Raw genomic sequence first — 230686 nt, forward strand, 5'->3', positions numbered from 1 at the left:
GTACGTCGGCCTTGTCGAGCTGGGCGAGCCACTCGGTGAACTCGGCGTACAGCTGGAAGTAGTCCCACACCGTGCGCAGCAGGACCGCGTCGTACGCGGACCAGTCGACCGACGGGTCGGTCCAGACCTCGACCACCGGCTCGAGGTCGTGCGCCCGCAGCGCGTCGAGCAGCGGGCGGTCGTCAGGGTGCAGCCCGGCGAGTTCGGCCGAGGTTGCGAGGGCGATGCGTTTCGTCACGCCCGCCAGTGTTCGTGCGCAGGGGCGGTGCGGTCAAACCTGATTCGGCAACGAAACGGTGACGGATCGTGACGGCGCTGACAACGACGGCGGCCGCGGCGAGGTAGACCAGGCCCTGGCGGGTGTCGTGGCCGTAGCTCGCGTAGGCGAGGTAGGCGGCGAGCGGTACGGCGATCCACTCCGGGCGCCGGGCGAGTGCGGCGAGGGCGATCAGCGGGAGGCCGTACCAGGGGTACGTCGGCGTGGCGATCAGCAGCGCGGCGCCGTACAGCCAGCAGCAGGTGAGCGCGATCGGGTCGCGTTTTGTGCGATGGAAGGCGACTGCGGCGAGGGCGATCGCGAGGACCGCGGCGACGAGCTGGCGGGCCCCAGGAGGCAGCAGGAGCGCGAGAATCGCCGATCGGGAGCTGCCGTCGTCGAACCCTTCCTGGTTGAGGTAGCCGGGGAGGAAGCCGAGTACGAGGGTGCCGACGGCGAGCAGGTGCGGGACGTACGTCGCGATGAAGGTGCTCAGGGCAACTATCGGTCGGCGGCGGCGGAACGCGGGGAGAAGCAGCAGGGGGAGGAGCTTCACGCTGCCGGCCGCACCGAGGAGGATCGCGGCGAGCCGTGGGCGGCGTGCGGTGGCGATCACGGCGGCGGTGATCAGCAGCGCGGCAAGGACGTCGACGTGGGCCGCGTTACCGGCTTCGAGGGCGACGATCGGTGACCAACCCCACAGGGCGGCCCAGCGGGGACTCTGTACGGCGAGTAGCCAGGTGAGTGCGATCGCGATCAGCGCGGCCGCGATCTGCAGCCCGAGGGTGCCGGCCGACCAGGGCGTGAACAGCGCGACGGCGGCGAAGTACGCCTCCGCAACCGGCGGGTAGATCGTCGGTACGCCCGGCCGGTTGATCCGCGTCCGCACGTCGTCCACCGGCAGCTGCGCCGGATCCTTCGGGATCCCGCTGACCCCCGACGGCTCCTTCGGCGACAACCCCGGAAACAGGACCGGATCCCGCAACTTCGCGAGCGCGTCGTCGAGCGGCACATACCGGTACGGCGAATACCCCGCGAGTTGCACGCGCCCGTCCCACACGTACCGATAGGCATCCGTACTGGTGATCGGCGCCTCCAACACCCCCGGCACCTGACAAGCCGCCGCCACAACCACCACACCCGCCAAACTCAACCCCCGCCCAAACCGCCACACCAACCCCGCAACCCCAGCAGCCCCCATCACCAGCACCCCATCCCCCCACCACCCCCGCCCCACCATTCCAATCACCACCGCACACACCACAACCGCAACCACCGCAGCCCCAACCACCGCAACCCGAACCCCAAACCCGCCACGCCCTTCCAGGGGTGGCGTTTCAGGGGTTAACCCCTGAGCTTGCCCGTTGGCACCTTGTATGCCGGGGGGAGAACCGGCCAGTTGAGGGGTTAGCCCCTGGGTTGGGTGGTTGACGGTTGGGGTGAGGGGAAGTGGTTGGGCTGTTGCGGGGGTTAACCTCTCGGGTTGCCGGTTGGCCGGTTGCATGACGGGGGGAGGACCGGCCGTTTCGGGGGTTAACCCCTCAAACGAGGCCAGGCGGTGGGGGTCGGGGGTGGTGGGCATCAGGCGGTCCGGCGGAGGGTCAGGAAGGCTCGGTGGGGGGTGCGCCAGTCTTCGGTGGGGTGCAGGGGGGTGGAGCGGGCGTGGCGGAGGAGGGTACGGGCTCCTACTCTTGCCCAGGGCAACGGGGTGGAGCGGCGGCCGGTGGAGGTGTGGAGGATGATCGGGGTGCTGTCGTCGAGGTCGTCGTCGGGGTCCACCTCGACCAGGACGAGGCCGTCGGGGCGGACGAGTTCGGCGCAGCGGCGGAGCAGGTCGACGGGGTCGCCGCCGATGCCGATGTTGCCGTCCATCAGCACCACGCTGCCCCAGCGTCCCTCACCGGGCAGCGGTTCCTGCACCGGGCGATGCAGCGCGGCCGCCCCGCGCGAGGTGGTCAGCGACACCGCCCGCGGCGACACGTCCACCCCGAGCGCCGGGATCCCGCGTTCCGCCAGCGCCGTCACGATCCGCCCGGGCCCGCACCCGATGTCCAGCACCGGCCCCTCGCACCGGCTCAGCGCAAGGCGGTCCACCTCGTCCGCCGGCGCCGACCACCGGTCCAGCTCCGACAGCGACGGCACCGTCCGCCCATCGATGCCCGTGGCAACGACCCGCGCCGTACCGCCGAGCGCCTGCTCGAACAGCAACCCCGGATGCGCCGAGTACAGCAGCCGCGCGTACAACCGCGACACCCGCAACCCCGGGAACTCGGCCGCGAGGTACGCCGCGTCCTTCGGCGTGTCCATGTCCCGCAGCGTCGGCAGCATCCCGACCCGCAGCCCCAGCGCCCGCAGCCGCCGCAGCTGATCCCGCCCGGTGTGCTCGGTCGACATCGGTACGCCGACCAGCGCCCGGCGATCCGGCGTACGCAGCCCGAGACACCAGTACCCACCGTCCTCGGTCAGCCCGAGCACCGCGTCGTACCCACCCCACTCGAACCCGAGCAAATCCGGGGCCACCTGCGGCGTGTCCATTCCCACCAGCAGCATCGGCGACCCGTCGTACGCGTCCTCGAACGCCGCCGCGATCCGCTCCGCCAGGCCGTCCCCGCGCTGCGCCACCACCTCGAACCCGCCCGGCAACCACGACCCCGGCGAACCCTCCAACGAGATCACCCGCCGCGCGCCCGTCGCCCGTACGGCGCTCAACGTGTCGACGAGCGACGCCCGCGCCAAGGCCGCCGCCTCCCGCGGCGTGAACTCGGTCTGCAGCCGCGTCTTTACCCGCCCTGGCACGGGCTCCTTCGCGATCACGATCACCGTGCCCTTCACCGGCCCGGTCATGAGCGAAAGCCCGGTGACCGGCCGGGGCGGTGTCGCGCCATCAGCGCAGCACCTTGGACATATCGAGTACGGCGCGCGCCGCGCCCAACGGCGTGCCGGTGACCTTCGAACGCCCTGAGCGCGGCAGGTAGTCGACGTCCACCTCCGCGATCCGCCACCCGGCGTCGGCCGCCCGGACGACCGTCTCCAACGGGTACCCGGACCGCCGATCCGTCAGCCCCAGCCCGAGCAGCGCCGTACGCCGTGCCGCCCGCATCGGCCCGAGGTCATGCAACGAAGCACCGGTACGTCGCCGGATCCGCCGCGACAGCTCCGCGTTCGCGAGCCGCAGGTGCCACGGCCAGGCGTCCCGCGACACCGGACGCCGGCGCCCGACGGCCAGGTCCACGCGACCGCTCTCGACCGGCGCCGTCACCCGCACCAGCTGCCGCGGATCGAGCGAGGCGTCCGCGTCCATCACCGCGACCACCTCCGCCGAGGCGGCCTCCAGCCCGGCGTGGCAGGCAGCGCCGTACCCCTTGACCTCGCACGCCACCACGGTCGCCCCGAGCCGGGCGGCGACGGCGGCCGAGCCGTCGGTGGAGCCGTTGTCGACGACGATCGCGCGGACGCCGTCCGGGAGCCGTTCGAGGATCCAGGGCAGGGCGGCCGCCTCGTTCAGGCACGGCAGGACGAGATCGACGGACATGGTTCGACGGTAAGTACGAACCCGTGCCGCCGGGGCCGCGACTCGGCTACGGGTCGCTTACGGCGTACTGCGTTCCGGCGCCGGTGCGGCTCCGGGCCGCGCGGAGGATCTACGCTCGGGGCGTGGCTACTCGTGTGCTGGTCGTGGACGACGACCCGACCGTGTCCAACGTCGTCTCGGCGTACCTGACCAAGGCCGGGTACGACGCCCGCGTGGTCGCGGACGGCCTGTCCGCGGTCGAGGTCTGGCAGCAGTGGAAGCCGTCCGTCGTCGTACTGGACGTGATGCTTCCCGGCCTGTCCGGCCTGGAGGTCCTGCGCCGGTTGCGCGCGGCCGACGACGGCGCCGCGGTGATCATGCTGTCCGCGCGCGGCGAGGAGGAGGACCGGCTGGTCGGCCTCGAGGTCGGCGCGGACGACTATGTGGTGAAGCCGTTCAGCCCGCGGGAGCTGACGCTGCGGGTGCAGGCGATGGTACGGCGTGAGGAGCGGCTGGCCGGGCTGGACCTGACACCGACGAAGCTGAGCGCGGGACCGGTCACGGTCGACACCGCGGCGCGGCGCGCGTACCTCGGCGAGGAGGAGTTGTCGCTGACGCACCGGGAGTTCGACCTGCTCGCGTACTTGGTGTCCCACGCCGGCAAGGCGTACACGAAGGCCGAGCTGTTGCGGCGCGTCTGGGGCTGGGACTTCGGCGACTCGTCGACGGTCACGGTGCACGTACGGCGATTGCGCGAGAAGATCGAGGCGGATCCGTCGGACCCGAAGCTGGTGCTGACCGTGCCGCGTACCGGGTACCTGTTCGCGGGTGACGCCTGATGAAGGCTGGACATGAATAAGGATATGGCGACGATCCTCGCCCTCACCACGCTGTGGACGCTGGTGGTGGGGGTGGTCGGGGCCGTGGTGCTGTGGCGGTTCCGGCGCCGGTCGCTGCGGATCACGATGATCGTCGTGGCGCTCGCGCCGATGGTGGCCGCGCTGGCCGCCGTACTGCAGAGCGTGCGGGCGATGTTCATCTCGCAGCACGACTCGTGGGTGGTGCTGTGGACGCTGGCGTTCGCGTCGCTGCTCGGGCTGGCGATGTCGGTCCTGCTCGGGCACTGGATCAGCACCGGCTCTCGGGACGTCGGGCGGCGGCTGCGGCATCTCGGTACGTCGTACGAGGCGCCCGAGATCGGCGGCGGGGCGGTGCCGGCGGAGCTGGCCGAGCTGACGAACGAGCTGGAGATGACCCGGATGAAGCTCGCCGCGTCGCACGAGCGGGAGCTGGCGCTGGAGACGAGCCGGCGGGAGCTGGTCGCGTTCATGTCGCACGACCTGCGGACGCCGCTGGCCGGGTTGCGGGCGGTGTCGGAAGGGCTCGAGGACGGTGTGATCGACGACGTACCGGGCGCGCTGCGGCAGATGCGGTCGACGGTGGACCGGATGACCGGGCTGGTCGACGACCTGTTCGAACTGTCCCGGTTGTCGGCCGCGCCGCCCCCGCGCCGCCGGTCCGCCGTGAGTCTGCGGGAGCTGGCGGAGGACGTCGCGGGGGAGAACAACGCGCACGCGCGGGCGGAAGGCGTACAGCTCGCGCTGTCGACGCCGGGCGGCGACGATCGGCTCGCCGTCCAAGGGGATCCGGACGAGCTGACGCGCGCGGTCACCAACCTGGTCGGCAACGCGATCCGGCACACGGCATCGGGTGGGACGGTCACGCTGGCGGTCGATCGGGAGACCGACGGCCGTGTCCGGCTCGCCGTCACGGACGGCTGCGGCGGTATCCCGGCCGACGACCTGGACCGCGTCTTCGACGTCGGCTGGCGCGGCGACGAGCAACGCACTCCTGAAACAGCCGCTGCAGGTTCAAGCGGCGGGGGCCTCGGCCTGGCGATCGCGCGCGGGGTCGTCGAGTCCCACGACGGGAAGATTGCCGTCAGCAACGTCGACGGCGGCTGCGCCTTCGAGATCGATCTACCACCCGTGCACAGCTAAGTCCGACAGGCCGGTCGTCAGGTCGTACGTCGGTTTCCAGCTGAGGTCGGCCTTGATTCGGTCGGACGAGGCGGTGATGTGGCGGACGTCGCCGAGGCGGTACTGGCCGGTGACGATCGGCGGCGGGCCGTCGTACGCCGTGGCGAGTTCTGCGGCGACCTCGCCGATCGTGGTCACCGTGCCGCTGCCGACGTTGTACGCCGTGAACGCCGGCTGCTGGGGGAGTGCGGCGGCTGAGCGGACGACCGCGGTGGCGATGTCGTGGACGTGGACGAAATCGCGGCGCTGGCGGCCGTCCTCGAAGACGCGGGGTGCTTCGCCGCGTTCGAGCGCGGACCGGAAGATCGCGGCGACTCCGGCGTACGGGGTGTTGCGTGGCATGCCTGGTCCGTAGACGTTGTGGAACCGCAGCGCGGTCACCCGGCCGCCGGTCTCACGGGCCCAGGTGGCGGCGAGGTGCTCGCCGTTGAGCTTGCTGGCCGCGTAGGCGTTCCGCGGGTCGGGTACGGCGTCCTCGGTGACGAGGCCGGGGCTCAGGGGTTTGCCGCAGTACGGGCAGGGCGGCTCGAGCCGGCCCGCGTCGAGGTCGTCCGTACGGCGTGGTCCCGGAGCCACGGGTCCGTGGTCGACGCAGTCGTAGCGGCCCTCACCGTAGACGACCATCGAGCTGGCGTAGACGAGGTTCCGGATACCGCCGAGCGACTTGAGCAGTACGGCGGTGCCGAGGCTGTTCGAGGACACGTAGTCGTCGATGTCGTCCAGCCGGACCCCCAGGCCGACCTTCGCAGCCAGGTGCACGACGGTGTCGATCCCGTCGTACGTCCGCTCGTCCCGCACATCCCCGACGATCAACCCGTCCCGTGGCTCGGGCTTGCTCGCGTGTACGTCCGCCCGAAACGAGTCGAGCACGACAACCTCATGCCCTTCCCCAACCAGCTCCCGCACCACATGGCGCCCGATAAACCCGGCGCCGCCGGTCACCAGCACCCTCATCGCACAGCACCTCCGGCGACAGCTGGTGCGACGGCTGTTCCGTCGAGGGTGTGGTGGCAGGGGCAGTCGGTGGTGGGGCCGGCGAGTTGGGGGATGACTGTCCGCAGAAGTTGCTGCAGGCGCTGGATGCTGTGCTGGAACGCTTCGAAGACCTCCGCCTGGGTGACTCCGGAGCCGGTTTCCACGCCGGCGTCGTGGTCGGTGACGACGGCGATCGACGTGTAGCAGAGTGCCAGTTCGCGGGCGATCGCGGCTTCGGGTGCGCCGGTCATGCCGACGACGGACCAGCCCTGCGCGGCGTGCCAACGGGACTCGGCGCGGGTCGAGAAGCGTGGACCGTTGATCACCACCATCGTGCCCTCCGGTACGACGTTGCCGCTGGCAATCACCGTGGCACGACCCGCGGGACAGTACGGATCGGCGGCATCGACGTGCACGACCTCGTCGTACACGGTCTGCTCGCGCCCCCACGTGCGGTCGACGTACTGATCCGGGACGACGAACGTGCCCGGTGTCAGCTCCGGCTTGAGCGAGCCGACCGCGCACGGAGCGAGCACCTGCCGTACGCCGAGCTCGCGGAGCGCCCACAGGTTCGCGCGGTAGTTGACGCGGTGCGGCGGGAACCGGTGGTCCGCGCCGTGCCGCGGGATGAACGCGACCGGCCGGCCGTCCAGGTCCCCGACCACCGGGGCCTCGCTGGGTGCGCCGAACGGGGTGTCGAGCTCGACCCGCTCCGCGCCGGACAGGAACGAGTAGAACCCGGATCCGCCGAGTACGCCGATATCAGCCATGGAAGCGACGCTAGTGCCGCCGGGCGCGACGACTACCGGATCCGGCTGGACCGTCAGCGCTCCGTAATCTGCCGTCTTTGAGAAGCCACCAACCAGGCGGACCGTCGCGAAATGGTTGGCAGCTTCTCAAAGACGGTGGGGGCGAGGTGATCGAATGGGGCCGTGGAGATCTCCTGGGTGCTGCTCGCGGTGGGGGCCTTGTTGCTGCTGTTCGGCGCCTACGCGAGCTGGACCGCGGGGCGACTGGACCGGCTGCACCACCGCGTCGAGCTGGCCCGAGCCGCCCTGGAGACCGAACTTGCCCGGCGTTCCGCGCTGGTCGCGGAGCTGGCCGGCAGCGAGGTTCTGGACCCGGCGTCGGCGCTGCTGCTGCTCGACGCGGCACACCGGGCCCGCGCCGCCTCGCTGGTCGCGGTCGAGGCACACGAGCAGGCCGAGTCCGCGCTGACCCGGGCGATCCATGCCACCGGCACCGATATCGAGCCGTGGGCGGGGGAGCTGAGCCTCGCGATGCGCCGCGTTCAGCTGGCCCGCCGGTTCCACAACGACGTCGTGGTGTCGACCCGCGACCTACGCCACCGCCGCCTGGTCACCTGCTTCCGCCTCGCGGGCCACGCCCCACTACCAACCACCATCGAACTGGAAGACGGCAGCTAGCCGTTTTCCCGCCCCTCGTTCCGCTCGGGGCGGGAGAGAGGAAAGCTACGCCGGCTGGTGGGGGCTTGGGGTGCTGGTGCGTCGTATGCGGGCTGCGACAGCGCGGACGAGTTCGATCAGGATGATGCCTACCGCGCCCATCGCCAGGGCGCCGAGGGCCCGGCGGGGGCTCACCTCCAGCAGGAAGATGCCGTTGCCGATCGCCGGCACGAGTACGGCGACCGCCGCCAGCGCCGCCATCGCCGCGACCAGCCCCGCCTTCCAGAGCCGGAACGGCCTGGCCTGGATCGACAACGTCCACAACGAGACGACCAGTACGACGATGGTCGTGACGGTGCGGGCCTCCGCGACCGAGGCGCCCGGATCGAACACCCGCACCAGCCAGTATCCGGTGAACGCGCACGTCGCCGTCACCACACCCACAGGTACGGCGAACCGCAGTACGCGACCCAGGAACCCGGGGACGTAGCGCCGTTTGTTCGGCCCGATCGCGAGGAAGAACGCCGGGATGCCGATCGTCAGGTTCGAGATCAGGGTCAGCTGGATCGGCGCCAGCGGGTACGCGACCATCGTGGTCGCCGTGATCACGGTCAGCAGCAGCGAGTACACGTTCTTCACCAGGAACAGGCTCGCGGCCCGCTCGATGTTCGCGATCACCCGCCGGCCCTCGGCGACCACGTCCGGCAGGTGCCGGAACTGCCCGTCGAGCAGTACCAGCTGCGCGACCGCCCGGGTCGCCGCCGAACCGTTGCCCATCGCAACACCGATGTCCGCGTCCTTCAGCGCGAGCGCGTCGTTCACGCCGTCGCCGGTCATCGCGACGACGTGCCCGCGCCGCTGCAGCGCCGCGACCATCGCCCGCTTCTGCTGCGGGCTGACCCGCCCGAACGCCGACGACTCGTCCAGTACGGCGGCCAGCTCGTCGAGGTCCTCGGGCAACGTCCGCGCATCGACGGCGTCCTCGGCACCGTTGACTCCCGGTACGCCGACCGCGGCGGCGACCGCGCCGACCGTCCGCGGGTTGTCGCCGGAGATCACCTTCAGCTCGACGCCCTGCTCGGTGAAGTACCGCATCGTCGGGGCCGCGTCGTCCCGGATCCGCTCGGCGAGTACGACGAGGGTCACCGGTACGAGCCTCCCGGGCAGCTGGCCGTCGTCCTGCGCCGTACCGCGGGCCAGGACGAGCACCCGCCGGCCCTGCGCGGCGATCTCGTCGGCCTGCGCGCGGGCGTCCGCGGTGGCCGGATCGGTGGTGTCGATCAGGACCATCTCGGGGGCGCCGAGCACCCACGTGTCGGTTGCCGTCGTCACCGATTGCCACTTGCGCGCGGAGGAGAACGGGACCCGCGCGAGTGCGGTCATGGACGTGTCGGCGTACGACGCCGTGATCGCCCGGCCGGTGGCGTTCGGGGTGTCGCTGACGGCGGCCAGCGCGAGCGCTTCCTCGGTACGGCCGTCCGCGCTCAGCGGGACCAGCCGGTCGAGGACGATCTCGCCGCTGGTCAGCGTGCCGGTCTTGTCCAGGCAGACCACGTCCACGCGGGCGAGACCTTCGACCGCGGGGAGTTCCTGGACGAGCGTGTCCCGCCGGGCCAGCGTGATGATCGCCAGCATGAACGCCAGCGACGTCAGCAGCACCAGCCCTTCGGGGATCATCCCGACCAGGCCGGCGACCGTACCGGTGACGGCCTCCTGCCAGCTGTGGTTGTCCTTGCTGCGGAACTGTGCCCAGAGCAGCAGCGGGCCGACGACCAGCAGGATCAGCGAGATCCGGCGGAGCAGCAGCGTGGTGCCGGCGACGAGCTCGGACTTGGTGACCTGGTAGCGGCGGGCCTCGGCGGCGAGCTTGGCGGCGTACGTCTGCGAGCCGACCGAGGCCGCGGTGAAGTCGCCCTCGCCGGCGACCACGATCGCGCCGGAGCGGACCTCGTCGCCGGGGCGCTTGTGCACCGGGTCGGACTCGCCGGTCAGCATCGACTCGTCCAGTTCGAGGCCTTCGGAACGCAGTACCGGTCCGTCGGCGGGGACCTGGTCGCCGCTGCCGATCCGGACCAGGTCGTCCTGGACGACGTCGGCGATCCCGACCTCCTGGACCGCGCCGTCGCGGACCACCCGGACGTGCGTGACGTTGAGCAGCGCGAGCCTGTCCAGGGTCCGTTTGGCGCGCACCTCCTGGAAGATGCCGATGCCGGAGTTCGTCAGGATCACGAAGCCGAACAGGGCGTTCTGCCAGCTGCCGGTGGCGATCACCGCGACCAGGAGCGTGCCGAGCAGCCCGTTGAAGAACGTGAACACGTTGGCGCGGACGATCTGCCCGAACGTCCGGCTGGTCCGTACCTGCACCGCGTTCGTCCGGCCGTCCGCGACCCGCTCCGCGACCTCCGCGGCGGTCAGCCCACTGCCCATTGGGACATCCTTCTCGGTAGCGGCGGCGGTGCGGACCAGCGTACCGGTGTGATGGCGGCGTACGGCGCATTCAATGGGCTTGAATGGGCACGTGATGTCGGCGGACGGGTTTGCGGAACGGGCCGAGCGGTACCGGCACGAGCTGCGTGTGCACTGCTACCGGATGCTCGGGTCGTTCGACGACGCGGAGGACGTGGTCCAGGAGACGCTGCTGCGGGCGTGGCGCGGCCGGGAGAGCTTCGAGGGACGCTCGTCGCTGCGGGCCTGGTTGTACCGGATCGCGACGAACGTGTGCATCGACGACGTACGACGGCCGCAGCGGGTGCTGCCGTACCAGCTGGAGCCTGCGTCGTTCCCGGCGACGGCGCTACCTCCGCGGGAGGACGTGCCGTGGCTGCAGCCGTTCCCCGACGTACTGCTCGACCGCTCCGAGGAGCCGGACGCGACGGTGATCCGGCGGGAGACGATCGAGCTGGCGTTCCTGATCGCGATCCAGCACCTGCCACCACGGCAGCGCGCCGTCCTGATATTCCGCGACGTCCTCGGCTGGTCCGCCCGGGAGACCGCCGCCGTCGTCGACCTGTCGGTGGCAGCGGTCAACTCGGCCCTCCAACGAGCCCGCCCGGTACTGCGTGAACACCTACCACCCCACCGCTCCGAATGGACGGCCCGCGACACGTCCGACGACGAACGCGAACTCCTGGCCCGCTACGTCACCGCCTGGGACAACGCCGACCCCGACGCCCTGGCCGCCCTCATGCACGAAGACGTCCGCATCACGATGCCGCCGTACCCGTTCTGGTTCCAGGGCCGCGACGACGCACTGCGCTCGCTGATCCCCAACTTCGATGGCCGCTGGCGATTTCACCCGACCACTGTCAACCGCCAGCCGACATTGGCCGCCTATCTCCGACGTCCCGGCGGAACCGAATACCAATTGTCCGCGCTGGACGTTTTCCGCCTCGAGTCGGGCCGCATTGCCGAGATCACCGCCTTCGAGACCACCGATTACCGGCTCTACGGACTACCCGGGATTCGTCGGCCGTGACTAATCGAGCCTGCTGCGGCCCTTGGCCACGCGGGCGGCTTTGCGGCCGGACACGGAGCGGCCGTTCTCCATTGCGGCATTCACGTCCATGTTGGCGCGCCTCGTCCGACGGTCATCGCTGCTCGGCTTCGCCGGTTTTGCGGCCTTCTTCGCTTCTTTGGCCGCGTCCTTCGCCTTCTGAGCGTCTCTTGCCTGCCGTTCCTCGATGGTTCCTGGCAGTGGACCCTTTCCCCTGCCCTCACTAAACCCCGGTGTCTGCCTGCCGTAGTTGGCCATGTTTAGCCTCCGAATGTCGGTGACGGAACGCAGTCAACATATCGGCGCGAGAGGTCACCGTTTGCTGGAGATTCACGGAGAGTTAGCTGCGGTTGGACCATTTTCGGATCGGTCCCGGCGATACCCCGCACCGGCGGGCTGGAATTGGTCTGCTACTTCGCGTCCGCGTAGATCTGGACGGTAGCGGTGGTGAAGGCGAAGTTGGTGGGGGTGGGGCCGAAGGTGAGGGTGCCGGCGAGGTCGCCGGCCTTTTGGATGGTCTCGGCGACCTGGTCGGCTTCGTCGGCGGGGCAGTGGACGATGACCTCGTCGTGCTGGAAGAAGACCAGCTCCGCCTTCAGCGGGGTCAGGGACTGGCGGAGGGCCGCCAGGAGCAGCAGGGCCCAGTCGGCGGCGCTGCCCTGTACGACGAAGTTCCGGGTGAAGCGGCCGCGGGCGCGGGCGTGCCGCGGGTCCGTGGCGGGTACGTCCGCAGGCGGTCCCTCGAGGAGGGGCCTCGTCGAGCGGGTGGCCGCTCGGTGGGCAGGTACGGCCGAGGTACGTGCGGACCAGTCGCCCGTCCTCACCCGCCCGTGCCGCGTCGTCGACGTACCCGACCGCCTGCGGGAACCGCTTCCGCAGCATCGCCAGGTTCTTCAGCCCGTCGCCCGAGGTCTGCCCGTAGATAGCGCCCAGTACGGCGATCTTGGCCTGCGCGCGGTCGCCGGAGAACGCCCGGTCCGACACCGCCTTGTAGAGGTCGCCCGGATCGCTCGCGACCTCCATCAGCGCCCGGTCCCGCGAGATCGCGGCCAGCACCCGCGGCTCGAGCTGCGAGGCGTCCGCGACCACCAGCCGCCACCCGGGATCCGCGACCACCGCCCGCCGGATCACCTTCGGGATCTGCAGCCCGCCGCCGCCGTTGGTCACCCAACGACCCGACACCGTCCCGCCGGGCAGGAACCCGGGCCGGAACCGCCCGTCATGGACCCAGTCGTTCAGCCAGCTCCACCCGTTCGCCGTGTAGATCCGGTACAGCGTCTTGTACTCCAGCAGCGGCGCGACCGCCGGATGGTCCAGCTGCTCGAGCTCCCACTTCCGCGTCGACTTCACCTGGTACCCGGCCTGCTTGAACGCCTTCAGTACGTCGGCCGGCAGCTCCGGCCGCACCCGGTGCCCGAACGCCGCCGAGATCTCGTCGGCGAGCTCGGTCAGCCGGCGCGGCTCACCGGACCCGGCGAACCGCTCGCCGAGCAGCTCGCTCAGCAGCGCCCGGTGCGCGTCCGCGCTCCACGGCAGCCCGGCCAGGTCCATCTCGGCGGCGATCAGCATCGCGGACGATTCCGATGCCGTGAGCAACCGCATGCGCTCCGGGTACTCGGCGAGACCGTGCCGCCGGAGCTGGTCGGCGTACACCTTCAGCAGCGCCCCGAACGGGACCGGCTCCGCGGCGATCTCGAACAACGACGACTGCTCACCCGGTACGACGGCGCGCAGCGGCGGGTCGGCCGGGATCGGGCCGCCGCTCAACCGGCCCCACGCGGCCGCCGCGGACCGTGGCTCTCCGAGCCGGCCCTCGTGGCCGAGCAGCAGGCCTTCGGAGTTCTCGATGTCGTAGCACCGCTCCACCCGCACACCGGCCGCGAGCAGCCGCGGGTAGATCTCCGCCGTCGACCGCCACACCCACCGCGCCACCTGCGGCCGCGACGCCACCGCCGCCACCAGATCCGGCTCCTGCACCACGTCCCCGGCAGGCTGCCCGTCCGGATGCAACGCGACCACCATCGCGCCCCCACCCTCACCCGGCGCGATCGCCCACCTCTCGTCCACCCCCAAATCCTCACACCCCGCACCGACAATCCCCGCACCGACAATCCCCGCACCCGCCGTCTTTGAGCATCCACCAACCGTTTCCGCGGCCGGGATCTGGTTGGTGGGTGCTCAAAGTCGGGCTGTAAGGCCAGTTGTGGGAAGCTGGACTTATGTGGCGGGTGGGGGACCTGGATACGGCGGACGGGACGAAGACCGAGCAGGTCGAGGGGTTGGTACTGCGGCGGATCGAGCGCGGCGACCTGTCGATCGGGTCGCGGCTGCCGTCGGAGCGGGTCCTCGCGGAGCGGCTCGGCGTCAGCCGGGTGACCGTCGTCCGCGCGCTGGAGAACCTGCGGCAGGACGGCGTACTGGAGACGAAGCGGGGCTCCGGGACCGTCGTACGTCCGCTCGACCGTCTGCTGGACCCGGTGGCGCCGGCGTCGACGGTGACCGCGGGGGACCGGCCGGTCCTGGACCTGCGCTTCGCGACGACCGCCGCACCGCACGACGTGGCGGAGGCGGCGGCGCAGATCGTCCAGGACGGGTTGCCGCAGGCGATGGGAGGGGACGGGCCGCCGCCAGGTGGTTCCCAGGAGCTGAGGGCTGCGCTGGCCGAGCGGCTCACGAAGGAGGGTGTTCCTACCGAGCCGGAGCAGCTCACGTTGACGGTGGGAGCAGCAGCGGGTCTTAACGCGGCCCTGGCCGGATTGGACCTTGGGCCTGGTGTGGCCATCACCGAGACACCGACGTACCCGGCTGCGTTCGATCTGCTGCGTAAGTTTCGGCTGGACGTGGCGGGGTGGCCGGCCGGGGTGTGGGACACCGATCAGCTGGCGCATCTGTGCCGGCGGCATCGGCCGAAGGTGATCTATCTGCAGGCGGACAATCACAACCCGACGGGTTTGAGTCTGCCTGCCGACCGCCGGCAGGCCGTGGTCGAGATCGCGCGCAGGTACGGCGCGGCTCTGATCAGTGACGAGACCATGCGGCCGCTTTGGCTGGCGAACGGGAAGCAGGCCGAGCCGCTGAGCCGATATCCCAGAACTGTGAGCGTGGGCTCGCTGTCGAAGACCGTCTGGGGTGGGCTGCGGGTCGGGTGGGTCAGGACCGGGAAGCAGCTGCGGCGGCGGATCAACACCGCGGCTCAGTTGAGTGTCGCGTCGCCCAGTGCGTTGGACGATCTGCTGGCGCAGGCGATCGTTCCCAAGCTCGACAAGGTGATCGGGCGGCGGCGGACGCGGCTGCGGGCCAACCTGAACGCTCTCGAGACCGGACTGCGGACGTTGGACGGTGTGGCCTGGGCCACGCCGACCGGCGGTATGACGCTCTGGCTGGAGCTGACCGAGACCAGGGCGCGGCGGGTGCTGGAGGCAGCCCGGGAGCGGTCGTTGCTGCTCGGGGCCGGTGACCTGTTCACGCCGGACGCGACCGACCGCCGGCACATCCGCATCCCGTTCACCGCGCCGCCGGCGACGCTCCGGCTGGTGGTCGCCCGGCTGGGGGAGGCGCTTCAGTCCACTTGATCCGGAGTGGACTGATGTTGAGTGCCCGACACCTCCTAATCTGGACATGAGCCCCACGTTCAGGAGGATGCAGTGACCGAGAACCAGACGCCCGAGACCGGTACTTCGAAGGTGAAGCGCGGCATGGCGGAGATGCTCAAGGGCGGCGTGATCATGGACGTCGTCACCGCCGAGCAGGCGAAGATCGCCGAGGACGCCGGCGCGGTCGCGGTGATGGCGCTGGAGCGGGTCCCGGCCGACATCCGCGCGCAGGGCGGCGTCTCCCGGATGAGCGACCCGGACATGATCGACAGGATCATCAGCGCGGTCTCGATCCCGGTGATGGCCAAGGCCCGGATCGGTCACTTCGTCGAGGCGCAGGTGCTGCAGAGCCTCGGGGTGGACTACATCGACGAGTCCGAGGTGCTGACCCCGGCCGACTACGCGAACCACATCGACAAGTGGCAGTTCACCGTGCCGTTCGTGTGCGGCGCGACCAACCTCGGCGAGGCGCTCCGCCGGATCACCGAGGGCGCGGCGATGATCCGCTCCAAGGGCGAGGCCGGCACCGGAGACGTCTCCAACGCGACCACCCACATGCGCCAGATCCGCCAGGAGATCCGCAAGCTGCAGAACCTTCCGGAGGACGAGTTGTACGTCGCCGCGAAGGAGCTGCAGGCGCCGTACGAGCTGGTCAAGGAGGTCGCGCAGGCCGGCAAGCTGCCCGTCGTACTGTTCACCGCCGGCGGTATCGCGACCCCGGCCGACGCCGCGATGATGATGCAGCTCGGCGCCGAGGGCGTGTTCGTGGGCTCCGGCATCTTCAAGTCCGGCAACCCGGCCCAGCGCGCCGAGGCGATCGTGAAGGCAACCACCTTCCACGACGACCCGGACGTGATCGCCAAGGTCTCCCGCGGCCTGGGCGAGGCGATGGTCGGCATCAACGTCGACGAGATCCCGCAGCCGCACCGCCTCGCCGAGCGCGGCTGGTAAGGCTGATCAACGGGGCATTCCGGCTCGTGTCGCCGCCGGCGGCATGAGCCGCGCGGCGCGAGCCGTGGTGGTCGGTTAACGTCGGGGCGTGTTGCTGCCTGAATCGTCGGTGCCGGGGGCGGATCTGCCTGTCCGGGCGGTTCTGCCTGCCACGGTCGATGCGGTGCGTTCGCACGGTACTGCGGTGTTGGTCGCGCCGCCTGGATCGGGGAAGACCTCGCTGTTGCCGCTTGCGCTGGGCGATGCGCTCGGGGGCACGGTCATCGTCGCCGAGCCGCGGAGGATGGCAACCCGCGCGGCGGCGACCCGGCTGGCGATGCTGGTCGGCGAACCGCTCGGGCAGCGGATCGGCTACGCGATGCGCGGCGAACGCAGCGGCGGCAAAGGTTTGCGCGTCGAAGTGGTGACGACCGGGCTCCTGGTACGGCGTCTGCAGCAGAACCCGGAGTTGCCCGGTGTCGCCGCGATTGTGATCGACGAGTGCCACGAGCGGCACCTCGACGCCGATCTGCTGCTCGCGTTCTGCGTCGACATCCGGGCGAATCTTCGGGACGACCTGGCGATTGTCGCGACCTCGGCCACGCCGGACACCATCAGACTGAGTCGCGCGTTGGGCACGGCTCCTGTGATCACCGCGTCTGCCGCGCTGTTCGACGTGGCGATCGATTGGGCCCCACCACCGGTCCCCGTGCCGCTGCTCCCCGGTGGGCGGGTCGACCCACGCCTGCTCGATCACGTCGCGACCGTCGTACGGCGGGCACTGACCGAGAACGACGGCGACATCCTCGTGTTCGTCCCGGGGGAGGCCGAGATCAACGGTGTGACCCGCCGGTTGGCCGGTGAGAATGTCCTGCCGTTGTTCGGTCGCCAGTCCAGGGCTGAACAGGAGCGCGCGTTGACGCCGGCCGCCACCCGTCGGATCGTGGTTACGACGTCGGTCGCGGAGAGTTCGCTGACGGTGCCCGGGGTCAGGGTTGTGGTCGACGCGGGTCTTGCCCGGGAGCCGCGGACCGATCAGTCCCGTGGCCTGGGCGCATTGGTCACCTGCCGGGTTTCGAAGTCGTCGGCCGACCAGCGAGCGGGTCGTGCCGGGCGGGAGGCGCCTGGCCGGGTCTATCGGTGCTGGTCTGCCACCGACCACTCGCATCTCGACGATCATCCGGCGCCGGAGATCGCGATCGCCGATCTGGCCGCCTTCGCCCTCGACCTCGCGGCGTGGGGGGCGCCGGCCGGCGACGGTCTGACCTTGCTCGAGGAGCCGCCGGCAGTGGCGATGACCGCGGCCACCGAACTGCTGCGCCGCCTCGACGCCCTGGACGACGGCGGCCGGATCACCGAGCGGGGACGGCGGATGGCGGCGATCGGGGCGCATCCTCGGTTGGCCCGTGCGTTGCTGGACGGTACGCCGCGGGTCGGCGCCGACCGGGCACGCGAGGTCGTCGCGATGCTCTCGGACGACTCCGGCCGCGACTTCGGCGACGATCTACCGGCCCGCTGGCGAGCCCTCCGCCGCGGCGAGGACCGCGGAGCCACGGCCCGCTGGCGAGAAGAGACGAAGCGCCTCGGCCGAGGAACGGCGACCGGTGACCCGATGAGTGGGGATGGAGTGCGGTCGGCGGTCGGCCGGGGTACGACGACCGGCGGCCGGGTGCCCGTCGTACCGGATGATCTTGCGGCGGGGATCGTGGTGGGGCTGGCGTATCCGGATCGGATCGCGCGGGTCCGGGGGGCCGACTCGACGACGTACCAGATGTCTGGTGGTACGGGTGCCGCGCTGGATCCGCAGTCGCCGTTGCGGACCACGACCTGGCTGGCGATCGCGGTTGCCGACCGCGCACCCGGTCGCGCCGACGCCAGGATCCGTTCCGCGGCACCGATCGACGAGCGGACCGCGCGAGACATCGCCGGCGACCTCGTCTCGACCACCGACCAGATCCGCTGGGACGACGGCCGGATCGTGACGCGGCGCGTCGAGGCACTCGGCGCGATCGTGCTCAACGACGTCCCGCTGGCAAAGCCCGACCGGCTGCTCGTCCAAGCTGCCGTCCGCGACGGTATCCGGCGTAGCGGCCTGTCCGTACTGCGCTGGTCGGAGGCCGCGCTCGCCCTGCGGGAGCGGCTCGCGTTCTGCCACGCTCACCTCGGAGTCCCGTGGCCTGCGGTCGACGACGAAGCACTGCTGGCCGACCTGGACGGATGGCTGGGTACCGAGCTCGCCTCGGTGCGAGGCGCGCGCGATCTTGCCCACATCGACGTGGCTTCGGCACTCCGGCGACTACTGCCATGGCCCGCGGCAACCCGGTTCGGCGAACTCGCACCGGAACGGCTCCGGGTCCCCTCGGGCTCCGAGGTCCGACTCGCGTACGACGGTGCCGAGCCGCCGGTCCTCGCAGTGAAGCTGCAGGAAGTATTCGGCTGGACTGCCACTCCGGCCGTCGCGGACGGTCGAGTCCCCGTCGTTCTGCACCTGCTGTCGCCCGCACGGCGCCCGGTCGCGATCACGAGCGACCTCGCCTCTTTCTGGAAGCAGGGCTATCCCCAGGTCCGAGCCGACCTGCGAGCCCGCTACCCCCGCCATCCGTGGCCGGAGGATCCACTCACCGCCCTCCCGACCAAGCGACCAAAACCTCGCCGGTGAACCGAGCCACCTGGCTCGTGTCTGCGCACTGTCTGCGGACTGTCTGCGCCGGGCGCGATGGGTCAGGAGTCTCGCAGCAGTAGGCGTTCGGTAGCTGCGATGATGAGGTCGGCGACCTGGTCGGCCGGCAGGCCGCGCCCGGTGTAGAGCTGGTCGAAGAACTCGAATCCGGTGACCGCCCACAGGAGGTGGGTGGCGTCGGTGGTGGTCAGGCCGGGACGCAGGAAACCCTGGTCGGCCAGCCGCTCGGCGTGTACCACCAGGCCGGCGGCGCGGTCCTCGGCCATCCGATCGATGACGCCGTCAACCGCCTCCCGGTCCAGCGTCGCCAGCGAGTAGAGCACCCGCAGCACCTCGCGGTGCTCGGCGAAGATCGGTACGGCGGTGCGAATCGACTCTCGCAGTGCCTGCAGGGCATCGCCTGTGTCGCTGGCGACGCGATCGAATCCACCGCGGTGGCGAAGGTCGTCGCCGAGCGCGTTGAACAGCCCGGCACGGGAACCGAACACCAGGTAGACCGTCGAACGCGACACCCCGGCCATCGCCGCGATCCGCTCGACGCTGACCGGCTCCGTCGGCGCCTCCCGCAGCCGTTGGTAGAGCGCATCGAGTACGTCGCGGCGGGTCTGCTCGGCAGCATCCGCCCGCATCCGCTGCTCGTACTTCCGGCCGGCCATGACGTCGGATCCTAGCTTTCGCTTGACAGCAAGTCCAGTCAAAGACACGCTGTCCAGTGAAAGACATGATGTCCGATGAAATTGCGGAGCGAGGAGCGTTCATGGATCTGCAGCTGAACGGAAAACGTGCCCTGGTGACCGGCAGCTCCAGCGGGATCGGTCGCGCGATCGCGGTGGCGCTGGCTGCCGAAGGTGTCGCCGTTCTCGTTCACGGCAGGGACGCCGAGCGCGCGAAGGCCACCGCGGCCGCCATCGCCGGCGACGGCGGCGTCGCAGCGGTCGTGCTGGCCGACTTGACCCAGGAGGCCGAAACGCGACTGGTCGTCTCCGCGGTGGAGGCCTTCGGTGGCGTCGACATCCTGGTCAACAACGCCGCCGCGACCGGCCGGGACGAGGGGTGGCTGGCCGGCGGTGCCGACCAGTGGCTCCACCTCTACAACGCCAACGTGGCATCCGCGGTACGGCTGATCGGCGCGCTGACCCCGGCAATGCGTACTGCCCGATGGGGCAGGGTCATCCAGATCGGCAGCGCCGCGCATCCCTACCCGCTGCCGATGAAGGCCGCCTACAGCGCCACCAAGGCCGCCCTGTCCAACCTCACCGTCAGTCTGTCCAAGGAGCTGGCCGGCACCGGCGTCACCGCCAACACCATCAGCCCCGGCCCTGCACTGACCGACGGGTTTCGTGACCTTGTACTCGCCTTCGCCCGGCAGCACGGTATGGCGGACGACATCGATGCAGCTACCCGCACGCTGATCGCCGGCCCGCTGGCCAACCCCTCGGACCGCCTCGTCCGGCCCCACGAGATCGCCGCGCTGACTGCGCTGGTGGCAAGCCCACTCAGCGGATCCGTCAACGGAGCCAACCTGCGCATCGACGGCGGGTTCACGCCGACGGTCAACTAGCCCGGAGCGCACCGGAGACCCGGTCGTCGGCTGCGCGCCGATGATCGGGTCTCGACGTTTTCGAGCAGCTATCCGCTTGTCCGGAGGTCACGAAATGGGATCGGATTCGGCGCGTCGGTCGCGGTGCTGGTGAAGGACGGTAAGCGTGGGGTCGTGCATTGCAGAAGGCGTTCAGGGCTGGTCGGCCGCCGGTCGTCGCCCCCAGGACTCGCCGTCCCGAGGCTTGACGCCGAACGACTTTGGTCAAGACAATGCGTAATTATCTCGGGCGGCTGTACGGCCGAGTGTGCGCCCTGCTGCCGATCGTGTGGCTGGAACGTGGGGTGGGCGAGCACCTTCGGGAATCTAATGAGAAGAGGCAGGACCAAATGAGCGAGACCAGCAAGATCGGACGACGGGGTTTCCTGCGGGGGAGTCTGGCGGCGGCTGCGGTGCTTCCCCTCGGCGGAACACTCGCCAGTTGCGCGACCGGTGGCAACAGCAGCAACAACAACTCGCAGCAGGGCGGGACGAAGAGCGCGAGCAACCCGTTCGGCATGGCGGACAAGTCGACCGTCGACGCGGTGATCTTCAACGGCGGTTACGGCTACGACTACGTGACGTTCGCGGCCAGCATCGTGCAGCAGAAGCAGTCGGGCTCGACCGTCAAGGTCTCCCCGTCGACGCAGATCGCCCAGCAGTTGCAGCCGCGCTTCGTCGGCGGCAACCCGCCGGACCTGATCGACAACTCCGGTGCGAACCAGATCGGCTTCAACACGATCCTGGACCAGCTGGAGACGCTGGACGACGTCTTCGAGGCCAACAACTACGAGGGCAAGAAGATCGCCGACACCCTGTACCCGGGAGCCAAGAAGCCCGGTACCTTCGACGGCAAGTTCGTCGCGATGAACTACGTGCTCACCCTCTACGGCCTGTGGTACTCCGACAGCCTGTTCAAGGCCAACGGGTGGACCACGCCGAAGACGTACAACGATCTGCTCGACCTCGGCGCCAAGGCCAAGGCCAAGGGCAAGTACCTGTTCGTCTGGGGCAAGGAAGCCGCCACCTACTACCACACGATGGCCGTCGACGGCGCGATCAAGGAGGGTGGCGACGAGGTCCGGCTGGCGCTGGAGAACCTCAAGGCGAACTGCTGGTCGATGCCGCAGTTCCAGGGCATCTTCAAGGCCATGGAGACCATGGTCAAGAACGGGTACTTCGTCCCCGGTGGCGCCGGCACCCAGTTCACCGCCGCCCAGGCGAAGTGGAGCAACGACCAGCAGGCGATCCTGTACCCGTCGGGTTCCTGGATCGAGAACGAGATGAAGAAGGCCACCAAGACGGGCTTCGACATGAAGGGCATCCCGGAGCCCACGCTGACCGCCAGCCCGAAGCTGCCGTGGGAGGCGCTGCGCAGCGCGGCCGGTGAGCCGTTCATCGTGCCGTCGAAGGGCAAGAACGTTGCTGGCGGCAGGGAGCTGCTGCGGGCCATGCTGTCCAAGGACGCGGCGACCAACTTCGCCAAGACGCGGCTGGCGCCGACCATCGTCAAGGGCCTGGTGCCCGCGGACGGTTTCGGTTCGACCGCCCTGCAGTCGCAGACGCAGATGCTGGACGCGGCCGGCACGAACGTCTTCGACTACCAGGTCTTCGGCCTGTACGGCATGAACACCGACCAGCTGGTGGTGTGGAACTCGTTCCTGTCCGGCCAGCTCGACGCGGCCGGCCTGACGAAGGGCCTGCAGCAGATCACCGACAAGGTGCGCAACGACAGCTCGGTCAAGAAGATTCCGGTCACCAAGTGACCATGACGCAAGATGTCGTGACGGAGGGCGGACCCAAGCGGTCCGCCCGCCGGCGCCGCCGCCCGCTGACCTTCGACCGGGTCAGCTTCATGGTCGTGTTCCTCGGCCTGCCACTGGCGGTCTTCGTGATCTTCGTGGTCTCGCCGTTCGTGCAGGCGCTGTGGTACTCGCTGACCGACTGGTCGGGTTTCAGCTCGGGAATGAACTTCGTCGGCTTCGACAACTACGTCAAGCTGTTCCACGACGACATCTTCCTGAAGGCCGTCCGCAACAACGTCGAGCTCGCGATCGTCGTGCCGATCGTGACGATCGTACTGGCGCTGACGCTGGCGACGCTGGTGACGATCGGCGGCTCGGGCACCGGGACCGTCCGCGGGCTGCGGAACTCCGGCTACTACCGGATCGTCTCGTTCTTCCCGTACGTCATCCCCGCGATCGTGATCGGCCTGATCTGGGCGCAGGTGTTCACCCCGGCCTCGGGCATCCTGGACGCCATGCTCTCGAAGATCGGGCTGCACCAGTTCGAGAACTACGCGTGGCTCGGGGACGCGCGGACCGCGATGCCGGCCTCGATGTTCGTGATGGTCTGGGGTTTCGTCGGCTTCTACATGGTGCTGTTCATCGCCGCCATCCGGGGCATCGACCCTGAGGTGTTCGAGGCTGCCCGGATCGACGGCGCCGGCCGGTTCCGTACGGCGGTGTCCCTGGTGCTGCCGTTGATCCGCGACAACGTGCAGACGGCGTACGTCTATCTGGGCATCGCCGCCCTCGACGCCTTCGTCTACATGCAGGCGCTGAACCCGGGCGGCGGCCCGCAGAACTCGACGCTGGTGATGCCCCAGCAACTGTTCACCACGGCCTTTACCAAGGGGCAGTTCGGTTACTCCACGGCGATGGGCGTGATCCTGGCCGCCGTGACGATGCTGTTCGCGCTCCTGGTCTTCCTGGTGAACGCCCTGACCGGCGGACGTGAGCGGAAGGTACGCAGATGACGACGACCGCCGACGGAGCAGAAGTGGTTGCCCCGTCCCGCGCTCAGGGCACGGGGAAACGGGAGGGCAAGGGTGTCGCCACGACTGCCCACATCGCCCTGATCCTGTGGTCGCTGCTGGTGATCCTGCCGCTCGTGTGGACGCTGCTGTCCTCGTTCAAGTCGACGCAGGAGGTCCTGGGCAACCCGCTGTCGCTGCCGGGCAAGCTGCGGTTCAGCAACTACGCCAACGCCTGGACGACAGCCGGCATCGGTCGGTACTTCGTGAACACGGTGGTCGTCGTCGGTGTCGCGCTGGTGCTGGTGATGGTCCTCGGCGCCATGTGTGCGTACGTACTGGCCAGGTTCACGTTCCCCGGCAACCGGCTGATCTACTACTCGATGCTGGGCGGTCTGACGTTCCCGGTCTTCCTGGCGATCGTGCCGCTGTTCTTCGTACTGAAGAATCTCTCGCTGCTGAACACCCTTCCAGGGTTGATCATCACGTACGTCGCGTTCGCGCTGCCGTTCACCGTCTTCTTCCTGCACTCCTTCTTCAAGGCGTTGCCGGGCGAGGTGTACGAGGCGGCGCAGATCGACGGGGCCGGGGAGTGGCGCTCGTTCTTCTCGGTGATGTTGCCGATGGCGCGGCCGGGCATGGCCTCGGTTGCCATCTTCAACTTCCTGGGGTTGTGGAACCAGTTCCTGCTGCCCGTTGCCCTGAACACCAACTCGAACAACTACGTGCTCTCGCAGGGCATGGCGTCGTTCGCGTCGCAGGCCGGTTATGCGGTGGACTTCGGCGCGTTGTTCGCGGCCGTGGTGATCACCGTGGCGCCTGTTCTGGTCGTCTACATCATCTTCCAGCGCCAGCTGCAGGTCTCCGTGACCGCCGGAGGTGTCAAGTAGCAGGGTAGGGCAGGTCTCCCGACACCTGCCCTGGACTACGCTGGGCGGTATGCACGTCGACGAGCGGACCGCCCGGGAACTGCGCGGCCTGGCCCGCGTGCTGGTGCGGTCCGGGTACGCGGACCATGCGGGGATCACGGCCGCGCTGACCGAGGCGGTCCAGGAGGACGCGCCGTCGATGGACGCGACCGCGCTGGTACCGCTGCTGCTCGGCGAGGCCGTGATGGACCTGAACCAGGAGGCCGTCGGCTGGCCCGCGATCACGGATCCGGATCGGCTCGACGACGTCCTCGGCGAGCTGGCTGCCCTGGGCCTGGTGGTGGTCCGGTACACGACCGACCACCACATCGCCCGGAAGGCGCTGGAGTCCGCGGACGACCCGCGGGGTCTGGTGTTCTTCACCGACACCGACGTCTGGCACGCGGTCGACTTCGGGATGCTGGAGCTGAAGCTCTGGCATCCCGACACCGCCAACGTCGCGCCCGGTGAGCCGCTGCTGGAGGACGTGCTCGCACTCCTGCACCAGCACGACCTCCCCGCGGTCTTCGACGAGGGCCGTATCGAGGTCACACTCAACTGGCAACGGAGAGTGAACCTGTGACGGCTATCGGTGTGTTCGCGTTGCAGGGCAATGTGCGGGAGCACCTCGCGATGCTGACCGAGGTGGGTGTCGACGCGGTTCCGGTACGGCGGCCCGCGGAGCTCGCGCGGGTCGACGCGCTGGTGCTGCCGGGTGGCGAGTCGACGACGATGGACAAGCTGGCTCGGTCGTTCGAGCTGTTCGAGCCGCTGCAGAAGCGGATCGCCGACGGGATGCCGGTGTTCGGGACCTGCGCCGGGATGATCATGCTCGCGGACGAGATCACCGGCGGGATCAGCGGTCAGGAGACGCTCGGCGGGCTGGACGTGACGGTCCGGCGGAACGCGTTCGGGCGGCAGGTGGACTCGTTCGAGGCGGACCTCGAGTTCGCCGCCTTCGACACGCCGTACCACGCCGTATTCATCCGTGCACCGTGGGTGGAGCGGGTCGGACAGGACGTGGAGGTACTCTCGACGGTGAGGTCGGGCCCGGCCGCGGGTAGGATCGTCGCGGTTCGCCACGATCGGCTGCTGGCCACGTCGTTCCATCCGGAGATGACCGGGGACGCCAGGCTGCACGGCTACTTCGCCGAGCTGGTCCGCGGCCTTTAGACGTTCGCAGCGGTAAGAAGGGTTGGATCGCCATGTCAGGCCACTCCAAATGGGCCACCACGAAGCACAAGAAGGCCGTCATCGACGCGAGGCGCGGCAAGCTCTTCGCGAAGCTGATCAAGAACATCGAGGTGGCCGCCCGGATGGGCGGCGGTGACCCTGGCGGGAACCCGACCCTGTACGACGCCATCCAGAAGGCGAAGAAGACCTCGGTCCCGAACGACAACATCGACCGCGCGGTCAAGCGCGGCTCCGGTGCCGAGGCGGGTGGCGCGGAGTACCAGACGATCATGTACGAGGGGTACGGCCCGAACGGCGTGGCGATGCTGGTCGAGTGCCTCACCGACAACCGGAACCGGGCCGCCGCGGACGTCCGTACGGCGATGACGCGGAACGGCGGATCCCTCGCCGACCCGAACTCGGTCGCGTACCTGTTCAACCGCAAGGGCGTCATCGTGCTGAACAAGGAGCAGGACGGTAGGTCCTTGTCCGAGGACGACGTGATGGAGGCCGTCCTGGAGGCCGGCGCCGACGAGGTGAACGACCTCGGCGACTCCTGGGAGGTCGTCACCGAGGCCACCGACATGGTCGCGGCCCGGACCGCGCTGCAGGACGCCGGCATCGACTACGAGTCCGCCGACGTCCAGTTCGTCCCGTCGATGACGGTGGAACTGGACGCCGACGGCGCCGGCAAGATCTTCCGCCTGATCGACGCTCTCGAGGACAGCGACGACGTCCAGAACGTCTACGCCAACTTCGACGTCTCCGACGAAATCATGGCCGAGGTCGGCTGATCACCTCACCCAACGCACCCCGCACGGTGAACCCGTCCGCGGTCGTCCGCACGTCCTGCGCCGGACGGGCGCGATCACACTGAAGTTCGCCTGACGCGGCGGGCGGGCAGGCCCACCGCGCCAGGCGGTTCAGCTGGCTCAGCGAACGGCGTACGCGTCGGTGACGGTCTGTGTGACCTTCGCCCCGTGCGAGTCGGTGAGCTCGACACGTAGCGAGACCTGCTTGCCGGTGTCACCGGAGTGGTTCACGACCAGGTCGGCACCGGTCCTGGTGAGACGCGTGCTGCCCTCGGTCCAGGTGGTGCCGTTGTCGACGGACGTCCAGACCTTCGCCGCGGTCAGCGCGCCCGCGTTGTACCCCGGGTTGGCGTCGAAGCGCGCCGGGATCGTCACGCCGCCGGCCGCGACCGTCTTGAGCCCGTCGGCCGACAGGCCCAGCCGCGGCATCAGCAGCGGCAGCGCGCGGCTGAACACGGTCGGCTCCTGGTGCGAACGGAACGCCCACGTCGTGGTCGTCGACACCGAACGCGTCCAGATCTTCGCCGGCGCACCGATCTTCGTCGTGTTCAGCGTCAGCTCGTACGCCGCGTCGTCGGCCGGGACCGTGAACACGCCCGCGGGCCACCCGGTGTCGCCGAGCGAGACGCCGTTCCGCTTGAGCTCGAGGTTGCCCAGGTCGCCGAAGCCGCCCTGGTCGGCCCAGTGGCCTGCGCTGTCCGCCCACATCGTCGGGGCGAAGCCCATCAGCTCGCCCTGACGTTCGGCGATCAGCTGCGGAGCGCCGTCGGTACCGGCACGGACCCCCGGCGCGACCACGCCGCCGTACCAGCTGTCCGTGACGTTCTGCCCCGGCCTGAAGGTGCGGTACCGGTCGCTCATCACCTCGCCCCACGGCATGCTCGAGATGATCGACTTGAACCACGACGTGCCGTCCGCGGTCAGGTACTCGGTGCGCGCGCTCGGCACCGCGACCGGGTCGATGCCGCCGACCGCGAACGCCACACCGGTCGGCCGCAGCGCCGAGGTCATGTCCCCGAAGTTCGTCTTCGCACCCATGCTGTTGTACGTCGCGGTGATCCGGCCGAGCGACTCGTCCGTGACGTTGTGCCGCTGCGCCGTGGTCAGCTGCTTGAGGTTGAAGAAGCCGAGCGTGTAGGCGTACGGCGTACTCGCCGAAGCCGACCAGGTCAGCGTGACGGCACGAGCCGCGAGCTTCGCCGCCAGCGCGGCGCCCTGCGTGTTCGGCAGGCTGTAGACCGGGAGGGGGTTCGGCGCGAAGCCCACCGACGGCAGCCAGTTGTAGGCGTCGTCGCGGTAGAGCAGCAGTGCCTTGACGCCGGCCCTGGCCGCAGTCGTCTGAACACTGGAGTCGCTGGCGCCGGCTGCGAGATGGACCAGCGCGACCTTGCCGCCGGCGTTGGCCAGTTCGGCTGCGCTGCCTGCACCGCCGTCGACCAGTTGGGCGCTGCCCTTGCCGTCCAGGTTGCTGACACCGGCCTGCGGCGCCGCGGGCGTCAAGGTGAGGCCGTCGGTGGTCTGCATCGAGGAGACGATCGGGGCGATCCGGTGTGTCCAGTGCCCGAACTCGAACGATCCGTCGCCCTTGGCAACCGTCCCGGTGACGTCCGCGTAGACCTCCTTGGTGAGCGAGTTCGTGGTCATCGAACCGCTGTGCAGCCAGGACGTCGGCCACTGCCGCTCGAAGGTCAGCGTGGTCGACTGCAACTGCGAGGGCCGTTGTGTCGCGACGGTCAGCGGATGCGCCTGCCGTGCGTCCAGCACGATTGCGGTGTCGCGGGTGATCATCAGCTCCGGACGGGCCAGGTAGCTGACCGATGCGGGTGCCGCGCTGCTCGGTGCGCCGGCCTGCGGCGTCAGGGCGTAGGCGCCGAGGTAGTACCGCCCCGGCCGTACCTGGAACACCTGCTCGGCCGCGCCGGAGTTGAACCGCCGCTCACCGCTCGCGATGTCGGTGTTGATCAGATCGACCGACGACGAACCGGTCGCGGCGTTGCCGTTGCGGTCGATCAACGAAACCTTGACCGACACCGTGGCCGGCTGCAGGTACAGGTTGAACGAAGTGGACACTCGCTGGCCGTTGCTGGTGGCAACGATCCGCGCGGTCACGTCACCGAGCGCCGACGGGGCCAGCTTCTGTCCGGGCCGGACGGTCACCGGCACGGTCGCGGTCGACTTCGCCGGTACGACGATGTGCTCCGGGACCCGGACGACCGGGGCGTTCAGTGCGCGCCCGTCGTTGCCGGTCAGGTGTTCCACCGACAGCCGGAGGTAGACCGGGACCGAGCCGCTGTTCGTGTAGGTGAGGCCGACGGTCTTGTCGGCGGTTCCCGTCTGCGGCCACGCGTACGTACCGCCGTACACCGACGACGGACCGGTGACCTTCGTGGTCAGCAGTCTGGCGATGTCGAGCCGCCCGGCGCCGACCTCCTGTACGTCGCCCGGGATGTTCGGGTCGGCCGACGACACGAGCAGGTTCTTCAGTTGCGCGCCGGTCAGCGACGGGTTCGCCTGCTTGGCGATCGCGGCGGCACCGGAGACGTGCGGCGTCGCCATCGACGTACCGGACATCGTCTGGTAGGCGTAGACGCCGCGGCCGCCGGCGTTGGCGGCGAGGATCGCGACACCGGGTGCTGCGATCTCAGGCTTCTCGACGTGCGTACCGGCGACCGGGCCGCGGCTGGAGAAGTACGCGGTCGCGTCCTTCGAGTCGACCGCGCCGACGGTCAGCGCTTCGGGCGCGCAGCCCGGGCTGGAGACCGTACCCGGGCCGGCGCCCATGTTGCCGGCGGCAATCACGAACAGGCTGCTGCTGGAGTTCGAGAGGCGGGTCACGGCCTGCGCGATCGGGTCGTCACAGGTGGTCGCGGGGACCGGCGAGCCGAGGCTCATCGAGATCGCGTCGGCCTTGTTGTCGACCGCCCACTGCATGCCGGCGATGATCTCCGACTCGGACCCGGTGCCGTCGTCGCCGAGCACCTTGCCGACCAGCAGCCTGGTCCCGGGAGCGACGCCGCGCTCCTTGCCGTGGCTCTCCGCGCCGCTGCCGGCGATCGTCGAGGCGACGTGCGTACCGTGGCCGATCTTGTCGTCGGTCCCGTACGCCGACCCGGTGAAGTCCTTCGTCTGCGCGATCCTCCCGGCCAGGTCCGGGTGCCCGGCGTCCACGCCGGTGTCCAGGACCGCGACCGTCGAACCGGTGCCGTCGAGCCCGGCCTTCCAGGCGACCGGCGCACCGACCTGCGCGGTCGAGTCCGCGAGGGTCGGCTTCAGTGCGCGGTCCAGCCAGAGCTTCGTGATCCCGCGCCCGGACCGCGACGTGGTGCTGGTGAGCTCGGCGAACGCGGCGTGCGCCTGCTCCTTGCTGACCGGGTAGGCCACCGAGCTGACCGCGGGCAGCGCCCGCGCGGCCTCGGTCGCGCCGGTCGGGGTGGGCGTCGCGGCGAGCGCCGTCCGTGCGGTGGCGCCGTACTGCGCGATCACCGGGATGGTCTGCTGGCGCGCGTCGTCGTACCCCTGGGCGACCAGACCGGTCACGTCGAAGAACTCGGGGTCGACGAGGCCGGCCGACAATGCGCCGGCGGCCGACGACGGGTACACGTACACCCGGTCACCGGTGCGGGATGTCTCGTAGTCAGGCGTGATGCCGTCGGGGCCTGCCAGGAGCTGTACGACGGGCTGCCCGTCGCTGGTGCGGGTCAGCCGCGCCCGGTCGCCGGTGATCAGCGTGACGGTCGCGGACGGGCCGGCCGCGGCTGCCTTGGCGGAGCCGACGATCGGGCGGTTGTCGGCACTGCTCGCCGACGCGGGTGCGGAGAGGACGGTTGCGGCGCACAGAAGTACGCCGGCTGCGGCCACCGGATCACGCCATCTCGGGCGCATGGGGACCTCCAGGGTCGTCGGGCTCGAGGCCCGGGGAAGCTTGGACGGACGGTACTGGCACAGAGGGTGTCAGCGCGGTCACCTCTGGAGGAACGAATGACGACGGCGGAGAATCGCCGTGACGTGTTTTCGACAAGAGGGGCCGCCCGCGGATGAACGACATCGAGCTGACCGCGCTCGGCCTGAGCCCGGCCGAGGAAACGCAGTACCGGTCGTTGGTGGTCGACGGCGGTGCGACCACCGGCGTACTGGCTGCTCGGCTGGGGCTGATTGCCGCCGAAGTGCATGAGGTACTGGACGCGCTGGCGAAGCTTGGGCTGGTCGAGACCGTGCCTTCCGACGACGGTGCGCCGCGGTGGTTCGCGGCACCGCCGGACGTGGCGTTGCACGGGCTGCTCAACTCGCGGCGGCACGAGTTGTCGGTCGCCGAGACGTCGGTCGCCCGGCTGGCGGCGATCTTCCGCAGCGACCTCGGCCAGGCCGCGATCGGTGACCTGGTCGAGGTGGTGCTCGGCGCGACCGCCGTACGGTCCCGCTTCCTGCAGATCCAGCGGGCCGCGCGGCACGAGGTGTGCGCGTTCGTGGACGCCCGGCCGGTGGCGCTGTCCGGCCAGGAGAACGAGGCCGAGGGGGAGGCGCTCGGGCGCGGAGTCCGGTTCCGGGTGGTGATCGAGCGGTCCGCGTTCGAGGCGCCTGGGACGGTGAGCGATGCCGTCGATGCGATCGAGTCGGATGCGCAGGTACGGACCGTGGACCGGGTACCGACCAAGCTGGTCGTCGCGGACGGCACGGTCGCGCTGGTGCCGCTCGCGGTTCGCGGCTACCAGACCGCCGCTCTGGTGATTCGGGCGGCCGGTTTGGTGCAGTCGCTGGTCGCCCTCTTCGAGTCGATCTGGTCGTCCGCCGTACCCATCGGCCTCGGCGACTCCGGCCGTCCGGTCGAGGAGGCGGCCGCGGGTCCGGACGACGCGGACCTCGCCGTACTCGCGCTGATGCTCACCGGCCTCACGGACGATGCTGTCGGCAAACAGCTCGGTATGAGCGGGCGAACCGTCCAGCGCCGCCTCCGCGTCCTGATGGACCTGACCGGCTCCACCTCCCGTATGCAACTCGGCTGGGAAGCCTCCGAACGCGGCTGGGTAACCCGCCGCTCTTGAAGGTCTGTGTCGAATTCGGGGTGAGGTGTTCGACGCAGGAGTGAGTGGCCGCCCATTGGGGCGGCCCCCAGTGCTCAGGGAGAGCTACATGACCGTCACCTACACCTTCGACGTCTACTCCAGCCTCGACGGGTTCGCGTCGTACGACAACGCCGACTGGGGACCGTACTGGGGCAAGCAGGGGCCTGAGTTCCTGGAGCGGCGGGTGGCGTTGTACGGCGAGGCGCAGCGGATGGTGTTCGGGGCGAATACGTTTCGGCAGCTGATGGAGATGATCGGCCCGAGCAAGGTAGCGTCACTCGACCCGGAGCTCGAGCGGATGCGCAGCATGCCGGCCACGGTGCTGTCGGCAACCCTCGACGGCTCCCTCGACTGGCCGGACGCCACCGTCGCGACCGGCGACGCCGTCGAACTGATCGCCCGCCTGAAAGAGGAGTCCGACGTACCACTGCGCTCCCACGGCAGCCTCTCCCTGAACCGCGCCCTGATGGCGGCCGGGCTGGTCGATCGTGTCCAGGTGACGGTCTTCCCGGTGATAGCCGGCCAGACCGGGGTGGAGCCGGTCTTCGAAGACGCCGCCGACTTCGATCTGGAACTCCTCGAATCCCGCACCTTCGACAACCGCACCCAGGAACTCACTTACTGTCCGGCACTTCACGGAGATGTGACTCGCAAGTAACATAACGGGATGAGCCAGGTGCTGGGGTTGTGGGAGCGGTTGCGTGGGGTGCCTGGTAGGGCCAGGGTGTTCTCGTGGGGATTCACCTGGAAGGCGCCGTACTTCCGATCGGTGCGGCCGCGGTTCGTGCAGGTGAGCCCCAACTACGCGGCGCTGACGTTGCCGAAGCGGCGGGCGGTGCTGAACCACATCGGGACCGTGCATGCGATTGCCGTGTGCAACGGTCTCGAGGCGGCGATGGGGGCGCTCGCGGAGGCGACCGTGCCGGCCGGGAAGCGGTGGTTGCCCAAGGGTATGGAGGTTGCGTACCTCGCCAGGTCGACGTCCGACCTGACCTGCTCGGCGGAGACCGATCCGGAGACCTGGACGGCGGGTCCCGACGTACCGGTGAAGGTCAAGGCGATCCGCGACGACGGGACGGTGGTCGTCGAGGGAACAATTCACCTGTGGGTGACGGACAAGAAGACGTAGGGTCTCCGGCGTGACTGAGCTGCGGGTGGTGGACGTCGCCGAGGAACAGCTGGACTCGGTGTGGCAGGTACGGATCCGGTCGTTCGGTCCGGGTGGTGACCGGGAGAAGTGGAAGGAGAACGCACGGAGGTTCGTCGACGATCGGCGGATCCTTGGGGTCGTCGACGGTGACGAGCTGGTCGCGGCGGCACGGATCTGGCCGTTCGAGCAGTGGTGGGGCGGCCGGCGAGTACCGATGGGCGGCGTGGCCGGCGTCGTCGTCGCTCCGGAGTACCGCGGTCGCGGGGTCGGTAGCCTGCTGATGCGCGGGGTGCTGCAGCGCTGCGTCGAGAAGGGGTATCCGCTGACCGGGCTCTATCCGGCGACGACGGTCCTCTACCGGCACCTCGGCTACGAGTTCGCGGGCAGCCGGTACAAGTTCTCCTTCCAGGCGGCCGATCTGCGGACACTCGGCGGCCGGGGTACGGCGGTGCGCCGGGCCGGGGTCGCCGACGCGGACCGGTTCCTCGAGCTGGCGTCGAAGGCGCACGAGGACCGGCGTTCGAACGGTCCACTGATCTGGCCGCGGTCCGAGATCGAGTCGTGGCTCGAGGACGAGGACATGTTCGCGTACGTCGCCGAGGACGGCTTCGTCGTCTACAACTGGTCCGACGGCGCGCTGTCCGTCGACGAGCTGATCGCCGGTTCGGAGGAGACCGCGCGGGCGCTGTGGGCCACGGTCGGCTCGGGATCGTCGATCGCGAAGACCGTGCACGCGTACTGCCCGCCGTACGACCCGATCCACCTGCTCGCCGAGCACGAGGCCGAAGGCGATACCCGGATCAACCACTGGATGCTCCGGCTGATCGACGCCCCGGCGGCGCTGGCAGGACGCGGCTACCCGGACGGCGCCGTACTGGAGGTCGACCTGCGGATCGACGACCCGGAGCTGCCGGCGAACACCGGCGACTGGCACCTGTCGATCACCGGCGGCGGCGCCGAACTGAAGCCGGCCGAGCCATCGGCGGACGCGCTCCGCGTCGGCCCGCGTGGACTGGCCGCGCTGTATGCCGGTACGCCGGCGGCGGTCCTGCGCGGGGCGGGCCTGATCACCGGGGGAGTCGGGCTCGACCCGACGCTGGACCTCGCGTTCGGCGGCCCGGCGCCGTACATGCTCGACTACTTCTAAAGACGGCGCGTCGATTCGGGACTCCGGACGCCTCCGACTAGGGTTGTCGAACAAACGTTCGGAGGTGGCCATGCGGGTGCTCGGCGTCGACCCGGGACTGACCCGGTGCGGCCTCGGCGTCGTCGAGGGTACGCCGGGGAAGCCGCCGGTGATGATCGCCGTCGGGGTGATCCGGACGCCGGCCGAGCTGGACGTGGCCAAGCGACTGGTCCGGATCGAGGCCGAGCTCGACGAGTGGATCGCGAAGTACCAGCCGGACGCGGTCGCGGTCGAGCGGGTGTTCGCGCAGCACAACGTGCGGACCGTGATGGGCACCGCGCAGGCGTCCGGCGTGGCGATGGTGGTGGCCGCCCGGCGCGGGCTGCCGGTCGCGCTGCACACGCCGAGCGAGGTGAAGGCCGCGGTCACCGGATCCGGGCGCGCGGACAAAGAACAGGTGACCACGATGGTGACCCGGATCCTCAAGCTCAGCGAGCGTCCGACGCCGGCCGACGCCGCCGACGCGCTGGCGCTGGCGATCTGTCAGGTCTGGCGTGGCGGCGTGGCGAGCAAACTGCAGCAAGCCGCCACCAGCCGGGCCAACCTCGAAGCGGCCGCGCAGGCGCAGTCCCGGCTGCAGCTGGCGAGGCTGCGGGCCGCGGTGGCGACCCAGCAGGGCAAGCGGTGAGCATGGAAACGGGAGGTTGGCGATGATCGCCTTTGTACGTGGACCGGTGGCGGCAATCGGGATCGACTGCGCCGTGGTCGAGGTCGGCGGTTTGGGCCTGCAGGTGTACTGCGACCCCGGCACGCTGGCGGGTCTGCGCCCGGGGCAGGAGGCCCGGATCGCCACCTCGATGGTGGTCCGTGAGGACTCGCTGACGCTGTACGGGTTCGCGGACGACGACTCGAAGAACCTGTTCGAGCTGCTCCAGACCGCATCCGGCGTCGGCCCGCGGCTGGCCCAGGCCGCGCTCGCGGTGCTCAGCCCGGACCAGCTCCGGCAGGCGGTCGCGACCGAGGATCTCGCCGTACTCGTGAAGGTTCCGGGGATCGGCAAGAAGGGCGCGCAGCGGATCGTGCTGGAGCTGAAGGACAAGATCGGCGCGCCGTCCAGGACCGTGACAGGCCGGCCGCTGCAGGCGCAGGAGGCCTGGCGCGAGCAGGTGCAGGCCGGTCTGGTCGGCCTCGGCTGGTCCGCCCGCGACGCCGAGGACGCCGTCACCGCGGTGTCGCCGCTCGCCGCCGACAACCCGAGCCCGTCCGTTCCCGACCTGCTGCGTGCCGCGCTGCGCGTGCTGTCGAAGGCGTAGCCGATGGAAGACAACGTGCGCCCGTTGGTCTCCGCGGATGCGGTGGACCTCGAGGAACGCAAGATCGAGTCGGCGCTCCGGCCGCGTTCGCTGGCCGAGTTCGGCGGTCAGCGACGGGTGAGCGAGCAGCTCGAACTCGTGCTGCACGCGGCCCGCGGCCGTAACCGCACGCCCGATCACGTGCTGCTCTCCGGGCCGCCAGGCCTCGGAAAGACCACGCTCGCGATGATCATCGCTGCCGAGATGTCCGCGCCGCTGCGTGTCACCAGCGGTCCGGCGATCCAGCACGCCGGCGATCTGGCCGCGATCCTGTCCGGGCTGAGCGAGGGCGAGGTCCTGTTCCTGGACGAGATCCACCGGATGTCCCGGCCCGCGGAAGAGCTGCTGTACATGGCGATGGAGGACTTCCGGGTCGACGTGATCGTCGGCAAGGGCCCGGGCGCCACCGCGATCCCGCTGGAGATCCCGCCGTTCACGCTGGTCGGCGCCACCACCCGGGCCGGGCTGCTGCCGGGGCCGCTGCGGGACCGGTTCGGATTCACCGGGCATCTGGAGTTCTACGAGGCCGCCGAGCTGGAGAAGATCGTGAACCGCTCGGCCGCGCTGCTCGAGGTCGACATCACCCCCGAAGCCGCCACCGAGATCGCCTCCCGGTCCCGCGGTACGCCGCGGATCGCGAACCGGCTGCTCCGCCGGGTCCGCGACTTCGCCGAGGTCCGGGCGGACGGGATCGTCACGCTGGCGCTGTCGAAGGCGGCCCTCGATCTGTACGAGGTCGACAAGATGGGCCTGGACCGGCTGGACCGGTCGGTGCTGGACGCGCTCTGCCGCCGGTTCGGGGGCGGACCGGTCGGTCTTTCCACGCTGGCGGTTGCGGTCGGCGAAGAACGTGAGACCGTGGAGGAAGTAGCGGAACCTTTCCTGGTCCGATCGGGCTACCTGGCCCGGACGCCGCGCGGCCGCGTCGCGACGCCCGCCGCCTGGCGGCACATCGGCCTGAAGGTGCCGAAGGGCGCGACCTTCGCGGACACGCTCTTCGACGCCGACGACGACTGAGGAGTCCAGCCCCGAACTGAACAGCCGGGAACCACTGCCGGCGCCGGAACGTAGACACTCCGTAGCGAGTAACTCAAACGTGACCCGGCGTCATGCGGTAGTTGTTGACGCTCAGGGTTAGACTCCCCGGTGGCCTGACCTCCAGGCCGTTCCGCTGCGACCTGCGCGCTCCTGCAGAGCGTGCCGGACGCCCGTACACCCGACCCGACGAAGGATTCTGAGACCCGATGCAACTCCTCGCCGTACCGATGGCCTCCTCCGGTGGTGGCGGCCTCACGCTGCTGCTGCCGCTGATCCTGATCGTCGGAATGATCTGGTTCATGAGCCGCACGCAGAAGAAGCAGCGCCAGCGCCAGGCGGACACCGTCGCCAAGCTGTCGCCCGGCACCAAGGTGATCACCACCAGCGGCCTGGTCGGCATCGTCGAGGAGACGGACGACGACTACGTCACGCTGGAGATCTCCGAGGGCGTGCTGGTGCAGGTCGTGAAGGCCGCGGTCGGCCGGGTGATCCCGGAGGAGGACGCCGCCGACGACGACACCGCCGCCGCGGACGAGGCGATCACTCCGGAGAAGGTCGACGTACCGGACGCCGGCGGTGAGAAGGCCGACGGCAGGGTGCAGGACACGCCGAAGCTGCCGCCGACGCACACCGAGAACTGATTTCCGTCCCAACGGCCTGCGGCGCGTCGTACCGCGTCCTGTGAAAGATCCAGTGACGGTACGGCGCGCCCGGAAGCACAAAGGTTGAATCTGACGTGGCAACTTCGACTTCCCGCCCCGGGCGGAGCCTGATCACCCTGCTGGTGGTCATCGTTCTGTTGTTCGGGATCATGGCGCTGACCAGGACCTGGAAGCCCAAACTCGGTCTGGACCTGCGCGGTGGCACCACGATCACGCTGACCGCCAAGACGATCGACGGCACCGGCAAGGTCACCGCGGACCAGTTGAACGAGGCGAAGAACATCATCGGCCAGCGGGTCAACGGCGCCGGTGTTGCGGAGTCCGACATCACCACCTCCGGGTCGAACATCATCAACGTCGCCGTCCCGGGTGCCACGAAGGAATCCCTGGTGTCGCAGGTCGGCCAGACCGCCCTGCTGTACTTCCGGATCGTGTACAGCGCGCAGTCGCTCGCGCCGGCTCCGACGCCGACAACGACGCCGAAGCCCGGCACCACGCCGACGCCGAGCGCGACGCCGAAGCCGAGCACGAAGGTGACGCCGAGCGCCACGATCAAGCCGACCGGTACGCCGAAGGGCCGGGCCTGGACGAGCGCACTGGGTCAGGCCACCCCGACGCCGACGCCGAAGGCGAGTACGACGCCCAAGCCGAGTACGCCGCCCGCGACGCCGTCGACCCCGGCCGCGAGCACCGATCCGTTGAAGTACACGCCGGACGCCGCCACCCAGGCGCGGTTCGCGGCCTTCAAGTGCGCGGACAAGGACAAGCAGTCCGACGACCCGAAGCAGCCGCTGTTCTCCTGCGACAAGAGCGGGCAGAACAAGTACCTTCTCGGCCCGGCGATCATGGCGGGCACCGACCTGTCGGACGCCTCGGCCGGCATCCCGCAGAACGGTCTGCAGTGGCAGGTCAACCTGAAGTTCACCGGTCCGGGCGGCGACAAGTTCCTCAAGGCCACCACGGCGATCTCGCAGCGCGGCCAGGGCAACAACCTGTTCGCGATCGTCCTGGACGGCGTGACCATCTCGACCCCGAGCGTCGACAACCCGATCCCGGGCGGTCAGGCGCAGATCACCGGTACCTTCACCGAGTCCGACGCCCGCGACCTGGCGAACGTGCTGAAGTACGGCTCGCTGCCGGTCAAGTTCGAGATCTCCTCGGTCGACACGGTGTCGCCGCAGCTCGGTGGTGACCAGCTCTCGGCCGGCATCTGGGCCGGTATCGCCGGTCTGGCGCTCGTCGTGATCTTCTGCTTCCTGTACTACCGCGGCCTCGGCCTTGTCGTGGTGCTGTCGCTGCTCGCGGCCGGCCTCCTCACCGGCAGCCTGGTGATACTGCTCGGCAAGGCGATCGGGTTCACGCTGACCCTGGCCGGTATCGCCGGTCTGATCGTCGCGGTCGGTATCACCGCGGACTCGTTCATCATCTACTTCGAACGACTCCGCGACGAGGTCCGTGAAGGCCGCAGCCTGCGGTCGTCGGTGGAGACCGGCTGGGCGCGGGCGAAGCACACGATCATCGCGGCCGACTCGATCTCGCTGCTGGCCGCGATCGTGCTGTACGTGCTCGCGATCGGCAGCGTCCGCGGCTTCGCGTTCACCCTCGGCCTGACCACGCTGATCGACCTGGTCGTGGTCTTCCTGTTCACGAAGCCGGTCGTCACGTTGCTGGCCCGGACCGACTTCTTCGGCCACGGGCACAAGCTGTCCGGCCTGGATCCGGAGCATCTCGGCGTCGAGCGACTACCCGGACAGACGAAACCGTCGGCCCGGCCGCGTCGGACGCCGTCGTCGCGCAAGCCGGTCGGAGGGGAGGTCTGATGTCGAAGCTCGGACAGATCGGTGCGAGGCTGCACCGCGGCGAGGTTTCGTACGACTTCATCGGCCACCGCAAGTTCTGGTTCAGCCTCTCGGCGGTGCTGGTCATCGTCTCGCTGGCGGGCCTGTTCGCCCGCGGTCTGGCGCTCGGTATCGAGTTCCGCGGCGGTGTCGAGTACGAGGCGAACGTCAAGGTCACCAACAGCACGGTCGACGACTTCACCAACACCGTGAAGGCCACCAACGCCAAGGGCCTCGGCGACCCGGTCGTCACCACGATCAACAACCAGAAGGTCCGGGTCCAGACCAAGCCGCTCGACCAGACCGACATCGGCCGGGTTCGGGACGCGATCGGCAAGGAGGCCGGGATCCCGGCCGAGCAGGTCACGTCGCAGCAGATCGGCGCCTCCTGGGGCAAGCAGATCGCCGACAAGGCGGTCCTGGCGCTGATCGTGTTCCTGGTCCTGGTGTTCGCGGTGATCTGGCTGTACTTCCGCGAGGCGAAGGCGTCGGCGGCGGCGATCATCGCGCTGGTGCACGACGTCACGATCACGGTCGGCGTGTATGCGCTGGTCGGTTTCGACGTCACGCCGGCGACGGTCATCGGCGTACTGACGATCCTCGGTTACTCGCTGTACGACACGGTCGTCGTGTACGACAAGGTCCGCGAGAACACCCGGGGGATCACCGGGTCGAACCGGTTCACGTACTCGGACGCGACCAACCTGGCGGTCAACCAGACCGTGGTCCGGTCGATCAACACCACGGTCACCGCACTGCTGCCGGTCGGCGCGATCCTGGTCGTCGGCACCGTTGTGCTCGGCACCGGTCCGCTGAAGGACCTGTCGCTGGCGCTGTTCGTCGGTATCGCGATCGGCGCGTACTCGTCGATCTTCATCGCCCCGTCGTTGCTCGCGGTCTTCAAGGAGCGGGAGCCCGCGATGCAGGCGCTGAGCAAGCGCGTCGCGGCGAAGAAGGTCCAGGCTGCGAAGGCGGCTGCGGCTCCGGCCGAGCCTGCGACCGCCGGTGCGCCGGCGGACGCGGCGGCACGTTCGGTCGTCCAGGACGCGCCGCGGAAGGCGGACCGGGCGACCGGTTCCGCGCCGGCGGCGTCGACCCGGCCGATGAAGGCGGCGGCCGCCGGGCGTCCGCAGCCGACCCGCAAGCCGCGCTCGAAGCGCGGTAAGTGATGCGCTCACTGGAGCAGGTGCTCGCGGACGGTGTCCGCGACATCCCGGACTACCCGCAGCCCGGGGTGGTGTTCAAGGACATCACCCCGCTGCTGGCCGACCACACCGGTTTCGGCCAGGTGGTGGAGGCGCTGGCCGCGGCCGGCACCGACGACGACGGCAGGCCGGTGGTCGACAAGGTGGTCGGGATCGAGGCGCGCGGGTTCATCCTCGCCGCCCCGGTCGCGCTCGCCCTCGGCGCCGGGTTCGTCCCGGTCCGGAAGAAGGGCAAGCTGCCGGCCCCGACGTACGAGGAGTCGTACGCGCTGGAGTACGGCGAGGCGACCATCGAGGTGCACCAGGACGCGTTCGCGCCGGGGGACCGGGTGCTGGTCATCGACGACGTACTCGCGACCGGCGGGACCGTCGAGGCGTGCCTGCGGCTGATCCGCCGCTGCGGCGCGGAGGTCGTCGGTACGGCGGTGCTGCTGGAGTTGTCGTTCCTGCCGGGCCGCAAGCGTCTCGAGGGCGAGCAGGTCAGCGCACTGCTGACGGTGTAATAACCGATACACTCTCCGCAGCCGTCGGGTGACCCGGCGTGTTGTCCACAGGCGGGTCCGCCTGGTTGGACGAAGGCCTCTAGACTGGTGGCCTGTCGGCGGAGGGACACAAACGTGGGCGAAGACCCGGCGATGACATCTGCGGTGCCGAACGCCGTACCGCAGGAGCCCCCGCGCGCGCCGTCACCGGTGCGGCCGGCTCCGGCGTCACCGCCGCCTGCCACCCAGCCGCCGCGGATCGCGCCGGCCCGGGTCCGGGCCCGGCTCGCCCGCCTCGGCGGCACCCGGCACCCGAACCGGGCACCGATGCTCGAGCCGCTGTTCCGGGTGGTCCGCGCGACCCACCCGAAGGCCGACCTCGCGATGATCGAGCGCGCCTACCGGACCGCGGAGAAGTACCACACCGGCCAGATGCGGAAGAGCGGCGACGCGTACATCACGCATCCGCTCGCGGTCGCGACCATCCTCGCCGAGCTCGGTATGACCGCGACCACGCTGTGCGCCGCGCTGCTGCACGACACCGTCGAGGACACGCCGTACACGGTGGAGGACCTGACCCGCGACTTCGGCGAAGAGATCGCCATGCTCGTCGACGGCGTCACCAAGCTCGACAAGGTGCGGTACGGCGAGTCCGCGCAGGCCGAGACGATCCGCAAGATGGTCGTCGCGATGTCCAAGGACATCCGGGTGCTGGTGATCAAGCTGTCCGACCGGCTGCACAACATGCGGACGCTCGGGTCGCTGCGCCAGGAGAAGCAGGAGCGGATCGCCCGCGAGACGCTGGAGATCTACGCCCCGCTGGCGCACCGCCTCGGTATGAACACGATCAAGTGGGAGCTCGAGGACCTGGCGTTCTCGACCCTGCACCCGAAGGTGTACGACGAGATCGTCCGGCTGGTCGCCGAGCGGGCGCCGTCCCGCGACGAGTACCTGGCGACGGTGATCGACCAGGTGCACGAGGACCTGCGCTCGGCCAAGGTGAAGGCCACCGTCACCGGCCGGCCGAAGCACTACTACTCGATCTACCAGAAGATGATCGTCCGTGGTCGCGAGTTCGGCGACATCTACGACCTGGTCGGCATCCGGGTCCTGGTCGACTCGGTCCGGGACTGCTACGCCGCCCTCGGCATCATGCACGCGCGCTGGAACCCGGTCCCCGGCCGGTTCAAGGACTACATCGCGATGCCGAAGTTCAACATGTACCAGTCGCTGCACACCACGGTGATCGGCCCGCAGGGCAAGCCGGTGGAGCTGCAGATCCGGTCGTTCTCGATGCACCGGCGCGCGGAGTACGGCATCGCCGCGCACTGGAAGTACAAGGAGGACCCGAGCTCCGCGGTGCCGGCCACGACGAGCGCCGAGATCGGCGGGCCGAACGACATGCCCTGGGTGCGGCAGCTCGTCGACTGGCAGCGCGAGACGTCGGACCCGTCGGAGTTCCTGGACTCGCTGCGCTTCGAGATCAACAACGCCGAGGTGTATGTCTTCACCCCGCGAGGTGACGTGATGTCGCTGCCGACCGGGTCGTCGCCGGTCGACTTTGCCTATGCCGTGCACACCGAGGTCGGGCACCGCTGTATCGGTGCTCGCGTCAACGGCCGGCTGGTGCCGCTGGAGAGCACGCTGGAGAACGGCGACGTCGTCGAGGTCTTCACCTCGAAGGCGCAGGGCGCCGGGCCGTCGCGCGACTGGCTGACGTTCGTCAAGAGCCCGCGCGCGCGGAACAAGATCAAGCACTGGTTCTCCAAGGAGCGCCGCGACGAGGCGATCGAGCAGGGCAAGGACGCGATCGCGAAGCAGCTCCGCAAGGAGGGCCTGCCGCTGCAGCGCCTGCTGTCCCACGAGACCCTGACTGCGGTCGCCAACTCCCTGCGGTATCCGGACGTCACCGGGCTGTACGCCGCCGTCGGCGAGCAGCACGTCAGCGCACAGGCCGTCGTACGGCGGCTGATCGAGACGTACGGCGGGGAGGAGGGCGCGGCCGAGGACCTGTCCGAGGGCGTCCGGCTCCCGGCGAGCCGCGAGCGGCGCAAGCGGACGGCCCGTGGCGACGCGGGTGTCATCGTCAAGGGCGCCACCGACGTGCTGTCGAAGCTGGCGCGCTGCTGTACGCCGGTGCCGGGCGACGAGATCATCGGCTGGGTTACGCGTGGTGCGGGCGTCTCGGTGCACCGTGCCGACTGCGCGAACGTGGAGAACCTGCAGACCCAGCCCGAGCGGATCGTCGAGGTCGAATGGGCCCCGACCGCCCAGTCCGTGTTCCTGGTCGCGATCCAGGTCGAGGCCCTGGACCGTGCCCGCCTGCTGTCGGACATCACCCGGGTGCTGTCCGACTACCACGTGAACATCCTGTCCGCGGCGCTGACCACCACCCGCGACCGGATCGCCAAGTCCCGCTTCACCTTCGAAATGGGCGACCCGACGCACCTCGGTCACGTGCTGAAGGCGGTCAGATCGGTCGAGGGCGTCTTCGACGTCTACCGCGTCACGCAGTAGTTCCCGCCTGCGCGGTTTGTGGGGGCGGGGACACTGCGACTATGAGACGCCGTGTATTTCTGATCGCGGGTGCTGGGCTGCTGGCGGGGTGCAGCGATTCGTCGGCCCAGAACCACCCGAGTCCGTCTCCCTCGTCCACCGCTCCGCCGTCCAGCGCTGTGCCGTTGACCGCGTCGCCGTCCACCGCGTCGCCGTCTCCTACGTCTCCGGTTCGGACGCCGACGCCTATTGCTACGCCTACGCCTAGGGTTGCGCTGCCGGCGGTGCGCGCCTGGGTGCCCGGGCCGGGGGAGATCGAGCCTCAGGTGAAGCGGGCGGCTGTCGCGGCGGTGGTGAAGCTGTTGCAGCCGACCGATACGCGGGCGGTGATCGAGGTGATCGACGCGCAGTACGGCGGCATCTTGAGCGACTCGGCGAGCGTGCTGGTGCCTTGCCGGGTGTACTCGATGAGAGCGAACCGTTTGATCACTGGCGGTACTACGGTCGACGTACGGCTGAGCAAATCGGCGCAGGGGAAGTGGCGGGTGACTGCGACCCACCCGGCGCAGCCCGGGGCGCCGGTTGCGGGTCTTTCGAGTGCGGCGCGGCAGGTGCTGGCCAGTCAGCAGATCACGTTGCCGCCGGCATCCGCTGCGGATATCCGGTCGGGGCAGGTGCACGACAGCGTGCTGACGACGATGCTCGAGCTGGCGAAGACGTACCGGATCGGCATCAGCGTGATCCGCTCCGGCCATCCGCTGGATGTCTTCGGCACCAATCGGCCCAGCGATCACCCGCGGGGACGGGCGTTCGACACCTGGCAGATCAACGGCCACGCGGTCGTGTCCCCGTCCACGCCGCAGTCACTCGTCACGTCGTACATGCGTGCCGCCGACTCCCTCGGCTCGTACAACGTTGGCGGTCCCTATCAACTCTCCGGCGCGGCGTTCTTCTCCGACAACACCCACCACGACCACGTCCACGCCGGCTTCCGTAGCTAATCCCACTCCCAGGCGATCCCGACCGTGCCCGGAGCCGCGGACGGCTCGATGACGTGGACGCGGGCGTCGGGGGTGAGCATCAGTTCGCGGTGGACGAGGTTGGGGCCGAGAGTGTGGCCGCGGCGGATCTCGTACACGCGGACCGGTAGCGCGGACCGGTCGAACTGGACCTCCAGCACGTAGTGCGTCCCGCCCCACTCGCTGAACCGCTGGTAGTCCGTGGCCGGCAGCCCGTTGCGGTCATCGATCTCGTACCGTACGACGGCGGTCTCGCCGACCGCGAGCACCCGGTCGAGCAGCAGTTCGCCGAGCAACGCACCCGCCTCGGGGGAGCGGGCGATCCGGCCGGTGCGGCAGCCGCTCAGCGCGCGGAGTGCGAGCCGTTCGGCGTCGCACCCGGGCTCACCCTGGTGCGCGATGATCAACCGATCGACCGGCTGTACGGCGACCACGCTCTGGCAGACTCGCCGCGTCTGCGCGTTCCGCTCCGCTCCGACCTGTACCTCTTCGAGCACCGTGACGTTGCGCAACCGCCCGTGGGCGTCCCGGCGGAGCCGGTCGAGCAGCCGGGTCAGGGTCTCCGCGTAGTCCACCACGGCGTACGGCTGAGTGTCCGGCTCGGTGCGCGGCGGCGGGATGCGTACGGTCAGCCAGCCCGGCGGCACCTCCAAGAGCTCCTCCAGCGCCGTCACGGTCGCCAGCGAGTCCTCCCGCGGGACCCGGCGCCCGCTCTGCCAGGTGCTGAGCGTGGCCACGCCGACGTGCAGGCCGCGGTCCGCGAGGTGCGTGCGGATCCTGTTCAGGGCCAGGCCGCGACGGGCGATCGCCTGCCGGAGCGCGTCCGCGAACGACGCCTCAGGAGTCACTGCAGGGACCGATGCTTGGACGGATTTCATCATGGGCCCTCCCTGGCGGAAGTGTAAACGTTCACACCACCGTCCGGCACTGGCCAGTCACACACTGTTCACGCGAGCGTGCCGTTCACACCGCCGTACGGGCGTTCGCCGAACGCTTGCCGCACCGCCGCCGCCTCCTGACGATGGACTCCGCCCATCACGCACGCAGTACCTCGCGAAGGAGGACACATGCGCAGGCTCCGCCCCAGCCGCTCCTGGTCGTTGCTTCTGGCCACGATCCTCGGGCTCGTCATGCTGGCACCGCTCGCACCGCCGGCCACCGCCGCCCCGTCCAGCTACTACCTGAACGTCACCGGCCAGTCCCAGCAGAAGTCGAACTGGTGCTGGGCGGCGAGTGGCAACAGCATCGCCGCGTTCTACGGCTACGCGTACAGCCAGAACCAGTTCTGCAACCTCGCCTTCGGCTACTCGACGAACGGCACCTGCCCGAACAACCAGGCCACCCTCGGCAACGACCAGACCGCGTTCCGGGCGATCGGGATCAGCACCGGCAGCTACGTCTCCGGAACGCTCGCCTTCGGCACCCTCGTCACCGAGGTCGCCGCCGGCCGCCCGGTGATGACGCGGATCGGCTGGACCTCGGGCGGCGGTCACATGATGGACATCATCGGCTACGACTCCTCGGACTCGACGATCGAGTACTACGACCCGTGGCCGGACGACCAGCGGTACAACTACTCGACGTACAGCTGGTACCAGTCCAACTCGCAGTTCACCTGGACCCACTCCCTGTACCGGATCGGAGCCTGACATGCGCGGCCCGAAGAACGTCCTGCTCCGCGGCGCCGCCGTACTCGCCGCCGGCCTCGGTTTCGCCGTCGCCGGTGCCGGTCTCGCGGGCGCTGCCGGTCCGCAGCCGGTGGCGCCGAACGAGTTGTCCAAGGCAACTACCGCGGCGCGGTCGGCGACCGCTCTGAGTCTGCTCGGGAAGGCCGGTGGTACGGCGAAAGCGGCAGCGACGATTGCTCAGGACACGCATCCGATCTACGCCCTGAACGCCGCATTCGTGCGGGACGCGTCGGCGCCGGTTGCCACGTTCTGGTACGCGGCGACGAGCGCCTCCGCGGGTGGCAAGTCGTTGACGGTCTACACGACTCCTGACGGTCATGGCGGATGGCAGGCGGTGAATGTTGCTTCTGGCAACACCGAGTCGCGGATGGTGGCTGCCGCGGGTGGTGCGACGCTCTTCACCGAGCCGCAGCTGGGTGCTTGGTACGCGCTGACGGCGACCCAGGTGCGGCCGCTGAATCCGTCCGCGGTGAAGTCGATCGGGTCCAAGCCGATTGGCATCGCGGCGTACCAGGACCTGGTCTCCCATCGGTACTCCGACAAGCTGCCCGGCTCGCACTACAACGACCTGGGCACCGCGGGCGGGTATGACACCGCCCAATCGTCAACGGCTGCCGTAGCGGTCGCGCAGGCGGCGCCCACCCACGACCTCGTCCTCCCGATCGCGGCGGCGGGCGGAGGGGCTGCTGTAGGACTCGTGCTCCTCGTACGTCGTCGTTCGCGGCTGCCGGAGCACGGCTCCGGCTCGACGATGTCCGGCTCCAGCCGCTGAAGGTTCGGGGCTGAAGCTCCGCCCGGTTCGCCGTACCAGCCCCTCGGTGCGGTGGACCGGGCGGTTGGCACGATGGCGGAATGCCTTTTCCGGACGAGCTGGGTGCCGCCGTTGCCGTCGTCGAGTACGACCCGGGGTGGCCGGCCGAGTTCGCCGCCCTCGCCGAGCGCATTGAGGCTGCGCTCGGCGACCGGGCACTCGCAGTCGACCACACCCGCTTCGCCCTACGCTTCCGCGACTACCTCCGCGCAGACCCAGCCGCCCGCGACGCCTGGGGCGCCTTCAAACAACGCCTGGCCCAGTCGGTCCCCAACCTCACCGACGACGGCCAAATCAAAGCCCCCGCCACCACCCTCCTCATGCGCTCCGCCGAACCCTGGTCCACCCAAACCAACTGGACCGTCGCCTAAATGCACCCGCGTCGTCGAGTCGTGGATATTGGTGGTCAAACACCGCCAGGATCCACGACTCGCGGTTGACGGGGCCAACCAATCGCCACGACTCGGCGTGACCCCGGGCGAGCAGCCTCGCTCCGCGCGACAGCCGGCCGGCAAGAAGGGCTCGGGAGCCGGACCGACGCGTCCGGGTCGCCTCGGCACCACCGTCATCGCGACGATGATCGTGGTCGCCGGCCTGCTGACCCTGCGACGCCGCCCGCCGCCGGGCGTTGGTGGGGGCCGGGGACAGGTACTGGTGACAGGAGACAGGCAATACCAGGTCCTAGCCCACGACAACCTGTCTCACGACCCCGAGTCCGCACGACCATCACCCGCACACCGGACAGACACGACCATCACCCGCACGGCGGACAGAAGAGCCGGGCATGGTGGGTGTTACCAGCGGCGGGGGAGGCGCGGGTGTTGGCAGAGGAAGCTGCCGACGGCTAGTTCTAGGGCTGGGTAGGAGCCCCAGAGGTCGGGGCGGCGGACGGGGATGATGTGCCAGCCGAGGGTGTCGAGTTCGGTGCGGCGGGTTTCGTCTTTCAGTTGTTGTTTGGTGGAGGAGTGCCAGGCGTCACTGTCGTACTCCAGCCCCAGCCGCCGCCCGTCGACCGGCCGCTCCGGGTAACCGACGTCGAGCCAGTAGGTACGACCGTTGCCTGTCACGCGGACCTGCGGTTCGGGGCGGCCGAAGCCGGCGTCGATCAGACGGAGGCGGAGCCAGGACTCGGCGGGGGATGCCGCGCGGCGGTCGGCCCAGCGCAGGATGTCCTGGCCCTGGCGGTAGCCGACGTGCTGTTCGTACGTGGCCGACGCGGCCCGGAGGGCGAACAGGTCGGCCTTACCGGTCCTCAGGAACGCGTCCACCGCGGACAGGGCGAACGGGCGGTGGAGCCGCATCGCGATCTCGACCGCGGTCGCGATCGGGCTGGTGGCGCGTAGGCCGTACACGTCCACCTCGTCGCGCGCCTTGCGCGTCCACTGCGCTTCCATGAGCTCCGCAGGCCCGAGCGCGGTCGTGTCGAGCCCGTGCAGCCACGCGGCGGCCGCGCCACACACCACCGCGTCCGGCGGCGTCAGCAGACGCAGCGCGTCGGCTCGCAGCTGCGGCGAATCAGGAATGCGGACGTCGACGTACACGTCCTTCAGCACCGGGCGAATCTCGCCCAGCCCAAGGAGCCATTTGAGTTTGCGGCCTACTTGGTGGCGGCGGAAGGGGAGGCCGCTCCAGTAGTAGGGGAGGTCAGCGGGGAGCATCGGATCAGGATGACTGAGATCCGTTGTGGGGGTTCGGAGTTGTCCACAGCCTGTTAGCTGAAGTCGGTCAGGGCGTTCTGGGCCTGGGTGAGCCATTCGCGGCGGGCGGCGACGGCTTCGCGGGCCTCGGTGGCCTTGCGGGTGTTGCCCTGGGACTCGAACTTGGCGGCCTGCTTCTCCAGGTCGGTGATCAGCGACTGGAGCTGCTTGACGGTGGCCTCGGCGCGGGCGCGGGCCTCCGGGTTGCTGCGGTTCCAGACCTCGTCCTCGGCGGACTTGACGGCCTGCTCGACGGCGCGCAGGCGGCTGTCGATCGCGCGCATCGAGTCCCGCGGGACCTTGCCGATCTGGTCCCAGCGGTCCAGGTGGTCGCGGAGCTGCTCACGGGCCGTCCGCGCGTCCTCGACCGGCAGGATGCCTTCGATCTCGACGAGCAGTGCTTCCTTGGCCTTGAGGTTCTCCACCTGTTCGGCGTTCTCCTCGGCCTGTACGGCGTCCCGTGCGCCGAAGAACAGGTCCTGCGCGGCCCGGAAGCGCGCCCAGAGCTTGTCGTCGACCTCGCGCGGCGCCGGGCCGGCGGCCTTCCACTGCCGCATCAGGTCCCGGAAGCGGCCGGACGTCAGGCCCCACTCGTTCGAGGATGCGAGCGACTCGGCCTCGGCGGCCAGCCGCTCCTTCACCACGGCGGCCTCCTCCCGCTTGGAGGACAGCTCCGCGAAGTGCTGCTTGCGATGCCGCGTGTACGTCGTCCGTGCCGAGGAGAAGCGGTGCCACAGCTCGTCGTCCGACGACTTGTCCAGCCGGGGGAGGGCCTTCCACTCGTCCAGCAGCTCGCGCAGTCGGGTGACGCCGTGCCGCCAGTCGGTACCGCCCGCGATCGTCTCGGCCTCGGTGGCGATCTTGGTCTTCGCGGACCGCGCCTCTTCGACCTTCGCCGCGCGCTCGGCCTTGCGGCGTTCGCGCTGCTGGGCGACGAGCGGCGCGAGCGCGTCCAACCGGGCCCGCAGGCCGTCCAGGTCGCCGACCGCCTGGGCGTCCTCGAGCGAGCTGCCCACCTTCTTGACCGCGGCGCGTGCGTCGTCCGGCGACACCGTGCCGGCCTGGACACGCTGCTCGAGCAGCTCGACCTCGAACGCCAGCGCGTCGTAGCGGCGGGTGTAGAAGGCGAGCGCCTCCTCGGGGTTGGCGTCCGGCCACTGGCCGACCGACCGTTCACCGTCCTTCGTCCGTACGAAGACCGTTCCGTCCTCGGCTACCCGGCCCCAGTTCTCTCCGGCCACAACTCGCCCCTTCCGGCGGTATGCACTGCGCTCGTGCCCATTCTGGCCAGTCCCCGGTCCAACCGCGCGAACAGGGGCCGCCTGGGCGCGTCGAGCCGCTTCACTCGACGCCTATCCCTGAACAATCACAAACTCCCAGCTCAGGCGCAACGGGGTTGGATCACAATCCGGTTCGATATCAGTAGATCCCGACCGGTAGCCTTGGTGGGTCCCGAACCCTGTTCCAGGAAGGTCTGTCGTGCTCATCGCCGGGTTCCCCGCGGGTGCGTGGGGTACGAACTGCTATGTCGTCGCCACCGGCCAGGGCGCGGAGTGCATCGTCGTCGACCCCGGGATGGACGCGGCCGCGGGCGTCGAGCAGGTCGTCCGGGAGAACAAGCTGAAGCCGGTCGCGGTGCTGCTCACGCACGGTCACATCGACCACATGGCCTCGGTGCTGCCGGTCTGCGGGACGTACGACGCGACCGCCTGGATCCACCCCGACGACCGGCACCTGCTCGCCGATCCGATGGCCGGTGTCAGCCCGGAGACCGCCCGGATGCTGCTCGGCGGCGACCACTCGTTCGCCGAGCCCGACGACGTGTCCGAGCTGAAGGACGGCCAGGGCCTGGAGCTTGCGGGCCTGAGGTTCACCGTCGACCACACCCCCGGCCACACCCGGGGCTCGGTCACGTTCACCACGCCGTACGACGGGCCCCAAGACGTGCCCGCGGTGCTGTTCTCCGGTGACGTGTTGTTCGCCGGGTCGATCGGCCGGACGGATCTGCCAGGCGGCGACCATCCGGCGATGCTGCATACGTTGGCCACCAAGATCCTGCCGATGCGCGACGAGATCGTCGTCCTGCCGGGGCATGGTGGCCAGACCACGATCGGCCGGGAGAAGGCGACCAACCCCTACTTGCAGGACCTGGAGATACCAACACCATGAGCAAGGCCAAATAGATGAAACTCAGTCCACTCAGCGGGTTCCCCGAATTCCTGCCGTCGGACCGGATCGTCGAGCTGCAGTTCCTCGACACGATCCGGGAGACGTTCGAGCTGCACGGGTTCGCGTCGATCGAGACCCGCGCGGTCGAGCCGGTCGAGCGGCTGTCCAACCAGGGCGAGGACGCCGACAAGGAGATCTACGGCGTACGGCGGCTGGCGGCGAACGCGGACGAGGACGCGGCGCTGGGCCTGCACTTCGACCTGACCGTGCCGTTCGCGCGGTACGTGCTGGAGCACAGCGGCAAGCTGGTCTTCCCGTTCCGGCGCTACCAGATCCAGAAGGTGTGGCGCGGCGAGCGGCCGCAGGAGGGCCGGTACCGCGAGTTCACGCAGGCGGACATCGACATCATCGACAGCGGCGAGCTGCCGTTCCACTACGAGGTCGAGCTGCCGCTGGTGATCGCGGACGCGTTCCGCAAGCTGCCGATCCCGCCGTTCCGGATCCAGGTGAACACCCGGCAGATCCCCGAGGGGTTCTACCGCGGCCTCGGGATCGAGGACATCACCGGCACACTCCGGATCGTCGACAAGCTGGACAAGATCGGTCCGGACAAGGTGACCGAGCTGCTCACCGGGGCCGGCCTGTCCGCGGAGACGGCCAAGCAGGTACTGCGGCTCGCCGAGATCTCGAGCACCGACGCGTCGTTCGCCGATCAGGTCCGTGCGCTCGGGGTGCAGCACGAGATCCTGGACGAGGGGCTCGAGCGGCTGTCGCAGATCATGACGGCGGCGAACGAGCACGCTCCGGGGCTGCTGGTCGCCGACCTGAAGATCGCGCGCGGGCTCGACTACTACACGGGCACGGTGTACGAGACCCAGTTGATCGGGGACGAGGGGTACGGGTCGATCTGTTCGGGTGGGCGGTACGACTCGCTCGCGTCCGACGGTAAGACGACGTACCCCGGGGTCGGCATCTCGATCGGGGTGTCGCGGTTGGTGCACCGGCTGATCAGCAAGGGGTTGCTGAGCGCGAATCGCCGTACTCCGACGGCTGTACTGATCGCCCTGAACTCGGAAGACGACCGGGCGGAGGCCATGCGGACCGCGATTCAGTTGCGGGGGCGGGGGATCGCGGTGGAGGTCGCGCCGGCCGCCGCCAAGTTCGGCAAGCAGATCAAGTTCGCCGATCGGCGCGGGATTCCGTTCGTCTGGTTCAGTACCGGGAACGGGCCCGAGGTGAAGGACATCCGCAGCGGCGAGCAGGTCCCGGCCGACGCCGCCACCTGGACCCCGCCCGCAGAAGACCTACGACCAAGTATCAGCACGCAAGAGGAGAACTCGTGATCCGTAACCGTTCCGCAGGTTCGCTGCGCGCATCCGACGCCGGCGAGACCGTGATCCTGGCGGGCTGGGTGGCGCGGCGGCGCGATCACGGCGGCGTGGCGTTCATCGACCTGCGCGACTCGTCCGGGACCGTCCAGGTCGTCATCCGCGACGAGGACGCCGCGCACGGCCTGCGGTCGGAGTTCTGCCTGAAGATCGTCGGCGAGGTGTCGCCGCGCCCGGAGGGCAACGCGAACCCGAACCTGCCGACCGGCGAGATCGAGGTGATCGCGACCGAGGTCGAGGTGCTGAACGAGGCCGCCCCGCTGCCGTTCCCGGTCGAGGAGCACCACGCGACCCCGGTGAACGAGGAGATCCGGCTCAAGTACCGGTACCTCGACCTGCGCCGCCAAGGCCCGGGTGCGGCGATCCGCCTGCGCAGCAAGGTCAACCAGGCCGCCCGAGCGGTGCTGGCCGGCCATGACTTCGTCGAGATCGAGACGCCGACGCTGACCAAGTCGACGCCGGAAGGCGCCCGCGACTTCCTGGTCCCGGCTCGCCTGCAGCCGGGCAGCTGGTACGCGCTGCCGCAGTCGCCGCAGCTGTTCAAGCAGCTGCTGATGGTGGCCGGTATGGAGCGGTACTACCAGATCGCCCGCTGCTACCGCGACGAGGACTTCCGCGCCGACCGGCAGCCGGAGTTCACCCAGCTCGACATCGAGATGAGCTTCGTCGACCAGGACGACGTGATCGCGCTCGCCGAGGAGATCCTGGCCGCGCTCTGGAAGCTCGTCGGGTACGACGTGCAGACGCCGATCCCGCGGATGACCTACGGCGAGGCGATGGCCCGCTTCGGCTCCGACAAGCCGGATCTGCGGATGGGCCTCGAGCTCGTCGAGTGCACGGAGTACTTCAAGAACACCCCGTTCCGGGTCTTCCAGGCGCCGTACGTCGGTGCCGTGGTGATGCCGGGTGGTGCCGACCAGCCTCGCAAGCAGCTGGACGCTTGGCAGGAGTGGGCCAAGCAGCGCGGCGCTCGCGGGCTGGCTTATGTGCTGGTCGGTCAGGACGGCGAGCTGGCCGGGCCGGTCGCGAAGAACCTGTCCGAGGAGGAGCGCGCGGGCCTCGCCGACCACGTCGGTGCGAAGCCGGGTGACTGCATCTTCTTCGCCGCGGGTCCGGTCAAGACGTCGCGGGCGCTGCTCGGCGCGGCCCGGCTGGAGATCGGCCGCCGTGGCGGGCTGATCGACGAGTCGGCGTGGTCGTTCGTGTGGGTCGTGGACGCGCCGCTGTTCGAGCCGGCCGACGAGGCGACCGCCGCTGGTGACGTCGCGGTCGGGTCCGGCGCGTGGACCGCCGTACACCATGCCTTCACGTCGCCGAAGCCGGACTCGATGGAGACGTTCGACACCGATCCAGGTTCGGCGCTGGCGTACGCGTACGACATCGTCTGCAACGGCAACGAGATCGGCGGCGGGTCGATCCGTATCCACCGCGAGGACGTGCAGAAGCGGGTCTTCAAGGTGATGGGCCTGACCGACGAGGAGGCGACCGAGAAGTTCGGCTTCCTGCTCGACGCGTTCAAGTTCGGCGCGCCGCCGCACGGCGGGATCGCGTTCGGCTGGGACCGGATCACCGCCCTGCTCGCCGGCACCGAGTCGATCCGGGACGTGATCGCGTTCCCGAAGTCCGGCGGCGGCTTCGACCCGCTGACCGCGGCGCCGGCCCCGATCACGCCGGAGCAGCGCAAGGAAGCGGGTGTGGACGCGAAACCTGAGAAGGGTTGAGCAATCCCGGGTTTGGGAGGAAACTGGCGGTGTCGTGAAGATGCTCAGTTAGCTTTTCACGGCGACCGCCCTCTCCTACCGCCCCGGGAGTGCTCATGCGTCGTATCCTTCTTGCCCTTCTCGTCGGCTTCGGACTCACCGTCGCTGCGGTGGCCCCGGCGTACGCGACTGTTTTCCAGACGTACGGCAGCGGCGTGAACGTCCGCGCCGACGCCTATCTGTCCTCCGCCGTGGTCCGCACCCTCAACGGGCCGACGCCGATCGACGTCGACTGCCAGAAACACGGCGACCGGGTCAGCAACTCGGACGGGACCAGCGAGTGGTGGGCGCACGTGCCCGCGCTCGGCGGTTACGTGACGCTCGTGTACGTCGCGATCCCCGAGGACAAGCTGCCCGGCGTACCGGAGTGCGGCGTCGACAACCCGCCGCCGGCCGGTGACGTCACGCTCGCCGACGTGCAGGCGATGTTCGGCACCCGGATCGCGAACCCGTCGGTCGTCGAGACCGGCCTCCCGTCGCTCAACCAGGCGATGCGGGACGCGCAGATCAACACGCCGTACCGGAAGGCGGCGTTCCTCGCGACCCTGGTGCACGAGTCGCGGCTGGAGTACAACATCCGCGAGATCGGCGACACCCGGCTGTACGGCGGCCGCGGGTACATCCAGCTGACCGGCGACTTCAACTACGGGCCGGCCGGTCAGTACCTGGGGATCGACCTGCTCGGCAACCCGGACCTCGCGTTGTCGCTGCAGTGGAGCGCGCCGATCGCCCGCTGGTACTGGACCGTTGCCCGGAGCATCAATCCGTACGCCGACAACCTGGACATGGGCCGGGTGAACGCCGCGATCGGGTACCCGGCCGGCGCGGAGGACCAGCGGCGCTGCGACTCGTTCAAGAACGCGCTGCGGTACCTCACCGGCTCGGTCCCGGCCGGTGTCGTCTGCACCCGCCCGGCCGCGCTCAAGGGCGACACGAGCGAACTCACCCGCACCCAGTTCGACACCCTCGCCAAGCAGGGCGGCGGCCTCGGCTGACCGATGGCGGCCGGACCCGCGCACGGGGGTCCGGCCGCGCTTCAGCTGAGCTGGGCGCGGACCCACATCCTGTCGGGGGAGAGGTAGCCGGTGCGGTGCAGGCCGGCCTCGGCGAGCTGGGTCGCGAGTTCGTCCTCGGAGAGGTACTTGGTGACGATGCGCTGGGACCAGGAGCGGCCGTGGACGATGTGGGTCAGGGTCGCGGCCTGGGCACCGCCGGGAAGGTCCTCGACATCGGCGATCACCAGTTTGCGGCGGTCGTCCTCCAGTACGGCGGGAGCGTGGCGGGCGATCTCCTGCTGGAGGACGACCGACCCGCCGGGGCGGACGTGGTGCGCGCAGGTCCGCAGCAGGCGGAGGCGTTCGGCGTCGTCGGCGACGTTGACCAGGAACGACATCATCAGCACGACGTCGAACCGCCGGTCCAGGCGCAGTTCGTCGATCGTCGAGCAGACCGTCTCGGTTTCGGTCACCCGCGCGACCATCTCCGGCGACTCGTCGACCGCGACCACCTGATGGCCGCGGGCGAGCAGCGGGCGGGTGATCCGCCCGGTGCCGCAGCCGAGCTCGAGGATGCTGCTCCGCGGCGCGATCGCGGCGTCGATCAGCTCGTCCTCGCCGTGCGCCGGCGTGACCTCGTACAGCTCGACCGCACTGCCGTCCCGCGTGTGCGCCCCCGGCCCGGTACCGCCCTGTCCGACTCTCATACGCCCGATGCTCCGGTCGCCCGCCGGAGCGCCGCCAGTCTTTCGGTACGAACCGAAAGTACCTAAGCTTTCCCGGTGAGCGTCGTACCGGCTGAGCTGTTGCCGGACAACTTCGGAAACTGGCTGGTCCTCGTCGAGCAGCGTGCGTTCTCCGCGGAGGACTTCTCCTGAGATGCTGACCGGATGGACATCACGGTCGACCCGGTTGGACTGACGCCGCCGTACGAGCAGGTGCGCTCCCAGCTCGAGGCGCTGATCCGCGCCGGCGAGCTGGCCCGCGGGACCCGTCTGCCCACTGTCCGGCAGCTGTCGCTGGACCTCGGGCTGGCGGTCAACACGGTGGCCCGCGCGTACAAGGAACTGGAGGCCGATCAGCTGGTGGAGACGCGCGGCCGCAACGGCACGTTCGTGCTCGCGTCCCGCAGCCAGATCAACGACGCGGCAACCCGCGCGGCCGCCGTCAAGCTGGCTCAGGCCGCCCGCGAGGCCGGCCTGTCGTTCGCCGAGGCCACAGAGATCCTTCAGCGCGCCTGGTAACTGACGCGCGGGACGGCGATGACGTCGCCACCGTCCTGCGAGATTACGTGTGCAGGCCGGCCTGCTCCAGCTCGGTTTGTAGTGCCTCCGGGTGCAGGTGGCGGCGGTGTGGGAGGTACCAGGTGCCGTCGAGCTGTACGGCGTCAGCTGTCGGCTCGGGGGTTTCCTGGTAGCAGATGCCGGTGCGGGCGTCGTACCGGAAACCGTTCTCGTAGACGCGCTCCGGGTTGTACACGGCCGTCGACAGGACGTAGTAGCCGTTCAGGCGGTCGCGTACGGCGGCGAGGACCTTGGCTCGGTCGGTGTCGGTGACGATCGACTGCAGGCAGTAGCTGTCCAGCACCACGTCGTACCGCTTGCTCCCAGACGGCAGCGCGCACACGTCCTGCACGCTGAAGTTGACCTGCACGCCCCGCTCTCGCGCGAATCGCCGTGCCAGCTCGATCGCCTCCGGGATCAGGTCGATCGCGTCGACCCGAAACCCCCGCTCCGCCAGGAAACAAGCCGCCGGTCCCGTTCCACACCCGTACTCCAGCACCTCGCCCGCAGTTGGCAGGCGGTCGAGAACGCTTTCGAGGAACGCGCGGTTCGGGAAGTCGTCGAATGTCCAGCGCTCGCCGTGCAGGTCGTTCCACTGCGTCAGGCCTTCCCGTTGGAGCTGTTGGTAGGCCGCCTGATGCTCTGCGTAGTAGTACCTCACGCGGCCTACTATGGCTGGCTGTTGTACGCCTGTGCACATGGGTTTTGGAGGGACGGGTATGGACGACGAGATCGAGCGGATCAAGGCGGAGGTGGAGGACGCGGCGTCCGATCCGGCCGCTCAGCAGGAGTGGATCCGGCAGTCCAACCTGATGTACGGCGGACTCGGCGCCGCCGGGCTCGTGGTGGTGCAGCCGTTCCTGACCGTGAAGCCGCTCGACCTGACCGCCACGATCTGCGTGGTCGCGTTCGCCGTCTCGATCCCGCTGCTGGCGGCGCTCCTCGTCCTGAACCTGCAGGAGGAGTACCGCCGCCGCGTGACCAGGTCGCGGCTCGTCTCCTTCGCCAAGGCGATCGCCCAGGGATCGGCCTTCGTCGGGGTCACGGCGGCGTTCTGGCACATCTCGATGATCGCGGGGATCGTCTTCGTCCTGGTCGCGTTCTTCGCGGTCGGCGTTCATTCCTCCGGGTACATGCAGCTCGAGTACGACGGGACGTTCCGGTCGAGGTTCCCGCGCCGCAAACCCTGACCCCTGTATCACCGTGGCCGGCCCGGGCTCCGCCTTGGTAGGGGGTGTTCGTTGGGGGCGCCGCTGCGTAAGGGGGAGTGATGGCTGACAGCATGACTGTGCTGCGGAAGGCAGGGCCGCCGGGGGTGAAGCGGAACATCGCGGTGCTGGGGGACGGGTTCACCGCGGTCGATCAGGTCGCGTACAACAACTGGGTGCAGACGACGCTGATCGACGGCGTCTTCGGGCACGACTACTACAGTGAGGACGCGTCGGGGTACAACATCTACCGGGTGAACCTGGACTCCGTCGATTCCGGAGTCAGCACCCGGACGTACGACGAGCACGGCACGCCGACCGACCCGTCGGACGACACGATCGCCTCGCAGACGATCCACGACACCGCGCTCGGGATGATCTTCAGCGGCTCCTGGGCGCACTGCTGGCTCGAGTACGGGACGGACACCGAGGCCCGGATCCAGGCCGCCCTGAACAAGTGGGTGCCGGACTGGAACGAGCTGCTCGTCGTACTCAACAATCCGAGCTACGGCGGCTGCGGGGGCGGCGGCCGGGCGCACGTGCCGATGGGCGTGAACTGGACCGTCATCGCGCACGAGTTCGGCCACGGAATCGGCGGCTTCGCGGACGAGTACTCGGCCGGCGGCGCGTACACCGGCGGCGAGCAGGGCTGGATCAACCTGACCACGATCACCGACCGCGCCACCACGAAGTGGGCGAACCTGATCGCGCCGAGCACCCCGCTGCCGACCGGGACCGGGTCGGCCGCGAACTACAACAACGGCCCGCGCCCGACCGACTGGAACAGCAACACCGACGTCGGCCTGTTCGAGGGCGGCGGTACGAACAACACGGGCATCTACCGCCCCGTCGAGAACTGCCGGATGAACAGCAACACACCGGAGTACTGCCCGGTCTGCTACACGTCGATCAAGACCGCCCGCGACCACGAGACCGAGCACACGTTCCGGAACGCGTACGACGGCCGCTTCTACGGCACCGGCCGCAGCGATCTGCTGCTGCACCACGGCACGTCGATCCAGCTGTTCCGCGCCGACGGGACCGCGCTCGAGCACAGCTTCAGCGCCGTCGAACGGGTCCCGGGATCGTGGCAGTTCATGCCGAACGACCAGGTGTACGTCGGCGACTTCGACGGCGACGGCACCGACGAGGTGGCGATCTTCAATGGCGTCGACTGGGTGATGCCGTACCTCGGCCTGCTGAAGTCCGACGGCGCCGGCGGCCTCCGGCTGGTCGCGCGCTACGACGGCGACATCCGCGGCTGGGGCGGTTTCGCGGCCCACGACCGCTTCCTGGTCGCCGACCTGAACGGCGACGGCCGCGACGACCTGGTGGTGGTGAACACCGACGACTGGTCGATGCCGTACGTCGGCCTGCTGCGCTCGACCGGCAACGGGTTCTGGGTCAGCCGGCGCTACGACGGCGATATCCCCGGCTGGGGCGGACTCGCCCGGCACGACGAGTTCTTCGTCGGTGACCTGACCGGCAACGGCAGCGACGACCTGGTGATCTTCAACGGCGACGACTGGTCGATGGCGTACGTCGGCCTGTTCAGCGCGAGCGCGTCCGGGTACTCGATGACCCACCGGTACGACGGCGACATCCCGGGCTGGGGCGGGCTGGCGCAGCACGACCAGCTGATCCTCGGCGACTTCGACGGCGACGGCAAGAGCGACGTGTTCGTGTTCAACGGCGTCGACTGGTCGATGGCGTACCTCGGCCTGTTCCGGTCCACCGGGTCCGGTCTGGCGTACGTGCACCGGCACGACGGCGACGTACCGGGGTGGGACGGGCTGGCGCGGCACGACCAGTTCTTCGCCGCGGACATCGACGGGACCGGGCGCTGCGACCTGTGGGCGTGGAACGACCAGGACTGGTCGACGGAGTACCTCGGCCGGATGCTCAGCTCGGGGACGGAACTGAAGGCCGACTACGTCGGCGACTGGGTGGGGGAGTGGAACCTCGGCGCGGCCGACCGGTTCGAGCCGGCCCGGATGACCGGGCGCAGCGGACAACCGCAGCTGTACGTCCACAACACCGACTGGTTCGGCGTCATCAACGGGCGCCGGGGGATCGTGCTCGATCGCATCTACTACCGCTGGATCCACAACTACCGCCACGGCCGGAACTGGTAAGGAGGCCGACAATGAAACAACCCAAAGGCACACAGACGGAACGGCCGGCATCGCGCGATCGCCGTCCGACCAAGAGTCCGGCCGGAGAGACGCGGCGCCAGCACGTCGCCGTACCGCCGCACGCAGGACCCACCAAGGGCGACCCTGCTCGACCCGATCCGACCCGCGCGGTGAAACCCGCGTTCAACCGGGAGGCGGCGAGCCGTGAGTCGGCGGAGCAGCAGCCGTCGGGTGGATACCCGGACCAGCAGGCTGCGCGCACCCGCCGTACCGGCGCTCCGGACGAGCAGTACGTCCGGCTCCGGATCCGGGTCCGGGGCGACCGTCTGACGGTCGTCGACAGCCACCTGGTCGACGGCCCGCTGGCCCAGTCGACGACGTTCCACGGGGCGGACGCGTACGAGGTCACGTACCACGACCGCCTGCTGCACGCGGGCACCGTCGCGGATCCGAACACGCAACGCTCGTTCCCGGTCCCCGACGGCCCCGAGGGCCACCACGTCACGCCCCGGGAGATCTACGAGTTCACCGCCCGTATTCCGGCGGCCGACGTCACTGCGGAATCCCGTACCGGCATCCAGGTCCGCCTGCACCACATCGACGAACCGACCAGCACCGTGCACCTGGGAGCCGCCCCGCTCGCAGCCCAGTTCGAGGGCCGCATGACACCGGTCGCCGAACTCGTAGGCCTTCCCGAATCCGCGCTCCCCGAGGCCATCGAAGCCCGCGGCGCCCGCACCGGCACCGGCCGCTAGGAACACCCAGTGGTATCCGGGGACAAGCAATGGCCTGTCCCCGGACACCATCGCCTGTGTCCGGTCGCGGCGGAAACGATTCCAACCGAGCTATGTACACGCTCTCGTGGGGTTGCTACATTCCCGGCAGATTTGACATCGATGTCAACCTCAGGGAGTGGTCGCGATGGTTTCGAGACGTGCGTTCCTGGCGGGTAGTGGCGCGGTGACGGCGGGGCTCGTCCAGCCCTTCGGATTGACCGCAGAAGCCGCAGTTTCATCGACGTCCGGCAGCCCCGCTCGGCTGCTGCCGGTGTTCAACCGCCCACGACACCTGGACTACGCCGACGTCAGCAAGCTCAGTGGGGAAGATCAGACCCTGCTGACAACGTTGCAAGGCGTCGTCAACCGTACCGAGCCGGAGTTGTACTTCATCTACGACACCGGGACCGCGAGCGTGCCGGACGCCAAGTGGCTGTCCGACATGCGCTTGCCGAAGAAGCTGTACAAGAACCCGCTGGACCTGGTCGCGAAGTACCGGAGCCGGGTCCGGGGCGCGATCGTGTACGACGACGCCGTACCGGACTCGCTGAACGTCGCCACGACGCTCGCCGGGCTGGAGAACTCCGTGGTCGCGAACGCGGACCAGGCGAAGGCGTACGGCCTGAAGATCGTGAAGGACCTGCGCGGGATGTTCGACAACGACCGGGTGAAGACGTACCGGTGGCAGCTCGACAACCTGTTCCCGCGGGTCAGCAAGCAGTTGCTCGCCGGCCTCCCGCCGACCAGGGTGGTCGACGTCGAGGGCGTGCAGTGGCTGGAGATCGCCCGCGAGACGCGGCAGATCCGCGACTCGTCGAACCGCGGTACCTACAACCTGGACGTCTCCGCCAAGCTCGGGAAGGAGGCCGTGTACGTCCGGTTCGGGGACTCGTTCACCGACGACGGCTGGGGTGCCTCGGTCCGGCACGTGGTGGTGACCGCGAACGGCACCGAGTTCGCCCGGTTCGAGCCGAATTCGCCGGAGGAGGCGCCGTACCTGTTCGACGGTTCGCACTCCTCGATCGGTGGCGAGGCCAACAGGTTCGCGGACGGCGGCAACTACTGGATCTACCGCTTCGCGCCACCGGCCGGTACGACGTCCCTCGTCGTCACGGTCGAGATGTGGAACCAGTACCTGGTCAGCGCCACCGACACGTCGCCGACCCGCGTCGAGCCGTTCCCGTACTTCCGCGACTACGTGGTCGCCACCAAGGCCCTGGTGAGCTGGCTACCACCCGGTGGCGCGACGGGCGACCTGCTGATCGAGCACTACGCGAAGTGGCCGACGCTGGCGCCGTACATGGGCTGGTTCGCGAACGACGTCTCCGGTGAGTGGGACGGTGTCGACCTGGCGTCGAAGGGCGGCTCGCCGGTGGTCGCGGCCGACTTCTACATGAACGGCACGGTGCACGCCGGCCTCGCCTCGCCGATCTCCGACAAGCCGCGTGCGCCCCGGCGGATCAGCAAGTCGCAGAACAAGGTCTACCTGACGCTGACGTTCGGCGAGGGCGACAACATCCAGTACTGCCAGCGCCGGCTGCGGGAGATCTGGGACGACCCGAAGCGCGGCGAAGTACCGACCAACTGGACGATCGACCCGCTGCTGGTCGAGACCGGTCCGAACATCTACAGCTACTTCCAGCGAACCGCGACCGCCAACGACCTGCTGGTCTGCGGACCGTCCGGCGCGGGCTACACCTATCCGGCGTCGTGGAAGCCCGACGAGCTCACGCAGTACCTGAAGATGTCGGGCTCCTTCATGCGACGTACCGGACTGGAGGAGGTGTACGCGTACAGCGGCCGGCAGAACAACACGTGGGTGCCGCTGTCCGAGGAGATCGCCAAGGGGTACGCCGACTACACGCCGACCAAGGGGATCGTGCAGACCTGGGACGGTGACACGCTCACCGCTCGGCAGGGCGGCATCCCGATCACCGGCGGCTGGGGCGCTCCCGGCAAGGCGGCCGAGTTCAAGGCCGCGCTCGACCAGCGGATCGCGGGCTGGGACGGCGCGAGCCCGCTGTTCATCTCCGGCCTGATCGGGGCCTGGTCGTGGTCCCCGTCCGACATGGCCGAGCTCGGCGCCCTGCTCAAGGATCCGTACGAGCTGATCCTCGCGAACAGCTTCTACGACCTCCTCAACCGGGTGCTGTAGGCAACCATCACCACTGGTGGGCGACGTCCACCACGAGACGGGTGTCCGAGCCCGGCCCCACAAGCGTGCACACGCGGAACGGGAGCCGGGCCCGGACGCCCAGCCCGATCGTCGAAGCAGACGTGCGGTCCCGCGCGGACCTCGGGCGATCGGTGACTGCGACGCTGTGGTGGACGCAGGGTGTTGAGAGTTGGTTGACTGCGTGGATGGCGCCTGACGAGTTGCTCGAGGTCTTCCACCGTCGCATCCGGCTTCCCGACGCGGACGCGATTCCGGGGTGGAAGCAGGAGCATGTCGGCCTGGTGCATCGTTCGTACGTCGAGGGCGCGGACGGCGGCGGGTTCGTCGAGGCGCCGCGGGGGCTCGGGGCCGACCCGGATGCGGTGATCGAGCAGGAGGTGGCATTCTTCCGGGAGCGCGGGCTGGCGTTCGAGTGGAAGACGTACGCCTACGACGAGCCGGCGGATCTGGGGGAGCGGCTCGAGCGGCACGGGTTCGTGCGGGACGAGCAGGAGACGCTGGTCCTCGGCGAGGTGGACCGGGTCGTCGCGCGGCCGTCGGCGCTGCCGTCGAAGGTCCGGGTGCGGGAGGCGCGCGGGCCGGAGGACTACGAGCGGATCGCCGTACTCACGGATTCGCTGTGGCACAACGGCATCGAGCGGATCGTCGAGCACCTGGCCGGCGAGGCGCGGATGTTCCCGGACCGGCTGTCGGTGTTCCTGGTCGAGGACGTGCTCACCGGCGGGCCGGTGGTGTCGGCCGCGTGGGTCCGGTTCCATCCCGGCACCGGGTTCGCCAGCCTGTGGGGCGGCGGCACGCTGCCGGAGTGGCGACGGCAGGGCCTGTACTCCGCTCTCCTCGTGCACCGCGCCCGCCTGGCGAAGGACCGCGGGTACGAGTTCCTCCGCGTCGACGCCTCCGAGGACTCCCGCCCCATCCTGCGGAAACTCGGGCTGCACGCGGTCACCGTTACAACGCCGTACCAATGGACGCCAGGGGCGTAGGGTGGACGCACAGGCACGCAGAACCCACCGCTCGGGTCCAGTTCCGGGCCGTTTCGCGGGGTTGTGTATGCGTGTGCGTCCAGGGGTGACGCGCGGAACGACCGGTCAACGCTGTACGTTGCCTGCATCATGGCCCTGAAAATCGCTTCCCGCTTCCGCCGGCTGCTGCAGCGCCCCGGCTCGATCGATCTCGGCCCGTACGAACGGCTCACCCAGCTGGTCGGCGAGGCCGAGGAATCGGTCCTCCCGCTGACCGACGAAGAGCTCACCGAGGCGGTCGCGGAGCTGCGCACCACCGGCGGGCTGCACGAGGACGAGCAGATCGAGTACCTGGCGCTGGCCCGGGACGCGGCCAAGCGGGCGATCGGCGAGCGTGCGTTCGACGGCCAGGTGGTCGGCGCGCTGGCGATGATGCAGGGCCGGATCGTCGAGATGGCGACCGGTGAGGGCAAGACGCTGGCCGGCGCGATCGCCGCCGCGGGGTACGCGCTCGGCGGCCGTAAAGTGCATGTGCTGGCGGTCAACGACTACCTGGCCAAGCGGGACGCCGACTGGATGGGCCCGGTGTACGAGCTGCTCGGCGTGACCGTGTCGCACGTCGGCCAGGCGTCCACGCCGGAGGAGCGGCGCGCGGCGTACCAGGCCGAGGTCTGCTACGTCCCGGTCAACGAGATCGGTTTCGACGTACTGCGGGACCGTCTGGTCACCGACGTCGCGGACCGGGTCACCGTCGAGGCGGACGTGGCGCTGGTCGACGAGGCCGACTCGGTACTGATCGACGAGGCCCGCGTGCCGATGGTGCTGGCCGGCGCGACCCGCAACGAGGCGCTCGACGACGACGTGGTCCAGCTGGTCCGGACGCTGCGCGCGGGCGTCGACTACGAGATCGACGGCGACGGCCGGACGGTCGCCCTCACCGACAAGGGCACCGACAAGGTCGAGGAAGCCCTGGACGGCATCAACCTGTACGACGACGAGAACCTCGACCGCCTGACCCAGGTGAACGTCGCGCTGCACGCGGAGGTGCTGCTGCGCAAGGACGTCGACTACCTGGTCCGCGACGGCAAGGTCAGCCTGATCAACAACAGCCGCGGCCGGATCGCGAAGCTGCAGCGCTGGCCTGACGGTCTGCAGGCTGCGGTGGAGGCGAAGGAGGCCGTCCCGGTCAGCGACTCCGGCGAGGTCCTGGACAGCATCACCGTCCAGTCGCTGATCAAGCGGTACAAGTCGCTGTGCGGGATGACCGGTACGGCGGTCGTCGTGGGCGAGTCGCTGCAGGAGTTCTACGAGGTCGACGTGGCCGTCGTACCGCCGAACACGCCGAACGTCCGCGAGGACGACCAGGACCGGCTGTACCTGACCGTCGACCAGAAGAACGAGGCGCTGGTCAAGCACATCGCCGAGGTGCACGAGACCGGGCGACCGATCCTGATCGGTACGCACAGCGTCGAGGAGTCCGAGCAGCTCAGCGACAAGCTCGAGGCCGCCGAGATCCCGCACGTGGTGCTGAACGCCAAGAACGACGCCGAGGAGGCCGGGATCATCGCCGAGGCCGGCGTACCGGGGACGGTGACCGTGTCGACGCAGATGGCCGGCCGCGGTACGGACATCCGGCTCGGCGGCAAGGACGAGACGCACGACAAGGAGAAGGCGCTCGAGCTGGGCGGCCTGTACGTGATCGGCAGCGGCCTGCACGCGTCCCGGCGGCTCGACGACCAGCTGCGCGGCCGCGCCGGCCGGCAGGGTGACCCGGGCGGCACGCTGTTCTTCGCGTCGCTCGCCGACGAGCTCGTCACGCGGTACTCCGTGTCGTCCGGCCTGCGCCCGCACCCCGACGACACCGGCCGGCTCACGGACCGCAAGTCGATCGGCATGCTCGAGCACGCGCAGCGGGTCGCCGACGGCGCGAACGCCGAACTGCACCGGACCACGTGGCAGTACAACCGGCTGACCGGGCAGCAGCGCGCGATCCTGCTGGAGACCCGCGAGAAGGTGCTGACCGAGGACCTCGCCGCGACCGAGCTCTCCGAGCGGGCCAAGGAGCGGTACGACGAACTCGTCGACGAGGTCGGTGAGGACGTCGTGAAGAGCGCCGCGCGGCGGATCGCGCTGGGGCACCTGGACCGGCGCTGGACCGACCACCTGGCGTACCTGGCCGACCTGCGCGAGGGCATCCACCTGCGGTCGCTGGCCGGCGGGATCGTGCACCTGAAGCCGATCGACGAGTTCAACAAGTCCGCGATCGCGTCGTTCGAGACGCTGATCGAGGACTCCTGGAAGGACGCGGCCGAGACGTTCGGCGAGGCCGAGATTACCGGCGAGGGCCTGGACGAGGAGGCCAGCGGGATCCCGCGGCCGACCGCGACCTGGACGTACCTGGTGAACGACAACCCGTTCGGCACCGAGGCGGACCGGATCCTCGGCCGGCTCCGGAACGCGATCAAGCCGGAGTCCCACGCCGAACCCGAGGAGATCCTCGCGGAGCAGTTCGCCGAGGACGACCTCCCGGAGGAGTTGCGGGACGCCGACGATCTCCCGGAGGAGTTGCGGGACGCGGACGACGACGCCGATGAGGCGGACGAGAAGAAGAAGGACTGAGACTTTGGTCTAGGGGTGGACAGCCGTCGGCTCGATGCGGGCCGACGGCGTGCTGGGCGAACCTCAGTTCATGCCCACCCACCGCGGCCCCTGGCTACTCGTCGTCGACATCGGTATCCCGCTCGCCCTGTACTACGGTCTCAAGGCCCTCGGGGCGAGCGACCTGACCGCACTGCTCGTCGGCGTCATCCCAGGACTGATCAGTTCGGCCGTGTCCCTGGTGCGCACCCGCCGTACCGATCTGGTCGGGATGGCTGTGGTGATCAGCATGGTGGCGAGTTCGGTGATCGCGGTGGCGGGCGGTGACGCGCGGCTGCTGCTGGTCCGGAACGCGTGGATCAGCCTGCCGTTCGCGGGCATCACGTTGTGGTCGCTGCGGCACCCGCAACCGCTCACGTACGTCGTCACCCGCTCGATGTTCGCGCCCCGGGCGGCCCTGATGGACGAGCTCTGGGAGTCCGACGAGCGGTTCCGGAACGCCTGGAAGTGGATCACCGTGTGGTGGGGGATCGCGACGATCGTCGACGGCGTGGTCCGGATCGGCGTCTCGTACACGTTGCCGATCTCCGTCGTACCGGCCACCGACCCGGTGATCACGATCGTGACCATCGTCGTGCTGCAGGTCCCGACGACGGTGCTGCTGCGGCGGAGCGGAACGTGGCACCGCGTGTTCGCCCCGCGGCGTCCTACAGTCGGGTGAGTGACGGACTACACAACGCAGGACCGCATGCGCGAGCTGATCGACGGCGGCGAGGCGAAGCCGATGCTCGTCGGGATGGAGGTCGGCCCGACCTTCTACGACGGCCGGTGGTGGTACGTCCCGGTCGAGGCCGCGGAGGACGCCGACTACCGGCCTGCCGACCCGGAGCAGGCGGAGAGCTTCGACAAGCTCAGTCGGCGCGCCGAGGCCGTCGACCGGGTCCAGGCTGAACTGGACGAGCGGCGATGAGCCCGCGGGCCGAACGCCGAGAGCCTGGCCAGGACGAACTGGTCGCCGCTCAACAGGTGGTCGACCTGTTCGCCACCGAGGCCCTGCGGGCCTTGGACCGGTACGAGCAGTCCTTCCCCGCGGACGCGCCGGACAGGGCACGGCGTACGGCGGATCGGCTCGCTCACTGGTGGCGGAGGCTCGGGCTGGACGACGTACGGCTGGACCGTGCGGGCACCGACGCCGAGCAGATCCTGGCGAAGGCCGCCGAGTTGTCGCTGGATCCGGACAACAGGTGGGGCGTCAGCCTCCAGGAGGCGGCCGGCGCGGGGCGTTCGCGCGGCAGACGAGAGCCACGTCGGCGTACTTCGTGTACAGCCTGGGGGTGGATCTCACCGGGGCTCCGCTCTGGGCCGACCTGGCGATGAGAACACCCGCGCTCGCGCTGTACCTCAAGGAAACCCGCGACACCTGGCGCGACCACGCCCAGGCCGTCGCCTCCCGGCTCGATCCCGCGGAGGCCCAGCTCCGATCCGTCCGCCATGACCTGCTCGACCCGCTGGCCACCCCGCACCCCGCCCCCCGCCGAGACGCCCGCCGCCACCCGCCGAGACGCCCGCGCCCTGAGCAACGCCCCGACCCGCCGACCACAAGCCGGCCTTTGAGTGGTTCACCCCTGAACTGGCCCGTTCACCTCCTGCATACAGCCAGCTAACGGTCCACTTCAGAGGTGAACCACTCGTACGACGGCAGCCTCACATGGACCACGCGGGCCGATGGCCGAGGTTGACGTTGCCCACCTGGTCGGGGGACTGGGTAGGCCGCGTGCTGCGAAGGGTGTCGGTGTGGCTGGATAGGGTGCTGGGGTGAGTGATGGGTTGTTCGATCTTCCTGGTACGCCGGTGCCTGCTCGTGGGGGCGGGAGCCTCTCGGACGTGGACCATACGGCGGCTCCGCTGGCCGTGCGGATGCGGCCGCGGAGTCTTGGCGAGTTGGTCGGGCAGCAGCATCTGCTGGCGCCGGGATCGCCGCTGCGCAGGCTGGTGGAGGGCGACCAGCCGATGTCGCTGCTGCTGTGGGGACCGCCGGGGACCGGGAAGACCACGATCGCGGCCGTCGTCTCGCATCAGACCAACCGGAAGTTCGTCGAGCTGTCGGCGGTGACGGCCGGGGTCAAGGACGTACGGCAGGTGATCGACGGCGCGCGGCGGGATCTGGCACGGCCGGGTGGTGCGGTCGAGACCGTGTTGTTCATCGACGAGGTGCACCGGTTCACCAAGGCGCAGCAGGACGCGCTGCTGCCCGGCGTGGAGAACCGCTGGGTGACGCTCGTCGCCGCGACCACGGAGAACCCGTTCTTCTCGGTCATCTCACCGCTTCTGTCTCGTAGCCTGCTCCTCACGCTGGAGTCGCTGACCGACGACGACATCTCGCTCCTCCTGGACCGGGCGCTGTCCGACGAGCGCGGACTGAACGACGAGTTCGAGCTGGCCGCGGACGCCCGCGCGCACCTGCTCCGGATGGCCGGCGGAGACGCCCGCCGAGCCCTCACCTACCTGGAAGCCGCCGCCGGCGGAGCCCGCGCCAAGCACGACCAGGCGATGAAGCTCGAGGCCGCGACACGGCACGAGCCAACCCCCCGAAGCGGCCCGATGGCCGAGCCGACCACACCCAGCCGCACGACAACACCACCCGAGCCCGCAGCCCCACCCATCCCGGCGACCACGCCCGTCCCGGCGGAGGCGAGCGGCCCGGGCGGCTCGGCGGATGCAAGCGGCCCGGCGGACGCGACGGCCCCGACCGGCTCGGCGGACGCGAGTAGTTCGACCGGACTGACCGGCTCGGCGGACGCGAGTAGCTTGACCGGACTGACCGGCTCGGCGGATGCGGCCGATGCGACGGATCCGGCCGGGGCGGTGGCTGGCGGGCGGCCGGCCGACTCGGCTAGCCCGGGTGCGGACGGCTCGGTTGTACGCGCCGGGGATTCGCCGACTCCGTCGGCGGGTGAGGGGGGTGTGCCTCGGCGGGCGTTGATCGACCTCGTGACGTTGGAGACGGCTGTTGATCGGGCTGCGGTGCGGTATGACCGGGCGGGGGATCAGCACTACGACGTGGCGTCGGCGTTGATCAAGTCGATCCGGGGGTCGGACGTGGACGCGGCGATGCACTACCTGGCGCGGATGATCGAGGCGGGGGAGGACCCGCGGTTCATCGCCCGGCGGCTGGTGATCTCCGCGAGCGAGGACATCGGGATGGGCGATCCGACCGCGCTCGGGGTCGCGGTCGCGGCGGCCGAGGCGGTGCAGCTGATCGGGATGCCCGAGGCGCGGATCAACCTCGCCCAGGCGGTCGTCACGCTCGCGCTGGCGCCGAAGTCCAACGCGGTGATCATGGCCGTGGACGCGGCGATCGCGGACGTGAAGGCGGGCAAGGTCGGCCCGGTCCCGCCGCACCTGCGGGACGCGCACTACTCCGGCGCGAAGAAGCTCGGCCACGGCTCGTCGTACCAGTACTCGCACGACGACCCGCGCGGCGTCCTCCCGCAGCAGTACGCGCCGGACGTGATCGACGGCACCGACTACTACAAACCCACCCGCCGCGGCGGCGAAGCGTCGTACGCCGACCGCGTAACCGCCATCCGCAAGATCCTCCGCGACCGCCCCTGACCACCGACAAACCCCACCCGACCGCGACCGCCCCCGCGTTCGCCCCCGCGTTCGCCCCCGCGATCGCGCCGCGACCAACCGGCGGATGACCCACGGACGACCCCGCGATCGCCCTCGCGGACGACCCACGAACGGCCCCGCCGGGTGACCCCGCGATCGCTCCGCGGACGCCCCGCGATCGCCCCGCGACCAACCGGCGGATGACCCACGGACGACCCCGCGATCGCCCTCGCGGACGACCCACGAACGGCCCCGCCGGGTGACCCCGCGATCGCCCCGCGGACGCCCCGCGATCGCCCCGCGGGCGATCGGCGAATGAGCCGGGCGGGGGACCACGTGGCCTGGGCGGTGGCGAGTGGGGATTGGGACGCGATCGCCGGACGGTTCGCGCTGGGCGCCACGGTGAGGTTTGTCGGCGTAGCGGTCGGACCGTTCGAAGGTCGGACGGTGATTGCGGCGGCGGGCCGCGTGAATGCGCCGGACGAGAGCGTTTGAACGGGTCGACGACGGCGGTCAGGTGGCGCGTTTTCGCTGGTCGGGGAGGGGGAGGCGGGTCGATGGAGCTGCGCTGGGCGCCGGACGGAACCGTTCAGGCACAGACAGTGAACTTCGATTGAGGCGCTCAGATCGGTAGGCTGCTGGACGGCCTGGGGTGAAAGGTTCGGTTGTGAGGCAGTCCAGTCCGCGGCATGTCCGTCGGCGTCCGCCGGTGCTGAAGTTGGGTGCCGGCGCAGCAGGTGTCGTGCTGCTCGCCGGTTTTCTGTACCTCGGTCCGCTCGGGTCGCACGATCCGGCGCAAACGCCGTCTGCGCGGTCGACGCCGAGCGTCGAGCGCACCGCCGGTACGTCGAGATCCACTACCCGGCCGTCGCTCCCGGTCGGCAGACCGTTGCACCCGCTCAGCACCCCGTCCCCCACCCGCACCGACCTCGCACCCCCTTGGGTCACGACGGAGCCGGGCCCGGGCCGGCCCGCACCCGAGTCGTCATCGACGACCACCGGCGGGACGTCGGCAAGCCCAACAACCACCAACCCGAGCACCAGCCCGAGCACCAGCCCGAGCACCAGCCCGAGCCAGAGCCCGAGCCAGAGCCCGAGCGCGAGCTCCAAGCCGACCCCGAAGCCGACCTCACCACGGCCGACCACAACCCCGACGACGGCCCCGACGACCACTCCACCGACCAGCTCACCGACGACCGTTCCACCAACCACCACACCGACGCCCTCGACCCCGACCACCACACCGAGCACGACGCCGACCACCACACCGAGCACGACACCCGCCACCACACCCACCACCACAGCCAGCACCACATCGACCACCACACCGGCGACGCCGGCCACTCCCGGGCTCGCCGGAACGCGCCGTATTCAAGGGATCACCGAGTGGTTGGCCGGGTTTGGTGAGCGACTGTGATGTGCGGGATGGTGTCCTGGAGCGGAGTGCGGTATGGCCGCGCGATAAGGTCGGGCGGTCCATAAGGTGACATAGGGTCGCACGAGGTCGCTACGGAAGGCGGAGCGTTTCCATGAGCGTCGGTGAAGTCGCGGGGCTGATAGCCGCCTGCGCGCTGCTCATCTTGGTGGGCCTGCTGGCCTATCCGATCCTGAAGCTCGGCAAGGTGTTCGACGAGACCCGGATCATGGTGAAGGGCGTCTCCGACTCCAGTGTCCCGCTGCTCGGCGAGGTGACCACCACGGTGGCCACGACCAACGCCCAGCTGGCGAAGGTGGACACGATCACCGACAACGCGACCACGGTGACCACCAATGCGGCCGCGCTGATGTCGCTGTTCTCGGCCACCGCCGGCGGTCCGCTGGTGAAGGCGGCCGCGTTCACGTACGGCGTCCGCCGGGCGCTCGGCGAGCAGCAGCGCAAGGATGTCACCAAGCGCGTCAAGGAAGAGATGAAGGCCGAGCGGAAGGCGCGGAAGCGGTGAAGCGGATCTTCTGGCTGATCATCGGGATCGCCGTCGGCGTGTACGCCGTCACCAGGCTGAAGAAGAAGGCTCAGATCCTCGCTCCGGAGAGTGTCCAGGAGTCCGCGGCCAAGCTGGCCGCCGCGGTCCGGCACTTCGGCGACCAGGTCCGCGAGGGCATGGCCGAGCGGGAGACCGAGCTGCGCGACGCGCTCGGCATCGAGAACACCAACGATCGTGAGGACTACCGGTAACACCCATGGAAACCAGTGAGATCAGGCGGCGGTTCCTGCAGTACTTCGAGGACCGCGGCCACACCGTGGTGCCGAGCGCGCCACTGCCGTCGCCGGACCCGAACCTGCTGTTCAACGTGGCCGGTATGGCCCAGTTCGTGCCGTACTTCGTCGGCCAGCAGACGCCGCCGTTCGCGCGCGCGACCAGTGTGCAGAAGTGCGTCCGGACGCTCGACATCGAAGAGGTCGGCAAGACCACTCGGCACGGCACGTTCTTCCAGATGAACGGCAACTTCTCGTTCGGCGACTACTTCAAGGAAGACGCCGTCAAGTTCGCCTGGGAGCTGGTCACCAAGCCGCAGAACGAGGGCGGCTACGGCTTCGACGAGTCCGTCCTCTACGCCTCGGTGTACTACGAGGACGACGAGGCGATCGACATCTGGAAGCGGGTCGCTGGGCTGCCGGACGACCGGATCGTCCGGCTCGGCATGAAGGACAACTTCTGGTCGATGGGCATCCCGGGCCCCTGCGGCCCGTGCTCGGAGATCCTGATCGACCGCGGCCCGGAGTTCGGCGCCGACCGGGACTGGGAGGCGGGCGACCGCTACCTGGAGTTCTGGAACCTGGTCTTCATGCAGAACGTCCGCGGTGAGGGCGGCGGCAAGGACGGCTACCCGATCCTCGGCGAGCTGCCGAAGAAGAACATCGACACCGGCCTCGGCCTGGAGCGGGTGGCGTACCTGCTGCAGGGCGTCGACAACATGTACGAGATCGACGAGATCTACCCGGTGATCGAGAAGGCGTCCGAGCTGAGCGGCCGCAAGTACGGCGCCGAGCAGGTCGACGACGTCCGCTTCCGGGTGATCGCGGACCACGTCCGGAGCGCGCTGATGCTGATCGGCGACGGTGTCACGCCGGGCAACGAGCAGGGCGGGTATGTACTGCGCCGGCTGCTCCGCCGCGCGATCCGGTCGATGCGGCTGCTCGGGTACGAGGACCCCAGCCTGGTCGAGCTGCTCCCGGTGAGCCTGGAGCAGATGAAGAAGTCGTACCCGGAGCTGGTCACCGACTTCGGCCGGATCAGCCAGATCGCGTACGCCGAGGAGGAGGCGTTCCGCCGGACGCTGACCGCCGGTACGACGATCTTCGACGTCGCGGTCAAGGAGACCAAGGCCGGCGGGGCGCACCAGCTGGAGGGCTCGAAGGCGTTCCAGCTGCACGACACGTACGGCTTCCCGATCGACCTGACCGTCGAGATGGCGGCCGAGCAGGGCCTGCAGGTCGACACCGAGGGTTTCAAGAGCCTGATGAAGGAGCAGCGCGAGCGGGCCAAGGCCGACGCGCGCGCCAAGAAGGCCGGTCACGCGGACACCTCGGGCTACCGGGAGCTCCGCGAGAAGGGCGTCACCGAGTTCACCGGCTACCAGGAGCTGTCGACGGACTCGCAGGTCCGCGGCCTGCTCCGGGACGGTGCGGTGGCGCCGTTCGCCGAGCAGGGCGAGACCGTCGAGGTGGTGCTCGAGAAGACCCCGTTCTACGCCGAGTCCGGCGGTCAGATCGCGGACGAGGGGCTGATCGTCGGCGACGGCCTGAAGCTCAACGTGCTGGACGTGCAGCGGCCGGTGAAGGGCCTGATCGTGCACCGGGTCGAGGTCCTCGAGGGCGTGCTGCGTCCCGGGACCGACGTGCACGCCGAGGTCGACCACGACTGGCGGATCTCGGCCTGCCAGGCGCACTCCGGTACGCACGTCGTGCACGCCGCGCTCCGCCAGGTGCTCGGCCCGAACGCGTTGCAGAGCGGTTCGTACAACAAGCCCGGCTACCTGCGGCTCGACTTCGCCTGGTCCTCGGCGCTCGACCCGGCCACCCGGTCGGAGATCGAGGAGGTCGCGAACCTCGCGGTCCGCAAGGACCTGCCGGTGTCCGCGCAGTACATGACGTTGCCGGAGGCCCGCGAGTGGGGCGCGCTGGCGCTGTTCGGCGAGACGTACGACGAGCAGGTCCGGGTCGTCGAGATCGGCGGCCCGTGGTCACGTGAGCTCTGCGGTGGTACGCACGTGAAGCACTCGTCGCAGGTCGGCGCGCTGACCATCACCAGTGAGTCCTCGGTCGGCGCCGGCGTTCGGCGGATCGAGGCACTCGTCGGCATGGAGGCGCTGCACTACCTCGGCAAGGAGCGGGCACTGGTCCGGCTGCTCAGCGAGAACCTGAAGACTCGGCCGGAGGAGCTGCCGGCGAAGGTCGCCGACCTGTCGGAGCGGCTGCGGGCCGCCGAGAAGGAGCTCGAGCGGGTGCGCGCCGCGCAGGTGCTGCAGGCCGCCGCCGAGCTGGCGGGCAACCCGAAGGACGTCTTCGGCGTCCAGTACGTCGGCCACCGGGCGCCGGACGGCGTGAGCGGCGGGGACCTGCGCAAGCTGGCCCTCGATGTCCGCGGCCGGATGGGGAACGACAAACCGGTCGTGGTCGCGATGCTGAGTGTGAACGACGGCAAGCCCGGTGTGGTGGTCGCGCTGAACGACACCGCCCGCGAGTGGCGGCTGAAGGCCGGCGACCTGGTCCGGATCGCGGCCGAGAAGCTCGGCGGCCGGGGCGGGGGCAAGGACGACGTCGCGCAGGGTGGCGGCACGGACGCCGCCGGTGCCGACGACGCGCTGAGCGCCGTCGAGCACGCCATCGGGCACCAGGTCACGGGCTAGATCCATGAGGTACCGCTGATGAGACGCGGCGTGCGGATCGCGCTGGACATCGGAGACGCCCGGATCGGCGTCGCCAGCAGCGATCCGCACGGCATCCTGGCCACGCCTGTGGAGACGGTCCGACGTGGACCGGGCGATCTGGGTAGGATCGCGGAACTCGCCGCCGAACTGGAGGCGTTCGAGATCGTGGTCGGGCTGCCGCGTTCCCTGTCCGGGGGCGAGGGGCCGGCCGCGGTGAAGATCCGGGAGACGGCGGAGCAGGTGCTGGACAAGGTGCACGAGACGAACACGGGGACGACGGTGCGGCTGGTCGACGAGCGGTTCACCACGGTCACCGCCGAGCGGATGTTGCGGGAACGGGGAAAGAAGGGCAGCAAACGGCGGGCTGTGGTCGACCAGGCCGCGGCGGTCGTTATTCTCCAGCACGCGCTCGACTTCGAGCGCGAGACCGGCAACCCACCCGGGAGGCCCCTGTGAACGGACCATCGGTGGACGCGGACTTGAACGAGAACGAGGGCCTGAGCGAAGGCCCGGAGCAGCGTGCCGACGGCGCCGACGCCGATCTGGGCAGCGGCCTCGGGCTCCGGGCCGAGACCCGCGTCGAGCGACGGGCCAGTCGTCGCCGGTCCCGTGGCCGCCGGGCGTTCGGCTGTTTCGCCGGCCTGATCTCCCTGCTGGTCGTCGGAGCGATCGTGGCCGGCGCGGTGGTCGGCTTCGGCAAGGGCAAGGACGCGCTGGCGGGCGTGTTCTCCGCGCCGGACTACCAAGGTCAGGGCACCGGCACCGTGGTCGTCGAGATCACCAACGGCCAGAGTTCCTCGTCGATCGCGGACACCCTGGAGAAGAAGGAAGTCGTGAAGAGCGCCCGCGCCTTCGAGCGGGTGGCCCGTGACGATCCGCGGTCGCTGCAGCTCCAGGCCGCGACGTACACGCTGCACAAGCACATGTCCGCGAAGGCCGCGCTCGACCTGATGCTGAACACGCAGCTGTCGGTGCTGGTGACCCGGATCAGCGTCCCGGCCGGGAAGACCAAGGCCGAGGTCGCGATGATCCTGCAGGGCTCGAAGATGAAGCTGCCCGCCGGTGCGGCCGCGACCGCGCTGGGCAAGCCGGCCATGCTCGGTCTGCCGGCGTACGCGCACGCCAATGCCGAGGGCTTCCTGTTCCCGGGGACGTACGACATCCCGAAGAACGCCACGGCGTACACGATGCTCAAGCTGATGACGGCCAACTACGCGAAGACGGCCGGCTCGCTGGACCTGGAGAAGGCCGCGACCCACAAGGGCCTGGATCCGTACCAGGCGGTGATCGTGGCGAGCATCATCGGCGCCGAGACCAATCGTCAGCAGGACTACGCGAAGGTCGCGCGGGTGATCTACAACCGGCTTTCGGCCGGGATGAAGCTGCAGATGGACTCGACGATCCACTACGTGGTCGGCAAGAACGGCGGCGTCTTCACCACCCCCGAGCAGCGGAACAACCCGTCGCCGTACAACACCTACAAGTTCAAGGGCCTGCCGCCGACGCCGATCAACTCGCCGACCCGCGACGAGCTGAGCGCGGCGATCAACCCGGCCCAGGGGTCCTGGCTGTACTTCACGTTGATCAACCTGGACACCGGCGAGACCGCGTTCGCGAGCACCTCCGCCGAGCACCAGGCGAACGTCAAGAAGCTGCAGACCTGGTGCCAGGCCCACAAGGGCCGTTGCTGACATGACTGTGTTGAATTGCCGGTTGAATTGCCGCGCTTCCGGCACGGCGGGGTCACGGGGCTTGGGCTCCCGTCCTTCCCTCGTTGCTCCGGTCGTCAGTCCAGGACGGGAGGCCCCGTGACCCGTTGCGCGGTGCTCGGGTCGCCGATTGCGCATTCGTTGTCGCCGGCGATGCATCGGGCCGCGTACGCGGCGCTCGGGCTTGACTGGACGTACGACGCGTTCGAGGTCGAGGAGGCCGCGCTGCCGGCCTTCGTGGCGTCCCTGGGTCCGGACGTCCGCGGGCTGTCGCTGACGATGCCGCTGAAACGCATCGCGCTCGACCTCGCGGACACGGTCGATCCGGTCGCGGAGCTGATCGGCGCGGCGAACACGATGCTGTTCGAGCCGGACGGATCCCGGTCCGTCCACAACACCGACGTACCGGGGCTGGTGAACGCGTTCGCCGAGCAGGGCATCACCGCGGCCGAGACCGCGGTCGTCCTGGGCGGGGGCGCGACGGCCGCGTCGACGCTGGCGGCGCTGCGCGGGATGGGGGTCAGCGAGGTCACGGTCGTGGTGCGGGACGTCGCGAAGGCCGAGCGGCTGCGGGACCTGGCAGCGGAGTTGGGACTCCGTACGTCGGTCGCGGACTTCTCCCAGGTCGAACAGATCGGCGGCTTCGACCTGTGCGTGTCGACGCTGCCCGGTGGTGCGGTGGACCCCTGGGCGGAGCATTTCGCCGGGGTGGCGCCGGTGGTGTTCGACGTCGCGTACCACCCGTGGCCGACCCGGCTCGCGATCGCGGCGCACCGGATCGGTACAGAGCTGTTGAACGGACTTGACCTGCTCGTGCATCAGGCGACCCTCCAGGTGGAGATGATGACGGGTAGGTCGCCGGCTCCTCTGGCGGCCATGAGAACTGCTGCTCGTGAGGAGCTGGGGGATCGTGAGCCTGCTTGACCGTCGTACTGTTCTGATCGCCGGTGCCGCCGTCACACTGGCCGGCTGCGGCAACGAGAAGAAGAACGCAGGCGGGACGACGAGCCCGTCGCAGACGCCTACCAGTTCCACGTCGGCGCCGACGCCGACCACCTCCGCACCCAGCAGCACCGCACCGAGCAAAACCGCGTCGAGCAGCACCGCACCCGGCACCACCGCGGTCCCGGGCTCCACGACGCCGAGCTCCACGCCAACCACCCCGAACACGTCGGCGCCGACGCTGACCTCGACCGCGCCCAACTGGAACAGCTTCTCCCGTTCGCTGACGGGCCGGCTCTACCTGTCCGCGACCCCCGGGTACGCGGCCGCGCACCAGCTGTTCAACCCGCGCTGGGACGCCGTCCGCCCGACGGCCGTCGTGAAGGCCGCGAACGCGTCCGACGTCCAGAAGGCGATCAACTTCGCCCGCGCCAACAGACTCGTCCTGGTGCCGAAGAGCGGCGGCCACTCGTACGTCGGCGCGTCCACGATCGCGAACGGTATGCAGGTCGACGTCGGTGGCCTGAGGAGCATGAGCTACTCGAACGGCGTGCTCACCGTCGGCGCCGGCGCCCGGCTGTACGACGTACACGCGTTCCTCGACCGGTACGGGCGTTCGCTGCCGACCGGTACCTGCCCGACCGTCGGTGTCGCCGGGCTGACCCTCGGCGGCGGGATGGGGATCCACACCCGAACGTACGGCCTGACCTGCGACCGGGTCGTGTCGATGGGCGTGTTCACCGCGGACGGGAAGTCGCACAACGTCAGCGCGTCGTCGGAGCCCGACCTGTTCTGGGCGCTGCGTGGCGGCGGTGGCGGCAACTTCGGCGTGGTCACGTCGTTCCGGTTCAGCACGATCCCCGCGACCAGGCTCGGGTTCTTCCGGCTGACCTGGCCGGAGTCGCAGGCGGCGGCGGTGGTCCGCGGCTGGCAGAAGTTCGCGCAGACCGCGCCGGCCACGGCCTGGGGAAACCTGCACATCGATGCCAAGAGCAACGGAACGCTGTCGATCCACGTGCTCGGCGTCTCCACCACCGGCAACGCGAACGCTGCCGCCGCGCAGCTCGAGTCGTTCGTCGGGGCGAGGGCGTCGGCGCGGACGATCTCGGTGAAGTCGCACCTGGAGGCGGTGAAGTACCTCGGCGGCGGTACGACGAGTCCGCGGCAGGGCTTCCTCGCCGGTTCCGACGTACTCAAGGGGCCGATGAATGCGGCCGCGATCACGGCCCTGCTCGGTGCGGTGAAGGCGGCGGCGCGGGCCGGGACACCGGCGTCAGCGATCCTCGACCCGCTCGGCGGGCAGGCGGCGAAGCAGCCGGCTGGTGGTTCCTCGTGGCCGTGGCGGAGCGCGCTGGGCACGGTGCAGTGGTATTCCTCGTCGCAGAACAGCGGCGCGCGGACCTTCATCGCGAACGGTCACCGCGCGGTCCGCTCGTACTCGGCCGGCGCCTACGTGAACTACCTCGAGGCCGGACGTCCGGTCAGCGCGTACTACGGCGCCAGCGCGGCGAAGCTGCATGCCGCGAAGAAGAAGTACGACCCGACCAACTTCTTCCACACCCCGTACACCCTCGCGTAGTTAGTCTTCGCCCGTGAAGCTTTGGCGGGTGGTGGCAGGTGTGCTGGCGGTCGGGTTCGTCGCGGCCGGGGTGACGCCTGCGTGGGCGTGTGCGTGCGGCGGGTACCTTCCGGACGCGCAGTCGCAGGCCCGGGCGTACGGCGAGACCGCGCTGGTGCAGCACACCGGAAGCACCGAGCAGATCACGCTGTCGATGGCCGTCCACGGTGCGTCGAAGAAGGCCGCCTGGATCATGCCGGTGCCGTCCGCGGCGAAGGTCGAGCTGGGCGACAGCGAGCTGTTCTGGCGGCTCGACCGGATGACGCAGCCGAAGCGCGTGGTGAGGAAGACCTACTGGCCGTTCCGCGACCTCGGCATCATGGCCGGCTCCCGCGGGACCGCCGCCGGAGCGCCCGGCTCCGGAGTGAACGTCCAGCAACAGATGGTCCTCGGCCCGTTCGCGGTCACCCGGCTCACCGGCACCAGTGGTACGGCGGTCACCGACTGGCTGCGCACGAACGGGTACGTCGTACCCGCCACGCTGGCCGCGAACCTGACGCCGTACCTGACCGAGAAGTGGGAGATCGTCGCGGTCAAGCTCGCGCCGAAGAAGGACGGCGAGAGCATGTACGGCGCGACGCCGCCGCTCCGGCTGACGTTCGCGTCGCAGCGGATCGTGTACCCGATGCGGCTGAGCAAGGGCGCGACCACGGCTCAGACCGTGACCGTGTACGTCGCCGCGGAGCACCGCGTGGACGCCACGAAGGTGCCGTACGACGGGGTGCGGCTGCAGCTGCTGTTCGCGGGCCGGGTCGAGGACAAGGCGTTGCCGAAGCCGGCGGACTACCTGACCGCGTACACAGCGTCGTACAGCGACCCGAGCCGGATCACCGACGATTTCACGTTCGAGCCCGCGACGAACGACGACCCGTACCAGCGGATCACGTACGTCACCGAGAACGACGGGCTGCTCAGCACGATCCTGGTACTCGCCGTCGGCGTCCTGCTGCTGGGCGGCGCCGCGGCGGTTCTCGCGCGGGTGCTGGTGAAACGCTCAGCAGCCAAACGCTAGGCTGCTCGATCGTGCCGGCTGAGAACGCGTTGCTCGCTGCCGGGATCGGTGCGGTCGTCTGCGGTCCGGCGGCGTACGCACTCGGTCCCTGGCTGATGCGACGCATCCCGGAGCCGGTGCTGGAGGAGGGCGAGAGCAAGACGTCCTACGCGTCGCTGGCGGGCAGGCGAGCGGCGCACTGGTGTGGAGGCTTGGCTGCGGTCGCAGGTGCGTTGCTGGGCTGGCTGCTCGGGCTGGATGCGGTACTACCCGCCTGGCTGGTGCTGGCTGTTGCTGGTGCGGTGCTCGGGTACATCGACGCGCGCACGCGGTACCTGCCGTCGGTCATCATCTGGCCGACGTACCTCGTCGTCGGTGTGGGGTTGCTGGGCGCGGCACTCGCCACGGGGGAGTGGGGCTCGCTGCGGCGGGCGGCGATCGCGGGGGCCATCGGGTTCGGGGTGTTCTACGTGCTGTGGTTCGCGTTCCCGCGGGGCGTCGGGTTCGGCGACGTACGGCTGTCGGGGCTGCTCGGGCTGGCGCTCGGGTGGCTCGGCTGGGGGCAGTTCGTGTCCGGGCTGTACGGCGGGTTCTTCCTCGGTGCGGTGGTCGGGATCGTGTTGATCGTCGGCCGGGTGATGACCCGCAAGCAGATGGTCCCGTTCGGGCCGTTCATGCTGGTCGGCGCGCTCGGCGGCGTCCTGCTCGGGATGCCGTTGGAGCGGTTGTACGCCGGATAGTGGAGTCCCGCACTCCACCAGATGGTTGATGTGCGGACCCGCCCGCGCTTCCTAGGGTCGAGGTATTCGAACTCGGGAGGGAATCTTCTATGCCAGTCAGTCGTCGTGGCCTGTTGGCCGGAACCGCAGTCGCAGGCGCAGCGCTCGCAATTCCTGGTACGGCGTCCGCCGCGCCGGTGGCGGCGAGCACCGGTGCCAGGATCGGCCCGGACGACGTGCGCTACCAGGACCTCGTCACCCGTGGGCAGAACCGGCGCTTCGTCGGCAAGCCCGACTACGTCCGGGTGATCCAGTCGCCGCAGGACGCCGTCGCCGCGGTCCAGGACGCGGTCCGCAGCGGCAAGCGGATCGCGGTGCGCGGGGGTGGGCACTGCTTCGAGGACTTCGTGGACAGCAGCGACATCGAGGTCGTGCTGGACATGTCGACGAACACCACGATCAGCTGGGACCCGCAGTACCGGGCGTTCTCGATCGGTTCCGGGGCGATCCTGGAGAACGTCTACAAGGAGCTGTTCTTCGGCTGGGGCGTGACCGTGCCGGGCGGCGGCTGCCTGGGCGTCGGAGTCGGCGGCCACTTCGCCGGCGGCGGGTACGGGCCGTTGTCGCGGAAGCACGGCTCGGTCGTCGACCACCTGTACGGCGTGGAGATCGTGGTCGTCGACGCCCGCGGCCGGGCGCGCACGGTGGTGGCGACCCGCGACAACGAGCACCGCGACCTGTGGTGGGCGCACACCGGAGGCGGCGGCGGGAACTTCGGCGTCGTGCTGCGGTACCTGATGCGGACCAACGGTTCGTCCGGCCGGACGCCGGAGGAATCGTTGCCCAAGGCACCGTCTGCGCTGCTGTCCAGCTTGCTGATCTACGACTGGTCGAAGACCACGCAGGCGGACTTCCACCGCACGGTGCGGAACTGGTTCGACTTCTTCGAGCGGCACAACACGCCGGACTCGCCGTATGCCACGCTGTACGCGCCGTTCATCCTCACGCACCAGAAGGCGGGCCAGTTCCTGCTGTCCACCCAGCTCGACGCCGGTGTGCCGAACGCCGAGAAGCTGCTCGCGGACTTCAACGACGCAATGACGGCCGGAGTCCAGGTGCAGCCGCAGAAGCTGCCGGTCGACTCCGGGCCGTTCCTGCACCTCACCATGGGTCGCTCGATCGGCGAGACCGCGACGCCGGGCCGGGGGAAGTACAAGGCCGGGTACCTGAAGAAGGGCTACACCGACGCGCAGATCGACGCGATGTACCGCGGGCTCACCGACACGTCGTACAACGGGCCGGGGTCGTCGATCCTGCTCGTCCCGTACGGCGGCAAGGTGAACACGGTGCCGTCGAACGCGACCGCCGCCGCGCAGCGGGACGTGGTCGCGAAGATGGTGCTCGCCGCGTCTTGGGACGACTCGGGCCAGGACGAGATGCACCTCGCCTGGGCACGCAAGGTGTACGCCGACATCTACCGCGACACGGGCGGCGCGCCGGTGCCGAACGCGGTCAGTGCCGGGTCGTACATCAACTACCCGGACGCGGACCTGGCGGATCCGGCGTACAACAAGTCCGGCGTGCCGTGGCACGACCTGTACTACCTCGGCAACTACCCGCGGCTGCAGCAGGTCAAGGCGAAGTGGGACCCGCGGAACGTGTTCCACCACAAGCTCTCGATTCAGCCTCCTGGATAGCGGGTGATCCAGGCGGTGAACGGGCCGTAGTCGCCGTGCAGGCGGTCGCGCTGGGTGAACTCCAGCACGAAGTCGTCGGCGAGCTGCAGGACCACGCCACGGCCCTCGACGGTGAAGACGAGCTCTGCGGGGAGAGCCGTCTCACCGTGCAGTGCGCCGAGGATGTTCCCGCAGATCGCGCCGGTCGAGTCGCTGTCGCCGGAGTGCGTGACGGCGAGCGCCAGCGCGTCCAGGAACTGGTCCGGCTCCGGGTACGCGAGGGAGGCGTACACGGCGATCGCGAGCGCCTCCTCCGCGATCCACCCGCCGCCGAGTCGCTCGACGGTGACCGGTCCGGCCGGCGCCGTCGCGGCCAGGTGCCGGGCGAGCGCGAGCGCCGTACTGGTCTCCTCGTGGCCCTCGTGCTGGACCAGCAGACTGGTCGCGCGGGTGATCGCGTCGTCGAGCGCGGCGCCGTCGCAGAGCTCGCGGACGATCGCGGCCAGCGTGCCGGAGGCGAGCTTGCCGGTCGGGTGACCGTGCGTGTACCCGGCGGCCTCCGCCGCCTTGCCGAACACCCAGTCCGCCGGGAAGACCGCCGGCAGCAGCCCGAACGGCGCAACCCGCATCACCCCGCCGCAACCCTTCGAATCGTTCACGGCCTGGCCGCCGAACTGCGGGATCTGCGGGCCGCCCTTGCGTGCCTCGGTCAGCGCGGTCAGGCAGGTGTTGCCCGGTGCCCGGCGTGCGTACAGCCACTGCTCACCCTGTAGCCAGCCGTTGCGGTCACCGCTCGGCCCCGGCAGCGTCTGGGTGTCGAGCCACCGGTCGTACGCGCTGTGCACGACGCCCACGGTGAAGCCGAGCCCGCGGTTGGTCCGGACGCTCGCGCGGATCAGCCCCTCGACCGTGAACAGCGTCATCTGGGTGTCGTCGGTGATCGTCCCCGGCGGCCAGCCCGGTCCGCCGTCCACGAAGCTCCGCACCCCGTCCGGGTGCTTCGCGACGATGGCCCGGCCGTCCTGGAACTCGACCGGTCCGCCGAGCGCGTCCCCGATCGCACCACCCAGCAGACACCCCCGCACCCGCGCCCGCCACGTCTCCTCCGCCTGCCGTGTCATGCCAGGACCCTATCCATGGTGGTGCCAGCGCTACCCCCAAGACGGGATCTGGGGCCAGTTCGTGCGGCGCCTTCCTCTTCTACGGTCGTTGTTACAAGCAACCGATCTTCCGAGGAGCACACGATGACCACCGCACTCCGTCGTACCGCCGGGCGCCTGGCCGTGGCGGCGCTCGCCACGACAGCTCTCACCGGCGCCGCGATCGCCGGCGGTCAGGCAGCCGGCGCCACCACCTCCTGCAAGACGTCCCCGATCGTCAAGACCTTCAACGCCGTCCTCGCCGTCCGCACCGGCTCGACCGAGTCCACCAACGCCTGCCACTGAGTGCAGGTCGCGGTGGTGCTCGATCCCTTCGGCTGAGACCGGGGTCCGGGGGCCGGGACGGCCGTGAAAGAATCGGGGCATGCTGCGCTGGCTCACCGCCGGCGAGTCGCACGGACAAGCGCTCGTCGCCGTACTCGAAGGTCTTCCCGCAGGCGTTGAGGTCACCACGGACGACGTGGCCGACGCCCTGGCTCGTCGTCGGCTCGGCTACGGCCGTGGCGCCCGGATGAAGTTCGAGCGGGACGAGGTGACGTTCCTCGGCGGGTTCCGGCACGGGCTGACCCTCGGCAGCCCGGTCGCGATCCAGGTCGGCAACACCGAGTGGCCCAAGTGGGAGCAGGTGATGAGCGCCGATCCGGTGGACAGCGAGACGCTGGCCGGCCTGGCGCGGAACGCCCCGCTGACCCGCCCGCGGCCGGGTCACGCCGACCTGGCCGGCATGCAGAAGTACGGGTTCGACGAGGCCCGGCCGGTGCTCGAGCGGGCCAGCGCCCGGGAGACCGCGGCCCGGGTCGCGCTCGGCGAGGTCGCGGCCCGGTTCCTCCGGCAGGCGTACGGCGTGACGATCGTCAGCCACGTCGTCGAGCTCGGCACGGTCAAGGCGCCGTACGGCGTGATCCCGGCGTACGGCGATGTCGCGCAGCTGGACGCGGACCCGGTGCGCTGCCTGGACCCGGACGCGAGCAAGCAGATGGTCGCCGAGATCGACGCCGCGCAGAAGGCCGGCGACACGCTCGGCGGTGTGGTCGAGGTGGTCGTGGACGGTCTGCCGCCGGGCCTCGGCAGCTACGTGCACTGGGACCGCCGGCTGGACTCGAAGCTGGCCGGTGCGCTGATGGGTATCCAGGCGATCAAGGGCGTCGAGCTCGGCGACGGCTTCGAGCTGGCCCGGACGCCGGGTTCGCAGGCGCACGACGAGATCGTCGCCGAGGACGGTGCGGTACGCCGTACCAGCGGTCGCTCGGGTGGTACCGAGGGCGGCATGAGCACCGGCGAGACGCTCCGGGTGCGGGCCGCGATGAAGCCGATCGCGACCGTGCCACGGGCGCTCCGCACGATCGACACCGCCACCGGGGAGGCCACGGCAGCGCACCACCAGCGCTCGGACGTCTGCGCCGTACCGGCCGCGGGGATCGTCGCCGAGGCGATGGTCGCGCTGGTGCTGGCCGACGTGTCGCTGGAGAAGTTCGGCGGCGACTCGGTCGGGGAGACCGCGCGCAACCACCGGTCGTACCTGGCTCAGCTGCCGAAGACCATCACCCCGCGGGAGTGGGAGTGAGCCCGGTCGTCGTCCTGGTCGGCCCGCCCGGATCCGGGAAGTCGACGATCGCCGCGCTGCTCTCGAAGCGGCTCGGGGTCGCGCACCGGGACACCGACGTCGACATCGAGGCGACGGCCGGCAAGCCGATCTCGGACATCTTCGTCGACGAGGGCGAGCCGCTTTTCCGCTCGCTCGAGCGGGCCGCGATCGTGGCCGCGCTGCAGGACGCCGGTGCGGTGCTGTCGCTCGGCGGCGGCGCGATCCTGGACCCCGACACCCGCGCCGACCTGGCCGGCCACACCGTGGTCTTCCTGGACGTCAGCCTGGGCGAGGCAACCAAGCGCGTCGGCCTCAGCGTCGCCCGCCCGCTGCTCCTCGGCAACGTCCGCACCCAGCTCCGCAACCTGATGGAGGCCCGCCGCCCCCTGTACGGCGAGGTCGCCAAACTCACCGTCCTCACCGACAGCAAAACCCCGACCCAAATCGCCGACGAAATCCAGGAGCACCTCGGATGACCGACGAAACCGCCTCCGGCGCTCAGCTCCGCGAGCAGTCCGGGGCTGTCGGGGTTGGCCGGCCGGGCGGCGCATCCACCAGGATCCGGGTTGCCGCGGCTGCGCCGTACGACGTGGTCATCGGCAACAACCTGTTGGGGGAGCTGCCCAGCTTGCTGGGTGAAGGTGTGCAGCGGGTTGCTGTGGTTCACCCGCGGGCGCTGCGGGAGACCGGGGACGCGATTCGGGACGACCTGACCGCGTCCGGGTTCACCGCGCATGCGATCGAGATCCCGGACGCCGAAGAGGCCAAGACCGCGGAGGTGCTGGCGTACTGCTGGTCGGTGCTCGGGCAGGCCGGGTTCACGCGCTCGGACGCGATCGTCAGCGTCGGCGGCGGGACGACCACGGACCTCGCCGGGTTCGTCGCGGCGACCTGGCTGCGCGGCGTGAAGGTCGTGCACATCCCGACCACGCTGCTTGGCATGGTCGACGCGGCGGTCGGCGGCAAGACCGGGATCAACACCGCCGAGGGCAAGAACCTGGTCGGCGCGTTCTGGGAGCCGGCCGGCGTGCTGTGCGACCTGGCTGCGCTCGACAGCCTGCCGAAGAACGACTACGTCAGCGGCCTCGCCGAGGTCGTGAAGTGCGGGTTCATCGCCGACCCGATGATCCTCGACCTGGTCGAGAAGGACCCGGCCGCGGTCACCAGCCCGTCGTACGGCGCCACCGCGGAGCTGATCGCCCGCTCCATCCAGGTGAAGGCCGACACCGTCGGGGCGGACCTGCGCGAGCGGACCACGACCGCGGGCGGCCGGATCGGCCGCGAGGCGCTGAACTACGGCCACACGCTCGGCCACGCGATCGAGCGCGTCGAGCGGTACAAGTGGCGGCACGGCGCCGCGATCAGCATCGGCATGGTGTTCGTCGCCGAGCTGGCCCGCGCGGCCGGCCGGTTGGACGACCCGACCGCCGACCGGCACCGCGCCGTACTGGAGTCCCTCGGCCTCCCGGTCAGCTACCGCGCGGACGCCTGGCCGCACCTGCAGGACGCGATGAAGCTCGACAAGAAGACCCGCGCCGACCGCCTGCGGTTCGTGATCCTCGACGGCCTGGCCAAGCCGACGATCCTGGAAGCCCCGGACCCGAGCCTCCTGGTCGCGGCGTACGGCGAGATCGGTTAGGCAGCCTCCTGGGTTATCCGTTGGCACGCGGGACGGCCACCGGATCGGGGAGCTGATCCCCTTGCGACGTCCGGCAACGTGGAGGTTGGGGAGGCTCTCGTCCCGTTCCGGGAGGGTAATCTCCCCAACCCGGTCCCCGGGCTTGAACGGCCCAGTGGGGGCCATCTTTGTGAACCAGATCCGCGAGTCAGCGCCTCTGGGGACGGCTCCGGTGCACTGGTCCGCGGCCGAGCGCTACCCGGCCGCGGTCGCCGAGGCCGAGTTGGCGTTCGACCGACTAGGGTGAACGATGTGAGCAAGCGAGTACTGGTACTGAACGGGCCGAACCTCGGGCGGCTGGGATCGCGGGAGCCGGAGAAGTACGGGACGACGACGTTCGCCGAGCTGACCGGGGTGTGCGAGAAGACCGGGGCGGAGCTGGGCTTCGAGGTCGACGTCCGGCAGACCGACGACGAGGCGGAGCTGGTCGGCTGGCTGCACGAGGCCGCCGACGACCGGACTCCCGTCGTACTGAACCCGGCCGCCTTCACCCACTACTCGTACGCGCTGCGGGACGCGATCGCGCAGCGGACCGCGCCGCTGATCGAGGTCCACCTCACGAACCCGGCCACCCGCGAGGAGTTCCGGCACACCAGCGTCGTCGCCGGGGTCGCGACCGGGACCATCGCCGGCTTCGGCCTCGACTCGTACCGGCTCGCGCTCCGGGCTTTGACCACGCTGGATTCATAACCAACGTGCCCCATCGGGCATCAGGGTGAGTGTGGGCATCACTCGGCGCGATGGGGGACAAGGATGACGATTCCGGTCTGGGTGCAGACGCTCGACCCGTTGTCGCGGTTCGGCTTGGTGCATGCGATGGAGCGCAGTCCGGAGATCTTGCTGACCGACGAGCCCGGGCCGGACGTGGTCGCGCTGATCGCCGTCGACGCCCTCGACGCCCTCGCGGTGCAGGTCGTGCGGGGCGCGACGGAGCGCGGCTGCGGCCGGCTCGTACTGATCGGCAGTTCGATCGACGACGACGCGCTGATGACGGCGGTGGACCTGGGCGTGTCCGGCGTACTGCGTCGTACCGAGGCCACCGCGGACCGGATCGTGCACCTCGTGCAGGCCGCCGCCGCGGGTGACGGCGGCCTGCCGACGCACCTGTTGAGCCGTCTGCTCGGGCAGGTGCCGCGCGTCAGCAGACTGCCGCACGCAGGTCTCTCCGACCGCGAGACGCAGGTACTGCGACTTGTTGCTGACGGCAAGGACACGCAGGAGATCGCCCGCGAGCTGTCCTACTCGGAGCGCACGGTCAAGAACGTCCTGCACGCCGTCACCAGCCGCCTGCAACTCCGCAACCGCTCACACGCTGTCGCGTACGCCCTTCGCCAGGGCTTGATCTAGCAGCAGCTCCGGATGCGCCTCATCCGACGAGTACCCGTGGTTCCTCAACAGCGACAGGCTTCGGCGTACGACGGATCTGTGCGCCGATGAGTGCTGCCAGCACGATGAGACCGCCGAGGGCCTGCAGTGGAGCCAGGTGCTGGTTGAGTACCAGCCAGCCCAGTGTGGTCGCTACGACCGGGCTGAGTAGGCCTAGGAACGTGACCTCGGTAGGAGCGAGCTCCCGGAGTCCCCGGAACCACAGGGCATACGCGACGGCCGAGCCGAACAGCGCGAGGTACGCGTAGCCCGCAACGTTCCGCAGGGTGAAGTCGGGCAGCGATCCTTCGACCAGGACGGTGATCGGCAGCAGTACGAGTCCACCGGCGACCAGCTGCCAACCGGTAGTGGCCAGTAGGGGAGCGGGCGACGTCCAGCGCTTGCTGAGTACGACGCCGAACGCCATCACGACGGCACCACCGACAGCAGCCAGGACGCCCCAGCCGTCGAGCCGTGCGCTGGCACGCAGCACCAGCAGGCCGACGCCGAAGATGCCGGCGATCGCAGTGAGCACGGTGTGCAGGGACAGCCGTTGCCGTAGCAGTGCCGCCGACAGTAGTGCGACCAGCACCGGCTGGATGGCTCCGACTGTTGCAGCGACGCCGCCAGGTAGCCGGTAGGCGCAGACGAAGAGCAGAGCGTTGAAGGCGCCGATGTTGAGCGTGCCGAGAACCAGAGAGCGCCACCACCAGCTACCGCGCGGCAGGACGCGGGTGATCGCGACCAGCAGCACACCGGCCGGCAGCGCCCGCAGGAACGCGGCCAGCAGTGGACGGTGCGGCGGGAGCAGCTCGGTGGTGACCAGGTACGTAGTGCCCCAGAACATCGGCGCGATGGCCGTGAACACCAGGATGAGGGCTCGTCGATTGCTTAGCACTAAGACAAAATATCTCAACACTAAGATAGTTTCAAGTCTCTCATCGCTAAGCGATCTGGCGCTAGGCTGGGTGGATGGCAGATCACGTCGACCTGGTGCTCGAGCAGTGGCGCGCGCGGCGACCGGACCTGGACGCGTCGCCGATGGGGATCATCGGCCGGATGAGCCGGCTCGGTGCGCTGTTCGACGCCGAGCTCCGGCGGAACTTCGCGAAGCACGACCTGGACCGGGCGTCTTTCGACGTCCTGGCGACGCTGCGGCGCAGCAACCCCGAGCACAGCCTGACCCCGGCCGGCCTGATGCACTCGTCGATGGTCACGTCCGGCGCGATCAGCCAGCGGCTCGACCGGCTGGAGGCCCGCGGCCTGGTCACGCGCGCGCCCAGTGAGACCGACCGGCGCGGTGTCCAGGTGACGCTGACGCCGGAAGGGCTCGAGCTGATCGACAAGGTGCTGCCGACCCATGTCGACACCGAGTCGCAGCTGCTCACCGGCCTGTCGAAGGCCGAGCGCGATCAGCTGGCGGGGCTGCTGCGGACGCTGCTCGAATCGCTCGGGGACAAGCGGGACTGACGATGACGGGCGCCGGCGCGGTCTCGTTGCGGACGGCCCTCGTCCGGCACCTGACCTCGATCGGCACGATCCGCGACCGGCGGATCGCCGCCGCGTTCCAGGCGGTACCGCGGCACGTGTTCGTCCCGCACGTCCCGCTGGAGATCGCGTACGCCGACGACGTCGTACCGATGAAGCAGGACCGGACCGGGGTGCTGACGAGCTCGGTGTCGCAGCCGAGCATCATCGCGCTGATGCTGCAGCAGGCCGCGATCCGGCCGGGGGACCGGGTGCTGGAGATCGGGTCCGGCGGCTACAACGCCGCCCTGCTGCGGGAGCTGGCCGGTCCGGACGGTGCGGTGACCACGGTCGACATCGACGCCGACGTGACGCGGCGGGCACGGGCATCGCTGGACAAGGCCGGGTACGGCGATGTGGCCGTCGTACGGGCCGACGGCGAGTTCGGCGATCCCGGGCGGGCGCCGTACGACCGGATCGTGGTGACGGTGACCGCGTGGGAGGTTGCGCCCGCGTGGCTGCGGCAGCTCCGGCCGGACGGGCGCATCGTCGTACCGCTGCGGGTCCGGGGGCAGACGCGGTCGGTGGCGTTCGACCGGGTCGGGGAGCACCTGGAGAGCAGGTCCACGACGATGTGCGGGTTCGTCAGCATGCAGGGGGCCGGTGCGCACTACGAGCGGTACCAGGACGGGCTGACGTACGACGAGGACCAGGAGGACGAGCCGCATCCGGAGGGCGACGTACTGGAGCTGCGATGCGAGCAGGAGTGGTCAGGGCTCCAGGTACATCGTGAGGAGCCGTTGCTGGACCTCTACCTGTGGCTGGCGGCCACACTGCCCGGGTATTGCGCGCTGGACGGAGAAGGGGTGGCAGCTGTCGCAACGGCGGACAGCCTGGCCTACGTGTCCAGGCGGCGCGGCCGGGACGAGTCACACGTCGAGCTTGGGTGTACTGGCCATGGCCCGGAGGCGCGCGTGTTGATCGACCGTGTGCTCGAGCAGATGCGTCAGTGGGACGGTCAGCACCCGACGTTCCAGGTGCATCCGATAGGCGCTGGGCTGCCGCCAGGCTTCCACATCGCCCGGCGGCACAGCTACATCAGCGTGCAGTGGGAGGCGTAGGCAGCGGCGGGTTGCTGACGGTCTGCCAGAGCTCGTCGATGTCGGACCGGTCGTCCGGCTCGGGCGTGTCCACCCAGCCGCTGGCCCAGACGTTCTCCTCGCGGTCGTCCAGGTTGAAGATCGACTGCGCGAACGCCGCGGAGCCGACGTACCGCCCGTTGTCCTCGTCGGGCTCGTCCGCCGTCTCGGGCCTGGTGGAGGTCGGCGGCGTGACCAGGGACCGCGCGTACCGCTGTGCTTCGAGAAGCCCGAGCTCGCGCTCGTCGCTGAGCAACCGGACCGCGCCGACCTCGTTGCCGGCGCTCATCAGGTTGCGCACTCTGGTGTCCAGGTCCTGCTTGGTGGACGGCAGGTTGTTCTGCGGCGGCCGATGCCCGGGCGGCTGGTGGGGTGCCGGGTTCTGCTGCAACGGATACTGCTGGAACTGGCCGGGTGCCTGGTAGCCACCGGCCGGCGGGTACGGCGAGACCGCACCGGGCTGCGTCGGCGTCTGGCCCGGAGAAGCCCACTCGCCGGGGCGGGCCGACTGGCGGCCGTTCTGCAGGAGCTGCTGGAGGACGGCCGCGGCCTGCTGGCTGCCGGTCAGGTTCCCGGCCTGGGCCGGGAACGAGGGCTGACCCGCCTGGGGTGCCCGCGGCGGTCCGCCCGGTCCGGCGGCCTGGGTGAACTGCCCCTGGAACTGGATCGGCTGGTTGCCGCCCTGCTGCGCCTGGATCTTCTGCACCAGCGCCTGCACGCGCGCGTTCTGCCTGGCCTGCTTGGTCTGCTTGCTGTTGCCGCGGTTGGACTGCTGCCGTGCCTTGGTGATCAGGCTCAGCACGATCATCACCACGACGAAGATCACGAACTGCGTCATCGCCCGGCCCTCCTGCCCGTCGCGCGGTCTGAACTGCCAGCCTACGGCCCACCAGGGCTAGCGGATCGACACGAATCGGAGGAATCCGGGTCTGACCGCTACAATTTCGTGTTACCGCTGATCGAATTCGAAGGGCATACCCGCGTGGCATCGACGAACGACCTCAAGAACGGCATGGTGCTCGACCTGGACGGACAGCTGTGGTCCGTTGTCTGGTTCCAGCATCACAAGCCGGGCAAGGGCGGCGCCATCGTCCGGACCAAGCTCAAGAACGTGCTGTCCGGCAAGGTGGTGGACAAGACCTTCAACGCCGACGTCAAGGTCGACGTGGCCACGGTCGACAAGCGCGACATGACCTACCTGTACAACGACGGCACGGCGTACGTGTTCATGGACAAGTCGACGTACGAGCAGCTGCAGCTTCAGCCCGAGGTGGTCGGCGAGGCGGTGCACTTCCTGCTGGAGAACCAGGACGCCATCGTCGCGGTGCACGACGACCTCCCGCTGTACGTCGAGCTCCCGGCCTCGGTCGAGCTCACCGTCGAGTACACCGAGCCGGGTCTGCAGGGTGACCGCTCCAGCGGTGGCACCAAGCCGGCCAAGCTGGAGACCGGCTACGACATCCAGGTCCCGCTGTTCCTGACCACCGGCGAGAAGGTCAAGGTCGACACCCGCACGGGTGACTACCTCGGCCGCGTCACGTCCTGAGCTCTTACATCCAGAGGTCTTACACAGAGAGCTGACAACAGAACATGTCTGCCCGTAGCAAGGCCCGCAAGCGCGCACTGGACGTGCTGTTCGAGTCCGAGGTCAGGGGGCTGCCGGTCGGCGGCACCCTGGCGGACCGGGTGGCGGACAACGACCCGCCGGTGAACGAGTTCACCGTGGCGCTGGTCGAGGGAGTGGCGAAACACGCCGAGCAGATCGACGAACTGCTCGAGACGCATTCGGTGGGCTGGTCGCTGGACCGGATGCCGGCCGTCGACCGGAACGTGCTCCGGATCGGTGCCTACGAGCTGCTGTACGACGACCAGGTCCCGGACGTGGTCGCGGTGAGCGAGGCGGTGGCGCTGGCGCGGGACCTGTCGACCGACGAGTCCCCGGCGTTCGTGAACGGTCTGCTGGCCAGACTGCTGCAGCTGAAGCCGACACTGGGTCTTTGAGACCGAGGGGGCGAGTCCCTCTTGTGCTCTCCCGCTGTGCTACCTGGCCCGGTGACCGTCTCGGTACGGTCCCGGGCCGCCTTGTGCGGGTTGCGTGCGGTCCTGCTGTGCTGTGCTGCTGTGAGGTGGTGCGTGGTGGAAGGCGGGCGGCCGCGGGCCAGCTGCTACAAGCCCCGACCGTCAAGTGCCTTCACCTGGTGATCAGGCGCCGGCAGCCTCGGACGACTCCTCGACGTCACCCTTCGCCTCGGGGTTCAGGACTCCCCAGGAGATGAAGCGCTCGGTCAGCGTCGTCGGCGACTCGTCGTAGATCACCGCGAGCGTGCGCATGTCGTCCTGACGGATCGACAGCACCTTGCCGTTGTAGTCCCCACGCTGAGCCTGGATCGTGGCCGCGTACCGCGTCAGCGGACCGGCCTCGCTCGCGTCGAGGTGTTGCAGAGCCTCCAGGTCGAGGATCAACCGGGGCGGAGCGGCTGCCGCAGCGGCCGCGCTGGCGTTTCCAGGAAGCAGTTCACGGATCGGTACGCCGTAGAAATCGGCGAGTTCCGCAAGCTTCTGGACCGTGACGGCCCGATCGCCACGCTCGTAAGAGCCGACGACGACCGCCTTCCAGCGACCCTTGGACTTCTCTTCTACACCATGCAGCGACAGCCCTTGCTGCTGGCGGATGGCGCGCAACTTGCCACCCAGTGTCTTCGCGTATTCGCTCGGCACGCTGGTTCTTCCCTCCAACTAGTTTCGTTCGGTCCGGCCTGCCGGAACGGGCCGGGTCTTGAAACCCCCCTCGATTACACAGAGTAACAATATTCCGGAGCGTAGGCCAGCGTCAAGACGGCGTGTCACATCCGATACCATGTCAAGCGGTCCGAACGTCCTTTAAAGACCTGTCCAGAGAGGCAGGAAAGGAGGAACGGTAGCGATGAGCCCTGCCCAGAGCGCAGAGCACCCCGAGTTCACGCAGCCGCCGAATCGCAGCAGCCGCGAGGTCCTCGACGCTTCCGACATTTCCCGGGCACTGACCCGGATCGCCCACGAGATCCTCGAGCGGAACCGCGGCGCCGACCCGGTCGTCCTGCTCGGCATCCCCACCCGCGGAGTTCCGCTCGCGCAGCGCGTCTCCGCCCGGATTCAGGCCGTTGAAGGGCAGAGCGTGCCCACAGGGTCACTCGATGTGACCATGTACCGCGACGACATCGGTCTCAAACCACCCCGTGGCCTGGAGCACACCGACATCCCGGCGGACGGGATCGACGGCAAGGTCGTGGTGCTGGTCGACGACGTGCTGTTCTCCGGCCGGACGATCCGCGCGGCACTGGACGCGCTCGGCGACATCGGCCGCCCGCGCGCCGTACAGCTCGCCGTCCTGGTGGACCGCGGGCACCGCGAGCTGCCGATCCGCGCCGACTACGTGGGCAAGAACCTGCCGACCTCCCTCGTGGAACGCGTCACAGTGCACCTCACCGAGTTCGACGGGGAAGACGCCGTACTGATCGCCGACAAGGGGGCGAAGTGAAGCATCTGCTGAGTGCGGCCGACCTGAGCCGCGACGAGGCCGACCTGGTCCTCGACACCGCCGAGGAGATGCGGTCGCTGGCCGACCGCCCGATCAAGAAGCTGCCCGCGCTGCGCGGCCGGACCGTGGTGAACCTGTTCTTCGAGGACTCCACCCGGACCCGGATCTCGTTCGAGGCGGCCGCCAAGCGGCTGTCCGCGGACGTCATCAACTTCTCCGCCAAGGGCTCGAGCGTGAGCAAGGGCGAGAGCCTCAAGGACACCGCGCTGACGCTGCAGGCGATGGGCGCCGACGCCGTCGTCTGCCGGCACGGCTCGTCCGGCGCGCCGCACCTGCTGGCGAAGTCCGGCTGGATGACCGGCTCGGTGGTGAACGCCGGCGACGGTACTCACGAGCACCCGACGCAGGCGCTGCTGGACGCGTTCACGATGCGCCGCCACCTCGGCTCGCTGGAGGGCCGCCGGATCACGATCGTCGGCGACGTCCTGCACTCCCGGGTCGCCCGGTCGAACGTGCTGCTGCTGTCCACGCTCGGCGCCGAGGTGACGGTCGTCGCCCCGCCGACGCTGCTGCCGGTCGACATGAGCAACTGGCCGTGCGGCACGTCGTACGACTTCGACTCGGTGCTGCCGAAGAGCGACGCGGTGATGATGCTGCGGGTGCAGCGCGAGCGGATGAACGACGCGTACTTCCCGAGCGCCCGCGAGTACAGCCGGCGGTACGGCCTGGACCGGAACCGGATGGCGCAGCTGCCGGACGAGGCGATCGTGCTGCACCCCGGCCCGATGAACCGCGGGATGGAGATCAGCGCCGAGGTCGCCGACTCCACCCGCTCGGTGATCGTCGAACAGGTCACGAACGGCGTGGCCATCCGGATGGCCGTCCTGTATCTGATGTTGTCGGGCAGTAACGAAGAGGAGCAGAAGGCATGACCGCATCCCTGGTCACCGGCGCGCGCATTCTTGGCGGCGAGGTGGCGGACCTGCTGATCGACAACGGCGAGATTGTTGCTGTCGGAACCGGCCTCGCCCGGCCCGACGGCGTCGCGACGATCGACGCCGAGGGCCTGATCGCGCTGCCCGGGCTGGTCGACCTGCACACGCACCTGCGGGAGCCGGGCCGCGAGGACGCGGAGACCGTGTTCACCGGCACCCGGGCCGCCGCCAAGGGCGGGTTCACCGCGGTGTTCGCGATGGCCAACACCGACCCGGTCGCCGACACCGCCGGCGTCGTCGAGCAGGTCTGGCGGCTCGGCCGCGACGCCGGGTACGCCGACGTGTACCCGATCGGCGCGGTCACCGTCGGCCGGAAGGGAACGCAGCTCGCGGAACTGGGCGCGATGGCGGACTCCGCCGCACGGGTCCGGGTGTTCTCCGACGACGGCGACTGTGTCTGGGACGCCGCGCTGATGCGCCGCGCCCTGGAGTACGTGAAGGCGTTCGGCGGAGTGATCGCCCAGCACGCGCAGGAGCCGCGGCTCACCCAGGGTGCGCAGATGAACGAGGGCGCGCTGTCGGGCGTCCTCGGCCTGACCGGCTGGCCGAGCGTCGCCGAGGAGGCCATCATCGCGCGCGACATCCTGCTGAACGCGCACGTCGGCTCGAAGCTGCACGTCTGCCACCTGTCCACCAAGGGTTCGGTGGAGATCGTCCGTGCCGCCAAGCGCCGCGGGCTCGAGGTGACCGCCGAGGTGACGCCGCACCACCTGCTGCTCACCGAGGACCTCGCCGCCTCCTACAACCCGGTGTACAAGGTGAACCCGCCGCTGCGCACCAAGGAAGACGTCGAGGCGGTCCGCGAAGGGCTGGCCGACGGCACCATCGACATCGTCGCCACCGACCACGCGCCGCATCCGGTCGAGGACAAGGACTGCGAGTGGAGCGCGGCCGCTTTCGGTATGACCGGGCTGGAGACGGCGCTGAGCGTCGTACAGCACGCGATGGTCGACACCAAGCTGCTCAGCTGGGCCGACGTCGCCGACCGGATGAGCTACCGTCCGGCCGCGATCGGCCAGGCAGCGGAGCACGGCCGGCCGCTCGCGGTCGGTGCGCCCGCGAACGTGGTGCTGTACGACCCGCGCGTCGAGCAGACCGTCGTACCGAGTGCTTCGGTGTCGCTGTCGCGGAACACCCCGTTCGAAGGGATGACGCTGCCGGGCAAGGTGGTCGCGACCTTCCTGCGCGGCGAGGCCACCGTGCTGGAGGGTGAGCTGACCCGATGAAGGCCTTCCTGGGCATTCTCGGCACGCTGCTGGTGCTGGCGGCGGGCTACTTCGGGATGTACCGGGGCTGGCGGAACCGCCAGGCCCGGCAGGCCGACCTGTCGCCGTTGCCCACGGCACCAGCTGACGACACACGGGGCGTCGAGGGCGTGTACGTCGCGACGACGAGCGCCGGCGACTGGATGGACCGGATCGCCGTCCACGAACTGGGCGTCCGCAGCATCGCGGACCTGGCCGTCAGCGCGGACGGTCTGATCTTCCACCGGCAGGGCGCGGGGGACGTGTTCATCCCCGCGGACCACCTCATCGGGGTCCGGACCGACCGTGGCATCGCCGGCAAGGTGACCGCGGAGAAGTCCGGCCTGGTGGTGGTCACCTGGACCCACGACGGCCGCGAGCTGGACACCGGGTTCCGCCCGCGCCGGAAGGCCGACACCGCCGCCCTGACCGAATCCATCGCAACACTGATCGGAGCCGAGCACAGATGAGCCAGCCTGCCCAGAGAAAGGCACTGCTCGTCCTCGAAGACGGCCGGTCGTTCGCCGGTACGTCGTACGGGGCGACCGGAGAGACCTTCGGCGAGGCGGTGTTCACCACCGGGATGACCGGGTACCAGGAGACACTGACCGACCCCTCGTACCACCGGCAGATCGTCACCCAGACCGCGCCGCACATCGGCAACACCGGGATCAACGACGAGGACGACGAGTCGCAGAAGATCTGGGTCGCCGGGTACGTCGTCCGCGACCCTGCCCGGGTGCCGTCCAATTGGCGCGCCACCCGGTCGCTCGACGACCAGCTGCAGGCGCAGGACATCGTCGGGATCTCCGGGATCGACACCCGCGCGCTGACCCGGCACCTGCGTGAACGCGGCGCGATGCGGGCCGGCATCTCGACCGAGATCCTGGACGCCGGCGAGCTGCTGAAGAAGGTCCTGGAGCAGCCGCCGATGGTCGGCGCCGACCTGGCCACCGAGGTGACGACGTTCGCGCCGTACGTCGTGCCCGCTCTCGGAGAACGTAGGTTCACCGTGGTCGCCCTCGACCTCGGGATCAAGTCGATGACGCCGAAACGGATGGCCGAGCGCGGCATCGAGGTCCACGTGGTGCCCGCGAACACCTCGCTGGAGCAGGTGCTCGCGATCAACCCCGACGGCATCTTCATGAGCAACGGCCCGGGCGACCCGGAGACCACCGAACACCCGACGGAGCTGCTCAAGGAGCTGTTGCAGCGGGGCAAGCCGTACTTCGGGATCTGCTTCGGCAACCAGGTGTTCGGGCGGGCGCTCGGGCTCGGCACGTTCAAGCTGAAGTACGGGCACCGCGGCATCAACCAGCCGGTGCTCGACCGGGCCACCGGGAAGGTCGAGATCACCGCGCAGAACCACGGCTTCGCGGTGGACGCGCCACTGGACGGTCCGGTTGAGACGCCGTACGGGACCGTCGAGGTGTCGCATGTCTCGCTCAACGACAACGTGGTCGAAGGGCTCCGGCTCACCAAGGACGGCAAAGTGCTGGCCTTCTCGGTGCAGTACCACCCCGAGGCGGCGGCGGGTCCGCACGACTCGGCGTACTTGTTCGATCGATTCGTCGAACTGATGGAAGGACGGGCCTGATGCCACGTCGTACAGACATCGAGTCGGTCCTGGTGATCGGGTCCGGCCCGATCGTGATCGGCCAGGCCTGCGAGTTCGACTACTCCGGGACCCAGGCCTGCCGAGTGCTCCGCGAGGAGGGCTTCCGGGTCGTCCTGGTGAACTCCAACCCGGCCACGATCATGACCGACCCGGAGTTCGCGGACGCGACGTACGTCGAGCCGATCACGCCGGAGTTCGTCGAGAAGGTGATCGAGAAGGAGCGCCCGAACGCCCTGCTCGCCACCCTCGGCGGCCAGACCGCGCTGAACGCGGCGATCGCGCTGCACGACAACGGCGTACTGGAGAAGTACGGCGTGGAGCTGATCGGCGCCTCCGTCGACGCGATCCAGCGCGGTGAGAACCGGGAGTCGTTCAAGCACATCGTCGAGAAGCTCGGGGCGGAGACCGCGCGGTCGGTGATCTGCCACACGCTCGACGACGTGATGGGCGCGGCCGCCGAGCTCGGGTACCCGCTGGTCGTGCGGCCGTCGTTCACGATGGGCGGCGTCGGCAGCGGGATGGCGTACGACGAGGCCGACCTGCGCCGGATCGCCGGCGCCGGGCTGCACGCCTCGCCGACGACGGAGGTGCTGATCGAGGAGTCGATCCTCGGCTGGAAGGAGTACGAGCTGGAGGTGATGCGCGACAAGGCCGACAACGTCGTGATCATCTGCTCGATCGAGAACGTCGACCCGATGGGTGTCCACACCGGCGACTCGGTCACGGTCGCGCCGGCGATGACGCTGACCGACCGCGAGTACCAGGTCATGCGGGACCTTGCCATCGGCATCATCCGTGAGGTCGGCGTCGACACCGGCGGCTGCAACATCCAGTTCGCGGTGGACCCGGCGGACGGCCGGCTGATCGTGATCGAGATGAACCCGCGGGTGTCCCGCTCGTCCGCGCTGGCGTCCAAGGCGACCGGCTTCCCGATCGCTAAGATCGCCGCGAAGGTCGCCATCGGTTACACGCTGGACGAGATCCCGAACGACATCACCAAGCAGACCCCGGCCAGCTTCGAGCCGACGCTGGACTACGTGGTGGTGAAGGTGCCGCGGTTCGCGTTCGAGAAGTTCCCGGCCGCGGACGCCACGCTGACCACGCACATGAAGAGCGTCGGCGAGGCGATGGCGATCGGCCGGAACTACACCGAGGCGCTGCAGAAGGCGCTCCGGTCGCTGGAGAAGCCGGAGGCGCGGTTCTCCTGGGCCGGTCAGCCGTCGGAACTCGGCCCGTTGCTGGAGGCGATCAAGACGCCGCAGGACGGCCGGCTGCGGATCATCATGGACGCGATCCGGGCCGGGGCGACGGCTCAGCAGATCTTCGACAACACGAGGATCGATCCGTGGTTCGTGGACCAGCTGTACCTGATCCACGAGACCGCGCTGCAGGTGGCGGCCGCGCCGCGGCTGACGCCCGAGGTGATCAAGCTCGCCAAGCGGCACGGGTTCTCCGACCTGCAGCTGGCCGAGATCCGCGGGCTCACCGAGGACGTGGTCCGGGGTGTCCGGCAGGCGCTCGGGATCCGGCCGGTGTACAAGACGGTCGACACCTGTGCGGCCGAGTTCAAGGCCGAGACGCCGTACCACTACTCGTCGTACGACGAGGAGACGGAAGTCGCACCGCGCGAGACCCCGGCCGTGCTGATCCTCGGCTCCGGGCCGAACCGGATCGGGCAGGGCATCGAGTTCGACTACTCGTGTGTGCACGCGTCGATGGCGCTCCGCGAGGCCGGGTACTGCACGATCATGGTGAACTGCAACCCGGAGACGGTGTCGACCGACTACGACACCTCCGACCGGTTGTACTTCGAGCCGCTCACCTGCGAGGACGTGCTCGAGATCGTGTACGCCGAGCTGCAGGCCGGGCCGGTCGCGGGCGTGATCGTCCAGCTCGGCGGCCAGACGCCGCTCGGGCTGGCGCAGCGGCTCGCGGACGCCGGCGTACCGATCGTCGGTACGTCGCCGGCCGCGATCCACCTGGCCGAAGAACGTGGCGCCTTCGGCAAGGTGCTGGCGGACGCGAACCTGCCGGCCCCGAAGCACGGTACGGCGCTGTCCGCCGAGCAGGCGCACGTGATCGCCGAGGAGATCGGCTTCCCGGTGCTGGTGCGGCCCTCGTACGTGCTCGGCGGGCGGGGGATGGAGATCGTCTACAGCTCGGCCGAGCTGGCCGCCGCGCTGGAGCGGCTGGGCGGGGGCGACGCCTTCGAGCACCCGGTGCTGATCGACCGGTTCCTGGACGACGCGGTGGAGATCGACGTCGACGGGCTGTTCGACGGGAACGAGCTGTTCCTCGGCGGCGTGATGGAGCACATCGAGGAGGCCGGGGTGCACTCCGGCGACTCGTCGTGCGCGCTGCCGCCGATCACGCTCGGGAACGCGGACATCGAGAACATCCGGCGCTCGACCGAGGCGATCGCGCGCGGGGTCGGCGTCCGCGGGCTGCTGAACGTGCAGTACGCGCTGGCCGGTGACGTGCTGTACGTCCTGGAGGCGAACCCGCGGGCCTCGCGGACGGTGCCGTTCGTGTCCAAGGCGACCGCGACACCGCTGGCGAAGGCGGCGGCCCGGGTGATGCTCGGTGCAACCATTTCCGAGCTGCGGACCGAGGGTCTGCTGCCGGCGTCCGGTGACGGTGGCACGCTGCCGCCGACGACGCCGATCGCGGTCAAGGAAGCCGTGATGCCGTTCAACCGGTTCCGGACCATCGACGGCTCGTCGGTCGACACCGTGCTCGGGCCGGAGATGAAGTCCACCGGTGAGGTGATGGGCATCGACGACACGTTCGGTACGGCGTTCGCGAAGTCCCAGGCGGGGGCGTCGCAGCCGCTGCCGACCGACGGGAAGGTGTTCGTCTCGGTCGCGAACCGGGACAAGCGGCACATGATCTTCCCGGTCAAGCGGCTCGCGGATCTCGGCTTCCAGATCTACGCGACCGAGGGCACGGCCGACGTACTGCGGCGCAACGGCGTCGAGGCCGTCACGGTCCGGAAGAGCAGCCAGGGTCCTGGTCCGAACGGGGAGCCGACGATCGTCCAGATGGTCCAGGACGGCGAACTGAACCTGATCGTCAACACCCCCATCGGCATCACCCAGGGCGGCTCACCCCGCCTCGACGGCTACGAGATCCGCAGCGCGGCGGTCGCGCGGAACATCCCCTGCATCACCACCGTGCAGGGTCTCGCGGCCGCGGTCCAGGGCATCGAGGCCCAGCGGGCCGGCGACATCGCCGTACGGTCCTTGCAGGACTGGGTCCCCAGGATCCACGGTGCCTGAGTCGGCCCTGCGGCGGCGGTCGGGGTACGAACGGTTCGTCCGGCCGGTGCTGTATCGGTTGGGGCGGGGAGATGCGGAGGTCGCGCACGAGCAGACGCTGGCCGGCCTTCGCCTCCTCGGGCGGATTCCGGGGGCAACCCGCGCCGGTGCCCGCCTGTTCGGGGCGCCCGCGGCCCGGACTGTGTTCGGCGTGCGGTTTCCTTCGCCTGTCGGGCTGGCGGCCGGGATGGACAAGAACGGGATCGCGCTGCGCGCCTGGCCCGCCATCGGGTTCGGCTTCGTGGAGGTCGGGACCGTCACCGCGCATCCCCAGCCGGGGAACGAGAAGCCGCGCCTGTTCCGCCTGGTCGAGCACGAAGCCGTGATCAACCGCATGGGCTTCAACAACCTCGGCAGCGCGGCCCTGGCCGACCGGCTGGCGGCGTACGGCGACCTCGGCTACCCGCTCGGTATCTCGATCGGCAAGTCCAAGATCACCCCGCTCGACGAAGCGGTCGGGGACTACGTGACCTCGCTGCGCCGCCTCTACCGGTACGGCGACTACTTCGCGGTGAACGTCAGCTCCCCGAACACCCCCGGCCTCCGCGAACTCCAGGACGCCGGCCACCTCAGAGAATTACTGACCGCCCTGCACGCCGAGGCCGCGGCCCTGACCGTCGCCGGTCTCGCCCCGAAACCGATCCTGGTGAAGATCGCCCCCGACCTGACCACGACCGCGATCGACGAACTCCTCCAGGTCTGCACCGACACCGGCGTCGCCGGCATCATCGCCACCAACACGACGATCGGCCGCCCCGGCGTCGAAACCCATCCGCTGTCCACGCAGACCGGCGGCCTCTCCGGCCGTCCGCTCGCCGAGATCTCGGCCAAGGTGGTCACCCACATCCATCACGAGACCGGGGGAGCGCTACCCGTCATCGGAGTAGGAGGAATCGTCGACCCGTCCGACGCAGCCCGCCTCTTCGACGCCGGCGCCAGCCTCGTCCAGGTCTACTCAGGCCTTATCTACAAGGGCCCCGCCCTCGTCCGCCAGATCAACAGGAGCTTGCCATGAGCGACAACAAACCCTTCGGCGCGCGCCTGCGCTCGGCAATGGACACCCGCGGCCCGCTGTGCGTCGGCATCGACCCGCACGCCCATCTGCTGGACGCCTGGGGCCTCCCGGACACCGCCGAGGGCCTCGCCTCGTTCACGTACGGCGTCGTGGACGCGCTCGCCGACCGGGTCGCGGTGTTCAAGCCGCAGTCCGCGTTCTTCGAGCGGTTCGGCTCGGCCGGTGTCGCCGTACTCGAGCAGGCCACGATCCGGCTCCGGGAGGCCGGCGCGTTGGTGATCATCGACGCGAAGCGCGGTGACATCGGTACGACGATGGCCGGCTACGCGTCGGCGTACCTGTCCGAGAAGGGCCCGCTGGCGTGTGACGCGCTGACGGTCAGCCCGTACCTCGGCTTCGGTTCGTTGCAGCCCGCGATCGACGAGGCACGGGCGGCGGGGGCCGGCCTGTTCGTGCTCGCGCTGACGTCGAACCCGGAGGGCCCGCAGTTCCAGTCGGCCCGCACCGCCGACGGCTCGACCGTCGCAGGCGCCGTGCTGGACGGCCTCCGGGGCCTGAACGCGGACGCGGACGGCCTCGGCTCGTTCGGCGCGGTCGTTGGGGCGACCATCAGTTCGACCGACGAGAACCTGGACATCAACGGCCCGCTGCTGGCCCCGGGCCTCGGCGCCCAGGGCGGCACCGCCGAGGGCCTCACGAGGGTCTTCGGTACGGCGGTCCGCAACGTCGTACCCTCCAGCTCCCGCGAGATCCTCGGCGCCGGCCCGGACCCCAAGGCCCTCCAGGACGCCGCCGCCCGCACCAACGACGCGTACCGGACGGTCCTCGGCTACTGACCTCAGATCTGCAGCTCGACAGTACGTACACGTCCACTGCCGACGCCGTCACGCTCAGCCGGTCGCCCGATCGGCCCGAGCCGGCCGACTCCTCCTGTCGAGCTGCAGAACGAGGCTGAGTATGCGATCTTCGTCGGCATGGGTTCGGGAGTCGAGTTGTGCCGAAGGTTCTACGACGACGTTGTTCGGCCGGTCGTCGGCGTACCGCACAGTGCCGCGTTGGTGGGGCGCGGGTCGGAGGTGCTCGGGTACGACGACGCGATGTCGGCGGACCACAACGGCGAGGCGCGGGTGGTGCTGTTCGTGCCGTACGGCGTCACCGTCGCGCCGGAGGTGCCTGACCGGTTCGAGGGGCGGCCGACGGCCGTCGAGATCCACACGATCCGCGCGTACCTCCAGTCGCAGCTCGGGTTCGATCCGGAGACGGAGCCGACAGTGCGGGACTGGCTCACGTTCCCGGAACACAACCTGCTGATGATGACCGCAGGCGCGGTCTTCCACGACGACCTCGGCCTGCAGGACGTGCGCGACCAGCTGGCGTACTACCCGGACGACGTGTGGCGGTACCTGATGATCGCCGCCTGGTGGCGGGTGCATCCCGAGATGAACCTCGCCGGCCGGGCCGGGTACGTGGGTGACGAACTCGGTTCGTCCTTGATCGGATCGCAGCTCGTGCAGGATCTCATGCGGTTGTGCTTCCTCGTGGAGCGCCAGTACGCGCCGTACTCGAAGTGGTTCGGTACGGCGTTCTCCCGGTTGACCTGCGGACCGGCGATCGGCCCGCTTCTGCAGACGGTGCTCCGGGCCGGGTCGTGGGAGCAGCGAGAGGAGGCACTCGCGGCGGCGTACCGGGCGGTGGGGGAGTTGCACAACAGGCTCGCGATCACTGCGCCGGTCGAGCTCGGTGTCGAGCAGTTGTGGGACCGTCCGTTCAAGGTCGTCTGGGGCGACTTCCCGGGCGCGCTGTCCGCCGCGATCGAGGATCCGAACGTACGCCGGATCGCCGACCGCTGGCCGGTCGGCGGCGTCGAACAGCTCCGCGACGTCCTGCACCGGGCCGGCGACCGCCGTCAGCTGCTGGAACTACTCGAGTAGAGCGCTGTCAGCAGCTCCACCGCGGCCTGGGTCGCCGGATGCGGGTCCGCACGCTGCCAGATCAGGTGTACGTCGACTGGCGGCGCGTCCCGCACCGGCCGGTACGTGACGCCGTCCCGCCGGTACTGCGTCGTCGTCGCCTGTGGCGTCATCCCGACGCACCGGCCCGAGGCGACCGCCGACAGCCAGTCGTCGACGTCCTGCGTGTACTCGATCACCGGGCGAGCGTCCTCCGGCCAGAGATCAGCCGTGGTACTTCCGGTCCGCCGGTCGATGACGAGTGTCCTGGTGCGGAGCTGGTCGAGCGTGACGGCCCGCTTGCGGGTGAGCGGGTCGTCGGCGGGCAGAGCGCAGTACCGCTGCTCCTGCGTGAGCAGTACGTGCGCGAAGCGGTGGAGGTCCAGGTGGCTGCGGATCACCGCGAGGTCGCACAGCCCCTCGGCGAGTCCGCCGGTCGGGGTGTTGGTGCGGATGAGCTGTATCTCGATGCCGGGATGCTCGGCCGTCCACCGGCGCTGGAACTCGCGCGTGTGGCTGCCGAACGCCGACCACGCGTGCCCGACGCGTAGCCGGCTGTGTCCGCTGGTCGCGTCGGCCACTAGTTCGTCGATCTCGGCGAGGACGTGCCGCGCGCGGGCGAGGACCCGGACGCCGACGGTGGTCGGGGTGAGCGACCGGCTGGTGCGGTGCAGCAGACGGACGCCGAGTTCGCGTTCGAGCGCCAGCAGGTTGCGGGACACTGCGGCCTGCGAGATCCCGAGCTCGATCGCGGCGTCGGTGAACGTGCCGGAGTCCACGATCTCCACCAGGCACCGCAGCTGCCGGATATCCATGACTCCAGCGTATAGATCCCGCTGTCGCCGCATTTTGCACACGGCCGCGGGGAGCGGATCCTCGGGATCGTGAGGCGAGATCGGTTGGTCGGTGTGGTGATGATGCTCGGCAGCGGGCTGTCGACGCAGGTCGGTGCGTCGGTGGCGGCGCTGGCGTTCCCGGTGATCGGCCCGGCGGGCGTGGTCGCGATCCGGCAGTGGGTCGCCGCCCTCCTGCTGCTCGCCGTCGGCCGTCCGCGACTACGCACGATCACCGCCCGCCAGTGGCGCACAGTGATCGCCCTGGCAGCGGTCTTCGCAGTGATGAACCTGTCCCTCTACACGGCCATCGACCGGGTAGGCCTCGGCATGGCGGTCACGCTCGAATTCCTGGGACCGCTCGCCGTTGCGCTGCTGGGCTCGCGGCGCCTCCTCGACCTGGTCTGCGCACTCGTCGCCGCACCCGCCGTCATCCTCCTCACCCGTCCGCAGGCAACAACCGACTACCTGGGCATCGGACTGGGTCTGCTCGCCGCACTCTGCTGGGCGTTCTACATCCTCCTGAACCGAAAGGTCGGAAGAGAGTTGCCGGGCGCAACAGGTGCCGCCGCGGCAGCGGGCCTCTCCGGGTTGGCCTACGTACCGGTCGGAATCGTCGTACTGACGCATCACCCCGCAACGCTCGCTTCCGCGACGTACGCGCTGGCCGCCGGCGTGCTCTCGTCGGCCGTCCCGTACTTCGTCGACGTATTGACGCTGCGCCGGGTCCCGGCCCAGTTCTTCGGCGTGTTCATGAGCGTGAACCCGGTACTCGCGGCCCTCGTCGGGCTCGTCGTACTGCATCAGAAGCCGGCCGTGCTCGACTGGATCGCGATCCTCGTGATCGTGTCCGCGAACGCGGCGGCGGTGACGTTCGGGGGCACGTTCGGCGCTGACGCAGTACGTCACAAACGGGTTCCAGTCGCGGAGTGCGATGTTCTTCACGGCGTGCCGGAGCTTGCGGTGACCCCAGCGTTCGGAAAGGTGTCGGCGGACGGGGAGCCACGGTCTTCCCGCACGACACAGTGAAGGAACACGATGCGGAAGCTGGCAGCCCTCGCGGCGGTTGTGACGATGAGTGTTGGCGCCCTGACGGCCTGCTCGGGTGGCAACTACTGCAACGACCTGAAGAGCTACGTCGACACCGGCAAGAACCTGGACACCAAGAAGTCCGGGGACCTGGACAAGATCCTGTCGGAGTCGAAGAAGGTCGAGAAGTCGGCGCCGAAGGACCTGAAGGACGACTGGAAGGTCGTCGTCGACTACATCGGCAAGGTGAAGGACGCCAACGGCGACACCACCAAGCTGGCGGAGCTCGCGAAGTCCGAGCTGCCGAAGATCCAGTCGGCGCAGGAAGCGATCACCAAGCAGGCCAAGGACTCCTGCAAGATCGACATGAACAGCACCGGTAACTGATCCACAGTGGGTGCAGTTGGTGGGACGGCTCTGCCCGTTCCGTCCCACCGGCCCACCCGGGTAGTAGCGTGACCGTCCGTGAAGCGAACTCTTGCCGTTCTCGCGACCGTGGCTGCCGGTGCCGGTGTGCTGACCGCCTGTACCGATGATCAGGCGTACTGCGTCGATCTGGCCAAGTACGCCGCCAAGGTGGTCGACGTCGACCCGCAGAAGCCGGTCGACTACGTGAAGATCCTGGACCAGGCGAAGAAGCTCCAGGGCTCCGCCCCGAAGGACGTCAAGGACGACTGGGGCGTCGTCGTGGCGTTCGCCGAGAAGGCCAGGAAGGCCGGTTCGGACAAGGCCGAGCTGGCCAGGCTGAGCAAGCAGACCGGCGCCGTGATGACGGCGTACAAGAACATCTCGGGCCAGGCGAAGGACAGCTGCAAGGTCGACCTGCCGAAGCTGAACTGACGACTCGACCCGACGTCGGCCGAACCTCGGGCTGAACCCGTGTTAGGTTCCCTTGCGAAGCCATACAACGGGACAAGGTGAAACGGTGCCACTTCCTACTTTGACTCCGGAGCAGCGTGCGGCAGCTCTGGACAAGGCCGCGGCGGCGCGGCGTGAACGAGCCGAGATCAAGAACCGGATCCGGCACTCGGGAGCGTCTCCGACGGAGGTGCTGCACGAGGGGCAGACGAACGACGTGATCGGCAAGATGCGGGTCAGCCAGCTGCTGCAGTGCATTCCGGGCGTCGGCAAGGTCCGGGCGCAGCAGATCATGGAGCGCGCGGGCATCTCCGAGACCCGGCGGGTCCGCGGCCTGGGTTCGAACCAGATCGCGGCGCTCGAGCGCGAATTCGCCGAGTGACCCCAGTGAGCCGAACCGAAACTCTGTCCGGCTCGTTGGACACTGGTGTGACGATGACCACGCACCCGAACGATCCTGCTCCGGCCGGCAGCGGCGAGCGGCCGCCGGCCCGGCTGACCGTGCTGGCCGGACCGACCGCGGTCGGCAAGGGCACGGTGGCGGCCGACATCCGGGAGCGGTACCCGGACATCTGGATCTCGGTGTCGGCGACCACCCGCAAGCCACGGCCGAACGAAGTACACGGCGTGCACTACCTGTTCGTGTCGGACGCCGAGTTCGACCGGATGATCGCCGACGGCGAGCTGCTTGAGTGGGCGGTGGTGCACAAGGCGGCCCGGTACGGTACGCCGCGGCAGCCGGTGCTCGACAAGCTCGCCGAGGGCCGGCCGGCGCTGCTGGAGATCGACCTGCAGGGCGCCCGGCAGGTCCGCGAGACGATGCCGGAGGCACAGTTCGTGTTCCTGGCGCCGCCGAGCTGGGACGAGCTGGTCCGGCGGCTGGTCGGTCGCGGTACCGAGACGCCGGAGGAGCGCGAACGCCGGCTCGAGACCGCGGTGCTGGAACTGGCGGCCGAGAAGGAGTTCGACGTGACGATCGTGAACGCCTCGGTTCGGGCGGCCGCCGATCAGTTGGTAAAGTTGATTCGATCACCCTCCATCTCTGGAAAGAGCTGAACTTGTCTGGCAACCAGCCCGTCGCCATCGGCATCACGTCGCCGCCGATCGACGACCTGCTCACCCACACCGACTCGAAGTACAAGCTGGTGCTGTACTCGGCCAAGCGGGCGCGGCAGATCAACGCCTACTACTCGCAGCTCGGCGAAGGCCTGCTCGAGTACGTCGGACCGCTGGTCGAGACGCACGTCCAGGAGAAGCCGCTGTCGATCGCCATGCGCGAGATCAACGACGGTGTCCTGACCTGCACCGACATCGACCCCGAGGCCGAGGCGGAAGCCGCCGCAGCCGCGGAGAAGTCCGAGTAGCTGACTCAACCGGGAACGGAGTCGAGCGATGTCCGCAACCGGTGAGAACGAGACCCCTGGGACCTCAGTGGCCCCGGGGGGTTCTGGCGTGCCCAAGCACAAGCCCAATGTCGTCCTGGGTGTCGGCGGCGGTATCGCGGCGTACAAGGTCTGTGACCTGCTGCGACGGCTGACCGAGTCCGGGCACAGCGTCCGGGTGGTGCCGACGGCGGCGGCGCTGGAGTTCGTCGGTGCGGCGACCTGGGCGGCGCTGTCCGGGAAGCCGGTGACCGCGGACCCGTTCGACGACGTACACGAAGTGCCGCACGTCCGGATCGGCAAGGCCGCCGAGCTGGTCGTGGTGGCGCCCGCCACCGCGAACCTGATCGCCAAGGCCGCTCACGGGCTGGCGGACGACCTGCTGACGAACACGCTGCTGACCGCGCGCTGCCCGATCCTGTTCGCGGCCGCGATGCACACCGAGATGTGGGAACACCCGGCGACGCAGGCGAACGTCGCGACGCTGCGTTCGCGGGGGATCACGGTCCTCGATCCGGCGGTCGGGCGGTTGACCGGCGCCGACACCGGACGCGGCCGGTTGCCGGAGCCGTCGGAGATCTTCGCGATCAGCCAGCTGATGCTCGCCGACGAGGCGGCACGTGCCGCCGGGCAGTCGGTGGCCGATCTGACCGGGAAGCACGTGCTGATCAGTGCCGGCGGGACGCGCGAACACCTGGATCCGGTGCGGTACCTCGGCAACTCGTCGTCCGGGAAGCAGGGCTACGCCCTGGCGCGGATCGCGGCCGCCCGGGGCGCGAAGGTGACGCTGGTCGCCGCCAACTCCGAGCTGCCCGACCCGGCCGGCGTGCAGGTGGTGCCGGTGGTGTCGGCCCAGGAGCTGTACGACGAGATCACCGGCCGGGCCGCCGACGCGGACGCGATCGTGATGGCCGCCGCGGTCGCGGACTTCCGCCCGGCCGACGTCGTCGAACACAAGATCAAGAAGACCGCCGACGGCGCCGTACCTGCCGTGAACCTGGTGCAGAACCCCGACATCCTGCACACCATCTCGCACGACCGCGCCCGCCCCGACCAGATCATCGTCGGCTTCGCCGCCGAAACCGGCGACGCCGACCACACGGTCCTGGACCTCGGCCGAGCCAAACTCGAACGCAAAGGCTGCGACCTCCTGGTCGTCAACGACGTCTCCGGCGGCAAGGTCTTCGGCAGCGACCTCAACGAAGCCGTAATCCTCGACCGCGCCGGCACCGCCCTCCCCGTCCCCTCCGGCTCAAAAGACGCCCTCTCCGGCGTCATCTGGAACCTCGTCGCCACCCACTGGCCCACACCCCGGCCCTAGCCCCGCCCCCGGCCCTAGCCCCCCGGCCCGCCCGCCCGGCCACCGGCTCGCCCGGCCACCTGCCCGGCTCGCCCGGCCGCCTGCTCGCCCGGCCACCTGCCCGGCTCGCCCGGCCGCCTGCCCGCCCGGCCCCCGGCCCACCCGCCCGTATTGGCCGCCCGTATTGCCCGCCGTGCAAGGGCCATTTGAGGGGTGAACCTCTCAGCTGGACCGTTTGCTGTCGGCATGCGGGGGGCGAACGGACCATGTCAGGGGTGAACCTCTGAAACGGCTGTCCACAGAAGGCCGAATCGGGGTCCCACGAGGTATGGGTAGCAGCCACGCTGTACGGGTGAACTCGAATCTCGAAGTGGTGGCGGCGCGACAGGGTGGCGTCTTCAGTCGGCGGCAGGCACTCCTCAGCGGCTACACGCCGCGGCAGATCCGGCTGCGGATCGGCGATGGCAGGTGGGTTCGCATCCGCCACGGGCAGTACGCCGAGCGGCTCGACCTGGCCGCGCTCGAGCCCTGGGTAGCGGCCCGGCAGGAACATCTACGGAGGATTCATGCCGTGGTGAACTCACGGCGGCACCGCGCGGTCGCGGTCAGTCATCAGTCAGCCCTGGCGCTACACGGGTTGCCGCTCTGGGGGCTCGACCTGAGTCGGGTGCACATCACCCGGCGTGGTGAGCCGGCCAGCGGGGCGGTCGCGGGTGTGCAGTACCACGCAGGCGGGCTGGTGGACGCCGACCTCGCCCGGGTCGGCGGGCTGGTGACGACCACGGTCGCGCGTGCTGTGTTCGAGACCGCCTGTACGACGTCCTTCGAGGCCTCCGTCGTGAGCTTCGACGCCGCGCTGCGCGATCACCCGATGAGTGCGGACGACGTACGCCGGCTGCTCGATGCCACGGAGTACTGGCCGGGTAGCGCGACGGCGCGGGCCGCCCTGAACTTCGGTGACCCTGGTTCGGAGTCGGTCGGCGAATCCCGCCTGCGGGTTCTCATTGCCGACCACGGGTTGCCGGCGCCCATGCTGCAGGTCGAGTTCTACGACGCCCGTGGGTTCATCGCGCGCGTCGACTTCTTCTTCGCCGAGTTCAACACCGTGCTGGAGTTCGACGGCAGGATCAAGTACGTGGGGGCGTCCGGCGAGGTGCTGATCGCGGAGAAGTTGCGTGAGGACCGGCTGCGAGCGCGAGGTCTCCAGGTCGTTCGGGCCGACTGGTCGGACCTCGACACACCGGCCCGGCTGCTGTCCGACCTCCACGGCGCGTTCGCCCGCTCGCGCAATGCGGCGTGAGCGTCGGCCGTTCGAGGGTTGACCTCTCAGCTTGCCCGTTCACCCAGTGCATGACGCCGGTGAACGGGCAACGGGAAGGGTTCACCTCTCAAACGTGGCCCGGCCGTTGGGGACAAGAGGACAGAAGCTGTCCGCTTTCGGTTCTAGAGTCGCCGGTATGGAGATCACCTGGGGCGCGGTTGTCGCGCGGCGAATGCGGCGGCACGGCCTGGCAGCGCAGTCCGACACGGCGAGGTCCGGCGCGGCGAGGTCCGGCGCGGCGGGGTTTGGTGGAGCGGGTGTCGGCACGGCGGGCGTTGGTACGGCGGCGTCTGGTGGGGCAGGCGTTGGTACGGCGGGGTCCGGTGCGGCGGGGGCTGGTGGAGCGGGCGTTGGTACGGCGGGGGCTGGTGGGGTGGGCGTTGGTACGGCGGGGGCTGGTGGAGCGGGCGTTGGTACGGCGGGGGCTGGTGGGGTGGGCGTTGGTGGGGCGTTTGGGTCGGTGGTGGATGCGGTGCGGGGGATGTGTGGGGCGCATGCGCAGGTTGCGGTGGCGGGGGAGATGTCGGTGGCGTTGCGGGTGCAGGGGGCGAACCGGGAGACGGTGCAGCGGGACGAGGGGCTTGTGAAGACGTTTGGGCCGCGGGGGACTGTGCATCTGCTGCCGCTGGACGATCTGCCGATGTGGACCGGTGCGCTGTCCGCGATCCCGGCGAACGGGCTGCAACCCGAGCCGATCCGGATGACCCCGGACGAGGTCGACCAGGTGGTCGTCGCGATCGGCGAGGCCCTCGCGCACGAGGATCTGACCGTCGACGAGTTGACCGAGGAAGTCGTACGGCGGACCGGTGAATGGGCCCGAACTCCGACCATCCCCGCGTTCCAGGGCGCCTGGGCCCGCTGGCGGCAGGCGGTTCACGTGGCCGCGCAGGCCGGGGTCCTCTGCCACGGTCCGCTCCGCGGGAGGCTCACGACGTACTCGAACCCGCACCGCCTCCGCCCGTTCGACCCGATGCCGGCCGAGAAGGCCCTCACCGAGCTGCTCCACCGGTACCTGTACTCGTACGGCCCGGCGACACCACAGCAATTCGCGCGCTGGCTGAAGGCGACGCCGACCATGGTCAAGCCGTACTTCGAGGAGCTGCCGCAGGCGACCCTGGCAGACCAAACCGTATGGTATGCACCCGGCGACGGCGACTTCCCGGAGGACCCCGTCGACGGCGTACGTCTGCTGCCGTACTTCGACGCGTACGGCGTCGGCAGCTACCCGAGGGAGCTGCTCTTCCCCGGCAAGGCGTTCGAGCGCGCGACGGCACGCGGTCAGGCCGGGAACTACCCGCTGCTGCTCGTCGACGGCATCGTCGCGGGCGTCTGGCACCAGAAGAAGTCCGGCCGGACGCTGCACGTCACCGTCGAGGCGCTCACGCCGCTGAACCGGCGCCGCCGCAAGTTGCTGGACGCCGAGGTGGACCGGTTGGGTGCCATCCTCGGTGTTGCGCCCTCGCTCACACTCGGCGACGTGACAGTCGGTGCGCACGCGTGAAACCCGGCCATCCATCCAGTATGTGATCGCCGGTCTCGCATGTCGGACGAATTCGGAGCGTCGCCGGGATCCCGGGGGAAACTGCTGGCATACTTCCCAGATGCATCGCCAACCGCCGGTGCATGGGGGGATCGCGCGGCCGTGCCCATCGCTCAGCCGGGCGGCACACGAGGAATTCGAAGGAGAACCTGTGGCGAGGCGCCTTTTCACGTCCGAGTCCGTGACCGAAGGTCACCCGGACAAGATTGCTGACCAGATCAGCGACTCCATCCTCGACGCGTTGCTGGCCGAGGACCCGAAGAGCCGGGTCGCGGTCGAGACCCTGATCACCACGGGTCTGGTCGTCGTCGCGGGTGAGGTCACCACGACGGCGTACGTCGACATCCCGGGGATCGTGCGGTCGCGCATCCTCGAGATCGGCTACGACTCGTCCCTCAAGGGCTTCGACGGCGCGTCCTGTGGGGTGCAGGTCGCGATCGGGAGCCAGTCGCCGGACATCGCCCAGGGCGTGGACACGGCGTACGAGACGCGTTCGGACGCGTCCAAGGACGAGCTGGACCTGCAGGGTGCGGGCGACCAGGGGCTGATGTTCGGCTACGCGTGCGACGAGACGCCGGAGCTGATGCCGCTGCCGATCACGATCGCGCACCGGCTGTCCGAGCGGCTCGCCGAGGTCCGCAAGAACGGCACGCTGGCCTACCTGCGCCCGGACGGCAAGACCCAGGTCACCATCGAGTACGACGGTGACAAGGCGGTCCGGATCGACACCGTGGTGGTGTCCAGCCAGCACGCGGCGGACATCAACCTGGACACGATGCTGTCGCCGGACATCAAGAAGCACGTGGTCGACCCGGTGCTCGAGCAGTTCGACATCGACGCGACCGGTTACAAGCTGCTGGTGAACCCGACCGGCCGGTTCGAGGTCGGCGGCCCGATGGGTGACGCCGGGCTGACCGGGCGGAAGATCATCATCGACACGTACGGCGGGATGGCGCGGCACGGTGGTGGCGCGTTCTCCGGCAAGGACCCGTCCAAGGTGGACCGGTCGGCGTCGTACGCGATGCGCTGGGTGGCGAAGAACATCGTCGCCGCCGGGCTGGCCGCGCGGGCCGAGTGCCAGGTCGCGTACGCGATCGGCAAGGCCGCGCCGGTCGGCTTCTACGTCGACACGTTCGGCACCGAGACCGTGCCGGTGGAGAAGATCACCGAGGCGGTCCGCGAGGTCTTCGACCTGCGTCCGGCGGCGATCATCCGGGACCTGGAGCTGCTCCGGCCGATCTACGCCCAGACCGCGCGGAACGGCCACTTCGGCCGCACCGGCGAGGACTTCACGTGGGAGCGTACGGATCGCGTCGAGGCGCTCAAGGCCGCGATCAACAAGTAGTTGTCCACAGGCGGACGGCAGTGCAGACCCGCACTGCCGTCCCGCCGGACTAACATTCCCGGGTGACATCGGACTCGCCGGAGCAGCTGACGCTGTTGCGGGACACCGTGCGCAAATCGCGCACCAAGGAGCCCGCGCCGATCACCACGACGTTGCCGGTGGCCCGGATCGCGGTCGATGTCTCGCTCCCGCATCTGGACCGGCCGTTCGACTATCTCGTCCCGGACGACCTGGCGGCGACCGCGCAGCCAGGTGCACGGGTGAAGGTGCGGTTCGCCGGCAAGGACCTGGACGGGTTCGTGCTGGAGCGGCTGGAGACGTCCGACCACGACGGCAAGCTGGTCCGGCTCCGCAGGGTGGTCTCCGGCGAGCGCGTGCTGACTCCGGAGATCGCTGACCTGTGCCGGGCGGTCGCCGATCGGTACGCCGGGGTGTTCGCGGATGTCACGCGGCTGGCGGTGCCGCCCCGGCACGCCAAGGTCGAGGGCGAGCCGTTGTGCTGCGACCAGCCGCCGCGTCCGCCGGCGTCGACGTCCCGCTCGGAGTGGTCGCCGTACCCGACGGGTTTCCTGGACGCGGTCGAGCGGGGCGAGGCGCCGCGCGCGGTGTGGACCGCCGTACCGGGGGCCGATTGGCCGCTCGCGTTCGCGCAGGCGGCGGCTGCGTGTGCTGCGTCGGGTCGGGGTGCGTTGCTGCTGGCTCCGGATGCGCGGGACCTGGAGCGGTTGGCGGGTGCTTGCCGGGCGGTGCTCGGGGAGACCGGGTTCGTCACGCTGTCGGCCGATCTCGGGCCGACGGCTCGTTATCGCGCGTTCCTGTCCGCGTTGCACGGGCGGGCGCGGGTGGTGATCGGGACGCGTGCGGCGGCGTTCGCGCCGGTGGCGGATCTGGGGCTGGTGGCGATGTGGGACGACGGCGACGAGTCGTACGCCGAGCCGCGCGCGCCGTACCCGCATGCCCGGGAAGTCCTTCTGCTGCGGGCGTTCCGGCAGAACTGTGCGGCGCTGCTCGGTGGGTACGCGCGGTCCGCGGAGGCGGCGGCGCTCGTCGAGTCCGGGTTCGCGCACGAGCTGATCGCGGACCGGAAGGTGATCCGCGCGGCGGCGCCGTCGGTGCACATCGCGGGGGAGTCCGACATCGACCTGAAGCGCGACCCGTCGGCACGGGCGGCGCGGTTGCCGCACCGGGCGTTCGAGATCGCGCGGGAAGGGCTGCGGTCCGGGCCGGTGCTGGTCCAGGTGCCGCGGGCCGGGTACTTGCCGAGCCTCGTCTGTCAGACGTGCCGGGCGCCGTCGCGGTGTGCGACCTGCGGCGGCACGTTGCGACGTACCGGGGGAGCGGGGCCGGCGAGCTGCAGCGTGTGCGGCCGGCCGGCCGCGGACCATCGGTGCCCGGAGTGCGGGGACACCCGGATGCGCGCGGCGATCGTCGGAGCCCGTCGTACGGCGGAGGAACTGGGGCGGGCGTTCCCTGGGGTCGTCGTGCGTACGTCGGGTGGCGACAACGTGCTCGACGTCGTGCCGGACGCCCCGGCGTTGATCGTCAGTACGCCCGGCGCCGAGCCGGTCGCCGAGGGCGGGTACGCCGCGGGGCTGCTGCTCGACACCTGGCTGCTGCTGTCCCGCCCCGACCTGCGAGCCGCTGAGGAAGCCGTCCGCCGCTGGTTCAACGCGGCCGCGCTGGTCCGCGCGGGCGCTCCGGTGATCCTGGTCGGCGACCCGTCCGCCCTTCCGCTCCAGGCGATCGTCCGCTGGAGTCCGGAAGGGTACGCCCTCCGCGAGATCGAGGAACGCCGTACCGCCCGCCTGGCCCCCGCCGCGAAACTCGCCGAACTCACCGGTCCGCCGGAATCCGTGAACGACCTGATCACCCGCCTCCGCGAGCTGATCCCGCCCTCCGCCGGCCTGGAGGTCCTGGGCCCGGTAGACGTCGACGACGAAACCGCGCGCGCCGTGGTCCGCACCCCCCGCACCCACGGCGCCACGCTGGTCCGCTCCCTCAAGGAAGCCCAATCGGCCCGCACCACCAAGAAGAACCCCGGCACGGTCCGCGTGCAGGTCGACCCACCCAGCTTCGGCTGAGCATCGTCGGGCTGCCCGCCGGCACCCTGCTAGCCGCGGAACGCCCTCCTGGTCGCCGCCGCGGTGGTCGTGAAGTACTCCGCCGGCTCCAGGAACCACCATTCGTTGAACGGCACACCGTTGGTGAGATCACGCCGGTAGCCGAAGCACACCAGGTAGAGCGGCCTGATGTACATCACCGCTTCGAGCCGGTCGAGCTCCTCGTCGGTCAGCTCGACGTGCTTGCGGTACGCCGCGACGACCGCCTCGACGCGCTCCTCGTTGGTGCTTCTCGTCGGCGCCCAGTTCCCGGTTCCCCAGAGCAGGAACGCGAGATCGGCGAGTCGCGGTCCGCGTCCGGACGCCGTCCAGTTGATTGCCACCGGCCCGTTCTTGCCGACGATCGCGTGATCGGGGGCATGCAGGAGATTGCCGTGCAGCAGTCCCTCGGGCAGACCCTCGCCGTCGTCCGCCGAGCGCACCTGGTCGAGGAGCCGCTCGAACCGCTCGCGGTCAGCCGCCCCGACCTTCGTGTCCACGGCGTCGAGGAATGCCAGGCCCGCCAGGAGGTCCTGCCGCGGTTTCCCCATCCGGCGGGCGTCCTCACCACTCGCCCCGCCGGGCCGGCTGACGGACTCGTCGTACGGCAGCGCGTGCAGTCGCCCGAGCATGTCAGCCATGATGCGGAAGTCCTCGATGCCGCCGGGCAGCGGGACGCTCTCGAGGAACTCGGTGACGAGGACCGCGCTTCCGTCGAAGTCGGACACCGCGTCGTCGACCGCGAGGCGTTCCGCGGGGTAGTCGTGCTGCTCGAGAAATCGCAGTACTGCGGCATCGCCCTCGACGCCGGACCTCGGCCGGGCCGGCGGAAACGCCCGCGCGATCCACGGGGGACCGTCGTTCCGGTCGATGCGGAAGACGTACGTCTTGTGCACGCTGAGCTTCGTCGCCGCGACCGCGTCGATACCGTAGCGATTCCGCAGGTGGACGAGCAGCCGATCGGCGTCCGGCTCGTGGTAGATGCGGTCGCTCAGACCCTCGAGATCGGTCAGCGATTCCGTGTACCGCTGGCCGGTCTCCTCGGCGTGCCGCCGTACGACCTTCTTGAAATTGCCGTCCTTCGTCATGACAAGCCTCCTCGTCAGCACCCTCGTCCCCCAGTGACGTGGTGTTCAGAGATGGCCTGCTGGCATCGACGACCGAGAGGGCAGATTCCCCTTCGCCCGATGGAACCCCGACTGGGGCGGATGTCCCACGGCTCGGCGACCGGTCGGCGCCGTCTGCCAAATCTGTCCGATCCCCACGGCCGTTGTCAAGCAGTCGTTGCCAGCGTCGTGGAGGCGGAGAGCAGTTGGCTGCCGAGGGACGTGCGGTGGTAGAGGACGGTGCGGCCGTCGCGGCGGGAGGCGACCACTCCGGCGTTGCGGAGGATGCCGAGGTGGACGCTGAGGGTGGGGGCGGAGACGCCCAGTTGGTGGGCCAGGTGGGTGGTGGACATGGGGAGATCCAGGTGGCTGACGATGGCGGCGCGGGTGCGGCCGACCAGGTCTGCGAGAGGGGAGTCCGTGGTGTCCTGGCGGTCTTCCCAGAGGCGGCCCAGGCCTCGTGGTGGGTAGGTGACGGTGGGGACGTGGGGTGCACCGGTTACTGCCAGGCCGGCGGGCCAGGTGAATACGCACGGCACGAGCAGCAGACCCTGCCCTGCCATCGGCTCGCCGTCGCAGCAGTACGGCCGGTCGATCTCGATCCGGTCGCCGCTGTAGCTGATCGACGGATGCAGGTTGCGGAAGAGCCGCTCGATCCCGCCACTGGCGAGTTGGTCCAGCCGGAACGCCAGGTCCTCCTGCAGCAGCGACCGCATCCGGCGCCAGTCCGGCTCGATGGCGCGGCGCCAGTACGACTCGAGCGCGGACGTGATGCGATCGAGGGCGCGGGCCGGGTGGTCGACAAGCTCGGGGAGCAGCGGGTGTGGGGTGTCCGCGTGCAGTTTGCCGATCTCGTTCACCACGAGGTCGTGTGGTGTGGCGGCGATCGCGGCCAGGCCCGACTCGAAGCTCGTCGACCGCCGGGGCGGTGCCGGGGTGAGGAAATCCGGGATATAGCCGTACGACGGGATCAGGGCCCTGAGCAACGTCAGATCGTCGCCCTCGATCACCGGCCGGACCTTCTGCAGCCACGGCCCGTGCACGCTCCGCGCGGTGTTGTTGCTCAGCGCCCGCACGCTCGTCACGGCCTCCCACACCGGCGACAGCGCGAACCGGATCCGCCCGACATCCGCCGCGTTCAACCTGATCGTGATCACCGGGCCAGATTAGCCCTGAGACTAATCGTCGACAACGGCCCGGCGACCCCGGACAGTTGGGCCCATGAGCTCAACCGCCGTCGGCAACTCCCGGTCCACCGCTCTTCCGCGGGCGTTCTGGGCGCTGTGGGCGTGCCAGTTGGTCAACCGGCTCGGCAGCTTCGTGCAACCGTTCCTCGTTCTCTACCTCACCCACGACCGCCACCTGTCCGCCGGTACGGCGGGAGCGGTCGCGGCCGCCGTCGGCGCCGGGACCGTGACCGCGCAGCTCGCCGGTGGCTTCCTCGCCGACCGCGTCGGCCGCCGCCTGACGATGCTGGTCTGCTTCTTCGGCACCGCCGCCGCGCTGATCCTGCTCGGCTCCGCCCGCGAGATGGCGCTGATCTGGGTGAGCGCGTTCCTCGTCGGCCTGCTCGGCGACCTGTTCCGCCCCGCCGTACAGGCGACCGTGGCGGACCTGCTCGACCCGACCGAGCGGGTCCGCGCGTACGGCCTGCTGTTCTGGGCGATCAACCTCGGCTTCTCGGTCTCGACCGTCAGCGCGGGCGTCCTCGCCTCGGTCGGGTACGGCCTGCTGTTCTGGTTGAACGCCGGTACGTCGGTGATCGCCGGCGTGGTGATCTGGGCGCTCGTCCCGGAGAGCCGGCCGGTCCTCGACGAGAGCACGCCGCGCCGCCCGGTGCTCGGCGTCGCGCTCCGGGACACCGTGTTCCTGCTGATGATCCTGATCCAGATCGGCTACGCGACGATCTACATGCAGGGCTACTCGACGCTGCCGCTCGCGATGTCGGACGACGGCCTCAGCTCCCGGACGTACGGGCTGGTGATCGCGCTGAACGGCGTGGTGATCGTGCTCGCGCAGCCGTTCCTGGCCCGCTGGATGGTGAAGCTCGATCGCCCGAAGCTGCTGGCGATCTCGATGCTGGTGGTCGGTCTCGGCTTCGGTGTCGGTGCTGTCGTCCACAGCTGGTGGGGGTACGGGCTGTCGGTCGTGGTGTGGACGCTCGGCGAGATCGGGTTCGCGGCGGTGATCGGCGCGGTGTTCGCCGACCTGGCGCCGATCGACCTGCGCGGGCGGTACATGGGCCTGTCCGGGATGGCGTTCGGCGTCGGCACGGTGATCGGCCCGCTGGCCGGTACGAACGCGCTGGAGCACTTCGGGCCGACCGTCACCTGGCTCGGCTGCGCCGTACTCGGCGTCGCGATCTTCATCGGCCAGTACTCGCTGGCACCCGCTCTGCACGCCCGAGCCGAAGCGAACGCCGCTGTCTCGTAGGGTGGCGGGTATGAGTGAGCGGACGGTGGACGTGGTCGTGTTCGACATCGGCGGGGTGCTGCTGGACTGGAGTCCGACGTACCTGTACGCCGACCTGATCCCGGACGAGGAGGCGCGCACGCACTTCCTGACCAAGGTCGCGACGCCGGCCTGGAACCACACGCTGGACGAGGGCCGGCCATGGGCCGAGGCAGTCGCGGAGCTGTCGAGTCTGCACCCGGAGCACGCGGAGTGGATCGAGGCGTACGACACCGGCTGGTTGCGGATGGTGAAGGGCGTGTTCGAGGACACCGCCGCGGTACTCACGGAGCTCCAGCGCGCCGGCGTCCCGACGTACGCGCTGACCAACTTCTCCGGTGAGAAGTGGGAGGTGGCGAAGGAGGCCTTCCCGGTCCTCACGCACTTCGACGGCGAGGTGGTGTCCGGCGTCGAGCAGACCGTGAAGCCGGACGAGAAGATCTACCGGATCCTGATCGAGCGCTTCGGGCTGGACCCGGCGCGGACGTTCTACACCGACGACATGGCGTACAACGTCGACGGGGCACGAGCGGTCGGCCTGGACGCCGAGGTCTTCACCGGCGCCGCGAACCTGCGCGCCCAGCTCCGTGACCGCGGGCTCGCACTACAGTGATCCAGTGACCTCCGTCCCGGAAGACCGCTCGCCCGCGATCGGCGACGTCGACCGTAATGCCGCCCTCGAACGGGTGCAGTCGGCGTACACCGGCGGTTACCTCACGCACGAGGAAATGGAGCAGCAACTCGAGCGGGTGCTGTCCGCGCGGACCCGCCTGGATCTCGAGGTCGCTGTCGCCGCGCTCCCGGCCGTGCAGTCGGGGAGTACGTCGACGATCAACGCGGCGTCCGGCCGGATCGTCCGGCGCGGCGGCTGGCAGCTGCCGCGGTACCTGAAGGTCGTGTCGATGTACGGGCGGGTCCGGCTCGACCTGTCGCAGGCGCAGTTCGAGGACGGCGCGGTCGACATCGACCTGAACGTGATGCACGGCGGCGTCAAGATCACGCTGCCCCGGAACGCGGTCGTCGACTTCGACGGAGTGCACACCGAGTGGAAGGACAGCCGCTACAAGCCCGCACGGAACTCCACCGGCAACGGTCCCCGGGTCCGGCTCACCGGCGTGATCGGCTTCGGCCGGCTGAAGATCCGGCACGCGCGCCGCTAGAGAGCTGCCGAGATGGTTTCCGTGTACGTCGGGCTGGTCGCGAGGTACGCCGCCTCGACGTAGATCGTGCTGTCCTGACAGGTCATCGGAGTGAGCGCGACGCCGGGTTTCCCGGCGTACACGGTCTGCGGTTTCGGGAGGCCGGGGCGCCAGCGGTTGATCTGGTAGGTGTCCTCGCCGGCGCTGGTGACCGTCCGGGTCTCCCAGAGGATCCAGTTGCTGCAGGCAAGGATCGTGTCGGTGACGACGGTGCCGAGCGAACGGGCGGGGGAGTCGCCGGACTCCCGGACGTACGCCTTGCTCTGGTACTGGTCCGGGTCGGCGGCGCCGACCTCCGACCAGACCGTCGCGCCGTGGAGGGTGGCGCCGCTCCACTGGATGCAGTTCGTTGCCGCGGGCACCGGTTCGGGGAGGCCGCCGGTCAGTGCTGCGGTCAGGACGCGCTTGCAGCGGCGGGCGGTCTCCGGGGCGACGATCTCGCTGAACGTCACGGTGTCCGCGGACACGACCGGATCGGCGACGTACCCGGGCGCCGCGACGCAGGTGACGGTGCGGGACTTCAGCGTCGCGAGGTCGGCGACGATCAGGCAGGAGCGGTTCTTCGCGTCGGTGGAGCTGTACGCGAACGTTCCGTCGTACGCGCCGATCTCCGGCTCGGACACCGGCGGGATCGCGGGCGTCGTCGCCTTGCCGGTGGTCAGGTCGTAGCGCAGCACCTTGATCTGCGGGTCCGGGCCGTCGGAGCGGATGTCCTCGATCAGCGCCCAGTGGTCGTCGATCACGACGGGAGACTGGGCGACGAAACCCGCTGCGGGGACGTGCCGGACGACGACCTTCTTGGTGCCGCGGTCGGCGATGGTCGTCGTACCGGGCTCGTCGCTGCCGCGGGTGACGACGTAGGTGCGTTGCTGGGTGACGAGATGCTGGCCGTCGACCGGTTGCCGTAGGACGTTCGCCCAGGCCGGCAACGCCGTACCGCTGTCCGTCGGCCGTCCTGGTTTGGACGGGGCCGGGGTCGACGGTGCTGGCGTTGGGGTGCTGTCCGGTTTGGTGCTGGAGCAGCCGGCCAGTAGGAGGACGAGGGTGCCTACGGCAACGGTACGACGACGCATCTACAGCCCGAGGTTCTGGAAGGAGTTGGCCAGGGTCGCGTTGAACAGGGCGCTCGCGGGGATGTTCCTCGGGCCGTCGGTGACGTTGCCGCGGCTGTTGAAACGGCGCTCGTTGAAGACCTCGAAGATCGCGATCGTGCCGTTCTTCTTGTCGTAGCCGCGGCCGACCTGATAGTGCCCGCTGTGGTTGAAGGCGAGGTACGGGAAGTACCGCTTGAGCAGTTGCACGTGCTCGATCACCGGGGCCTTGTAGACGCCGAGGTGCTTCTGGTGGACGGCGAAGAAGGTCTGCGTGTTCCAGGTGGAGACGCTCTGCACGATGTAGCTGCCGGCGGTCTTGGGCCAGCCGGTCTTCAGGTTCGTCTGCTGCACCATCGCGGAGATCGCCGTACCGCCGGTGGTCGACCCGAGATCCTTCGCCCAGGACGCCTGCGTGTCCTTCTGGTTGTCATCCGCCCAGTCGATCGACTGGAAGGTGGCCGGACCGCACCAGTACCCCTTCTCCTGGGAGGTCTGATACCCCTTCATGATGTACGCCGAAGCCGGCACAACCACCGGCGCCGCCGGAGTAGTAGGCACCGGCGTAGACGTCCCCACCGTAGGAACCGTCCGCGTCGGAGTACTCGTCGACCCGCCAGTGGGCGTCCCCGTCGGCGTGCTGCCCGGGGGAGCCGTCAGCGCAGTCGCCGGCGTGGGTGTCGCCTCACCTGTCGCCCCGTCGGTCGGCTGCGGGGAGCCCGCGTCGCTCGGCTGGGCCGACGTACTCGCCGTTGGTTGTGGGTTGGTGATGGGGTTCGGGTGCGGGGTGTTGGACGCGGCCAGTTCGCGGAGGTCGCGGGCTTTGTCGCGGCCGTTCCAGGCGGCTTGCATCTCGTCGAGCTCGGCGGTGACGCGCTGGCTCTTCGGGAGGGCGGCGCGCTGCGCGACGAACGCGGCCGGCGTCAGGTCACCCGTGGCGATGTCCTGCTCGGCGCTCGCCTCGTCCGCGGCGCGCAGGCTCGGCTGCTCTATCAGCGCATGCCGCTGGGCGCCGGTCGGCACCTTGCTCACGAACCCGAGCCCGAGACAGTAGTTCTCGGTCTCGAGCTTGAAGCACCTCAGCATCGACGAAGCCTGCGCCGACACGTCCGCCGACCGCAGCTGAACATCACCAGGCGACGTCTCACTGACCTCCTTCACCACCTCACTCCACGACCGAGCCGCCGGCGGCTCGGTCGCCCCCGCAGTCGACTGACCGGCCGACGGCGTCCTCGTCGGGTACGCCGAAGGCTCCCCGGACTGGCCCGTGCTGGGCTCCCCGGACGGGCCGGTGCCCGGCTGACCGGAAGCGCCGGCGGTGGGCTCCGTGCCGGAGCCGCTGGTCGGTGCGGCACTTGCGGTGGGTGTCGTGCCGGAGCTGCTGGTCGGTGCGGCACTTGCGGTGGGTGTCGTACTGGGTGGTGTGGACCGGTGTTCCGGGTCGCGTGGCTGGTAGGCCTGGGCGGTGAGGGGTGCCTGGGCGAGCAGTGCACCCAGGAGGACCAGAGTTGCCCCCCGTGCTGCTGTGAGCATTGGGTCTCCCGAGCGGCGTGTGACGGCAGTGACTGTAGGTACGCCTGGGACCACAGTACGTGCTTGTGGCAACAAACGGGAGGCCCTCCCGCCGGGAATCCGTCCGGCGGGCCAACCTAGGCCCTGTCTGGCAATCCATCGCCTACTGCGGGGCACTCGGCACGGCACCTCGCCGCACGGGTGCAAAGGCCACGATGCTCCGCATCGAGACCTTCGCCCCCGCGCGCCGAGCTACCGCACCGAGCACCTCCTCGCTACGGCGATGGATTGCCAGACAGGGCCTAAACTGTTCCGGTCCCGGTCCATGAAGCGTGTGGAGAGTCTGTGTCGGTCCAACCCATCCGCCTGTTCGGCGACCCCGTGCTGATCACCAAGGCCGAGCCGGTCGTCGACTTCGATGCCGAGCTGCGCCGCCTGGTGGCGGACCTCACCGACACCATGCAGGACGCCCCGGGCTCCGGCCTGGCCGCGCCGCAGATCGGCGTCGGGCTGCGGGTCTTCACGTACCACGTCGAAGGCGAGCTGGGCCACCTGATCAACCCAGAACTCTCCCTCTCCCTCGAGGAACAGTTCGGCCCCGAAGGCTGCCTCTCGATCCCCGGCCTGACCTTCGACTGCCGCCGCGCGCAGTCGGTGATCGCCAAGGGCTTCAACATGTACGGCGACCCCGTGGTCATCGAGGGCTCCGACCTGCTGGCCCGCTGCATCCAGCACGAGACCGACCACCTCGACGGCGTCCTGTTCGTCGACCGCCTCGACCGCGAAACCCGCAAGGCCGCCATGAAGGCCATCCGCGAAGCCGAATGGTCCGGCCTCTCCGGCCCGCCACCGATCAAGGTTTCCCCCCACCCCACGAACGGATTCGGGCTGTGAGAGTCGTTTTCGCCGGTACGCCGGAGCCAGCTGTCACCGCGCTCGAGGCGATCGTTGCCAGTCGCCACGAGCTGGTCGGGGTCGTCACCCGGCCGGATGCGCCGGCCGGCCGGGGACGGAAGCTCGTCGCGTCGCCGGTCGCGCAGTACGCCGAGGAGCTCGGTGGGGTCGAGATCCTGAAGCCCGTGAAGCCGAGCGATCCGGAGTTCCTGGCGCGGCTGCGGGAGATCGCGCCGGACTGCTGCCCGGTGGTCGCGTACGGCGGGCTGTTGCCGCAGGCGGCGCTCGACATCCCGAAGCACGGCTGGATCAACCTGCACTTCTCGGTGCTGCCTGCCTGGCGTGGGGCGGCGCCGGTGCAGCACTCGATCATCTCCGGCGACGACGTGACCGGGGCGAGTACGTTCCGGATCGTGAAGGCGCTCGACGCCGGCCCGGTGTACGGCGTGCTCACCGAGCCGATCGGCCCGGAGGACACGGCCGGCGACTTGCTGCACCGGCTGGCGGTGTCGGGCGCGAAGCTTCTCGTGGACACGCTGGACGGGATCGAAGCCGGCGTACTGGAGGCACGTGAGCAGCCCGCCGAGGGGGTGACGCTGGCGCCGAAGATCACCGTCGAGGACGCCGAGCTGGATCTGAACGCACCGGCGCACCGGGTGGATCGGCTGGTGCGTGGGTGCAATCCCGCGCCGGGGGCATGGACGACGTTCCGCGGCGAGCGGCTGAAGGTGCTCGCGGTGCGGTTGACCGACGAGGAGCTGAAGCCGGGCGAGCTGCGGGCGACCAAGTCGAGCGTCCGCGTCGGGACCGGGAGTAAGGCGGTCGAGCTCGTCACGGTCCAGCCCCAGGGCAAGAAGCCGATGGCCGCGGCCGACTGGGCGCGCGGCATCCGCCTCACCGACGAGGACCGTCTGGGTACGTCCGCGTGAACGATCGTTCGCCACGGAACCGCGGTCCGCAGCGGGGCCCGGATCGGGTACGGCAGGTCGCGTACCGGGTGATCCGGCAGGTGACCGCTGAGGGCGGGTACGCGAACCTCGCGCTCAACAAGGCACTCCGCGAGGCGCGGCTGTCCGGGCGTGATGCCGCCTTCTGCACGGAGCTGGTCCACGGGACGCTGAGGTGGCAGGGCACGTACGACGCCTTCCTCGCGCGGAGCGTGTCGCGTCCGCTGGACGAGCTGGATCCGGAGCTGCTGGACATGCTGCGGCTCGGCAGTCATCAGCTGTTGAACATGCGGGTCGACTCGTACGCCGCGGTGTCGGAGATGGTCTCGCTTACTCGCTCGGAGCTCGGCCAGAAGCGCACCGGTCTCGTCAACGCCGTACTCCGCAAGATCAGCCAGCGCTCCCTGGACCAGTGGATCACCACCGTCGCTCCGCGATGGGAGGACGATCCGCTCGGTCACCTCGCCATCGCAGAAGCCCACCCCCGCTGGGTGATCGAGGCGTTCCAGCAAGCACTGACCCCGGCAAAGCCGGCCGACCGGGCAGGGCTGGGCGAGCCCGCGGGGTCGGCCGAGCGTGCAGTGCCGGGGGACCGGGCAGGCACGGAAGTTGTGTCGGGCGACCGGCCGGACGCGGGGCTGGGGGAGCCTGGGGCGTGGGGCGAGCAGTTGGCGGTGGGGTTGGAGGAGTTGCTGGTTGCGGATAACGAGCCGCCTCGGGTGACGCTGGTGGCTCGGCCTGGGCTGTCGGATGTGGATGAACTGGTGGCGGCAGGGGCTGTCGCGGCGCGCTGGTCGCCGTACGGTGCTGTGCTTGGTGGGGGTGGGGATCCGGGGCGGATCGGGGCAGTCGCGACGGGTCGAGCGGGAGTGCAGGACGAAGGGTCGCAGCTGGTGGCGATCGCGTTGGCGTCGGCGAAGGTCGACGGGGACGACGCGAACTGGCTGGATCTGTGTGCAGGCCCGGGCGGCAAGTCCGCATTGCTGGCGGCGCTCGTCAAGGACGGTCGGCTGACGGCGGTCGAGCCGCTCAAGCATCGAGCCGAGCTGGTGCGGCAGAACCTCCGCGCGATCCCGGGCGACCACAAGGTGCTCGTCGGCGACGGCACCAAGCCGACCTGGCCGGCCGGTTCGTTCGACCGCGTGCTGGCCGACGTACCGTGCAGCGGCCTCGGCGCCCTCCGCCGTCGCCCGGAAGCGCGCTGGCGCCGTACACCGCAGGACGTCGAGGAGCTCCGCCCGCTCCAGGAAGCACTCCTGGACTCGGCGATCACCTCGGTCCGCCCGGGCGGCGTCGTCGCGTACGTGACCTGCTCCCCGCACCCGGACGAAACCCGGGCCGTCGTCGACACGGTTCTCGCCGGGCGCGACGACGCGGCGCTCGAGGACGCCCGCGCGCTGTTCCCCGGCGTACCCGACCTCGGCGACGGTCCCGACGTACAGCTCTGGCCGCACCTGCACGGCACCGACGCCATGTACCTGGCGCTCGTCCGACGCTCATAGTCCGGACCTGCTGACAGGCGCTATAGCCCGAACGGTGATGATAGAGCCGTGACAACGACGGCCACCCGACCCGCACGCTCGACCCGGCAGCACCATCTCGTCGGGCTGACGTCCGCCTTCGGGATCGGGATGCTGGTCGCGGTCCAGTCCCGGATCAACGGGGAGCTCGGCGGCAAGCTGGGTGACGGGATCCCGGCGGCGCTGATCTCGTTCGGCACCGGTCTGCTGGTGCTGCTGATCGCGACGGCCGTGGTTCCTCCCGTACGGCGTGCGCTCGGCAATGTGTGGCGCGCGATCCGGACCCCGATGCGCGGGTACGGCGGTCTGCGCTGGTGGCAGTGCACGGGTGGTGTCGCGGGCGCGTTCCTGGTCGCGACGCAGTCGATCACCGTGTCCGTCATCGGCGTCGCGGTGTTCCTGGTGGCGGGTGTGGCCGGACAGGCGATCAGCAGTCTGGTCGTCGACCGCCTCGGGTTCGGTCCGGCCGGACCGCAACCGCTGACCACGCTGCGGATCGTCGGCGCCGCGATCGCGCTGGTCGCGGTAGCTCTCGCGGTCTCGGGGCAGTTGAGTCACCCCGGCGGGCTCCTGCTCGCGATCCTGCCTGCACTCGCCGGCGTCGGCACCGCCGTACAGCAGGCGATCAACGGCCGGGTCGCCCGCACCGCCTCGTCCGACGCGTACGGCGCCGTTGCCGCCGGCGTGGTCAACTTCCTCGTCGGCTTCACCGCGCTACTGGTGGTCTTCCTCGTCGACGTGGCGTTCCGTGGAGCGCCGAGGGGCCTGCCGAGCGAGCCCTGGCTGTACTTCGGCGGCATGTGCGGCGTGATCTTCATCAGCGCGGCCGCCGCCGTGGTCCGCGTGGTCGGCGTCTTCGTCCTCGGCCTCGGCACCATCGCGGGCCAGCTGATCGCCAGCCTGTTCATCGACATCCTCGCCCCGGTCGCCGACAAGCCGATCACCACCCCCGTCATCGCCGGCACCCTCCTCGCCCTCGCCGCCGTAGCAGTCGCCGCCGTCCCCAACCTCCGCCACGCGTAGGCCGCAGACCCCAACCACGGCCACCGACCGGAACGGGCGCGGTGCGGGGCCAAGGCCCCAACCTCCGCCACCCCACACCGCACCGACCCGGCCCCCGGCCCCGGCCCCCGGACCCGGCCCCCGGCCCCGGCCCCCGGCCCCGGCCCCCCGGCCCCGGCCCCTGGGCACCCGGCCCGGGCACCCGGCCCCTGGGCATCCGGCCCCGAGGCTTGGCCTCGGCCCAAAGCCGAGCCTCGGTCCGTTTGAGGTGTTAACCTCGCAGGCTGCCCGTTCGCTGTCTGCATGCGCTTGGTTAACGGGCGCGTTGCGGGGTTAACCCCTGAAATGGCCGGGCGGGCCGGGACTCCCGGGCACCCGGTCCCGGGCACCCGGTCCCCGCCATCCGGCCCGACGCTCGGGCGTCCAGCCCCGTGGCTTGGCCCAAAGCCGAGCCTCGGTCCGTTTGAGGGGCTAACCTCGCAGGTTGCCCGTTCGCTGTCTGCATGCGCTTGGTTAACGGGCACGTTGCGGGGTTAACCCCTGAAATGGCGGGGCGGGCCGGGGTGGACCTGGGCGGGGCGGGCCGGGGTGGGGCGGGGTGGGGGCGCGGCAGCGTGGCCGCGGGGCCGCGGGGCCGCGGGGCGAGGTGGCCGTGATGGGTGGCCGTGCCGGGCGATCCGCTGAGGAGCAGGGCCGGGTTACGCGGGGGCTTCGGCGGGGAGCGGTGGCTTGCGGCGGAGGTTGGTGACCAGGCCCTGGGAGACGGCGACGCCGGCCAGGACGATCAGGCCGCCGACCGGTTGGTACCAGGTGATGTGTTCGTGCAGGACGATCACGCCGACCAGGATCGAGAACACCGGCATCAGGTACGTGACCATCGACGAGCGGCTCGCGCCGATCAGCCGGATGTTGCGCATGTTGAGGACGAACGCGAGCCCGCTGCCCAGCGCACCGAGCGCGAGCACGCTCAGCACCACCTTCAACGACAGTGACCACGGCGCGGGCGGCGCCTGCCCGGTGACCAGCGGAGCGACCACCGCGAGCTGAATCGTTGCGCAGAGCAACAACGCCGTGGACAACGCCGTACCCGACACCGGCGTACCGGCCAGGAACCGTTTCTGGTAAGGGATCGCGAGCCCGTAGAAGACCGCGGCCAGCATGCACAGCCCCTGCCCGGCCAGGTCCGCGCCGCCCTGCACCCGCCAGGCCCCGAGCACCACGAGCACCCCGAGGAACCCGATCAGCAGCCCGAACCCGCGCTGCGCCGAGAACTTCTCGGTCCGGAAGATCAGTACCGCGATCGGCAGCACGATCAGCGGCGTGATGCCGTTCCAGATGCCGGCCAGCAGCGACGGGATCCGCTCCTCGCCGTACCCGAACAGCGTCCACGGGATCGCCGACCCGATCGCCCCGACCACGAACGAGTGCGCCCACAACCGCGGGTCCCGCGGCAGCGGCTCGCGTTTCACGGCCAGGATCGCCAGCAGTACGACGGAACCGGCCAGCACCCGGCCGAGCGCCAGGTAGAGCGGCGGCAACTCGCGGACGCCGACCGAGATGAAGAGGAAGCTGCACCCCCAGATGGCGGCCAGCGCCACCATGGTGGGGAGCCATGCCCTCGTCGGGGCTTGATCAGGACCACCGTCAGGAGTCGTCACCGTGCTCACTCCTGACATCCTGCACTACCGCGTCGACAGTTCGTGCATTTATATCCGTATTCGGGCAGCCGCTGGCGGCCGGTGTCAGGAGCGAGAGAGGATGACGCCCATGAGTGCCTTCGACGTGATCGCCGTCCGGAAACAGTTCCCAGCGCTCGAGGAGGGCGCCGCGCATTTCGACGGGCCGGGCGGTTCGCAGACCCCGCAACCGGTCGCCGACGCTGTCGCGAAGACCCTGACCTCGGCGCTCGCGAACCGCGGCCGGCTGACCCCCGCCGAGCGGCGCGCGGACGGGATCGTCGTCGGCGCCCGCGAGGCGATGGCCGACCTGCTCGGTACCACCGCGCAGGGGGTCGTTTTCGGCCGCAGCATGACCCAGCTGACGTACGACTTCTCCCGGACGCTCGCCAAGACCTGGACCGCCGGTGACGAGGTGATCGTCAGCCGCCTGGATCACGACGCGAACGTCCGCCCGTGGGTGCAGGCCGCCGAGGCCGCGGGTGCGACCATCAAGTGGCTCGGATTCGACCCGGAGACGTCCGAGCTCGACGACATCGGCCCGCTGCTCACCGACCGGACCCGGCTGGTCGCGGTCACCGCCGCCTCGAACCTCCTCGGCACCCGCCCCGACACCGAGCGGATCGCCGACCAGGTCCACGCGGCCGGCGCCCTGATCTACGTCGACGGCGTGCACCTGACCGCGCACGCGCCGATCGACGCGCGGTACGCCGACTTCTACGCCTGCTCGCCGTACAAGTTCTTCGGCCCGCACCTCGGCGTACTGACCGCCGCGGCCGGGCTCCTGGAGACGTTGGAGCCGGACAAGCTGCTGCCGTCGACGAACGTCGTACCGGAGCGGTTCGAGTTCGGGACGCTGCCGTACGAGTTGCTTGCCGGTACGACGGCCGCGGTCGACTTCATCGCCGGACTGGGCGGCTCCGGCAGCACCCGCCGCGAGCGGCTCGTCGACTCGCTCCGCCTGGTCGAGGAGCACGAGGACGCGCTCCGCGACGACCTCGAGGCCGGGCTCGCGGCGATCCCCGGTGTCACGCTGTACGGCCACGCCGCGAATCGCACGCCGACCCTGCTGTTCACCCTCGACGGCCACACCCCGGCGGAAGTCGCCGAGCACCTGGCGGCGGCGGGTGTGAACGCCCCGGCGGGTTCGTTCTACGCTTACGAGCCGGCCAAGCAGCTCGGCCTCGGCCCGGACGGCGCGGTCCGCGCCGGCCTCGCGCCGTACAACGACCAGTCCGACGTCGACCGCTTGATCGCCGCCTTGACCACCCTGAGAGGCACTAACTAAAGTCTCTGGGGAAATTAATCCGCCCGAGGGAGTCAGGTGAGAGAACCGAGCGCTGTTTTCGTCCAGGCGAACCCCTCGGACGGTTTCGTGGCACCGTCGCGCGGGGGTGCCGAGGTCAGCTGGAACGACGGCACCGTTGAGGTGACGGCGACGCGGATCTCCCGGGTGGCGCTGCGCTGGTCGGAGCGACTGCCGGCCGACGCGCTGATCCTCGGCGATGCGTGGGAACGCTCGTACGGGGAGCTGCAGTGGCGGCACCAGCAGCCCGAGCGGCTGCTGCCGTGGTACTTCCTGGTCCACTCGAGCGCAGGAACGTTCGGCATGGGGGTCGACGTACAGCCGAACGCGTTCTGCGCGTGGACGGTCGACGGCGACGGGTTCACGCTGTGGCTCGACCTGCGGAACGGCGGCGGCCCCGTTCACCTGGACGGTCGTACGCTGACAGCAGCGGTCGTGCGACGATTCGAGGACGCCGGCACACCCTGGCAGACGCTGAACGCAGCGGTCGCCTCCCTGAGCACCCGGCTACCGGCGCGACCTGAGCCCGCGCCGGTGGCCGGGCCTGTAGCTGGTCCTGTCGTTGGGGCCAACAACTGGTACTACGCGTACGGCGAGAACTTCGACGAGAAGGCGGTCCTCAAGGACGCGTCGACGATCGTCGAGCTCGCCGACGGGCACCCGGTGAAGCCGTTCAGCGTCGTCGACGACGGCTGGTACCCGGGCGGCGTCTGCTCCGGCGGCCCCTGGGACCGCGGTACGCCGGGCGTGTTCGACGACCTGGCCGGTACGGCGGCCGCGATCAAGGCGATCGGCGCCCGCCCGGGCCTGTGGTTCCGCCCGCTCCTGGTCCGCGAAGCCAGTGCGCTGGCGTCCAAAGGCCCGCACGACAAACCGGGCCGCGCGCTCGACCCGACGTACCCCGAGGTGCTCGACGGCATCGGCGCGGACCTGCGCCGGTTCAAGGACTGGGGCTTCGAGCTCGTGAAGCACGACTTCAGCACGTACGACGTGTTCGGCAACTTCGGCCCCGCGATGGGCTCGCGGCTGACCGACGACGGCTGGCAGTTCCACGACCCCACCCGGACCACCGCCGAGATCGTCCTCGACTTCTACCGCGGGGTCCGGTCCGCCGCGCCGGACCTGGTGGTGATCGGCTGCAACACCGTCGGCCATCTCGCCGCCGGGCTCGTCGACGTCCAGCGGATCGGTGACGACACCTCCGGCCGGGACTGGGAGCGGACCCGGAAGATGGGCGTGAACACGCTCGCGTTCCGGCTGCCGCAGCACAACCGGTTCTTCACCGTCGACGCCGACTGCGTCCCGTGTACGCCGCAGACGCCGTGGGAGCTGAACGCCCGCTACCTCGACCTGATCGCCCGCTCCGGTACGGCGCTGTTCCTGTCGATCGACCCGGCCGCCCGGACCGCCGGGATCGACCGCGCGCTCCGCGACGGCATCCGCCTCGCGCTCGACGGCGGTACGCCGGGTGGTATAGAGCCGACGGACTGGCTGACGAACACCACGCCCAACGAGTGGCGGGCCGGCGAGGACACGGTCCGGTACGGCTGGACGCAGCCGTGGGGTGCGGACCCGAATGGCTAGACGGGGGACGAACCTGGATCGCGTCGGGGGGTTCAACGACGCCGTCGTACTGGACGCGATCCGGCGCAGTGAACAACTCAGCCGGGTCGAGCTGGCCGAGGCCACCGGCCTGTCCGGGCAGGCGATCTCGAACATCGCCCGCCGGCTGCTCGACGCCGGCCTGGTCCGCGAGGCCGGCGTACTGCGCGGCGCCGGGCTCGGCAAACCGCGGACGCTGCTCGAACTCGAACCCACCGGCCGGTACGCCGTCGGCGTGCACCTGGACCCGTCCGTCGTCACCGTCGTATTGCTGGACCTGACCGGCGAGGTGGTCGCGCGCCGGCCGGTCGACCAGTACGCCGACGACCCGGACCTGCTGATCGACGGCATCGCGAAGACGATCGAGGAAGTGATCGCCGAGTCCGGCGCGGTCCGCGACCGGGTTACCGGCGTGGGGATCGCCGCGCCCGGTCCGATCGACGTCGAGCGCGGCGTGGTCGTCGATCCGCCGAACCTGTCGGCCTGGCACCTCGTCCCGCTGTGCGACCAGTTGCAGGAGCGTACGGGCCTCCCGGTCGTCCTGGACAAGGACGTGACCGCCGCCGCGGCCGCGGAGAAGTGGGCCGGGCAAGGGGGCAGCTTCGTGTTCTTCTACCTCGGTACGGGCGTCGGCGCCGGACTGGTGATCGGCGACGAGGTGGTGCGCGGCTCGTCCAGCAACGTCGGCGAGATCGGCCACGTGATCGTCGACCCGGACGGCCCGGTCTGCTACTGCGGCCGCCGCGGTTGCGTCGGCGAGGCCAGCCAGCCGCGCTACCTGGTGCAGCAGGCGGTCCGGGCCGGAGTACTTGCCGACGGCATCGACCTCGACGACCGCCCGGCCGTCGAGGAGGCGTTCGCCCGGCTCTGCGCGCTCGCCGCGGACGGATCCACCGGGGCGCGGCAGATCGTCGTACAGTTGGCCGTCCGGATCGCCAAGGTGGTCGAGGACGTCGCGAACCTGCTCGACCTGGACCGCGTCGTGTTCGGCGGTCCGCACTGGGAACACCTCGCTCCGGTCCTGAACGACGCCGTCCGCGCGGCGCTGGACGGCCGGTTCCTGCTGCAGGCGGTGCACCCGTTCGAGGTCACCGGGACCGCGCTCGGCACCGATGTCGGCGCGATCGGCGCCGCGAGCCTGGTCCTGGACCGGACCTTCTCGCCCAACCCCGCCCTCGTCGTTGAAAGGTAGATGTGTGTTGATGATCGACTCCGAGGTCCTCGCCCGGGCCGTTGCGGCCGTTCAGCAGGCCTGCGGTGACGAGGTGATCGCGGAGATGTTCCGGCGCTCGATGGCCGAGAACCTGCCCGCGGTCGCCGAGCGGCTGCCGGACGGGACCACGTTCGTGCTCACCGGCGACATCCCGGCGATGTGGCTGCGGGACTCCGCCGCCCAGCTCCGTCCGTACCTGCTGGTGTGCAGGGACGACCCGGGCCTGCAGGACGTACTGATCGGCGTCCTGCACCGGCAGCTGGAGTACGTCGTACTGGACCCGTACGCGAACGCCTTCAACAAGTCGGCGAACGGCGCGGGGCACGTCACGGACGAGACCGAGATGGCGCCGTGGGTGTGGGAGCGCAAGTACGAGATCGACTCGCTGTGCTTCCCGCTCGACCTGGCGTACCGGCTGTGGCGGATCACCGGTCGCGCCGACGTGATCGACCACCGGTTCCGGGCTGCGGCCGAGGCGATCGTGGACCTGTGGACGGTGGAGCAGGACCACGAGGCGCGGTCGCCGTACCGCTTCCAGCGTCACGACGAGCGCGACTCGGACACGCTGGTCCGGGAAGGCCGCGGGCGGCTGACCCGGCCGACCGGGATGTCGTGGAGCGCGTTCCGGCCGAGCGACGACGCGACCGAGCTGGGCTTCAACGTGCCCGGCAACATGTTCGCGTCCGTGGTGCTCGGGTACCTCCAGGAGATCGCCACCGAGGTACTGCGGGACGAGCCGCTGGCCGACCGTGCCAAGACGTTGAAGGCCGAGATCGACGAGGGCATCACGCAGTACGGGACGATCGACCACCCGGTGCACGGCCGGGTGTACGCGTACGAGGTGGACGGGCTGGGGGAGTCGTTGCTGATGGACGACGCGAACATGCCGAGCCTGCTGTCGATCCCGCTGACCGGGTACGCCGCCGCGGACGACCCGACGTACCTCGCGACCCGGTCGCTGCTGCTCAGCCCGGACAACCCGTACTACTACAGCGGTACGGCGGCCGCCGGGATCGGCAGCCCGCACACGCCGCCGCGGTACATCTGGCACATCGCCCTTGCCGTGCAGGGGATCTCGAGTACGTCGGCGGACGAGCGGCAGCGGCTGCTCGAACTCCTCCGGGACACCACCGGCGGCACCGGGCAGATGCACGAGGGCTTCGACGTCGACGACCCGCACAAGTTCACCCGCGAGTGGTTCTCCTGGGCGAACGCGATGTTCTGCGAGCTCGCCCTGGTGCACGCCGGGATCAGGTGACGTCCCGGCGGCGCACGGTCCAGCCGGCGAGTACGGCGAACACCAGGCAGTAGCCGAGCAACGTCAGCAGGGCCCGTCCGCCGCCGACCGCGTCCCGTACTCCGGGCGGCGCGTCGGCGGCGGCCATTCCGGTGACGCTGAACACGAGCGAGCCGGCGTTCGTCCCCGGCAACAGATTGGCGAGCCACCTCAGGCTCGGCAGCAAACTGCTCACCACGCCGGCCAGCAGCGTCTCGATCCCGAGGATCCACACCACGCCCAGCCCGATCGGCAGCGCAACGTTGCGGAAGGCAACGGCCAGGACGGCGCCGGCCAGGCACCACGTCATCAGCACCAGCCAGCCGCCGGCCAGGCCCTTGACCAGGCCGACGATGCCCGGCCAGTTCATGGCACCGTTCTCCGCGGCCGCGATACCGACGCTGCACAGGGCACAGGCGGCGAAGATCCCCAGCACCCAGAGCGCGATCATCGTGCCGAGGGCGAGGAACTGCGCGGCCAGGATCGTCAGCCGTTGTGGGCGCTGGGTCAGGATCGTCTTCAGCGTTCCCCAGGTGTACTCGCCGCCGATCACGATCGCGCCGAGCACCAGCGCGAGCGCACCGGCGAAGATCGGGTAGCCGCCGATCGTGTTGTCGACGACGCGTTCCGGCAGCATCCCGCGGAGCACCTGAGCGCGCGGTATGCCGGTCGTACCCGGGGTGTCGTCGCCGGTCACGTACGCGACGTAGGGGAGCAGGTAGCCGAAGATCAGGCTCAGCACCAGGCCGGCGCCGAACAGCACCCAGACGGCGGATCGCTTGCGGAGCTTGAGGATCTCCGCGCGGTAGCTACCTCGCACCGGACTGCTCCTCGCCGGTGGACAGCTCGGTTGTCAGCTCGGTCGTGAGCTCGAAGAAGATGTCCTCGAGGGCGCGTTCGGTGGTGTGCAGCTCGGAGACCTCGACACCGGCCTCGACGAGCGTCCGGTTCACCTCGGCGGCGCGTCGCGGATCGACCTGCAGCCGGAGCGTGTCGTCGTACTGATGGACCGTTCCGAAGCCCGCCAGCAGGGTCTTCGCCTGGTCCTTCGGGGCGGCGCGGACGACGAGTTCCTGTTCGCGGCGGAGTTCCTCGACGTTGTGCTCGGCAACCATCCGGCCGGCGTTGATGATGCCGACCCGGTCACAGATCTGCTGCACCTCGCCGAGCAGATGGGTGGACAGCAGGACGGTCCGCCCGCCGGAACCGAGCTCGCGGATCAGCCGCCGCATGTCGCGCACCCCGGCCGGGTCGAGGCCGTTCGTCGGCTCGTCGAGGATCACCAGCTCCGGGTCCTTCAGCAGCGCGGGCCGCGACGCCCAGACGCTGCTTCATGCCGAGCGAGTACGTCGAGAACCGGTCCGCGGCGCGATCGGTGAGGTCGACGAGCCCGAGTACCTCGTCGATCCGCTGCCGCTCGACGCCGCCGTACTCCGCGAGCAGCCGGAGGTTGTCGAGGCCGGACAGGTACGGGTAGAACGCGGGCGACTCGATCATCGACCCGGTCCGTCCCAGTACGTCGGCCGCACCCGGGCGCCCGCCCAGCACGCGAACGCTGCCGCTGGTCGGCGCGATCAGCCCGGTGAGGATCCGCAACGTCGTCGTCTTGCCCGCACCGTTCGGCCCGAGAAACCCGTACACCTCACCCGGCAGCACCGTCAGATCGACACCGTCAACCGCGAGAGTGTCGCCGTACCGCTTCGTCAGCCCACTGACCTCAACCAACGCATCCATACGACGAGAGTGCCGCTGCCGCCCGGCTCAGCGCGTCGCCTCGGGGGAGTGACCTCTCCTACCGCCCGCGGAGTAGTCCAGTGGGTCGAAGGTCAACCCAGCCAGCCGGGACGGACCAGGCCGGTCTGGTAGGCGACTACGACCAGTTGGGCGCGGTCGCGGACGGCGAGCTTGATCATCGCGCGGCTGACATGGGTCTTCGCGGTCGCCGGACTCAGCACCAGCCGCGCGGCGATCTCGTCGTTCGACAACCCCTCGCCGACCAGTGCGACGATCTCCCTCTCGCGTTCCGTGAGTACGTCGAGCTCCTTGCTGGCATGCGGCTGCCTGCTGCGGGACGCGAACTCGGCGACCAGACGTCGCGTGACGCCGGGGGAGAGGAGCGCGTCCCCGCGCGCGACCACCCGGACCGCGTGCAGCAGCTCGACCGGCTCGGTGTCCTTGACCAGGAACCCGCTCGCCCCGACCCGCAGCGCCTCGAACACGTACTCGTCCAGGTCGAACGTCGTCAGGATCACCACATGTACGTCGGCCAGCTCGGGGTCCGACCCGATCCGCCGGGTCGCCTCCAGCCCGTCGGTGCCGGGCATCCGGATGTCCATCAGGACCACGTCCGGCTTCTCCCGCCGCGCCACCACGACCGCTTCCGCGCCGTCCGCGACCTCGCCGACGACGGTGATGTCGTCCTCGGCGTTCAGCAACGACCGGAACCCGGCCCGCACCAACGCCTGATCATCCGCCAGCAGCACCCTGATCATGCGTGGAGCTTATGCGAGCCCCGCGTCGTGAGCGAGCAGGGCGACCTGGGTACGGTTGCCGAGTTCGAGCTTGGTGAGGATGTGCGAGATGTGCGCCTTCACGGTCGCGAGGCTCATGAACAGCTCGGTCGCGATCTGCGCGTTCGCCTTGCCCTGCGCGACCGCGAGCATCACGTCGTACTCCCGCGGCGACAGCCGCTCCAGCTTCCGCTGCGCGATCGTGTGCGCGTCGGCCTGCGTCGCGGCGCGGTCCATCAGCCGGCGGGTGATCGCGGGCGACAGGATCGGGTCCCCGGCCGCGACCCGGCGGACCGCCTCGACGATCTGGGCCGGGGGAGTGTCCTTCAGCAGGAACCCGCTGGCGCCGGCGCGGAGCGCGTGCAGCACGTTCTCGTCGGTGTCGAACGTGGTGAGCACCACGACCTCCGGCGGATTCGGCCGCGCCCGCAGCCGCCGGGTCGCGACGATCCCGTCCACCCGCGGCATCCGCAGGTCCATCAGCACGATGTCCGGGAAGTGCGCGTCGACCGCGGCCGGTACCTCGTCACCGTCCGCGGCCTGCGCGACGACCGAGATCCCGTTCGCGCCGTCGAGCATCATCTCCAGGCTGGCCCTGACCAACGCGTCGTCGTCCACCACCAGTACCCGGATCATGAAGGCCACGGTAGCGAGGCCTCGAGGCGGAACGCGCCACCGGGCTCCCTGCCGTGGTCGAGCGTGCCGCCCGCGAGCTGGACCCGCTCGGTCAGTCCGACCAGCCCGGTCCCGCTGCCCGGCACCAACGGCGTACCGTTCGACGCCGGGTTGGTCAGCTCGATCCGCAGCCCGTCGCCCGGGTGACCGGTGACCAGCACCTGCACCGGATGCCCGGCGGCGTGCTTGCGGGCGTTCGTCAGCCCTTCCTGGACGATCCGGTACGCCGTCCGCCCGGTTGCCGGCGGCAACGACGTCGAGTCCGCGACCCGGTCGTCGTAGGCGATCGTCGTACCGGCCTCACGCGACTCGTCCACCAGGGCACGCAGGTCACCGAACGTCGGTTGTGGACGCGCCTCGTACACATCGTCGTCCCGCAACACGTTGATCACCTCACGGAGCTCGTCGAGCGCCTGGCGGACGCCGGTACGGATCACACCGGCCGCCTTCGCCAGCTTCTCCGGTGAGGAGTCCGGGCGGTACTCGAGAGCGCCGGCGTACGTCGCCAGCAGCGACAGGCGATGCGCCAGTACGTCGTGCATCTCGCGGGCCATCTTCGTACGCTCCAGGGACCGCGCCTCCGCGACCCGGCGCCCCTGTTCGGCCTCGGCGCGGCGGGCGCGCTCCCGCAACGACTGCAGCAGTTGCTGGCGTGCCTGGGTGCCTTGGCCCCAGCCGAGCAGTGCGGCGTGGACGACGATGACGAGCACGGCGTACCAGAAGTACGGCAGCCCGTGGATCGGTTGCCAGAGGCCCTGGACGAGATGGCTTGCGGTGCCGACGGCCGCGACCAGGACCGACGTACGGAGCGGTTGGCGGAGCGCGACGTTCAACGTGCCGACGGTCGACGGCGGGGTCGCGGCGGGGGAGAACGCCGCGAGTACGGCGACAGCGATCGCCCCCGGCACCGGCCGCCGGAACGTCAACGGCATCAGCCCGACCGAGGCCATCCCGACCACGATGTCCAACGGCAGGAACTTCCGGTGCCCCGCATCCGGCAACCGCCCGACGATCGTCAGCGCCACCAGCACCGCGATCGCACCGACCGCCACCACCTCGACGTACCTCGGCGGCTTCCGCGGCACGCACAACTCATCCATGCCCTGAGCGTAAGCCGCCCCTCACATCCCCACCACCGACCAAAGTCGAACCTCCACAGACTCCCGACCGATGCCCGACCTCCACCCCCAGCACCAACCTGTACCCATGACCCCGTCACCCCTAGGAGCCCAGATGCAAACCACAACCGCATCCCTCGACCAACGCTCGCGTCCAGCCGCCGCTAGATCCGCGGTTGTTGGTATTGCAGTGGTCGCTGCCCTGGTCGACTGGATCCTGCTGGTCCCGCTCGGCGGCCTCACGCTGACTGCCCGCCAAGGTGGCGTTCAGCACATCGGTGCGCCCGCAGTAGTGATCTCCACCGCCGTGGTGAGCCTCCTCGGCTGGGCCTTGCTGGCGATCCTCGAACGCCGCACCCCGCGCGCCCGCACCAGCTGGACAGTGGTCGCGACCATCGTCTGCGTCACGTCCCTCGGCAGCCCGCTCGCCAACGGCATCGGGCTCGGGGCCAAGCTCGGCCTCGCCTCACTCCACCTCGTCGTCGGCGCGATCGTCATCCTCGGCCTCCGCCGTACCGCCGCCGAACGGTGCTAACTGCGCCGCCTGATAGAACCCCCGGATATGCGCGGCCACCAACTCGGCCGCGCGCTCCGGCTCGCCGGCCCGCACCGCCGCCAGGATCGCCCGATGCTCGGCCCGCAACCCGACCGCCGTCCCCTCCCAGTCGGGCAGATTCGGCACCGCGGCCAGCACATACCCATGGATCGCCGACCGCAACGACGCCATCACCGCCGCGATCAGTACATTCCCCGCCAGCCCGGACAACGCGACATGGAACTCGGCGTCGAGCAGATGGAACTCCTCCGGCGACAACCTGCCGTCGTCCATCCGGTCCAGCAGCTCCTCGGCAACCTTCAGCTCACCGGCCCGGAGCTCTCGCCCCGCCGCCTCCCGCGCCGCCCACGACTCCAGCAGCAGGCGCGTCTCGACGACGTCCCCCATCGGCAGGTGATTGGTTGCCAGGTGCAACCGCAGTACGGCGGTCAGTGGCGACACCGGCTCCGCCACGATCACCGTGCCCGCCTCCGGCCCGGACCCGGTCGCGGTCCGGACCACGCCCATCGCCTCCAGCACCCGGACCGCCTCGCGGACCGACGGCCGGCTGATCCCGAGCTGCTCCGCGAGCGCCCGCTCCCCGGGCAGCCGCCCCCCGATCCGCAGCCGCCCCGCCGCCAGGTCGGCCTCCACCCGGCGCAGAACCAGCTCGTAGTTCTTCATGTGGACGAGACTACCTGTGTGGTCGGACCACAGGGTAGGGTGTGGTCCGACCACAGATTCAGCCGGGAGTTGTGATGACCGATCGCCAGATGCCCAAATGGTCCGAGTTGAAGCCGCTGCTGCGGCCGAAGCCGATCACGGTGAACTCGACCGACCGGCGCCTGGAGAAGGCGCTGACGATCGCGGACCTGCGGGCGATCGCGAAACGCCGGACTCCGCGGTCGGTGTTCGACTACACCGACGGCGCCGCCGAGGCGGAGATCAGCCTGCGCCGGGCCCGCCGCCTGTTCGCCGAGATGGAGCTGCAGCCGTCGATCCTCCGCGACGTCTCCGAGATCGATCTCGGTACGTCGATCCTCGGCAAGCGGTCCGAGCTGCCGTTCGCGTTCGCGCCGACCGGGTTCACCCGGATGATGAACCACGAGGGCGAGAGCGCGGTCGTCAAGGTCGCGCAGGACATCGGCATCCCGTACGCGTTGTCCACGATGGGCACGACGTCGATCGAGGACGTCGCGGCCGCAGCCCCGGACGCCCGCAAGTGGTTCCAGCTGTACGTGTGGAAGGACCGCGACGCCGCCGAGGACCTGGTGAAGCGGTCGGCCGCCGCCGGGTTCGAGGCGCTGATGCTGACCGTGGACGTACCGGTGGCCGGCGCCCGGCTCCGCGACGTCCGCAACGGTTTCACGATCCCGCCTTCGCTGACCGCGAAGACCGTCCTGGACGCCTCGCTGCACCCGGCCTGGTGGGCGAACCTGCTGACCACGCGCCCGCTGACGTTCGCGTCGCTGTCCAGCTGGGACGGTACGGTCGCGGAGCTGCTGGACAAGCTGTTCGACCCGACGATGACGATCGACGACCTCAACTGGCTGCGTTCGATCTGGGACGGGCCGCTGATCGTGAAGGGCATCCAGACCGTGGAGGACGCCCGCCGGGTCGTCGACGCGGGCGCGGACGCCGTCGTACTGTCCAACCACGGCGGCCGCCAGCTGGACCGGGCGCCGACACCGCTGCGGATCCTTCCGGACGTCCGGAAGGCGATCGGCAGCGACGCGGAGATCTACCTGGACACGGGCATCATGTCCGGCGCGGACGTGGTCGCGGCGATCGCACTCGGCGCGGACGCCTGCCTGGTCGGTCGCGCGTACCTGTACGGCCTGATGGCCGGCGGCCAGCGCGGCGTCGCCCGCGCCGCGGAGATCCTCACCAAGGAGGTGCGCCGCACGATGGCGCTACTCGGCGTCTCGAGCGTCGCCGACCTGAACCCGTCCCACGTCAAGCTGCCCTGACCGGAGCAGCGGCTACGTCAGGCGAAACCTACAGCGGCAGGTTCGCGATGATGCGGAGTCCGCCGGCCGGGGTGCGGTTGGCGGTCAGGGTGCCGCCGAGGGCGGTGGCGCGTTCGCGCATGCCGGAGATGCCGTTGCCTTCCTTCGGCTGGGCGGTGAGGGATTCGCCGTTGTCGTCGACCTGCACCACGAGCGCCTGATCGCCGTACTGGATCCGGACCGTCGCCGACGTGGCCCTGGCGTGCCGTACGACGTTCGTCAGTGACTCCTGGATGATCCGGAACGCGGCACGGTCGAGGCCGGTCGGCAGCGGGCGGGGGTCGCCGTGGATGATCTTGTGCACCTCGAGCCCGGCGCGCGCCGTACGGCTGACGAGGTGGTCGAGATGATCGAGGCCGGTGACCGGTTGGCGTGGTGCGGACTCGTCGGACTGCCGCAGTACGCCGACGATCGAGCGGAGCTCCACCAGGGCTTCCTTGCTGGCGTCCTTGATCGCGGACAACGCGGGCGCGGCCTGCTCGGGCTGGCGGTCGACCAGGTGCAGGGCGGTGGAGGCCTGCACGTTGATCAGCGAGATGTGGTGCGCGACGACGTCGTGGAGCTCCTGCGCGATCCGGAGCCGTTCCTCGCCGGCGCGGCGCAGCTCCTCCTCCTGACGGGTCCGCGCAGCCGCCATCACGCGCTCGCGATGCGCGCGGAAGAGTTCGGCGAGGAACCCGAGTACGCAGAAGCAGGTGCCGACGAGCAGGACCTGGTAGATGCCGTCCTGGTTGAGTCCGAGGAGCATCCTGCCGCCGACATGGCCGACGTACAACGAGATCAGTCCGGCCCAGCCGGCTAATCGATGGCCCATGCGGATCGTGGTGAAGACCGCGATCACGAACGCGAAGACGACCGGCCCGTACGCGTACGCCATCAGCATGTAGACAAGGGTCGAGACGACCGTCGCCCACAGCACCGGAACCGGGCGGGTCCGGAGCCAGTACAGCGCGACCGATCCGATCAGGACCAGCACCACCATGAACCAGTCGGCCGCGCGCCGGCCTGTTTCCCCACGCGACGCGCCGAACGAGCCGCCGACCGCGACGAACGACACGACCAGCGGCAGCGCGACCCGGCGCACGCGTGCCCCGAAAGCCGGGACGTCGAGAGGTTCGGTCACACTACGAAACCGTAGACGGCCACCGGGGCGGGTGTCATCGTCGCCACGGAGTACTTCGGGCTGCGTCCACCGAAGTAGTTCAGTACTTGACCTTGTAGATCGACTCCTCGTACTTCTGGCCGTAGTACTCGTCGAGGTTCGTCAGGTCGTCGTCGGGACGCTCGAAGGTCTGCGACAGCACGGCCCGGCGCGGGACGGCCTCCGGGTTCCAGGTCTCCGGCTTCCACAGCTGTGAGCGCAGGAACGACTTCGAGCAGTGGTGGAAGATCTGCTCGATCTCGACCAGCAGCGCGAGCTGTGGGCGGTTGCCCTTGACCACCATGTCGTCGAAGAACGGCGCCTCCTTGACGATCCGCGCGCGGCCGTTGATCCGGAGCGTGTCGGTGCGGCCCGGGACGAAGTAGATCAGCCCGACGTGCGGGTTGCTGAGCAGATTCGTGAAGCCGTCGACGCGGCGGTTGCCGGCCCGGTCCGGGATCGCGATCGTGGACCGGTCCAGGACCATGGTGAAGCCGGCCGGGTCGCCTTTGGGTGAGACGTCGCAGTTGCCGTCCGCGTCCGAGGTCGCGATCAGGCAGAACGGGGAGTTGCCGAGCCACAACAGGTCCAGGTCGTGGAGCTCCTTGCGGTCCTTGGCGACCGCGGCCCCGGTCGGCGGCGGAACGACCTCACGCAGCTCGTCGTACGTGGTGATTTCGACCAGTCCGGGGATCTCCATCAGGCGGCGTTCTCCTCTGCCAGCGACGGCGTGGCGTCCTCGTTGACGGCCCTCGTCCGCGCAGCCCATCGTACGGCGGGACCAGTTGCGCAACTGGTCCCCAGGAACAGTGCACCGACGGCGATCCAGCCGATCGGACCCCAGCCGAGGACGACCGTGGTGAGCAGTGCCGGGCCGAGCATCCGGGCGATCGCGGGGCCGGTGCCGAAGAACCCCTGGTACTGACCCTGTTTGTCCGCGGGGGCGAGTCCGAAGCTGATCTCCCAGGCGCCGGAGGCGAGTTTCATCTCGCCGACGGTGAGCAGTGCGGAGGCGGCCACGAGTACGGCGACAGTCGTCGCCGGACCGAGATCGGCTGCGGTGGTCGCGAACACGGCGCAGGCGGCGAGCATCGCGATCCCGGCGTACCGGACCGAACGGGCCGCTGTGCTCAGATCCCTTACCGCTTTGGCGATCCGCACCTGGAAGAACGCGACGCCGAGCGTGTTCACGATCATCAGCGACGCGACGGCCCAGCTGGGAGCGTTCGTGCGGGTGACGATCCAGAGCGGGCCGACCAGGCTGATCAGCGGCATGAACAGCAGCATCACCGCATTCAGCAAGGCGAGGACGGCGTACGGACGGTCCTGCAGCACCGCGAGCCTGGGCTCGCCCTTGGCTCTGATCGAGGTCGCGATCGACGGCACCCGACGGATCAGCGCGGCGGCGATCAGGAAGCTCGCAGCGTCGATCCCGAAGACGATCAGGTACGCCGCTGAGCTGTCGAAGCGGAGCGCTACGCCGCCGAGGAGCGCGCCGACCGCGAGTCCGGCGTTCACTGTGGACTGCAGGAATGCGCGGATCTTCGTCCGCTCTTCTGGCTGTACGAGGCCGGCCAGCAAGGCCTGTCGCGCCGCGGTGAGGCCGGTCTGGCTGCAGGCGTACAGGATTGCGGCGACGAGGAATCCGGCGAAGCTCCTGACGACCAGGAACGAGGCGACGGCGGTCGCGGTGCTGAGCGCGAGCAGGACCGCCGTACCGCGGGCTCCGCGCCGGTCGGCGAGGCTGCCGAGCGGTACGCCGGCCAGGAATCCGGTCAGCCAGGCGATGGTGAGACCGAGCCCGACCTCGGCGGTCGAAAGCCCGACCACCCGGGTGAAGAACAACGCCGAGGTGACGACGAACGCGCCGTCGCCGACCGAGTTGGCCAACTGCGCCATCGCCAGGTCCCGCGGCGCTCCGGCCGGGGGAAGCATCTGCCCAAGTCTGCTGCTCATGGTCCTGAGCCTAGGCGGGATACGGCCCAGTCTTGAGGTCCATTGTATGGTCCAGTTGATGGGCCACTTTTGGTCTGTGGATAACCCGGATCGAGGGTGCGAAACGCGGCATCTTTACTGGCATGAGCTTCGAACAGCTGTCCTCCACCTGGCCCGACCATCCACTCACCGATCCCGCACTCGCCGCCAACGTCGTCGACCTGATGGTCAGTTTCGGCGACCGCGCGCGCGGCACCCTCACCGTGCTGCTCTGCGACTCCGACGGCCGCTACAGATCCACCGTGATCGTCGAGCTCCCGTCACCAGGTCCGACCCCCGCCCAACTCTGTGAAACCGCCCTCGGCCCGATCGTGGAAGCCGTCCGAACGGCACCCGGCACCACGGTCGTGCTGGCGCTGGGACGTTCCGGATCCGGCAGCCCGACCGACACCGACGACCAGTGGGCCACTGCTGCCCGAGAGAACTGTGCGGCGGCCGGCATTCGCCTGCTCGGCTTCTACATAGCCACCAAGGACGGCATCTACCAGCCGCCGGTCGGAGCACTCACCTGACGCCCCGCGGCCGGAACTGGATGCTGATCCGCGGCCCGACATGTCCAGCCGCCTTCGGAATCGCGTGCTCCCACGTGCGCTGACAGGAGCCACCCATGACAATCAGATCCCCGTGGCCGAGCGGGTACCGCACGGTCGACCCCACCACCTGCCCGCCGCCGCGCGTGTCCTCGTTCCCGCCGCCGTGCGTGCCCTCGTTCCCGCCGCCGTGCGTGCGGTCGCTTGCGTTGCCCGGCCGCGGGCGCAGCGCCAGGACGCGCGGCTCACCGACCGAGAGGATCGCGACCATCGTGTCCTCGTGGTTGCCCCGCCCGATCCGGTCCCCGTGCCAGGCGACGCTGTCCTTGCCGTCCCGGTAGAAGCACAGCCCCGCCGTCCGGAACGGTTCGCCCAGCTCGTCCGCGTAGTACGCGCTGAGGGCGTCCCGGGCCTGATCCAGGACGGGCAGCGGGAGCGGTGCGTTCTCGCCGTAGAAGCACAACAACCGCGGCACGTCGACCACCCGGTCGTACATCTGCCGCCGCTCCGCCTGCCACGGAACCTCGCTCGCCAGCCGCCCGTACACCTCGTCGGCCCCGGCAAGCCACCCCGGCAACACGTCGACCCAAGCCCCACGCCCCAGCCCGGTCCGGCTAATCCCGCCCAACGGCCCCAGCGCAGGCTCCTCGAACCCACCGAACAACGACCCCTGAAGGTCAGCACCCATACCCCCACCATACCGGAGATTCGAACAGATGTTCCCCTAAGCCTTCGCGGCGGTGTCCATGACCTAGTCGACGCTTTGACGCCATCTGCGGGCATGGCTGCTGTATGTCGTTATCTGGGGTGATGTCGACGCGCGGGAGGCGGGCTCGGTGGTGGCTGCTGCGGCCCGGGCGTGCGCGTGTGGAGGGTGACCACGCCTGTGGTGCCGTCGACGGTGACGAGTTGTCCGGTGTGGAGTCGGTGAGTGGCGTCGCCGGTTCCGACAACTGCGGGGATTCCGTATTCGCGCGCGACGATGGATGCGTGCGCGGCGAGGGTGCCGCCGTCGGTGATCACCGCGGCGGCGCGCGCGAACAGCGGTGTCCAGGCCGGCGCGGTGGCCTTGGCGACCAACACGTCGCCGTCGGCGAAGTCAGCGAAGTCGTCCGGTCCGTGGACGACGTGGACCGGGCCGGTGGCGCGCCCTGCGGAGGCGGGATGTCCGACGAGTGCACCCGGTGGGATCGGGCTGGTGCCGCGGGCTTGTTGTACGGCGTGCTCGATGAGGTCGCCGATCACGCGCGGCGGGCGGCCGAGGGTCAACGGTGCGGCGAGCCGCCGCTGCCGCTGCCAGATCTCGCGCCGTCCGCCGACGTCGTTGATCGGCCGCGAATCGCCCGCGAGTGCGGCGGCAAGTTCGTCGTGGGCGCAGAAGTGGACGTCGTCGGGCAGGTCGATCTGTCCGGCGCCGGCCAGGTGTTCGCCCATGCGCCGCGCGCAGGTCCGCAACACTGGCCAGGCGAGGGTGAGGTCGCGGGCCTGCTCTTCGCGGATGACTGCGTAGCGCTGGTTGACGCGCAGCAGCCGGTCGAATTCGGCCAGCAGCCGGGGCCGGTCAGCCAGGGCTTGTCGGCAGCGGAGCGTGGCGTCGTTCCGGTGGTGGGTGAGGTCGTGCCGGCGGATGGCAGCGTCCTTGTCGGCGTCGATGGTGGTTAGTTCAGCAGCGATCGGGTGGTACCAGTCGATGCTCTGTACTGCGTGTGCAGCAGCGCCCGGTGTGGTCAGCCCTCGCAGGAGGGCTTGGACTCCGCCGTCGCTGTCGGGCAGCACGCCGCGGAGGTGGTGGCGGGTGAAGCGGGTCAGGCGTGCCTCCATCTTCCAGGCCGACCCGCCGACGATGGCCAGGTACCACAGCCAGATCCCTGCCTCCCGGCCGAGAGTGTCGACCAGCTCGCTGAGGCGTTGAGGCGTTGCCGTGTCGGCCTCGGCGGCCGCGGCGGCGACGAGCTGGCGGTAACGCGGCGCGTGGTCGTCGCGCCATTGGCGTTCCAGCTCAGCCAGAATGGCTCGGTCGGCCCCGGCCGGGTCGCGACCGACCCGGATCAACGCGTTGTAGAGGATCTTGACCGCATGTGTGCGGCCGTGCCGCAGGATCCGTGCGAGGAGTTTCGGTGACGGGGTCGGCGTGGCGTTGTAGTACCAGCCGTTGACGAGGGCGTACCGGAACGGCACCTGGACGCCGACGGTGGCCTGCATGCCGTCGAGGTAGCCGTCCTCGAGCGTCGGCAGCAGCCAGGTGGCGAACAGCGGGGTGACCGCTTCGGGTAGCCATTCGCCGAGCCGGAAGTTGCGCATCCACAGACCCGGCCCCGGCGGTGTCCACGACGCGGGCTGCGGGAGGGCGGTCATCGGCCGGGCCTGCAACAGCCACAGGGTGCCATCGTGATCGATGGCCCACTCGATGTCCTGTGGCCTGGCGTCGTACCGGTCCGCCACCCGCCGTGCCAGCTGCGCCACCGCGGCCGCCTGCGTGCTCGAGAGAACCGGGTCACCGCCGGGAGCCGGGCGGGTCAACGTGACTGCGCCGCCGAGGGTGATCATCCACTCCTCGCCGATCGCTGCGCCCGACACGAGTGGATCGCCCAGCCCGGCCACAGCAGTGACGACTGCTTGGGTGCGGTCGCCGGTGACCGGATGGGCGGTGAAGGCCACGCCTGCACCGACGGCGTCGACCATGGCCTGCACGAGGACAGCCATCCCGGTGGCCCCGCCGCCGTTCCGGTGGTGGTAGGCCGTGACCCGCTCGCTGGCCGCCGCCGAGAAGCATCGCCGCACCGCGTCACCGAGCTCGGCTCGCGCCACGTTCAGGTAGGTCTCGTACAGGCCGGCGTACGAGGCATCCGGCAAATCCTCGGCGGTACCCGAGGAGCGCACTGCGAACCGGCTGCTACCCATCCTGTCGGCCACTGAAGCCAGCTTCGTGTCGAGGCCCGGGTCGTGGAGGGCAGCGCTGGTGACCACGATCCCTGGCGGTACGGGAAAGCCGGCGGCTAGAAGGTCGGCCAGCACACCGGCCTTGCTGCCGAGCAGCGCCCGATCTACGACTCCGGCATCAGCAAGAGCCACGATCGCGTGAGCTTGACTCATCGAACACCACCATAGGTAGCATCGCAAAGTATTGTGATGCTACGTTAGGCACGTCGACGCGGGTCGGGCAAGAGCCGACCCCGCGAGAGGAGCCCCCAGATGATGCTGCCGATGCGACCGGAACTGCTCAAGGGGCACCTCGACGCGCTGCTGCTGGCCGTGCTGGAACCCGCGCCACAGCACGGCTATGCCGTCATCGAATCGCTGCGCAGCAGCAGCGAGGGCGCGCTCGACCTACCGACCGGCACGGTCTACCCGGCGCTGCACCGCCTGGAACGGGCCGGTCTGATCGCCAGCGACTGGGAGACCGTCAGTGGGCGCCGTCGCCGCGCCTACCGCCTCACCGCATCCGGGCACACCGCCCTGCGCGAGCAGCGCGCGGTCTGGGAGCAGTTCTCCACCGCGGTCACCGCTGTCCTGGGCAGGCGGCCATGGCCGGCCACCGTCTGACCCCCAACGTCGACGCGCGTGCACAGGCACGGATCGACGCCTACCTGGACGAACTCGCCCACCTACTCCACGGCCCACGCCGGCGCCGCGCACGAATCCTCGCCGAAATCCGCGAGGGACTTGACCAGTCGATCGCCGACCACACCACCGACGGCCACGCCGAGGACCAGGCCGTCGAATCGGCCATCGACCACTTCGGCACCCCACCGGCCGTCGCCGCCGCGTTCACCGGAGAACTCATCACCGCCCACGCCCGGCACACCATCGCCTGGTACATCGCCACCGGGCCCGTGGTCGGTATCTGGTGGCTCCTACTTCTCCAGCCGCACCCCTGGCGCGCCGGCGCACTCGGCCTGCTTGCCGCCATCCCCATCCTCCCCCTGATCGCCGTCGCGACCGCCACCGCCGCCGGAACGTTCGCCACCACCGGCCGGCTGATCCGCTGGCTGCCAGAGGCCAGCCCCGGCCGCGCGCTCGCCGCCACGATCGCCGTCGCAGCCCTGGCTGTCGTCGGCGACGTCACCGTGATCACCCTGTATACGCAATCCGCGACATCGGTGCGGCCGTTGGGACCATCGCGATCGGCGGAAGCCTCGTCCGCATCGTCTGCAGCGTGATCGCGCTCCTCCACGCCACCCTCATGCGCCGCGACAGCACGCCCCCGGCCCCAGCGCCGCCAGGTACCGGGTCGCGCGATGGCCGCCGGTGACATCCTTGGCCTGCCGATCCCCGACGCCGGGCCGGTGTTCGCGGCTACGCTCGTGGTTCACGTCACCAGCGGACTCACCGCCGTGGCCGCCGGCGCCCTTGCCGCCACGGCGAAGAAGCGCCCCGGCCGGCATCCTCGCGCCGGCCACGTCTACCTGATTGCGCTCGCCGGCGTCTTCACCACCGCAACCATCATGGCCACCATCCGCTGGCACGAAGACGCCCACCTGTTTGCCATCGCCCTCGTCGCCTTCGGCCTCGGCCTGTACGGCTATCGAGCCCGCCGACGCCGCCGAGCAGGCTGGCCCCTCCACCACGCCACTGGCACAGGCGGCTCCTACATCGCTCTGCTCACAGGCTTCTACGTCGACAACGGCGCCTTCCTGCCGGTCTGGAACCGGCTACCGCACCTCACGTATTGGCTACTACCAACCATCGTCGGCACGCCACTCATCTGGCTCGCCCTCCACCGCCTCACCCGGCAGAACCAACGCACCAGTTCCAGCCTCGAGGCCAGACCGCCGCCCTGAATCCAGGCAAGGCGGAATCCCGCTCCCACAGCCCCACCGCGCGAGACGGCGCACGCACCTCCGCGTCAGCGACACTTGTCCACGACGCAGAGACCCAGGTCACAAGCCAGTTCCAGAGTCTGTGCTTAAGGGAACGCATGTCCCTGGGTTTCCCTCCAGTGCGATCTGAGGTGTCGAATCCGGGTCGCTCTGTTCGTCGCATGGGCGAGAGGGTGTCCACCAGGGCGCTGTCACGACCGAAGGAGTTGCTGACGATGCTGCACCCGCAGGCCAAGATCCACCGGATGTCCGAGCTCGTCGAGCCGATCGCGACCGTCACGTTCTCCGACGTGCCGAACGAGGCGTTCCTGGCGATCGGCATGCGCAACTACTGGGACGGCTACTTCGCGGGCCGTGCCGCTCCGCTGGGGATGGCGCCGGCCGAGGTGGTGCACGCGGTGTTCTACAACTTCGCTCCCGGCGAGGTGGCCCGGCACATCCCGTGGGTCTGGGGGAAGACGACTCCCGAGGAGGCGATCGCCGTCCGCGAGCGGGGAAGTGCCGAGGCGCTCCGGCAGCGGATCGGGAACCTGGCCGAGTCACCCGGTCTGGTGCGGGCCGCCGAACTGGCCACCCGCGCCGGCCTCAGCGCTCCGAGCGAGGGCCGAGCGCTGTACGCCGGACTCAAGGTGCTGGATGTTCCTGAGGACCCGGTGGCCAGGCTCTGGCACGCGGCGACGCTCTTGCGGGAACACCGCGGCGACGGCCACAACGCTGCTCTTCTCACCCTCGGCATCGGCGGCACCGAGGCCCACGTGCTGATGGCGCTCGCCCTCGGAATGCCGGCGGAGAAGTTCGGCCGGATCCATCACCTGCCCAAGCCGCAGCTCGACGCAGTGATCGACGGCCTCCGCGCCCGCGGGCTCGTCACGCCCGCCGGCACTTTCACCGACGCCGGCCGCGAGACCAAACAACAGATCGAAACCCTCACCGACCACCTGGCGACTCCGGCGTACGGAATCCTCACCACAGCCGAGCTCGACGAGCTCATCACCACCCTCGAACCGATTGCCGCCGCAGCGGAGGAAGCCGATAGCTGACCGTCAGGCTGACTTGCCGGGACTGTTCCGTAGGTAGAGGTCGCGGAGCAGGCAGATCTCGGCCCCGTGGTGGATGAGTTCGACGTTCGTGTACAGGATCTTCTTCGCCATCGGCGCGTGGGCGAAGGCGGGTGGCTCGCCTTGAGGCTCGGTGAGTCCGGCCGTGCCGAGGCTGCGCACGCCGTTGATCCAAGTCTCGTACTCGTCGTCGAGTTGCTGCAGGGCTTCCCGGGCGGTGCCTGCGTAATGGAAGGTCTCGATGCCCATGGCCTCGCTGCTGAAGCGTTTGCTGTTCGTCGACGCCAACCCGCCGATCAGGTGCGCCAGTCGCCAGGCGATTGTCGTGACCAGTTCCTGCTCGTGGGGCGGCTCGGCGTAGTCCATGGTGAACTCGCCTCCCCCGAATGACATCGGCGCAGAACTCTCGCCACGCCGACTAAGCGTCCAGCAGTCCGGGACCGGCTGCCAGAAGTACTCGTCGTCGGTCAGCCCGTCCAGCCGAGGCCTGAGCCGGTCCCGCCAGTGCGCGTCGATCTGATCGACCACCTCAGCATTCCAGTCAATGTCCATCGGTAGACAGTAGTTGTCCTCTGCCTGGATGTGCGCCCGGAACTCCCCTGAGCGCCGCCTTCCGATGTAGTGGCACGCCGGGCACCCGAAGGCACCGAAAGGTCCAGCAACTGTTGGGCAACCGCGGTCGCCGGCGAGTGCCTGCCAGGTCGTTGGCCGACGCCACGATGCACTTGGCCAGGAACACCTAGTGCCGTTCCACGAACGGTTCGGGTTTGTAACCACCGCTGTCGCCCAGGACGAGGCAGCCCGATGCCATCGTTTGAGTGGTTCACCCCTGAAGTGGTCCGTTAACACCCCGCATACAGGCGGCAAACGGACCACTTCAAAGGTGAACCACTCAAACGATGGCAACCTCAACGTTCCTTGATGCGACACACGTGGTCACCAGACGCCTGTCGCGGGTCAGTTGGAGACGTGTGTCGTGGACCTGTTGGCGGATCACATCCGCGGTCGGTTGCAGCCGGGGTCTCGATGCGGGATGGACCGGCTGGTCCGGGAGACTGCTGGTCTCTGCCTCGGTCGACAGGAGGACGGTATGGCGCGGATGGTGATCCGGAACGTCGCGGTGCTGTTGGTGCCCGAGCTGGGGGAGTGCCGGGTGGACGAGGCGCAGGACATCCACGTACAGGACGACCTCATCGTCGCAACCACCCCAACCGGCAGCCAACCCCACGTCGGCCATACACGTGGTACGCCGGACGGCGAGTCGAGCGGCGCACCAGTCGGTCACGTGGGTGGGGTGCCAGCTGGTGAGACCGGTGGAGCTCCGGCCGGGCAGGCGGGTGGTGGGCCGGGTGGTCGGGCGCGTGGTGGGTCGGGTGGTGGACCGGCCGGGCATGCGGATGGTGCGCCGGGCGGGCGGGCGGGTGGTGGGTTGGTTGAGGTGGTGGAGGGGGGTGGGTTGCTGGCGGTGGCGGGGTTGGTCAATTCGCATACGCACAGTCCGATGGTGATGATGCGGGGGGCTGCGGAGGATCTGGCGATCGAGGATTGGTTCAATCGGCGGGTTTGGCCGATGGAGGTCAATCTGACGCCGGGGCGGGTGCGGGTGGGGGCGCGGTTGGCGTGTGGGGAGATGTTGCTGGGTGGGGTGACCACGTTTGTCGATCACTACTTCCATGCGGATCAGATCGCCGCGGCCGCGGTGGAGGCGGGGATCCGGGCGGACTTGGCGCCGACGTACTTCTCTTCCACCGAGCAGGACGTGAGCGCGGCGTTCGACGTGAGTCGTGAGCTTCGGGGCGTGCATCCGCGGATCACCGCACGCCTGGGGCCGCATGCGACGTACACGGTGAACGACGACGATCTTCGGCGTGCGGCGGATATCGCGCGTGCCGAGGGGTTTCGGATCCATCTGCACGCGGCGGAGACCGACGAGCAGACGCAGGCGTCGGTCGACAAGCACGGTGTGACGCCGGTGCAGGTGCTGGAGCGGACGGGAGTGCTCGACGCCGGGGCGTTGATCGCGCACGGCTGTGGGATCCGGGAGGCGGATCTGGCGATTCTGGAGCGGTACGCGGACCGTACGGCGGTTGCGTCCTGCCCGAAGGTCTATCTCAAGCTGGCGATGGGTGAGGTCACGCCCATCAAGGGGCTTCTCGAGGCCGGCGTCAGCGTGGGTGTCGGCACCGACGGGGCGGCCGTGCACAACACGCTTGACGTCTGGGAGGCGATCCGGATGGTCGCGCTCACCCAGAAGCAACGCGAGCAGGACGCCGAGTGGATGAGCCTGTCCGACACCCTCCGACTAGCGACTCGGGGTAGTGCTGCCGCGGCGGGGCTCGCCGGTCGGGTCGGTGTGCTCGAGCCCGGCTACCAGGCCGACATCGCGCTCGTCGACCTCAGCGCGCCGCACAACCAACCGCTGCACGACCCACGGGCTGCCCTCGTGTACTCCGTCCGCGCCGCCGATGTCGTCACGGTCCTCGTCGCCGGCGAGGTCGTCGTACGCGATCGCGAACTCACCACCATGGACCTCCAGGAGGTCCTCGCGGACGCCCGGTCCCTGGCGCACACCCTTGTCGACCTGTCAGCGGGCGGCGCCATCCAGCACTACAACCCGTAGGAGGGGCGTGGGGCCGGCCGTCGACGCCGTTCGCGGTGCGCCCCAAACTGCGCCGCGATCCGGGTTTGTCGGAGCAAGAACTCGACAAGATCAAGGAACGTACTCGCACCGACGGGTTGTGCGTATTCGGGCTGCGGTTCAGCCGGGACCGGATGGCGCCGGGACCGGTTCGCGACGCTGCGTGAGCAACTGGGCGATGCGCTCGAGGCGATCGAGCTCGATTCGGGGCCTGGCAATGCCGCCCGTCCCAGCCAGAGCGCCGCCGACGGCCCCGCGACGGATACACCCGGAGCGCGCACTCGGTACTCACCCGGGTTCTGCGTGAGTACCTGCGGAACTCGGCGTACCACGCGCGCTCCCGAGCGGTGGATTTCTCCGCGAGCATCTGACAGCGAGACAACCGTCCGTTCGGAAGTGCAAAAGATCGCGTTGGGTAACCCTGGTGCGATGGTTCGGTGCCGCTATAACTGGGAAACCTGTCAGTAACCGGGGGTTGTTCGTTGCTGTCCGCAAGGACGGGGGAGCGGTGCGTGACGCCGTCGTTTCCCTCTGGTCCTGAGTGCCGGAACCATGGCACGATCGGCCACCGAGGGACCACAGGGGACTGGGACGAGTGAGGCTGTATGAACGGGCGGACAGCGGAGGACAGTCGGATTCCGATGAACGGGACCGCGACGGCGAACGGAACCACTAACGGTCACGCTCCGCAACCAAGCACGCACCTCGAGGCGCCCGGCGAGTGGCAGTCCGGGCAGCAGGTCGGCGAGGTCCACCTCGACCAGCCGGAGGACGAGGTACGGCGGTCCGAGTGGCTGTCGGAGGTCCGTGACCGGCCACGGGACGCGAACGGTACGACGCTGCGCCAGTTCAGCACGCCCGTCCGGGTCGACGAGATCGCGGTCGCGGCGATGACGCTCGCCGAGGACCTGCAGGCCGCGACGCAGACGATGCCGGAGTCCGTCGAGCTGCGGCGGTTCCGGCGCGATCTGGACCACGCTGTGACCACGTTCCGGGACCTGGCGAGCCGGCTGGAGGCGACCGCCGGCAAGCTCGTCCGGCTGGCCGCGAACGAGGGCCAGACGTGCGGCGTCGGCTGGGGCGTCTGCCCTGAGCACGGGCTGACCCTGATGAACCTCGGCGACACCATCACCTGCCACGTCCTCGGCTGCCACCGCGAGAACGTCGGCGACGTCGAGCGCTGCAGCCACCCGGTCGCGTACCGGGTCGTCGACGCGGCCGGCCCGTCGCTGCTCACCTGCGCCGGCCACGCCGTCGCCTGCCGCCTCTACTTCGACAACCCGGTCATCACCGCCACGGCCGACAGCATGGAGCTCTTCTAGGCCTCCGGAGTGTTGGGCGGACCGACGTCACTGGCGCCTGTCCCCTTGAACATCCGGCCGCCGTCGGCGGTCAGTCGTAGGTAGTAGTCCGCGGAGCACGCCGTCCTCGTCGAGCGCGCGGATCCCCGAGCCGGCAGGTACGAAGGCGGACGTCTTCGCGGTCTTCACGACGTCCAGGCAGACGTCCAGAGGCCAGCGCGAGGGCCGCGAGGGGTCAAATCTCGACAAAGTCCTGCAAGAAGTCCACGGTTCCGGAACTCTTGACGGCGGGTCGGGCTGAACTTAGTTTGTTGGATCAACAGACAAAGTCCGGGAGAGGGTGCGCGATGGTGATCCGGGGTGTTGCCGCCGACCATGTCGCGCTGCGCCGGAACAACCTCTCGGTGGTACTGCGGCATGTGCACGAGCTCGGGCCGCGGTCGCGCGCCCGGATCGCGGAGGAGACCGGGCTGAACAAGGCGACGGTCAGCAGCCTGGTCGCCGAGCTCGTCGAACGTGGTCTGCTCCGCGAGGGCTCCGCCGACTCCAGCCGCGCGCTCGGCCGTCCGGGCCAGCTGGTCGAGCTCGACGGCACCGGCGTCTGCGGCGTCGGCGCCGAGATCAACGTCGACTATCTCGCCGTCGTCGCGCTCGACCTGGCCGGCAACGTCGTCCACGAGAAGCGCGTCCCGGTGGACGTCGCGCACCTCGGACCCGGTACGACGCTCGACCGGTTCGCCGAACTCGTACAGGAGGCCGTCCAGGCCGTGGACGCACGCGGCGGGCAACTGGCCGGCGTCACGCTCGCCGTACCGGGTCTGGTCGAAGGCGGGGCCGGCGAGCTGAAGCTGGCCCCGAACCTCGGCTGGAGCGAGCTGTCCGTCGCCAAGGAGATGCGCACGCGCCTCGGCGAACCGACGTACCCGCTGCACGTGGACAACGAGGCGAACCTGGCGACGATGGCGGCGTACGCCGAACTGCGCGAGACCGGCGAGCTGCACGACCTCGTACTGCTCACCGGTGCCGTCGGCGTCGGAGGCGGCGTCGTCTCCGGCGGCCACCTGCTCCGCGGCGCGCACGGGTACAGCGGCGAGGTCGGCCACATGCCGGTCGCGCCACCCGGGCAGGCCTGCGGCTGCGGCCGGACCGGCTGCTGGGAGACCGTCGTGGGACTGACCGCACTGTTGCGTAAGGCAACGGATCGCGACGACCCGGTCCGGGATCCGCGGCTGGACGTGGAGCAACGGCTGGCCGCGGTCGTCGAGCGCGCCGAAGCCGGGGACGCGCGTACCTTGTCCGCGCTGAAGGACGTCGGCACCTGGCTGGGGATCGGCGGCGCGATCCTGGTGAACATCCTGAACCCGGCCGTGCTCGTGCTCGGCGGGTACTTCGCCGTCCTCGGCCCGTGGCTGGAAGAGCCGCTGGAGAAGGCGCTGCGGGAGCGCGTGCTCGCACCGGACGGGGGCGGCTGCCGGGTCGTCCGGTCGGACCTGGGCTTCGGCGCAGCGGTCCGCGGCGGCGCGCAGATCTGTCTCGACCAAGTATTCGCCGACCCGACACAGCTAGGAGAGTCATGACGAACCTGGGCATCGGCCTGATCGGCTACGCGTTCATGGGCGCGGCCCATTCGCAGGCCTGGCGGAGCGCGCCGCGCTTCTTCGACCTGCCGCTGGAACCGGAGCTGAACGTCCTGTGCGGCCGCAACGCCGACGCCGTCCAGGCGGCCGCGACCAAGCTCGGCTGGAAGTCGACCGAGACCGACTGGCACAAGGTGCTCGAGCGCGACGACGTCCAACTGGTCGACGTCTGTACGCCGGGCGACAGCCACGCCGAGATCGCGATCGCCGCCCTGCAGGCGGGCAAGCACGTGCTGTGCGAGAAGCCGCTGGCGAACACCGTCGAGGAGGCCGAGGCGATGACCGCGGCAGCCGAAGCGGCGCGCGCACGGGGGATCCGGTCGATGGTTGGTTTCACCTACCGTCGGGTGCCGGCCATCGCGCTGGCCCGGCAGCTCGTTGCCGAAGGCAAGCTCGGGACGATCCGGCACGTCCGCGCGCAGTACCTGCAGGACTGGATCGCGGATCCGGAGGCGCCGCTGTCCTGGCGGCTGGACAAGGCCAAGGCCGGCTCCGGCGCGCTCGGTGACATCGGCGCGCACATCGTCGACCTGACGCAGTACATCACCGGCGACACGATCGGCGAGGTCAGCGCGCGGCTCGAGACCTTCGTCAAGGAGCGTCCGATCGCCGCCGAGCACTCGGGGCTGGCCGGTACGGCGGGCACCGAACGCGGACCGGTCACGGTCGACGACGCTGCGGTGTTCCTGGCGACGTTCCGCAGCGGCGCGCTCGGGGTGTTCGAGGCGACCCGGTTCGCGACCGGGCGGAAGAACGCGATCCGGATCGAGCTCAACGGCAGCCTCGGCAGTCTGGCGTTCGACTTCGAGGACATGAACCTGCTGCACTTCTACGACGCAACCGAAGACTCGAGGACGGCGGGCTTCCGCCGGATCCTCGCCACCGAACCCGACCACCCGTACGTCGGAGCGTGGTGGCCGCCGGGCCACCTGCTCGGCTACGAGCACGGGTTCACCCATCAGGCCGTCGACCTGGTCACCGCGATCGCCGGCAACACCGATCCGGCGCCGTCGTTCGCCGACGGACTGCAGGTCCAGCGCGTGCTGGCCGCGGTCGAGGCCAGTTCGACATCCCGTCAATGGCAGGAGATTCCAGCATGAACAGCTTTACCCCGACCAAGGACGACAAGTTCTCCTTCGGGCTGTGGACCGTCGGCTGGCAGGGCGTCGACGTCTTCGGTACGGCGGTCCGCCCGGCGATGGACCCGGTGCACGCCGTCGAGAAGCTCGCCGAGCTCGGCGCCGCCGCGGTGACGTTCCACGACGACGACGTCGTACCCGACGACAGCACCCGCGACCAGGTGCTCGAGCGCTTCAAGAAGTCGCTCGCCGAGACCGGCATGGGCGTCGAGATGATGACGACGAACCTGTTCAGCCACCCGGTCTTCAAGGACGGCGGCCTGACCGCGAACGACCGTCAGGTACGCCGGTACGCGCTCGCCAAGGTGCTGCGGAACGTCGACCTGGCAGCCGAGCTCGGCGCGACGACGTACGTGCTGTGGGGTGGCCGTGAGGGTGCGGAGTCCGGCGGCTCGAAGGACGTCCGGGCGGCGCTGGACCGCTACAAGGAGTCGATGGACATCCTGTGCGCGTACGTCCGGGAGCAGGGCTACGACCTGCGGTTCGCGATCGAGCCGAAGCCGAACGAGCCGCGCGGCGACATCCTGCTGCCGTCGATCGGGCACGCGATCGCGTTCATCCAGGACCTCGCCGACCCGGAGCTGGTCGGCATCAACCCCGAGGTCGGGCACGAGCAGATGGCGTCGTTGAACTACGCGCACGGGATCGCGCAGGCGTTGTGGCACGGGAAGCTGTACCACATCGACCTCAACGGGCAGCACGGTCCGCGCTTCGACCAGGACCTGCGATTCGGCGCCGGCAACCTGCGTGAGGCGTTCTGGACCGTGGACGTGCTGGATCAAGGGGGGTACGACGGCTACGTGCACTTCGACTACAAGCCGCCGCGGACCGAGGACGAGGACGGGGTCTGGGAGACCGCGCGTGCCTGCATGCGGAACTACCTGATCCTGCGGGCGAAGGCGCGGGCGTTCCGGGCCGACCCGGAGGTCGTGCAGGCGCTGGCGGACGCACGCGTCGCGGAGCTGTCCGAGCCGACCCTGGGCGAGGGCGAGTCGCTGGACGAGCTCCGCAACGCGACGTACGACCGGGAGGCGCTGGCCGATCGGGGTCTCGGCTTCGAGAAGCTGGATCAGTTGGCGATGGAGCACCTGCTGGGCGTGCGGTAACTACAGCTTGCCGAAGAAGGCGCGGAGGTCCTCGACGACGAGTTCGGGGACCTCCAGCGCCGCGAAGTGCCCACCGCGGTCGAACTCGGTGTAGTGCACGACGTCGAACTCGCGCTCGACCAGCTTGCGGACCGTGCTGTCGTTCGGGAAGACCGCGAGTCCGGTCGGTACGGCGCAGTGTTCGACCTGGGCGCCCCACGCGGACTGCGCCTCGCGGTAGAGCCTGGCTTGCGAGCCGGCGGTCCGCGTCAACCAGGTCAGCGTCACGGTGTCGAGGATCTGGTCGTTGCCGATGGCACCTTCGCGGTGGCCGTAGTCGTCGTACCACTCGAGGTTCCAGGCGAGCTGGCCGACGGGCGAGTCGAGCAGCGCATACGCGAGGGTCTGCGGGCGGGTGCCCTGGATCGCGGCGTACCCGGATCGCTCGTTCTGCCAGCGGTCCAGGCCGCCCAGCCGTTGCTGCTCCGCCTCGGTCAGCTCCTCGCCCTGCGGGAACACGAAGTACCCGTCGAGATGCAGGCCGATCACCCGGTCCGGTACGAGCCGTGCCAGGGCGGGGCCGATGCGGGCGCCCCAGTCGTACCCGTGAACGCCGTACCGCTCGAAGCCGAGCTGTTCCATCAACGTGATCCAGGCGCGCGCGATCCGGTCGACACCCCAGCCGCCCGTGGTCGTCACGCCGCTGAACCCGAAGCCGGGCATCGTCGGCACGACCACGGTGAACTCCTGGGCGAGCGCGTCGATCACCTCGAGGTAGTCCGACGCCGCGCCCGGCCAGCCGTGCAGCAGCAACAGCGGCGTACCCCAGCCGGCGAGCAGATAGTGCACGCGCTGCCCGTCGATCTCGGTGACATACTGTGGATACGTATTCACCCGCTTCTCGAAGCGGCGCCAGTCGTACGCCGTGCGCCAGTAGTCCGTCACTTCCCGCAGCCGTCCGAGCTCCACGCCGTACGACGATCCCGCGTCCGGCAGCTGATCCGGCCAACGCGCCGCGTCCAGCCGCTGCCGCAACTCGTCCAACTCCGCCTGCGGTACCTCTGCTCGAAACTCCATATCTACGACGCTAGAAGCAGTACCGGACAGCTGCTGGCCGCTACGCTCGATGGCATGAAGTATGTCGCACGCATCGTCGAGGTGCCGGAGCACGGCATCAAGCTGGAGCCGGTGGACGGGACCACGGTTCCGCAGCAGCCGACCGAGGTGAACCTGCTCGGCATGGCGATCGCACTCGCGCTGGGAGCCGCCGGTTATCGCCACCACGCGGAGCGGCGGGATCCGGAACTGCAGACGCTGGACGCGCTGATCGCGGGTGAGGCTGTGATGCCGTGGAAGCCGGGCGCTCCGGGGTACCTCGTCTGTGAGCTCGCCGACGGCCGGCCGGCCTGCGAGGTTCGGCCGAGCGCTGAGTGACTCGGCGTGACCTGGCCGGAGGCGCCGGCGTTGCCGCGGCCGCGCGTCCTGCGGCAGCGGTGGCTGGATCTGACCTTTGTCCATTGGGCTTTCGAGCCCGCGGACGTCGCGCACTTCTTCCCGCCGGGGACGCGGCCGGACACGTTCGAGGGGCGGACGTACGTCGGGCTGGTGCCGTTCCGGATGGTCGACACCGGGCTGCCGCGTGGCCCGGGTGTTCCGTACTTCGGGTCGTTCCTGGAGACGAACATCCGGCTGTACTCCGTCGACCAGACCGGCCGGCGGGGTGTCGTGTTCCTGAGCCTGGACGCGGACCGGCTGGCGGTGGTGGCCACGGCGCGGACGGTCTTCGGGCTGCCGTACCGCTGGGCGCGGATGTCGCACGAACGCCACGGCAACCACCACAGCTACAGCTCGGCCGTCCGCGGCTCCGGCGCCCGTGCGGCCGTCGGTGTCGACATGGGCGAACGCCTCCCGATCGGTCCGCTCGAAGACTTCCTGACCGCTCGTTGGGGGCTGCACGTCCACCGTGCCGGCCGCACCTGGTACCTCCCGAACGAGCACCCGCCGTGGATCCTGCACACCGCCCAGCTCACCACCTTGGACGCCGACGGCCTGCTGCGGTCGGTGGGGCTGGACCCGCCCGGTCGCGCGCCGGATCATGTCGCGTTCAGCGCGGGGGTTCCTGCGGAGTTCGCCGTACCATCAGCTCCTCCGTCTGCTGGATGATGAACCCGATACCGAGCTGACGTGCCCAGCGGTTCACCTCGGTCGCGAGGGCTGCCGAGCCGTCGATGTCACCCTCGTCGCGGAGCAGGATCGCGATGTGGACCTGCTGGGCGAGCGTGGGGCGCAGGTGCCCGTTCTGCTGCAGGAGCTCGGTCGATCGCTCCCACTGCTCTCTTGCGGGTAGTAGCTCCCCGGCCGCATGTGAGTGGTGTCCGAGGTGACGAAGAGCCTGCGCCATCGTCAACTCGTCGCCGCTCTTCTCGGCGAGCTCCAATGCTTGCCGGTAGTGCTCGATGGCTTCCGCGGGCTGCTCGTACACGTTGTCGGCGATCGCGCCGGCCCAGAAGTTCGCCGTACCGCGCCGGGCGTCGTCCGGGGCGTCCTTGATCAGCGTCAGCATCCGGTCGCGGAGGTCGCGGTCGCCCGAGTTGAAGAGCGCGTCCGCGTAGTCCTTGCGGAGCTTGAACATCGCGAGGTCCCAGGAGTCCTCGGGAACCGCTGCGAGCGCGGCCGTGGCGTGGTCGGACCGCTGGCCGAAGTCATGGTCGACGGCGACCGTGGCGCGGGCCAGGGCGAGGACCTGCTGCTCGGCGGGGTCGTCGGTCCGGGCGGCGGCGAGGAGGTCGGTGGCGGCGGCCCAGTGGCCGGCGAGCATCAGTTGGTTCGCCGCGGCGGTGACGGCGGTGGCTGGGAGGTGGCTCATGTCTCTACGGTATTTCGACATCGAAAGATTTGACAACTAACCTTCAGTCGCTGAAAAATTGTCCGGGTGAAGGACTTTGTGGATACGCACGTCGAGCTCTGGGCGGGCGAGCTGGCTGACCTCGACCGGGACGTCGAGGGGATCACGGTGCGCCTGCAGGTGGTGACGCGGTACCTCGAGCGGCGGCGGGAGGCGGTGCTGGCGACGTACGGACTGCAGCTGTGGGAGTTCAAGACGCTGCACATGCTGCGCCGCGGCGGCACGCCGTACCGTGCGACGCCGGGCCGGCTCGCGCGGCAACTGGGGATGTCACCGGCGGCGCTGACGAACCGGCTGGACGCGCTCGAGCGGCGCGGGTACGTCGAACGCACGCACGATCGCGACGACCGGCGCAAGGTGATGGCGACGCTGACCCGCGCCGGGAGCGAGCTGTGGGAGCGCGGCATCGGCGACATCCTGCGCGTCGAGAACGAGCTGATCCATCAGCTGCCGACGACTGAGCGTACCCAGCTGAACGACCTTCTCCGGCGGCTCGTGCTGGCGACCGAGGAGGATTCGTAGCCGAACGATGTCAAGTTCCGGCGGTCGGGTCCGACGTACCTGTGTAGGCGTCGAGAAAGGACGGACCGATGGAACCCCTCAACCTGATGGTGTCGCTGAGTCACTTCGCGAAGGACGGTCGCGAAAGCCAGCACGGGCTCGGTGAGCGCGCCGGTCGTGGGCGCCCTGCCGACGACACCGCGAAGCCGGCCGGCGGGCGCAGGATCTGGCGCTTCCGGTTCGTCGGCTGGCGCACGCTCAGCTCGTGATCACCACGCTCCGCTCCCGGCCAGCCTCGGCAAATCCGAACCGGTCGTACCAACGGACGAACTGCCAGACCTCAGTGCTCATGGTTGGGCCGGGCGGTAGAGGGCGTAGTGCATCGGGCCGTTGTGGGGGAGTTCCAGTTCGGCGATGACCGTGAAGCCGAAGGACTCGTAGAAGCCGACGTTTGCCGGATCCTGGGTTTCCACGAACGTGGGGGAGTGGGCTGCGTCCGCGACCGCCAGGCCGGGCTCGATGACCGCGTGGCCGAGGCCCTGGCGTTGGTGGTCGGGGTGGACGGCGGCGAGCGCGAGGAGCCAGGACGGGTGGCGGGGATGGAAGAGCGCGATCGCCTGCCCGTACTCCGCGGTGGGCCCGGCCCGGGATCCGGCGAGGTCCTGGAACGCGGCGGCATGCGGTGCGAACACCTCCGCGGGCATGTCCGGCGGGAACCAGATCGCAACCGCGCGCACGTCGTCGGTCACCCACACGCGGCCGTGCGGGATCCCGATCGCGCCGACGAACAGCCGGTGGTACTGCGTGAGCCGGTCGACGTACCCGTCCGGATCGAGGCACGCCCGGGTCATCGGGTAGTCGAGCAAGGCCTGCGTCAGCGTGTCGACCGCGGCGTCGACGTCCGCGTTCGTTGCCTCGCGCACCTTCATGACCGGAGCGCCGCCAGGATCAGGTCGGCGACCGCGCGCATGCCGGCGGCGTTCGGGTGGTACGGGACGAATCCGCCGAGGTTCGGCGGCAGCATCGTGAAGCGGGTCGTCCACGGCTCCGCGGATCCGATCGCGTGGTCGCGGCTGGCCTCGGAGGCGGCGATCAGGTCCGCACCGGTCGCGGCGGCCGCCTTCGCGAACGACGCCGCGAGTCCGTCGGCCATCATCGCGATGCTCGGGAGCTGTTCCTCGTTCAGCGGTACGTCGAGGCGCGGGCGGGTCGCCGGACCGACCAGGCTGAGGTAGTCGACGAGCAGGATCCGCGCCTCGGGCGAACGTTCGCGAGCACGCTCGACGACCGTGGTCAGCGAGTCGGTGACGGCCTGGTACGACGCGTCGTCCTTGAGGTAGCTGACCCGCGCCCGGATCCGGTTCGCGACCCGGCGGCCGAGGATCGTGGCGGGTCGGGCGATCGTGTTCAGGGAACTGCCGCGCAGGAAGGTACCGACGTACTCGAGGTCGTTGCCGCCGCAGGTGATGGTGATCAGCGCGGTGTCGGCGGTGAGCGCGTCGAGCTGGGGCGGTGCGTCGTCCTGGCGGGTGTCGAGGAGGTGCGCGGTGGTGGCGCCGGAGTACGACACGTCGACGAGGTCGAGGCCGAGCTCGGACGCGACCAAATGCGCGTAGTTGTTGCCCGAACGACCCGCGGGCGGATCTACGATCGGGCTGATCCCCGGTCCGGCCGCGAACGAGCTGCCGAGTGCGACGTACCGACTGCCGGATGCGATCACCGCACCACGATAGACGACCTGCCACGGACTGGACGGGACACCGCATGTCCACTCGGGGAGCGCTTGCCACCGTGGCCTGTACGTACTTCCGGCCGGCGGCCCGTTGTCCGAGGACGCTCCGAACCTGGGATGCCCGTTCCAGTAGCCTGCCGCCGTGACTGACGACGCCTTCGGTACGACGGGAATCCGCGAACGGGTACTGGCGGGATGGGCGGCCGCGCCCGTGCGCTTCCGCGAGGACGCGAACGCCGAGGAGGAACTGGCCCTCGGCGGGTACGCCGACCGAATCGTCGTCGAACTCGCCCAGAACGCCGCCGACGCCGCGGCCCGCGCCGGCGTCCCCGGACGGGTCCTCTACGAACTCCGCAACAACACCCTCGTCGTCGCGAACACCGGCGCCCCCCTGGACCCCGAGGGAATCCAATCCCTCGCAACCCTCCGAGCCTCCGCCAAACACCCCACCCCGGAAACCCAGGTTGGGGAGGATTTCCCTCCCGCATCGGGCAGTAATCCTCCCCAAGCCCGGGCTACGCGCGGTGCGGCTAGTGCGGTTGGTGCGGTTGGTGTGGCCGACATCGGCGGAGCTGGCGGTACGGCCGGTGCCGGTGTTGGGGTGGTTGGGCGGTTTGGGGTGGGGTTTTCGGCTGTGCTTGGCGTGACGGACGAGCCGGTTGTGCTGTCTCGTACGGGTGGGGTGCGGTTCTCGAAGGCCGACACCGCCGGGGCGATCGCCGCGCTGGGATCGGCCGGCCTCGACACCGAACTCCGCCGCCGTGACGGGCACGTACCTGTCCTCCGGCTGCCGTTCTCCGCGGAAGGCGAGCCCCCGGTGGGGTACGACACGGCAGTCATCCTGCCGCTCCGCGACGAGGCTGCGGTCGCGCTCGTACGCCGCCTGCTCGCAGAAGCCGACGACACCCTCCTCCTCGCCCTCCCCGGCCTCGAACGCATCGAGATCGAAACCGAAGACACCCACCAGGTCCTCGAGAACGCCGACACCCGCTGGCACATCCACCGCACCGGCGGCGTCTTCACCCGCACCGAACGCGAACACCTCCTCGCCGACCGCCCCACCGAAGAACGCACCCGCCCAACCTGGTCGGTGGTATGGGCCCTCCCAAGCACAACCGCACCATCAGGTCACGCCCGCGAACACCAGCCGCCCCGCCCGCATCAGTCCAAGGCGAAGGAACCGGTCACCGACGCGAACTCCCACGGCGGTCCAGAGGCGGAGCCCGACCTGTTGTCGCCCAAGGACCCCACGAGGTTCGACCCGGTGGTTGTTCATGCGCCTACTCCGACGGATGAACCGCTGTCGCTGCCGGCGTTGCTCTTGGCAACGTTCCCGTTGGATTCGACGCGGCGGCATGTGGCGAAGGGGCCGCTGACGGAGCGGCTTGTGCGGGAGGCGGCGACGGCGTACGGGGAGCTGTTGCTGCGGCGGTTCGACGACGGGGACGACGTACTGCGGCTGGTACCCACCGGTCTCGCGGCGGGGACGGTGGACCGGATGCTGCGGGACGCCATCCGGGTGGTGCTGCCCGGCGTACCGCTCCTGCGGGCCGTCGACGGATCGGTCGTCCGCCCGCGCGACGCCGTCGTGGTGGAAGGTGCTGACGAGCCGTTCGCCGAGGTCCTGGCACCTCTCGTACCGGGGCTGATCCACGCCCGCCGCGAAGACCGGCAGGCGCTGGATGCCCTGCAGGTACGGCGACTTGAGCTCTCCGAGGTGGTCGACCAACTCGGGGGAGAGGAACCGCCGAGCTGGTGGCGCAACCTCTACACCTCCCTCGCGACGATGGTCACCGACCCGCTCGTCCGAGAGTCCCTCGGCACCCTCCCCGTCCCCCTCGCCGACGGTCGCCTGGTACGCGGCGCCCGCGGCCTCCTCCTCCCCGGCCCCGAAATCCCGCTCACGACCCTCGAAGCCTTCAGCCAGTACGGCGTCCGCGTCGTCCACCCCGACGCCGTATCCCCAACCCTGGAACGCCTAGGCGCCACCCCCGCCACCGCCCGCTCCCTCCTCGAAGCCCCCGCCATCCGCACCGCAATCGACCAGGCGGCCGAACACCGCGACACAATCGCCCACGCCGGTGAGGGGGAGGCGTTCGCCGCTCGTGGGGCCGAGGAGGCGTTCGCTCTCGACGGGGCCGAGGACGCGTTCGCGCATGCCGAGGGGCCCGATGCGATTGCGCACGCCGTGCTGGCTTTGGTTGCTGCTGATCCGGGTCAGGCGGAGGGGCTTTGGTGGTTGTCGGATCTGGTGTTGCGGGATGTGAATGGTGAGTTCGTACCTGCGAATGCCTTGGTGATAAGGGGATCCGCCGCCCACGCGATCCTCGACCCGGAGGAGGTCTCCCCGGTCGCGGATGACCTGCTCGAGCGCTACGGCCAGCCCGCGCTGCAGGCTGTCGGTGTGCTCGCGACCCTCGGCACCGTCGCCGCCTCCGAGGTCGCGCTCGATCAACTGCCGGAAATGCTGCTGGACCTCGACCGCATCGAGGACTGGGCGTACGACGTGGCACCCGGCGGATCGCCGTACGGCGCGACGGTCGGCGAGCTCGAAGCGATTCGGGACCTCGACTGGATCACCGACGACAGCTGGCCGAAAGCCCTGGAAATCCTGGGATCCGACCCGGAGTTGCGGCGCGCGCTCGTCACCCAGGTGCGGGTCGTCGGACCGGACGACCGCCCGCTCGGCGTACCGTCGTACTCCGCCTGGTGGATCCGTGAGCACGTGCTCACGGACAACGGTGAACCCCTCGCCGGCCGTGCCGACCCCGACGCCGAACCGATCCTCGCGACCTTCCTCGACGAAGCACCGGACTGGACCGCAGCCCTCGACCCAGAGGTGAGGACCGCGGTCGGCCTGGTCCGCGACGTCGGCGACCTGGACGCCGACGGCCTCGCGCTCGTCCTCGAGAGACTCGCCGACCCGGACCGGGACCTCGACGAGGCAGCGATCCTCCGCCTCTGGACCCGCCTCGGCACGCTCGCGCTGTTCCCCGGCGACGCGCCCGCCCAGGTCCGCGTCCTCGACCCCGCCGGCGGCACCCGCGTAACGGACGCCGAGCACGCGGTCGTCGTCGACGGCCCGATGTGGGTGCAGCGCGACGACCTCGGCGGCTTCGTGATCGGCTCCGGCGCGGCCGCGGACGGGCTCAGCGACCTGTTCGACGTACCGCTCGCCCAGGAAGTTGCCGAAGGCAAGATCGACGGCGACGGTACGGCGGCCGACGTACCGCCGATCGTCCGCGAGCTGGTCCCCGAGGTGCCGGCCACCTGGTGGGAGCACGAGGAGCTGACCGTGGACGGCGTCGAGGTCTCGTGGTGGGTGGACGCCGACGGCGGCCCGCACGCGGCCACCTTCGACGGGCTCGCGAAGGCGCTCGCCTGGGCGGCCGGGCGCTGGGACCGGCGGCATGTGATCCGCGCGGTTCTCAACGAACCGGACCGTTCCGCCGAACTTCTCGTGGACGCAGTCTTCGACTGACCGGAACCGGCTGCCCGACACGCCGCGTGACCGCCGTTGGAAGCGTTTCCGCCTAGAGGCGTCACCCAGAGCGAGCAACGTTGTCAAAGGTTGGTATATCGACTGATCTGCGGATATGACGTTGCGGTTCCAACGTGGCAGCGAACTCTTGTCAACGTTGTCAACGCTACTTATAGTCCGTGGCACCTCTCGGTCGGTCATCCGCCAATCCACGCAACGTAAACGGAGGTGACATTCATCATGAATGACGCGCCGCGCCCGCAGTTCGAAGACGTCGAAGATGTCGTCCGGTACCAGTTGTCCCGCCGCGGCATGATCGGAGCTGGAGCCGCGGCCGCGATGACCGCCTTCCTGGCCGCTTGCTCCGGCGGCGGCTCGTACTCCGACAAGCCGGCAGGAGCCAACAACAAGCCCAGCGCCACCAAGTCGATCCAGATCGGCAAGGCCAACATCCCGGTCCCGCGCGACCAGACCGTGATCGTCGGCCAGGTCGAGTACACCGTTTTCGACAGCTTCAACGGGATGATTCCGAACGGGTCGCCCTCGGGCGCCGGCGTGGAGCTCAGCACCGAGCCGCTGTTCTTCCTCAGCTTCGCCACCGGCAAGCTGACGCCGTGGCTGGCGACGGAGTACAAGTACAACGACGCCTTCACCGAGCTGACCCTGAAGTTCGACCCGAAGGCGCACTGGAACGACGGCCAGCCGCTCGGGGCGAACGACTTCAAGTTCACGGTCATGCTGCTGAAGGACCGCCCGGACCTCTTCGGCGGCGGCGGGGACCTCAAGGAGTTCGTGAAGTCCATCGCCGTTCCGGACCCGCAGACCGCGGTGGTCACCTTCCTGAAGCCGGCGCCGCGCTTCCACTACAACTTCATCGCTGCGATCTCCGGTGCGCCGAACAACATCATGCCCGAGCACATCTGGAAGTCGCAGGACCCGACGAAGTATAAGGACAACCCGCCGGTCCGCTCCGGCCCGTACAAGCTGAAGACGGCGATCCGGAACCAGAAGATGTTCGTCTGGGAGAAGGACCCGAACTACTGGAACAAGGACAAGCTCGACGTCAAGCCGCAGTACGTCGTGTTCCAGAGCACGTCGAAGCAGCTCGACCAGGCGTCGCTGGCGTTCGAGCGGGCCGAGTTCGACGTCGGCTCGGTCGACGAGCAGCACGCCAAGCAGCTGCGGAACACCGGCTACCCGAACCTCGTGACGACGCAGTTCCACGACCCGAACCCGCGGGTCTTCTGGCTGAACTGCGACCCGGCGCGCGGTGTGATGTCGGACCCGAAGATGCGCTGGGCGATCAACTACTGCATTGACCGGGAGAAGATCGGCAACTCGATCTGGCCGGTGAAGGTACCGCCCGCGCAGTACCCGTGGGCGGACTACCCGACCAACGACAAGTGGAAGAACGACGATCTCGCGAACAAGTACAAGTTCGAGTTCAGCCCGGACAAGGCGACCCAGCTGCTGGACGAGATCGCGCCGAAGAACGCGGCCGGCAATCGGACGTACAAGGGCAAGGAGATCAACCTCGAGATCATCACGGTCTCGCCGGTCGACGGCCCGGAGTACGCGATCGCCAACCTGCTGAAGACCGAGCTCGGGAAGGTCGGCGTACCGGCCACCCTGCGCAGCCTGGCCGGTAGCGTGCACGACGACAAGTTCCAGCGCGGCGAGTACGACATCGACTCGAACTGGGCCGGCTTCGCGATCGACCCGGTGCAGCTGTACACCGACTGGACCAGCGACAAGTACCAGCCGATCGGCAAGAACGCCGCGCAGAAGAACAAGATGCGATTCCGCGACCCCGACTTCGACAAGATCGTCGAACAGCTGGGCGTGCTCAACCCGGATTCGCCCGAGGCCAAGCCGCTGCTCGACAAGGCGCTGGAGATCTACTTCCAGCAGCTGCCGTTGCTCGCGTCGATCCAGACCGGCTACCCGTCGTACTTCAACACGGCGTTCTGGAAGGACTGGCCGACCGACGACAACCTGTACGAGGTGCCGCTGAACTGGTGGCCGCACTTCATCTTCGTGCTCGGCAAGATCAGCGCCACCGGGCAGAAGGGACCGGCGTGAGGGCGGATGCGCCGCCGGTAGTAGCTGTGGACAAGAGCCAGGACGCCGCGTCCCCGTCCGGGGTGCGGGCCTGGCTGTCGCGGCATCCGCTGGCGGCGTACGCGATCCGCAGGTTCGGGCTCTATCTGGTGGAGCTGTGGGGCGCGCTGACCATCGCGTTCTTCTTCTTCCGCCTGATGCCTGGTGACCCGATCCAGACGCTGATCCAGACGCTGCAACAGAACTACGTCTACAACGCGCAGGCCAGTACCGAGCTGATCGCCCGGTACAAGCACGAGTTCGGGCTCGACGGGAACCTGCTGACCCAGTACTTCAAGTACATGGAGAAGCTGATCCTGCACGGCGACCTCGGGCCGAGCCTGATCAACTACCCGACGCCGGCGCAGACCGTGATCCTGCGGTCGTTGCCCTGGACAATCGGTCTGCTCGGCATCTCCGCCGTCCTGGCCTGGATCCTCGGCATGATCATCGGCGCGATCGCCGGCTGGCGGCGCGGCAAGCTCGGCTCCGCGATCGCCACCAACCTGTCGATCGCGCTGTCGCACGTGCCGTACTTCTTCGTCGCGCTGATCCTGGTGTACGTCTTCGCGTACTCGATGGGCCTGTTGCCTGCGAGATCGGCGTACGACTCGAACATCAATCCGGGGATCAGTCTGGCGTTCATCGGCAGTGTGCTGAAGTACGGGCTGCTCCCGGGGTTGTCGATCGTGATCATCGGGACGTTCAGCTGGATCCTGTCCACCCGGATGCTGATGATCCCCATTCTCGGCGAGGACTACCTGGTGTACGCCGAGGCGAAGGGCCTGAAGGGTTCCCGGATCCTGACCCGGTACGCGCTGCGGAACTGCTACCTGCCGCAGATCACCGCGTTCGGCATCTCGCTGGGCTTCATCTTCAACGGGAACGTGCTGGTCGAGCAGCTGTTCAACTACCCGGGTCTCGGGACCACGCTGGTGACCGCGATCCAGCAGCTCGACTTCAACACGATCCTCGGGGTCACCGACATCGCGATCTTCTCGGTGCTGACCGCCGTCCTGCTCCTCGACCTCCTGCTCCCGCTGCTCGACCCGCGGGTCAAGTACTGGAAGTGATGACGATGAGACTTCTGACCGCGGTACTGCGAACGATCCGGCACAGCCGGCGGCTGGCGATCGGACTGATCATCCTCGGCGTGCTGATCCTGCTCGCGCTGTTCAGCCCGTTGATCGCGAAGGCGATCGGCGGCGGCCAGGACCCGATCGAGCTGGCGGCGTACGACAGGTGGCTGGTGCCGGGACCGAAGCACCTGCTCGGCACCGACCAGTTCGGCCGGGACGTGTTCGCGATGGTGGTGAAGGCGCTCGCGGTGTCCCTGCAGATCGGGGCGATCGCCGGCGTGATCTCGACCGTCGTGGGCGTGATCGTGGCGTTCGTCGCCGGGTACAAGGGCGGCTGGATCGACGGGATCCTGTCCACGTTCACCGGGATCCTGTTGGTCATCCCCACGTTCCCGTTGCTGATCGCGCTGTCGGCGTACGCGAAGAACGTCAGCCTCTTCCAGGTCGGCGTGATGATCTCGATCTTCTCCTGGCCGTTTGCGGCGAAGACGATCCGCTCCCAGGTGCTCTCGCTGAGAACGCGGCCGTACGTCGACCTGGCGCGGGTCGGCAAGGCCCGCGACATCGAGATCATCGTCACCGAGCTGCTGCCGAACCTGCTGCCGTTCATCGGGGTCGGGTTCGCGTCGTCGGCGCTCGGCGCGATCTTCGGACTGGTCGGTCTGGAGATCATCGGTCTCGGGCCGGGCGGTGTGATCGACCTGGGCCAGATCATCTTCAACGCGATCGGCACCGGGGCGCTGACCCTCGGGGCGTGGCCGATGTTCGTGGTCCCGATCGGGTTGCTGACGCTGCTGTTCGCGGCGCTGAACATGGTGAACATCGGCCTCGAAGAGGTCTACAACCCGCGACTGAGGGGAGTGGCCGGTGAATAACGTGCTGGAAGTGAAGGGACTGGAGGTCGTCTACTCCACCAACCGCGGCGACGTGAAGGCGGTCCGTGGTATCGACCTCGACGTCCACCGCGGCGAGATCCTCGGGATCGCCGGGGAGTCGGGCAGCGGGAAGAGCACGCTCGCGGTCGCGCTGCTGCGGCTGCTGAAGGCGCCGGGCAAGGTGACCGGCGGCTCGGTGATGTTCCACCCGGCCGGGCACTCGCCGGTGGACCTGCTGAAGGTGCACGGCGAGCAGCTGCGGGTACTGCGCTGGAGCGCGCTCTCGTACCTCCCGCAGGGCTCGATGAGTTCGCTGAACCCGGTGATGCGCGTCCAGGACCAGTTCAAGGACGTGATCCTGGAACACGCACCGAGCCGCAAGGAGTCGCTCGGCGAGCTGATCCCGCGGCTGCTCGAACAGGTCGGCCTGGAAGCACGCGTCGGCCGGATGTACCCGCACGAGCTGTCCGGCGGGATGAAGCAGCGGGTGCTGATGGCGATCGCGGTCGCGCTCGAGCCGGACCTGGTGATCGCGGACGAGCCGACCACCGCGCTGGACGTGACCATCCAGCGGGTGATCCTGCAGTCGCTGGCCGATCTGCGCACCGACTTCGGCGTGACGCTGATGGTGATCTCGCACGACATGGGCGTGCACGCGCAGCTGGCCGACCGGGTCGCGGTGATGTACGAAGGCCAGCTGGTCGAGGTCGGCGACGTACGGCAGGTGTTCAAGGATCCGCAGGATCCCTACACCCGGCAGCTGATCGACTCGATCCCGCAGGTCGGAAGGAGGGCATCGTGAAGTCGGAACTCGAACTTCGGGGCGTCGAGCAACGATTCCACGCCCGGGACGTGGCCGGCGGCTACCTGACCGCGGTCGACGACGTCAGCTTCACGCTGGCCGCCTCGCCGCCGCAGATCGTCAGCCTGGTCGGCCAGAGCGGCAGCGGGAAGAGCACGATCGCGCGGAACGTGCTCGGCCTGCAGAAGCCCACCGCCGGATCGGTGCTGTACGGCGGCAAGGACATCTTCAAGCTGACCCGGGCCGAGTACGACGAGTACCGACGCGACGTCCAGCCCGTGTTCCAGGATCCGTACGCGATCTTCAACCCGTTCTACCGGGTCGATCGGGTGCTCTGGAAGGCGGTGAAGAAGTTCAAGCTGGCCTCCACCCGGGCGGCCGGCCTGGAGCTGATCGAGGAGTCCCTGCGCGCGGTCCGGCTGGAGCCGGAGAACGTGCTCGGCCGGTACCCGCACCAGCTGTCCGGCGGCCAGCGGCAACGCATCATGCTGGCCCGCGTACACATGCTGAAGCCGTCGTTCATCATCGCCGACGAACCGGTGTCGATGCTTGACGCCCAGGTCCGCAAGCACTTCCTGGACATCCTGCTGGACTTCCAGCGCGAGCACGGGATGACCACGCTGTTCATCACCCACGACCTGTCCACCGTGTACTACCTCGGCGGCGAGGTGATGGTCATCACCAAAGGCCAGATCGTCGAACGCGGCCTGGTGTCGACCGTGATGCACGAGCCGTCGCACCCGTACACCCGGCTGCTGCTCGACTCCATCCCCCAACCCGACCCCGACCAGCGCTGGACCACCCGCATCGCCGTCGACGAGCTCGACCACCTCGACGACAAGACCCCCGGCGACACCACCGCCCCGGAGGCGCCGATCCTCTGACGTTTGAGGGGTTAACCCGCCGCGTTGTCCCTTAACCCATCGCATGCAGCGGGTTAAGGGACAACCTGCGGGGTTAACCCCGCTTCGGGTCGTGGGTCAGACGGTCCTGATGGCTGGGTCGCTGACGCCGGGAGTGCCGGTTTCGACGTGGCCGGCGAAGCGGCGGAGGTACGTCGGGTCTGCGGTGGTGGTGACGGAGACGTCGTACCAGTGGCTGGTGGTGGCGATCTTGTGGGTGGTGGTGCCCTTGCGGACGTCGAGCGTCTTCGTGGTTCCGGTGTACGCGTTGGTGATGGTGACGCGGCGGGCCGTGTCGGAGGTGAAGGTGAGGACGACGGTGCCGGAGTTCGGCTTCTCGCGGGCGGTGATCTCCAGGGCGGTCGCGGGCTTGCCCTTGAAGGTGCGGAGGAAGCCGTTCGGGCCGTGAACGGTGAGGTCGGTGACGCCGGCCGAGTAGACCGGGTTCCAGCTGTCGGCGACGGTCTTGCCGGCCTCGGTGGTGTACGTCCACGGGCCGTCGGTGCGGTTCGCGGACGTGATCAGGAACTGGGCGCCGGCGTGCGGCCCGGAGCTGAAGCTCAGCTTGTACTTGCTGTCGGCAACGGCTCCGTCGACGACCGGTGCGTAGGGCAACGGACGGGTGAGTCGCCGGCCGCGTTCCTGCGCCGGGAGCTGACCGACCGCGGGCGGCGTCGGCACGTAGTCCGGGTGCCGCTTGTTGTCCGGCGGCTGGTACGCGCTGGTGCCCGGGAGCTCCGCCGGCCGGGTGGCCGACGTACCGAAGTCGAACGCGGACGTCAGGTCGCCGCAGATCGCCCGCCGCCACGGCGAGATGTTCGGCTCGTGGACGCCGAACCGGCTCTCCATGAAGCGGATGATCGACGTGTGGTCGAAGACCTCCGAGCAGGTGTAGCCGCCGGTGCTCCACGGCGACACCACGAGCATCGGGACCCGCTGGCCGAGACCGTACGGACCGTGCGCGGCCTTAGCGCCGGTGTACAGGTCCGGCCCGGTGTCGATTGTCGACAATCCCTGGTTCGCGTCCATCGGCGGGTACGGCGGTACGACGTGGTCGAAGAAGCCGTCGTTCTCGTCGTACGTGATGAACAGCGCGGTCTTGCTCCACACCTCGGGGTTCGCGGTCAGTGCGTCGAGGACCTGGGAGATGTACCAGGCGCCGTAGTTGGCCGGCCAGTTCGGGTGCTCGGTGAACGCCTCGGGCGCGGCGACCCAGGAGATCTTCGGCAGGCGATTCGCCTTCACGTCGGCGGCGAGCTGGGCGAACAGGCTGTCGCCGGCCTTCGCGTTCGTACCGGTGCGAGCCTTGTCGTACAAGGGGTTCCCGGGCTGCGCGGTGCGGTAGTTGTTGAAGTAGAGCAACGAGTTGTCGCCGTAGTTCCCGCGGTACGCGTCGTTGATCCAGCCCCACCCGTGATCGCCGTCCAGGCCGTCACCGATGTCCTGGTAGACCTTCCACGACACACCGGCCCGCTCGAGCCGCTCCGGGTACGTCGTCCACCCGTAGCCGGCCTCGTCGTTGCCGAGCACCGGACCACCGCCGGTACCGTCGTTGCCGGTGTATCCGGTCCACATGTAGTACCGGTTCGGGTCGGTCGAGCCCATGAACGAGCAGTGGTACGCGTCGCAGAGCGTGAACTTGTCCGCGAGCGCGTAGTGAAACGGGATGTCCTCGCGGGTCAGGTACGCCATCGTGGTCGGCGTCTTCGCCGGGATCCACTGGTCGTACCGGCCGTTGTTGTGCGCGAGGTGCGCGTCCGGCCAGCTGTGCGCGAGGTCCTGGATGAACTGCAGCCCGAGGTTGTCCGCCTCCGGCCGGAACGGCAGGATCTCCTTGCCGAGCGCGTTTTTCTGGTAGAACGTCGGCTTGCCGCTGGGCAGCGTCACCGGCCGCGGATCGCCGTACCCGCGAACGCCGTTCAGCGTGCCGAAGTAGTGGTCGAACGAGCGGTTCTCCTGCATCAGTACGACGATGTGCTCGACGTCCTGAACGGTGCCGAACCGGCGGTGCGCGGGGATCGCGGCGGCCTGCTCGATGCTGTTGGCCATCGCGGCACTGTCCATGATTGCTGTCATGGCGGCCGACGCACCGGCCAACTGCAGAAACCTCCGACGATTGATGTCTGGCATGCAAAGCCTCCTGACGGGCGGTGGGGCGGATGGAGTCTGAAACACCAGCACTGCGTCGCAGGCACCCTAATCTGAACGATTCACTGACGGAAGGTGAACTCTGCTGTCCATGGCAGGTCACTTTCAAACGATTCTGAGCACAACCTGGTGGCTCACTACCGAGCGACCTCGGTTTCGGATGTTCAGCTGTCGGTGTGCAGGCGGCCGTGGAGGTGCCAGTCGTGCCACCCGTCGGCGTGCTTGATCGCCTGCCGCAGCGTTCCCTCCAGCCGGAATCCGGTGCGTTCGGCGACCCGGCAGGACGCGGTGTTCGCGGTGGAGTGGTGGACGTTCAGCCGGTTGAACCCGATCGGCCCGAAAGCCCAGGCGGACAGGGCGTCCACCGACCTCGCGGCGACCGCCCGGCCCCGGGCATCCGGGGTCACCCAGTAGGACAGCGAGGCGGAACCCTCGGCTAGCGAAATGTTGCGCAGTCCGACCTGCCCGAGCGGCTGGTCGTCTCCGTCGACAACCGCCCAGCTCGCCGCTGTCTCATCGTCCCAGCGATCGGCCCATTGCGTGACCCAATCACCAGCCTCATCCAGACTGTCGAGCCCCCGAACGTGCCACCGCTGGATGTCGGGACAGTCAAACGCCGTCCACACCGCCGCAGCGTCGCTCCTCCGCCACGGCCGCAGAGTCAGGCCGTCGCTCACGAGACGCGGCTGCGCGATCTCCCGCAAGACTCCCCGAGCCAGAGCCGGATCAACGAGCAGAGGCATACGGAGATGCTAGCGCTGCATCACAGTGGAGCGGGCACGCAATCGCCGCGCCGGCCCGGGCCGATCCTCGGCATCGCCCGGCGGCATCGCCCGGCGGCGTCGACCGGCGGCGTCGACCTACGGCGTCGACCGGCGGCGTCGACCCTCCGCGTCGACCCTCCGCATCCTCGTCGGTCCAGCGTCGCGAATCCGACCTCGTTGAACGCCCTGATCACCTCCCGCACCGCCTGCTGCTCCACAGCGAACATCTCCGCCCCCCGCCCTTCGCCGACCTGCGCCAGCTTCTGCGCAGCCTCAGGATTCAGCTCACGAACGGAAAGCTCCGGTTTCCGCGACAGGCCCGAGCCTCGAGGGAACCCGACGACCGGTGGTGCGGAAGAAGCTCTGCCGCATCACGAAGTCCAGCCCGGGCTGACCGGGCTGGCCGATCAGCTGGCAGAACACCAATACCTGGAAGCACGCACGGGACCCGGAGTTCGCGGTACGGAAGGACCCTCGTTCTGTACGACCACCCAGCGGACGACTGGCTGATCTGCGTCGATGCTGAGCCTGCAGCCGCTTCCGGGGAAGAGCCGGTACCCGGCTCGGCAGGCCGAAGCGGCGGCGTGCCACCTACAACCGCACCGGCGGAGTCCACCACATCTTCGCCGTGCTTGACCCGGCATCCGGGCAGATGCTTTACCGCATCCGCATCCGCATCCGCATCCGTGACCGGCAACGCGGCCGCAGTTCCTCGCCTTCCTGCGCCAGTTCACAGCCCTGTGCAGCGCCGACGGCAGCGACTACCCCGATCACGGGACCCAAGGCACCGCCATCGGCGCCCAGATCCGCTCGCGCAACCAGCGAGCCCATCCCAACGGCACTTCGCCATCGGCTCCAAATCCGCCGACCCGACTACCTCGCCTGCGCAGCTTGACGCGGCACGAAACGACCGACTCCACAGGATGCGGGTGTCAACGGATCAGGGCGTGGTCAGAGAAGGGCGGCGGCGAAGTGCTCGTAGTGGGCGCTCCACCAGCGACGCCGGCGGTCGTACTTCTCGATACCTCCCGTCCGGTTCATTGTCGCGACGGTCTCCGGGTCGCCCGCAGCGATACTTCGCCGCGCGGCTGCCTCGATGCGGGCGAGGGCATCGTTCATGGCGGCAAGCAACTCCACCCGGCCGTCCCGGTCCAGACCGTACGCGTCGGCGACGAGACGTAACCGCGCCGGCCGGTCAGCGGGCAGCCAGCCGATCCGGTCCTGGTCGAAGTCGTCCTCAATCGGTACACACAGCCGGCCGAGCTGAGCGAGATCATAGACGCGACGGCCTGGGGCGGCGAAGTCGAAGTCGAGCAGTGCGACCGCGACGCCCTCACGGAACACGACATTCGAGAGCTCCACGTCGTTGTGGCACACCAGCGTCCCGCCCGCAGGGTCCGCCAGGCTGTCATTCCAGCTCAGCCCCTGAGAGTGAAACCCGCGCGCGGCGTCGTGCAGCCCGCGCAGCAGCCTGGCCACGGACGCCAACGCTGTGTCGGACTGGCTCCACTCCGGATAAGGCGCCACTGGGACGTCGCCCTCGATGAACACGAGGCGCTCGCGTCCGTCCTCGTCGATGCCGACCGGTACCGGGGCACCCTCGAATCCGGCGTCTCTCACCGCCCGCAAGAGCGCGTGAACCGAACCCGACTGCGGACCCGACGGACGAAGCACATGCCGACCGACACGGACAACCTGGCCCGCGTTCGCAATCCCACCGTTCAACTGCTGCTCGGCCACACCGGAAGTTTGACCGACGGAGCGCAGCCACAAACAGACCGTCGACAACTAGGCGTCCACCTCACGAGAACCGACGGCCTCCGGAACTCGACTTGCGTGGGCTTCTGGGGGGACAGGCGACCGCGGGCTTCTGCGGCGGGCAGGTGGACTTACGCGGCGTTGTCGCCGCGGGATTCTGGAGGTTCACGCCACGGGTGCGTTGCGCCTGGGTCGGGGCGTACTTGGATCGGCTCGTCACCGGGAGCCTCACCCCACACATCGAATCCCGCGCCACCCGACGGCTCCTCGGGAATGACGGCGTGTGGGACCGCGTCGGAGTCTTCGCGCCAGGGAGCGAATCCAGCGACAGGTCGGAGTACTGGCTCGGGTTCCGGCGTCGGCCCGCGGTTCCTGAGGTGCTCGCGGGTGCGGGTCTCGTCGGTGGTGTCGCCCGAGGGGTTGAGGCGTACGGCATCCGCTGCGGTGATCCAGGCTGGGTCGGTGTCACGAGGCCAGGCACGTGTTAGTGCGCCTGCTGTGGGCTCGGCGGTATGGGGAGTGATTGTTGGCGGTCGGTATCTGTTGCGGGGAACGGGGTCTGGGGTTGCCCAGGTGGGACGGGCGACCTGGACCGTGCCGTGGGTGATGTTGATCTGCCAGTGGCCGGCGTGCAGGTCGCGGTGGCATCGTTTGCAGAGGAGCACGAGGTTGTCGAGCTTGGTTTCGCCTCCGTCGATCCAGCTCAGGACGTGATGGGCGTCGCAGTACAGCGGTGGGGCGCCACAGCACACGCAGCCCTTGTCGCGGGCGGTCAGGGCTTTGCGTATCGGGCCGGTGGCGAGGCGGACGCTGGTGCCGAGGTCGAGGGGCTGGGAGTCCGAGCCGAGCACGACGGGCAGGATCTGAGCGTCGCAGGCCAGTCGCCGGATCGTCGCCGCGGACAGCGCTTCGCCGTAGATCAGCTGACCGGTCGCGTTCGCGGTCGCTGCCTTGAGATCGTCGAAGTCGATGGTGACGACGATCTGCGGCGTCGGCCCATGCCCGCTCCCGGACCGTCTCCTCTGACGCCGGCCGACATCGGATGCCGCCGCACCCGGCATCCCGGATGCAGAGTCCGGCCCAGAGTCCGGCCCAGAGTCCCGCACTGCCTCCTGCGCAGTGTTGTGCGCCGCGTCCTGCGTGGGAGCGGCTCCGGCGGTCGCGGTGTGGGGGGCGGTGCTGAGGACGGTTGTGAGGGCGTCGGCCTGGCGTTTGTCGCGGCTGCGGGGGTCGAGGGCGCCGTCGACAGTCTTCCGGGGCTTGGCGTGCGTGTGGATCAGAGTGCGGAACAGTTCAGCGTTCTCGTTGGCCAGGAACCCGGTGAACGCGACGCCGTTGTCAGCCGTCTTCAACTTCAGCGCTTCGCGGTCGTACGCCTCCCGCTCGGCCGGCTCGGGGCCGTCGGTGTCGAGCCGGTTGCGGACCTGGACACCGGCCTTGCGGAGGTCGAGTGGACCGTGAGTACGCCCGAGCTCCACCATTTCCCGCTCGGCGACTGCCAGATCCTCGACCGGCACCGAGTCGGGAAGCTTCTCCAGTGCGGAGACGATCGCCTCGGCCTGTGCCGGATGCAGCCACACTCCATTTCCTGGAGCGTCCTCGACGGCTTCGTCAGCGGTGGTCCCAGGCGCAAGGTCGGGCAGTGCGGCCTCGACGGCGGGGTACTTCGTCAGCGCCGTGGCGAGCTGGACGTCGCGGCGAGCCTTCGTGGCGTCGACTCGATAGCGGAACGTCAGGAACCGGGTGGTCGTACCGGCACCGAGCTCCTTGGCGTAGCCGATGGTCTCGATACCGGCGGTCAGGTGCAGCACGAGGGTCTCCAGGCGTGCGATTTCGGCGTACGCCGCGTCGAGGGTCGACACCATCTCGGCGCCGCTCATCGACCACACCGGTCGCTCCCCGAGAATCTCCATACCTGAACTGTAGACACCGCCTCCGACAGTTCCAACCCAGAAAGCCCTTATTTCCAAGGGATTTCAGTAATCGAAGTTATCCACAGACTCACCGGATTCTGCGCACGCCCGCGAGGATGGCTCGTGTAACCTGGCATGAGCTCGCGGCACTTATCGTTGCTTCGGGCAACATATCCCGGCGATGCGACCGACGAAACGGAGGGAGAGTCCACTGCAACGCATCTGGTACGTCGCCTACGGATCGAACCTCGCCCTCGAACGCTTCAACTGCTACCTGTCCGGCGGCATCCCACGCGGCGGCGCTCGCGACTACCCGGGCTGCCGCGACCGAACTGCACCGCAACGGACCGCTGCCGTCACAGTCGCCGGCGGGCTGGTCTTCGCCGGGGCCTCGAAAGTCTGGGGTGGTGGATCGGCCTTCTACGACCCGTCTGCTCGCACGCAGCTCGCCGGTCGCGCGTACCTGCTCACTCCCGAGCAGTTGGGCGATGTCGCAGCGCAGGAGATGCGGCGCGAGCCGGGCGGCGCGTACGCTCACGAACTCGCCTCGATCCTGCCGGCCGTCACCGAACCGCACTCCCTCGGTGACGGCCGCTACGAGACAGTGGTACGGCTTGGGGAGTTGGACGGCACACCCATGTACACGATCACCCACGGGGGAGTGGCCACGCTCGAGCCGGTCGCTCCCACCGCGTCGTACCTCCACTGGATCGCCACCGGCCTCGCCGAGGCGCACGGGTGGAACGTCCACCGTGTTGTCGACTACCTGCACGCGGCGCCGGGCGTCCGGCTTGGATGGACACCCGGCGCCTTGCTGTCAGTGCTCAACGGTGGTGCGGGCGGCGGCGGATGACTTGGCCGGGCCGCTCTCGAAGGTGGCGGTCAGGTCGGCGCCGTCCCGGCCGCCTGAGTCCTCCGTCCAATACTGGAGGGTGCGACCGTCCCTTATGCGACAACATCAGCCGGCGCGCATGTCGAAGCCGCCGGGCTCAGGCGGCTGCGAATTCGCCGAGATACGCGAGATGGTGGGAGGTGGCGAAAGCGACCGGGACGCTGGTACCGCCGAGTCCGTGGCCCCCGCCGTCGGCTGCCTCGGCGAGTCGATCGTCGCCCCAGGAGTAATCCGCCCCGGAAAAGCTTCCGGAGTTCACCAACTCACCCGACACCAGCCGGAGCGTGCTGGCTCGGGCGTTGTCGCCGTCCGCTTCGCGTAGGCGTTCCCGCAGATAGAGCCAATGATCGGTGCAGGTGTACTTGAGGTTGATGTGGTTGCTCCGCCAAGGTTCGCCCGGTGCCGGATGAACGGCGCCGTAGTCACCGAACCGGATGCGGTCCGACGTCGCTGTCCTGACCGTATGCCAGAGGACTTCCTCGAACCGAGGCTGTTCCCAGTGATGAATCTGCTCCAGCTCCTGGGGGACAGATCCACTGAGTACCGTGATCGATCGGTACTCGCGCGACGCCGGCACACTGTCGAGCAACACGAGTACTACGTCCACCAACCGCTGGCCGGGTCCGGCGACATAACCCGCATCCAGCACGAGGTCCACGCGCGTCGGATCGAACGCGAGCCGCTCCACGAAACGACCGAGCGCCTCGGGGGCGGTCCGGCGTACGTCGACACGCACCGCGCAGCCCTGGCCCATTTCACCGGACAGCTGGCCTACCCGGGTGAGCAGCGCCGGATCGGCACCGGTGTGGACGACCGGGACGAACGGCACGGCCTCGTCCTCCATGAACAAGGCCGCGGTTGGCTGGAGCCGGTGGTTCAGGCGTTCGAGTACGGCGCCGGCGCCTGGCGTGGAGGTCAGCCTCGTGGTATCGATCATCGCGCTCCGGCCGAGTGTCCACAGCCCACGGACGGCCTTCTCCACACCGTTGAGCAGGCGCTCGACCTTGTCCTCCGGCACAGAGTCGAGCATCAGTAGCGGCTGTACCGCCTGGTCGGCGCGGAGCGCTTCGAGCGCGGTGAACTCGCCTCGCTTGGCGCGCAGAGCCACGAGCGTCCGGAAGTTTTCCAAGGGCTGCATGCCACCGCCTCCATCACCCTGTGTGATCGCCCGTTCTTCGAGAGTAAGCGTTGGGTCCGATTCCCGCACGCGACACGAAATCGTCTACTGCAGACGGCCGGCCTACCGGAGGACGACCGGACCCGGTGACAGGAACCGGTCATTCGGGCTGCGGATGCACCTCGCAGCGGTCACAATTGGTCTACCTGTTCGTGACCGAGAGCGATGCCGATGAGCTACCAGCAGTACCCGCCGCCCCCGCAGGGCCTGCCGTACCCCGGACCGGCCCCGAAGCTCCCCGACCGCCGTCCCCGCGACCCGCTGGCCGTTGCCCTGGGCAACGCTTCGCTGCTGGGTCTCGGGTACTTCCTGATCCGCCGCTGGTTCTTCGGCGCCCTCGGCCTCCTCGGTACGGCGGTCCTGGTCGTCCTGCTGTGCACGCAGCGGAAGACCGGGTACGAGTTCGCGCTGATCGGCTGGGGTCTGCTCCAGGTCGTGCACGGCTGGTTCCTGGCCCAGCGCCACCCGGTCCGTACGGCGAACCTCACCAAGCGGCTGGTCGCGCTCGGCGTCACGCTGCTCGCGTTCGCGGGCGTCGCCTTCGAGCGGTACGACGTACACCGGATCGACAAGGACGCCGTCGCGGCACGGCAGGACGGCGACTGTGGCGGCGTCCGGGCGGCGCAGGCGAAGTACAACGTCGGGCACCGCATCGGCGACGCACCGCGGACCGTCCGCGTCGAGACCGACACGACGGCGTGCGAGAAGATCGACGCGGCCGCGGCCGTCCTGCGGAGCGCCCGGCCGGAGGCCGACACCGCCCGGCTGCAGGTGGGATTCGAGATGCTCGCAGCGGTCGTCGCGCAGCCCAACCAGGAGCCGACCACGCGGACCGCGCTGAACGAGTTCCTGGGCGGGCTGCCGCTGAAGGACGCGTGCCAAACGGCCACGATCACCGAGTGGCTGCGCGGACGGGCCAAGGCCGGCAACCTTCTCGACGAGGCGAACCAGGTCGTCCCGCGGATCGAGCCGAACGCGCTGCTCGGCTGCGGCGATGCCAAGCTGGCCAAGTCCGACTGGACGAACGCGCGCGGCACCTACGTGCTGCTGGTGCAGCGCTATCCGCACGCCAAGCAGTCGGCCCGCGCCCGCGCCGGTATCAAGAAGGCCGACTACGAGATCCTGCAGGCGAAGATCCAGGCCGAGCTGGCCCGCGTACGTGGGCTGGTCAGCTCCGGTGAGTACTGCTCGACCCCCGCGAAGTACAGCCCCGCTCCGAAGCTGCGCTCCGGCCTCAACCGGGCGGTGTTCGCGGGCAAGACCGACTACACGAGCAAGCTGCCATCGCAGTGGAAGGGTACGACGGCCGACAACGCCGCGATGGTGGTCTGCGCCGGCGAGGACACCCAGGGCGCCGCCGTACGTACCTGCCCGTACCGACCCTTCGTCGGCGGCGGCTCCGGCACCCACTACGTGACGTTCCACAAGATCGCGGTCCCGGTGCAGGTGTACGAGCTGCGCACCGGCCGGCTGATCCAGAAGACCACGGCGCAGATCAGCGGCTCGGTGTGCCCGGCGACGATCTCGTACACGACGTACAACGGCGTCGGTGCCCCGGATCCCGATCAGGACGTGCGGCCGACCGCGGCCACCATCCAGGCGGCGTTCCGGCCTCTCGTCGTGCGGTAGTGAACGGCGCATACTGACGGTCACCTGCTCAGAAAGGGCCTGCGGATGACCGAGCCTGCTGGTTACTCGATCAAGACCTACCGCTACCTGCGGATGGCGATGGTGGCGATGATCGTGTTGCTCGCCGCGGCGGTGCTGATCGAGTGGTCGAAGACCGATCCGCACTGTCTGCAGACGTCGATCAGCGCGTACTACTACACGCCGGTACGGGCGATCTTCGTCGGTGGGCTGATCACGATCGGCGTCTGCATGGTCGTGCTGAAGGGCAACACCGAGACCGAGGACATCCTGCTCAACGTGGCCGGCATCCTGGCGCCCGGTGTCGCGCTGGTCCCGACACCTGGGCAGGGGGACTGCCATTCGGTGCCGGTGGTGCTCGGCGACGCGGCGGCCAACGTCTCGAACAACATGCTCGCGCTGTTCGTGGTCGGCGTACCGTGCCTGCTGCTGACCGCGTACTTCGTCGTCCGCGACCGGCTCCGGGAGCCCAGCGCGTGGACGCCGGCGTACCTCCTCGGGCTCGGTGTCGCGGTGCTGGTCTTCGGTGGCGGGCTCGGCTGGTTCCTCGTCGACCGGTCCGGGTTCATCGGGCACGCCCACTACGCAGCCGCGATCGTGATGTTCGCGTGCATCGTCGCGGTCGTGGTGGTGAACGCGGAACAGCTCCGCCGCAAGCACCGCGTACCGCAGTCACGGGCCAACCGGTACTCCGTGATCGCGGTCGCGATGGTCGTCGTACCGCTGTTGATGGTCGCCTGGGCGAAGCTGTTCGGATGGGCGCACGCGGTGCTCGGCATCGAGGCGGCGCTGATCGTGCTGTTCGCGGCGTTCTGGATCATCCAGACGCAGGAGCTGTGGAGCGAGGGTCTCCGTCAGGAGTTCCCGCGGTCACCGCAGGCCACGCCGTCGCCGTCGCAATCGAGCGCGCCCGAGTAGCCGGGGTCGTCATGACCGGTGCGCTCACCCGGAACAAGGGCGCCGTACCGCTCTGCTTGCTGGTCCCGAACGGGTCGAGCAGCACGATGACGATCAACGCGACGGGCACCACGACGAACGCGAGTGCCGTCGTCCGGCGGGTTCCGCCGTACCGTCCGATCGGTCCGCGGACGCGGCGGCCGCGCTCGTCGACCCAGAACGCCCAGCGCGCGGGCGGTGCCGGCCAGGTCCGGGGTGGTTGCCAACGGCGCGGCGGTTGCCAGTCCGGTCGCGGTGGTGCGGGCCACTCCGGCGGTGTGTTGAACTGCCTCACTTCGATCCTCCCCGCGCAGCCTAGCGATCCCGGAGAGGGCCGAACAGTTTCATACGTTTGTCTCGTCGGAGAGCTAAGTCTCGTTGACAGACTTAGCGAGGTGGTGTGAGGCTCGGTCCATGACGGAGACTCAGCAGGGGGTGCGGAGCCGGACCTTCGAATGGACGGATCCGGCGGCGACGGCGGCATGTCTCGGACGGTCGTCCGGCCTGGAGATGCTGCAGGCGATGCGCGACGGAGACCTCCCGGCGCCGCCGATCCTGCACCTGGTCGGCGGGACCGGGCTCGAGGTGGAGGAGGGCAAGGTCACGGTGCTGATGCCGGCCGCCGAGTTCCACTACAACCCGCTCGGCACCGTGCACGGCGGCGTCATCGCAACCCTTCTCGACACCGCCGCCGGCTGCACCGTCCACTCGACGCTCCCGGTCGGCGTCGGCTACACGTCCCTCGACCTGATGACGCGCTTCATCAAGCCGGTGACGATCCAGTCCGGCCTACTCCGCTGCGAGGGCGGCATCATCAGCCGCGGCCGCCGTACGGCGGTCGCCGAGGCCCACCTGTACGACGAACGCGGCAAACTCCTGGCCCACGCAACCTCCAACTGCCTGATCTTCGAACTGCCTCAGGCCTGATCAGCCAGCAGCTTCTCGGTTGCCACGAGGCGGACGCAGGTGGCTAGGCCGGTGATGGCGGTTTCCACCTCGGGGAGCTCCGGGTAGGTCGGGGCGATCCGGATGACCTGGTCGGTGGGGTCGTCGCCGTACGGGTGGGTGGCGCCGGCCGGGGTGATCGCGATGCCGGCCGCCTTCGCCTTCGCGACGACCTCGCGGGCGCAGCCCTCGGGCACCTGCAGGCTGACGAAGTACCCGCCGGCGGGTGCCGTCCAGGACGCCAGCCCGGTGCCGCCGAGCTCCGCGGTGAGGATCTTGTCGACCGCGTCGAACTTCGGCCGGATCAGCGCGGCCAGCGTCCGCATGTGCTCACGCAGACCGTCCGCGTCGCGGAGGAACTGCACGTGCCGGAGCTGGTTGATCTTGTCCGGGCCGATGCTCCGCTTGACCGTGTGGCTCAGCCACCACTTGAGGTTGTCCGGGGACGACCCGAAGAACGCGACACCCGCACCGGCGAAGGTGATCTTCGAGCTCGACCCGAACACGAACGCCCGGTCCGGGTGACCGTTCTCGGCGCACAGCGCGAGTACGTCGGCCAGCCGCGCGGGCGAGCCGGTCAGGTGGTGTACGGCGTACGCGTTGTCCCAGAAGATCCGGAAGTCCGGCGCCGCGGTCTCCATCGCGGCCAGCCGGCGGACCGTCTCGTCGGAGTACACCGTGCCGTCCGGGTTGCTGTACTTCGGCACGCACCAGATGCCCTTGATCGCGGCGTCCTCGGCGACCAGCCGCTCGACCACGTCCATGTCCGGGCCGTCCGGCGTCATCGGCACCGGGACCATCGTGATCCCGTACCGCTCGCAGATCCCGAAGTGCCGGTCGTACCCCGGCACCGGGCAGAGGAACGTCAGCCCTTCGACGTCGGCCCACCGGGTCTCCGCGCCCGGCACCTTCCCGAGCAGCGCGAACACGACCGCGTCGTGCATCAGCTCGAGGCTGGAGTTCCCCGCGGCGAGCAGCTGGTCCACCGGCACCTGCAGATCCTCGGCGAAGATCGCCCGCACCTCGGGCAGCCCGTTCAGGCCGCCGTAGTTCCGCAGGTCGGTCCCGTCCGCCGACACCGGATCCCCACTCAGCCTGAGCACCCCGTTCGCCGCATCCAGCTGCTTGGGCGACGGCTTCCCGCGCGTCAGATCCAGCTTGAGCCCCTTCGCCACCAGCGCCTCGTAATCCTGGCGCGCACGCTCAACCTGGGCAGTCAGCTCATCGACACTCACGGGGAGTCCTTTCACAAGTACTAGGTGTTGGCCCAAGCCTAATGACTGCTTCGGCGACTCCATCTCAAGGGTGTAGTAACCACCACCCGTAGGCGGACTGTCGTACGCCGCCGAGCAGTTTTCCGCGGTCGACAACCGCGGAGACCAGGCGACAGCGTCGACATCCTCGAGCTTCGCCGTCTCGCCCACGGCGAGGATCCCGTCCGGAAGCGCCTGCGTGGGTGCCGAGAGCGAGGCTGTGAATGACCTCAGCCGCGTTTGCACTTCGGGTACTTCGGGTCCCACGGGGGGCAGGTCGGGACGTTGGGCGGTGGCTTGATCGTTGCCGGGGGCACCGGTGGGGTCACCGGGGGAGGGGTGACCGGTGGGGGTGTCGGCTTGGCCTTGCTGCCGTTGGAGATGTACAGCAGTACCGTCGCGCCGGCGGGAGCGCCGTCCTCCTGGCGGGGATTGGTCCAGGCGACCGTACCGTCGGGGGCGTCGGAGTCGACCCGCGGGCCGTGGTCCATCTGGGCCTTGAAGCCCATCGACAGGAGCTTGGCGGCCGCGGCGGCCGGGGTCATGCCCTTCAGGTTCGGCAGGTCCTTGACGTTGCCGCGGATGATCTTGTCGTCGGCCTTCACGAACTTCGTCGACGGCAGGCCCTGCAGCGCGAGCTGCATCGCGGTCTCCCAGATCGGGCCCGCGGTGCCGGAACCGGAAGCGTCCTGCAGCTTCTTGCCGTTGAACGTCTGACCGATGATGTTCTCGAGCCGCGGGTCGGCGTCCGCGACGACGGACGCCGCCGCGAGCCGCGACGAGTAGCCGGCGAACCAGACCGCCATGTTCTGGTTGGTGGTACCGGTCTTGCCGGCCAGGTCGCTGTTGCCGAACTTGACCTTGGCGCCGGTACCGCCCTTGGCCATCACCTGCTGCAGCACGTAGTTGACACCGTCCGCGACGCCCGGCGACAGCACCCGGTGGCAGCTCGGCCCCGGCGTCGGGATCGTCTTGCCCGTCTTCAGCGAGGTGATCGACGTGACGACCTGCGGGCTGCAGTACATGCCACGCGCCGCGAAGGTCGCGTACGCGTTGGACAGCATCAGCGGCGTGACGTCACCGGCCGAGCCGAGGGTGTACGACACCACCTGCTTGAGCGGCTTCAGCTGCTGGCCGTCGTACATGCCGAGCTGGTTGGCGATGGTGGCGATCGGGCACAGACCGATCTGCTGCGAGAGCTGCAGGAAGTAGGTGTTGGTCGAGGCGCGGGCCGCGTCCACCATCGACGGTTCGAGGACGGTCTTCGTCGAATTCTTCGGGACGTAGTTCGGGGCCGACGTCGGGCCGTTGCACGTCTCGAAGTTCTTGCCGCTCAGGTCGATGGTCTGCGGGGACCGGATGCGGTACGTCGTCGGCACGCCGCGGGCGATCGCGGCGGCGATCGTGAACGCCTTCATCGTCGACCCGTTCTGGAACCCGCCGAAGCCGCCGGGGTACGACTTCTCGACGTTGTAGTTGTACGCCGTCTGGCCCTTCTTCGCGCCGTACGGGCGGCTCTGCGCCATCGCCTTCACCAGGCCGGTGTTCGGCTCGACCATGGTGACCGCGCCGACCACGTCGTCGGTGGGCTTGGAGTGCTGCGCGATAGACGTCTCGGCGGCCTTCTGCGCCTTCTGGTCGAGGGAGGTCTTGACCACCAGGCCGGAGGTCTCGATGTAGTTCTCGCGCTCCTCCTTGGTCTTGCCGAACGCGTTGTTCTCCTTCAGCTTCGACATCACGTACTCGCAGAAGAACGGGTACTGCGAGTTCGCGCAGCCGTTCGGGATGGCCCTGACCTTGGCCGGGTCGAGGACCGGGGTCTTGAGCGCGTCCTGGGCCTGCTTGGCGGTGATGACGTTCAGCTGCTGCATCCGCCGCAGGACGACGTCGCGGCGGGCCTTGGCGCGCTTCGGGTTGTCGATCGGGTCGTAACCGGTCGGGTTCTTCACGATCCCGGCCAGCATCGCGGCCTGCGGCAGGGTGAGCTTGGCGGCGTGGACGCCGAAGTAGTGCATGGCCGCGGCCTCGACGCCGTACGAGCGGCTGCCGAAGAACGCCAGGTTCAGATAGCCGTTGAGGATCTGTCCCTTGGACATCTCCTTCTCGACCGCGATGGCGTAGCGCAGTTCGGCGATCTTCCGCTCGTACGTCTCGGCGGTGGCGTTCTTGACCTCTTCCGGCGTACGGGCCTTGTTGATCAGGCTCTGCTTCACGTACTGCTGGGTAATACTCGAGCCGCCCTGCTGGACGCCGCCGGACGACCTGTTCCGTAGCAGCGCGCGGAGCGTGCCCTTGAAGTCCAGTGCGCCGTGCTGGTAGAACCTGTCGTCCTCGATCGCGACGATCGCCTTCAGCATGATCGGGCTGATCTGCTTCAGCGTGACCGGGGTCCGGTTCTGCTGGTACAGGGTCGCGATGACCCGGCCGTCGGCGTCCTGGATGATCGACTTCTGCGCCAGCGGTGCCGTCTCCAGGTCCTGGGGCAGGTACTGGACCGAGTCGTGCGCCTTCGCCGTGGTGACGCCGACCAGGCCGGCGAACGGGAGGGCAAGTCCGGCGGTCAGCGCTCCGGCCACGGCACTCGCCACCAGGAACGTGAACACCGACCACACGACATTGGGCCGCTTGGCCCGCCGCTCGCCTCTGTGCATGGTTGGGCAGATTACGTGAGGAGAGTGCTTTCCGGGAGTCTCCTCGTTACGGAATTTACACATTAGCCCAACGATCTGACCGTCAGTGACGAAACCTTCACCTTCGGATGATCATGTTACGGCTCGATCAGCACCTTCAGCGCAGTGCGGTCGTCCATCGCCCGGTGTACGCCCGCGCCGGGGCCGGGCCGCCGGTGAGCGTGACGTTCGGCCCGAACAGCGTGCCGAACCCGATCGGCGCCTCGTCGTACTGCGGGACACCGACCCGGCTGATCACACCGCCCGCGCGGACGACGCCGAAAGCCTGCTCGTACGCCGGCATGTGTCCGACCGCCTCGAGTACGACGTGCGTACCGTCGCCGCCGGTCAGCCCGCGAACCTTCTCGATGCCCTCCGCGCCGCGCTCTGCCACGACGTCGGTCGCGCCGTACTCGACGCCGAGGTCGGTGCGGTCCTTGTGCCGGCCCATCAGGATGATGCGCTCGGCCCCGAACTGCCGTGCCGCGAGTACGGCGAGCAGCCCGACGGCCCCGTCGCCGATGACGGTGACGGTGGTCTTCGCCGACACGCCGCCCTTGAGCGCCGCGTGGTACCCGGTGCCGTAGACGTCGGACAGCGTGAGCAGGGACGGCAGCAGCGCCGGGTCCGCGCCGCCAGGGACCTTGACGAGCGTCCCGTCCGCCTGAGGTACGCGGACCGCCTCCGCCTGGCCGCCGTCCACGCCGTTGGCGTTCCAGAACCCGCCGTGCCGGCAGGACGTCTGCAGGTCCTCCCGGCAGAAGTCACAGGTCCCGTCGGACCACGCGAACGGCGCGATCACGAAGTCGCCCTTCCGCAGCGCGCTGACGTCCCGTCCGACGTCTTCCACCACGCCTACGAACTCGTGTCCCATGGTCTTCCCGCCGGGCGTGTCGGGCAGGTTGTGGTACGGGTGCAGGTCGCTCCCGCAGACGCAGGACCGCACCACCCGCACCACGGCGTCTGTTGGTTGCTGGATCACCGGATCCGGTACGTCGACAACGCGCACATCTCCGGCGCCGTACATGTAAGTCGCTCGCATGGCTCCAGTGAAGGCGGTCCTGGACGGCCCTGGCAGTGTCTGTCGTTCCAGGTAATGCCAGTGCCTCCCTTGCGGCGGAGGTGGTCCGTACGCTGGAGGACATGGACCACCGGGCGGAGATCAAGGAGTTCCTGAGCTCCCGGCGTGCACGGCTCAGTCCCGAGCAGGCCGGTCTACCGGTGTACGGCGGCAACCGCCGCGTGAAGGGACTGCGCCGCGAGGAGGTCGCCCTGCTGGCCGGCGTCTCTGTGGACTACTACGTCCGGCTGGAGCGCGGGAACCTGGCGGGAGCGTCCGAGGGCGTGCTGGAGGCGCTCGTCCGGGCGTTGCAGTTGGACGACGCGGAGCGGGACCACTTGTTCGCGCTGGCCCGTGAGTCCGACGCCACGCCGGTACGTCGACGTACCGCAACCAAGGGCGTCCGCCCGGCGCTGCAGCAGGTGCTCGAAGCAATCACCGACGCACCCGCGTGGATCCGGAACGCCCAGTTCGACATCCTCGCGGCGAACCAGCTGTCACGTGCCCTGTACGCGTCGCTGTTCGCGGATCCGCACCCGAACACGGCCCGCTTCACGTTCCTCGACCCGGCCGCGCAGGAGTTCTTCGTGGACTGGGACCGGGCAGCCGACGACATCGCCGCCGTACTGCGTCTCCAGGCCGGAAAGAACCCGCACGACAAGGCACTCAGCGACCTGATCGGCGAGCTGTCGACCCGCAGCGAGACGTTCCGGACGCGGTGGGCCGACCACAACGTCCGCTTCCACCGCTCCGGCCGCAAGAAACTCCACCACCCGGTCGTCGGCGACCTGGACATCGACTTCGAGGCGATGGAGTTCCCCTCCGACCCCGGCCTCACCATGGTCGTCTACACAGCCCCCACCGGCAGCCCCACCGCCGACGCCCTGAAACTCCTCGCCAGCTGGTCAGCCACCCACCAATCCATTGCCCAAGACAACGAATAGGTACGGCGTGGCCCGTCGGTGGGTGGGTGGGTGGGTGGGGGATCTTCACCCGTGCCTCAGTACCTGGGGGAGGGGGCCGAGGATTGTTAGGTGTTTGGTGGGGCGGGTGAGGGCTACGTAGAGGTCGGAGAGGCCGCGGTCGGAGTCGGTGAGGATGGTGGTGGGGTCGGCGATCAGGACGGTGTCGAATTCGAGGCCTTTGGATTGGGGGACGTCCAGGAGGGCTGCGGAGCCGTCGAGGACCGAGGGGTCGTGGGTGTGGGCTACGTCGGGGAGGGCGGCGGCGAATTCGGCGTAGCGGGAGGTGGGGACGATGACGGCGAGGCGGCCGTCGCCGATGGATTCGCGTTCGGACTTGACGGCGGCGCGGACGGCGTCCATGAGGGCGTCGGCGGGGACCGGGTCGATGAAGGGGTGGGTGCCGGTCTCGCGGACGGAGGTCGGTGGTTGCAGGGCCGGGTCGATCGCGGCGAGGACGTGGGCGGCGACGGTCATGATCTCGGACGGGGTGCGGTAGTTGACCGTGAGTTCGGCGGTTCGCCAGCGGCGTGGGGCGTAGTGGTCGAGGAGTTCGGCCCAGGAGCGGACGCCGGCGGCGGAGCCGGTCTGGGCGATGTCGCCGACGAGGGTCATCGAGCGGCGGGGTGCCCGGCGCATCAGCATCCGCCAGTCCATCGCGGACAGCTCCTGGGCCTCGTCGACGATCACGTGACCGAACACCGACGTACGGTCGAAAACGCGGTCGTCGGCGGGCGCCGGGTTCGCGAGTTGCTGGGTGCGCTGGGCGATCAGGTCCCGGAACTGCTCGATCTCCCACGGCATGATCTCGATCCGCTCGGCGGTCAGCTCGATGTCGACCACGCCGCTCGCGTACTCCCGGTTCGCGTCCTCGGCGGCGGACGTCTCCGCCTCCCGGTGTTTGCGTTCGGCAACGACTTCCGAGGTCTCGCCGAGTAGCTCGGCGGCCTCGTCGAGCAGGGCGGCGTCCGAGGGAGTCCAGTCCGCCGAGAGCGGCCGCAGTACGGCGGAACGCTCGGCCCCGGTGAGGTACGCCGCGGCGGCCGCGAGCCGGTCGTCCGACGAGAACAGGACCGACACGAGCAGCTGGGGCGTGAGCTCGGGCCACAACCGGTCGAGCAGCTCCAGGATCTGGTCGTCGTCGAACAGCTCCTGCTGGATGTCCTCGACGTCCGCGTCCCCGACGTACTGCTTGCCGATCCGCTCGACGACCTGGTTCGTCAGCGTCTTCAGGATCCGGCGGACGAACACCGGCCGCGCCCGGTTGTGCAACGGTTGTGCCGCGAGCGCGCCGCGTTGCGCCTTCCGGATCGCGTCCGGGCGCAGTACCAGCTCCTCGGAGCCCAGCTTCAGCCGGACCGGCCGGGTCGGCACGATCCGGAAGCCCGCGATCGCCTGCGCGATCACGTCGGCCATCGCCGGCTCGCCCTTGATCCGCGCGGCCTCGGCGGACTCCGGCGCGGTCGCGGTCACGCCCGGGAACAGCTCGCTCACGGTCGCGAGTACGACGTCGTTCTCGCCGAGCGAGGGGAGCACCTCGTCGATGTACCGCAGGAACGTCGTGTTCGGCCCGACGACGAGTACGCCGGTCTGCCCGAGTTGCTCGCGATGCGTGTAGAGCAGGTACGCCGCGCGGTGCAACGCGACCACGGTCTTGCCTGTGCCGGGGCCGCCCTGCACCACGAGCACGCCGGGCAGACCGGAGCGGATGATCTCGTCCTGTTCGGACTGGATCGTCGCGACGATCTCGTTCATCCGCCCGGTGCGGCTCGCGCCGAGCGACGAGAGCAGCGCGGCCTCGCCGATCAGCGTGCCGCGTTCGTTGTCGCCGAGCGCCTCGACGTCCAGCAGGTCGTCGTCGACGCCGACGACGGTGCGGCCGTGCAGGCGGATGTGCCGCCGCCGCTTGACGCCCAGCGGTTCCACGGAGGTGGCCCGGTAGAACACCTGCGCGACCGGCGTCCGCCAGTCGATCAGCAACGGGTTGTAGTCGTCGTCGAACAGTCCGATCCGGCCGATGTGGAACCGCTCGCCGGCCGTCTCGTCGATCCGGCCGAAGCACAGTCCGCGTTCGACCGACGACAATTGCGCGAACCGCCCGGAATACAGCCGCGTGAACGATTCCCGTTCGGATGCGGCCTGATCGGTGCCGACGGTTTCCTCGCCCTGGACCCGCCCGAGTTCGCCGCGGGCCTTTTCCCGCAGTACGTCGAGCCGTTCGTACATCGCGGTCACTTCGCCTTGTTCTGCGGCGATCTCCTGCTCCAGCACTATTGCCCCCGATCCGTGTTCTTGCTTTGCCCGAAAAGCTTTGATATTCTGTACTTGGAAGCCCCGAGAGGGCTTCTTTTCATTTCCCGGCACAAATACCCCACGATACTTCACAGCGGACTGCCAGCCAAGCCGAAGCTGGTGCTCAGTAGGTGATCCGACACTGAGGTGTGTTCGCAATCCCAGCGGAGTCCCTCGGGCAGAGGGCTCGCACCGACAGCGCCGTACGGCTCGGCGCGCTCGCCGTCTTGTGGCTGAGCCTCCTGCTCGTCACGTACTGGTGGATCGCCGGCGGCGGTGTCCAGGAGCTTGGTGGCTGGGCAACCGGGCTGACCTCGATCGGCCGGATCACCGGCCTCGGCGCCGCCGTACTGCTGCTGGCACAGGTCGTGCTGATGGCCCGGGTGCCGCTGCTGGAGGCCGCGTTCGGGCAGGACCGGTTGACGCACCTTCACCGCATCACCGGGTTCACGTCGTTCAACCTGATGCTGGCGCACCTTGTCACGATCACGTGGGGTTACGCGGAGGGCGAGGTACGGAGGACGCCCGCGATGCTGTGGGACCTGTCCGTCGACTACCCGGGGATGCTGCTGGCTGTCGGGGGGACCGTGGCGCTGTGCGTGAGCGTGCTCACCAGCATCCGTGCGGCCCGCCGACGCCTCCGGTACGAGTCCTGGCATCTCCTGCACCTGTACGCGTACCTAGGTGTCGGTCTCGCGATCCCGCACCAGCTGTGGACCGGGCAGGAGTTCCTCGCGTCGACCGGCCGCACCGTGTTCTGGTGGACGGCCTGGGCCGTCGCCGCGGCGACGGTGCTCGGCTACCGGATCGGCGTACCGGTCTGGCGGAACCTGCGGCACCGGCTCCGGGTGACGGCTGTCGTACCGGAGTCCGACGCGGTGGTCTCGGTGTACGTCAGCGGGCACCATCTCGACCAGCTACGCGCCGAGGCCGGCCAGTTCTTCTCGTGGCGCTTCCTCGATCGCCCCGGCTGGACGCGCGCGAACCCGTACTCGTTGTCGGCCGCCCCCGACGGCCGCGGCCTCCGCATCACGGTGCAGGACGCCGGCGACGGCAGTGCAGCACTCAGGTCAGTCAGGCCCGGTACGCGGGTCCTCGTGGAGGGACCGTACGGCCGGATGAGCCCGCGCGCTCGTACCCAGCGGAAGATCGCACTGATCGGCGCAGGCGTCGGCGTCACGCCGCTGCGGGCGCTCGCGGAAGGGCTCGACTACGGGCCGGGCGACGCTGTGCTGGTCCAGCGGTACACGGACCAGCCGTTGTTCCACGACGAGTTCCAGACCCTGTGGCACGACCGCGGGCTGTCCTCGCTGACGTTGCCGGGCGCGCGGCGGCGGCCGGACTCGTGGTTCGGCACCGGGGTTCCGGAGTACGACGACCTGCACGCGCTGCTGCACTGGATCCCGGACATCGCCGAGCGGGACGTCTACCTGTGCGGGCCTGAGGCGTGGACGGAGCTGGTCCGGGCCACCCTCACTGCTGCCGGCCTTCCGGCCGAACGGCTCCATCTCGAGAACTTCAACTGGTGACCGCCGTGAAACGTATCGTGCTCTGGCTCCTCGGCACCGTCTCGGCGGTCGTCCTGATGTTCGGCTACCACACGTCAACCTCTGGCCCCGAGGCATCCGTGGGGCCGACCATCGGTGGTGGCATCAACGAAGCCCCGGCAACAACACCTACGACACCGGGGACGCCCTCGTCCAAGTCAGGTACGTCGACCATCACCGGCGCCGTCGCGCAGACCCAGTGGGGACCCGTCCAGGTCCAGCTCACCGAGCAGGCCGGGAAGATCACGGCGGTCAACGTCGTCCAGTACCCGAACGGCAACCGCCGCGACGCCGAGATCAACGACTACGCGCTCCCGATCCTGATCAACGAGACCGTCCAGGCCCAGAGCGCGCAGATCGACATGGTCAGCGGCGCGACCGTGACCAGCGACGGGTATGTCCGATCCCTCCAAAGCGCACTGGACAAGGGCAAATGACCACCAGGTACGTCGAGCACGTGATGGGTATGCCGATCAGCCTCGTCCTGCGCGGCCGGCACGCCGACGACGACCACGCGGTACGGGCGTGGTCCGAGGCGCTCGACGTACTGCGGACTGCGGACCAGGTCTTCAGCACCTACCGCGCCGACTCGTACGTGTCCCGCCTGAACCGTGGTGCGCTGGCGATCGCGGATTGCCCGCCCGAGGTCGCGGAGGTGCTCGCGCTAGGCGAGCGGGCGCGGATCGAGTCCGGCGGCGCGTTCGACGTACGGCGGAATTCCCGGCTCGACCCGAGCGGCGTCGTGAAGGGCTGGGCGGTGGAACGCGCGGCGCAGAAGCTCGGGCAGTTGCCGGCGACGGACTACTGCCTCGGCGCGGGTGGTGACCTGACATGCCGGGTCTCCGGGCCGGACTCGGAGGAGTGGCGGGTCGGGATCGAGGACCCGCTCGCCCCGGACAAGCTGGCCGCGGTGGTCCCGATCCGGAACGGCGCGATCGCCACGTCCGGGCTACATCGGCGCGGCCGTCACATCATCGACGCCCGGACCGGCGTGACACCGATCGTGCTGGCTTCGGTCACCGTCGTACACCGGTCGCTCACGCAGGCCGACATCGACGCGACGGCGGCGTTCGCGCTCGGGGAGGACGGGCTCGCGTGGTTGCAGTCGCGGCCGGGTCGGGCCGGGCTGGTGATCCTCGCGGACGGGACGCGTCAGGTCTTCGGGAACAGCACGCGGGCGACGACGTCGGCGACCATCCGCCGCGGAATGGGGCGGTGGGCAACGAAGTGACGGTAGAAGAACGGGCTGGTCAGCAGGTCGGTGGTCAGTTCGGGGTCGGTGTCGGGCGGTAGCTCCCCGCGCTCGCGGCCGCGTTCCAACGCGATCAGCATCGGCTCGCGGCGCCGTTTCGTCAGGTCCTGGTGGAGTTTCGAGAGCGCGGGATCGCGTTCGGCGGCGTCGATGAAGGCGGCGAGCAGGCGGGGGAACGGCGTCTTTTCGAGGAGTGTGACGAACGCGGTCAGGATCTGGCTGACGTCCTTGGTGACCGACCCGGTGTCGGGGGTGAGGAACGGGCGGTACGTCGCGTCCATCGCGTCCACCAGCAGCGCCCCGGTGGTAGGCCAGCGACGGTAGAGCGTCGCCTTGCTCGCCCCGGCGCGCCGCGCGACCGCCTCCATCGTGAACCCGGCGAGGCCGGACTCGTCGAGCACCGCGAGTGCGGCCTCGAGCATCCGCTGCCGCGCGCCGTCCCCCCGCGAGACGGGCCGGGGTCCGGTCTTCCCAGCGGCCATTGATCCACCTCCATCGAAACGCTATCGTACCGTTAGATGAAGAGTACGGAGTCGTTTCGATAGCCGGTGAGTCGGATGCGAAGAACCTACTGGGCCACGACCGCGATCGTCGTGGGGGAGTGTGCCGTCGGCGGCACCATGGACCTGTTCCGGATGGCGCCGTTCTACCCGATGCTGATCGACCTCGGGTACCCGAGCTACCTGTCGCCGATCCTCGGCGGCGCCAAGCTCGCCGCGGCGGTGGTGATCGCCGTACCAGCCCTGCCCCGTCTGAAGGAGTGGGCGTACGCCGGGGTGCTGATCAACATGACCGGCGCCGCGGCCTCGAACTTCGCCGCGCGGCAGTACTCCGGGATGGTCGCCCCCGCCGCGTTCGCCGTACTCGCGCTCGCGTCGTGGGCGACCCGGCCCCCGAGCAGGAAGCTGCTGGCGGCCGAAGCCCGCGGCGAGGCCGCTGAGCAATTGCCGGCGGCTGAACGCGGCTGACGGGGTGCAGGAATACCAGGCCGTCCTCGCGGTGGACCAGGCATCGGCTGCCTGCTGGCAGTCGGCAAACGTAGAAGGGATGGCCTGAGGGGTCGCGGGTTGGGTCAGCCGCGGATCGCGGTGGTTTCGCGGGTGAACTGGCGGCGGCCGATCAGTTTGTATGCCAACCGTGCTGGGGCCGGCACGACCTGGAGGAACCTCTGCCGTTCCGCGTCGTCGGTTTCCTCGGTGATGTGGCCGAGCATGACCAGCCGCCGCGTGAGCGGAATCGCGCTCATGCCGTGCTTGCCGAGCGCGTCCCATTCGCGTTGGGTCAGTGTGACCGCGATGATCGGGAGTAGTTGCTGCTCCTCCTCGGCGAGGTGGTTGATCAGGGTCGGCATCGTGGCGTCGACGACGGACGCCATTCGCTCGCCTGCCGTGGCGTTCGCGCTCGCCGTCCACCCTGGCAGGTCCGCGGTGACGGCTTTGACGGCGGCGTCGACTGCCGCGTGCTGTACGTCCATCCGGTCCATCAGCTCCGGGTCGAGCGCGGTTCGCTTGCGCAGCAAGGGAAAGAGGAGTTCGTCCTCGCCAGTGTGGTGGGTGTGGAGGAAGTGCAACATCTCCTTGGCGTGCGCGCCGATGATCTTGGATCGCGCACGATTGTTGGCCGCGGTGCGGAACAGCCGTGGGAGCTGACCGAACTCGCGCCGGATGACGCGGTGGATCAGCACCATCTCGTGGGTGTCGACGAAGGTTCCGGACGCGGTCATCGTGATTCCCCGGCTGCCACGGCGTCGCGGAGGGCTTCGTGGGCCGTGATCGCCGGCCGGCCGATCAGCTTCTCCAGGTCGTCGCTGTCGGTGTACAGCTCTCCGAGGGCCAGGCCGGCATCGGCGTCGGCGACCGCGGCGGCCATCTCCGGGGGCAGCCCGGCGCCGGTCAGGGTGCTGGTGTAGTCGGCGACCGACATGTCCTGGTAGGCGATGTGGGTCCCGAGGACGTCGCTGAACGTGGCGGCGAGCTCGGCCAGGGTGAACGGTGCTCCGCCCAGCTCGTAGGTCGCCCCGAGGTGCCCGTCCTGCGTCAGCACTGTGGCCGCGGCGGTCGCGAGGTCGCGCCGGGCGGCCGCGCTGACGAGGCCGTCCTGGGCGCTGCCCAGCAATGCGTGGTACTGGCTGATCATCGGGAGTTGGTCGGTGTAGTTCTCCAGGTACCACCCGTTGCGCAGGATGACCGACTCCGAACCGCTGTCACGCAGATAGTCCTCGGTACGGCGATGTTCGTCGGCGAGCGTCATGTGCGCGGTCGACGCGTTGACGATGCTGGTGTAGACGATTCGGGTCACACCCGCTCGCCGCGCAGCATCGATGGCGTTGCGGGCGTTCTCGAACCGCTCCCCGATCGTCGTCGTCGAGACCAGCAGCATCGTGTCGGCGCCCGCGAAAGCCTCGTCGAGGGTGGTCGGGTCGGCGAAGTCGGCGCGCCGTACCGTGACTCCGCGCTGTGCGAGGTCGGCGAGCTTTTCGACGTCGCGGCCGGTGGCGACGATCTGCTCGGGCGGCGTTGCGATGGTGAGGAGCTGCTCGACGACCAGTCGGCCGAGGTGACCCGATGCTCCGGTGATGACAGTGGACATGGTGATTCCTTTCGATGTGGGTGCGATGTGAGTGCGCTGTGAGTGAGTTGCGGTGTAGATCGGCGGGCGGCAGGGTCAGCTCCAGCCGCCGTCGGCCTCGATGGTGGTGCCGGTGATGTGAGCGGCTTCCGGGGAGAGCAGGAACGCGACGACGGCGGCGATGTCGTCCGGCTGGGCGAATCGGCCGAGTGCGCTCATCGAGCGGAGGAGTGCGTCGAACGGCACGTCGGCGAGTGCGGGGTGGGTGTAGTTGGCGCCGTAGCTCATCGCCATGCGAGTGGCGGTGGCCCCGGGGGAGATCGCGTTGATGGCGATGTTGCGATCGGCCAGCTCGGGTGCCAGGTTGCGCACCATGGCCGGAATGGCGGCCTTGCTCGCCGCGTACAGGGTGTGGTGATAGACCGACAGGCGCACACTGACCGAGGCGCTGAGCACGATCCGGCCGCCGTCGGTCATCGCGGCGACCGCCGCCTGGGTGACGAACAGTTGTCCGGCCACATTGGTCAGGAAGATGCGGTCGAAGTCGGCCTCGGTGATGGTTTCCAGCGCTCCGAAGTGCTCGACCCCGGCGTTGCTGACCAACAGGTCCAGGCCGCCGAGCTCGGCCACCACCGCGTCGACCAGCTCGTGGGCCCGGCCCGCCGCCGTGAGGTCGGCCTGGAACGCCGCCGCCGTACACCCTGCGCTGTTGAGTTCTCCGACGAGCGCGTCGGCGGCAGCCTTGTCGGACCGGTAGTTGACCGCGACCTTGGCTCCTTGGGCCGCGAGCCGCCGCACGATCGCGGCGCCGATCCCGCTGTTGCCTCCGGTGACCAGGACCCGCTTGCCCGCCAGGCTTGATGTGGATGTCATGGGGCTACCTATGCTCTCTCCGCCGTTGTCAGTCGGTCAGTAGTATTGACTAGTTAGTCAGGTATCGTTACTACTGTACTCACGGTCCGGCCCGATGCCAACCGCAACGAAGATGGCGTGGACGGCGATCTGGCCGGACCGCCTTGGCATAGGGTGTGGACTTGGCGGAATCAGGCGCGCGGCAGAGCTGAGGATGGCATGGACGGTATGGACGACGAGCAGTCGGCTGACCTGGGAGTGTTGTTGTTCATCCCGTACCGATACATGGAGGACCGGATCTTCCGAGCGATTCAGGACGCGGGGTTCGACGACTGGACCCTCACCCAGTGCAGGGTGTTCCAACGCGTCGCCCCGAACGGTTCCCGCCTCACGGACCTCGCCGACCAGGCGCAGATGACCAAGCAGAGCACCGGTGTGCTGGTCGACCAACTGGAACGCCTCGGCTACGTTCGCAGGGTTCCCGACCCGACGGACGGCCGCGCCCGGTTGATCGTGATCGAGAAACGTGGCCGGCGGGCGGTCGACGTGGCCAGGGCGACGGCCGACGAGATCCTCTCGGAGTGGAAGTCGTACCTGGGCACTCGCAACTTCGCGTTGCTGCAGCAGATCCTGGGGCAACTCCGCGAGATCACCGACCCCTACGCCCGGTAAACCCGGCCGCGCTGAGCCGTCCGCCACCCGATTCGCGTTCGCCACGAGCCACCAGGGCTAGCGGCGACAAGCAAGGTTGGATGCGGCGGTGATGTAGTCAGTGTTATTGACTAGTGTTGTCAATGATCCCGACCTGGGCGAATCAGGTAGAGCCGAACTGCACGCTTCAGGCCGGCAGTACGGCGTGGTCGTGGATGTGTGCGATGACGGCGTCCAGGGCGGCTTCGAGGGCGTCGGTGGTGTGCTGGGCCTGTGCGAGGACAAGCCCACCCTGCACCGCCGCAAGCAGCGCAAGGGACAGCGTGGCCGCATCGGTTTCCGGCCGGAGGGTGCCGTTGTCAATCATGGCCTCCAGGCCGGCGCGAATCGCCTCGGACCACGCCATGAAGCTGGCGGCCAAGGCGTCGCGCGCCCCCGGATGGTCGTCGGACAGCTCGCTGGACAGGCTGCCCAGCGGGCAACCCCCCGCCCCGTTCTGCTGGCGGGCCGCGTCGACGACCACGTCGCGCCAGGATCGCAGCGCTTCGACGCCGTCGAGGGTAGCCAGTAGTGGTGCCTGGTTCGACAGGATCGTCTCGGTCTGGAAGGCGATGACCGCGCGGGTGAGGTCGTCCTTGTCGGTGAAGTAGTGGTAGATCTGCGATGAGCTGACGCCGGCGGCGTCCCGGACCGCGGGGGTGCTGGTGCCGGCCACTCCATGGCGGTACATGAGATCGGCCGCGGCCGTGATGACCCGCTCGCGGGTCGCGCGCCCCTTCCGCGTGCTGGGCGCCTCCGGCGGCGCTGCGCGTACCGACATCGAACCTCCCAGAATGGACTTGCCTATCCAATCCTACTGTGCTCAGATTGGATAGGTCGATCCAATCTGAGAGTGAGACTTCGTTGACTACTGCTTTGATCACCGGCGGGACCTCGGGCATCGGCCGGGCGACCGCGCACCTGTTCAGCCGGCGTGGGGCCACGGTGATCGTCACCGGCCGCGACGAGACCCGTGGCCAGGCCGTCGCCGCTGAGACCGGCGGGCGCTTCATCCAGGCCGATCTCGCCGTACCCGAGGATGTCCGGCGGTTGGCCGCCGAGGCCGGTGAGGTGGATGTGCTGGTCAACAACGCCGGCTACTGGGAGTTGGGCCCGACCGCCGACACCACCGAAGCCGGCTTCGAGGCGATGAACGCCGTCAACGTCCGGGCCCCGTTCTTCCTGACCGCGGCCCTGGCTCCGCCGATGGCCGCGCGCGGTCACGGGGCGATCGTGAACGTCTCCACCATGGTCGCCGCTCGAGGCGCGGCCGGCATGGCCGCCTACGGGGCGAGCAAGGCGGCGCTGGAGGCGCTGACCCGATCGTGGGCGGCCGAGTTCGGACCGGCCGGCGTCCGGGTCAACGCTGTCGCGCTCGGCCCCAGCCGCACCGAGGTCACCCAGAGCATGGGCGACCTGCTGGACACCCTCGCGGCCGCCAGCCCGCTGGGCCGGGCGAACGAACCGGACGAGGTTGCCCAGGTGATCGCCTACCTGGCCGGGGAGGATGCCCGGCCGATCACCGGAGCCGTCCTCGCCGTCGACGCGGGCCGGGTCGCCACGCTCTGACCGTCCACAATTGCTATCTGAAGAGGACAGAATGATTCTGGTTACCGGTGCGACCGGTACGGTCGGGTCCGAGGCCGTGCGGCTGCTGTCCGCGCGACACCGGCCCACGCGGGCGTTCGTTCGTGACCCGGCCCGCGTTGCTCACCGCAGCGAGCTCGCCGACGAGATCGAGATCGTCGCCGGCGATTTCGATCGGCCGGACACGCTGGACTCGGCCCTGCGCGGCGTCGACACCGTCATTCTGGTGAGCCCGGCCGTGCCGGCCCAGGAGATCGCGGTCATCGACAGCGCCGTCCGGCAGGGCGTGACGCACCTGGTGAAAATCACCAGCAAGGCGTCGGCCGATTCCCCGGTCGACCGACGGCGGGGACAGGCGCGCATCGAGGCGCATCTGGCGACCACCGGCCTCGCGTACACCCTGCTCCGGTCCAACGCGTACCTGCAGAACCTGTTCGCCCTGGCTCCGATGGTCAAGCAGACGCGGGGTTTCCTGATGTCGGCTGGCGAGGGACAGGTGGGGATGATCGACGCCCGGGACGTGGCCGCCGCCGCGTGCGCGATCGCCACCGCGCCGACCGCACACGCGGGCCACACCTACCGCCTCACCGGCCCGGGCCTGATCACCTACACCGACATCGCGAACGAATTGTCCGCCGCGCTGGGACACCAGATCGAGTACCGCCAGATTCGCACCGACGAGCATCGGGCCGCGATGATCCGGGCCGGTGTGCCCGAGGCCGTCGCGACCTCGAACGCCCAGGCGTTCGGGCTGATCGCCGAGGGCGACGCGGCGTGGCTGACCGACGACGTGGCGGCCCTCACCGGCACCGCACCGCGCAGCCTGCACACCTTCATCACCGAGCACATCGCAGCATTCGCCTGAACAGGTATCACCGTCAAAGCCAGGCGTTCGACGGCGGCGCCCTCAGCCGCCGAGCGCGATGATACCCGCCTCGACAGGCCCGGACTTGCCGTACTGCGCTCCCGTGATGACGAAGACCAGGCCACGGTTCTCGGGGTCCCCGGGGCCGTCCAACGGGATGGTGAACCGGCTGTAGCCGGCCGGCATGGGCGAGGAGAGCCGCGTCCATGCCCCGGGGTCACCGAGGTCGCGGTTGACGAAGAAGTCCTGATCGTCGTTGCCCGTGACGACGATCGTTCCGTTCACGCCCCCGGACTGCGACCACGAAACGACGGGGGCCCCGTTCGGGGCGCCGCCGTTCTGGTCCAGGAGCGGGGTGTCCGTGGAGAACCGGAACGACTCTGGGTCCTTCGCGATCCGGTAGTGCACGTGGTAGGTGTAGTTGTTCTGATCGGGGTGGGCCGGGTCGTCGGGCTCGCCGAATTCGTAGGTCATGATCCACAGGTCGCCCTTGAGCCGGGCAACTGTGGTCATGCCGGGCCGCTCGGCGTAGGCGGTTCCGGTCGCGTCGTCGACAACAGGACCCCACGTGTGCAGGTCCGTGCTGGTCTGGTGGGCGAGCTTCTGACCGAAGTTGGGGTCCCGCTGGTCGGAGTAGTAGCAGATCAGGTTGTCGTTGTGCAGCAGCAGGAACGGCTCCCACACCGGCGTCGCGCCGTTCGTCGTGTTGGCCGGTCCGCCCTGGGCCACCGTGCTCAGGAACTGCCACGTGAGGCCGCCGTCGGTGCTGGCATACAGCTGGATGTTTGTGCTGCCGAAGTTCTTTCCGAGCCAGTTGCACGCGAACAGCAGCGCACCCTTGGGAAGACCGGCGAACGCGCGGGGCAGTTCGTAGAGGAAGGGCTGCAGATACACCCCGGACGCCGTGCCGGCGTCGGGCACGGTGCTCTGCTTCGCCCACATACGGCCGTCGTCATCACTGCGATATAGAGGGAACCCCGGGCCTCCGCCTTGGTAGGTCGCGAGCAGAGTCTGCGACTTCGCCGGCGCCGCGGTACTGAGCCGGACAGCGCGAGCGTACGACGTGCGCCCACCTTGACCAGCCACGACGACAGGTCCGAACGGAACCTCACCACCGGGTTTGCCCGCACTACCCGCCGGGCCCGGGTCTGCGAATGCGGGTCCGGCAAGGCCCACGCCGGCCGCGGCTGCTGCGCTCGCACCGAGAAGCACTCGGCGCGAAATCTGCGGCGTCAGGTTGGTCGAATGACTCACGGGTGCATGGGGATACTTCGCTTCTGCCTCCCTGATGAACTGTTGAACCCCCGAACCAGACGGCTCTAACGGCTGAAGCCCGCGGTGAGGCCGCTGAGGAGTTGGCGGCGGCTGACGGCGTACAGGATGACGATCGGGAGTGTCGTGAGGACGACGGAGGCGAGCACCGCCGGTACGTTCACGCTGTACTGGCCCTGGAACGTCCACAGCGCCAGCGGGAGCGTGCGCTTGTCGGGGCTCTGGGTGAGGATCAGCGGCAGGAGGAACCCGTTCCAGACGCCGAGGCCGTTGTAGATGCTGACGGTCACCAGCGCGGGCCGGGTGAGCGGCAGCGCGAGCTTGCGCATCATTCCCCACTCGGTGGCGCCGTCGACCCGCATCGACTCGAACAGCTCCTTCGGTACGTCGCGGATGAAGTTCGCGAGGACCAGGACCGACAGCGGGATCGAGAACGCGATCGACGGCAGGATCAGCGCGAGCAGGCTGTCGTACAGGCGCATCTTGATGATCAGCAGGTACACCGGGATGATCGTCGCCTGCAGCGGGATCGCCAGTCCCATCAGGAACAGGCCGTTGACCCCGGCAAGGAACCTGCTGCCCGCGCCGCGGATGATGGCGTACGCCGCCATGAAGGAGATCGCGACCGCCGGGATGATCGTGCCCGCGGTGACGATCACGCTGTTCAGGAAGTACCGCGGGAAGTCCGACTGGATGACCAGCTGGTAGTTGTTCGCGGTCGGCGCGGACGGCAGCGCGAACGGGTTCTGGGTGAAGTACGCGCTCTGGTCCTTGAAGCTGGTGACGACGATCCAGTACAGCGGGATCAGTACGATCGCCAGCCAGGCCCAGCCGGCCAGGCCGCCGAACCAGTTCAGCTGGAGGAGTTTACGGACCCGCATCGTCACGCACCTTCCTGCTGGCTGGCCGTCGTACTGCCGCCCAGTCTGCGCAGCAGCAGGGCGAGTGCGAGGCCGAGGAGCACGATCAGCGCGGCGATCACGCTGGCCGGACCCATCTGGTTGGACATGAAGCCGCGCTTGTACATGTCGAGCGCGAGCACCCGGGTGGCGTCACCGGGACCACCGGCGGTCAGTACGAAGATCAGGTCGAAGAAGGTCAGCGAGCCGACCACCATCAGCGTCGACGACGTGATGATCGTGTACTTCAGCTGCGGCACCGTGATGCTGAAGAACTGCCGGACCCGGCCGGCGCCGTCGATCGACGCCGCCTCGTACAGCGTGGTCGGGATCTGCCGGACGCCGCCCTGGTAGATCAGCGAGTGGAACGGGATGAACTGCCAGGACACGATGAAGATCACCACGCCGATCGCGAGATTGCTCTGGCCGAGCCAGTCCTGGGTGAGGAACCCGATCTTCAGGCCGGCGCCGAGCCCGAAGTTCGGGTCGAGCAGCGCCTTGTAGGTGATCGCGATCGCGGCCGAGCTGAGCAGCAGCGGGATGAAGTACAGCACCGCGAGGAACGCGCGGTACCGCTGCCGGCCGGCCAGGAACGTGCCGAGCAGCAGGCTCATCGGCGTCTGCACGGCCCACGAGAGGATCATGATCTCGAAGGTCACCAGGATGCTGTGCGGCAGCTGCGAGTCGGTCAGCACGGACTTCCAGTTCGACAGCCCGGCGGCGTGGATCGCGCCGAGCCCGTCCCACTGGGTGAAGCTCAGCACGAGTACGCCGACCAGCGGGACCACACCGAACACGACGAACAACAGCAGCGCGGGCAGCACCATCCAGGCGACCGGACCGCTCCGCCCGACCCCGGACGATGCAGTCCTGCCACCGACCTGCGTAACGGGCGGAGCGGGAGGAGCGGTCACACTCACTTGCCGATCACCGCGTTCATGTTCGTCGCGAACTGCTGCGGGGAGATGGACAGCTGGAAGAGCTTGGCGATGTTGTCCAGCAGGGTCTCGGCCTGCGTCGGGCTGAGGGCCTGGTCCCAGGACTGGGCGAAGTTCTTCGCGTTCGCCGCAGTGTCGTAGACGAAGTTCAGCCACTCGGAGTCGTTCTTGTCCGTGATCGACGAGAGCTTGTCCTTCGCGCTCTTCACGACCGGGATGTTGCCGGACTTCACCCAGGCCTCCACCGTGGCGTCGTCGAGCGTGTTGTTCGCGATGAACTTCTTCGCGGTGTCCTTGTCGGCCTGGCTCGCCTTGGAGGAGATCGACATGTACTGACCCGGGTTGCCGACGGTGTCGGTCGGGTCGCCCTTGCCGCCGTCGACCGGCGGGAAGTTCATGTACCCGAGGTGCCCGCCGGTCACGAAGTCGCCACCGGAGGACTTCATGTTGCCGTACGTCCAGGCACCGTGCAGCATCATCGCGGCCTTGCCGGTGAACAGCAGCGCCTGGTCGGCGTTCGAGTCGGCCGTGATCGAGGAGAAGCCCTTGATGAAGCCGTTCGCCTTGATCAGCTTTTGCATCTCTTCGAGCGCCTTGATCGCGGACGGGTCGGACCAGCCGTCCTTCTTGCCGTCGTAGATGTTCTGGAAGACCTCGCTGCCGCCGATCCGGTCGAACAGGAACTCCAGCCACATCATGTTGGTCCACCGGGACTGGCCGCCGAGCGAGAACGGCGCGATGCCCTTGGCGTTGAACTTCGGCACCAGGTCGAGGATGTCGCCCCACGACTTCGGCGGCTGGGCGCCGATCTTCTCGAACGCGCGCTTGTCGTAGAACAGCACGATCGGGGTCACGGTCTCGCCCGGCACCGCGTAGATCTTGCCGTTGACGGTCGCCGCCGTGAACGCGGACGGGAAGATCGAGTTCTTCAGGGTGGCGTTCTGGCCGAGCCAGCCGGTCAGGTCCTCGACCTGGCCGGCTTCGACGTACGCCTTCAGGCCGCCGCCGCCCCAGCCCCAGATCAGTGTCGGGCCCTGGCCGGCGCCGATCGCGGTCTTGATCTTCTGCTTGAACGCGTCGTTCTGGAACTCGGTGGTCTTGAGCTTGGTGCTCGAGTTCGCGTCGTTGAACCGTTTGACCTGTGCCTCGCGGATGCCCTGCTGTGGCTGTCCGGTGAGGAACCAGTACGACGCACCGCTGCCGGCCGGGGCGCCTCCGCCCGTGGTCGAGCCGGGCGTGCTGGTCGGGCCGGAGCTACCGCAGGCGGCGAGGCCGGCAGCGAGCGCGCCACTGCCGACCAGGCCGAGGAAGGTACGTCGGGATGTCGCGTTGGGATCCACTGTGATCTCCGTACTTCGTGCTGCCCCGCAGGCTGCGGAAGCACCTGCCGATATGACTTGTTTTCGAAACATAGATTTCGTGGAATGACCTGTCAAGACTTGAACTAAGGAGTTTTCGGGGTCACAGTGAGGTCACGCAATCGCCTGGTCGTGCAGGAGATTCACAGATCGCCGGGCGGTCGTCCGGAGCGGCCGGAGAGCATCGAAAAGTTTTCGATAATTGCTCACCGAGACGAGCGTTCATCAAGGGAGATTTTCTTGTCCATCTCGACCGAGCGGCCCTGGTCCGACCCGTCGCTGCCCGCCGCGGAGCGGGCCGGACTGCTGCTGGCGGCGATGACGCTGGAGGAGAAGGTCGCGCAGCTCGGCAGCCGCTGGGCCGGTAACGACATGGCCGACCAGGAACTGCCCGAGGACGAAACGATCAACGTCGCGCCGATGGAGGACGTGTTCTCCACCGGCGGTTCGCTCTCGCTGGCGGACGCGAGCCGGCACGGTCTCGGGCACCTCACCCGGGTCTGGGGCAGCTACCCGCAGTCGGTCGAGCAGGGCGTCGCGGAGGTGATCCGCCAGCACGAGGTCGTCCTCAAGGGATCCCGGCTCGGCGTACCGGCGCTGGTGCACGAGGAGTGCCTCACCGGGTTCACGACGTACGGCGCGACCGTCTACCCGGCGTCGATCGCCTGGGGTGCGACGTTCGACCCGGCGCTGGTGGAACGGATGGCGGCCGCGATCGGGCGGGACATGGCCGCGGCCGGCGTCCACCAGGGGCTGTCTCCGGTGCTCGACGTGGTGCGTGACTACCGCTGGGGGCGGGTCGAGGAGACGATGGGCGAAGACCCTTATCTAGTGGGGATTCTGGGCTCGGCGTACGTCCGCGGCCTGCAGAGCTCGGGCGTGCTCGCGACGCTGAAGCACTTCGCCGGGTACTCCGCCTCCCGCGCCGGCCGGAACCACGGGCCGGTGTCGATGGGGCGACGCGAGTTGCTGGACATCATCCTGCCGACGTTCGAGACCGCGATCGCGACGGCCGCCGCCGGGTCTGTGATGAGTTCGTACGCCGACCTCGACGGCCTGCCTGCGAGCGCGGACCTGTGGCTGTTCACCGACGTACTGCGGGACGACTGGGGCTTCGAGGGCACGGTCGTCTCGGACTACTGGGCGGTCCCGTTCCTGGCGTCGATGCATCACGTCGCGGCGGACGACGCGGATGCGGGTGTGCTCGCTCTGAAGGCCGGCACGGACGTGGAGCTGCCGGACACTGTCGGGTACGGCGGACTGGTGGCGAAGGTGCGCTCCGGCGAAGTCCCCGAAGACCTCGTGGACCGAGCAGCCGGGAGAATCCTTCTCCAGAAGGCCAACCTGGGCCTCCTCGACGCCGACTGGACCCCCGAGGCCTCGGTGAGCACTCAGGGTCTCAACCTCAACTCGGAACAGAACAGGGCCATCGCCACCGAGCTGGCCGAGAAATCGGTCGTCCTCCTCGACGCGGGCACAGCTCTTCCGCTGGGCGATGTCACGAAGGTTGCGGTGGTTGGCCCGTGCGCGCACGACCCGCGGACGTTGATGGGCTGCTACGCGTTTCCGAACCACGTCCTCCCGCGGTACCCGGAGCGCGGCCTGGGGATCGAGGTCGTCTCGCCGTTGGATGCCCTGCGCAACGAGATTGCAGGGGTCGAGTACGCCGTGGGATGTGAGGTGACGGGCGACGATCGCTCCGGGTTCGAGCAGGCTGTTGCGTTGGCCCAGGACTGTGACGTGACGGTTGCGTTCGTCGGGGATCTGTCCGGTCTGTTCGGGCATGGGACCTCGGGGGAGGGGTGCGACGCGGAGGACCTGCGGTTGCCCGGGGTACAGGGGGAGCTCGTAAGCGCGTTGCTGGAGACCGGGAAGCCCGTGGTGCTGGTGGTGGTGTCGGGGCGGCCCTATGCGCTGGGTGCGTACGCGGATCGGGTGGCCGGGTTGGTGCAGGCGTTCATCCCCGGGCAGGAAGGCGCCGCCGCGATCGCCGGTGTGTTGAGCGGGCGGATCGTGCCGAGCGGAAAGCTGCCGGTGCAGATCCCGCGGCAGTCCGGTGGCCAGCCAGGTACGTACCTGCAGCCGGCGCTCGGCAGCGTGGAGAGCGCGGGCATCAGCGGACTGGAGACGCGGCCGTTGTACCCGTTCGGGTACGGCGCGTCGTACACGAGCTTCTCCGTCGGCGACCTGCGGTTGAGTGCCGCGGAGATCGGCAGCGACGGCGAGTTCACCGCCACCGTGCGGGTGCGGAACACCGGCGACCGGGCCGGCGATGAGGTCGTGCAGTTGTACCTGCGGGACCTGGTCGCCCAGGTCGCGCGGCCGTTGAAGTCGCTGACCGGGTTCGCGCGGGTGTCGCTGGAGCCCGGGCAGGCGGCCGATGTCACGTTCCGCGTGCATGCCGATCGCACGGCGTACACGGGTCCGGATCTGCGGCGGATCGTCGAGCCGGGGGAGTTCGGCGTGATGGTGGGCACGTCCGCGCTGGACCTGCCGTGTCGTGCGATGCTGCGGATCACCGGGGATGTGAGGGTGGTCGGGCACGACCGGGTCCTGACGACGCCGGTGTCGATCAGCAAGGCCGTATCGGCTGGCGAAGATGGTGGAGGAGGGTGACGAGAATGTCGCAGTTGAAGGGGCGTGTCACCCTGGCCACCGTGGCCGGGTCGGCCGGTGTCTCGATCGCCACGGTCTCCAAGGTGCTGAACGGGCGCAGCGACGTCTCGCCGGCCACCCGCGCACGTGTCCAGGAGGTGCTCGAGAGGCATGGGTACGTCGGACGCCGTCCGGAGCCGGTGCAGCGCGACACGGTCGAGCTGTTCTACCAGGGCGTCGTCAACGCGTACTCGGTCGAGGTGATCCAGGGCGTCGTCGAGGCGGGCCAGGCGGCCGGCGTCGACGTCGTACTGAACTCCCGGCCGAAGCATCCGCCGTCGACGGGCGCCGCCGCAGGCCGGGCCGCCACCTGGATCCGGCAGCTGATCGCGAACGACCGCCGGGCCGCGATCGGCCTCACCAGCGAGCTGTCCGAGGCCGACCTGGCGGCGCTGGCGCGGGCCCGGGTGCCGATGGTGGTGATCGATCCCGCGAACACTCCGGAGCCGGACGTGACCAGCGTCGGCTCGACGAACTTCGCCGGCGGGATGGCCGCGACCCAGCACCTGTTGTCGCTCGGCCACCGGCGGATCGCGTACATCGGCGGCCCGCCGACGTCGCGCTGCAACCAGGCGCGGATGAGCGGCTACCGGAACGCGATGGAGTCGGTCGGTGCCGGCATCCCGGCGGAGTACATCTGGCTGAGCGACTTCCTGTACGACGACGGCGTGGCCGGCGGGTCCGCGATGCTCGACCTGCGCGATCGGCCGACCGCGATCTTCGCCGGCAGCGACGAGGTGGCGCTCGGTGTCCTGGAGGCGGCCCGGGCGCGCGGCCTGCGGGTGCCCGAGGAGCTGAGCCTGGTCGGCTTCGACGACACCGAGGTCGCCCGGCTCGCGTCGCCGCCGCTCACCACGGTCCGGCAGCCGCTGCGCGAGATGGGCGCGGTCGCACTCCGGACGGCGCTGCAGCTGGCCGCGGGGGAGCCTGTCGCGTCACACCACGTCGAGCTCGCGACCTCCCTGATCGTCCGCGGCTCTGCGGCGCAGTACGGGCTGTCGTCGATCGCCGCCTCTTAACTACTCCCTCCGGTCGGAGACCGTTCGTACGACGAGGACGGCGGCGACCAGGACAGCCAGGCACAGTACGGCGAGCAGCGTGAGCGGTACGGCGTTCGTGGTTGCGGGCTTGTCGTCGGACAGGACCTTCATCAGTGCGCTGACCGGCGAGATCCGGCGTACCGTCATCAGCAGGATCAGCGTCGCCGCGGCCAGCATCGCGAGTCCGATCCGGCGGATCAGCAGCCGCGAACACAGCACGCCGATCGCGATCCCGATCATGGCGGGGGCGAGCAGGGCGAGCGCCCCGACGAGCACGTCGCCGACCGTCGCCTGGTGATCACCGGTGACCAGCGGGCAGATCAGCCCGAACAGCACCAGCGGCACGCACCACGTGACCACCACCGCGATCGTCACCGCGAGGACCCGGAGTGAGCTGCCGACCGTGACCAGCGTGATCTGCCGTTGCGTCGGGTCCTCGTGGTTGACGATTGCGACCGTCAGCCAGGTCGAGCAGACGAGCATCACCAGCACACCGAACGCGTACGACGACTGCAGCGGGCCGTTGTCGGACGCCGTACCGACGGCGAGGGCGCCGAAGAAGATCAGCATCGGCGGGAGGTAACGCTGGGAGAGCAGGACGCTGTGCATCAGGTACCGGTACAGGGCCGTCTTCTGGGCCGTCTTCTGGGCCGCCATCTGGGCCGTCATCGCAGCCGCCGTACGGTCGTGACCGACCAGCCGTGGTTCAGCGCGGTGAGCAGTGCCGCGTCGTGGCGGCCCGTCGGCAGGGTCAGCGTGACGTGACCGTCTTGCCGCCGTACGTCGAGAACGCCGGGGTGCTGTGTCCAGTCGATGTCCGTGCCGGGAACGAGTGACACCTCGGTCATGCTGGGTTGCTCCGATGTGGTGGTGAGCCGGCCGTGCTTGATCTCGCAGACGCGGGTCGCCGTACTGCGGACCGTTTCGGCAGAGTGCTCGGTGAACGCGACGGCTGCGCCCTGCTCGGCCGTCTCGGTGAGCAGCTCGCGCAACGTGATGTGCGCGGTGGCGTCGAGACCGGACCAAGGCTCGTCGAGCACGAGCAGCTGCGGCGGCTCGAGCAACGCTTGGGCCAGGGCGACCTTCTGCGCGTTGCCCTTCGACAGCTTGCGCATCGGGGTGTCCGTGCCGCCGGACAACGCGAGCCGCTCCAGCAACTCGCGTGAACGGTCGTGGGCGGTCTGCGTGCCGAGCCCGCGGATCCGTCCGATGTGCGTCAGGTACGTCGCGGCCGACAGTCGATCGTGCGACGCGAACACGTCCGGCACGTAGCCGACGACGCCGGCGGCACGCTCCACCGAGCCCGCCGACGGGTGCGACAGGCCGACCAGCAGCCGCAGTACGGTCGACTTCCCGGAGCCGTTCGCGCCGATCAGCGCGACCAGTTCACCCGCGTTCAGGTGCAGGTCGACGTCCGTCAGGATCTCCCGCCGCCCGTACCGTTTGGAGACCTCCCGCAGCCGCACCACTTCCATGCAGTGAGCTTAGAGGGCGGGTCAGGGCAACAGAGACCAACAGCGAGGCGGCAGCGCAGAGAGTCATGGCCGGTGCGGGCGAGGTCAGGTCGGCGAGGGCGCCGGCGAGGATCGCGACCACGCCGAACGTCGTCATCCGGAGCGCGGACTCCAGCCCGAGTACCTGCCCGCGGAGGTCGAGCGGCGTGAGATCGACGAGCAACTCCTGCTGTGCGAGCGACGCGGAGTACCCGCTGCTGCCGATCGTGACCAGTACGCAGAGCACTGCGATCGGCAGGTCGAACGCGAACCCGAGGAACGGTACCGCGAGCACGAACCGCAGGAACCGCGCCGCGATCCGGCGGCCGTTGCGGGTCAGGAACCGCCCGACGACGAGATCACCCGTCATCATCCCGGCCGCCCCGGCGGCAAGCAGCCAGCCCGCGCGCGAACCGGCGTACGGGACGAACAGCGCTTCGCACCCCACGATCAGGCCGTTCGGGATCGCGAGCGCGAGGAAAAGCGGCCGGGTACGGCGTTCCGCGAGCAGCGTGCGGTTCCCGCGCCAGGTCTCGGCGAGTCCGGTCCGCGCGACCCGCCGCGGCGGGCGGTCCCGGAGCCCGAAGCGGTTGACCGGTACGGCGACCGCGGAGAAGCCGGTCGCCAGCCACAGCACGGTCGACGGGCTGAGCGTCTGCAGCAGGATGCCGGCGATCCCGAAGCCCGCGATCTGCATCGCGCCGACCGACAGGTTGATCGCCGACCGTCCGAGCACGAACTGCCGCTCGTCGACCACCTCGCTCAGCAGGCCCCAGCGCGCCCCGGATCCGATCGACAACCCGTAGGCCAGCGCGAGCGCGAGCACCAGCCGGCCACCGGGTGGCAGGTCGAAGGCGGCCTGCGCCGCGACCTCGACGGTCGCGAGCACGCTCAGCAGCGTGAGAACCTGCCGCGGCCGCGCCGTGTCCGCCGCCGACATCAGCGTGGAGAGGCCGAGCACCTGCGCCAGCGACGGCCCGAACATGATCATCGCGGACAGCAGCGCCGACCCGGTCGCGCTCTCGACCATCAGCGCGAGCGTCAGGCTGGTCATGGTCGCGGACGCGTTGCTCAGCGCGCTCCCGATCCACAGGTTGCGGAACTCGGCGTTGGCGAAGATCGCCCGGTAGGTACCCATGCCGTGCAGGATCGACGGCACGCTCGTCGCCGCCTACAGTTTCGGGTGGGGGCGAAACGTTGTCCGAATTCCTGGTCGATGCCGACACGTTGGTGAACGCGCGGTTCGGTACCTCGCAGCTGACCGAAACGGTGGCCGCGCTGAAGCTGCTGCGGATGCCGGTCGAGCCGTGGTTCCGGCCGTGGAAGGACGCCCACGTGGCGGCGTACCGGGCTGCGCTCGACGCGAACCCGTTGTGGACGGCGCTGCTGGAGAGCGCCTTCGGGGTGAGCTGGGCCGCGGACTTCCTGACCGTGCCGCCGCTCGAGCCGGACCTCACCTTGGAGGCGGAGCTCGCGTACCTGACGTCGCTGGACGACGACCGCATCCGCGCGGATCTCAGCGTCGTACGGACGCCGTTGCCGGCCGTCATCGAGGAGACGTCCGGGTTGTCCGAGGCGGCGGCGGAGTTGCTGCGGTGGGTGTGGACGGAGACGGTCGAGCCGGAGTGGCCGCGACGGTTGCGGGTGCTGCAGGGCCGACGTCGTGTCGCGGACGGCACGGCTCAGCGAGCAGGGCTGGTCCGGCGTACTGCGTGGGCTCGGCCCGGACGTGCGCTGGCTCGGCGACGGGCGGATCCAGGTGAACCGCTGGGACTACCCGCCGACCGATGTCCGCGGGCGGGACCTGATGTTCATCGCGGCGCACACGCAGCGCGTCAACGTCAGCTGGCGGCTACCGGACCGGTTCGCGTTGACCTACCCGGTGACCGGGATCTTCGCGCCGGCGGGAACACCGGACGAGCCGTTGGTGCAGCTGCTCGGCCGCAACCGCGCGCTGATCCTGGCCGAGGCGGCCGCGCCGGTGAGTACGACGTTGCTCGCGGCAACGACCGGCCTGTCGCTGGCGACCGTCTCCGACCACCTGCGGGTGCTGACCGACGCTGGTCTGCTGGAGCGCCGCCGCTCCGGGCGCTCCGTGCTGTACTGGCAGTCCGACACCGGCCGCCGCGTCGTACGACGGCCGGCATCGAACCCTTCCGAGCCCCGATGAAGCTCGTGCAGCCGGGCAGCTAACGGACCTCGATCTCCGTGGAGAGCGGCAGGTCCGAAACCGACGAGCCGGCTCGGATCGTGAAGGCACCGGGCTCGGTCGTCCAACCTGCCTCGTTGTCGGAAACAGCCCAGTGCTCGAAGGTGTGCTGGTGCAGGTGGATCGTGATCTCGCGGGCCTGCCCGGCGTCCAGCCGTACGACGGCGAACCCGGCCAGCCAGCGCACCGGCCGGTCGACCGTGCTGTCCGGGCGCTCGACGTACACCTGGACGACATGCTTGCCCGCTCGATCACCGGTGTTGCGGACCGTGAGCGCGACCGACGACGGGTCGTTGGCGCGCAGGTCCGACAGCTCCCACGTGGTGTACCCGAGACCGTGGCCGAACTCGAACGCCGGCGCGGTCCCCGCCTTCAGCCAGGCGCGGTACCCGATGTGGATGCCTTCGTCGTACCGCACGACGCCGTTCACCGGCGTGACGTCGATGACCGGTACGTCGGCCTGCTCTCGCGGCCAGGTGGTGGGCAGGCGGCCGCCCGGCTCGGCCCGCCCGAGGAGCACGTCGGCGAGCGCGTCGCCGTACTCCTGACCTCCGAAGTACGTCGCCAGCACCGCGGCGACGTCGTCCCGCCAGGGGAGGAGGACGGGGGAGCCCGCGTTGACGACCACGACCGTACGGGGATTGGCGGCCGCGACGGCGCGGACCAGGTCGTCCTGACGGCCGGGCAGCGCGAGGCTGGTCCGGTCGTACCCTTCGGACTCGACCTTCGAATTGGTGCCGACGACAACGAGTGCGACGTCGGCGTCCCGGGCCGCGGCGACGGCCTCGTCGATCAGCGCCTGCGGGTCGTCGTTGGCCGGCTCGACCCCGACCGTGATGCTCAGCGCGTTGCTCAGACCGCCTTCCACCTTGGGCAGATCGAGCTCGACCCGGACGTCGACCGGCGTGCCGGCGGTGACGTCGAGCGGAGTCGAGATGGACGGCGGGGAGAGCAGCGCGGCGCCCAGGTCGTTGCCGACCGGTACGGCGGTGTCCTCGCGGAGGAGGTTGCCGTCGGCAAAGATCCGGCCGTGGCCGACCGACGCGAAGCCGAGCCGGACCGCGCCGGACTCGGCCGGCGTCCAGGTGGTACGGAACTCGAAGACCGCGGAGTCGCCGATCGGTGCGTTGCCGCCGAGGTACACGAGCGCGCTGGAGAACCGGTCCTCGGCGAACAGCTCCGAACCGTCCGCCGCCAGGAACCGGACCCGGGCGCCGTGCTCACCGGTCTGCGGGTTGGTCATCGTGTCGAGTGGGAGGTCCGCGACGCCCTCCTGCACGACCGCGCCGATCGAGTACGTGATGTCGGCGTCCGGGAGCGCGGCGCGGAGTCCGTCGAGCGGCGAGACGACCTTCTCCGGGATCACCGTCGCGCTGCCGCCGCCCTGGGTGCGGGCGTCGCGAGCGTTGTGCCCGATGACCGCGATCTTTTGTACGTCCTGCCAGGGGAGCACCCGTCGGTTGACGAGGAGGACGGTGCCTTCGGCTGCTGCCGTTCGTGCGAAGGCTGGTCCGTCGACCTGCGGTGGGTCGGCCGGCTTCTCGTAGCCTTCCAGGGCCCCGACTCGGGCGGCCAGGGCAAGGATGCGCAGTACCTTGCGGTCGATCGCGTCCTCCTTGACCTCGCCGGAGCGGACCGCCGCGACCAGGGCGTCGCCCCAGGCGCCGATCGGGCCGGGCATCGCCAGGTCCTGGGAGTGCTTGGCGCTCTCGATGCTGCGGACGGCGGTCCAGTCGCTGACCACCACGCCGTCGAAACCCCAGTCGGTGTTCAGCGGGGTCTCGAGCAGGTCGTTCTCGGAGGCGGTCGCGCCGTTGACCGAGTTGTAGGCGCTCATCACCAGCCACGCCTTCGACTCGGTGACGGCCTTCTCGAACGCGAGCAGGTACACCTCGCGGAGCGTGCGCTCGTCGACCTCGACGTTCGCGGTGAAGCGGTCGGTCTCGAAGTCGTTCGCGACGTAGTGCTTCGGGGTGGCGCCGACGCCGAGCTCCTGGACGCCGGCGACGTACGCGGCGGCGAGGTCGGCGGTCAGCACCGGGTCCTCGCTGAACGCCTCGAAGTGCCGGCCGCCGAGGGGTGAGCGGTGCAGGTTGATGGTCGGGCCGAGGACGACGTCGACGTTCTTGCGGCGGGCCTCTAGGGCGGACACCACGCCGTACCGGTGGGCGATGCCGACGTCCCACGAGGAGGAGAGGGCGGTCGCGGACGGAAGGCTCAGCGACGGGTCGCGCTCGTCCCAGACCGGGCCGCGGACGCCGCTCGGGCCGTCGGACAGCACCATGGAGCGGAGGCCGATCGACGGCAGCGCGTGGGTGGACCAGAAGTCCTGGCCGGTGAGGATCCGGACCTTCTCCTCCAGGGAGAGCCGGCCGAGCAGGTCGTCGAAGTTCATGGCGACGATGCTACGACTGAAAACCGAGTGATGCTAGGTTTTGGGTATGGGTAGTTCCAGGGGTCCGTACGCGAAGGGGGTCGCGAAGCGCGCCGAGATCCTGCGCGCGGCGCTCGAGGTGATCGCGCGGCACGGCTACCGGAAGACGTCGACGCGTGAGCTGGCGGCGGCCGCCGGGCTGAGCGAGGCGGGGATGCTGCACTACTTCGGCTCGAAGGAGAAGCTCTTCGAGGAGGTACTGCGGGCCCGCGACGAGGCCGACTCAGCCCGCTTCGCCGACGAGGACCCGATCGACGGGCTGCAGGCGGTCATCCGCCACAACGGCACGGTCCCCGGCCTGGTCCAGCTCTACTCCACCTTCTCCGCCGAGGCGGGCGATCCCGACCACACCTCCCACCCGTTCTTCGTCAACCGCTACGCGACCCTCCGCACCCGCCTCGCCGAAACCATCCGCACCCGCCAGTCCGAAGGCACCCTCACCCGCGACGCAGACCCCGACACCATCGCCACCCTCCTGATAGCCCTGTCGGACGGCCTCCAAGTGCAATCCCAGTACAACCTCCCCACCGCCCCAGCGGACACCTTCAGCCACCTCCTGGACCTCCTGACTGGCCCCAAGCGCGATAGTTGACCCATGACGAAGTCCGCCGAACCCCCCACCCCACCAGCGGACCGAACCACCACACCCGCGCTGGGGGTTGCCACCGGCTCCGGTGCGGGTGCGCCCACCATCTCCACCGCACCCGACGGCGTTAGCCGGCGGGTGCTCTCGCGGGAGATTTGGTTGGTGCTGGCGCTCTCGCTGGGGGCGTCAGGGGTGGCGGCTGTTATTTCGTTTGCGGGAGTTTTGACGTCTGGTAAGCCGCTTGGTGGGCAGACGGCGGTGATTGTGGGGTCGCGGGCGCCGGGGCGGCCCTGGCTGGATTTGGCGTGGCAGGTGTTTGCGGTGGTGACGGCGCTGGTGCCGGTCGTGCTGGTCGGGCATCTGCTGGTGCGGGGCAAGGAGTCGCTGCGAACGATCGGGTTCGACCTGCGGGACCGATGGCGGGATCTCGGCCGGGGTACGGCGATCGCGGCGGTCATCGGGGGAGCGGGACTCGCCTTCTACATCGGTGCACACGCGATCGGCGTGAACCTGACCGTCGACCCGTCGCAGCTTCCGGACTACTGGTGGCGGATCCCGATCCTGATCGCCGTCTCCGCACAGAACGCCGTACTCGAGGAAGTCATCGTGCTCGGCTACCTCAACCACCGCCTCGACCAGCTCGGCTGGTCCGTCCGCCGCGCCACCGCGACCAGCGCCCTGCTCCGCGGTTCGTACCACCTCTACCAGGGCCTCGGCGGCTTCGCCGGGAACGTGATCATGGGGGTGATCTTCACCTACCTGTACCGCCGCTGGGGCCGCGTCATGCCGCTCGTCGTCGCACACACCCTGATCGACACCACCGCGCTGATCGGCGCGACGTACCTGCTCGGCAAGGTCTCGTGGCTGCCCGGCTGAGAAGTTTCTCAGCTGTAATGACTGACACGTAACCGATCGGCCACCGGACGGGTTGTTGGAGACGTGACAGTCAACGGGGAAATCACGAGTCCGCCAGAAATCGATGCAGGCCTGGCCGCCGCCGCGCTCGCGGTGTTCGCGCATCGGCACGAGGTCGTCCATCTGCTGTACGCCGCCACCGACGAGCCGGATGCGCTCACCCGGATCGGCGGCCTGCTGAAGGTCGACGGGGCGACCATCGCACGGGTCCTGGACCAGCCGCTGCGCTGGATGCTTCCGCAGTTCCGCGCCGAACTGGAGACGATCGCGGCCACGCCCGATCCGGCTCCGGCCGGCAGCGCCGCCGCGGCCGCTCCGGACAGTGCGCCGGCCACCTTGGAGAAGGCGGCTGTGGCCAAGTAGCTCGCAGTACGACGCACCGCTCCATCGCCTAGGTTGGAGCGGTGTACACGCATGGGCGGGACATCCTGGGGATCGCGGACGAACTGACAGCGGCGTACGTCGATGTGTTCACGGCACCACCGTTCGAGCGCCGGGACCCGGACGAGACCCGGGCCGCGTTCCGGAAACGCCTCGAGGGGGACGCGGAGCGGGACGGGTTCCAGGCCTGGATCGAGCGTTCCGCGGACGGGCGGATCGCCGGGTTCCTGACCGGGTGGACGACGCCGGCGCCGTTCCGGACCGACCGGTCGTACGGCAGTGTCCTCGACCGGATCGGCGCGGAACAGGTCGAGGAGCTGCTGGTCGGCGCGTTCGAGGTCGACGAGCTCGGCGTACTCGCGCACGCCCGCGGCACCGGCCTGGCCCGCCGCCTGCTCGAGACCGCCACTCAGGCCAACACCCGCGCCTGGCTGCTCGCCTGGAACCAGAACCACGACGCGATCGCCTTCTACCGGCACCTCGGCTGGCAGGAGCCCGAGGTCCGCGGCCCCGAACACGACATCCTGGTCTTCGTGAACGGTTAGCTGGTCCTAGAGACCGAACAGGGCCTGCGCGTTGGCGTGGGTTACGGCGGCGTGTTCCTCCGGGGTCAGCTCGGCCGCTTCCAGGGCGCCTAGTGCGACGGACGGGTCGATGAGGGTCGCGTCGGTGCCGAACATCATCCGGTCGGGGCCGATCCGGTCGAGGATCCAGCGGATCCGGTTCGCCTCCGGTGCGGACCAGCACGGCTCGAACCAGATCCGGTCGGACCGCTCGGCGGCCTCGGGGACGCGCGGCCAGCCGCTCGCGCCCATGTGACCGGCGAGCACCCGCGCACCCGGGACGCGCGCCGCCACGTCGGCGAGATCCAGCACGGTGTCGCCCCAGGTGTGGACGAGCGTCGGCAGCCCGTACTCCGTGGTCAGCTCGATCGCGGCCTGCATCGGCGGCGTGCTGATCGGGGTCCGGCTGTACTCGCTGTGGATCTTCGCGCCGGCCCACCGCGCCCGCCCGTCCCCGGCGAGCAGTTCGTCGAGGTCCTTGCGGGCCTCGTCGAGCCGTCGCGGGTCGACGACGATCATGCCGCGCAGCCGCGGGTCGGCCGGGAGCTGTTCCGCGAGCGACCGGTTGCCGGCCGGGGCGTCGTACACGATCGCCTCGATCGCGGACACCAGTTGCAGGTCGATGCCGAACCGGTTCAGGCCGTCGATGTTCACGTCGATGCTCGCGACGTCCATCGAGAAGAACCACGGGCCCCAGTGGGCGTGGACGTCGATCAGCATCCGGGCTCCAGGAGGGTCTCGAGGCTGCGGCTGCCGGCCTGCGCGATCTCGTCGGGGCTCAGCTTCGAGGTGAGCAACCGGCGGACGACGGACCGCGTCTCGTGGAACGGCGTACGGGCACCGAACACGAGCCGCTCCGCACCGACCTCCGCGGCCACGATCTCCAGCGAGTCCGGCCCGGTCAGCATCCGCGTCGACGTGTGGAACCCGGGCTCCGAACGCGCCAGCAGCACGAAGTCGCCGAGGTAGTAGAAGTGCGTGTCGAGGAACACCACCCGCGCGCCGAGCCCGCGCAGCGCCGGCCCGACCTTCCGTACGTCGCCCTCGGTGAAGATCGTCAGCCCCGCGTCGGCGAGCAGCCGGACGACGTGCTCGAACGCCGGGTACCCGGGCTCGACGCTCTGCGCGGTCGGCGCCAGCCGGACGGCCCGCGGCGGCGTGTCGCTCGCGAGCAGCCGCTCCAGCTCCTTCTCGGCGCCGAGCGGATCGCGCAGGTCGAGCACCGGGCAGGCCGTCCACCCGTTGCCCGCGGCAACGTGTTCGGCCTCGGCGTTCCCGGACGGTACGTCGAAGTGCACCGCCCGGAGCGCCGCCACCACACCGCCGGAGATCCCGCTGTCCGCGAGCACCTTCGCGATGGTCTCGGGCTGTCCCCAGCGCCCGGTCGTCACGTCGTGCCCGACCAGGATGTCGCAGTCGAGCAGCCGGGGCGTTTCACTCATTTGGGCTCCAGAGCATTGTGGACCTTGTGGACCGCGGCGGCGATGTCGTCGACGTCGGCGTCGGTGTAGTTCTCGTTCCAGGGCAGGACCAGGAGGGTACGGCCGATCAGTTCCTCGGCGTTCGGGCACAGGCCGACCGGGTACTCGACGTCCTGCAGCGGGAACCCCGACCCGCCGTACGTGATCCGCTCGCGGACGGCTGGTGCGGCGTACAGCGGGCTGGTCAGGTAACCGCCGTTCGCCGGCACGCCCTCGGCGGTCAGCGCGGCGGCCCATTCGCGCATGTCGCCGGCCGCCGGGGAGATGATCAGCGGGTACTGCCAGTAGACGTGGTCGCCGCCGTCGGGTGGTGTCGTCACGCCGGCCAGGTCCCCGATCGCCGCGGTCAGCCGGGCGGCCGCCGTACGGCGGTCCTTCACGACGCCCCGGAGCTTGGTCAGCTGGGCGCGGGTCACCGAGGCGACCAGCTCGGTCATCCGGTAGTTGAGGGCGAGGAACAGGTACGTGCGCTCGTCGGTGTCGCGCGGCCAGCCCTTGTCGGCGAACAGCCGCATCCGGCGCGCGTGCTGCGCGTTGCCGGTGACGGTGAGCCCGCCGTCGCCGGCGCTGATGTGCTTCGTCTGCTGGAGGCTGAAGCACCCGATGTGCCCGATCCGGCCGACGTACGTGTCGCCGACCGGCGCGAGGTACGCCTGCGCGCAGTCCTCGATCAGCAGGATCCCGTGCCGGTCGCACAGCTCGCGCAGCTCCCGGACCGCGGCCGGCTTGCCGAACAGGTGGACGACGATCACCGCCTTGGTCCGCGGCGTGATCGCGGCCTCGACGGTCTCCGGCGTGAGGTTCCCGGTGATCGGGTCGACGTCCGCGAACACCGGTACGGCGTTCTGCATCATGATCGGGAACACCGTGCCCATGTCGCTGATCGGCGTGGTGATGATCTCGTCGCCCGGGGCCGGGTCCACCGCCGCGACGGCCAGGTGCAGTGCCGCCGTACCCGAGCTGCACGCGACCGCGTGTCCGGCGCCGAGCAGCGAGGCGAACTCCAGCTCCAGCGCCGGGACCTCGGCACCCCAGGTGGCCGACAGCATGCCGCTGCGCAGCACCCGCTCGACCGCCTTCACCTCGTCGTCGCCGAACCGCCGGCCGCTCGCGTTCATCGTCGACGGCAGCGGCTCGGTGCGGACCGGCGTACCGCCGTCGCGGGCGAGCTGATTGTTCTGCATCGCGGCAATCCCTCCGATAGTTGCTTAAGGCAATGGCAGTTGGACGAGGTCGCGGTCGGCGAGCCCCCGGACGCGGTGCCGGGCGCCCCGCACCGGAGTGAGCTGGGGCACGGTGTACCACCCGCCGCCGAGCTTGTTCACCAGCAGTCTCGCCGTACCCGGTCCGAGCTGGTACAGGTTCCCGCCGAAGTTCGTCTCACAGTAAACCCCGGTCCGGTCGACGTAGAGCCGCCCGTCGGCGGGCTTGTCCGCCCTGGCGGACGTGCTGAGGGCGGTGAGCGTACTGCTCGCGGGTGCGGTTCGGCGGGAGAGGTTCATCGGAGACCGCCGATCCGGATCAGGTTGCGGCCCTTGATCGTGTAGAGCGCGTCGCCGTTGTGCGACGCGGTGATCAGTGGGTAGCTGTAGATCTGGGCGCCGAGACCGTCGACCACCGTGGTGACCTTGGTGCCGTCGACCTTGAAGACGCGGGTGTTGTCGGTGCCGTACAGGCCGCCGCGAGCGATCACCAACCGGCTCTGTCCGGTGCCGATGGTGGTGTTACCGAGGAGCTTGCCGGTGCGCGGATCGAGCACGGCGAGACGACCGTCGTCCGTGGTCGCGTAGAGACGCCCTCGGTAGACCACGACGTCGCTGTAGCTCTGCGCCTTCGCGAGCGGCCCCGTCTCCCACAGAGTGCGATTGCCCCGCGGGTCGAATGCGACAATGGTTGCCTGCGGCAAGATCGGGTCGGTGCCGAGGCTGTTCCGGGTCGCGCCGCCGAGGTACGCGATGCCGTCCGCGGTGGTCACGGAGCGGACCGACTGCTGCGGTACGACGCCGCGATGGACCTCGCGCTGCCCGCTGTCGAGGTGCTGCTCGACCAGAGTCCCGTCGTACTTGCCGTAATCGGGCTCGGTGGAGATCAGCCACGTCCGCGAACGGGCGTCGTACGCCGCATCGGTCGGGCGGGTCTGCTCGTTGCCGATCTGGCCGAGCTCGTGCAGGGCCGAGCCGTCGGGCTTCAGCTGCCAGAGCCGGGCCAGCGTGTAGACGCCGAGGTACACGCTCCGGCCGACCGGGGTGAGGGTCTTCGCCTCACCTGGGAGGAACGTACGCGTGCCGGCGCCGGTCGCCAGGTCGTGGACCTGGATGCCGGCCTTGCCGCTGACCAGGACCGACGACTGCGTGGCGGCGATCGCCATCGCCTGCTCGGGCGCGGGCGGGAGACCTGCCTGGCCGAGGTCGGTGCCGGTGAACGTCCCGGTCGGCTCGTCGAAGTCGACGACCTGGCTGGTCAGCTCGGCCCTGATCGTGCTGCCCTCGACGAAGATCCGGTTGAAGTACGCCCCGTCGTACGGCGAACCGAGCCGGGTGAGGTTGTTGTCGCGGTACCGGTAGAGGGTGCCGGACGGGCGGGTGCCGAGGTAGATGTCGGCCCCGCTCAGGGTGATCGCGGTGATGTACTGGTCGCCGCCGGGCGTCTGCACGTCGACCGGGTTGCTCAGGTCGTTCGTGTCGTAGACCAGCATCGTGCCGGTCGGGGAGAGGCTCGCGGCGAGCTTGGTCCCGTCGAGCGCGAGCGTGGCGACGAACGTCCGGTCGGCGTACTTCGCCGGCAGGATCTCGCGGCGCTCGCCGGTGGCCCGGTCGATCGCGATCAGGTGCGCCTTGGTGCCGACGCCCGCGTAGATCGTGGTCGCGTCGGCGGCGATGCTCCGGACGTACTGCTCGCCCGCGACCGCGGCACCGTACGACCTGGTCGCGCCGGTGGCCGGGTCGTACTCGTGGACCGCGCCGTCAGGGTAGGTACCGGCGACGATCTTGCCGTCCGGGGTCGCCGCGATCGACCAGATGAACGAGCCGAACTGCGCGACCTTCACGGCGGTGCCGGTGCTGGTGTCGATCTTGTAGACGTCGCCGGGCGTGTAGAGCCCGATGTAGAGGTCGGTGCCGAGGCGCGTCATCGCCCAGGCGCCAGCGCCGGTCGGCAGCGAAAGTTTGCGGTCGACGGTCCTGGTCGCCGGGTCGAACGCGCCGACCTGGACCGGCGAGACACCGGAGGTGATGGTCCAGATCCGGTCGCCGACCTGCTCGGCGACGCTGGTCGAGGTGACGGCCGACGCCGGGCCGAGATCGGTCACCGTCGGCGTTTCGGTCCGGGCCGGAACTGCGGCGCCGGCCGGAGCGGAAACTGTCATGAATCCTGTGCAGCTGAGCAGAGCGATGCTCAATCCCCGTACGAATCGCTTGTCCACAAGGCCTCCCGGGACAGTGCGCACCGAATTACGGTCATGGCTGAAATTATCCGGACGTGCGTCGTCCCGTCAACCACTGGGAAGTAGGTCGTGTCTGGTGACCTGATCAGAGGTGAACGCGATAAACGACCAGCGGGCGGCCGCTGCCGGTGCCGAGCTGGGTGCCGGTGGCCTCCGCGAGGCCGGCGCGTTCGAGGCGGTTCAGGACGCGACGGGCGGTCCGCGGCTGGATGCCGAGGTGGTCGGCGACCGAGCGGGTGGTGAGTCCGTCGTCAGGGGTGGCGCGGACGAGTTCCTGGAGGCGTTCGAGGGTCGCCTTCGAGAGACCGGCGCGCTGCGCGAGCAGTTGGAGTTTCGAGCGTTGCTGTGCGCGGGGCGGGGCGCCGCCGACCAGCACCAGGTCGATGTCGTTGCGCAGCGACACCACGGCCGCCGTCCGGCCGGCCGTCTTCGCGCGGCCGAGGGCGCGCCGGGCGAGCACCTCGGTCTCGGTACCGGAGCCGCCGATGCCGAACCCGATCCGGACCGGCCCGAACTGCTCCTTGAGCCGGTTGAGCATGCTCAGCTCGGTGAACGCGGCGGTCGCCTGTTCGAGCGGCCCGCGGGTCGCGATCACCAGCCAGCGTTTGTCGTCGTACCGGAGCACGCTGCCACCGAGCGAGCCGGCCTCGCGGCGCAGGGCGCTCTCGGCGGCCGGCGCGATCTCGACCAGGCCGAGCGCGATCTGCGCATCGTCACTGCGCAATGCGTCATGAACGAGCAGCAGACTGTTCACCGCGGAGCGGACCGAGTGCACCGACGGCGCGAGCCGGACCGTGGTCTGCTCGGTCCGGAGCTTCTCGTACGCCGATCGCAGACAGGTGATCGCGACCCCGGCCTTGGCCTGCCGGTGGAACGCGACGATGTCGTCGAGGCTCAGCCCGGGCCGGTACGGCAGCACCTTGACGCCACGCATCGGCAGCCCGACCTCGTCGAACGTCTCCCGGACGTCGGCCTCGTCGAGTACGTCGATGCTCAGCGACGTGACGTCGTGGCCCTCGCTGAGCAGCTGCACCAGAGTGCGCATCAGCGTCGCGCCGGTGTACTCGACGTGCGCGGCCGGCCGGTCGAGCAGGTCCTGCGCGGCGGCGATCTGGTACGGGACGACACCGGTGAACAGCCAGGCGTCGACACTACCCGGCGCCTCGGCCATCACCTTCGGTGTGTCGGTCTCCCGGCGGTACCGCAACGGGACGACCTCGACGCCGCGCAGGCCCCTCACGATCCGGCTGCTGGAGGTGACCAGGTCCGACGGTCCTACTACTCCGATCGTCGTCACCATGCGCGGGTCCCCATGCGGGCCAGTCTCGTCAGAACACCCCACCGCTGCAAGAACCCGCGCCGTCGTGGACTACGTTCCACTTATGGAGCGGGTTCTGGACTGGATCGACGAGGGTACGGCGCTGTGCCGGGGAGCACTGGCCGACCTCGAGGCACCGTCGCTGCTGCCGGGGTGGTCGCGACGCCACGTGGCCGCGCACCTTTCGCTGAACGCCGAGGCCCTGGGCAACCTCGTGCACTGGGCGCGAACCGGTGAGGAACGCCCGATGTACCCGTCCGCGGACGCCCGGAACGCCGACATCGAGAAGGCCTCGTCCCGCCCGGCGGACGACCTGCGGACGTGGTTCGACGAGGCGTCGGCCGGACTGCGGGCGTCGATGACGACCCTGACCGGCGCTCAGTGGCAGACGCAGGTACTCACCTCACGCGGAGCGCCGATCCCGGCTACCGAGGTCCCGTGGATGCGTTCGGTCGAGGTCATGATCCACGCCGTCGACCTCGACGCCGGCGTCACGTTCGCCGACCTTCCGGACGACTTCCTCACCAGACTCTGCGACCACATCCGCACCCAGCGGGGCGACGTACCGGAGGTCCGCGGCCCGCTCGCCGAGGTCGCGGCCTACCTGTCCGGCCGCCCGTACGCCGAGGTCACCGGCCCGGACGGCACTCCCGCGGGACCGCTCTCGGCCTGGCTCTAGGAGTTGCGGGCGCGGAACTCTTCCCACAACGCCGGGTCGTAGCCGGGGAGGGCGTGGACGTACGCCATCCACGTGTCCCGGTCGATCTCGCCGGTGATCCGGGCGCGGTACATCCGCAGGTACTCCTTGTCGTCCGGCGACATCGGGTCCCCGGGCCGGCTGCCGACCCGGCCGTCGGTCAGCTCGCGGACGACATCCGCGTGACCGGTGTGCCGGGTGGTGTCGAGCAGCACCGTGAGGATCATCTCGCGCAGGCTGACGGTGTTCCCTGTGTGATGCGTCCCGGTCGCGTCCAGATCGAGCGCCCCGATCGAACGGGCAGCCGCCGTACACGCCCGCTCGTACGCCGCCACCAGCTCGGCGACGGACTCGTCCGCCGTTGCCCACATGTCCAGCCCGAAGAACAGCTCCTCGTCATCGAGCCCGTCAACCATCTGGTCCGCCGCCTGCTCCTGCCCGAACGCCGCCACCAGGTACCCGTAGGTGATCCCGGTCAGATGCTTCACGATCCCGATCAGGTTCGTCCCCGTCGGCGTCATCGGCCGCCGGAGCGCGTCGTCGCTCAGCCCTTCGACCTTCCAGAGCAACGAGCGTTGAACCTCATCAAGGTGCTGCAGCAGCAGCGTCTTCTCGGGCGTCATCCACGACACGGTACCGAAGATGGGTGACATCCCGATCGGCCAGCTGCCGCACGTTCTCGAGCTCGATGTACTCCGCGGGAAGGTTGTCGAAGAGGCGCCGGCCCTGACCGAGGAGAACGTTGACGACATGCAGCTCGAGCTCGTCGAGCAGTCCGGCCCGGAGCAGCGCCTGCCCGACACCAGCGCCATGGACCAGCACGTCGCGGTCACCAGCGGCGGCCCGCGCCTCGGCGGCGCACTCGGCGACGTCGGTCACGTAGCGCGCGCATCCGGGCGGTACATCGTCCGGGTGGTGGGTGAGGACGAAGATCGGTACGCCGTCGTGGTGGTCGCCCTGCCAGCGCCCGGCGTGCTCGAACGTACGCCGTCCCGCGATCACGGCCCCGGTGCCCAGAGCTTCGGCGTACACCTGGCCGCTCGGCCCGTCGGAGTCGCGGTCGTCGAGCCAGTTGAACAGCCGGAAGCCGCCCCGGCCCATCGGTTCCTCGACGCTGTCGTCCGGTCCGACCACGAAGCCGTCGAGCGACACGCTCATGTACAGGCGGATCAACGGGGACCTCCGAGTGACTGGGGGAAGTGGAAGGTGTTCGTGGGGTCGTACTTCTGCTTGATGCTCAGGAGGCGGTTGTAGTTCGGGCCGTGGTACGCCGTGGGCCAGTCGGGCAGGGCGGGGTCGGGGAAGTTGGGGTAGACGCGTCCGGACGCGTGGGGGTGTGCGACGGACCAGGACCGGCGTACGGCGTCACCGTCCGGGCCGGTGTGTTCGAGGAGGAAGCGTTCGCCGCGATGGGCGAACGCGGTGGCGTCGACCGGGACGCGGTTGTAGGCGCCGCCCATCGGGGTGAAGTTCAGCTCGCAGCCGCTGCCGAGGAGTTCGTCGATCGTGGCGCGGGGGAGTGCGGTGCGGACGAACTCGGACTTGCTCTGCAGAATCCGCTCGTCGGACCCGCCTTCGGACAGGCTGCGCTTGAGGTCGGGCCAGCTGAGGTCGTCGCGTACGTCGACCTCGCCGTCTGCGAACGGGCCGGGATCGAACGCAGCGAGGCTCGCGCCGAAGACCTCGACCCGATCGGCGGTCACGGTCAAACTCGCGGTGATGTCATCAGGCGCGTCGGGCGCCCACTGCTGCCAGGCATCGATCATGTCGGCGGCGCGATCACGAGGCCAGGTGATCCGGAACCGCGTCGCGGCCGGCGACGGTACGGCGGCGAACAGCAGCGAGGTGACCACGCCGAACTGCCCACCGCCCGCCCCGCGCAACGCCCAGAACAGCTCAGGGTCCCGATCGTCGTCACACACCACAACGTTGCCGTCAGCAAGTACCACGGTCGCCGCCAGCAGCCGGTCACACGTCAGCCCGTACCGCCTCCCCAGCAACCCGAGCCCGCCTCCGAGCGTCAGCCCCACGATCCCCACCGTCGGCCCACATCCCGCCGGAATCGTCAGCCCGAACTCGTGCAATCCGCGATAGACCTCCGCGAGCCGAGCTCCTGCCCCGATCGTCGCCAAGCCGCCCTCGACAGAGACGGCTGCCATCGGAGACAGGTCGAGCAGCAGCCCGGTAGTCGAGGAGCGCCCGGCAAAGCAGTGTCCACCCCCGCGAGGCGTTACCGGCAGGCTCCGCGACCCGGCGTAGGCGAGTGCTTCGGCGACGTCCTCGGCGGTTCTGCAGCGGGCTATGGCCTCGGGACGGACGTGGTCGTACTGCGGTTGCGCCGGCCTCCGCAGTACGTCGTACAACTCGTGGTCATCCCCGATCAGTTCCATGTGCCGACGTTAGACGGCACCCGCCCGACGCGCTTGAACGAAACGGGCGCCTAGGAACGGTGCCCACGACGCGGTGTGGTCGTGGCCGCAGTCGCACCTGTCGGCCTTGTCGCCGAGGAGATCGCGTGGCGTCACCCCGGCCAGCCGCACGCACTCGCGGGTGAGGTGCGCGTGATCGGCGTACCCCACCTCGGCCGCCAGATCCGCGAGCCCACTGCCGAAACCGGCCTGCGCCAGTGCGAGGTACCCCTGGAAGCGCAGCGTTCGTTGCAGCGTCTTCGGTCCGACCCCGGTCGCCGTCAGGCACCGCCGCCGGAGCTGGCTCTCGGACAGCGACAACTCGTCCGCCAGCGTCGCGATCGCGGTCGGCTGCCACGGCATCAACCGCCGTACCAGCTCCGCCACCACCGGATCCGGCCGCAGCTCCTGCCGGGCGAGGTACCGCTGCACCCCGAGCAGCGCGTGGTGCGGACTCGCCGCGTCCGCCACTACGGCCCCGATCACGTCCGCGGGCGGCCCCCACAGGTCGACCGCGCAGTCCACCAGTTCGTCGGCCGGTACGCCGAGCAGCCGCGTGCCAGCTCCGGGCATGAACCGGACGCCGACGATCGTCGTCCGCGGCGGGATCACCTGCAGGTGCGCGCGGGTCAGCGGGCCGATCAGCCGCGGTACGCCGCCGACCGGGCAGTGCAGCTCGACACCGCCCGTCGGCAGGTCGCGCTGGGGGTACGGCTCCGAGCCGGTGCGCTGGATCCAGACCGTACGGACGAGACCGGCCAGTGCGGGTACCGGCGCGCTCTCGTCGTACGTCTGCTCCATCAGACCTCGATGTGCGAACCGATGATGACGGTGCGGTCGCGGGGGAGGCTGAAGGCCTCGGCCGCGTCCGAGGTGATGTGGGCCGTGGCGAGGAACAGCTGTTTGCGCCAGCCGGCCATCGTCGGCGCCTTGCCGCGTCGAAGCTCGATCTTGGACAGGAAGTACGACGCCCGCTCGAGATCGAGCGGTCCCTCCGACTCGGACGGATCCAGCAGCGCCAGCGCGGCCGGTACGTCGGGGCGCTCCATGTAGCCGAACTTGATCGTGACGTGCGTGATCCCGTCGTCGCCGTACCCGAGGTCGTTCACCGTGACCCGGTTCTCCTCGGCGACCCGCGGTACCGGCTCGGTGTCGATTGCGACGATCACCACGTGCTCGTGGCGGACCTCGTTGTGCTCGACGTTCGCGCGCAACGCCAGCGGGGCGCTGACGCCGCCGCGGTTCAGGAAGATCGCCGTACCGGGGACCGTGCGGACCGGCAGCTTGCCGGAGCTCAGCTCGTCGATGAACTCCTGCAGCGAACCCTCGGCCCGCTCCCGCTCGCGGGTGACGACCTCGCGGCCGCGCTGCCATGTCGTCATCACGGTGAAGGAGGTGAGCGCGATCAGCAGCGGCAGCCACGCGCCGTGCAGGAGCTTGGTCAGGTTGGCCGCGATGAAGAGCCCGTCGATCAGGAGCAGCGGCGCGGCACCGGCCACGATCAGCCACCTCGGCACCTTCCAGCGGTAGTGCGCGACGTAGAAGAACAGGAGCGTGGTGATGGTGATCGTCCCGGTCACGGTCATGCCGTACGCGTACGCCAGCGCGGCCGAGCTGCGGAACGCGAAGATCAGCGTCAGCACCGACACGAACAGGAGCCAGTTGACGAACGGTACGTAGATCTGGCCGATCGTGGTCGCCGACGTATGCGTGACCCGCAGCCGCGGCAGGTACCCGAGGCGGGCCGCCTGCGCCATCACCGAGTAGGCACCGGTGATCACGGCCTGCGACGCGATCACGGTCGCCGCGGTCGCGAGCAGCACCAATGGCAGCCGGCCCCAGCTCGGCACCAGCAGGAAGAACGGGCTGCTGATGTTCGCGTGGTCCTTCAGGATCAGCGCGCCCTGGCCCAGGTAGCTGAGCGTCAGCGCCGGCAGCACCAGGAACAGCCAGCCGCGGCTGATCGCCTTCCGGCCGAAGTGCCCCATGTCGGCGTACAGCGCCTCGGCGCCGGTGATCGACAGCACGACCGCCGCGAGCGCGAAGAACGCGATGTGGAAGTGCCCTGCGAGGAAGCTGATCGCGTACGTCGGGGAGAGCGCCTTGAGGATCGCGCCGTGCTCGAGGATGCCGCCGATCCCGGCAGCCCCGATCACGGCGAACCACACGATCATCACCGGCCCGAACGCCCGGCCGATGGACTCGGTGCCGCGGCGCTGGACCATGAACAGCCCGACGATGATCACCGCGGTGATCGGGATCACGTACTCGCCCAGGGACGGCTGGACGGTTTTGAGCCCCTCGACCGCGGACAGCACCGAGATCGCCGGCGTGATCATGCCGTCGCCGAAGAACAACGACGCCCCGAACAGGCCCAC

Annotated in this window: 217 protein-coding genes and 2 pseudogenes (2 of these 219 running past the window's edge); 141 read left to right on the plus strand and 78 right to left on the minus strand. The window is 69.5% G+C overall.

Going from position 1 to position 230686, the window contains the following annotated elements; genetic code table 11:
- The 4 genes in view from JOF29_RS15795 to JOF29_RS15810 are tightly spaced (at most 40 nt apart) and all read right to left on the minus strand, a layout consistent with a single transcriptional unit that may run on beyond the window.
- Positions 1–238, minus strand: the 5' end (the start) of a protein-coding gene (locus tag JOF29_RS15795; RefSeq protein WP_209694951.1) for an ATP-grasp domain-containing protein. It extends 611 nt beyond the left edge of the window; 238 of the gene's 849 nt are visible here — the first part of the coding sequence; the start codon lies at positions 236–238; its stop codon lies off the left edge, out of view.
- Positions 183–1838 (minus strand): MptA/MptB family glycosyltransferase, encoded by a 1656-nt coding sequence (locus JOF29_RS15800; protein ID WP_486327222.1) that lies wholly within the window; start codon positions 1836–1838, stop codon positions 183–185. The genes JOF29_RS15795 and JOF29_RS15800 overlap by 56 nt, the downstream gene beginning before the upstream one ends.
- Positions 1838–3100, minus strand: a complete 1263-nt coding sequence (locus tag JOF29_RS15805) for a DUF2064 domain-containing protein (RefSeq protein WP_209694953.1) — start codon at positions 3098–3100, stop codon at positions 1838–1840. The genes JOF29_RS15800 and JOF29_RS15805 overlap by 1 nt, the downstream gene beginning before the upstream one ends.
- Positions 3101–3140: 40 nt before the next feature.
- Positions 3141–3788, minus strand: coding sequence for a glycosyltransferase family 2 protein (locus tag JOF29_RS15810; protein WP_209694954.1), 648 nt, complete (start codon positions 3786–3788; stop codon positions 3141–3143).
- A 122-nt stretch (positions 3789–3910) separates the two neighbouring features.
- On the opposite strand from JOF29_RS15810, the gene JOF29_RS15815 reads away from it, so the two are divergent.
- Both JOF29_RS15815 and JOF29_RS15820 read left to right on the plus strand, forming a co-directional pair.
- Positions 3911–4606, plus strand: coding sequence for a response regulator transcription factor (locus JOF29_RS15815; RefSeq protein WP_209694955.1), 696 nt, complete (start codon positions 3911–3913; stop codon positions 4604–4606).
- A gap of 12 nt (positions 4607–4618) precedes the next feature.
- Entirely contained in the window at positions 4619–5767 is a 1149-nt protein-coding gene (locus tag JOF29_RS15820) for a sensor histidine kinase (RefSeq protein ID WP_209694956.1), read from the plus strand.
- Here the strand turns inward: JOF29_RS15820 and JOF29_RS15825 are convergent.
- On the minus strand, positions 5747–6760 hold the full coding sequence (locus JOF29_RS15825; protein ID WP_209694957.1) for an NAD-dependent epimerase/dehydratase family protein: 1014 nt from the start codon (positions 6758–6760) through the stop codon (positions 5747–5749). The genes JOF29_RS15820 and JOF29_RS15825 overlap by 21 nt on opposite strands.
- On the minus strand, positions 6757–7551 hold the full coding sequence (locus JOF29_RS15830) for an S-methyl-5'-thioadenosine phosphorylase (protein WP_209694958.1): 795 nt from the start codon (positions 7549–7551) through the stop codon (positions 6757–6759). Before JOF29_RS15830 ends, JOF29_RS15825 begins: the two co-directional genes overlap by 4 nt.
- Before the next feature lie 162 nt (positions 7552–7713).
- On the opposite strand from JOF29_RS15830, the gene JOF29_RS15835 reads away from it, so the two are divergent.
- A complete protein-coding gene (locus tag JOF29_RS15835; protein WP_307863370.1) occupies positions 7714–8208 on the plus strand; it encodes a hypothetical protein in 495 nt (164 codons plus the stop codon).
- Positions 8209–8253: 45 nt separating this feature from the next.
- Here the strand turns inward: JOF29_RS15835 and JOF29_RS15840 are convergent, their stop codons facing one another.
- Positions 8254–10614, minus strand: a complete 2361-nt coding sequence (locus JOF29_RS15840; RefSeq protein WP_209694959.1) for an HAD-IC family P-type ATPase — start codon at positions 10612–10614, stop codon at positions 8254–8256.
- 73 nt (positions 10615–10687) lie between these two features.
- Between JOF29_RS15840 and JOF29_RS15845 the strand changes: the two genes are divergently transcribed.
- Complete coding sequence (locus JOF29_RS15845; protein WP_245357613.1) at positions 10688–11662, plus strand: sigma-70 family RNA polymerase sigma factor; 975 nt, start codon at positions 10688–10690, stop codon at positions 11660–11662.
- Here JOF29_RS15845 and JOF29_RS15850 read toward each other — a convergent pair whose 3' ends face one another.
- The 3 genes and pseudogenes from JOF29_RS15850 to JOF29_RS15855 all read right to left on the minus strand — a co-directional run.
- The gene (locus JOF29_RS15850) at positions 11663–11938 is read right to left on the minus strand and encodes a hypothetical protein (RefSeq protein ID WP_209694960.1); all 276 of its coding nucleotides are present in this window, start codon (positions 11936–11938) and stop codon (positions 11663–11665) included.
- A gap of 152 nt (positions 11939–12090) precedes the next feature.
- A complete protein-coding gene (locus tag JOF29_RS45330; RefSeq protein ID WP_307863563.1) occupies positions 12091–12504 on the minus strand; it encodes a DNA polymerase in 414 nt (137 codons plus the stop codon).
- Positions 12494–13702: pseudogene (locus JOF29_RS15855) on the minus strand (bifunctional 3'-5' exonuclease/DNA polymerase); the annotation flags it as partial. The pseudogene JOF29_RS15855 and the gene JOF29_RS45330, both read right to left, overlap by 11 nt.
- A 197-nt stretch (positions 13703–13899) precedes the next feature.
- On the opposite strand from JOF29_RS15855, the gene JOF29_RS15860 reads away from it, so the two are divergent.
- The 3 genes from JOF29_RS15860 to hrpB all read left to right on the plus strand — a co-directional run bounded on the left by JOF29_RS15860 (position 13900) and on the right by hrpB (position 18862).
- Positions 13900–15252: an aminotransferase-like domain-containing protein gene (locus JOF29_RS15860; protein WP_209694961.1), complete on the plus strand. Its 1353-nt coding sequence runs from the start codon at positions 13900–13902 to the stop codon at positions 15250–15252.
- 72 nt (positions 15253–15324) lie between these two features.
- The gene (pdxS, locus tag JOF29_RS15865) at positions 15325–16224 is read left to right on the plus strand and encodes a pyridoxal 5'-phosphate synthase lyase subunit PdxS (RefSeq protein WP_209694962.1); all 900 of its coding nucleotides are present in this window, start codon (positions 15325–15327) and stop codon (positions 16222–16224) included.
- 88 nt (positions 16225–16312) lie between these two features.
- A complete protein-coding gene (gene hrpB, locus JOF29_RS15870; RefSeq protein WP_307863371.1) occupies positions 16313–18862 on the plus strand; it encodes an ATP-dependent helicase HrpB in 2550 nt (849 codons plus the stop codon).
- A gap of 62 nt (positions 18863–18924) precedes the next feature.
- On the opposite strand, the gene JOF29_RS15875 is transcribed toward hrpB, so the two are convergent.
- The gene (locus tag JOF29_RS15875) at positions 18925–19539 is read right to left on the minus strand and encodes a TetR/AcrR family transcriptional regulator (RefSeq protein WP_209694963.1); all 615 of its coding nucleotides are present in this window, start codon (positions 19537–19539) and stop codon (positions 18925–18927) included.
- Positions 19540–19640: 101 nt separating this feature from the next.
- On the opposite strand from JOF29_RS15875, the gene JOF29_RS15880 reads away from it, so the two are divergent.
- The 7 genes from JOF29_RS15880 to JOF29_RS15910 all read left to right on the plus strand — a co-directional run bounded on the left by JOF29_RS15880 (position 19641) and on the right by JOF29_RS15910 (position 26092).
- Entirely contained in the window at positions 19641–20444 is an 804-nt protein-coding gene (locus JOF29_RS15880) for an SDR family NAD(P)-dependent oxidoreductase (RefSeq protein ID WP_209694964.1), read from the plus strand.
- Positions 20445–20812: 368 nt separating this feature from the next.
- Positions 20813–22228, plus strand: coding sequence for an N-acetylglucosamine/diacetylchitobiose ABC transporter substrate-binding protein (gene ngcE / locus JOF29_RS15885; protein WP_209694965.1), 1416 nt, complete (start codon positions 20813–20815; stop codon positions 22226–22228).
- 2 nt (positions 22229–22230) lie between these two features.
- The gene (locus JOF29_RS15890) at positions 22231–23220 is read left to right on the plus strand and encodes a carbohydrate ABC transporter permease (protein WP_209694966.1); all 990 of its coding nucleotides are present in this window, start codon (positions 22231–22233) and stop codon (positions 23218–23220) included.
- Entirely contained in the window at positions 23217–24107 is an 891-nt protein-coding gene (locus JOF29_RS15895; protein WP_209694967.1) for a carbohydrate ABC transporter permease, read from the plus strand. The genes JOF29_RS15890 and JOF29_RS15895 overlap by 4 nt, the downstream gene beginning before the upstream one ends.
- Positions 24108–24156: 49 nt before the next feature.
- Positions 24157–24708: a DUF6891 domain-containing protein gene (locus JOF29_RS15900; protein ID WP_209694968.1), complete on the plus strand. Its 552-nt coding sequence runs from the start codon at positions 24157–24159 to the stop codon at positions 24706–24708.
- Positions 24705–25298, plus strand: a complete 594-nt coding sequence (pdxT, locus tag JOF29_RS15905; protein ID WP_209694969.1) for a pyridoxal 5'-phosphate synthase glutaminase subunit PdxT — start codon at positions 24705–24707, stop codon at positions 25296–25298. The genes JOF29_RS15900 and pdxT overlap by 4 nt, the downstream gene beginning before the upstream one ends.
- Positions 25299–25330: 32 nt before the next feature.
- On the plus strand, positions 25331–26092 hold the full coding sequence (locus tag JOF29_RS15910) for a YebC/PmpR family DNA-binding transcriptional regulator (RefSeq protein ID WP_209694970.1): 762 nt from the start codon (positions 25331–25333) through the stop codon (positions 26090–26092).
- A gap of 138 nt (positions 26093–26230) precedes the next feature.
- Here the strand turns inward: JOF29_RS15910 and JOF29_RS15915 are convergent, their stop codons facing one another.
- Positions 26231–29992 (minus strand): S8 family peptidase, encoded by a 3762-nt coding sequence (locus tag JOF29_RS15915; RefSeq protein ID WP_209694971.1) that lies wholly within the window; start codon positions 29990–29992, stop codon positions 26231–26233.
- A gap of 152 nt (positions 29993–30144) precedes the next feature.
- On the opposite strand from JOF29_RS15915, the gene JOF29_RS15920 reads away from it, so the two are divergent.
- From JOF29_RS15920 to JOF29_RS15985, 14 genes are all read left to right on the plus strand, one after another.
- A complete protein-coding gene (locus tag JOF29_RS15920) occupies positions 30145–31149 on the plus strand; it encodes a helix-turn-helix domain-containing protein (protein ID WP_209694972.1) in 1005 nt (334 codons plus the stop codon).
- Positions 31150–31237: 88 nt separating this feature from the next.
- Positions 31238–31828 (plus strand): dihydrofolate reductase family protein, encoded by a 591-nt coding sequence (locus JOF29_RS15925; protein WP_209694973.1) that lies wholly within the window; start codon positions 31238–31240, stop codon positions 31826–31828.
- A 9-nt stretch (positions 31829–31837) separates the two neighbouring features.
- Positions 31838–32299 (plus strand): hotdog fold domain-containing protein, encoded by a 462-nt coding sequence (locus tag JOF29_RS15930; RefSeq protein ID WP_209694974.1) that lies wholly within the window; start codon positions 31838–31840, stop codon positions 32297–32299.
- Between the two features lie 10 nt (positions 32300–32309).
- The gene (locus JOF29_RS15935; RefSeq protein ID WP_209694975.1) at positions 32310–33467 is read left to right on the plus strand and encodes a GNAT family N-acetyltransferase; all 1158 of its coding nucleotides are present in this window, start codon (positions 32310–32312) and stop codon (positions 33465–33467) included.
- Between the two features lie 70 nt (positions 33468–33537).
- On the plus strand, positions 33538–34134 hold the full coding sequence (gene ruvC, locus JOF29_RS15940) for a crossover junction endodeoxyribonuclease RuvC (RefSeq protein WP_209696154.1): 597 nt from the start codon (positions 33538–33540) through the stop codon (positions 34132–34134).
- 22 nt (positions 34135–34156) lie between these two features.
- Entirely contained in the window at positions 34157–34759 is a 603-nt protein-coding gene (ruvA, locus tag JOF29_RS15945) for a Holliday junction branch migration protein RuvA (RefSeq protein ID WP_209694976.1), read from the plus strand.
- A gap of 3 nt (positions 34760–34762) precedes the next feature.
- Positions 34763–35815, plus strand: a complete 1053-nt coding sequence (ruvB, locus tag JOF29_RS15950; protein WP_209694977.1) for a Holliday junction branch migration DNA helicase RuvB — start codon at positions 34763–34765, stop codon at positions 35813–35815.
- Positions 35816–36042: 227 nt separating this feature from the next.
- Positions 36043–36477 (plus strand): preprotein translocase subunit YajC, encoded by a 435-nt coding sequence (gene yajC, locus JOF29_RS15955; protein WP_209694978.1) that lies wholly within the window; start codon positions 36043–36045, stop codon positions 36475–36477.
- 95 nt (positions 36478–36572) lie between these two features.
- Positions 36573–38318 (plus strand): protein translocase subunit SecD, encoded by a 1746-nt coding sequence (gene secD / locus JOF29_RS15960; protein ID WP_372446292.1) that lies wholly within the window; start codon positions 36573–36575, stop codon positions 38316–38318.
- A complete protein-coding gene (gene secF / locus JOF29_RS15965) occupies positions 38318–39505 on the plus strand; it encodes a protein translocase subunit SecF (RefSeq protein WP_209694979.1) in 1188 nt (395 codons plus the stop codon). The genes secD and secF overlap by 1 nt, the downstream gene beginning before the upstream one ends.
- Positions 39505–40044: an adenine phosphoribosyltransferase gene (locus JOF29_RS15970; RefSeq protein WP_209696156.1), complete on the plus strand. Its 540-nt coding sequence runs from the start codon at positions 39505–39507 to the stop codon at positions 40042–40044. Before secF ends, JOF29_RS15970 begins: the two co-directional genes overlap by 1 nt.
- A gap of 132 nt (positions 40045–40176) precedes the next feature.
- Positions 40177–42540 carry a RelA/SpoT family protein gene (locus JOF29_RS15975; protein WP_372446293.1) on the plus strand — a complete coding sequence of 788 codons (2364 nt, stop codon included), beginning with the start codon at positions 40177–40179 and terminating at the stop codon, positions 42538–42540.
- Between the two features lie 88 nt (positions 42541–42628).
- Positions 42629–42787, plus strand: coding sequence for a hypothetical protein (locus JOF29_RS15980; protein ID WP_209694980.1), 159 nt, complete (start codon positions 42629–42631; stop codon positions 42785–42787).
- A gap of 16 nt (positions 42788–42803) precedes the next feature.
- The gene (locus JOF29_RS15985) at positions 42804–43520 is read left to right on the plus strand and encodes a hypothetical protein (protein WP_307863373.1); all 717 of its coding nucleotides are present in this window, start codon (positions 42804–42806) and stop codon (positions 43518–43520) included.
- Here the strand turns inward: JOF29_RS15985 and JOF29_RS15990 are convergent.
- The gene (locus JOF29_RS15990) at positions 43517–44419 is read right to left on the minus strand and encodes a hypothetical protein (RefSeq protein WP_209694981.1); all 903 of its coding nucleotides are present in this window, start codon (positions 44417–44419) and stop codon (positions 43517–43519) included. The two genes, JOF29_RS15985 and JOF29_RS15990, sit on opposite strands and share 4 nt — an antisense overlap.
- Before the next feature lie 186 nt (positions 44420–44605).
- On the opposite strand from JOF29_RS15990, the gene JOF29_RS15995 reads away from it, so the two are divergent.
- From JOF29_RS15995 to JOF29_RS44520, 3 genes are all read left to right on the plus strand, one after another.
- Complete coding sequence (locus tag JOF29_RS15995) at positions 44606–45187, plus strand: papain-like cysteine protease family protein (protein WP_209694982.1); 582 nt, start codon at positions 44606–44608, stop codon at positions 45185–45187.
- 1 nt (position 45188) lies between these two features.
- Entirely contained in the window at positions 45189–45998 is an 810-nt protein-coding gene (locus JOF29_RS16000) for a hypothetical protein (RefSeq protein WP_209694983.1), read from the plus strand.
- A gap of 80 nt (positions 45999–46078) precedes the next feature.
- Entirely contained in the window at positions 46079–46408 is a 330-nt protein-coding gene (locus tag JOF29_RS44520) for a GrpB family protein (RefSeq protein WP_209694984.1), read from the plus strand.
- 423 nt (positions 46409–46831) lie between these two features.
- On the opposite strand, the gene JOF29_RS16010 is transcribed toward JOF29_RS44520, so the two are convergent.
- Together JOF29_RS16010 and JOF29_RS16015 are read right to left on the minus strand one after the other, a co-directional pair.
- A complete protein-coding gene (locus JOF29_RS16010) occupies positions 46832–47695 on the minus strand; it encodes a type IV toxin-antitoxin system AbiEi family antitoxin (protein ID WP_209694985.1) in 864 nt (287 codons plus the stop codon).
- 53 nt (positions 47696–47748) lie between these two features.
- Positions 47749–48975, minus strand: coding sequence for a DUF349 domain-containing protein (locus tag JOF29_RS16015; RefSeq protein WP_209694986.1), 1227 nt, complete (start codon positions 48973–48975; stop codon positions 47749–47751).
- 238 nt (positions 48976–49213) lie between these two features.
- Here JOF29_RS16015 and JOF29_RS16020 point away from each other — a divergent pair, with 238 nt between their 5' ends.
- From JOF29_RS16020 to JOF29_RS16035, 4 genes are all read left to right on the plus strand, one after another.
- Positions 49214–49903 carry an MBL fold metallo-hydrolase gene (locus JOF29_RS16020; protein ID WP_209694987.1) on the plus strand — a complete coding sequence of 230 codons (690 nt, stop codon included), beginning with the start codon at positions 49214–49216 and terminating at the stop codon, positions 49901–49903.
- A gap of 14 nt (positions 49904–49917) precedes the next feature.
- A complete protein-coding gene (gene hisS, locus JOF29_RS16025) occupies positions 49918–51246 on the plus strand; it encodes a histidine--tRNA ligase (protein WP_209694988.1) in 1329 nt (442 codons plus the stop codon).
- Positions 51243–53012, plus strand: coding sequence for an aspartate--tRNA ligase (gene aspS, locus JOF29_RS16030; protein WP_209694989.1), 1770 nt, complete (start codon positions 51243–51245; stop codon positions 53010–53012). The genes hisS and aspS overlap by 4 nt, the downstream gene beginning before the upstream one ends.
- Before the next feature lie 95 nt (positions 53013–53107).
- On the plus strand, positions 53108–54046 hold the full coding sequence (locus tag JOF29_RS16035) for a glycoside hydrolase family 19 protein (protein ID WP_209694990.1): 939 nt from the start codon (positions 53108–53110) through the stop codon (positions 54044–54046).
- 41 nt (positions 54047–54087) lie between these two features.
- Here the strand turns inward: JOF29_RS16035 and JOF29_RS16040 are convergent, their stop codons facing one another.
- The gene (locus tag JOF29_RS16040; RefSeq protein ID WP_209694991.1) at positions 54088–54753 is read right to left on the minus strand and encodes a class I SAM-dependent methyltransferase; all 666 of its coding nucleotides are present in this window, start codon (positions 54751–54753) and stop codon (positions 54088–54090) included.
- Positions 54754–54936: 183 nt separating this feature from the next.
- On the opposite strand from JOF29_RS16040, the gene JOF29_RS16045 reads away from it, so the two are divergent.
- Positions 54937–55290 carry a GntR family transcriptional regulator gene (locus JOF29_RS16045; RefSeq protein ID WP_209694992.1) on the plus strand — a complete coding sequence of 118 codons (354 nt, stop codon included), beginning with the start codon at positions 54937–54939 and terminating at the stop codon, positions 55288–55290.
- Positions 55291–55333: 43 nt separating this feature from the next.
- Here the strand turns inward: JOF29_RS16045 and JOF29_RS16050 are convergent, their stop codons facing one another.
- On the minus strand, positions 55334–55990 hold the full coding sequence (locus JOF29_RS16050) for a class I SAM-dependent methyltransferase (RefSeq protein WP_209694993.1): 657 nt from the start codon (positions 55988–55990) through the stop codon (positions 55334–55336).
- 58 nt (positions 55991–56048) lie between these two features.
- Between JOF29_RS16050 and JOF29_RS16055 the strand changes: the two genes are divergently transcribed.
- The 4 genes from JOF29_RS16055 (at position 56049) to JOF29_RS16070 (ending at position 61603) form a co-directional block, all read left to right on the plus strand.
- Positions 56049–56519, plus strand: coding sequence for a hypothetical protein (locus JOF29_RS16055; protein WP_209694994.1), 471 nt, complete (start codon positions 56049–56051; stop codon positions 56517–56519).
- An 80-nt stretch (positions 56520–56599) separates the two neighbouring features.
- Entirely contained in the window at positions 56600–58672 is a 2073-nt protein-coding gene (locus JOF29_RS16060; protein ID WP_209694995.1) for a M64 family metallopeptidase, read from the plus strand.
- Between the two features lie 11 nt (positions 58673–58683).
- Positions 58684–59427 carry a hypothetical protein gene (locus JOF29_RS16065; RefSeq protein ID WP_209694996.1) on the plus strand — a complete coding sequence of 248 codons (744 nt, stop codon included), beginning with the start codon at positions 58684–58686 and terminating at the stop codon, positions 59425–59427.
- Positions 59428–59593: 166 nt separating this feature from the next.
- Positions 59594–61603, plus strand: coding sequence for a GxGYxYP domain-containing protein (locus JOF29_RS16070; RefSeq protein ID WP_209694997.1), 2010 nt, complete (start codon positions 59594–59596; stop codon positions 61601–61603).
- A 7-nt stretch (positions 61604–61610) separates the two neighbouring features.
- Here the strand turns inward: JOF29_RS16070 and JOF29_RS46275 are convergent, their stop codons facing one another.
- Positions 61611–61850: an AMIN-like domain-containing (lipo)protein gene (locus tag JOF29_RS46275; RefSeq protein WP_425557254.1), complete on the minus strand. Its 240-nt coding sequence runs from the start codon at positions 61848–61850 to the stop codon at positions 61611–61613.
- Between JOF29_RS46275 and JOF29_RS16075 the strand changes: the two genes are divergently transcribed.
- The 17 genes from JOF29_RS16075 (at position 61810) to JOF29_RS16160 (ending at position 81344) form a co-directional block, all read left to right on the plus strand.
- Positions 61810–62607: a GNAT family N-acetyltransferase gene (locus tag JOF29_RS16075; RefSeq protein WP_209694998.1), complete on the plus strand. Its 798-nt coding sequence runs from the start codon at positions 61810–61812 to the stop codon at positions 62605–62607. The genes JOF29_RS46275 and JOF29_RS16075 overlap by 41 nt on opposite strands.
- A 129-nt stretch (positions 62608–62736) precedes the next feature.
- Positions 62737–65205 carry an accessory Sec system translocase SecA2 gene (gene secA2 / locus JOF29_RS16080; protein ID WP_209694999.1) on the plus strand — a complete coding sequence of 823 codons (2469 nt, stop codon included), beginning with the start codon at positions 62737–62739 and terminating at the stop codon, positions 65203–65205.
- A gap of 70 nt (positions 65206–65275) precedes the next feature.
- A complete protein-coding gene (locus JOF29_RS16085) occupies positions 65276–65905 on the plus strand; it encodes a VC0807 family protein (RefSeq protein ID WP_209695000.1) in 630 nt (209 codons plus the stop codon).
- Entirely contained in the window at positions 65906–66154 is a 249-nt protein-coding gene (locus JOF29_RS16090; RefSeq protein ID WP_209695001.1) for a hypothetical protein, read from the plus strand. It begins immediately after the preceding gene.
- A complete protein-coding gene (locus tag JOF29_RS16095; RefSeq protein ID WP_209695002.1) occupies positions 66151–66561 on the plus strand; it encodes a hypothetical protein in 411 nt (136 codons plus the stop codon). The genes JOF29_RS16090 and JOF29_RS16095 overlap by 4 nt, the downstream gene beginning before the upstream one ends.
- A gap of 438 nt (positions 66562–66999) precedes the next feature.
- Positions 67000–68799 (plus strand): replication-associated recombination protein A, encoded by a 1800-nt coding sequence (locus tag JOF29_RS43150; protein ID WP_307863375.1) that lies wholly within the window; start codon positions 67000–67002, stop codon positions 68797–68799.
- A gap of 939 nt (positions 68800–69738) precedes the next feature.
- Complete coding sequence (locus JOF29_RS16110; protein ID WP_209695003.1) at positions 69739–70206, plus strand: hypothetical protein; 468 nt, start codon at positions 69739–69741, stop codon at positions 70204–70206.
- A 122-nt stretch (positions 70207–70328) separates the two neighbouring features.
- Positions 70329–70739, plus strand: a complete 411-nt coding sequence (locus JOF29_RS16115) for a DUF948 domain-containing protein (protein ID WP_209695004.1) — start codon at positions 70329–70331, stop codon at positions 70737–70739.
- Entirely contained in the window at positions 70736–70972 is a 237-nt protein-coding gene (locus JOF29_RS16120; protein ID WP_209695005.1) for a DUF6167 family protein, read from the plus strand. Before JOF29_RS16115 ends, JOF29_RS16120 begins: the two co-directional genes overlap by 4 nt.
- A gap of 5 nt (positions 70973–70977) precedes the next feature.
- Positions 70978–73647: an alanine--tRNA ligase gene (gene alaS / locus JOF29_RS16125; protein ID WP_209695006.1), complete on the plus strand. Its 2670-nt coding sequence runs from the start codon at positions 70978–70980 to the stop codon at positions 73645–73647.
- Positions 73648–73665: 18 nt separating this feature from the next.
- Entirely contained in the window at positions 73666–74124 is a 459-nt protein-coding gene (gene ruvX, locus JOF29_RS16130; protein WP_209695007.1) for a Holliday junction resolvase RuvX, read from the plus strand.
- A gap of 11 nt (positions 74125–74135) precedes the next feature.
- On the plus strand, positions 74136–75359 hold the full coding sequence (gene mltG / locus JOF29_RS16135) for an endolytic transglycosylase MltG (protein WP_307863377.1): 1224 nt from the start codon (positions 74136–74138) through the stop codon (positions 75357–75359).
- A 117-nt stretch (positions 75360–75476) separates the two neighbouring features.
- The gene (locus JOF29_RS16140; RefSeq protein WP_209695008.1) at positions 75477–76301 is read left to right on the plus strand and encodes a shikimate dehydrogenase; all 825 of its coding nucleotides are present in this window, start codon (positions 75477–75479) and stop codon (positions 76299–76301) included.
- Positions 76288–77898 carry an FAD-binding protein gene (locus tag JOF29_RS16145; RefSeq protein ID WP_307863378.1) on the plus strand — a complete coding sequence of 537 codons (1611 nt, stop codon included), beginning with the start codon at positions 76288–76290 and terminating at the stop codon, positions 77896–77898. Before JOF29_RS16140 ends, JOF29_RS16145 begins: the two co-directional genes overlap by 14 nt.
- 13 nt (positions 77899–77911) lie before the next feature.
- Positions 77912–78949 carry a DUF2330 domain-containing protein gene (locus JOF29_RS16150; RefSeq protein WP_209695009.1) on the plus strand — a complete coding sequence of 346 codons (1038 nt, stop codon included), beginning with the start codon at positions 77912–77914 and terminating at the stop codon, positions 78947–78949.
- A gap of 11 nt (positions 78950–78960) precedes the next feature.
- On the plus strand, positions 78961–79668 hold the full coding sequence (locus JOF29_RS16155) for a prepilin peptidase (protein ID WP_307863379.1): 708 nt from the start codon (positions 78961–78963) through the stop codon (positions 79666–79668).
- Positions 79669–79757: 89 nt separating this feature from the next.
- Positions 79758–81344 (plus strand): FAD-binding protein, encoded by a 1587-nt coding sequence (locus tag JOF29_RS16160; RefSeq protein ID WP_209695010.1) that lies wholly within the window; start codon positions 79758–79760, stop codon positions 81342–81344.
- Here JOF29_RS16160 and JOF29_RS16165 read toward each other — a convergent pair.
- Positions 81329–82444, minus strand: coding sequence for an ADP-ribosylglycohydrolase family protein (locus JOF29_RS16165; RefSeq protein ID WP_209695011.1), 1116 nt, complete (start codon positions 82442–82444; stop codon positions 81329–81331). The two genes, JOF29_RS16160 and JOF29_RS16165, sit on opposite strands and share 16 nt — an antisense overlap.
- Positions 82445–82567: 123 nt before the next feature.
- Here JOF29_RS16165 and JOF29_RS16170 point away from each other — a divergent pair, with 123 nt between their 5' ends.
- The 6 genes from JOF29_RS16170 (at position 82568) to JOF29_RS16195 (ending at position 87093) form a co-directional block, all read left to right on the plus strand.
- Entirely contained in the window at positions 82568–82768 is a 201-nt protein-coding gene (locus tag JOF29_RS16170; protein WP_209695012.1) for a hypothetical protein, read from the plus strand.
- A gap of 79 nt (positions 82769–82847) precedes the next feature.
- Positions 82848–84047, plus strand: coding sequence for a chorismate synthase (gene aroC / locus JOF29_RS16175; RefSeq protein WP_209695013.1), 1200 nt, complete (start codon positions 82848–82850; stop codon positions 84045–84047).
- On the plus strand, positions 84044–84544 hold the full coding sequence (locus tag JOF29_RS16180; RefSeq protein WP_209695014.1) for a shikimate kinase: 501 nt from the start codon (positions 84044–84046) through the stop codon (positions 84542–84544). Before aroC ends, JOF29_RS16180 begins: the two co-directional genes overlap by 4 nt.
- Positions 84541–85707, plus strand: a complete 1167-nt coding sequence (gene aroB / locus JOF29_RS16185) for a 3-dehydroquinate synthase (protein ID WP_245357615.1) — start codon at positions 84541–84543, stop codon at positions 85705–85707. Before JOF29_RS16180 ends, aroB begins: the two co-directional genes overlap by 4 nt.
- Before the next feature lie 291 nt (positions 85708–85998).
- A complete protein-coding gene (gene aroQ / locus JOF29_RS16190) occupies positions 85999–86436 on the plus strand; it encodes a type II 3-dehydroquinate dehydratase (RefSeq protein WP_209695015.1) in 438 nt (145 codons plus the stop codon).
- A 63-nt stretch (positions 86437–86499) separates the two neighbouring features.
- Positions 86500–87093, plus strand: coding sequence for a helix-turn-helix transcriptional regulator (locus tag JOF29_RS16195; RefSeq protein ID WP_209695016.1), 594 nt, complete (start codon positions 86500–86502; stop codon positions 87091–87093).
- A gap of 19 nt (positions 87094–87112) precedes the next feature.
- Here JOF29_RS16195 and JOF29_RS16200 read toward each other — a convergent pair whose 3' ends face one another.
- On the minus strand, positions 87113–88009 hold the full coding sequence (locus tag JOF29_RS16200; RefSeq protein WP_209695017.1) for an EamA family transporter: 897 nt from the start codon (positions 88007–88009) through the stop codon (positions 87113–87115).
- Between the two features lie 74 nt (positions 88010–88083).
- Here JOF29_RS16200 and JOF29_RS16205 point away from each other — a divergent pair, with 74 nt between their 5' ends.
- Entirely contained in the window at positions 88084–88581 is a 498-nt protein-coding gene (locus JOF29_RS16205; protein ID WP_209695018.1) for a MarR family winged helix-turn-helix transcriptional regulator, read from the plus strand.
- Positions 88582–88583: 2 nt separating this feature from the next.
- Positions 88584–89699, plus strand: a complete 1116-nt coding sequence (gene fxlM, locus JOF29_RS16210) for a methyltransferase, FxLD system (protein ID WP_209695019.1) — start codon at positions 88584–88586, stop codon at positions 89697–89699.
- Here fxlM and JOF29_RS16215 read toward each other — a convergent pair.
- The gene (locus JOF29_RS16215) at positions 89677–90555 is read right to left on the minus strand and encodes a hypothetical protein (RefSeq protein ID WP_209695020.1); all 879 of its coding nucleotides are present in this window, start codon (positions 90553–90555) and stop codon (positions 89677–89679) included. The two genes, fxlM and JOF29_RS16215, sit on opposite strands and share 23 nt — an antisense overlap.
- Before the next feature lie 144 nt (positions 90556–90699).
- Between JOF29_RS16215 and efp the strand changes: the two genes are divergently transcribed.
- Both efp and nusB read left to right on the plus strand, forming a co-directional pair.
- Positions 90700–91263 (plus strand): elongation factor P, encoded by a 564-nt coding sequence (gene efp / locus JOF29_RS16220; protein ID WP_134114737.1) that lies wholly within the window; start codon positions 90700–90702, stop codon positions 91261–91263.
- 44 nt (positions 91264–91307) lie between these two features.
- Positions 91308–91718, plus strand: a complete 411-nt coding sequence (nusB, locus tag JOF29_RS16225) for a transcription antitermination factor NusB (protein WP_209695021.1) — start codon at positions 91308–91310, stop codon at positions 91716–91718.
- A 201-nt stretch (positions 91719–91919) separates the two neighbouring features.
- On the opposite strand, the gene bldD is transcribed toward nusB, so the two are convergent.
- Positions 91920–92435: a transcriptional regulator BldD gene (bldD, locus tag JOF29_RS16230; protein WP_141851350.1), complete on the minus strand. Its 516-nt coding sequence runs from the start codon at positions 92433–92435 to the stop codon at positions 91920–91922.
- Between the two features lie 205 nt (positions 92436–92640).
- Between bldD and pyrR the strand changes: the two genes are divergently transcribed.
- From pyrR to JOF29_RS16275, 9 genes are all read left to right on the plus strand, one after another.
- The gene (gene pyrR, locus JOF29_RS16235; protein WP_209695022.1) at positions 92641–93234 is read left to right on the plus strand and encodes a bifunctional pyr operon transcriptional regulator/uracil phosphoribosyltransferase PyrR; all 594 of its coding nucleotides are present in this window, start codon (positions 92641–92643) and stop codon (positions 93232–93234) included.
- Positions 93231–94166 carry an aspartate carbamoyltransferase catalytic subunit gene (locus JOF29_RS16240; RefSeq protein ID WP_209695023.1) on the plus strand — a complete coding sequence of 312 codons (936 nt, stop codon included), beginning with the start codon at positions 93231–93233 and terminating at the stop codon, positions 94164–94166. Before pyrR ends, JOF29_RS16240 begins: the two co-directional genes overlap by 4 nt.
- Positions 94163–95455 carry a dihydroorotase gene (locus JOF29_RS16245; RefSeq protein WP_209695024.1) on the plus strand — a complete coding sequence of 431 codons (1293 nt, stop codon included), beginning with the start codon at positions 94163–94165 and terminating at the stop codon, positions 95453–95455. Before JOF29_RS16240 ends, JOF29_RS16245 begins: the two co-directional genes overlap by 4 nt.
- Positions 95452–95943 (plus strand): PH-like domain-containing protein, encoded by a 492-nt coding sequence (locus JOF29_RS16250; RefSeq protein ID WP_209695025.1) that lies wholly within the window; start codon positions 95452–95454, stop codon positions 95941–95943. The genes JOF29_RS16245 and JOF29_RS16250 overlap by 4 nt, the downstream gene beginning before the upstream one ends.
- On the plus strand, positions 95940–97070 hold the full coding sequence (gene carA, locus JOF29_RS16255) for a glutamine-hydrolyzing carbamoyl-phosphate synthase small subunit (RefSeq protein ID WP_209695026.1): 1131 nt from the start codon (positions 95940–95942) through the stop codon (positions 97068–97070). Before JOF29_RS16250 ends, carA begins: the two co-directional genes overlap by 4 nt.
- Entirely contained in the window at positions 97070–100369 is a 3300-nt protein-coding gene (gene carB, locus JOF29_RS16260; RefSeq protein ID WP_209695027.1) for a carbamoyl-phosphate synthase large subunit, read from the plus strand. Before carA ends, carB begins: the two co-directional genes overlap by 1 nt.
- On the plus strand, positions 100362–101423 hold the full coding sequence (locus JOF29_RS16265; protein ID WP_307863382.1) for a quinone-dependent dihydroorotate dehydrogenase: 1062 nt from the start codon (positions 100362–100364) through the stop codon (positions 101421–101423). The genes carB and JOF29_RS16265 overlap by 8 nt, the downstream gene beginning before the upstream one ends.
- On the plus strand, positions 101420–102259 hold the full coding sequence (gene pyrF / locus JOF29_RS16270; protein WP_209695028.1) for an orotidine-5'-phosphate decarboxylase: 840 nt from the start codon (positions 101420–101422) through the stop codon (positions 102257–102259). Before JOF29_RS16265 ends, pyrF begins: the two co-directional genes overlap by 4 nt.
- A gap of 138 nt (positions 102260–102397) precedes the next feature.
- Positions 102398–103354, plus strand: a complete 957-nt coding sequence (locus tag JOF29_RS16275; protein ID WP_209695029.1) for a DUF4037 domain-containing protein — start codon at positions 102398–102400, stop codon at positions 103352–103354.
- Here JOF29_RS16275 and JOF29_RS16280 read toward each other — a convergent pair.
- The gene (locus JOF29_RS16280; protein ID WP_209695030.1) at positions 103330–104187 is read right to left on the minus strand and encodes a LysR family transcriptional regulator; all 858 of its coding nucleotides are present in this window, start codon (positions 104185–104187) and stop codon (positions 103330–103332) included. The two genes, JOF29_RS16275 and JOF29_RS16280, sit on opposite strands and share 25 nt — an antisense overlap.
- A 69-nt stretch (positions 104188–104256) precedes the next feature.
- Between JOF29_RS16280 and JOF29_RS16285 the strand changes: the two genes are divergently transcribed.
- The 11 genes from JOF29_RS16285 (at position 104257) to JOF29_RS16335 (ending at position 115061) form a co-directional block, all read left to right on the plus strand.
- Entirely contained in the window at positions 104257–105234 is a 978-nt protein-coding gene (locus tag JOF29_RS16285) for an EamA family transporter (RefSeq protein WP_307863383.1), read from the plus strand.
- A gap of 9 nt (positions 105235–105243) precedes the next feature.
- The gene (locus tag JOF29_RS16290; RefSeq protein ID WP_209695031.1) at positions 105244–105621 is read left to right on the plus strand and encodes a hypothetical protein; all 378 of its coding nucleotides are present in this window, start codon (positions 105244–105246) and stop codon (positions 105619–105621) included.
- A 78-nt stretch (positions 105622–105699) separates the two neighbouring features.
- Positions 105700–106074: a hypothetical protein gene (locus JOF29_RS16295; protein ID WP_209695032.1), complete on the plus strand. Its 375-nt coding sequence runs from the start codon at positions 105700–105702 to the stop codon at positions 106072–106074.
- Positions 106075–106159: 85 nt separating this feature from the next.
- Positions 106160–106474 (plus strand): integration host factor, actinobacterial type, encoded by a 315-nt coding sequence (mihF, locus tag JOF29_RS16300; RefSeq protein ID WP_141851332.1) that lies wholly within the window; start codon positions 106160–106162, stop codon positions 106472–106474.
- Positions 106475–106527: 53 nt separating this feature from the next.
- A complete protein-coding gene (gene gmk / locus JOF29_RS16305; RefSeq protein WP_209695033.1) occupies positions 106528–107148 on the plus strand; it encodes a guanylate kinase in 621 nt (206 codons plus the stop codon).
- A gap of 2 nt (positions 107149–107150) precedes the next feature.
- Positions 107151–107456: a DNA-directed RNA polymerase subunit omega gene (rpoZ, locus tag JOF29_RS16310; protein ID WP_209695034.1), complete on the plus strand. Its 306-nt coding sequence runs from the start codon at positions 107151–107153 to the stop codon at positions 107454–107456.
- A gap of 88 nt (positions 107457–107544) precedes the next feature.
- Positions 107545–108795: a bifunctional phosphopantothenoylcysteine decarboxylase/phosphopantothenate--cysteine ligase CoaBC gene (gene coaBC / locus JOF29_RS16315; protein ID WP_209695035.1), complete on the plus strand. Its 1251-nt coding sequence runs from the start codon at positions 107545–107547 to the stop codon at positions 108793–108795.
- A 331-nt stretch (positions 108796–109126) separates the two neighbouring features.
- Positions 109127–110074 (plus strand): type IV toxin-antitoxin system AbiEi family antitoxin domain-containing protein, encoded by a 948-nt coding sequence (locus JOF29_RS16320; protein ID WP_209695036.1) that lies wholly within the window; start codon positions 109127–109129, stop codon positions 110072–110074.
- 502 nt (positions 110075–110576) lie between these two features.
- The gene (locus JOF29_RS16325; protein WP_209695037.1) at positions 110577–111596 is read left to right on the plus strand and encodes a winged helix DNA-binding domain-containing protein; all 1020 of its coding nucleotides are present in this window, start codon (positions 110577–110579) and stop codon (positions 111594–111596) included.
- Positions 111597–111786: 190 nt separating this feature from the next.
- Positions 111787–112980: a methionine adenosyltransferase gene (gene metK / locus JOF29_RS16330; RefSeq protein WP_209695038.1), complete on the plus strand. Its 1194-nt coding sequence runs from the start codon at positions 111787–111789 to the stop codon at positions 112978–112980.
- Positions 112981–113042: 62 nt separating this feature from the next.
- Entirely contained in the window at positions 113043–115061 is a 2019-nt protein-coding gene (locus JOF29_RS16335; protein WP_209695039.1) for a primosomal protein N', read from the plus strand.
- 29 nt (positions 115062–115090) lie between these two features.
- On the opposite strand, the gene JOF29_RS16340 is transcribed toward JOF29_RS16335, so the two are convergent.
- Together JOF29_RS16340 and JOF29_RS16345 are read right to left on the minus strand one after the other, a co-directional pair.
- The gene (locus JOF29_RS16340) at positions 115091–116167 is read right to left on the minus strand and encodes a phosphotransferase enzyme family protein (protein WP_209695040.1); all 1077 of its coding nucleotides are present in this window, start codon (positions 116165–116167) and stop codon (positions 115091–115093) included.
- Between the two features lie 185 nt (positions 116168–116352).
- On the minus strand, positions 116353–117342 hold the full coding sequence (locus JOF29_RS16345; RefSeq protein ID WP_209695041.1) for an ArsR/SmtB family transcription factor: 990 nt from the start codon (positions 117340–117342) through the stop codon (positions 116353–116355).
- A 64-nt stretch (positions 117343–117406) separates the two neighbouring features.
- Between JOF29_RS16345 and JOF29_RS16350 the strand changes: the two genes are divergently transcribed.
- The 3 genes from JOF29_RS16350 to JOF29_RS16360 are packed head-to-tail and all read left to right on the plus strand — an operon-like array spanning position 117407 to position 119796.
- Positions 117407–118618 (plus strand): MDR family MFS transporter, encoded by a 1212-nt coding sequence (locus tag JOF29_RS16350; RefSeq protein ID WP_209695042.1) that lies wholly within the window; start codon positions 117407–117409, stop codon positions 118616–118618.
- A gap of 10 nt (positions 118619–118628) precedes the next feature.
- Complete coding sequence (locus tag JOF29_RS16355; protein ID WP_209695043.1) at positions 118629–119249, plus strand: HAD family hydrolase; 621 nt, start codon at positions 118629–118631, stop codon at positions 119247–119249.
- 4 nt (positions 119250–119253) lie between these two features.
- On the plus strand, positions 119254–119796 hold the full coding sequence (locus JOF29_RS16360; protein ID WP_209695044.1) for a DUF1707 SHOCT-like domain-containing protein: 543 nt from the start codon (positions 119254–119256) through the stop codon (positions 119794–119796).
- Here JOF29_RS16360 and JOF29_RS16365 read toward each other — a convergent pair.
- Positions 119793–120908: a hypothetical protein gene (locus tag JOF29_RS16365; RefSeq protein WP_245357618.1), complete on the minus strand. Its 1116-nt coding sequence runs from the start codon at positions 120906–120908 to the stop codon at positions 119793–119795. The two genes, JOF29_RS16360 and JOF29_RS16365, sit on opposite strands and share 4 nt — an antisense overlap.
- Positions 120909–122087, minus strand: a complete 1179-nt coding sequence (locus JOF29_RS45335; protein WP_307863388.1) for a C39 family peptidase — start codon at positions 122085–122087, stop codon at positions 120909–120911.
- A 166-nt stretch (positions 122088–122253) separates the two neighbouring features.
- Here JOF29_RS45335 and JOF29_RS44525 point away from each other — a divergent pair, with 166 nt between their 5' ends.
- The 5 genes from JOF29_RS44525 (at position 122254) to JOF29_RS16390 (ending at position 126822) form a co-directional block, all read left to right on the plus strand.
- The gene (locus tag JOF29_RS44525) at positions 122254–122382 is read left to right on the plus strand and encodes a hypothetical protein (protein ID WP_281067242.1); all 129 of its coding nucleotides are present in this window, start codon (positions 122254–122256) and stop codon (positions 122380–122382) included.
- Positions 122383–122783: 401 nt separating this feature from the next.
- Positions 122784–123332, plus strand: coding sequence for a peptide deformylase (def, locus tag JOF29_RS16375; RefSeq protein ID WP_209695046.1), 549 nt, complete (start codon positions 122784–122786; stop codon positions 123330–123332).
- Positions 123329–124261 carry a methionyl-tRNA formyltransferase gene (gene fmt / locus JOF29_RS16380; protein ID WP_209695047.1) on the plus strand — a complete coding sequence of 311 codons (933 nt, stop codon included), beginning with the start codon at positions 123329–123331 and terminating at the stop codon, positions 124259–124261. The genes def and fmt overlap by 4 nt, the downstream gene beginning before the upstream one ends.
- Positions 124258–125781, plus strand: a complete 1524-nt coding sequence (locus JOF29_RS16385; protein WP_209695048.1) for an RsmB/NOP family class I SAM-dependent RNA methyltransferase — start codon at positions 124258–124260, stop codon at positions 125779–125781. The genes fmt and JOF29_RS16385 overlap by 4 nt, the downstream gene beginning before the upstream one ends.
- Positions 125782–125829: 48 nt before the next feature.
- A complete protein-coding gene (locus JOF29_RS16390; protein ID WP_209695049.1) occupies positions 125830–126822 on the plus strand; it encodes a DMT family transporter in 993 nt (330 codons plus the stop codon).
- A 677-nt stretch (positions 126823–127499) separates the two neighbouring features.
- On the opposite strand, the gene JOF29_RS16395 is transcribed toward JOF29_RS16390, so the two are convergent.
- The gene (locus JOF29_RS16395; RefSeq protein ID WP_307863390.1) at positions 127500–128459 is read right to left on the minus strand and encodes a DMT family transporter; all 960 of its coding nucleotides are present in this window, start codon (positions 128457–128459) and stop codon (positions 127500–127502) included.
- 109 nt (positions 128460–128568) lie between these two features.
- Here JOF29_RS16395 and JOF29_RS16400 point away from each other — a divergent pair, with 109 nt between their 5' ends.
- The 4 genes from JOF29_RS16400 to JOF29_RS16415 are packed head-to-tail and all read left to right on the plus strand — an operon-like array spanning position 128569 to position 133856.
- Entirely contained in the window at positions 128569–129765 is a 1197-nt protein-coding gene (locus JOF29_RS16400) for a cysteine desulfurase-like protein (protein ID WP_209695051.1), read from the plus strand.
- A gap of 36 nt (positions 129766–129801) precedes the next feature.
- On the plus strand, positions 129802–131367 hold the full coding sequence (locus tag JOF29_RS16405) for an alpha-amylase family protein (RefSeq protein ID WP_209695052.1): 1566 nt from the start codon (positions 129802–129804) through the stop codon (positions 131365–131367).
- Positions 131360–132577: an ROK family transcriptional regulator gene (locus JOF29_RS16410; protein ID WP_209695053.1), complete on the plus strand. Its 1218-nt coding sequence runs from the start codon at positions 131360–131362 to the stop codon at positions 132575–132577. Before JOF29_RS16405 ends, JOF29_RS16410 begins: the two co-directional genes overlap by 8 nt.
- 10 nt (positions 132578–132587) lie before the next feature.
- Positions 132588–133856: a glycoside hydrolase family 125 protein gene (locus JOF29_RS16415; RefSeq protein WP_209695054.1), complete on the plus strand. Its 1269-nt coding sequence runs from the start codon at positions 132588–132590 to the stop codon at positions 133854–133856.
- On the opposite strand, the gene JOF29_RS16420 is transcribed toward JOF29_RS16415, so the two are convergent.
- From JOF29_RS16420 to JOF29_RS16440, 6 genes and pseudogenes are all read right to left on the minus strand, one after another.
- Positions 133849–134694 (minus strand): ABC transporter permease, encoded by an 846-nt coding sequence (locus JOF29_RS16420; protein WP_209695055.1) that lies wholly within the window; start codon positions 134692–134694, stop codon positions 133849–133851. The genes JOF29_RS16415 and JOF29_RS16420 overlap by 8 nt on opposite strands.
- On the minus strand, positions 134684–135157 hold the full coding sequence (locus JOF29_RS43160; protein WP_372446296.1) for an ATP-binding cassette domain-containing protein: 474 nt from the start codon (positions 135155–135157) through the stop codon (positions 134684–134686). Before JOF29_RS43160 ends, JOF29_RS16420 begins: the two co-directional genes overlap by 11 nt.
- Before the next feature lie 73 nt (positions 135158–135230).
- Positions 135231–135608: pseudogene (locus tag JOF29_RS45960) on the minus strand (ATP-binding cassette domain-containing protein); the annotation flags it as partial.
- Positions 135609–135700: 92 nt separating this feature from the next.
- Complete coding sequence (locus JOF29_RS16430) at positions 135701–136366, minus strand: response regulator (protein WP_209695056.1); 666 nt, start codon at positions 136364–136366, stop codon at positions 135701–135703.
- 9 nt (positions 136367–136375) lie between these two features.
- A complete protein-coding gene (locus JOF29_RS16435) occupies positions 136376–137020 on the minus strand; it encodes a response regulator (protein ID WP_209695057.1) in 645 nt (214 codons plus the stop codon).
- Positions 137017–138159: a sensor histidine kinase gene (locus JOF29_RS16440; protein ID WP_209695058.1), complete on the minus strand. Its 1143-nt coding sequence runs from the start codon at positions 138157–138159 to the stop codon at positions 137017–137019. The genes JOF29_RS16435 and JOF29_RS16440 overlap by 4 nt, the downstream gene beginning before the upstream one ends.
- Before the next feature lie 208 nt (positions 138160–138367).
- Between JOF29_RS16440 and JOF29_RS16445 the strand changes: the two genes are divergently transcribed.
- Entirely contained in the window at positions 138368–138712 is a 345-nt protein-coding gene (locus JOF29_RS16445) for a DUF6069 family protein (protein ID WP_209695059.1), read from the plus strand.
- Here the strand turns inward: JOF29_RS16445 and JOF29_RS16450 are convergent.
- Positions 138644–139396: a FadR/GntR family transcriptional regulator gene (locus JOF29_RS16450; RefSeq protein ID WP_209695060.1), complete on the minus strand. Its 753-nt coding sequence runs from the start codon at positions 139394–139396 to the stop codon at positions 138644–138646. The genes JOF29_RS16445 and JOF29_RS16450 overlap by 69 nt on opposite strands.
- Before the next feature lie 74 nt (positions 139397–139470).
- Here JOF29_RS16450 and JOF29_RS16455 point away from each other — a divergent pair, with 74 nt between their 5' ends.
- Positions 139471–140682 carry an alpha-hydroxy acid oxidase gene (locus JOF29_RS16455; RefSeq protein WP_245357623.1) on the plus strand — a complete coding sequence of 404 codons (1212 nt, stop codon included), beginning with the start codon at positions 139471–139473 and terminating at the stop codon, positions 140680–140682.
- Positions 140683–140710: 28 nt separating this feature from the next.
- Here JOF29_RS16455 and JOF29_RS16460 read toward each other — a convergent pair whose 3' ends face one another.
- The 3 genes from JOF29_RS16460 to JOF29_RS16470 form a co-directional block, all read right to left on the minus strand.
- Positions 140711–141844, minus strand: a complete 1134-nt coding sequence (locus tag JOF29_RS16460; RefSeq protein WP_307863394.1) for a sensor histidine kinase — start codon at positions 141842–141844, stop codon at positions 140711–140713.
- A 79-nt stretch (positions 141845–141923) separates the two neighbouring features.
- A complete protein-coding gene (locus JOF29_RS16465) occupies positions 141924–142562 on the minus strand; it encodes an MSMEG_1061 family FMN-dependent PPOX-type flavoprotein (protein WP_209695062.1) in 639 nt (212 codons plus the stop codon).
- On the minus strand, positions 142562–143818 hold the full coding sequence (locus JOF29_RS16470; protein ID WP_209695063.1) for an MFS transporter: 1257 nt from the start codon (positions 143816–143818) through the stop codon (positions 142562–142564). The genes JOF29_RS16465 and JOF29_RS16470 overlap by 1 nt, the downstream gene beginning before the upstream one ends.
- Before the next feature lie 122 nt (positions 143819–143940).
- On the opposite strand from JOF29_RS16470, the gene JOF29_RS16475 reads away from it, so the two are divergent.
- On the plus strand, positions 143941–144369 hold the full coding sequence (locus JOF29_RS16475; protein WP_209695064.1) for a hypothetical protein: 429 nt from the start codon (positions 143941–143943) through the stop codon (positions 144367–144369).
- Here JOF29_RS16475 and JOF29_RS16480 read toward each other — a convergent pair.
- Together JOF29_RS16480 and JOF29_RS16485 are read right to left on the minus strand one after the other, a co-directional pair.
- Positions 144362–145075 (minus strand): alpha-ketoglutarate-dependent dioxygenase AlkB, encoded by a 714-nt coding sequence (locus JOF29_RS16480; protein WP_209695065.1) that lies wholly within the window; start codon positions 145073–145075, stop codon positions 144362–144364. The two genes, JOF29_RS16475 and JOF29_RS16480, sit on opposite strands and share 8 nt — an antisense overlap.
- A gap of 110 nt (positions 145076–145185) precedes the next feature.
- Positions 145186–147480, minus strand: coding sequence for a PEP/pyruvate-binding domain-containing protein (locus JOF29_RS16485; RefSeq protein WP_209695066.1), 2295 nt, complete (start codon positions 147478–147480; stop codon positions 145186–145188).
- Between the two features lie 99 nt (positions 147481–147579).
- On the opposite strand from JOF29_RS16485, the gene JOF29_RS16490 reads away from it, so the two are divergent.
- From JOF29_RS16490 to JOF29_RS16505, 4 genes are all read left to right on the plus strand, one after another.
- A complete protein-coding gene (locus JOF29_RS16490) occupies positions 147580–147930 on the plus strand; it encodes a PadR family transcriptional regulator (RefSeq protein WP_245357624.1) in 351 nt (116 codons plus the stop codon).
- On the plus strand, positions 147912–148547 hold the full coding sequence (locus JOF29_RS16495) for a permease prefix domain 1-containing protein (protein ID WP_209695067.1): 636 nt from the start codon (positions 147912–147914) through the stop codon (positions 148545–148547). Before JOF29_RS16490 ends, JOF29_RS16495 begins: the two co-directional genes overlap by 19 nt.
- Positions 148548–148625: 78 nt before the next feature.
- Entirely contained in the window at positions 148626–149168 is a 543-nt protein-coding gene (locus JOF29_RS16500) for a hypothetical protein (protein WP_209695068.1), read from the plus strand.
- A gap of 200 nt (positions 149169–149368) precedes the next feature.
- Positions 149369–150247, plus strand: coding sequence for an SCO6745 family protein (locus JOF29_RS16505; RefSeq protein ID WP_245357625.1), 879 nt, complete (start codon positions 149369–149371; stop codon positions 150245–150247).
- 3 nt (positions 150248–150250) lie between these two features.
- On the opposite strand, the gene JOF29_RS16510 is transcribed toward JOF29_RS16505, so the two are convergent.
- On the minus strand, positions 150251–150817 hold the full coding sequence (locus JOF29_RS16510; protein ID WP_209695069.1) for a DinB family protein: 567 nt from the start codon (positions 150815–150817) through the stop codon (positions 150251–150253).
- 538 nt (positions 150818–151355) lie between these two features.
- Between JOF29_RS16510 and JOF29_RS16515 the strand changes: the two genes are divergently transcribed.
- From JOF29_RS16515 to xylA, 5 genes are all read left to right on the plus strand, one after another.
- Complete coding sequence (locus JOF29_RS16515; RefSeq protein ID WP_209695070.1) at positions 151356–152885, plus strand: amidohydrolase family protein; 1530 nt, start codon at positions 151356–151358, stop codon at positions 152883–152885.
- A 659-nt stretch (positions 152886–153544) separates the two neighbouring features.
- Positions 153545–154225, plus strand: coding sequence for a hypothetical protein (locus tag JOF29_RS16520; RefSeq protein ID WP_209695071.1), 681 nt, complete (start codon positions 153545–153547; stop codon positions 154223–154225).
- Between the two features lie 326 nt (positions 154226–154551).
- Positions 154552–155781 (plus strand): ROK family transcriptional regulator, encoded by a 1230-nt coding sequence (locus JOF29_RS16525; RefSeq protein WP_209695072.1) that lies wholly within the window; start codon positions 154552–154554, stop codon positions 155779–155781.
- A complete protein-coding gene (locus tag JOF29_RS16530; protein ID WP_209695073.1) occupies positions 155778–156941 on the plus strand; it encodes a Gfo/Idh/MocA family protein in 1164 nt (387 codons plus the stop codon). The genes JOF29_RS16525 and JOF29_RS16530 overlap by 4 nt, the downstream gene beginning before the upstream one ends.
- Positions 156938–158086: a xylose isomerase gene (xylA, locus tag JOF29_RS16535; protein WP_209695074.1), complete on the plus strand. Its 1149-nt coding sequence runs from the start codon at positions 156938–156940 to the stop codon at positions 158084–158086. Before JOF29_RS16530 ends, xylA begins: the two co-directional genes overlap by 4 nt.
- Here xylA and JOF29_RS16540 read toward each other — a convergent pair whose 3' ends face one another.
- Complete coding sequence (locus JOF29_RS16540) at positions 158087–159142, minus strand: epoxide hydrolase family protein (protein ID WP_209695075.1); 1056 nt, start codon at positions 159140–159142, stop codon at positions 158087–158089.
- A 54-nt stretch (positions 159143–159196) separates the two neighbouring features.
- Here JOF29_RS16540 and JOF29_RS16545 point away from each other — a divergent pair, with 54 nt between their 5' ends.
- Both JOF29_RS16545 and JOF29_RS16550 read left to right on the plus strand, forming a co-directional pair.
- Positions 159197–159499: a hypothetical protein gene (locus JOF29_RS16545; RefSeq protein ID WP_209695076.1), complete on the plus strand. Its 303-nt coding sequence runs from the start codon at positions 159197–159199 to the stop codon at positions 159497–159499.
- 6 nt (positions 159500–159505) lie between these two features.
- Entirely contained in the window at positions 159506–160228 is a 723-nt protein-coding gene (locus JOF29_RS16550) for a YqjF family protein (RefSeq protein WP_209695077.1), read from the plus strand.
- On the opposite strand, the gene JOF29_RS16555 is transcribed toward JOF29_RS16550, so the two are convergent.
- Positions 160170–160931 (minus strand): hypothetical protein, encoded by a 762-nt coding sequence (locus tag JOF29_RS16555; RefSeq protein ID WP_209695078.1) that lies wholly within the window; start codon positions 160929–160931, stop codon positions 160170–160172. The two genes, JOF29_RS16550 and JOF29_RS16555, sit on opposite strands and share 59 nt — an antisense overlap.
- Positions 160932–160997: 66 nt before the next feature.
- Between JOF29_RS16555 and JOF29_RS16560 the strand changes: the two genes are divergently transcribed.
- Both JOF29_RS16560 and JOF29_RS16565 read left to right on the plus strand, forming a co-directional pair.
- Complete coding sequence (locus JOF29_RS16560) at positions 160998–161492, plus strand: MarR family winged helix-turn-helix transcriptional regulator (RefSeq protein ID WP_307863395.1); 495 nt, start codon at positions 160998–161000, stop codon at positions 161490–161492.
- A gap of 68 nt (positions 161493–161560) precedes the next feature.
- Positions 161561–161740, plus strand: a complete 180-nt coding sequence (locus tag JOF29_RS16565; protein WP_209695079.1) for a hypothetical protein — start codon at positions 161561–161563, stop codon at positions 161738–161740.
- A gap of 78 nt (positions 161741–161818) precedes the next feature.
- Here the strand turns inward: JOF29_RS16565 and JOF29_RS16570 are convergent, their stop codons facing one another.
- Together JOF29_RS16570 and JOF29_RS16575 are read right to left on the minus strand one after the other, a co-directional pair.
- A complete protein-coding gene (locus JOF29_RS16570; RefSeq protein WP_209695080.1) occupies positions 161819–162400 on the minus strand; it encodes a GNAT family N-acetyltransferase in 582 nt (193 codons plus the stop codon).
- On the minus strand, positions 162397–163191 hold the full coding sequence (locus tag JOF29_RS16575; protein WP_209695081.1) for an SGNH/GDSL hydrolase family protein: 795 nt from the start codon (positions 163189–163191) through the stop codon (positions 162397–162399). Before JOF29_RS16575 ends, JOF29_RS16570 begins: the two co-directional genes overlap by 4 nt.
- Positions 163192–163345: 154 nt before the next feature.
- Between JOF29_RS16575 and JOF29_RS16580 the strand changes: the two genes are divergently transcribed.
- The 6 genes from JOF29_RS16580 to JOF29_RS16605 all read left to right on the plus strand — a co-directional run bounded on the left by JOF29_RS16580 (position 163346) and on the right by JOF29_RS16605 (position 172424).
- Positions 163346–166684: a hypothetical protein gene (locus tag JOF29_RS16580; protein WP_307863396.1), complete on the plus strand. Its 3339-nt coding sequence runs from the start codon at positions 163346–163348 to the stop codon at positions 166682–166684.
- 240 nt (positions 166685–166924) lie between these two features.
- A complete protein-coding gene (locus JOF29_RS16585; protein ID WP_209695082.1) occupies positions 166925–168766 on the plus strand; it encodes an ABC transporter substrate-binding protein in 1842 nt (613 codons plus the stop codon).
- A complete protein-coding gene (locus JOF29_RS16590; RefSeq protein WP_209695083.1) occupies positions 168763–169857 on the plus strand; it encodes an ABC transporter permease in 1095 nt (364 codons plus the stop codon). The genes JOF29_RS16585 and JOF29_RS16590 overlap by 4 nt, the downstream gene beginning before the upstream one ends.
- Positions 169858–169862: 5 nt before the next feature.
- Complete coding sequence (locus tag JOF29_RS16595) at positions 169863–170738, plus strand: ABC transporter permease (RefSeq protein WP_245357626.1); 876 nt, start codon at positions 169863–169865, stop codon at positions 170736–170738.
- 10 nt (positions 170739–170748) lie between these two features.
- Positions 170749–171540, plus strand: coding sequence for an ABC transporter ATP-binding protein (locus JOF29_RS16600; RefSeq protein WP_307863397.1), 792 nt, complete (start codon positions 170749–170751; stop codon positions 171538–171540).
- Positions 171537–172424: an ABC transporter ATP-binding protein gene (locus JOF29_RS16605; RefSeq protein ID WP_209695086.1), complete on the plus strand. Its 888-nt coding sequence runs from the start codon at positions 171537–171539 to the stop codon at positions 172422–172424. Before JOF29_RS16600 ends, JOF29_RS16605 begins: the two co-directional genes overlap by 4 nt.
- A gap of 96 nt (positions 172425–172520) precedes the next feature.
- On the opposite strand, the gene JOF29_RS16610 is transcribed toward JOF29_RS16605, so the two are convergent.
- The 4 genes from JOF29_RS16610 to JOF29_RS16625 form a co-directional block, all read right to left on the minus strand.
- Positions 172521–174572 (minus strand): phosphocholine-specific phospholipase C, encoded by a 2052-nt coding sequence (locus JOF29_RS16610; protein WP_209695087.1) that lies wholly within the window; start codon positions 174570–174572, stop codon positions 172521–172523.
- 182 nt (positions 174573–174754) lie between these two features.
- The gene (locus JOF29_RS16615) at positions 174755–175333 is read right to left on the minus strand and encodes a GNAT family N-acetyltransferase (RefSeq protein WP_209695088.1); all 579 of its coding nucleotides are present in this window, start codon (positions 175331–175333) and stop codon (positions 174755–174757) included.
- 972 nt (positions 175334–176305) lie between these two features.
- The gene (locus tag JOF29_RS16620) at positions 176306–177094 is read right to left on the minus strand and encodes a phosphotransferase (protein WP_209695089.1); all 789 of its coding nucleotides are present in this window, start codon (positions 177092–177094) and stop codon (positions 176306–176308) included.
- 149 nt (positions 177095–177243) lie between these two features.
- Positions 177244–179025, minus strand: a complete 1782-nt coding sequence (locus JOF29_RS16625) for an HNH endonuclease signature motif containing protein (RefSeq protein ID WP_209695090.1) — start codon at positions 179023–179025, stop codon at positions 177244–177246.
- 181 nt (positions 179026–179206) lie between these two features.
- Between JOF29_RS16625 and JOF29_RS16630 the strand changes: the two genes are divergently transcribed.
- Positions 179207–179878: a histone deacetylase gene (locus JOF29_RS16630; protein WP_209695091.1), complete on the plus strand. Its 672-nt coding sequence runs from the start codon at positions 179207–179209 to the stop codon at positions 179876–179878.
- 136 nt (positions 179879–180014) lie between these two features.
- Here JOF29_RS16630 and JOF29_RS16635 read toward each other — a convergent pair whose 3' ends face one another.
- The gene (locus tag JOF29_RS16635) at positions 180015–181055 is read right to left on the minus strand and encodes a beta family protein (RefSeq protein WP_209695092.1); all 1041 of its coding nucleotides are present in this window, start codon (positions 181053–181055) and stop codon (positions 180015–180017) included.
- A gap of 210 nt (positions 181056–181265) precedes the next feature.
- Between JOF29_RS16635 and JOF29_RS16640 the strand changes: the two genes are divergently transcribed.
- The 3 genes from JOF29_RS16640 (at position 181266) to JOF29_RS16650 (ending at position 184604) form a co-directional block, all read left to right on the plus strand.
- Entirely contained in the window at positions 181266–182723 is a 1458-nt protein-coding gene (locus tag JOF29_RS16640) for a tol-pal system YbgF family protein (protein WP_209695093.1), read from the plus strand.
- Positions 182724–182768: 45 nt separating this feature from the next.
- On the plus strand, positions 182769–183659 hold the full coding sequence (locus JOF29_RS16645; protein WP_209695094.1) for a hypothetical protein: 891 nt from the start codon (positions 182769–182771) through the stop codon (positions 183657–183659).
- A gap of 432 nt (positions 183660–184091) precedes the next feature.
- Positions 184092–184604: a PaaI family thioesterase gene (locus JOF29_RS16650; RefSeq protein WP_209695095.1), complete on the plus strand. Its 513-nt coding sequence runs from the start codon at positions 184092–184094 to the stop codon at positions 184602–184604.
- On the opposite strand, the gene JOF29_RS16655 is transcribed toward JOF29_RS16650, so the two are convergent.
- The 3 genes from JOF29_RS16655 to JOF29_RS16665 all read right to left on the minus strand — a co-directional run bounded on the left by JOF29_RS16655 (position 184595) and on the right by JOF29_RS16665 (position 189586).
- Positions 184595–185920 (minus strand): aspartate aminotransferase type Ic, encoded by a 1326-nt coding sequence (locus tag JOF29_RS16655; protein WP_209696171.1) that lies wholly within the window; start codon positions 185918–185920, stop codon positions 184595–184597. The two genes, JOF29_RS16650 and JOF29_RS16655, sit on opposite strands and share 10 nt — an antisense overlap.
- Before the next feature lie 185 nt (positions 185921–186105).
- Positions 186106–188526: a transglycosylase domain-containing protein gene (locus JOF29_RS16660; protein ID WP_209695096.1), complete on the minus strand. Its 2421-nt coding sequence runs from the start codon at positions 188524–188526 to the stop codon at positions 186106–186108.
- A gap of 136 nt (positions 188527–188662) precedes the next feature.
- Entirely contained in the window at positions 188663–189586 is a 924-nt protein-coding gene (locus tag JOF29_RS16665; protein WP_245357627.1) for an alcohol dehydrogenase catalytic domain-containing protein, read from the minus strand.
- 101 nt (positions 189587–189687) lie between these two features.
- Here JOF29_RS16665 and JOF29_RS16670 point away from each other — a divergent pair, with 101 nt between their 5' ends.
- The gene (locus JOF29_RS16670; protein ID WP_209695097.1) at positions 189688–190548 is read left to right on the plus strand and encodes a helix-turn-helix transcriptional regulator; all 861 of its coding nucleotides are present in this window, start codon (positions 189688–189690) and stop codon (positions 190546–190548) included.
- A 45-nt stretch (positions 190549–190593) separates the two neighbouring features.
- Here JOF29_RS16670 and JOF29_RS16675 read toward each other — a convergent pair whose 3' ends face one another.
- A complete protein-coding gene (locus JOF29_RS16675; RefSeq protein ID WP_209695098.1) occupies positions 190594–192837 on the minus strand; it encodes a HelD family protein in 2244 nt (747 codons plus the stop codon).
- Positions 192838–193007: 170 nt separating this feature from the next.
- Here JOF29_RS16675 and JOF29_RS16680 point away from each other — a divergent pair, with 170 nt between their 5' ends.
- The 3 genes from JOF29_RS16680 to JOF29_RS16690 are packed head-to-tail and all read left to right on the plus strand — an operon-like array spanning position 193008 to position 195636.
- Positions 193008–194387: a ferredoxin reductase family protein gene (locus tag JOF29_RS16680; RefSeq protein ID WP_209695099.1), complete on the plus strand. Its 1380-nt coding sequence runs from the start codon at positions 193008–193010 to the stop codon at positions 194385–194387.
- Between the two features lie 5 nt (positions 194388–194392).
- Positions 194393–194842 (plus strand): FMN-binding protein, encoded by a 450-nt coding sequence (locus JOF29_RS16685; RefSeq protein WP_307863400.1) that lies wholly within the window; start codon positions 194393–194395, stop codon positions 194840–194842.
- Positions 194839–195636 (plus strand): FAD:protein FMN transferase, encoded by a 798-nt coding sequence (locus JOF29_RS16690; RefSeq protein ID WP_209695100.1) that lies wholly within the window; start codon positions 194839–194841, stop codon positions 195634–195636. The genes JOF29_RS16685 and JOF29_RS16690 overlap by 4 nt, the downstream gene beginning before the upstream one ends.
- On the opposite strand, the gene JOF29_RS16695 is transcribed toward JOF29_RS16690, so the two are convergent.
- The gene (locus JOF29_RS16695) at positions 195558–196139 is read right to left on the minus strand and encodes a TetR/AcrR family transcriptional regulator (protein WP_209695101.1); all 582 of its coding nucleotides are present in this window, start codon (positions 196137–196139) and stop codon (positions 195558–195560) included. The genes JOF29_RS16690 and JOF29_RS16695 overlap by 79 nt on opposite strands.
- Before the next feature lie 75 nt (positions 196140–196214).
- Here JOF29_RS16695 and JOF29_RS16700 point away from each other — a divergent pair, with 75 nt between their 5' ends.
- A complete protein-coding gene (locus tag JOF29_RS16700) occupies positions 196215–196625 on the plus strand; it encodes a DoxX family protein (RefSeq protein ID WP_209695102.1) in 411 nt (136 codons plus the stop codon).
- 104 nt (positions 196626–196729) lie between these two features.
- Here the strand turns inward: JOF29_RS16700 and JOF29_RS16705 are convergent, their stop codons facing one another.
- From JOF29_RS16705 to JOF29_RS16715, 3 genes are all read right to left on the minus strand, one after another.
- Positions 196730–197380 (minus strand): hemerythrin domain-containing protein, encoded by a 651-nt coding sequence (locus tag JOF29_RS16705; protein ID WP_245357628.1) that lies wholly within the window; start codon positions 197378–197380, stop codon positions 196730–196732.
- Positions 197377–198246, minus strand: a complete 870-nt coding sequence (locus JOF29_RS16710; RefSeq protein ID WP_209695103.1) for an SDR family oxidoreductase — start codon at positions 198244–198246, stop codon at positions 197377–197379. The genes JOF29_RS16705 and JOF29_RS16710 overlap by 4 nt, the downstream gene beginning before the upstream one ends.
- 75 nt (positions 198247–198321) lie before the next feature.
- Positions 198322–199098 (minus strand): SDR family NAD(P)-dependent oxidoreductase, encoded by a 777-nt coding sequence (locus JOF29_RS16715; RefSeq protein WP_209695104.1) that lies wholly within the window; start codon positions 199096–199098, stop codon positions 198322–198324.
- 198 nt (positions 199099–199296) lie between these two features.
- Here JOF29_RS16715 and JOF29_RS16720 point away from each other — a divergent pair, with 198 nt between their 5' ends.
- Positions 199297–199749, plus strand: coding sequence for a MarR family winged helix-turn-helix transcriptional regulator (locus JOF29_RS16720; RefSeq protein ID WP_245357629.1), 453 nt, complete (start codon positions 199297–199299; stop codon positions 199747–199749).
- 166 nt (positions 199750–199915) lie between these two features.
- Here the strand turns inward: JOF29_RS16720 and JOF29_RS16725 are convergent, their stop codons facing one another.
- Entirely contained in the window at positions 199916–200548 is a 633-nt protein-coding gene (locus JOF29_RS16725) for a TetR/AcrR family transcriptional regulator (RefSeq protein WP_209695105.1), read from the minus strand.
- 83 nt (positions 200549–200631) lie between these two features.
- On the opposite strand from JOF29_RS16725, the gene JOF29_RS16730 reads away from it, so the two are divergent.
- Both JOF29_RS16730 and JOF29_RS16735 read left to right on the plus strand, forming a co-directional pair.
- Entirely contained in the window at positions 200632–201336 is a 705-nt protein-coding gene (locus JOF29_RS16730; protein ID WP_245357630.1) for an SDR family NAD(P)-dependent oxidoreductase, read from the plus strand.
- Positions 201337–201367: 31 nt separating this feature from the next.
- A complete protein-coding gene (locus tag JOF29_RS16735; protein ID WP_209695106.1) occupies positions 201368–202219 on the plus strand; it encodes an NmrA family NAD(P)-binding protein in 852 nt (283 codons plus the stop codon).
- 42 nt (positions 202220–202261) lie between these two features.
- Here the strand turns inward: JOF29_RS16735 and JOF29_RS16740 are convergent, their stop codons facing one another.
- From JOF29_RS16740 to JOF29_RS16755, 4 genes are all read right to left on the minus strand, one after another.
- Positions 202262–203140 carry a hypothetical protein gene (locus JOF29_RS16740; RefSeq protein ID WP_209695107.1) on the minus strand — a complete coding sequence of 293 codons (879 nt, stop codon included), beginning with the start codon at positions 203138–203140 and terminating at the stop codon, positions 202262–202264.
- A gap of 398 nt (positions 203141–203538) precedes the next feature.
- Positions 203539–204372, minus strand: a complete 834-nt coding sequence (locus JOF29_RS16745; RefSeq protein ID WP_209695108.1) for a carbohydrate ABC transporter permease — start codon at positions 204370–204372, stop codon at positions 203539–203541.
- 2 nt (positions 204373–204374) lie between these two features.
- Positions 204375–205217 carry a carbohydrate ABC transporter permease gene (locus JOF29_RS16750; RefSeq protein ID WP_245357631.1) on the minus strand — a complete coding sequence of 281 codons (843 nt, stop codon included), beginning with the start codon at positions 205215–205217 and terminating at the stop codon, positions 204375–204377.
- Between the two features lie 89 nt (positions 205218–205306).
- Positions 205307–206668, minus strand: coding sequence for an extracellular solute-binding protein (locus tag JOF29_RS16755; protein ID WP_307863404.1), 1362 nt, complete (start codon positions 206666–206668; stop codon positions 205307–205309).
- A 258-nt stretch (positions 206669–206926) separates the two neighbouring features.
- Between JOF29_RS16755 and JOF29_RS16760 the strand changes: the two genes are divergently transcribed.
- Together JOF29_RS16760 and JOF29_RS16765 are read left to right on the plus strand one after the other, a co-directional pair.
- Complete coding sequence (locus JOF29_RS16760) at positions 206927–209302, plus strand: glycoside hydrolase family 3 N-terminal domain-containing protein (RefSeq protein ID WP_245357632.1); 2376 nt, start codon at positions 206927–206929, stop codon at positions 209300–209302.
- Positions 209303–209307: 5 nt separating this feature from the next.
- Positions 209308–210360 (plus strand): LacI family DNA-binding transcriptional regulator, encoded by a 1053-nt coding sequence (locus JOF29_RS16765; protein WP_209695111.1) that lies wholly within the window; start codon positions 209308–209310, stop codon positions 210358–210360.
- Here JOF29_RS16765 and JOF29_RS16770 read toward each other — a convergent pair whose 3' ends face one another.
- The 3 genes from JOF29_RS16770 to JOF29_RS16780 are packed head-to-tail and all read right to left on the minus strand — an operon-like array spanning position 210361 to position 213012.
- Entirely contained in the window at positions 210361–211050 is a 690-nt protein-coding gene (locus tag JOF29_RS16770) for a hypothetical protein (RefSeq protein ID WP_209695112.1), read from the minus strand.
- The gene (locus JOF29_RS16775) at positions 211047–211856 is read right to left on the minus strand and encodes an ABC transporter ATP-binding protein (RefSeq protein ID WP_209695113.1); all 810 of its coding nucleotides are present in this window, start codon (positions 211854–211856) and stop codon (positions 211047–211049) included. Before JOF29_RS16775 ends, JOF29_RS16770 begins: the two co-directional genes overlap by 4 nt.
- Positions 211768–213012: an MFS transporter gene (locus tag JOF29_RS16780; protein ID WP_209695114.1), complete on the minus strand. Its 1245-nt coding sequence runs from the start codon at positions 213010–213012 to the stop codon at positions 211768–211770. The genes JOF29_RS16775 and JOF29_RS16780 overlap by 89 nt, the downstream gene beginning before the upstream one ends.
- A 525-nt stretch (positions 213013–213537) precedes the next feature.
- Here JOF29_RS16780 and JOF29_RS16785 point away from each other — a divergent pair.
- Entirely contained in the window at positions 213538–214044 is a 507-nt protein-coding gene (locus tag JOF29_RS16785; RefSeq protein ID WP_209695115.1) for an ArsR/SmtB family transcription factor, read from the plus strand.
- A 19-nt stretch (positions 214045–214063) separates the two neighbouring features.
- Here JOF29_RS16785 and JOF29_RS16790 read toward each other — a convergent pair whose 3' ends face one another.
- Complete coding sequence (locus tag JOF29_RS16790; protein WP_209695116.1) at positions 214064–216478, minus strand: glycoside hydrolase family 3 protein; 2415 nt, start codon at positions 216476–216478, stop codon at positions 214064–214066.
- A 46-nt stretch (positions 216479–216524) separates the two neighbouring features.
- Between JOF29_RS16790 and JOF29_RS16795 the strand changes: the two genes are divergently transcribed.
- The 4 genes from JOF29_RS16795 (at position 216525) to JOF29_RS16810 (ending at position 218944) form a co-directional block, all read left to right on the plus strand.
- Entirely contained in the window at positions 216525–217109 is a 585-nt protein-coding gene (locus JOF29_RS16795; RefSeq protein WP_209695117.1) for a TetR/AcrR family transcriptional regulator, read from the plus strand.
- A gap of 315 nt (positions 217110–217424) precedes the next feature.
- Positions 217425–217979, plus strand: a complete 555-nt coding sequence (locus JOF29_RS45340) for a CPBP family intramembrane glutamic endopeptidase (RefSeq protein WP_307863405.1) — start codon at positions 217425–217427, stop codon at positions 217977–217979.
- A 63-nt stretch (positions 217980–218042) separates the two neighbouring features.
- Positions 218043–218381 carry a hypothetical protein gene (locus JOF29_RS16805; protein WP_209695119.1) on the plus strand — a complete coding sequence of 113 codons (339 nt, stop codon included), beginning with the start codon at positions 218043–218045 and terminating at the stop codon, positions 218379–218381.
- Positions 218382–218422: 41 nt separating this feature from the next.
- Positions 218423–218944 (plus strand): GNAT family N-acetyltransferase, encoded by a 522-nt coding sequence (locus JOF29_RS16810; protein WP_209695120.1) that lies wholly within the window; start codon positions 218423–218425, stop codon positions 218942–218944.
- Positions 218945–218950: 6 nt separating this feature from the next.
- On the opposite strand, the gene JOF29_RS16815 is transcribed toward JOF29_RS16810, so the two are convergent.
- From JOF29_RS16815 to JOF29_RS16840, 6 genes are all read right to left on the minus strand, one after another.
- A complete protein-coding gene (locus JOF29_RS16815; protein ID WP_209695121.1) occupies positions 218951–219682 on the minus strand; it encodes an amidohydrolase family protein in 732 nt (243 codons plus the stop codon).
- On the minus strand, positions 219676–220404 hold the full coding sequence (locus JOF29_RS16820; RefSeq protein WP_209695122.1) for an amidohydrolase family protein: 729 nt from the start codon (positions 220402–220404) through the stop codon (positions 219676–219678). Before JOF29_RS16820 ends, JOF29_RS16815 begins: the two co-directional genes overlap by 7 nt.
- Positions 220401–221627: a DegT/DnrJ/EryC1/StrS family aminotransferase gene (locus JOF29_RS16825; RefSeq protein ID WP_209695123.1), complete on the minus strand. Its 1227-nt coding sequence runs from the start codon at positions 221625–221627 to the stop codon at positions 220401–220403. The genes JOF29_RS16820 and JOF29_RS16825 overlap by 4 nt, the downstream gene beginning before the upstream one ends.
- Before the next feature lie 24 nt (positions 221628–221651).
- Positions 221652–221945, minus strand: a complete 294-nt coding sequence (locus tag JOF29_RS16830) for a hypothetical protein (protein ID WP_209695124.1) — start codon at positions 221943–221945, stop codon at positions 221652–221654.
- The gene (locus tag JOF29_RS16835) at positions 221942–223807 is read right to left on the minus strand and encodes an outer membrane protein assembly factor BamB family protein (protein WP_209695125.1); all 1866 of its coding nucleotides are present in this window, start codon (positions 223805–223807) and stop codon (positions 221942–221944) included. Before JOF29_RS16835 ends, JOF29_RS16830 begins: the two co-directional genes overlap by 4 nt.
- A 163-nt stretch (positions 223808–223970) precedes the next feature.
- On the minus strand, positions 223971–225185 hold the full coding sequence (locus JOF29_RS16840; protein WP_209695126.1) for a helix-turn-helix domain-containing protein: 1215 nt from the start codon (positions 225183–225185) through the stop codon (positions 223971–223973).
- Between the two features lie 82 nt (positions 225186–225267).
- On the opposite strand from JOF29_RS16840, the gene JOF29_RS16845 reads away from it, so the two are divergent.
- Positions 225268–225882 (plus strand): maleylpyruvate isomerase family mycothiol-dependent enzyme, encoded by a 615-nt coding sequence (locus JOF29_RS16845; protein ID WP_209695127.1) that lies wholly within the window; start codon positions 225268–225270, stop codon positions 225880–225882.
- Here JOF29_RS16845 and JOF29_RS16850 read toward each other — a convergent pair.
- The 5 genes in view from JOF29_RS16850 to JOF29_RS16870 are tightly spaced (at most 9 nt apart) and all read right to left on the minus strand, a layout consistent with a single transcriptional unit that may run on beyond the window.
- On the minus strand, positions 225879–226523 hold the full coding sequence (locus tag JOF29_RS16850; RefSeq protein WP_209695128.1) for a DinB family protein: 645 nt from the start codon (positions 226521–226523) through the stop codon (positions 225879–225881). The two genes, JOF29_RS16845 and JOF29_RS16850, sit on opposite strands and share 4 nt — an antisense overlap.
- On the minus strand, positions 226486–227073 hold the full coding sequence (locus tag JOF29_RS16855) for a dihydrofolate reductase family protein (RefSeq protein WP_425557256.1): 588 nt from the start codon (positions 227071–227073) through the stop codon (positions 226486–226488). The genes JOF29_RS16850 and JOF29_RS16855 overlap by 38 nt, the downstream gene beginning before the upstream one ends.
- Complete coding sequence (locus JOF29_RS16860) at positions 227070–228290, minus strand: FAD-binding oxidoreductase (RefSeq protein ID WP_209695129.1); 1221 nt, start codon at positions 228288–228290, stop codon at positions 227070–227072. The genes JOF29_RS16855 and JOF29_RS16860 overlap by 4 nt, the downstream gene beginning before the upstream one ends.
- A 9-nt stretch (positions 228291–228299) precedes the next feature.
- Positions 228300–229109 carry a helix-turn-helix domain-containing protein gene (locus tag JOF29_RS16865; RefSeq protein WP_209695130.1) on the minus strand — a complete coding sequence of 270 codons (810 nt, stop codon included), beginning with the start codon at positions 229107–229109 and terminating at the stop codon, positions 228300–228302.
- A protein-coding gene (locus JOF29_RS16870) for a potassium transporter Kup (protein ID WP_307863406.1) crosses the window boundary here: on the minus strand, positions 229109–230686 show its 3' portion. The gene runs 384 nt beyond the window's last position; only the last 1578 of its 1962 coding nucleotides appear in the window; the start codon falls outside the window, past its right edge; its stop codon occupies positions 229109–229111. The genes JOF29_RS16865 and JOF29_RS16870 overlap by 1 nt, the downstream gene beginning before the upstream one ends.

This window comes from Kribbella aluminosa (assembly GCF_017876295.1).
GTDB lineage: Bacteria > Actinomycetota > Actinomycetes > Propionibacteriales > Kribbellaceae > Kribbella > Kribbella aluminosa.

Coding starts and splice junctions, on each gene's coding strand:
- JOF29_RS16635 (WP_209695092.1), bottom strand. CDS start 181,055: ATGCAGCCCTTGGAAAACTTCCGGACGCTCGTGGCTCTGCGCGCCAAG.
- JOF29_RS16215 (WP_209695020.1), bottom strand. CDS start 90,555: ATGACGCAGTTCGTGATCTTCGTCGTGGTGATGATCGTGCTGAGCCTG.
- ruvC (WP_209696154.1), top strand. CDS start 33,538: ATGCGGGTGCTCGGCGTCGACCCGGGACTGACCCGGTGCGGCCTCGGC.
- JOF29_RS16355 (WP_209695043.1), top strand. CDS start 118,629: ATGAGTGAGCGGACGGTGGACGTGGTCGTGTTCGACATCGGCGGGGTG.
- aroB (WP_245357615.1), top strand. CDS start 84,541: ATGACCGACGAAACCGCCTCCGGCGCTCAGCTCCGCGAGCAGTCCGGG.
- JOF29_RS16000 (WP_209694983.1), top strand. CDS start 45,189: ATGCGCGGCCCGAAGAACGTCCTGCTCCGCGGCGCCGCCGTACTCGCC.
- fxlM (WP_209695019.1), top strand. CDS start 88,584: ATGACGGGCGCCGGCGCGGTCTCGTTGCGGACGGCCCTCGTCCGGCAC.
- JOF29_RS15920 (WP_209694972.1), top strand. CDS start 30,145: ATGAACGACATCGAGCTGACCGCGCTCGGCCTGAGCCCGGCCGAGGAA.
- JOF29_RS16095 (WP_209695002.1), top strand. CDS start 66,151: ATGAGCCCGCGGGCCGAACGCCGAGAGCCTGGCCAGGACGAACTGGTC.
- carA (WP_209695026.1), top strand. CDS start 95,940: ATGAGCCAGCCTGCCCAGAGAAAGGCACTGCTCGTCCTCGAAGACGGC.
- ngcE (WP_209694965.1), top strand. CDS start 20,813: ATGAGCGAGACCAGCAAGATCGGACGACGGGGTTTCCTGCGGGGGAGT.
- JOF29_RS16820 (WP_209695122.1), bottom strand. CDS start 220,404: ATGAGTGAAACGCCCCGGCTGCTCGACTGCGACATCCTGGTCGGGCAC.
- pyrF (WP_209695028.1), top strand. CDS start 101,420: ATGAGCGACAACAAACCCTTCGGCGCGCGCCTGCGCTCGGCAATGGAC.
- JOF29_RS16720 (WP_245357629.1), top strand. CDS start 199,297: ATGGACGGTATGGACGACGAGCAGTCGGCTGACCTGGGAGTGTTGTTG.
- JOF29_RS16415 (WP_209695054.1), top strand. CDS start 132,588: ATGATCGACTCCGAGGTCCTCGCCCGGGCCGTTGCGGCCGTTCAGCAG.
- JOF29_RS16040 (WP_209694991.1), bottom strand. CDS start 54,753: ATGAGAGTCGGACAGGGCGGTACCGGGCCGGGGGCGCACACGCGGGAC.
- JOF29_RS16650 (WP_209695095.1), top strand. CDS start 184,092: ATGACGGAGACTCAGCAGGGGGTGCGGAGCCGGACCTTCGAATGGACG.
- JOF29_RS16745 (WP_209695108.1), bottom strand. CDS start 204,372: ATGCGGGTCCGTAAACTCCTCCAGCTGAACTGGTTCGGCGGCCTGGCC.
- JOF29_RS15975 (WP_372446293.1), top strand. CDS start 40,177: ATGACATCTGCGGTGCCGAACGCCGTACCGCAGGAGCCCCCGCGCGCG.
- JOF29_RS16480 (WP_209695065.1), bottom strand. CDS start 145,075: ATGGGTGCTGACCTTCAGGGGTCGTTGTTCGGTGGGTTCGAGGAGCCT.
- JOF29_RS16465 (WP_209695062.1), bottom strand. CDS start 142,562: ATGGAGATCCCCGGACTGGTCGAAATCACCACGTACGACGAGCTGCGT.
- JOF29_RS16065 (WP_209694996.1), top strand. CDS start 58,684: ATGAAACAACCCAAAGGCACACAGACGGAACGGCCGGCATCGCGCGAT.
- JOF29_RS15890 (WP_209694966.1), top strand. CDS start 22,231: ATGACGCAAGATGTCGTGACGGAGGGCGGACCCAAGCGGTCCGCCCGC.
- JOF29_RS16825 (WP_209695123.1), bottom strand. CDS start 221,627: ATGCAGAACAATCAGCTCGCCCGCGACGGCGGTACGCCGGTCCGCACC.
- JOF29_RS16830 (WP_209695124.1), bottom strand. CDS start 221,945: ATGAACCTCTCCCGCCGAACCGCACCCGCGAGCAGTACGCTCACCGCC.
- JOF29_RS16515 (WP_209695070.1), top strand. CDS start 151,356: ATGGCGCGGATGGTGATCCGGAACGTCGCGGTGCTGTTGGTGCCCGAG.
- JOF29_RS16195 (WP_209695016.1), top strand. CDS start 86,500: ATGACGATTCCGGTCTGGGTGCAGACGCTCGACCCGTTGTCGCGGTTC.
- JOF29_RS16165 (WP_209695011.1), bottom strand. CDS start 82,444: ATGACACGGCAGGCGGAGGAGACGTGGCGGGCGCGGGTGCGGGGGTGT.
- JOF29_RS15800 (WP_486327222.1), bottom strand. CDS start 1,838: ATGCCCACCACCCCCGACCCCCACCGCCTGGCCTCGTTTGAGGGGTTA.
- JOF29_RS16400 (WP_209695051.1), top strand. CDS start 128,569: ATGAGTGCCTTCGACGTGATCGCCGTCCGGAAACAGTTCCCAGCGCTC.
- secA2 (WP_209694999.1), top strand. CDS start 62,737: ATGGCCCTGAAAATCGCTTCCCGCTTCCGCCGGCTGCTGCAGCGCCCC.
- JOF29_RS15880 (WP_209694964.1), top strand. CDS start 19,641: ATGGATCTGCAGCTGAACGGAAAACGTGCCCTGGTGACCGGCAGCTCC.
- JOF29_RS46275 (WP_425557254.1), bottom strand. CDS start 61,850: ATGCGACGGTGGAAGACCTCGAGCAACTCGTCAGGCGCCATCCACGCA.
- JOF29_RS16565 (WP_209695079.1), top strand. CDS start 161,561: ATGGAACCCCTCAACCTGATGGTGTCGCTGAGTCACTTCGCGAAGGAC.
- JOF29_RS16860 (WP_209695129.1), bottom strand. CDS start 228,290: ATGGAACTGATCGGGGATGACCACGAGTTGTACGACGTACTGCGGAGG.
- xylA (WP_209695074.1), top strand. CDS start 156,938: ATGAACAGCTTTACCCCGACCAAGGACGACAAGTTCTCCTTCGGGCTG.
- secF (WP_209694979.1), top strand. CDS start 38,318: ATGTCGAAGCTCGGACAGATCGGTGCGAGGCTGCACCGCGGCGAGGTT.
- JOF29_RS16700 (WP_209695102.1), top strand. CDS start 196,215: ATGCGAAGAACCTACTGGGCCACGACCGCGATCGTCGTGGGGGAGTGT.
- JOF29_RS16545 (WP_209695076.1), top strand. CDS start 159,197: ATGAAGTATGTCGCACGCATCGTCGAGGTGCCGGAGCACGGCATCAAG.
- JOF29_RS15970 (WP_209696156.1), top strand. CDS start 39,505: ATGCGCTCACTGGAGCAGGTGCTCGCGGACGGTGTCCGCGACATCCCG.
- JOF29_RS16595 (WP_245357626.1), top strand. CDS start 169,863: ATGAGACTTCTGACCGCGGTACTGCGAACGATCCGGCACAGCCGGCGG.
- JOF29_RS16160 (WP_209695010.1), top strand. CDS start 79,758: ATGCCAGTCAGTCGTCGTGGCCTGTTGGCCGGAACCGCAGTCGCAGGC.
- JOF29_RS16555 (WP_209695078.1), bottom strand. CDS start 160,931: ATGAGCCACCTCCCAGCCACCGCCGTCACCGCCGCGGCGAACCAACTG.
- JOF29_RS16705 (WP_245357628.1), bottom strand. CDS start 197,380: ATGACCGCGTCCGGAACCTTCGTCGACACCCACGAGATGGTGCTGATC.
- JOF29_RS16410 (WP_209695053.1), top strand. CDS start 131,360: ATGGCTAGACGGGGGACGAACCTGGATCGCGTCGGGGGGTTCAACGAC.
- JOF29_RS15915 (WP_209694971.1), bottom strand. CDS start 29,992: ATGCGCCCGAGATGGCGTGATCCGGTGGCCGCAGCCGGCGTACTTCTG.
- JOF29_RS16690 (WP_209695100.1), top strand. CDS start 194,839: ATGACCACCAGGTACGTCGAGCACGTGATGGGTATGCCGATCAGCCTC.
- JOF29_RS16845 (WP_209695127.1), top strand. CDS start 225,268: ATGGAGCGGGTTCTGGACTGGATCGACGAGGGTACGGCGCTGTGCCGG.
- JOF29_RS16630 (WP_209695091.1), top strand. CDS start 179,207: ATGCGACCGACGAAACGGAGGGAGAGTCCACTGCAACGCATCTGGTAC.
- JOF29_RS15895 (WP_209694967.1), top strand. CDS start 23,217: ATGACGACGACCGCCGACGGAGCAGAAGTGGTTGCCCCGTCCCGCGCT.
- JOF29_RS16115 (WP_209695004.1), top strand. CDS start 70,329: ATGAGCGTCGGTGAAGTCGCGGGGCTGATAGCCGCCTGCGCGCTGCTC.
- JOF29_RS16495 (WP_209695067.1), top strand. CDS start 147,912: ATGGCCGGCCACCGTCTGACCCCCAACGTCGACGCGCGTGCACAGGCA.
- ruvX (WP_209695007.1), top strand. CDS start 73,666: ATGAGACGCGGCGTGCGGATCGCGCTGGACATCGGAGACGCCCGGATC.
- JOF29_RS16790 (WP_209695116.1), bottom strand. CDS start 216,478: ATGAACTTCGACGACCTGCTCGGCCGGCTCTCCCTGGAGGAGAAGGTC.
- JOF29_RS15990 (WP_209694981.1), bottom strand. CDS start 44,419: ATGATGAAATCCGTCCAAGCATCGGTCCCTGCAGTGACTCCTGAGGCG.
- hisS (WP_209694988.1), top strand. CDS start 49,918: ATGAAACTCAGTCCACTCAGCGGGTTCCCCGAATTCCTGCCGTCGGAC.
- JOF29_RS16735 (WP_209695106.1), top strand. CDS start 201,368: ATGATTCTGGTTACCGGTGCGACCGGTACGGTCGGGTCCGAGGCCGTG.
- JOF29_RS16045 (WP_209694992.1), top strand. CDS start 54,937: ATGGACATCACGGTCGACCCGGTTGGACTGACGCCGCCGTACGAGCAG.
- JOF29_RS16205 (WP_209695018.1), top strand. CDS start 88,084: ATGGCAGATCACGTCGACCTGGTGCTCGAGCAGTGGCGCGCGCGGCGA.
- JOF29_RS16525 (WP_209695072.1), top strand. CDS start 154,552: ATGGTGATCCGGGGTGTTGCCGCCGACCATGTCGCGCTGCGCCGGAAC.
- JOF29_RS16470 (WP_209695063.1), bottom strand. CDS start 143,818: ATGAGCAGCAGACTTGGGCAGATGCTTCCCCCGGCCGGAGCGCCGCGG.
- JOF29_RS16070 (WP_209694997.1), top strand. CDS start 59,594: ATGGTTTCGAGACGTGCGTTCCTGGCGGGTAGTGGCGCGGTGACGGCG.
- JOF29_RS16075 (WP_209694998.1), top strand. CDS start 61,810: ATGGCGCCTGACGAGTTGCTCGAGGTCTTCCACCGTCGCATCCGGCTT.
- JOF29_RS16505 (WP_245357625.1), top strand. CDS start 149,369: ATGGGCGAGAGGGTGTCCACCAGGGCGCTGTCACGACCGAAGGAGTTG.
- ruvA (WP_209694976.1), top strand. CDS start 34,157: ATGATCGCCTTTGTACGTGGACCGGTGGCGGCAATCGGGATCGACTGC.
- aroC (WP_209695013.1), top strand. CDS start 82,848: ATGCTGCGCTGGCTCACCGCCGGCGAGTCGCACGGACAAGCGCTCGTC.
- JOF29_RS16290 (WP_209695031.1), top strand. CDS start 105,244: ATGCGGAAGCTGGCAGCCCTCGCGGCGGTTGTGACGATGAGTGTTGGC.
- JOF29_RS16725 (WP_209695105.1), bottom strand. CDS start 200,548: ATGTCGGTACGCGCAGCGCCGCCGGAGGCGCCCAGCACGCGGAAGGGG.
- JOF29_RS16660 (WP_209695096.1), bottom strand. CDS start 188,526: ATGCACAGAGGCGAGCGGCGGGCCAAGCGGCCCAATGTCGTGTGGTCG.
- JOF29_RS15840 (WP_209694959.1), bottom strand. CDS start 10,614: ATGGGCAGTGGGCTGACCGCCGCGGAGGTCGCGGAGCGGGTCGCGGAC.
- JOF29_RS16750 (WP_245357631.1), bottom strand. CDS start 205,217: ATGGTGCTGCCCGCGCTGCTGTTGTTCGTCGTGTTCGGTGTGGTCCCG.
- JOF29_RS16490 (WP_245357624.1), top strand. CDS start 147,580: ATGATGCTGCCGATGCGACCGGAACTGCTCAAGGGGCACCTCGACGCG.
- JOF29_RS16670 (WP_209695097.1), top strand. CDS start 189,688: ATGGACCACCGGGCGGAGATCAAGGAGTTCCTGAGCTCCCGGCGTGCA.
- JOF29_RS16275 (WP_209695029.1), top strand. CDS start 102,398: ATGGGTTCGGGAGTCGAGTTGTGCCGAAGGTTCTACGACGACGTTGTT.
- JOF29_RS16815 (WP_209695121.1), bottom strand. CDS start 219,682: ATGCTGATCGACGTCCACGCCCACTGGGGCCCGTGGTTCTTCTCGATG.
- JOF29_RS15830 (WP_209694958.1), bottom strand. CDS start 7,551: ATGGCTGATATCGGCGTACTCGGCGGATCCGGGTTCTACTCGTTCCTG.
- JOF29_RS16450 (WP_209695060.1), bottom strand. CDS start 139,396: ATGAAGAACTACGAGCTGGTTCTGCGCCGGGTGGAGGCCGACCTGGCG.
- JOF29_RS16520 (WP_209695071.1), top strand. CDS start 153,545: ATGAACGGGACCGCGACGGCGAACGGAACCACTAACGGTCACGCTCCG.
- JOF29_RS15995 (WP_209694982.1), top strand. CDS start 44,606: ATGCGCAGGCTCCGCCCCAGCCGCTCCTGGTCGTTGCTTCTGGCCACG.
- JOF29_RS15805 (WP_209694953.1), bottom strand. CDS start 3,100: ATGACCGGGCCGGTGAAGGGCACGGTGATCGTGATCGCGAAGGAGCCC.
- JOF29_RS16500 (WP_209695068.1), top strand. CDS start 148,626: ATGGCCGCCGGTGACATCCTTGGCCTGCCGATCCCCGACGCCGGGCCG.
- JOF29_RS16485 (WP_209695066.1), bottom strand. CDS start 147,480: ATGAGTCAAGCTCACGCGATCGTGGCTCTTGCTGATGCCGGAGTCGTA.
- JOF29_RS16570 (WP_209695080.1), bottom strand. CDS start 162,400: ATGAAGGTGCGCGAGGCAACGAACGCGGACGTCGACGCCGCGGTCGAC.
- JOF29_RS16615 (WP_209695088.1), bottom strand. CDS start 175,333: ATGCCTCTGCTCGTTGATCCGGCTCTGGCTCGGGGAGTCTTGCGGGAG.
- JOF29_RS15930 (WP_209694974.1), top strand. CDS start 31,838: ATGAGCCAGGTGCTGGGGTTGTGGGAGCGGTTGCGTGGGGTGCCTGGT.
- JOF29_RS15825 (WP_209694957.1), bottom strand. CDS start 6,760: ATGAGGGTGCTGGTGACCGGCGGCGCCGGGTTTATCGGGCGCCATGTG.
- JOF29_RS16280 (WP_209695030.1), bottom strand. CDS start 104,187: ATGGATATCCGGCAGCTGCGGTGCCTGGTGGAGATCGTGGACTCCGGC.
- JOF29_RS15925 (WP_209694973.1), top strand. CDS start 31,238: ATGACCGTCACCTACACCTTCGACGTCTACTCCAGCCTCGACGGGTTC.
- JOF29_RS16475 (WP_209695064.1), top strand. CDS start 143,941: ATGAGCTTCGAACAGCTGTCCTCCACCTGGCCCGACCATCCACTCACC.
- JOF29_RS16455 (WP_245357623.1), top strand. CDS start 139,471: ATGACCGATCGCCAGATGCCCAAATGGTCCGAGTTGAAGCCGCTGCTG.
- JOF29_RS16645 (WP_209695094.1), top strand. CDS start 182,769: ATGACCGAGCCTGCTGGTTACTCGATCAAGACCTACCGCTACCTGCGG.
- JOF29_RS16610 (WP_209695087.1), bottom strand. CDS start 174,572: ATGCCAGACATCAATCGTCGGAGGTTTCTGCAGTTGGCCGGTGCGTCG.
- JOF29_RS16625 (WP_209695090.1), bottom strand. CDS start 179,025: ATGGAGATTCTCGGGGAGCGACCGGTGTGGTCGATGAGCGGCGCCGAG.
- JOF29_RS15850 (WP_209694960.1), bottom strand. CDS start 11,938: ATGGCCAACTACGGCAGGCAGACACCGGGGTTTAGTGAGGGCAGGGGA.
- JOF29_RS16170 (WP_209695012.1), top strand. CDS start 82,568: ATGACCACCGCACTCCGTCGTACCGCCGGGCGCCTGGCCGTGGCGGCG.
- JOF29_RS16060 (WP_209694995.1), top strand. CDS start 56,600: ATGGCTGACAGCATGACTGTGCTGCGGAAGGCAGGGCCGCCGGGGGTG.
- JOF29_RS16710 (WP_209695103.1), bottom strand. CDS start 198,246: ATGTCCACTGTCATCACCGGAGCATCGGGTCACCTCGGCCGACTGGTC.
- JOF29_RS16365 (WP_245357618.1), bottom strand. CDS start 120,908: ATGCGTCGTCGTACCGTTGCCGTAGGCACCCTCGTCCTCCTACTGGCC.
- JOF29_RS16775 (WP_209695113.1), bottom strand. CDS start 211,856: ATGGAAGTGGTGCGGCTGCGGGAGGTCTCCAAACGGTACGGGCGGCGG.
- JOF29_RS15820 (WP_209694956.1), top strand. CDS start 4,619: ATGAATAAGGATATGGCGACGATCCTCGCCCTCACCACGCTGTGGACG.
- nusB (WP_209695021.1), top strand. CDS start 91,308: ATGTCTGCCCGTAGCAAGGCCCGCAAGCGCGCACTGGACGTGCTGTTC.
- JOF29_RS16665 (WP_245357627.1), bottom strand. CDS start 189,586: ATGCGAGCGACTTACATGTACGGCGCCGGAGATGTGCGCGTTGTCGAC.
- carB (WP_209695027.1), top strand. CDS start 97,070: ATGCCACGTCGTACAGACATCGAGTCGGTCCTGGTGATCGGGTCCGGC.
- JOF29_RS16640 (WP_209695093.1), top strand. CDS start 181,266: ATGAGCTACCAGCAGTACCCGCCGCCCCCGCAGGGCCTGCCGTACCCC.
- JOF29_RS16430 (WP_209695056.1), bottom strand. CDS start 136,366: ATGATCAGGGTGCTGCTGGCGGATGATCAGGCGTTGGTGCGGGCCGGG.
- JOF29_RS16510 (WP_209695069.1), bottom strand. CDS start 150,817: ATGGACATTGACTGGAATGCTGAGGTGGTCGATCAGATCGACGCGCAC.
- JOF29_RS16435 (WP_209695057.1), bottom strand. CDS start 137,020: ATGATCCGGGTACTGGTGGTGGACGACGACGCGTTGGTCAGGGCCAGC.
- JOF29_RS16540 (WP_209695075.1), bottom strand. CDS start 159,142: ATGGAGTTTCGAGCAGAGGTACCGCAGGCGGAGTTGGACGAGTTGCGG.
- JOF29_RS16770 (WP_209695112.1), bottom strand. CDS start 211,050: ATGACGGCCCAGATGGCGGCCCAGAAGACGGCCCAGAAGACGGCCCTG.
- JOF29_RS16440 (WP_209695058.1), bottom strand. CDS start 138,159: ATGGATGAGTTGTGCGTGCCGCGGAAGCCGCCGAGGTACGTCGAGGTG.
- JOF29_RS16765 (WP_209695111.1), top strand. CDS start 209,308: ATGTCGCAGTTGAAGGGGCGTGTCACCCTGGCCACCGTGGCCGGGTCG.
- JOF29_RS16715 (WP_209695104.1), bottom strand. CDS start 199,098: ATGACATCCACATCAAGCCTGGCGGGCAAGCGGGTCCTGGTCACCGGA.
- JOF29_RS15810 (WP_209694954.1), bottom strand. CDS start 3,788: ATGTCCGTCGATCTCGTCCTGCCGTGCCTGAACGAGGCGGCCGCCCTG.
- JOF29_RS16530 (WP_209695073.1), top strand. CDS start 155,778: ATGACGAACCTGGGCATCGGCCTGATCGGCTACGCGTTCATGGGCGCG.
- gmk (WP_209695033.1), top strand. CDS start 106,528: ATGACCACGCACCCGAACGATCCTGCTCCGGCCGGCAGCGGCGAGCGG.
- JOF29_RS16340 (WP_209695040.1), bottom strand. CDS start 116,167: ATGACGAAGGACGGCAATTTCAAGAAGGTCGTACGGCGGCACGCCGAG.
- JOF29_RS16085 (WP_209695000.1), top strand. CDS start 65,276: ATGCCCACCCACCGCGGCCCCTGGCTACTCGTCGTCGACATCGGTATC.
- JOF29_RS15845 (WP_245357613.1), top strand. CDS start 10,688: ATGGGCTTGAATGGGCACGTGATGTCGGCGGACGGGTTTGCGGAACGG.
- JOF29_RS16840 (WP_209695126.1), bottom strand. CDS start 225,185: ATGGTGACGACGATCGGAGTAGTAGGACCGTCGGACCTGGTCACCTCC.
- JOF29_RS16780 (WP_209695114.1), bottom strand. CDS start 213,012: ATGGGTACCTACCGGGCGATCTTCGCCAACGCCGAGTTCCGCAACCTG.
- JOF29_RS16835 (WP_209695125.1), bottom strand. CDS start 223,807: ATGACAGTTTCCGCTCCGGCCGGCGCCGCAGTTCCGGCCCGGACCGAA.
- JOF29_RS44520 (WP_209694984.1), top strand. CDS start 46,079: ATGCCTTTTCCGGACGAGCTGGGTGCCGCCGTTGCCGTCGTCGAGTAC.
- JOF29_RS16655 (WP_209696171.1), bottom strand. CDS start 185,920: ATGGAGTCGCCGAAGCAGTCATTAGGCTTGGGCCAACACCTAGTACTT.
- JOF29_RS16010 (WP_209694985.1), bottom strand. CDS start 47,695: ATGCTCCCCGCTGACCTCCCCTACTACTGGAGCGGCCTCCCCTTCCGC.
- JOF29_RS16055 (WP_209694994.1), top strand. CDS start 56,049: ATGGACGACGAGATCGAGCGGATCAAGGCGGAGGTGGAGGACGCGGCG.
- JOF29_RS16695 (WP_209695101.1), bottom strand. CDS start 196,139: ATGGCCGCTGGGAAGACCGGACCCCGGCCCGTCTCGCGGGGGGACGGC.
- JOF29_RS16865 (WP_209695130.1), bottom strand. CDS start 229,109: ATGGAGCAGACGTACGACGAGAGCGCGCCGGTACCCGCACTGGCCGGT.
- JOF29_RS16350 (WP_209695042.1), top strand. CDS start 117,407: ATGAGCTCAACCGCCGTCGGCAACTCCCGGTCCACCGCTCTTCCGCGG.
- JOF29_RS16585 (WP_209695082.1), top strand. CDS start 166,925: ATGAATGACGCGCCGCGCCCGCAGTTCGAAGACGTCGAAGATGTCGTC.
- JOF29_RS16850 (WP_209695128.1), bottom strand. CDS start 226,523: ATGACGCCCGAGAAGACGCTGCTGCTGCAGCACCTTGATGAGGTTCAA.
- alaS (WP_209695006.1), top strand. CDS start 70,978: ATGGAAACCAGTGAGATCAGGCGGCGGTTCCTGCAGTACTTCGAGGAC.
- JOF29_RS15910 (WP_209694970.1), top strand. CDS start 25,331: ATGTCAGGCCACTCCAAATGGGCCACCACGAAGCACAAGAAGGCCGTC.
- ruvB (WP_209694977.1), top strand. CDS start 34,763: ATGGAAGACAACGTGCGCCCGTTGGTCTCCGCGGATGCGGTGGACCTC.
- JOF29_RS15900 (WP_209694968.1), top strand. CDS start 24,157: ATGCACGTCGACGAGCGGACCGCCCGGGAACTGCGCGGCCTGGCCCGC.
- JOF29_RS16250 (WP_209695025.1), top strand. CDS start 95,452: ATGAAGGCCTTCCTGGGCATTCTCGGCACGCTGCTGGTGCTGGCGGCG.
- JOF29_RS16035 (WP_209694990.1), top strand. CDS start 53,108: ATGCGTCGTATCCTTCTTGCCCTTCTCGTCGGCTTCGGACTCACCGTC.
- yajC (WP_209694978.1), top strand. CDS start 36,043: ATGCAACTCCTCGCCGTACCGATGGCCTCCTCCGGTGGTGGCGGCCTC.
- JOF29_RS15860 (WP_209694961.1), top strand. CDS start 13,900: ATGTGGCGGGTGGGGGACCTGGATACGGCGGACGGGACGAAGACCGAG.
- JOF29_RS16325 (WP_209695037.1), top strand. CDS start 110,577: ATGTGTGGGGCGCATGCGCAGGTTGCGGTGGCGGGGGAGATGTCGGTG.
- JOF29_RS16245 (WP_209695024.1), top strand. CDS start 94,163: ATGACCGCATCCCTGGTCACCGGCGCGCGCATTCTTGGCGGCGAGGTG.
- JOF29_RS16795 (WP_209695117.1), top strand. CDS start 216,525: ATGGGTAGTTCCAGGGGTCCGTACGCGAAGGGGGTCGCGAAGCGCGCC.
- JOF29_RS15875 (WP_209694963.1), bottom strand. CDS start 19,539: ATGGCCGGCCGGAAGTACGAGCAGCGGATGCGGGCGGATGCTGCCGAG.
- pyrR (WP_209695022.1), top strand. CDS start 92,641: ATGAGCCCTGCCCAGAGCGCAGAGCACCCCGAGTTCACGCAGCCGCCG.